The sequence below is a fragment of the Sorangium sp. So ce296 genome (genome assembly GCF_051529605.1).
Lineage (GTDB): Bacteria > Myxococcota_A > Polyangia > Polyangiales > Polyangiaceae > Sorangium > Sorangium cellulosum_D.
The window spans coordinates 10,426,029-10,656,714 of sequence record NZ_CP150325.1; the positions used below are offsets into that span (position 1 = coordinate 10,426,029).

A 230,686-nucleotide genomic window follows, 5' to 3' on the forward strand; every position below is an offset into this window, starting at 1 on the left:
ACCTGTGGATCTGGTCCACGCGGACGTGCCTCGGGATCTCGAGCGCGAGCGTCGCGAGGTCCTCCCACGTCCACGGCCGCTTCTCGACGAAGTAGTCGCCGATCGCGAGGTAATGGAGCCCGGTCGTCAAGAAGCTCGTCACCACGTCGTGCGCGGAGTCGACGATCGGCTCCACGTTGTTGTTGAACGAGGTGTTGAGCAGCACCGGCACGCCGGTCCGGTCCTTGAACGCCTTGAGGAGGCCGTAAAACCGCGGGTTCGACCGCTGCGACACCGTCTGGACGCGCGCCGTGCCGTCCACGTGCGTCGTCGCCCCGAGGACGCTCCGCTTGTCCTCCCGGACCTTGAGCACGAAGATCATGAAGGGGAACTCGCCCTCTCCGGCCGGGAGCTCGAAGAACTCGCGCGCGTCCTCCGCCAGCACGGCGGGCGCGAACGGGCGGTAGGCCTCGCGCTTCTTGACCATCGCGTTCACGAGGTCCTTGTTCGCGGCCGGCCGCGGGTCGGCCAGGATGCTGCGGTGTCCGAGCGCCCGGGGCCCGAACTCGGACCCGCCCTGCGCCCAGCCCACGGCGGCCCCGCCGGCGATGACGTCGGCGACGCGCCCCGGCAGATCCGCGGCGCGCTCGCTCCGGACGAAGCGGGACCAGCCGGCGAGCTCGCGGCCGATCTCCGCATCTTCGCCGACGTCGCTGCCCCAGAACACGTGCTCGAGCCGCCGCCGCGACGTGAGCGCCCCCGCGGCGAGGTTCGTGTGCAGCGCGGCCCCGAGCGCGCAGCCCGCGTCGTGCGCCGCCGGCTGCACGAAGACGCGCTCGAACAGGCCCGAATAGAGGATCTTCCCGTTCATCGTGCAGTTGTGCGCGACGCCGCCGGCCAGGCACAGCCGCGTCTTGCCCGTCGCCTCGCGCTGGTGGCGGAGCACGTGCAGCGCGATCGCCTCCAGCGCCTCCTGGAGCGACGCCGCGACGTCGCGGTGCTGCTGCGTGAACGGGCCGCCCTTCTGGCGCACCTCGATCACCTGCGCGAGCGCGCCCACGCGGTCGCGGTACACCTCGTAATCGCCGTCCGGCAAGAGCGCGTAGAGCGCGCTCATCTGCGCGCGGTACCGCGCGGGATCGCCGTACGGCGCGAGTCCCATCACCTTGTACTCGTCGAACACGCCGTAGCCGAGGAGGTTGATCACCGCGACGTAGAAGTTCCCGAGCGACTTCGACTCTGCCATCGTCGACAGGACGTCGATCCGGTCGCCCGAGCCCACGGCCACGAGCCCGGACAGGAAGTCTCCCGATCCGTCGATCGCCACGATCAGGCTGTCGTCGAAGCCCGACAGGAGATAGGTGCTCGCCGCGTGCGCCTGGTGGTGCGGGACGAAGACGATCTTGTCCCGGTCGATCGGGCGCCCGAAGCCCTGGCCGAGCTTCGCCGCGAGCAGCGTGCGCGCGTCGATGCGCGGCAGCGCGCCGCCGGTCAGGAGGCGCACCCGCGCGAGGAGCGCGTTGCAGTACTCCTCGCTCGCGTAGAACGCGATCCGGTCCACCCGGTCGATGTCGACGCCGCGCCGGGCGAGGCAGAAGCGGATCGCCTCCATCGGGAACTTGTTGGAGTGCTTGATGCGGTTGAGCCGCTCCTCCTCGATCCCCGCGACCACCTCTCCGCCCTCCACCAGCACGGCCGCGCCGTCGTGCGTGAAGCTCTGCGGGATGTCGTACATCTCCTCGTGGGCGAAGCTCAGCCCGCCTGAGAGCCCCAGCGTCAGCATGTCTCCTCCTTGCCGCTCGCGCTCATCGCGCCATCGAGCCACGGCGACGACGCCGCGCCGTCGAACTCGCCCTCTCCGAGCGCGCGCCGCCCGTGGGCGCGCTCGATGACGGCGTTCACCTCCGGTCCGAGCGGGCCGAAGACGACCTCCTTGCTCAGCCGCTCGAGGACGCTGTCCCCGGCGTACGCGCGCGCGCCGACGATGCCGCGCGCCGCCGCGACGATCTCCTCGGCGCACCTCGTCCCGCCGTACTTCGCCGCCCCGGCGAGCTCGTAGAGCCCCGGGAGCCGCTCGGCGCGGTCCCGCGCGCCGCGGATCGCGCCCATCGCCTCGCCCGCCTCGCGGACCGCCGCGCACGCGGCGCGGTAGCGGATCACGAGGCGCCCGACGTCGACGACCATGCCGTCCAGCTCGGCGAGCGGCGCGCCCTCCCGGGCGCGGACCGTCCGGAGGAACCGGCGCGACTCCTCGATCGCCCGGGCCGCGGCGCCGAGGTAGAGCGATGGAATCAGCGCCTGGTGCCAGACCATCTCGAACAGGAGGAGCTGAATCACCTCCGGCGCCTGGCCGCCGAGCAGGAAATCCTCCTCGGGCACGAAGAGGTCGTGAAAGACGATCCGGCGCGTGTCGGAGTCGATCATCGCGTCCGGGAACAGGTAAGGGCCGATCTCCACCGCCGCGTTGCCGCGCGGCCGTGTCATCAGGACCGCGGGGAAGCCCTCCTCGAGCGCGGTCGTGAAGATGAGGAGATCCCCCTCGGTCGCGAGCGACGTGTACGACGCGGCGCCGCTCACCACGTATCCGCCGTCGACCTTCCGGGCCCGCGTCCCCACCGCGCCCACGCGGTCTCCGTGCACCCGCGAGTTCGTGTTGGCGACGAGCCGGCGCTCCTCGACGATCTCGGCGAGCAGCGCGCGCCGCCGCGCGTCGAGCCGCTCGTCGTCGCCGATGGGGAAGGTGGCTATCGCGGAGCTCACGTAAAAGTGGTTCTCCACCGCGAGCGCGACCGCCGGGGAGACGCCCCCGAGCCGGTGCAGCACGTGCGCGCACGCGCGGAACAGGCCCGCCGCGTCCCCCTCGTAGACGAGCCCCAAAAACGGCAGATCCGTCGACCGGAACACCCGGTAGAAGGCCGGGAGATCCCTGTCGGCGAGCGCCTTCTTCAGCGCGTCCTCCGCGAGCTCCGTTTGCCGCGCGAGGTCGATCCGCGGGCGCGCCCGGCGCCCGGCGCCCATGATCATGTCATTCGAGCTCACCGCTCTTCTCCTTGCATCCGTGCTGTTTCAACCCCGCGATCCCGGTCCGGCCGGCGCGCGCCTCACGCGCGCGCCTCACGAGCGCCACGCGCGCCTCACCCGCGCTCGGCCGGCGCGAGCCGGATGAGCCGCTCCGTCCAGAGGGCCCAGAGCTCGCCCGCGACCTCGGCCCCCGCGCCGCCCGGCAGCGCCGCGACGGGCCGGGTCCCGTCGGCCTTCGCCAGCACGTCGTACGCGGATCGCGAGATCTTGCGGCGGAGCCCGCGGTCGTAGCTCGTCCGCAGCTCCCACGCGTCGCCCGGGCGCGCGCCGTCGTGCCACCCGCGCGTGCGGACCACCTGGGTCGAGCGCGGGAGCGACACGGCCATGCCGAGCCTGTCCTCGACCGACGCGCTCTTCTTGCGGACGAGCACGTCGTCCACGAAGGCGGCCTCGAGGCCGCTCGTGAGGAGCAGCGCGACGACGTCGTCGACGGTCTCGGCCGGCGGCTCCGCGCCGTCGTCGAGCGACGTCACGAGCAGCGCGCCGACCCCGGAGCGCTCCTTGAACGCGCCGAGCAGCGCGAACAACCGGGGATCCGCCGCCTCGAGGACCACCCGCGCGCGGACGGTGCCGCCTTCGTGCAGCGCCGCGGCGAGCGCCGCCTTGCGCTCGTGCCGGACGCGGAGGGCGAAGCTCTTCCAACAGAGCTGCTCCGCCGGGCACGGCAGCATCAGGCACTCGGCCGCGTCCTCGGCGAGCATCGCGACCGAAATCGGCCGGTGCGGCGCGCGCCGCTTCATCGCGTTCAGCGCCGCCCGCCGCCGCTCGTCCCGCGGATCCGCGACGATCACGCGGCGCCCGAGCGCCACGAGCCCCATCTCCGAGCGGCCGTTCGCCCACCCGACGGCCGCGCCGCCGTCGATGAGCGCGGCGGCCTCGCGGGCCGGCGCGGCGCTGCGCTCCGCCGTCACGAAGGCGCCCCAGCGGCGCAGCGCGGGGAGCAGCGCGTCGGCGGTGCCGAGGTCCGTCCCCCAGGCCACGTGATCGAGCGCGGCGCGGCGCGGCGGCGCGTCGGCCGCATAGAGCGCGGCCCCGAGGGCGCAGCCGGCGTCGTGCGCGGCGGGCTGGACGAACACCTCGTCGAACAGGCCGCTCGCGAGGACGCGGGAGTTGACGGCGCAGATCTGCGCGCCCCCTCCGGCCAGGCACAGCCGCCGGACGCCGCTCGCGGTCCGGTGGTGGCGCAGCACGTGGAGCACGATGTCGGAGAGCGCCTCTTCGAGCGCGGCGATCACGTCCTTGTGCGCCTGCTCGACCGGCTCGCCGCGCAGCCTGCCCGGCGCCTTCGAGACCACGGCGGCGAGGCGCTGGAACGCGAGGTCGTAATCGCCGTCCGGCAGGAGCGTGTACACGTCGCGCATCGCGGCGCGGTGCACGGCCGGGTCGCCGTGCGGGGCGAGCTCCATCGCCTCGGCCTCCTCGAAGGGGCTGTACCCGAGCGCTCGGATCGCGCGGTGGCACAGCTCGCCGAGCGACTTCTGCGGCGAGAAGGCCGCGAGCTCCGTGAGGCACGACCGGGCGCCGCGCGTCGATGTCCCGGTGAAGACCCCGCCCTCGTTGTCGATGACGTAGACGAGCGACCGCTCGAAGCCCGACATCGCCGCCGCGCTCACCGCGTGCGTCAGCCGGTGCGGCACGAAGACGATCTTCTCCGGATCGATCGCGCACTTCATCTCTCGCTGGATGGCCGCCTGGAGCAGGCCGCGCGCGTCGGGGACGCCGGCGAGCTCGGGGAACGCCGCGCGCAGGCGCCCGACGAGGAAATTGGCCGTCTCCTCGCTCGAGTAATACGCGATCCGGTCCACGTCCTTGAGGGCGACGCCCCGCTGCCGCAGGCAGGCCCGCAGCGCGTCGAACGGGAACTTGTTCGTCCGGCGGACGCGGTTCAGCCGCTCTTCCTCGATCGCGGCCACCACCTGCCCGTCCTCGACCAGCACGGCCGCCGCGTCGTACGTGAAGTATTGCGGCGCGTCGTAACGGCAGTCGTAGACGGGATCCAAGCCTCCGGCGAGGCCCAGAGTCAGCATGCGCTCCTCCATCCTTCGGTTGGGACGTTCGCCGTCCTGTTCGTCGTTTTCGTGTTGTTCGTCCCTACCGCAAACGCTGTACCAGCGCGCCGTGGGGACATTCCGGCGGATGGCATCGGGCGGGCGCGATCTTTTTGTTAGAACTCTTTAAGAAGCCGGAGAAACGTGGAGCGATAGGGGGCGAGCGAGGCGCGGATCTTCTCCGAGGTGCGCTCGAGGCTGTCGGCGCTCTGGAGGTCCTTCGGCTTGATGCCGAGCTTTGCCAGGCGGCTGTAAACGTACGGTAACGAGCGGTTCATCCTCCGCGACAGCTCGCGCGCGCTCCTCGTCTCCCTCGCGCACTTCAAGAACAGGAGATCGTCGAGCTTCTCGATCTCCTGCGGTTGAATCTGCGGGGCCGTAGCGGCGTCGTCCGCGAGCTCGCCCTGCTGGGCCAGGAGGTCGAGCGCGCACGCGGCCCGCCAGTTCTCCTCGACGGTCCGCTCCGGGTCTCGCACGAGGAAATACCGCTCGACGGCGTTGCGGAGCTCCCGGACATTGCCCCTGTAAACACCGCTGCTCGCGAGCTCGCCGAGGGCGCTCACCTCGCGCGCCGAGGCGGCCGCGCGGTAGCGCTCGCTCATCTCCACGGCGAGCACCCGCGTGAGGCCGCGCAGATCGTCCCTGCTCGGCGGCGGCACGACGATCGTGAACACGCTGAGCCGGAAGAACAGGTCGGACCGGAACGTCGTGTCGAGCCCGGCGGCGAGATCGCGGTTCGTGGCGGCGAGGATGCGGACGTCCACGCTCTTCTCCTCGCAGCCGCCCACCGGCCAGAACGAGCCGTCCGCGAGGAATCGGAGGAGCTTCGCCTGCGCCTCCGTCGGCAGCTCGCCGATCTCGTCGAGGAACAGGCTGCCCCCGGAGGCGAGCTCCACGACGCCGCGCTTCGAGGCCGTCGCCCCGGTGTAGGCGCCGCGCACGTGGCCGAACAGCTCGCTCTCGAAGAGCGTCTGCGTCAGCGCTGCGCAGTTGACCGTGATGAGCCGGTGCTTCGAGCGCCTGCTGTGCTGGTGGATGTCGCGCGCGAGGATGTCCTTCCCCGCTCCGGTCGGCCCGACGATGAGGACCGAGCAGTCTGCGGACGCGGCCTGCTTCGCGTACTGAAGGGCCCTGCGCCGCGCGTCTGAGTGCGCGACGAATCTCCAAGAGCTGGTCATCAATGCATCTCCTGATTCTGTAGGACGAACGCTGCTTGTCTGGCACCGCCCGCACGGGCGGGGCCATTGCAAACATATCGCAGCTCGCCTAGCGCCCTCGGCCTCCCACCGGGCGAGGGAGCGCGGCCGGGCACCGATACAGGAAACTTCTCGACATGGAAGTCGCGGGCGCCAGCGCCGGGGCGCCGAGCGGCGCGTCATCGCATCTGGGAGGAATTGGGGAGGAGGGGAGAGCGGAGGCGATGCCCCGCGCGCGGCGCCGCGAGGACCCGCCGCGGCGGCGGAGGGCTCAGGGCGCGGCGGCGGCCGTCAGGCGGTCGACCACGGCGCGGTTCGAGTCGTCCGTGTGCCGGCAGTTGTCGCAGCGGCCGCAGTCGGGCGCGCCCTCTCCGGCCGCGGCCTCGCCGGGCTCCTCGAAATAGGCCTTCAGGGCCGCCATCCGGCACGACGGGCTCTCGGCGTAGCGCATCACCGCCTCGAGCCGCTCGCGGTCGCCCGCGCGCCGCTCTTCATAGGCCTTGAGGAACGCGTCGAGCTCCGCCTCGTCGGCGAAGTCGCGCAGCCGGCGCACGCCGCGGCTCCGGTCGACGATGCCGGCGGCCTCGAGCAGCGCCACCACGACCTTCACCTTGCGCTCGGGCAGGTCCGCGACCTCCGCCAGCGCCTTCACCGGCACCCCCGCCCGCCGCTTGCCCTCGGCCCGCTGCGCCTCGAGGCGGCCCAGGGTCTCGTAGATTCGGTAGCTCTCGTCGGGGCGCGGGTACTTGCCCCCGAGGAAGAACGCCTGAATGCGCCGGTCCTCCACGCGGTACAGCAGGACGCCGCGGGCCGGGCGGCCGTCGCGCCCGGCGCGCCCGGCCTCCTGGTAATAGCTCTCCAGCGAGTCGGGGAAGTGGTAGTGGACGACGTAGCGGATATCGGGCTTGTCGATGCCGAGGCCGAACGCCTTCGTGGCGACGATGAGGCGGTACTCGTCGCCCATGAACCGCTGCTGGGCCTCCTCCCGCTCCCTCGGGCGCATCTGCCCGTGGTAGCGGCCCACCGAGATCCCTTGATCCGCGAGCCACCGGTGGAGATCGTTCGCGGTCCGGACCGTCGCCGTGTACGCGATCCCGACGCCGCGCTCCTCCTCGAGGACGCGCAGGAGCCGCTCGCGCTTCTTCTCCTCGTTCGGCGTGCGGATCACCTCGAGCGACAGCTGCGGGCGGTCGATGCCGGTGTTCACGACCGCCGCGGCCCGCATGCCGAGCTGCTCCACGATGTCGCTCGCCACCTCGGGCGTCGCCGTCGCCGTGAGGGCCAGCACCGGCGGCCGCCCGAGCGCGGCGATCGCGTCGCGGAGCCCGAGGTACGCAGGCCGGAAGTCGTGGCCCCACTGCGAGACGCAGTGCGCCTCGTCGACCACGAAGAGCGACACGCCCGAGCGCCGGAGCAGGTCGATGTACTCCGGGTTCTCGAGCCGCTCCGGCGTCACGTAGACGAGCGGGAGCTCGCCGCTCTGGATCCCCTGGGCCGCCTCCCGCTCCTCGGCCGTGGTCAGCGTGGAGTTGAGCTTTGCAGCAGGGATGTCCGCCTGCGCCAGCTTCTCCTGCTGATCCTGCATCAGCGAGATGAGCGGCGAGACGACCACGGCCGGGCGCGGCAGGAGGAGCGCTGGCAGCTGATAGCAGAGCGATTTGCCCGCCCCCGTCGGCAGGAGCCCCAGGGCGTCTCGCCCGGCGAGCACCGCCTCGATGAGCTCACGCTGGCCCGGCCGGAAGATCTTCACGCCGAACCGCTCGCGCGCCATGTGCCGGATCTCTTGCCAGCTCGGCGCGCCACGCCGTTGTTCCATTCGCGCGAGCATGGCGCGCTCGCCAAGGGCGCGCCATGCTCGCGCGCCTTCGATTGCCGCTCGACGCGGCGATGGCCAGTGAGGGCGGCCCTTGGGGCAAAACGTCACTGAGACGAAAAGCCACACATCGGCTGGAGCGCTCCGCGCCGGCACACCGGAATGAAGACCTGTCATGACGAAGAGGAGCGGACGCGAATCGAGCTCGAGGACGGCCGCGCCGCACGGGCGCCGCGACGGCGCGCCGGCGAGTGGCGCTTGGGCTCAGCGCAGGTCCGGGCGGCCACGGGCGTGCTCTGCTGCCATTCCCTAGTTGCCTCAGGTTATTCCTTCATCGGCGATCCGGAGCCGCGGGATCGCGCGGCGACCCTGACAGATCGCACCCTGCACGAAGCCTTGTTCGAAGTAGATTCTGCGCCGGAGGCACACGACGAATGACGGAAGCGTCGGACGATCAGAAGATGAGCAGCCAGGCAGACAGCGCGGCGCGCAAGGCGGCGCGGCTGGTCGAGGCGGCGTGCGACGGCGTGGCGCCGCGCCTGCCGCGCGCCACGTACCGCGTCCAGCTCAACAAGGACTTCACCTTCGAGCAGGCGCGGCGCGTGGTCGCCTACCTCGACGCGCTCGGCGTCAGCGATCTCTACTCGTCGCCCTTCTTCAAGGCGCGCCCGGAGAGCCTGCACGGCTACGACCTGGTCGATCATAACGCGCTGAACCCCGCGATCGGCGGCCGCGACGACCTCGACCGGCTCACGGGCGAGCTCGCGGCGCACGGCATGGGCCTCCTGCTCGACTTCGTGCCCAACCACATGGGCGTCGGCACCTCCGACAACGCCTGGTGGAACGACGTCCTCGAGAACGGCCCGAGCTCGCTCTACGCGCCGTTCTTCGACATCGACTGGGCGCCGCTCAAGACGGAGCTCAAGCACAAGGTGCTGCTCCCCGTGCTCGGCGACCACTACGGGCGCGTGCTCGAGCGCGGCGAGCTCAAGATCGAGTTCGAGAGCGGCGCGTTCGTCCTCCGGTACTTCGATCACGTCTTCCCGGTGAACCCGCGGACGTTCGGGATGGTCATCGGGCCGCTCGTGCCCGGCCTGACCGCCGCGCTCGGCGAGGAGCACGACGCGCTCCTCGAGCTCCAGAGCATCTTGACCGGGCTCCGCAACCTGCCGCCGCGGACGGAGACGCAGCGGGCCAAGGTGATCGAGCGGCGGCGCGAGAAGGTGGTCCTCAAGCGGCGGCTCGCGACGCTCGTCGCGGACTCGCCCGACGTCGCGGCGGCGGTGGCGGAGGGCGTCGAGCGCATCAACGGCAAGGCGGGCGATCCGCGGAGCTTCGACGCGCTCGAGGCGATGCTCGAGGAGCAGGCCTACCGGCTGAGCTTCTGGCGCACCGCCGCCGAGGAGATCAACTACCGCCGGTTCTTCGACATCAACGAGCTCGCGGCGATCAAGATGGAGCACCGGCCGGTCTTCACCGAGGCGCACCGGCTCGTCTTCGAGCTCTGCGAGCGCGGCCAGGTCACCGGCCTGCGCATCGATCACCCCGACGGCCTGTGGGACCCGATCGGCTACTTCGAGGACCTGCAGCGGGGCTACCTGGTCGAGCGCTGCCGCCGCCGCTTCCTCGCCGAGGCCGCGGGCGAGCCCGAGCCGCGGAGCCTCGACGACGCGCGCCGGAGGCCGCCCGCCGCCGCCCGCTTCGCCAGGCTGGAGCCGGCGATCCGCGCGGCCATCGAGGAGCGCGTGGGCGCCGGGGGGGCGCACGGCGCGCAAGGCTCGTCGATCGAGCGGCCGATGTACGTCGTCGTCGAGAAGATCCTCGCCCGCGGCGAGACGCTGCCCGAGGCGTGGCCCATCCACGGGACGAGCGGCTACGACTTCACCGCGGCGGTGGGCGAGCTCTTCGTCGACTCCTCGAGCGAGGCGTCGATGACCGCGATCTACGAGCGGTTCATCGGCGATCGGCTGGAGTTCGACACGCTCGTCTACGAGAAGAAGAAGGTGATCCTGCGGACGGCGCTGGCGAGCGAGCTCAACGTGCTCACGCACGCGCTGAACCGGCTCACCGAGCGCGACCGCCGCTTCCGCGACTTCACCCTGGGCTCGCTCAACGACGCCCTGCGCGAGGTGATCGCGTGCTTCCCGGTCTACCGCACGTACGTCAACGAGCGGACGCCGACGATCTCGGACCACGACCGGGTCGCGATCGGCCGCGCGATCGCCCTCGCGCGCCGGCGCAACCCGACGATGGAGGCCACGATCTTCACGTTCGTGCGCTCGGTCCTGATGCTCGATCCGGATCTCTTCCGCGAGGAGGACCGGCGCCACTTCTGCGAGTTCGTGATGAAGTTCCAGCAGCTCACCGGGCCGGTGATGGCCAAGGGGCTCGAGGACACGTCGTTCTACATCTACAACCGGCTCGTGTCGCTCAACGAGGTCGGCGGCGAGCCCGAGCGCTACGGCGCGAGCGTGCTCGCGTTCCACCGCGCCAACGTGCAGCGGCAGAAGACGTGGCCGTACTCGATGCTCGCGACGTCGACGCACGACACGAAGCGGAGCGAGGACGTCCGCGCGCGCATCAGCGCGCTCTCGGAGATCCCGTCCGCCTGGGAGGAGGCGCTCCAGCGCGCCGCCGCCGCGGCCGCGCCGCTCAAGGCCGAGATCGAGGGCCGCCTCGCGCCGGACAGCAACGAGGAGTACCTCTTCTACCAGACGCTCCTCGGGAGCCTGCCGATCGAGCCGCTCCTCGGCGCCTCCAGCGGCCCGCGGGCGCCCGAGGGCGACGCGCTCTCGGCCTACGCGGGTCGCCTCGTGGACTACATGCGCAAGGCCACGAAGGAGGCGAAGGTCAACACGTCCTGGATCGACGCGCAGCCCGAGTACGACGCCGCCGTCGAGGCGTTCGTGCGCAAGGCGATCGCGTCCGCGGATGTCCTGGGCGCGCTCCTGCCGCTCGCGCGCGTGGTCGCCTACCACGGCATGTGGGGCTCGCTCTCGCAGACGCTCCTGAAGCTCACGTCGCCGGGCGTGCCGGACATCTACCAGGGCAACGAGGTGTGGGACTTCAGCCTGGTCGACCCCGACAACCGGCGCGCGGTCGACTACGCGTCGCGCGAGGAGGCGCTCGCGGAGATCCGCGCGCGGTGGAACGGCGGCGACCTCGCGCTCGCGCGCGAGCTCTGCGCCGAGGCGCGCGACGGCCGCATCAAGCTCTTCGTCACGCACGTGGCGCTCGAGCTGCGCCGGCGGCACCCGGCGCTCTTCGGGGCCGACGGGGCCTACGCCCCGCGCGCCGTGATCGGCGAGCGCGAGACGCACGTCGTCGCCTTCGCGCGCCGCGACCCGAAGGACGGGCGCTCGGCCGTCGTGATCGCGCCCCGGTTCAGCGCGCGGCTGCTCGGCGGCGCCTGTGCCCCGCCGACGGGGAAGGTGTGGGCGGGGACCTTCGTCGACGTGGAGCCCGGCCTCTACACGGATCTCTTCACCGGCGCCGAGATCGAGGCGTCGCCTTCCGCTTCCTTGCCGCGCGATGCCGTCGCGACGTCCGAGCCAAAGGACGGCGCGGCGCTCCCGCTCGACCGCGTGCTCTCCGATTTTCCCGTCGCCCTGCTCGTGCGGGCGACCCAGCGAGGTCAGTGACATGAAGGCGATTCGCACGATGGGCGCATGGCTCGAGGGCGGCGCGGTCCGCTTCCGGGTCTGGGCGCCCGACCACGATCGGATCGAGATCGTCACCTACGGCAAGGACGGCGAGGAGATCACGGGCGCGCTGCCCGCGGCCCCCACCGGCGGCGGCTACTTCGAGGCGACGGCGCCGGGCCTCGGGGCGGGCGCGCTCTACAAGGTGCGCATCGACGGGGAGGGGCCGTTCCCGGACCCCTACTCCCGCGCGCAGCCGTTCGGCGTGCACGGCCCGTCGGCGGTCGACGACCCCTCGTTCGCGTGGACCGACGCGGGGTGGAAGGGCGTCGCGCTCGAGGATCTCGTCCTCTACGAGGTGCACGTCGGCACGGCGACGCCGGAGGGCACGTTCGACGCGCTCATCGGGCGGCTCGCCGACCTGCGGGCGCTCGGGATCACCGCCATCGAGCTCATGCCTGTCGCGAGCTTCCCGGGCGAGCGCGGGTGGGGGTACGACGGGGTCGATCTCTTCGCCCCGGCAGCGGCCTACGGCGGCCCGGAGGGCCTCCGCCGCCTCGTCGACGCGGCCCACGCCGCGGGGCTCGGGGTGGTCCTCGACTGCGTCTACAACCACTTCGGCCCCGACGGGAACTACCTCCGCGCCTACGCGAAGCGCTACTTCACCGATCGCCACAAGACGCCCTGGGGCGACGCGGTGAACTACGACGGCGAGGGCGCCGAGCAGGTGCGCGCGCTCGCCATCGCGAACGCCGAGATGTGGATCCGCGACTTCCACATCGACGGCCTCCGCCTCGACGCGACGCACGCGATCCTGGACGACACCGAGCCCCACATCCTCCGGGAGATCGCCGAGCGCGCGCGGGCGGCCGGCGCGGGGCGGCGCGTCGTCGTGATCGCCGAGGACAGCACCAACGACACGCGCCTCGTGACGCCCGTCGAGCAGGGCGGTTACGGCCTCGACGGCGTGTGGGCCGACGACTTCCACCACGAGCTCCGCGTGCTCTTCGCCGGCGATCGCGACGGCTACTTCGAGGATCACCGGGGCACGGCCGAGGACATCGCCGCGACGATCCGCAAGGGGTGGCTCTACGAGGGGCAGGTCTCGAAGCACTCGGGCAAGCCGCGCGGGACGCCCGCCGCGCCGGTGCCGCCGCCGCGGTTCGTGCACTGCATCCAGAACCACGATCAGATCGGCAACCGCGCGGTCGGCGACCGGCTCGGGGACAAGGTGAGCCCGGCGGCCTTCCGGACGATGTCGGCGCTGCTCCTGCTCACGCCGTACACGCCGCTCCTGTTCATGGGCCAGGAGTGGAACGCGCGGACGCCGTTCCAGTACTTCACCGATCACAACGCCGAGCTCGGCCGGCTCGTCACCGAGGGCCGCCGGCGCGAGTTCCAGTACTTCACGTCGTTCGGCGGCGCGGAGGTGCCGGATCCGCAGGATCCGCGCACGTTCCAGCGCTCGAAGCTCGACTGGAACGAGCGGCAGCGGCCGGAGCACGCCGGCGTGCTCGCCTGGTACCGCGAGCTCCTCGGCCTGCGCGCGTCGCACCCCGCGCTGCGGAGCCGCGCGCGCGACGCGTTCTCGGCCGAGGCGCTCTCCCCGGACGCGGTCCGGATCGAGCGCCGCGGCGGCGAGACCGCCGTGGTCGCGCTCGTCGCGCTCCGCGGCGCGCTCGCCGTGGACCTCGGCCGCCCGGAGGCGCGGGTGATCGCGTTCAGCGAGGAGCCGCGGTTCGGCGGCGCGGCGCCGCGGGCGCCGCTCGAGCGCGGCCGGGCGGCGTTCGAGGGCCCGGCGGTCCTGATCGTCGAGGTGTCGCTCCGGTGACGCCCGTCACGTTCACGCCCATCGGCGTGGTGCGCACCCCGTTCCCCGACCGCGTGAGCGCGCCGCGGCAGCCGCACGCCGCGGCCGGAGCGGAGGGCACGATCGAGCTCGTGCCCGGCCGCGGCCTGGAGCACGCGCTCTGCGACATCGAGGGGTGGGACTACCTCTGGGTGGTCTTCTGGTTCCACCTCAACGAGGGCTGGCGCCCGAAGGTCCTGCCGCCGCGGAGCGCCGGCAAGCGGCGCGGCGTGCTGTCGACGCGCTCGCCGCACCGCCCGAACCCGATCGGCCTCAGCGTGGTCAAGCTCCTCGGGGTGGACGGCCTCACCTTGCGCGTGAGCGGCGTGGACATGATCGACGGCACCCCGGTGCTCGATCTGAAGCCGTACGTGCCCTACGCCGACGCCTACCCGCACGCGCGCACCGGCTGGGTCGCGCCGCTCGCGCCGGGCGAGGCGCCGGCGGATCCGGAGCCGGGGTTCGAGGTGGTCTGGAGCGAGTGGGCGGCCGAGCAGGCCGCCTGGCTCGACGCGACGCACGGGGTCGCGCTGCGGGAGCGGGTGGACCGCGCGCTCGCGCTCGGCCCGCAGCCGCACCCTTACCGGAGGATCCGCGCCGACGGGGACGCGATGCGGCTCGCCGTGACCTCGTGGCGGGTGCGGTTCAGGGCCGAGGGGCGGCGGATCGAGGTGCTGTCCGTGGCGACCGGCTACCGCGAGAAGGAGCTCTGGAGCGGAGACGCGCCCGAGCTCGCCGCGCACCGGCAGTTCGTGGAGCGGTTCGGACGCGGCTAGCACCGCGGGCGCGGATCAGAAGTCCCGCCAGGGATCTGCCTCGCGAGCGAAGAGAGAGTTCAACGTAAAGGCGCAAAGACGCAATAACGCAAAAATACATCATATTTATTCTTTTTGCGCCTTTGCGCCTTTGCGTTGGGCTCTCTCCCGATCGCATGCCGGGAACTCCGCATCAGCGGTGCGTCTCCGGCCCTTGCGGAACGAGCTGAGCGCAGACAAAGCGTCCACGGCGTTTCGCCGGCAATGCCCGGTGGAATCGCGCGACGCGAATCGAATGAGTGTGATCTCCACGAAGCAGGGGCGCAGGGCTGAGCCGCGGAGGGCTGAGCCGCGGGGGGCCGAGCCGCGCGGGATGGATCTGCACTTCCGTCTGCTCGCCGAGAGCATCCCACAGCTGGTCTGGGTCGCGGGCAGCGACGGCTCGTGCGATTACGTCAACGGCCGCTTTCGCGAGTACACCGGCCCGGCCGCGGACCAGGTGACGCGCCTGGGCCTGGCCGCCGTCATCCATCCGGAGGATGCGGTGCGCTGCTCCGCGGCGTGGCGGGCGGCCGTCGAGCGGGGCGCGGCCCTCGAGCTGGAGTTCCGTGTGCGGCGGCATGACGGCGCCTACCGCTGGTTCCGCGGCCGAGCCGAGCCCGTCCTCGAGGATGCGGGCGGCCGGGCGGGCCGCTGGCTCGGCACGGCGGCCGACATCGACGAGCGGGCGCGAGGAGAGGGGGCGCCGCGCGGGCAGAGCGAGGCCGAGCTGCATCCCGGGTCGACCCTCCTGGACCAGGCCGGCGAGGAGCGCCTGCGCGAGAGCGAGGAGCGACTGCGGCTGGCCCTCGAGGGCGGCCATCTCGGCATCTGGGAGTGGGACGTGCCGAGCGGGCGCCTCTTCTGGTCGGAGGAGGCGCTCGAGTGCGCGGGCATCGACGCGGCAGAGTTCGGCGGCACCTTGGACGATTTCGCGCGGCGCCTGCACCCCGACGACCGGGACGCGGTCTGGGGACATGTCGAGAGCGCGTTTCGCGGCGAGGCGGACTTCTCCGCCGAGTTCCGCTTCCGCCGCGCCGACGGGCGCGTGCGCTGGATCCACAGCCGCGCGCTGGTGCAGCGGGATCACGGCGGTCGCCCGCTGCGCATGGTGGGCGTGGTCGGGGACGTCACTCCCCGGAAGCTCTCGGAGCTGGCCCTCCGGGAGAGCGAGGCGCGCTTCCGCAACATGGCCGATCAGTCGCCCGTGATGATCTGGATGACGGGCTCCGACGGCCGCGCCACGTACGGCAACCGGTGGTGGACCGAGTTCTCGGGCCAGGACGACGCGGCCTACCTCGGCTTCGGCTGGCTCGACGCGATCCACCCCGAGGATCGCCCGGCCACGTTCGAGATCTTCCGGCGGGCCGAGGCGCGGCGCGAGCCCTTCCGGGTGGATTACCGCCTGCTCCGGCGCGACGGCGAGTACCGCTGGTGCATCGCCTCGGGCTCGCCGCGGCTCGGCCCGGACGGCGAGTTCCTCGGCTACGTCGGCTCGGTCATCGACATCACCGAGCGCAAGCAGGCCGAGCTCCTGCTCCAGGAGAGCGAGGAGCGATTCCGTCGCGCCGTGATGGCGATCCCGTTCCCCATCATGATTCACGCCGACGACGGCCGGGTCGTCGGCGTCAACCCCGCGTGGACCGACATCACCGGCTACGCCAGCGAGGAGATCCCCACCATCGACGCGTGGCTCGACCGGGCGCACCCGGCCCAGAAGGACGTCGTCCGCGCCAGGATCAAGGCCCTGCACGCGCTGGACGGCGCCTCCACGGGCGAGCTCGAGGTCGCGGTCACCACGGCGCGCGGCGAGCAGCGCACGTGGCTCTTCCGCGGGGCGCCGCTGGGCAAGGACGCGGCGGGCAGGCGGCTCGTCATCAGCATCGCCCACGACATCACCGAGAGGAAGCAGGTCGACGACATGGTCCGGAAGAGCGAGGCGAAGTTCCGGACGCTCGCCGACGCCATGCCGCAGATCGCCTGGACGGCGCGCCCGGACGGCAGCGTCGATTACTACAACCGCAGGTGGTACGAGATCTGCGGCCTGAGCGAGGGCGAGGTGACCGGCGACAGCTGGGTCTCCTTCGTGCACCCGGACGATCGCCGGAGGTGCACGGACAGCTGGCGCCGCTCGGTCCTGTCCGGCGAGCCGTTCGACGTCGAATACCGCTTCTGGGTCCTCACTACCCGCGAGCACCGCTGGTACCTTGGCCGTGCGGTGCCGGTGCATGGGCCGTCGGGCGAGATCGTGAAGTGGTATGGCACCTGCACGGACATCCACGATCGGAAGTGCGCCGAGGCCACGCTGAGGGAAGCGGACCAGCGCAAGAACGAGTTCCTGGCGATGCTCGCCCACGAGCTGCGCAACCCGCTCGGGCCCCTGCGCAACGCCGCCGAGCTCCTGCGGCGGTCCGGGCCCCAGCAGCCATCGACGGCGTGGGCGTGCGGCGTGCTCGAGCGGCAGGTCTCGCACATGGCCCGGCTGGTGGACGATCTCCTCGACGTCTCGCGCGTGGCCCGCGGCCGGATCGAGCTGCGCAAGCAGCGCTGCGACCTCGCGCAGCTGCTCCGGCAGACCGCCGAGGACTACCGCAGCACGCTGGAGGCGAGCGGCCTCGCGCTCGCGCTGGAGATCCCGGCCGAGCCGCTGTGGGTCCACGGCGACCGGACCCGCCTGTCGCAGGCCATCGGCAACGTGCTGCACAACGCGAGCAAGTTCACCCCGGCCGGCGGACGGGTGACGGTCGCCCTGTCGGCGGCGCCGGAGAGCTCGGCCGCGATCCGCGTCCGCGACACGGGCATCGGCATGGAGGCGGCGATGCTGGCGCGCGCGTTCGAGCCGTTCAGCCAGGCCGACTGCAGCCTGGACCGCAGCCGGGGCGGGCTCGGCCTGGGCCTCGCGCTGGTCAAGGGGCTCGTCGAGCTGCACGGCGGCGCGGTCTCGGCCGAGAGCGCGGGCATCGGCCGCGGGACGGAGGTGGTCCTCCGCCTGCCGCTCTCGCGCGAGGTCGCGCCGTCGGCCGAGAGCGCCGCGCCGGGCTCGGACCTCGCGGCGCGATCGCTGCGCATCCTGATCATCGAGGACAACGCCGACGCCGCGGAGACCCTGCAAGCGCTGCTCGCCATGGAGGGCCACCGGGTCGAGGTGGCCCTGTCCGGGCCCGCGGGCGTCGACGCGGCCCGCGCGTTCCTGCCGGAGGTCGTCCTGTGCGACATCGGCCTCCCCGGCGGGATGGATGGGTACGGCGTGGCGCGCGCCCTGAAGGGGAGCCCGGGCACCTCCCCCTCGCTCATGATCGCGCTGACCGGCTACGGCCGTGAGGAAGATCGGCGCCGGGCCCAGGAGGCCGGCTTCGCGATGCACCTCGTCAAGCCGATCGAGCCGAGCGCGCTGCAGACCGTCCTCGCCTCGATCGCGGCGCGGGGTTGAGCGGAGGCGGGCGCGGGCCGCCTCGACGATCGATCACCAGGCGGTCCAGCCGCCGTCCACGGCCATCGCGTGCCCGTTGATGTACGTCGCGCGGTCGGAGAGGAGGAACGCGGCCGCCTCGGCCACCTCGTCGGGCGATCCCAGGCGATCCATCGGCTCCAGGGCGAGCAGGGCCTTCTCGTCGACCAGGTTGTTCTTGATCGCGCTGTCGTACATGGGTGTCCGGATGGGCCCCGGGCACACCGAGTTCACGCGGATGCCGCGCTTCGCGTACTCGAGCGCGGTGGTCTTGGTCAGCCCCACCAGGCCGTGCTTCGAGGCCACGTAGGCCGGGAGCGACCCGACGCCGGCCAGGCCCGCGACCGACGCGTTGTTCACGATGGCGCCGCCTCCCTGCTTCAGCATCTGGGCGAGCTCGTATTTCATGCAGAGGAACGGGCCCTTGAGGTTCACGGCGAGGGTGCGGTCCCAGTTCTCCTCGGTGCAGTCGGCCGTGGCCGCGATCGCCCCGTCGATGCCCGCGTTGTTGAAGGCCCCGTCGAGGCGGCCGTGGCGCTCGACCGCGCGCGCCACGATCGCCTCGGCGTCGCTCGCCCGCGTCACGTCGGCCCGGACGAAGACGGCGTCGCCGCCGCGCTCCTGGATCCTCCGCGCCGTCGCCTCGCCGTGATCCTCGTCGATGTCGGCGAGGACGAGCCGCGCTCCGTGACCCGCGAACACGAACGCGGACGCCTGTCCGATCCCCGAGCTCGCGCCCGTGATGGCGATGATCTTGTCCTCAAGCAAGCGTGCAGTCATGGGGCCCTCCTTAGTTCGCACGCTAACCTCGCGCCCTGACCGCAACAAGCCGACCACCTCGGCGGCGCCTCGCCCGGCTCCGCGCCGTGCTCGGGTGCGCGCCGGCGCGGCTCGAGCGCGGGATCGCGCCGCGCGCGGGGGAGGCCGGCGCGCCCCGCACGCGAGCCGCGCGCCGCCGCGCCGGCCCGGCCGAGCGATGTGGCCCGCCCGCACACCGGCGCTGGCTCGACCTTTGAAGAGGCCCAGAGCCCAGCGCGGAGGATCATGGGGCGTTCGGGGACGGGCTGGATCGGTCTCGCCGGCGCGGGGAGGAGCCGCGGCGGCGGCAGCGCGCGGCGGCTCCGCCGCTCGCCTGGGCGCGATCTGCACGGGCGCGCCGGGATCGCGCGGCTGCGCGCGGAGGTGGCCGGCCTGTTCGGCGACGGTGCGCGCGCCGCGCGCATCGAGCGCGACCTCGCCGCGGTCCCCGGCGTCGCGTCCGCGCGGGCGAGCGCGAGGACCGGGCGGGTGCTCGTGCGCGTGCGGGAGGACGCGGCCCACCTGGCCGCCGTCGTGCTCGCCGCCCACGCCGTCCCCGGCGCCCCGCCGCCGCCGTCCGCGCGGCGCGCCGCGCTGGCCCTGGCCGAGGGCGTGGGCGCGCTCGTCCGCGGCGCGCGCCGCCGCCTGCGCCGCGAGGGCGCGGCCGAGCGCGAGCGCGGCGTCGGGGCGGCGTGGGCCGCGCGGGGCGAGCGCGCGCCGGCCGCGCGGGGCGAGGGCGCCGCCGCCGTCGACCGGGCCCACGCGGAGGACGCGCGCGAGGTCGCCCGCGCGCTCGGCGTCGACCCGGCCGTGGGGCTCGGCGCCGCCGAGGCGCTGCGCCGCCTCCGCGAGGTCGGCCCCAACGAGCTCGCGGGCGTCGCGACCCGCTCGTCGCTCGAGATCCTCGCCGAGCAGCTCTTCACCGTGCCCACCGCGCTGCTCCTCGGCGCGGCGGGCCTGTCGCTCGCGCTCGGCGATACGGTCGACGCGGGCGCCGTCCTCCTCGTCGTCGGCGCGAACGCGGCGATCGGCACGTACACCGAGTCGCGCGCCGAGGAGCTCCTGCACGCCTGGGGCGCTCTCCGGGTCGGGTGGGCGCGCGCCGTGCGCGACGGGCGCGAGCAGCGGCTCGCCGCGTCGGAGATCGTGCCGGGCGACGTGCTCGCGCTCCGCGCGGGCGAGCCGGTCGTCGCGGACGCGCGCGTCGTCGCGGCGCGCGACCTCGCCGTCGACGAGAGCACGCTGACCGGCGAGAGCGAGCCCGTCGAGAAGGGCGCCGCGAAGGTCGACGCCGGCGCGCCGCTCGCCGAGCGCCGCGGCATGGTGTACGCGGGCACCACGGTCGCCTCGGGCGAGGGCGCGGCGGTGGTCGTCGCGACGGGCGGCCGGACCGCGCTCGGGGACATCCAGCGCGCGCTCTCCCGCGAGGGCGAGCGCACCCCGCCGATCGAGCGGGAGCTCGCCTGGATCGGCCGGCGCCTCGCGGCCTTCGCGCTCGCGAGCTCGTCGGCGGTGGTGACCGTCGGCCTCGCGCGGCGGCGGCCGCTCCGCGAGCTCGCGCGGAGCGCCGTCGCCCTCGGCGTCGCCGCCATCCCCGAGGGGTTCCCCGCCGTGGGCACCACCGCGCTCGCGCTGGCGAGCCGCCGCCTGCGCGGCCGCGGCATCGTCATCCGGCGCCTCGCCGCGGCCGAGACGCTCGGCGCGGTGAGCGTCGTCTGCGCCGACAAGACCGGCACGCTCACCGAGAACCGCATGCGGGTCGCGGAGATCTTCCTCCCCGGCGAGGGCGTCCTGCGGGTCGCCCGCGCCGCGTGCGGCGAGCGCGGCGGCGATCGCGACGGCGCCGGGCCGCCGCGCGAGATCGCGCTCGTCGGCGAGGACGGGCGCGAGGTCGCCGTGAGCGCCCCGCGCGTGCACGCGCTCGCGCGCATCGCCGCGCTCAACGCCGACGTCGAGCTGAGCGACGTCGGCAAGGTCGTCCAGGGCAGCGGCACGGAGCGCGCGCTCGTCGAGTTCGCGCTCGCGGCCGGCTACCCCGTGTCGGCGCGGCGCCTCGCGGCGCGGCGCGTGAGCGAGGAGCGCCGCTCGGCCGAGCGCTCGTTCATGGTGACGGTCCACGATCACCCGGAGCTCGGGCACATCGAGCTCGTGAAGGGCGCGCCCGAGCAGGTGGTCGCGCGCTGCGACGCCCCGCGCGGCGCGGGCCGCGACGAGGTGCTCCGGCAGAACGACGCGATGGCCTCGCGCGGCCTGCGCGTGCTCGCCCTCGCGTGGCGGCGGGACGGCCGGCCGGACGACGACGCCCCGCTCGAGCTCGCCGGCCTCGTCGGGCTCCGCGATCCGGCGCGCGAGGGCGCGCGGGAGGCGCTCGCGACCCTCTCCGGCGCGGGCATCCGCACCCTGATGCTCACGGGCGATCAGGAGCGGACCGCGCGCGCGATCGGCGCCGAGCTCGGCATCCCCGCCGACGCCGTGCACAGCCGGGTCACGCCCGAGGCCAAGCTCGACATCGTGCGGGCGCTCCAGCAGCGCGGCGCGATCGTCGCCATGACGGGCGACGGCGTGAACGACGGCCCCGCGCTCAAGGCCGCGGACGTCGGCGTGGCCATGGGCAAGCGCGGCACGGACATCGCGCGGGCGGTGGCCGACGTGGTCCTCGCCGAGGACGACCTGCCGAGCCTCGCCGAGGCGGTCCGCGAGGGCCGCCGGCTGCATGACAACGTCCGCCGCGCGATCGCGTACTTCGTCGCCACGAACGCGAGCGAGGTGCTCGCGATGCTGGCCGGCGCCCTGGTCGGCGCCTCGCCGCTCACGCCGCTTCAGCTCCTCTGGATCAACCTGCTCACCGACATCGCGCCCGCGCTCGCGCTCGCGCTGGAGCCGGCCGAGCCCGGCGTCATGCGGCGCCCCCCGCGCGATCCGGCCGCGCCGCTGCTCGGCGGCCGCGACCTCCGCGCGCTGGGGCTCGACGCGGCCACGATGTCCGGGGCCTCGCTCGCGGCGTACGCGATCGGCGGCCGCGCGACCGCGGGGTCGAGGGCGTTCACCGCGCTCGTGACCGCGCAGCTGCTCCACATCCTCGCCTGCCGCGCCGGCGCCCCGGAGGGCGCTCCGGGCCCGCTCGCGCGCCGGGACAACCCGCACGTCGCGCGCGCGCTCGCCGCGACCTCCGCGCTCCAGGCGCTCGCGCTCGGCTCGCGCTCTCTCGGCCGCCTGCTCGGGGCGCCGCGCCTCGCCGCCGGCGAGCTCGCGCTCGCGCTGATCGCGGGCGCGCTGCCCTCGCTGGTCCGCGGGTCTCCGGCGCGCGCCGCGGGCGCCGGCCGCGAGATCTCGATCGTCCGCCCGGTCGACTCCGTCGACCTCCTCGACGTCGAGCGCATCGACGACGGCGCGCGCGGCGCGCGCGCCGCCGGTTCGCGAAAGGGGGATACGGCATCATGAGGTTTCATCCACCGTCGTTCGCCCTCGGGGTCGGCAGCGCCGTCCTCCTGATGGGCAAGAAGCAGCACCTCCGGCCGGTGGTCGTCGAGATCGCGGCGCTCGGGCTCCACCTGGGCCGGCTGGGCCTCGCCCTAGTCGAGCGCCAGCGGGAGCACGTCGAGGATCTCTGGGCCGAGATCGCGGAGCGCGCGCGGCGCACGGCCGGGGGCGCGGAGCGGGGCGCGCGCGCGGCGCGCCGGAGCAACGGCGCCTCCGAGCTCCACGGGGAGCCGTCGTCATGAGGCTGCCGCCGGTGCTCGTCGCCCACGTGCTGGAGCGGCGCGTCCGCCTGCGCGCCCCGGCGCTGACCGGCCATCGTCGCGCGTGCGAGCGGGTCGCGGAGCAGCTCGCGGCCGATCCAGGCTGCGAGGTCGTGACGGTCCGACCGGTCACGGGCTCGGTGATCGTCGAGCGCCTCGAGGGCGGCCTCGACGCGGAGCGGCTGCGCGCCCGGCTCGCCGAGCTGGTCGGCGAGGCGCGCGACGACGACGGCCGCCTGATCGCCGCCCCGCGGCCCGAGGGCCACCCTGGCCCGACGCGCGTCGCGCGCGCCGTCGCGCACGCCGTCGCCGGGATCAACGCGGACGTGCGCGAGGCGATGGATTACCGCGCGGATCTCGGCACGCTCTTGCCGGTCTTCTTCGCGGCGGCCGGGATCGCCGAGGTCGGCGTGACGCGCCGGTTGCCTGTGCCGGCCTGGTTCAACCTGCTCTGGTGGTCGCTCCGCTGGTTCGTGACGTTCAACCCCGCGGCGGTCGCGGAGGAGCTGCGCGCCGCCGCCGGCGGGGCGCCGTCGCCGCCGGCCGACGCGGCCGACGGGAACGGCGGCGCGGGCCCGCCCGGTCGCGCGCTGTAGGGCGGGGGATCGCCGCGTGGCGCGGGCCATCGCGCGGCCGTGCGGCTCGCGCCGAGCAGGTGGATGCCGTCCATGACAATGCGCAGGGCGACGGCGAGCCGTCGAGTCCAGCGCGGGTCGATGCGCGCGTTCATCGCCTCGGCGAGCGCGACGGCGATCGGCGTGCTCAGCAACAGGGCGGCGGACGCGCCGATGAACACCGATAGGCGGCTCTGGCGCTCATGGCTGGACCGGCTCCACGCCGCGCGCAGGAGCAAGCGCAGAGAGAGGCAGCGAGAGCATTCCACCGGAGAGCGGATGTTTCTCGTAACGCACCTGCGCGGACACCTTTTTGCGGCGTGAGCGTGCCGGCGCGCTGTCGTGCTCGGTGCTTCCCGTCGACCGCGACATAAAGCGGCGACGCTTCACAACGGTTCGGGATTCGATTGAACCTTGGTAGCGGCGCGCGTACCCTATTGTCCCAGATCGTAAGCCCCAGAAGCAGAGGGGAACACGTTGATGGCGCGACCGCGATTTTCTACCTGGCTTGGCCTGTTTGTTGCATCACTTGCCGTGTTTCCTGGCTGCAGCTGCGGCAGTGAAGAGCTGACGGTGACCGGGCCTGGGTCGGGCGGCGGTGGGGCCGGGGGTGCTGGCGGCGCGGGGGCTGGCCCTTCGGTGGCGTCGAATGGCGGGGGCGGTGAGGGGGGCAAGGCTGAGGTTGCGGACCGGGGCGTCGCTGCGAGCGATGTGGTCAGCGCGGGCGAGGTCGTGAGCAGCCCGAGCTACCGCATGGTCTTCACGCTCGGTCAGCCGACGCAGAATCAGGGAAAGACGACCTCGCCGAGCTACCGCATGCAGGGCGGGCTCGTCGGGGCGAATGGGAGCTTGCCATGAACGGGATGGGACGGCGTGTCCTCGCGATTTGTGTCCTCCTCGCCGCCTCGGTCGGCCTCGTGCGCGGCGCGTCTGCCGCTGTGCCGACGCAGATCACCCACCAAGGTCGGCTCTTCACGGCCAACGGAGAGCCGGTCAACGACGCGCTCCAGGTGACGTTCGCGGTGTACGTCGCCGAGGCGCCCGAGGAGGGCGAGGCGCCGCTCTGGAGCGAGACGATCTCGATCTCGTTCGACGACGGATACTTCTCCACGGCGCTCGACTTCACGGAGGAGCAGGCCGCGAAGGTCTTCAACGGCTCGGTCCGTTACCTTGGAATCACGGTCGCGAACGATCCGGAGATGGAGCCTCGCGCGGCGATCGGGAGCGTTCCGTATGCGATGGTCGCGAACAACGCAGTTGGTGAGATCACGCCGAAGCTGGTGAAGATCGGCGACAAGGTCGTCATCGACGAGAACGGCAACTGGGTCGGTAACCCGACCGGGGTCGCGGGGCCGCAGGGTCCTCCTGGGCCCGAGGGGCCTCAGGGGTTGCCTGGCGAGGTGGGTCCTGAGGGCCCTCCGGGTGCTCCTGGGCCCGAGGGGCCTCAGGGGCCTCAGGGTCTGCCTGGCGAGAGGGGTCCTGAGGGGCCCCAGGGTCCTCCTGGGCCACCGGGGCCCGAGGGTCTCCAGGGGCCGGTCGGTCCGTCAGGGGTGCTCGCGACGATCGCGATTGCGGGCAACATTGCCCCCACGTTTCCTGGCTACAGCCCCGAATACGTCTTCGTCGGTCCTCCGGGGTCGGTGAGCATCACCGGGACAAAGCGCGTGACGGGATCGGCCTCTGCGGCCCTTGGTCTAGGCCCGTCCAGCGCTCCGCTCCTCGCCATGGTCGGCCTCTGTTACCAGCCGGTCGATGAGGCGGGCGTCGGGGGCGATCTCGTCAACTTCTTCGGAAACGCCTATGCGAGCCACTATTTCACGCCGACGCGCGCCACCTACGCTGTCTCTGGCACGACCTCGTTGACAGAGGGCAACTGGAATGTCGGCATGTGCCTCCGCAATGAGGGGGGCAGCGCGATCCTTGGAGCGAGCTCGACGACCGCCGGCAGCCTGGTGAACGGCTGGTTCATCGTCACGAACGACTGAGGGCGAGCGCCTCGCGCTCGCATCCGCACGAGCGATGAGCTCGCTCAACGCAGCTGGCTCGCGTAGCTCTGGAAGGAGCGATGGCTCGGGCGAGCTCGGCGGGGCGCCCGCGCGCCCCCCTTCGAGGGCGCGCGGGCTTGCACGTCAGCGCAGCGCCACCGGGCTCCGCGCGATGTACTCGTCGTAGGCGAGCGTCCGCAGGTCCTCGATCCGCTTCGCGCGCATCGCCTCGATGACCGCCCGCGCGAGCTGGAGATCGGTGATGAGCGGGATGTTCGCGTCGACCGCCCGCCGCCGGATCAGGTACCCGTCCGGACGCCCGAGCTGGTCGTACTCGCGGGGGATGTTGATCACGAGATCCACCTTCCCCTGCTCGATCGCGCTCATCGCCGTCTCTCCCTCGTCCGGCTGCTTCGCGAGGCTCGTGCACTCGAGCCCGAGCGCCCGGAGCGCCTCCGCCGTGCCCGGGGTCGCGTAGATGGGCAGCTTCAGGTGCTCGGCGATGATGCGCGCCTCGTCCGCGAACCAGTACTTGTCCTCGAGCGGCCCGAGCGACAGGAGGACGCCCTTCTTCGGGAACCGGAACCCGGTCGCGAGCAGCGCGTGCAGCAGCGCTTCATGCACGTCGTCCCCGAAGCAGCCGACCTCGCCGGTGCTCGCCATCTCCACGCCGAGCATCGGATCGGCCCCCACGAGGCGCGAGAACGAGAACATCGGCGCCTTCACGCCGACGTAATCGAGATCGAGCCCGCGGTTCTCGACCGGCTGCGACACGCCGAGCATCCGGCGCATCGCCTCCCGGACGAAGTTGTTCCCCGTCACCTTGGACACGAACGGGAAGCTCCGCGACGCGCGCAGGTTGCACTCGATGACCTTCACCGTGTTGTGCTTGGCCAGGAACTGCATGTTGAACGGCCCGGTGATCGAGAGCGACCGCGCCACCTGCTGGGCGATCTGCTTGATCCTGCGGATCGTCGCGATGTAGAGCGACTGCGGGGGCAAGACGAGCGTCGCGTCGCCGCTGTGGACGCCGGCGTTCTCGACGTGCTCGCTGATCGCCCAGAGGACGATCTCCCCCCGGTCGGCGACCGCGTCGATCTCCACCTCGCGGGCGTGGGTCTCGAACTTCGAGACGACCACGGGGTAGGCCGGGGACACCGCCTTGGCCCGGGCGAGGATGCGATCGAGCTCGTTGGGCTCGTGCGCCACGCTCATGGCCGCGCCGCTCAGCACGTAGCTCGGGCGCACGAGGACCGGGAAGCCGCCGAGCTTGTTCACGATCTCGCCCGCCTGGGCCGCGTCGACGACGTGCGCCCAGCGCGGCTGATCGATCTCCAGCCGGTCGAGCAGATCGCTGAACTTCTTCCGGTCCTCGGCCGTGTCGATGCTCCCCGGGCTCGTGCCGAGGATGCGCGCCCCGGCCTGGTGCAGCCGGAGCGCCAGGTTGTTCGGGACCTGCCCGCCCATGCTGACGACGATGCCGTACGGCTGCTCCCGCTCGTAGATGTCGAGCACCGTCTCGAGGCTGATCTCGTCGAAGACCAGCTTGTCGCACGTGTCGTAGTCGGTGCTGACCGTCTCCGGGTTGTAGTTCAGCATCATGGTCTCGTAGCCGAGCTCCGAGGCCGCGCGGATCGCGTTGACGCAGCACCAGTCGAACTCGACGCTCGATCCGATGCGGTAGGCGCCGGACCCGAGCACCATGATCTTCTTCCGCCAGGACGGCGCGACGTCCGTGGCCGACGCGTGGTAGCTCGAATAGAGGTAGTTCGTCTCGGCGGGGAACTCGGCCGCGAGCGTATCGATCTGCGCGAGGTGCGGCACGATCCCGTGCCGCTTCCTGAGCTCCCGGAGCGAGCCCCGCGGCGCGCCCGTCAGCGTGCCGATCATCCGGTCGCTGAAGCCGAGCTGCTTGGCCTCCCGGAGCGTCGCCTCGTCGAGCGCGGGCTCCTGCGCCGCCGCGGGCTTGTCGGCCTGCGCCGGGACGGGCACCCGGAGCGTCTTGAGGTCCCGGTGCATCCGCACGATCGGCTCGATCTGGTGCAGGAACCACCGGTCGATCTTGGTGAGATCGTGGATCGCGTCGACCGACATCCCCTCCTGCAGCGCGCGGGCGACGGCGAAGATCCGGAGCGGCGTCGCGTTCTTCAGCGCGTCGGGCAGGTCCTGGAAGGTGAACGCGTCGGGGTCGAGCCCCTTCACCCCGATGTCGAGCATCCGGAGCGCCTTCTGGATGACCTCGGGGAACGTCCTGCCGATGGCCATGACCTCGCCGACGCTCTTCATCTCGCTGCCGATCCGCATCGAGGCGCCGCGGAACTTGCCGAGGTCCCAGCGCGGGACCTTGCAGACGAGGTAGTCGAGCGCCGGCTCGAAGAACGCGGTCGTCCTGCGGGTGATCGCGTTGGCGATCTCGGGCATCGTGTAGCCGACGGCGATCTTCGCCGCGACGTACGCGAGCGGGTAGCCCGTCGCCTTGCTGGCGAGCGCGCTCGACCGGGAGAGGCGCGCGTTCACCTCGATGACCCGGTAATCGACCTTGTTCGGGTCGAGCGCGTACTGGATGTTGCACTCGCCCACGATGCCGAGGTGGCGGATCGTCTTCAGCGCGACCGAGCGGAGGAGCTGGTACTCCTCGTCGTTCAGCGTCTGCGACGGGGCGACGACGATCGACTCCCCGGTATGGATCCCCATCGGATCGAGGTTCTCCATGTTGCAGACGGTGATGCAGTTGTCGCGGCCGTCGCGGACGACCTCGTACTCGATCTCCTTCCAGCCGCGGAGGCACTCCTCGACGAGCACCTGGGGCACGCCGCCGGCGAAGCCGCGCCGCACGGCGTCGTCGAGGTCGCGCTCGCTCTCGACGATGCCGCTGCCCTTGCCGCCGAGCGCGTAGCCGCCGCGGAGCATCACGGGGAACCCGATCTCGCGCGCCGCGGCCATGGCCTCGGCCGCCGTGCGGCAGGCGCGGCTCCGGGCCGTCTTCACGCCGATCTCGTCGAGGCGGTCGATGAAGAGCCGCCGATCCTCGGTGTCACGGATGGCCTTGATCGGCGTGCCGAGCACCCGCACGCCGTACTTGTCGAGGATCCCGGCGTCGTGGAGCTCGAGCCCACAGTTGAGCGCGGTCTGCCCGCCGAAGGAGAGGGCGATCGCGTCGACCTCCTCCTTGACGATGATCCGCTCGACGAACTCCGGGGTGACCGCGCAGAGGTGGATGCGGTCGGCGAGCCCCTCGCTCGTCTGGATGGTGGCGATGTTGGGGTTCACGAGGACGGTGGCGATCCCCTCTTCCTTGAGGGCCTTGATCGCCTGCGACCCCGAGTAGTCGAACTCGCCGGCCTGACCGATCTGGAGCGCGCCGGAGCCGAGCACGAGCACGCGCCGGGGTTTCTTGGGGAGATAGGCGCCGTACATGGCTCAGCTCCTTCCTGCGGTGGAGGTGGGGCGGGGATCCGCGCCAGCGGTCCCTGCGGATTTGAGTCGCGAATCGGCGGACCCCTTCATCGCGCCGCAGAGGCGCAGGAAGTCGTCGAAGAGATAGCCGGCGTCCTCGGGCCCGGGCGTCGCCTCGGGGTGGAACTGGACGCTGAAGAACGGGCGCAGCCGCGAGCGGATGCCCTCGTTCGTGCCGTCGTTGATGTTGACGAACCAGGGCTCCCACTCGGCGGGGAGCGACTCGTGCTTCACCGCGTAGCCGTGGTTCTGGCTCGTGACGTAGCAGCGGCGGCTCAGGAGGTCCTGCACCGGCTGGTTCACGCCGCGGTGGCCGTACGGCAGCTTGTAGGTGTCGCCGCCGGCGGCGAGCGCGAGGATCTGGTTGCCGAGACAGATGCCGAAGATCGGCTTCGTGTACGTCCCGAGCAGGCCGCGCACCGCGGCGACCAGCTGGCCGAGGTCCTTCGGGTCGCCGGGGCCGTTGCCGATGAGGACGCCGTCGGCGGCCTCGGCGAGCTCGGCGATGGGCGCGTGGAAGGGCGCGCGGACGACGGTGACCCCGCGCCGGAGGAGCGAGCGGACGATGTTGTCCTTCGCGCCCGCGTCGATGAGGAGCACCTTCAGGGGGCCGCCCTCGTACGTGATCGGCTCGCGGGGCGACACGAGGCGGAACACTTCCTCGCGCATGTCCACGGCCTCGGCCGAGCGCTTCACCCGATCCAGGTCCATCTCGGCCGGGAACAGCCAGCCCTTCATGGTGCCGACCTCCCGGAGCCGCCGCGTCAGCGTGCGCGTGTCGATCCCGGTGATCGCCGGGATGCCCTCGCTCGCGAGCCAGGCGCCGAGCGAGCGGACCGCGGCGTGGTGGCTGTAGCGCTCGATGTAGTTCTGGACGACGAGCCCCTGCACCTGGATGCGGTCGGCCTCGTAGGGCCCGTCGACGCTGCCTGCCTGCCGCGGCGCGGGCACGCCGTAGCTGCCCACGAGCGGGTACGTGATCGTCAGGATCTGCCCTTTGTACGAGGGATCCGTGAGCGTCTCGACGTACCCCGTCATGCCGGTGTTGAAGACGACCTCGCCGCTCACCGCGCGCGGGGCGCCGAAGCACCGGCCCGTCATGGTCGTGCCGTCTTCGAGTACGAGCTTCATCCGATTCGCATCCATCCTCTTTGACCGCCTGGGCCGCCGCGGCGCGGACCCTTACGCAGGAGGGGCCGCGAGCGCGTGCTGCGCCGTAGGCCCGTGGGGTACCCGGTCCGCGCGCGCGTTGCGCGGCGGGCCGGCATCATGATCGAGGCTGGGCTTCCAAGCACCTCCGGTCGCTGGAGCCGCCTGCTCCGGCATTCCGTCGAGGTGGGCATCGCGCCCGCCGTCCCGTTCTTCCACATGCCGGGGACGCCCATTTGCCGTCCCCTCGCTCCACGTCAACCAGGAACTTTCGCCTGAGATTTCCCGGCCGCTTCCCGCGTGCTTTTGACGGGCCGCCGGGCTGTGCAGCTCCGGCTAGGGGGTCTGCGCGCGCTCGACGTAGGCCTGCTCGAGGACGAGCGCGTCCATCTTCGTCCGGAGGAAGCAGTCGAGCGCCTCCTTGGGGGTGCAAACGATCGGCTCGCTCGCGTTGAACGAGGTGTTCAGGAGGACCGGGGTGCCGGTCAGCCGGCCGAACTCGAGGAGGAGCGCGTGGTAGCGCGGGTTGTCCTTGGCGGTGACCGTCTGGGGGCGGCCCGTGCCGTCGACGTGGGTCACGGCGGGGATCTCGTCGCGGCGCTCCGGCTTGACCTTGTAGACCATGACCATGAACGGGTCCGGCGAGGTCTGCTCGAAGTAGTCGCCGACGCGCTCGAGCGGGAGCGCCGGCGCGAACGGGCGGAACATCTCGCGGCGCTTGATCCGCTCGTTCATGAGGTCCTTCACGTCCGGCCGCCGCGGGTCGCAGAGGATGCTGCGGTTGCCGAGCGCGCGGGGGCCGTACTCCATCCGGCCCTGGAACCAGCCGACCACCTTGCCCTCGCTGATCGCCCTGGCGACGCGCGGGATCAGGTCCTCGTCGGGGAGCGTCTCGAACGCGACCTGCTCCTTCCGGAGCAGCTCGTCGATCGCCTCCTGCGAGAACGCGGGGCCGAAGTAGCTGTGGGTCTGGTGGAAGGCGCGCGGGTTGCCGAGCTTGTGGTGGTGGACGTAGAGCGCCGCCCCGAGCGCCGTGCCCGCGTCGCCGGCCGCGGGCTGGACGAAGACGTCCTCGAACAGCCCCTTCGGCCGGATCTTCCCTGCGGCCACGCTGTTGTACGCGCAGCCGCCCGCGAGGGCGAGGCGCGGCGAGCCGGTGAGGTGCTTCGCGGTCGCGAGCAGCTCGAAGTAGACCTCCTCGAACGCCGCCTGCGTCGAGGCGGCGACCGCCTTGAAGCGGTCCTCCATCCCGCTCTTCGGGCTGCGCGCGGGGCCGAGCAGCTCGACGAGGCGCTCGGCGTGGATGGTGCCGTAGCGGGGCTCGCCCTCCCACGTCATGGAGATGCCCTTCGTGTGGTGCTGGAAGTACTCGAGCCCGAGCTCGAACGCCCCGTCCTTGACGCGCACCACCTGGCGGAGCTTGTCGAGCAGCTCCGGCTGGCCGTAGGCCGACAGCCCCATGACCTTGTACTCGTCGCCGAACTTGGGGAAGCCGAGGTACTGCGTCATGGCCGAGTAGAACAGCCCGAGCGAGTGGGGGAACGCGACGCGCCGGAGGATCTCCAGCTTGTTGCCGCGGCCGCGCGCCCACATCGTGCTCACGAAGTCGCCGAAGCCGTCGATCGAGACGACCGCCGCCTCGTCGAAGCCCGAGGGGAAGAACGCGGAGGCGAGGTGCGCGCGGTGGTGCTCGACGTTGTGCGACTCGGCGCGGATGCGCTTCGGGTCGACGCCGAGCGCGGCGCCGAGGTGCACCTTCGGGGCGCTCGCGCCGAGCGCGCCCTTGAGGAGCCCCGCCGGCGAGCGCCGGGTCAGCGCGTAGAGGAGCTTGTCGCCGAGGTGCGCCCGCGTGTCGCGCCCGATCGCGATGTGATCGATGTCCTCGACGCGCGCGCCGGCGGCGCCGAGGCAGTACTCGACCGCCAGCCGCGGGAAGCCGGCGCAGTGCTTGATCCTGCTGAACCGCTCCTCCTCCGCCGCGGCGACGAGCTGTCCGTCGACGAGCAGCGCGGCCGACGCGTCGCCGTGATAGGCGTTGATCCCGAGGATGAGCATGTTTCGGCCATCTTCCGGCGCCCCCGCGCGAGGGTCAAGGCGCGCCCGGCGCGCGGGCGCGCTGGGGTCAAGGCGCGCCCGGCGCGCGGGCGCGCTGGGTTCAAGGCGCGCCCGGCGCGCGGGCGCGCTGGGTTCAAGGCGCGCCCGGCGCGCGGGCGCGCGGGGCAAAGACGGCCGCCGCGCGCCATGCGAAGGCGCGTTCGCAGGAGGGCGCGCGGTCAGATCTCGGCGAGGCGGATGGCCTCGAGGCGATCGCCCTCGTCGATGCGCTCCCGATCGGCCGCCACGAGGACGAGCGCCTCGGCCTCGGCGAAGCTCGTGACCGCGCCCGAGGCCTGGTTCGAGGCGATGCGCGCGACGAGCTCGCCGCTCGAGATCTCGAGGCGCGCGCGGAGGAACTCGGCGCGCCCGGTCTGGCGCCGCAGCGCGCCGGCCGCGCGGACGATCACGCGCGGCGGCAGCGGCGCGGCGTCTCCCTGGAGCGCGCGCAGGAGCGGCACGCCGAAGAGGACGAACGTGAGCGAGGCGGAGGCCGGGTTGCCCGGCAGCCCGATCACGTGCACGGCGCCGCCGCGCGAGAGCTCGGCGCGCCCCACGGCGAGCGGCTTGCCCGGCTTGATGGCGACGCGCCAGAAGTCGAGCGTCACGCCCGCGGCCTCGAGGGCGGGGCGGACCACGTCGTGGTCGCCGACGCTCACGCCCCCGACGGTCACCACGAGATCCGAGCCGCGCAGCGCCGTGGATACGGCCTCGGCGGCGCGGGCTGCGTCGTCGGGGACGAACGGCGCGATGCGGACCGCGGCGCCCGCGGCGCGCGCGGTCGCGGCGATGAAGTAGCTGTTCGACTCCGCGACGGTGCCGGCGGGGCCGGGCGAGCCGGGCCCGCGCAGCTCGTCGCCGGAGCACAGCACCGTGACCACGGGGCGGCGCGCGACGAGGACGCTCGGGCGATCGAGCGCCGCCGCGAGCGCCACCTTCCCCGGCGTGAGGCGCGCGCCCCTCCGCAGCGCGACGGCGCCCGCCGCGAGATCCGCGCCCCGGCGCCGCACCCAGGCGCCGGCGCGCGGCGCCTCTCGCAGGGTGATCTCGTCGCCGCTCCGCGCCGCGTCCTCCTGCGGCACGATCGCGTCGGAGCCGGGCGGCAGCCGCGCGCCGGTGAAGATCCGGCACGCGGTGCCCGGCGTGAGCGTCGGCAGCGGGCGGCCGGCCGCGCTCTCGCCGCGCACGGGGAGCGTCCAGGGCCCGCTGCCCGCGAGCTCGGCCGAGGCGACCGCGTAGCCGTCCATCGAGCTGTAATCGAAGGCGGGCATCGCGTCGGCCGCCGCGATGTCCTCGGAGAGCACGCGCCCGGCCGCGTCGTCGAGCGACACCCGCTCCGGGCCGACCGGGACCGCGGCCGAGAGCAGCCGCGCGAGCGCTTCTTCGAAGGGGATCATCCGCGCTGCTCCTCGTCGCGCGCGCCGTCCTTCGCCGGCTGCGCGTGCCGGTGGTGATGGCCGCCCTTGCCGGACGCGAGCGCGACCGCGTGCGCGAGCACGGGGCCGATGAGCCGCGTGACGGCGAGCTCCACCGCCTTCGGGCTGCCGGGCAGCGCGATCACCACGAGCCCGCGCACGACGCCCGCGGCGGCGCGCGAGAGGATCGCGTTCGGCCCGATGGCGTCCCAGCTCAGCCGCCGGAACGCCTCGCCGAAGCCGTCGAGCGTCTTCTCGAAGAGCGGCGCGAGCGCCTCGACGGTCCTGTCGCGCGGCGCGATCCCGGTCCCGCCCGTCGTGACGATCGCGTCGGCGGAGCCCGCGCCCGCGATCTGCTCGATCGCCGCGCGCAGGAGCTCGGGCTCCTCGCGCACGACGGCGTGTGACGTCACGGTGAAGCCGGCGTTCTTGAGGAGCTCGCCGAGGAGATGTCCGCCCTCGTCGTCCTCGAGGGTGCGGGTGTCACTGAGCGTCAGCGTGGCGACGCGCACGGGGGAGCGGCTCATGCGGCAGATCTACGCCTCTCGCCGGCGAATGGCGACCTCTTGGTGACGCCGGCGCGATCGTCGCGGGGCTCCCCGCGAACGCGGCGACCGCCCGGGCTCGGGCGGCGCTCGGGCCTCGTGTCCGCCCGCGCCGCGCCTCGTGTCCGCCCTCGTCGCGCCTCGTGTCCGCCCGCGTCCGGCGGAGGGCGCGCCGCCGGCCGCCGTCCCATCGGGCATCGGCCCTGAAGGCCGCGGCGCGCGCGACGTCGCCCGGCGCCATCGTGATGTCGTTGACGTTGGATGGCTTTCGCATCGCCGCTGCGCTAGGGGAGCGGCGTGTCCGGCCCTCTGATCCCTTACATCGAGCTCCCCGAGATCCCGCTCTCGTTCCTGGAGCACATCCCGCTCGTGGGCCAGCTGATCGATCCGGCGAAGCCGCCCTCGATCAAGCCCTTCGGCACGCTGGTGGCGCTCGGCGTCTACATCGGCGCCGTGGTCGCCACGCGGCACGCGCGCGAGCGGAAGCTGGACGAGAAGAAGATGAGCGAGTTCATCTTCTGGGTCGTGGCGGCCGGCTTCATCGGCGGGCACGTCTTCGACGCGATCTTCTACCACCCGCAGCGCGTCGCCCGTGACCCGCTCTACCTCTTCGCGCTCTGGGACGGCCTGTCGAGCTTCGGCGGCTTCACCGGCGCGCTGATCGGCGCCGCCTCGTGGCGCTTTTACCGCCGCGAGAGGATCCTGCCCTACTGCGAGGTGGTCAACAGCGCGTTTCCGCTCGCGTGGGTCTTCGGGCGCGCCGGCTGTGCGTCGGTCCACGATCATCCGGGCCGCCTCTCCGACGCGTGGTTCGCGGTCAAGTACCCGCTCGGGACCGGCGTCGTCGGCCGGTTCGATCTCGGCCTCTACGAGTGCGTGCTCGCGATCCCGCTCGCGATCGCGTTCGCGGTGCTCTGGCGCCGGAACCCTCATCGCCCGCTCGGGTTCTATACCGGGGTCATGTGCACCGCGTATGCGCCGGTGCGGTTCGGCCTCGACTTCCTGCGCGAGCGGGAGGGGACGCTCGTCGGCGGCGATCCGCGCTACGGCGGCCTCACCCCCGCGCAGTGGGCCTGCTTCGGTCTGCTCGCGCTGGGCCTTTATTTCCTGCGCATGGCGGCGCGCGGCGAGCCGTCGAACGCCGGGGTTGGCCCGCTCGACGGCGCCCCGCGCGTCGCGGACGACGACGCGTCCGACGACGAAGACGACGACGACGAGGGCGATGAAGCCGAGGAGCCCCGCCCCTCCCGCGCTCGGGCGGGCCGGTAATCCTCCGGGCGGGCCGGCGCGGCGCCCGCGTGGATCCCCGGGATTTCCGCGGGCTTGCGCACCGCCTTGGGGTCGTGTCGGACAGATCCGCGCCGCGCGACGCCCTCGCGATCCGGCCGGCGCCGGACTCGGCGGCTCCCGGGCGCTGCGCTTCCCTACGGCGGTCCGGCGCCGCCTGCCTGCGCCGGCGCCGCCTGCCTCGGACACAGCGCGGGCGGCGCCGCCTTCCAGGTCCGCCGGCGCTGCGCCTTTCGCGCCGGGGGGTCAGGACGGCTCCGTACGGGCTTCTTTTGGCTCGCTCGCCCGTGGCGGGTCCCTTGACGCGCCTGGGGCGCTAGATATCGTGGGGTGGAGTTTGCACCAGAGGGTCGGCCCGCCGACCTTCGCTCGATTGAGCTCGGTTGCCCCTTCCGCCGAAAGGGGGGGTCGATCGAGGCGCGCTCGCGAAAGGCTCCGCATCATCGACATCGATCACGGAGCGAGTGGACCAAAAAAGAGGGAACGCAGGGGCCAACCCCAGGTTTTTCTACAATGGCTGAAGATTCGCGTAAGTTGTTCGTGGCGGGCTTGCCCGACTCCATCACCGAAGACGTTTTGCGGCAGCTCTTCGAGGCCACCGGCGGCAACGTCGTCGAGGTCAGTCTTCCGAAAGATCGCGCGACAGGTCGTCCGCGCGGGTTCGGCTTCGTCACGCTCTCGACGACCGGCGAAGCCAACGCCGCGCGCGAGTCGCTCGACGGGTCCTTTCAGGGCGGCAAGTCCATCTCGGTCCGCCCCTTCCAGGCCGAGCCGCCGCGCCGCGAGGGGCGCCCGATGGGCGGCCCCGGCGGCGGTCCCGGTGGTGGCCCAGGCGGTGGTCCAGGCGGCATGGGCGGCGGCCCGGCCGCGGCGCCCGATCGGACCCTCTACGTCGGCAATCTCCCCTATGACGCGAGCGTCGAGGAGGTCGAGGGGCTGATCGGCTCGACGGGCGCGGGGCCGGTGGTGCGGGTCCACCTGCCCATGGATCCCGACGGTCGCAAGCGCGGGTTCGGCTTCGTGACGATGGCCAGCGCCGAGGCGGCGCGCGCTGCGATCGATGCGCTGCGCGGCGTGGACGTCCGCGGCCGGCGGCTCGTCGTCAACCTCGCTCACCCGAAGGGCGAGCGGCCCGCGCGCGAGGAGCGCCCCGGCGGCTTCGGCGGCGGCGGCGGCTTCGGCGGCGGCGGCGGCGGCTTCGGCGGCGGTGGCGGCTTCGCCGGCGGCGGCGGTGGCGGTGGCGGTGGCGGTGGCGGCTTTGGCGGCGGGCCTCCGCCGCCTGCGCGCAAGACGTTCGACGATCGCCGGCGGCGCGGCGGTCACGACGGCGACGGCCCTCCCGGCGGCGGTGGCGGTGGTGGTGGCGGCGGCGGCGGCCGTCGCGCCAACAACAAGAACTGGGATCGCGGCCGCGGTGGGGACGACTGGGACGACGAATGAGCTCTCCCGGTTGACAACTGCACCGTTTCCCGTAGGGTAGGCGCCCTCCAGACGGGCGGTCGGGTGTCGCTGACCCCGCTCACGCACCCCTGGTGCCCTGCTGGTTGCGGTGTCAGCGCTCCCGTGCTGCCCGTGCCTAGGTTCAACCAGGGCCGCCTGTGACACAGGTCGGCCCTGTCTTCGGAGACCTCCGATGCGCGACATCATCAAGCTGACGTGCGGCAACTGCGGCCGCGCGAACTACCACACGACGAAGAACAAGCGGACGATGACGGACAAGTTCGTCATCAAGAAGTTCTGCCCGACCGAGCGCAAGCACACCGAGCACAAAGAAGGCAAGATCTCGAAGGGCTAGGCCAGGCTGCACGCTGCGCAGCTGGCCGTTGCCGCCGGGGCCCGCGCACGCGGGCCTCGGGTCAGGCTCTGCGCCCTCGCGGTGCTCGGCTTAACCTTGTTCATTGTTAGAGCGAAGCGATGATCTTCGACTGGCTCTACGGCCTGTTCTCGAACGATCTCGCGATCGACCTCGGCACCGCCACCACCCTCATCTACGTGAAGGGCAAGGGGATCGTGTCCTGCGAGCCCTCGGTGGTCGCCGTCCAGCGCGATGCTCGCGGCGGCAAGAAGGTGCTCGCCGTCGGCCGCGAGGCGAAGGAGATGCTCGGGCGTACCCCCGGCAACATCCAGGCGGTGAGGCCGCTGCGCGACGGCGTCATCGCCGACTTCGAGATCACCGAGGCGATGCTCCGGTATTTCATCGCGCGCGCTCACAACCGCCGCACGCTGGTCAAGCCGCGCATCATCATCTGCGTCCCGTTCGGCATCACGGAGGTCGAGAAGCGCGCGGTGAAGGAGAGCGCCGAGGGCGCCGGCGCGCGCGAGGTCTTCCTGATCGAGGAGCCGATGGCGGCGGCGATCGGCGCCGGGCTTCCGATCACCGAGCCGAGCGGCAACATGGTCGTCGACATCGGCGGCGGCACGACCGAGGTCGCCGTCATCTCCCTCGCCGGCATCGTCTACTCGCAGAGCGTGCGCGTCGGCGGCGACAAGATGGACGAGTCGATCATGGCCTACATGAAGCGCAAGTACAACATGGCCATCGGCGAGCAGACCGCGGAGCGCATCAAGATCACGATCGGCAACGCGTACCCGCTCGAGCAGCAGCTGACGATGGAGGTCAAGGGGCGCGACATGGTCGCGGGCATCCCCAAGACGGTCGTCGTCAACTCCGACGAGATCCGCGACTCGCTGAGCGAGCCGACGAACGCCATCGTGGACGCCGTGCTCATCGCGCTGGAGCGCACGCCGCCGGAGCTCGCGGCCGACATCGTCGACAAGGGCATCGTGCTCACCGGCGGCGGCTCGCTCCTCAAGAACCTCGACGTGCTCCTCCGGGAGGAGACGGGGCTGCCCGTGATGGTGTGCGACGACCCGATCAGCGCCGTGGTGCTCGGCAGCGGCAAGGCGCTGGATCACCTCGAGCTCTTGAAAGAGGTCACGATCAGCTGAAGGTTGGTCTCACGCCCCGCCCGTGAGCTTGCCGGCGGGGCTCTCTTGCGGCGCGCGCCCCGAGGCGGCGCGCGCCGCGCGCGGCGACGACAGGGGTGGCCTCGCGGGGCGCCCCGTACTACCTGGGTCCGGGAGCCACGGTGAACCTGAAACGCTACCGCGACTTCGTGATCGTGCTGCTGGCGCTCGCGGTGCCGTTCTGGTTCCTGCGCGCCAGCATGCGCGACCCCAAGCAGAACACGGGGGCCGACCGGATCATCATCAGCATCGCGGCGCCGATCCAGTACGCGGCCGCGACCCTGGCGCGCGGCATCTCGAACCTCTGGGGCGACTACATCTACCTGGTCGACGTCAAGGAGGACAACGCCAGGCAGGCCTCGCAGATCGCCCGCCTCCGCGAGCGCGTGCGGAAGCTCGAGGCGCTCGAGGAGGAGAACCGGCGCCTGCGCCGGCTGCTCGATCTGCGCCAGAGCCTCCGCACCGACGTCGTGAGCGCCCAGGTCGTCGGCAAGAGCACCAACGATTTCTTCCGCGTGGTGCGGGTCACGCTCGATCGCGAGGCGCGGGACATCGGCTCGAACCTGCCGGTCCTCTCGGCGGACGGCGTGGTCGGCACGACGCTGAAGAGCGCCGGCGACACCGTCGACGTGCGGCTCGTCGTCGACGGCGGCAGCGGCGTCGACGTGGTCGTCGAGCGCACCGGCGCGCGCGGCTTCGTCCGCGGCACGGGCGACGAGAGCAAGTACTCCTGCAGCGTGGAGTACGTGCAGCGCACCGACGAGATCGAGGTCGGCGATCTCCTCGTGACGAGCGGCGTCGGCCGGCGCTTCCCGAAGGGGATCCCGGTCGGGACCGTCACGCAGGTGATCCGCCGCGATTTCGGCATCTACCAGCAGGTCTACGTCGCCCCGGCCGTCGATTTCTCCCGGCTGGAGGAGGTGCTCATCGTGACGACGACGCCTCCGGAGGAGGCGCCGCCGCAGGCGCAGCGGAGGTAACGCGATGAGAAACTCCGCGTTCCTGGCGATGGGGGCCGCCCTGCTGATCGTTCAGTCGAACCTCTTCCGGCTCATCGGCAAGCTGAACATCCCGGGCTCCACGCCGAGCCTGCTCCTGCCGCTCGTCGTGTTCATGGGGGTGCACGAGTACTCGATCGCGCGCGGCGCGGCGCTAGCGTTCCTGCTCGGCTACCTGCTCGATCTCTTCACCGGCGCGCCCGTCGGCCTGTTCACCTTCATCACCGTGGCGACCTTCGTCGTGTCGCGGGCGGCCGGCGTGCGGCTCGCCGCGCAGACGCTGCTCACGAAGATCGCGCTGGCCTTCGTCTTCGGGCTTGTCGAGGGGGTGCTCATCGTGATCCTCACCGCCATCTTCGGGGGCGACGCGGCGCGCCCCCGCGCGCTCGCCTTGCTCGTCGCGCCGCACGCGGTCTCGACCGCGCTCTTCGCGCCGTTCGTCTTCCGGCTGGCCGAGCGCGTGCACCAGGCGACGATCAACGTCCCGCGGCCGGGGGAGAGCCCGCGGTGAGCCTCCTCGTCCAGCGCTCCGACGTGAGCGAGTTCCGCCGGCGCTTCCGGTGGATCGCGCTCGGCATGGTCGTCGGCTTCATGGTGCTCGTCAGCCGCCTCTTCTACCTCCAGATCCTCGAGGCCGACGAGAACAAGGCGATCGCCCGCGAGAACATCGTGCGGCGGGTGACGCTCGCGACCACGCGCGGCATCATCCGCGACAAGAACGGCAAGGTGCTCGCGGCGAGCCGGCCCTCGTACAACGTGTACGTCGTCCCGCGGCGCCTCGACATGGAGACGACCTGGCCGAAGCTCGTCGAGTACCTCGGCGTCGGCATCGAGGAGCGGGCGCGGCTCGAGGCGCTCATCACCTCGATCCGCGCCGACGACGGCCCGCGCAAGAACCAGCAGATCCTGCTGAAGGAGGACATCTCGCGCGACGCCGTGGCGACGCTGGCCACGCACGACGCCGAGCTGCCAGGGGTCGACGTTGTGCCGGTCCCGGTGCGCTACTACCCCTACGAGGAGGTCGGCTCGCACGTGCTCGGCTACATGGCCGAGGTGGACGCCGAGCGGCTCGCGTCGCTCCGGAGCGTCGGCTACATCGAGGGCGACCGCATCGGCGTCACCGGGATCGAGCGCGCCTGGGAGAGCTACCTCCGCGGCACGCGCGGCTGGGAGAAGGTGCTCGTCGACGCGAAGGGGCGGCGCCGGACGGGCGGCGACGGGATCATCGAGGAGCCGCGGCGGGTCGACCCGATCCCCGGGCGCGACCTCCGGCTGACGCTCGACGCCGACATCCAGAAGGCGATCGACAAGGCGATGCGCGGGGAGCTCGCCGGCGGCGTCGCGGTCGTCGACGTGCGCACCGGGAGGATCCTCGGGCTCTACTCGAAGCCCGGCTACAACCCGAACGCGCTCTCGGGCGGCTCGGGCAAGCAGGTCATCCGCGACGCCTTCCGGCGGCTCTACTCGGATCCGCTGAAGCCCGCCCTCGACAAGACGCTCTCCGGCGCGTACCCGCCCGGCTCCACCTTCAAGCCGTTCACCGCGCTGGCGGCGCTCGAGAAGGGGCTCATCGATCCCCGGCAGTCCACGCGGTGCCGGGGCGCGCTGACGTTCGGCAAGCGCACCTTCCGGTGCACGCACGTGCACGGGCCCGTCGCGATGCAGAAGGCGATCGCCGAGTCGTGCAACGTCTACTTCTACAAGCTCGCGGCGGAGTACGGCGTCGGCATGGACGTCATCGCCGAGATGGGCCAACGCTACGGGCTCGGCGCGCGGACGGGGCTCGGCATCAACGCCGAGGCGGGCGGCAGGATGCCGACCCGGGCGTGGATGACGCTCCGGAACAAGGGCCAGTTCCGCCTCGGCTTCGGCCTGAACGCGGCGATCGGCCAGGGCGCGACGACGGTGACCGTGCTCCAGCTCGCGCTCGCGTACGCGGCGCTCGCGAACGGCGGCACGCTCTACCAGCCGCAGATCGTGCGGGCCGTCGAGACGAGCGCCGGCACGGTCGTGCAGGAGTTCACGCCGCGCGTGCGCCGCCAGATCGACATCCGGCCGGAGAACCTCACCCTCGTGCACCGGGCGATGGTCGCCGGCGTGAACGAGGAGGGCGGCACGGCCTTCAAGGCGCGCGTCGCCGGCGTCGAGATGGCGGGCAAGACCGGGACCGCGCAGGTCTCGCACCGGCTCACGCGCGGCGTCGAGGCCGAGCGGGTCTGGTATTTCAACCGCGAGCACGCCTGGTTCGCCGGCTACGCGCCGGCGCGCGCGCCCGAGGTGGCCGTGGTCGTGCTGGTCGAGCACGGCGGCACGGGCGGCAAGCACGCGGCGCCGGTCGCCTTCGAGGTCGTCCGCGCCTACCAGGAGCTCGCGAAGGAGCGGCGCGGCGGCCCGAACGAGGGGCCGCGCGCGGGCAAGAGCAGCGCGGGCCGCGCGCCCGCCGCGTCGGGGCGCACGCCATGATCCGGGGCGACTCTCTCTCCGCTCGCGATCGCGACCACTTCGACTGGCCGCTGTTCATCGCCGCGGTCTCCATCGCGGTGCTGGGCGTCGTCAACCTCTACAGCGCCACGAGCGTCTACTCCGGGGCGCGCGCGGAGCTCTACATCAGCCAGGTCTACTGGCTGTTCATGGGCGGCATCATCGGCGGCGTCCTGATCGCGATCGACTACCGGCACCTGGAGCGCCTCGGCTACGTGCTCTACACGTTCGGCGTCTTCTCGCTGGCGCTCGTCTTCGTGCTCGCGCGCGACGTGCGCGGCTCCGCGCGGTGGATCGAGTTCGGCGCGTTCCGCTTCCAGCCCAGCGAGTTCATGAAGGTGTTCCTGGTCATCGCGCTGGCGAAGTTCCTGCACGACGACCCGCGCAACGAGGGCCGCACCCTGCGCGATCTGGCGATCCCGGCGGCGCTGACCGCCGTCCCGGCGCTGCTCGTGCTGAAGCAGCCCGATCTCGGGACGGCGCTCATCCTCGTGTTCGTCTTCCTGACGATCGCGGCGGTCACGCGCGTGCGGTGGAGGAGCGCCGCGCTGTTCGTCGTGTCCATCCTCGTGGCGGTGCCGATCGTCTGGGAGTACGTGCTGCTCGACTACCAGCGCGCGCGCGTCCTCGTGTTCCTCCACCCCGAGGAGGACCTCCTGCACCGCGGCTGGCACGCCCACCACTCGCGGGTCGCGATCGGCAACGGCGGGCTGTTCGGCAACGGGTACCTCCGGGGCACCCAGAACCAGTTCCTCTTCCTGCCGGATCAGTTCACCGACTTCCCGTTCCCGGTCTTCGCCGAGGAGTGGGGGTTCGTCGGGTGCGTGGTGCTCGTGTGCCTCTACGCGTTCCTGGTCGTGTGGGGGATCCGCATCGCGTCGATGGCGAAGGATCGGTTCGGCGCGGTGCTCGGCGTCGGCTGCGCGGCGATCATCTTCTGGCACGCGGTGATCAACCTCGGCATGACGTCGGGCGTGCTGCCGGTCGTCGGCGTCACGCTGCCCCTGTTCTCGTACGGCGGCTCGAGCGTGACCACGGTGATGGTCGCGATCGCGCTGCTCATGAGCGTGTCGATGCGCCGCTACTCCGGCGTCGCCTCGCTCGATCGGCTGTGACGGCGGCGGGGCCGCCCGCGCGCCGCCGCCGCGTCAGATCGCGCTCTCCGCGAGCCGCGCCTCGATCACGAACGCGAACGCCTTGAGCGCGTCGCGCTCGGTGACCTCGCCGCCGGTCTGCGCCCTCCGCAGCGCGGCGCGGAAGCCGAGGTAGCGGCGCCCGTCGAGGCCGAGCAGCGCCGGCACCGCCGCCGGGTCGCGCGGCGCGTCGGTCGCGCCCGCGAGCTCCGCCGCCTTGGCGAGGATCCCCGCGACGAGCGCGCCGCAGCGCTCGAGCGCCACGGCGTACCGCTCGGCGGCGATCGCCGCCTCGACCTCCGCGACCGCCTCGCGCTCGGCGGTCGGCCACAGCGCGACGAACGAGAGGCCCGGCTGGGCGAGGTGCCTCGTCGCCGCGGACGGCCCGTCCGCGCGGGCCGTCGCCGGGGCCTCCGCCGACGCGGCGAGCCTCCGGGCGGCGAGCCGCAGCGACGACGGGATCCCGCGGCTCACCGGATCCCTGACGCCGGCGCTGCGCGGCGCGGCGCCGGCGCTCGGCGGGGCGGCCGCGCCGGGGGCGGCCTCGCCCTCGCTCAGGTCGCCGATCGTCGAGTTCGGGGGCATCGTCGACCACGGCCTGCTGGGCGGAGCGAGCCGCGAGATCACCGCGTCGAGCGGCGCCGACGGCGGCGGCGACGCGTCGCGCAGGGCGGTGACGAGCCCGCCCTCGATCGCGTCGAACCCGCCGAGCCCGCTCCCCATCGCGTCGGGCAGGCGGCTCTCGAAGGCGCGCAGCACCGTGGCGCTGATCTCCTCGAGCCCCTCGTAGAGCCCGAGCCCCGTCTTCGCCGAGGTGGCCAGCGAGGCGGCGCGGAACGGGTTCAACATCGCGTCGAGCTCCTCCAGGGGGAGGAGGTCCGGCAGATCGCGCTTGTTGTGCTGGAAGACGAGCGGGACATGCTGCAGCTCCCGCCCCTGCTCGGCCAGGTTCTCGCGCAGGTTCTCGAGGCTCTCCACGTTCGCGTCGGCGCGGACGGCCTGCGAGTCGCTGACGAACACGATGCCGTCGGCGCCCGTGAGCACCAGCTTCCGGGTCGCGTTGAAGTAGACCTGCCCGGGCACCGTGAAGAGCTGGAGCCGCACGTTCATCCCGCGCAGCTGCGGGAGCCGGACCGGCAGGAAGTCGAAGTAGAGCGTCCGGTCGACCGGCGTCGCGAGCGAGACGAGCTTGCCGCGGTACTCGGGCTTCGCCGTGGCGTGCAGGTACTCCAGGGTGGTCGTCTTGCCGCCCAGGCCGGGCCCGTAATAGACGATCTTGAAGACCAGCTCGCGCGACAGTGGGTTCACCGACGCCATGGGCGGCGGCGACGATACACGAAAAGGGGATCGGGGGCGCCGGGGCGTGCGCGGGCGCGCGTCAGGGCGGCCCTGGCCGGGCCCCGGCTGGCCGGCCGGCGCGGCCCCGCGTCATCGGACCCCGACGAGCGGCTCGAGCTTGTCCTTCTGGCCGATCTGCAGCATGAGCGCGACCTGGCCCCGCTGCGCCTGGAAGTAGTCGAGCCGCAGCCGGTGCGTCCCCTCGGTGAGCCGCGCCTCGCCGTCCGCGGTCTTCGCGCTGTGGACGCCGTCGTTGGCGAGCGCGCGCTTGTCGTCGATGTAGAGGATGGCGCCGTCGTCCGAGGTGAGCCGGAGCTGGTACAGGCCCTCCTCGGGCACCTTGAACTCGCCCTCGAAGCGGATCGCGAACCACTCGTTCTGCGCGAGCGCGCCCGGGAAGCCGCCGGAGAAGTCCTGCGACTTCACCTCGAACTTGTCGGTGTACAGGACCGCGAACGGCACGAGCCCGTCGAAGCTCGGCAGCTTCTGGCTCTTCTCGGGGATCACGTACGCGAGCCCCCGGAAGGCGCCGCCCTCGCCGTTGCCGAACGCGATCGGGGCGGTGATGCGCGGGGCGCCCTGCGTGGGCAGGCGCCACTTCGCGGTCTTGCGGCGCGCCGGCTCCGGATCGGGCTTGGCCGGCTTGCGCGACCGGGAGGCCGTCTTGGCGGGGGGAGGGGGGGGTGGCGGCGACGTCTCTGCCGGCTTGCTGCCGCTCTGGATGGTGACATGGCAGCCGCAGAGGAGGGACGCGGCGAGCACGCACGAGGCGATGCGCGATGAGGTTCGGACCATGACGTCTCCTGAGAGGGAGCGGACGGTCGCGCCCGCCCCCACGTGAATGCGACGATGGCGCTTAGACGTTCGGGCAGGGCGCGGCAATCAGCGTCACGCGTCGTCAGGGGCGCCCGGCGCGGGCGACCCCGCGGGCTGCGGCCGCGGGGCCCGGAGCGCTCCCCGCGGCGGCCCCCCGGGCGCGTCGCGCTCGTCGCGCCCTGGCGCCTCGAGCCGCGAGAGCCCGTCGATCGGCGCCGCGGCACGCCAGAGCGGCGAGCGCTGGGCGAGCCCGAGCGCGGCGAGGCAGGCGAGCACGCCGGCGAGCGCGCCGGCGTTCATCACGCCCTCGAGCCTCCGCCGCGCCGGGCCCGCGTAGCTCAGCCCGAGCAGCGCGCCGCTGACCAGGCCCCCGATGTGCGCCGCGTTGTTGATGCGGATGCCCGTGTTCGACGCGTTCACGACGAAGCCGAAGAGGACGATGTAGAACACGGCCTGGAGCGCGAGGTCCTTCCAGCGCGGGTCGCGGCGGCGGAGCAGCCAGCCGAGCAGGAGCCCCATCACGCCGAACACCGCGCCGCTCGCGCCCGCCGTGCACACGACCTCGGGCTGCACGAAGACGTTCCAGGCTGCGCTCGCGGCGAAGCCGACCAGGCCCGTGAGCACGTAGGCGATCGCGAACCGCGCCGAGCCGACGGCGGGCTCCGCGGCGCGGGCGAGCATGACGAGCGTCATCATGTTCATGCCGAAGTGGAGGACGCCCATGTGGACGAACACCGCGGAGAGCAGGCGGAACGGCTCGAACGGGGCGCCGGGCTCGATGAGGAGCGCGCCGAAGCGGAGGTAGTTCGACCTGTCCCACGCCGAGAGCAGGCCGAGATCCCGGGAATGCGCGGCGACGAGCTGCCCGACGAACACGAAGGACGTGAGCGCGCCGAGGATCTTGGTCGCCAGCAGGCCCCGCCCGTCGAGGAGCCCCCGCGCCGGCGGGGCGTGGACGGCGGGCGCGAGCAGCGGCGCGCCGCAGCGGATGCAGCGGCTGAAGTCGCTCCCGTTGAGGGCGCCGCAGCGCGCGCAGTGGAGCGAGCGCCGCCGCTCGCCGGACGGCCCCGCCGTCACAGGCCGGTCCCGACCCGCCGCCCGACCCGGAGGCGTGCGCGAGACCTGAACGTTGTATCGAGGGTCACGAGGGCTCCTTTCACGGCGGACGCTCCGCGCCGAGGCCGGCACGGTCGGGCGCGCCGCGCCGAGGCCGGCACAATGTGGAGTCTTCGGGCCGTAAGGTCCACGCCTTTGGGCCGTTGTCGAGGTGTGAATGCGGCACCCCTCCCGCGCTCGGCCCCCGCCGCCGCGTGGCGCCCGCGCAGCGGCGCGGGGCGCCGGCCCGGCGGCGCGCCCGCGCTCCTCCTCGGGCGGGGGGCGCTCCGTCCCGCCGCGGGCGCAAGGTGGACACCGGTGCGGACCGCTCCACGTCCGGGTATCGTCGCCGTCGTGACCGCGGCGGCAGCAGCGAGGCCCGATCTCGAGGCGGAGCGCCTGCAGTGCGAGCGCGCGGCGCAGGGCGATCGCGCCGCGCTCGGCCAGCTGCTCCGCAAGTACGGCCCCTCGCTCTACCGCGCGGTGCTGCTGCCCCGCCTCGGCTCCGACGCGGCCGCGCAGGACGCTCTGGCCGAGACGTACGCGCGCGTGGTCGAGCGGTTCTCCCAGTTCCAGTGGCAGAGCTGCGGCATCTACCCGTGGCTCCGCGTGATCGCGCTGCGCATCGCGCTCGACATGCTCCGCGCGCGCCGCCGCGAGGCGCTCTTCGAGCCGGAGGATCTGCAGCGCGAGATCGACGCCGCCGAGACGGATCTCACCGCCCGCGGCGAGGTCGAGCTCTGCGAGAAGCGCGACCTCGCCGACGCGCGGGCGCGGGTCGAGGACGCGCTCGGGCGCCTCAACCCGCGCTACGCCGAGGCGATCCGGCTCCGGGTGCTCGAGGAGCGGCCCCGCGACGAGGTGGCCCTCGCGCTCGGCGTCAGCGTGGCGACGTTCGACGTCGTCCTGCACCGCGCCATGACCGCGCTGAAGAAGGCGCTCGCCGCGGGGGTTGCCGCGCCGCGCGCGGAGCTTAAGGAAGGGGCGCGATGAAGCCGCGGCTGCCCTCGGATCCGCGCCCCCCGCCGAGCGGAGACGGGCCCGCCGAGCGCCGCGGCGGTCCGGATCGCGGCCGTCGGCTCGCGCTCGTCGCGCCCGAGGCGGCGCCGCGCGCGCCCGAGGCGGAGCCGCTCGCGCCCGCGTCCGAGGACGAGCTGCGCGCCGCGCGCGATCTCGCGGAGGCGCTCGATCGCGGCGAGGTCCCGCTCGCGGCGGCCCTCCGGGCCGCGGCCCGGCCCGTCGGGCTCGACCGGGCGGACCACGAGGCGCTGCTCGCGCGCGCGCTCGGCGACGAGGGCGCGCCGCCGACCAAGGCCGAGCTGCGCGCCGCGGAGCGCTTGCGCGAGGCGCTCGATCCAGGCGCCGCCGGCGGCGCCGGCATCGAGCGGGGCGGCAGCTCCCGCGAGCTCGCCTCGCCCGGCGAGCAAGACGAGCTCGCGCAGCTCGCCGTCGCGCTCCGGGCCGCGTGGCGCCCGGCGCCCCTCGCGGAGCTCCGGAACCGCGCGCTCGTCGAGGCGGCCCTCCGCGCCGCGCCCGCGCCTCGCGCACGGCGCATCGCGCCGGTCACGATGGCGGCGCTCTCGACCCTCGCCGCGGCGGCTGCCGCCGCGGCGCTGATCTTCGGCCAGCTCCGGGAAGAGCGCGCCTCGGTGGCGCGCGCGCCCGGGGCGGCGGCCGCGCCGGTCGGGGCGGCCGCGCCTCGGCTCCCGCTCATCGAGGCGCGATCGACCGCTGCGCTCTTCGATCCGGCCGCGCCGTTCCCGAGGGAGGGCGGCCAGACCGAGCGGATCGATCGCATCGCCGCCGCGCGCGCGTCGGATCTGCGCCAGAACCGCTATGCGGCGTGGGGGGTGCGCTGATGCGGAGCGCGCGCCTCGCCGCCGCCTGCCTGGGGCTCCTCACGGCGGCGCACCTCGGGTGCGCCCGAGACGACGACCCGGCGCGCGCCGGCGCGGCCCCGGGCGATCCGGCGTGCGCGTGCGCCCCGGCGCAGATCGTCGATCCCACGCTCCTCGCCTTCCTCTCCAGGGCGCGCGCGGCGCATCACGCCGCCGACGTGTCGCTCGGCGCGGGCGATCGCGCCGCCGCGATCCGCGCCCTCGAGGGGATCATCGCCGCGCCGCGGCCGCCCGGCGCGCCGCCGGAGGTCGCCGAGGTGACCGCGGACACCTACGCCCGGCTGGCGGAGCTCCGGAGCGAGGCCGGCGACTTCGACGCCGCGGCGCGCGACGTCGACGCGGGCCTCAAGCTGGCGCCGGCGCCCTCTCACTACGAGGGCCACCTCTACGAGGTCGCGGGCGTGGTCGAGGAGCGCCGCGCGAAGGCGCTCGACGAGAAGGGGGAGCGCGAGGCGGCGGCGCAGGCCCGCGCGCGGGCGGTCGGCCTGCTGGAGCGGGCGATCTCGATCCAGGATCACGTTATCACCGAGGCCCTGAAGGGCGCCCAGGAAAACCCGCGCTGAAGCGCGCGACCGCCGTGGTCTCCAATTGCGACGGGCGAGCGTTCCTCGTTAGACTCGACCGGAGGGGGCCGCTGCCCGACGCGATGACGCTCCGTGTGCCAAGGCCGAAACCCGGGTACGATGTCAAATCGCTCCCGCTGAAACCCGCGGACGCGTTCCTCCTGTCGCGGATCGACGGCGTCCTGACCGATCGGGATCTGTCCCTGATCACGGGCATGTCGCACGGCGACACCGTCGATGCGTTGCGCCGCCTGCGCGATTTCGGCGCGATCCTCCTGGACGGCGAGTCGGGCCCGCCTCCGCAGCGGGGCGCGGCCGACGGTGCGCGGCGCGGGGTGGACACGGAGCGGCCGATGGCGTCCGGCGGCGAGCCGTTCCCGCTCGGCCGCGACGCGCTCCAGCAGGCGGACTCCCCGCCGCTCTACGATCCTGCCGAGCTCGACGAGCCGGTCGAGCTCGCCCCGGAGCGGAAGCGGCGGATCCTCGACCTCTACTATCGGCTCGAGGATCTCAGCCATTACGCGCTGCTCGGCGTCGCGGATCAGGCGGACAAGAAGCAGATCAAGAGCGCCTATTACCAGCTCGCGCCGGAGTTCCATCCGGACACCTACTTCCGCAAGCAGCTCGGCTCGTACAAGCAGAAGATCGAGGCCATCTTCACGCGCATCACGCTGGCGCACGATACGCTGACGTCGAAGCAGCGGCGCGCCGAGTACGACGCGTACCTCGAGCAGACCCACAAGAACCGGGCGATGGCGGCGCTGATCGAGCAGACGCCCCGCGACATCGTCACGATCACCACCGCCGTCGACGCCTCGGTGCGCGCCGCGTTCGCCGAACCGCGCGACCTGGTCGGATCGCCCGGGCGTTACTCCTCCGAGCGCACCCCCACGGAGCAGGCCCCCGCCGCGGCGTTCGCCCGGGCAGCGGCGCCGGCGCAGCCGTCCCCCGAGGCGATCGCGCCGGACCGCGCGGGCGCGCCGGCGCGGAGCGCAGCGGCGATCGCGCCGGACCCCGGGGGCGCGCCGGCGCGGAGCGCGGCGGCGACCACGCCCGTCGCGCCCGCGCCCAGCGCGAAGGATCGGCGCGAGATGTTCGCGCGCAAGCTCACCGGGGGCCTGCGGCGCGGTCCGACGGGCGCGCCCGCCGCGGCGCCTGCGGCGGCGGCCACGGCGCCCGCCGCGGCGGTGGCCATGGCGCCTGCCGCGGGGGCGGTGTCGAGGCCCCCGGGCGGCGTCCGCTCGCCCGAGTCGATGCGGGCCGTCGATGCGCTCAAGGCGCGCTACGATTCCGCCCGGAACGAGGCCGTCCGCAACCAGATCGCGCGGTACTCCGAGGCGGCCCGGGCCGCGCTCGAGCGGAACGACTACGCGAGCGCGGCCAACGCGTACCGGATCGCCGCGTCGCTCGCGCCAGAGGACGCCGCGCTCCAGAAGGCGTCCGCCGACGTCCAGCGCCTCGCGGCGGTGACGCTGGCGGACGGTTACCTCAAGCAGGCCCAGTACGAGGCACAGAACGGGCGCTGGGTCGAGGCGGCGCTGAGCTATGCGAAGGTGTGCAACGGTCGCCCCGACGACGCCAGCGCGCACGAGCGGGTCGCCTATGCGACGCTCCAGGCCGGGGAGAACACGCGGCGGGCGGTGGAGTTCGCGCGGCGGGCCGTGGAGCTCGTGCCCTCGTCGGTGGAATACCGGCTGACGCTCGCGCTCTCGTACGCGGCCGCGGGGCTCGCGAAGAGCGCGAACGGCGAGTTCGACCGGGCTGCCGAGCTCGCGGGGAACGACGCCAGGCTGCGGGGCCTCATCGCCCAGACGCGCGACCAGGCCAAGAGGTACGGGAAGCAAGTCTAGCGCCGCCGGGCGCCGCCGGGCTGGGTCGGGCCGGCGGCGGCGCCTTTCCGAAGCGGGCCGCGCACGATTGGCCCGCTCGGCTCCGCGAAACGGTCTAGCATCGTGACCTCGGCGGCCGTTCGGGCCGAAGATCACAAGCCGAAGATCACAAGAGGAGCAGCGGCATCGATGGAGCGTGTCATCGGCATTGACCTTGGCACCACGAACTCGTGCGTTGCCATCGTCGAGGAGGGCGTCCCGACCGTCATCCCGAATCGCGGTGGGTACAAGACGACGCCGTCCATGGTCGCGATCACCGAGGCCGGCAAGCGGCTCTGCGGGCACATCGCGAAGCGGCAGGCGATCACCAACGCCGAGAACACGGTCTACGCCGCGAAGCGGCTGATCGGCCGGAAGTGGTCGTCCCCGCAGGTGAAGAACGCGATCCTGACAGCCTCGTACAAGATCGTCGAGGGCCCGCACGGCGACGTCCGCATCCAGCTGCGCGACAAGACGTACTCGGTCCCCGAGATCAGCGCGATGGTCCTCCAGGAGATGAAGCTGTTCGCCGAGGACTACCTCAACGAGCCGGTCTCGAAGGCGGTGATCACCGTCCCCGCCTACTTCAACGACAACCAGCGGCAGGCGACGAAGGACGCGGGTCAGATCGCGGGGCTCGACGTCATCCGCATCGTCAACGAGCCGACGGCGGCGGCGCTCGCGTACGGGTTCGGCAAGAACGTCGAGAAGACGATCGCCGTCTTCGACCTCGGCGGCGGCACGTTCGACATCTCCGTGCTCGAGATCGGCGCGGGCGGGGTCTTCAAGGTCATCGCCACCGCGGGCGACACGTTCCTCGGCGGCGAGGATTTCGACGCGCGGGTCATCGACTGGCTGGTGCAGGGCTTCAAGGAGCAGCACGACGTCGACCTGCGGCAGGACAGGATGGCGCTCCAGCGGCTCAAGGACGCGGCCGAGAAGGCGAAGTGCGAGCTGTCCAGCGTGCTCGAGACCGAGATCAACCTGCCGTTCATCATCTCGAGCGCGCGGAACGAGGCGCTCCACCTCCAGCGCACGCTCTCGCGGGCCACGCTCCAGGACCTGTGCGAGGACCTCGTCGAGCGGTGCATCGAGATCTGCAGCCAGACGCTCGAGGACGCGCGGCTCGATCGCGACGAGATCGAGGACGTCGTGCTCGTCGGCGGCATGACGCGCATGCCGCGGGTGCAGGAGGCGGTGCGCGACTTCTTCGAGCGCGAGCCGTGCAAGGGGGTGCACCCCGACGAGGTGGTCGCGCTCGGCGCGGCGGTGCAGGGCGCCGCCCTCGTGGACGAGACGAAGCAGATGATCCTGCTCGACGTCACGCCGCACGCGCTCGGCATCATGACCTTCGGGTCGAACTTCGAGGAGCTCATCCCGCAGAACACGACCGTCCCCACGAGCCGGTCGAAGATCTTCACGACGAGCCGCGACAACCAGACCGCGGTGAAGATCCTGGTCATGCAGGGCGAGCACCAGAAGGCGACGGACAACGAGCTGCTCGGCGAGTTCATCCTCACGGGCCTGCGCCGCGCCCCGAAGGGCCAGGTCGAGATCGAGGTGACGTTCGAGATCAACAGCGACGGCATCGTCTCCGTGAGCGCGAAGGATCTCGAGACCGGCCAGCAGCAGTCGATCCAGGTCACCGCGTCGAGCGGCCTCACGAAGGAGGAGGTCGGCGAGATGATGGAGGCCGCGAAGGAGTACCTCGTCGATCGCCGCGCGAGCGACCAGTTCGAGGGCGTCCGGCAGGAAGCCGAGAAGCTCATCGCCGAGATCGAGCGGATGTTCCCGCAGGTCGAGCAGATCGTGGCGTCCAGCGACTTCGGCCGCGACGCCATCGGCAAGGCGCGCGGGATCGTCGAGCGCTCGCGCCAGGCCATCGGCCGGCGCGACGCGGCCGCGGTCAAGGAGCAGATGGAGGCGCTCTCGCGCACCCACCGGATGTTCAAGGGTGTCGTAGCCAGGCCACAGGGGTGAACGGTGGCCGCGATGAGGGATGACGATGCGGTCGGTGCCGCCTGACTCCAAGACCCTGGACTCCTCCTGGGGGCACGATGAGGTGGACGAGCTCGAGGACACCCAGCCGGTCGCCTCGGAGGAGATCCTCGCGCTCACCGCGCTCGCGCGCGGGGAGCCGGGCTCGTCCCGCCTGGGGGCGACCCCGCCCTCCGGCTCGCCCCTTCCGCCGGACTCCGAGGGCAAGATCACCCTTCCGCCGCCGATCCCCGTCAGCGAGTACGTGGCAAAGATGATGACCCGCCGCTCTCATTCGAGCTCCGAGATCACCGCCCAGCGGCCGCGCCCGCCCGAGCCCCCTCCGGAGGAGTACCCGCCGGTGCCGCCGCGCAGGACGATCCCCTGGGAGCCGCCGCCCGGCAGCAGCTTCTCGGGCAGGCACGGCCCGCCCAGCCTCGAGGCCGGGCGGCTCGGGCTGGAGTGCGACGAGCCCGGGGTCCCGTCGCGGCCCGGCGGCCGGATGGGCTTCGGGTCGCTCGAGGGCGACCGCGAGCTCGGGCCGGACCTCGACGACGACCTCCTGCGCGAGCCGAGCCAGCCGTACCCGCACAGCTTCGGCGAGATCGACGTCTTCGGCGGCCCTCCGGTCGACGCGCGCGACATCCACCTCCCGCCGAGCGCGCGGGGCCGCGGGTACGGCGCCGACGAGGGCGGTCCGCTGGGCATCGATTTCCGGCTCGATCTCGGCTTCGAGGAGCCGATCCCCGCCGCGGACGAGCAGCCGGTCACGCCGCCGCCCGGCACGCTCCGCTACGGCCTGATCGTGGAGGACGACGAGCCCGCCTTCCGCGGCGGGACGGGCGCGCTCGCCGGCTCCACCTCGTACCGGGTCTCCGGCGACGCGCAGGGCGGGGCGCGCTCGCCGCGCCGGACCGAGACGGATCGCGCGCCGGCGGTGATCGCGCGGATGGACAAGGGGGTTCATTCCCGGGCGACCGAGCCCCAGATGAGCGCCCCCGGGCCGCGGGAGCAGATGCAGCACCGCTTCGATCAGGGCGACTTCGGCGGCGCGCTCGTCCTCGCGGAGGGGCTGCTCGAGGAAAACCCGAAGGACTGGATGGCGCGGCAGTACGCCGACAGCTGCGTCGAGATGCTGCGCCAGATGTATCAGTCGCGCCTGGGCGACGGCTCGCGCGTGCTCCGCCTCGCGGTGCCGCCGGACCAGCTCCGCTCGCTGAACCTCGATCACCGCGCGGGCTTCTTGCTGTCGTGCATCGACGGGTACAGCTCGATCGACGAGATCCTCGACGTGTCGGGCATGCAGACGCTCGAGGCCTTGCGGCTCCTGTACGAGCTCGTGCAGGAGGGGATCGTCTGCGGCGTGTAGGCGCCGGCGTCGCCTGAGGTCCCCGCCCCGCCTCGCCTCGAACCGCGCCGCGCCGGCCGCCGCGCCTTTCCGCGATGACGCTGGCTCGCTACGGTGCACCGGTGCGTACGGCTCTCCAGGCCGCCGTCGGTCTCCTCCTCGCGCTGCTCGCCGGCCACACGGGCGCGTCCCTGCTCGCGGCGGTCGCGCTCGGCGCTCCGGCGCGGCCGCCGACCGCTGCCGCAGGCGCCGCGGATGTCCACGCGGGCGCCGCGGATGCCGACCGCGCGACGCCGACGCCGGCGCCTCCTGCCGACGCCGAGCTCGCGCCGCGCGCCGATCCGATCGCGAGCTACACGCTGCGCGCGACCCTCGATCCGGCGCAGCACACGATGCGCGGCGAGGGCACGCTGGTCTGGCGGAACGCATCGCGCGAGCCGCAGCGCGAGCTGTTCGTCCACCTCTACCTGAACGGCTTCAAGAACCAGCGCACCGTGTTCCTGAGGTCGGCCATCGGGGGCTTTCGAGGCAACGAAATCCTTAGCGATTACGGGCATATCCAGGTGACGCGGTTCGCGGTCCGCGAGATGGACGGCGCGGACGTCTGGCCCCAGGGGAACCCCACGACGCCCGGCGATCCCGACGACGAGACCGATATCCGCGTGGCGCTGCCGCGGCCCGTCGCTCCGGGCGATGCGATCACGATCGATCTCGCCTGGGACGCGCGCCTGCCCGCGCTCGCGCTCAGGACGGGCCACTACGGGAGCTTTCACATGGTGGGGCAGTGGTTCCCGAAGATCGCGCGCCTCGAGCCCGACGGGACCTGGGCGCACTTCGCCTTCCACCGGCTCTCGGAGTTCTACGCCGATTTCGGGGCCTACGACGTGACCGTCGACGTCCCGGAGGGGTTCGCGGTCGGCGCCACCGGCCGGCTCGTCGAGGAGCAGCGGCGGGACGGCCGCGCGATCCGGAGGTTCGTGCAGGAGGACGTGCACGACTTCGCGTTCGCCGCGTGGGACCGCTTCCGCGAGGTGCGCGCGACGACCGACGAGGGCGTCGCCATCCGGTGCCTCTTCCCCGAGGGGAGCGAGCGCGAGGCGGCGCTCGAGATCGACCTGGCCCGGTTCGGCCTCGCGCACCTCGGCGCGGCGTTCGGCCGCTACCCGTACGGCACGCTCACGATCGTGCACCCGCCGGAGGGCGCCGAGGAGGCCGGCGGGATGGAGTACCCGACGCTGATCACGACCGGCGGCAGCTGGCTCTGGCCCGCGGCGGGCGTGCGCTTCGTCGAGGCGGTCACGATCCACGAGCTCGCGCACCAGTGGTTCTACGGCCTCGTCGCCACGAACGAGCACCGCTACCCGTTCCTCGACGAGGGCCTCACCACCTACGCCGAGGTCGACGCGCTCCGCGCGCGCTACGGCGACAGCTCGGCGGCGCGGCTGCCGGGGCTCGAGATCGACCTCCGGACGCAGTACCGCGCCGACGCGCTCGCGTCGGGCCAGAGCGGCGCCGTCGCGCAGCCGGCGACGAGCTTCGTCGACGGGGCGGACTACGCCGGGCTCGTGTACGGGCGGCCCGCGATCCTCCTCGCGACCCTCGCCGGCGTCTACGGCGAGGACCTCGTCCGACGGGCGGTGGGCCGCTACGCGCGCGAGAACCGGTTCCGTCACCCCGGCCCCGAGGCGCTGCTCGACGCCGTGCGGCGGGAGGTGGGCGACCCGGCGGCCGACGCGCTCCGCGCCGGGCTCTTCGACCGCGCGTGGGTCGACTACGCGGTCGCGACGTTCCACTCGTGGCCCGCCGACGCCGCGGAGCCCGCCCCGGGCGAGGGCGGCCACGAGGGTGCGGCCTACCGCGGCCACGCCGTGGTGCGGCGCCGCGGCCCGCTCGCGCTACCCGTCGACGTCGCCCTGCACGGCGCGGACGGCGTCGTGCAGCGGGTCCTCTGGCAGGCGCACGAGAGCACCGCCAGGATCCCCTACGCCGGCGCCTCGCCGCTCGTCGCCGTGGTGATCGACCCCGATCGCCGGGTGCTGCTCGACGAGGACCTCGCGAACAACGCGCTCCGGGTGGACCCGGACCTCCTCGCGCCCAGCGTGCTCGCGCGCGCGAGCTTCGCCGTGGGGCTCGCGCTCACGCTCCTCGGGCCATGAGCGAGCCGGCGGAGGAGGGCGCGACGGTTCCGGGCGGGGCGGCGGCCGCAGGCGCCGATCCGCCGCTCGCCCGGCCCGCCGCGCGGCGCCCCGCCGCGCACGAGCGGCTCGGCGCGGTCGGGTTCTACTTCGGCTACCGGGCGCTCGCCTCGCTGGTCGTCGCCGCGCCGCTGTCGGTCTTCGCGGCCCAGCTGGTCGGCGACCACCCGCGCGGCGACGCGATCCTGTTCGATCCCGGAGGGCTCATGCTCAGCGAGCTCGTGCGCCTCGGGGCGCCCGCCGCCGGGGCCCTCGCCGCGCAGCTCGGCGCGGGCGCCCTGCTCGCGGCCGCGTTCGGGCTGGTCCCGCTCGCGGTGCTCCTGGTCGCGCTGAGCCAGGCGGGGCCGCTCTCCGCGCAGGCCGTGGGCGGCCGCGCCGCGCGCGCCCTCGGGCCGCTCGCGCTGCTCTGGGGCGTCGCGCTCGCGGCGCAGGTCACGGCCGCCGCGCTCGTCCTGCTCCCCGGGACGAAGCTCTGCGCCGCGCTCTTCTCCGTGCCGCGCAGCCGCGACCTCGCGGCGGCGGCCGTCGCCGCGGTCGCGCTGGCGCACGTCGCGGCGATCGGCCTGCTCCACGACCTCGCGCGGGCCGCCCTCGTCGCCGAGCAGCGGGGGTTCTACACCGCCGTCGCCCGGGGCCTCGACGCGCTGCGCGCCGCGCCGCTCGCGGCCGCCTGGGCCTGCGCTTCCCGGGGCGCGCTCGCCGCCGCGGCGCTGGCCGGCGGGGCGTGGGGCGTGCACCTCGCCGGCGCGGGCACCGGCCCGCGCGTCGCCGCCGCGTTCGCCGCGCAGCTCGCGGCGCTCGCGGCCGCCGCGTACCTGCGCGCCTCCTGGCTCGCGGCCGCCCTCCGGCTGGTCGATCGCTCCGCGCCCGCGCAGGAGCCCGCGCCGCGCTCGGCGGCGGAAGACGCCGAGGGGTGAGCGCGCCGGCTGCTAGCAGATGCCAGCTGCCAGCGCGCTCCGTCGGCCTCCGACGATCCGCGCGCAGGAAGGGCCCCCAACAGGAAGGGCCCAAAGAATTCCTTGACATACGCCCACATCCGCGTAACGTAGCCCGCCCGTGACCGACGCCTCGGCGTAAGCGCGGGGCCCGCAGCAAGCCCAGGTAGCTCAGTTGGTAGAGCAGAGGATTGAAAATCCTCGTGTGGGCGGTTCGATTCCGTCCCTGGGCACTACCCCTTCTTTCTTGTTTCGGCGAGCGAGGCGCTCGCTGCTCTGTCCTCGCGCCCCCCCCCGCGTGTGCCTCCGCGCCGCCCGGCGTCGATGTCGTCGTGGACACCTGAGCGACTCGGCCTTTCGTTCAGAGAGCCAGGCGGTCTCAACGGCTGACGCGTCGCGCACACGCCGGCGCACGCAACGCGACGCGCGGCGGACGGTTCAGGAGTGCTTTCGCGGGTTTGGCCACATCAGGTGACAGTGGAACTTGGTTCCTGTGCGGTAGCGATCCTGGTAAGGTGACGGGGGGACCACTCGTTGCAACCTGAACACTCCGGAGGCGCCCTAGGGAACGGCGCCTCCTCATGGAGGCTCCCTCATGGCCGATCGTCGTGTCGACTCCTCGCGAAAGAGCTCTCCGGAAACGGCCTCCGCTTCCGACTCGGCGCCGCGGAGCCGGCCGTCCGCGCCAAGTAGCGAACCCAGCGCGACCGCTCGGAAGAAGAAGATCCTCGTCGTCGACGACTCGCTGACTTCGCTGCTGTCACAGCAGCTGACGCTCGGTGAGGACGACTACGACATCGTCATCGCGCGCAACGGCAAGGAGGCCATCGCGAAGGCCGTGGCGGAGCGCCCCGACCTCATCCTGATGGACGTCGTGATGCCCGCGATGGACGGCTTCCAGGCCTGCAGGTGGCTTCGCGCGTTCGACGCGACGAAGACCGTGCCGATCATCATGATGACGACGAGGAGCGATCAGACGAGCATCAAGATCGGCTTCGCCAACGGATGCACCGACTACCTCATCAAGCCTTTTGACAGCGATACGCTGCTCCTGAAGGTCCGCACCCACCTCGGCGAATAGCCCCTCTCGTGTCCCCGGCGCGCCGCCCCGGCGCTCCGGCGAGCCTCTCTCTCCGAGAGGACCTCCACAGCAGACCTCTCGCCCGCGGGGGCTCTACAGACAGCACCGCAGTCGTCGCGAGGGCGCATCGACGGTTGCCGAGCGACGCGCAGGGCGCGTCCGGCAGGGGGGCGCGCCCGGCAGGACGGTCCACCTCCGGCGAGGGGGCCGTGTCGTGGCGGGCTCAAATGGCTACACGGGCGGCCATGCGCGCCGCGTACGGCGCGCGCGGCGCCCGCGCTCGATCACTCGAACTGGGCGTAAACCGCGAGGGATACGAGCGGCCCGGCGCACGCACCGAGGTTCTCCAGCGGCCTGGCGCATCCGGAGATATCGACGTCACGTCCGTCGCACACGAACTCGTCGTCGATGCAGGAGATCGCCTCGTCGAACTGGTCCTCGCAGCCTTCGTACTCGGAAGTCCGCTCGGCGTCCTCGAGGGCATCGATACACTCCACCTCGTCTCTCTCGCTGCACGAGCCGGTGCAATCGCACTTGTCTTCGCACAGACCTGAGGGAGAGGCCCCACAGCCCGCGAGCATGGCGAGCGCGAGGGCGACCGTGAACGAGAGGGCGAGCTTCAAGGGCGGTTTCCTCCAACCTGGCCGCGCGGCGCGCGAGCTACGATGACGCCGCCCCTCTTATCGCGTCCGCGGAGGAGGTACAAGCCGGACGTGGTCGCGCGCGGGCGCGCCAGGGAGCGGGCGAGCCCGCAGGAGCATGTCAGTTCCGCCGGGCGCCTTCGGCCTGCGCCGGCCAGAGACGGCGGAAACCGACGCCGACGATGATCCCGTCGTCGCGCTGCACCAGCCCGCCGAAGCGGCATTTCTCGACCAGCATGCCTTCGGCCAGATCGCCCCCGTCCTGAAACCGGATGCGCTGACCCTCGCTCAGGGCGGCAAAGACGCGCGCGTCCGCTGCGACGGCGACGAGCGACTCCGGGGAAGGGGCGCGCAACGGCGCGAGGTCCGATGGACGGGCCCGGCGAACCAGCCCCCGGTGGGCCGCGGAACGCCCAGGAAGGGCGCCGTTGATTGTGTCCCGAGCGGAACCGGTTGCTTCGGGAGCGTCGATCCACACGTCGACTAAGGCGCCGCGCCGGAAGAGGACCACCCCTGGCAGCGCCTTGCCGGCGGCAGTGGTCAGCAGGACCAGCTCACCCACGCCCGGCTCGCTCGACGCGCGCCCGCCGAGGCGCTCGCGCACCGCGTCGACCGTGGGCTTCGCGGCGGCGGACGCGGCGCGCTCGGGGCGGCCCAGAGAAATCAGCGGGAGCGACAGCTTGCGCGTCATCGGACCCGGCCATTCTACGCGAACCGACGCGCGCTCGCCCGGCCGCGGGGCCGGAATCCGCGCCCGACGACGCCGCCCGCACGGGGGAGCGCCCGCGCCGCGCCGCTAAAGGCCGATGGCACCGCGGTACATCCAGCCCGTCTTGCCCCGGTGCTCGACCTTGTACCAGTCGTTCTGCCGGCCAATGAGCTTGACCCGCGTCCCGCGCACGAGGCGCATGACCACATCGCCCTCCTTGGGCGCCCCGCGGACGAGCGCGGTATCCCAGCTCACCGTGGCAAGGCCGCTCACGGCGGTCTCGCTCGTGGTCGTGCCGGCGGCTTGCTCCTGCTCCTCGCCGCCGGCCTCCGCCTTCGCCGCCTCCGCGCCGGGCGGGTGGAACGTGGCGGTGTACACGAGGGAGTAGCGGCGGTACTTGTGCGGGACCTCCTCGAGCGAGACGTTCGAGAACTCGCGCGCGGCGCACTGGAGAATGCCGCTGACCGTCGAGGCGGGCAGGCTCGTCTTCTTCCCCTTGACGACCTGGACCTCCTTCTTCTCGAAGTTCAGCTCGAAGCCGATCGGGAGCTTGCCGTCGGCGCCGAGCGCCGCCGGACACTGGGCGAGCTCCTTCAGCCGGGGCAGCGCGATCGGGTCGAACTGGAGCTCTCCGCAGTCCTCGACCTTCTTGTTCTTCTTGTCGGAGCAGCGCGTGATCCGGCCGGGGCCGACCACGACCTGCTGCTGGTTCTTCGCGGGCTCCGGCGGCTTGGCCTCGGCCTCCGCGGTCCCAGGCGGCGCCGCCGCGGGAGGGGGCGCCGCCGACGCGGCCGCGGTCTCGGCCGTCGGCTTGAGGTCGCCGGGGACGCTCGGGCCGATGCGGACCCCGGCGAGCCTGGGCCAGGCGACGCCCACGACGAACCCCACGAGCGCGATCACCCCGACCCGCGACCAGACGGGCTGCTCGTCGCCGGGACGGGGGATGTCGACCGTCAGCGGGCGCTGCCGCTTCGCCATGTCCGCCTTCGCCATGTCCACCACGTCGCCTAGCACAGCTGGGTCGCCAGAACGAAATAGTACGAAACGGTCCGCTCCGCCGCGCAGGGCCGCTCAGTCGGCGCCCGCGACGCCCGCCGCCTCGAGCAGCGGCCTCACCCGGGACTGCGCGATGGCGTAGACCGCGCTCACGCCGTCGCGGCGGGCATAGAAGACGTTCGTGCCACGGAAAGCGTCGCCAGCGCCGATCGCGATCGTGAACGACCCCTCGGACGAGCGCGACGCGCCTGCGCCCGCCGGCGCGGGCTGCGGCCGGGTCAGCTCGATGGCGACCCGGAGCCGCGGCGGGCTCAGGCCGTGGTGCCGCTCCGGCGAGCCCAGGGCCACCGCGCCCTCGGCGCGCAGATCGGCGAGCGCGTCCCGGACGCGCGCGGCGGTCGCGGCGGCGCTCGCCGGATCGGCCGCCCCCGCGACGGTGAAGCCGTGCGGAGAGCCCTCGATCACGACCGGCTTGCCGTCCCGTGGGCTCAGCGTCACCCGCGCGACGTCCTCGGGCGCGACGAGGAAGACGTCGCGGCGGAGCAGCAGGCGCCCGGCCGCGGCCTCGAGCGACGGCGGCGCGACGAACACGGCGGCGCCGCCGTCGGCGCGCGCGAACGAGCCCGCCCCGGCGTGCGCGCCGAGCTCCACCCGCGCCGCGCGCGACGCCGCGCCGGACGCGCCCCCGCCCTCCGCGGCGGTGAGCTCGGCCTCGACGACGAGCCGGGGCGCGGCGAGCCCGTAGCCCTGGGCGGCGTCCACGGCGACCCAGCGCTCGGCCTTGAGGCCGGCGAGCTGCGCGGCGAGCTCGTCCGCGAGCCCGCCGTCGGCCGAAAGGCCCGCGCCGGTCGGCTCGACGAGCTGCCACGCGCCCTCGCCCGTCCGGCGGAGCCGCTGGACCAGGCCAGGGCGCTCGATCCGCAGCGCGCTGACCTGATCCGGCGCGAAATCGAACACCTCCATCGAGCGCAGCGACACCTCGGACGGGAGGAGCGCGCCGGCGGCCGCGGCCGGGAGCTCGGCGATCGCACCGTCCTCGAGCCGCCGGACGCGCACCACGCCGGCCTGCTCGGCGCCGATCTCGAGCGTCTCGATCCGCTCCAGCGGCTCGCCCTCGCCGGCCGCCGCGGGCGTCGATACGACGCGGAGGGTGGCCCGCGGCGGATCCAGGCCGAGCGCCTTCGGGTCGCTCGCCGCGGGGAGGAGGCGCGCCGCGCGCACGTCGAGGATCGCCTGCACGAGGGCGCGGCCGGTCTCGGTCGGGACGGGGCGGTCCTCCGGGGCGCGCAGGTGCCACTCGCTGCCGGCGCGCGCGAGCTCCAGCGAGCGCGCGCCGGGCTCGCCGGCCGACAGCTTCACCTCGGCGACCTCGTCGAGCGGCGCGGCGACGAGGGCGAGGTCGACGAAGCGCGACGCCTCCTCGGTGAGCGGCTCGAGCACGCTCGCGGGCACGCAGGCGGCCGCGCGCGTGGGCTCGCGCCGCACCGCGACGACGTGGTCCGGCCTGTCGGGGCAGGCGCCGCCGACGTCGATCACGCCGGGCTTCGCCGAGGGATCGCTCGGCAGGAGCGTCAGCGTGACCCGGGGGCCGCCGGAGGCCGCGGCCTGCTCGGCCTCCTCGTCGGAGAGGAACGCCTCGGCCTGCATGCGGCCGAGCGCCGAGAGCACGAGGTCGAGCGCCGGCGCGCTGACCCGGACGCCGCTGCCCTCGGGCGAGCCCTCGGCGAAATGGAAGCCGGCGCCGCGGCCGCCGCCCCACGGGGCCCGCGAGAACCGCCGCGCGCCGCCCGCGCCCTCGAGCGTGAGCCCCGAGAGCTCCGACGGGAGGTAGGGGACGAAGCTCCGGGTACGGAAGCGATCCGGCGGCACGTCGAGGGCGGCGGCGAGCTGCTTCGTGATGACGAAGACGCCGCGGCCGGCGACCTCGGCGTAGACCGCGCCGGGCGGCGTCGGGGCGCCGCCGCCGAGCAGCAGGCGCTCGCGGCGCGGGCCCATCGCGAGCGCGATCGTGAGCCGGGGCGCGGTGAGGCCGAGGGCGGCGCGATCGCTCGCCTCCGCGGAGACGCGGCGCTCCGCCGTCGCGAACTCGAGCGTGCCGAGGAGCTGATCGACCGTGGGCTCGTCGGCGGGGTAGCGCTGGCCGTCGATCTCGACGCTCCAGGGGCGCTGGCCGGCGTCGTCGACGTCGCCGCGGGTGAGCCGCGCGGTCTGCTGCGCGGCGGGCGGCGCGCCGGGCGGCGCCACCGTCACGGTGAGCTCGGTGATCTCGTCGGGGCGCCACGCCTCGAACAGGTGCTTCTTGCGGCGCGCGGCCTCGTCGGTGGACACCGCGCCCCGGTCGAGCACGAAGAGCGCGACGGCCGCCGCGGCGGCGAGCGCGACGAGGATCAGCGTCGTCGCGTGCCGGCGGAGGCGCCGCATCACGGCGCCCCTTCGCGCTCGGCCCCGCCCGGCGCGCCGCGCCCGGCCGGGGACCCGGGGCCGCGCCTGTCGTCGGGGCTGCTGGGGCGGCGCTCGGAGCCGCGCCGCGAGAGGTGCACGGCGAGGCCCAGGAGGGCCGCGGCGAGCGGCATGTAGACGATGACGTAGCGGAAGACGCCGGCGAGCGCGTCCTCGCTGAGCCGGAGGCCCGCGGTGACCGCGGGCTTGTCGGGGATGTCGAGCATGGGCGGGCTCGCGGCGAGCCAGGAGAGCGCGCTCTCGACGAACACGGCCGTCCCGCGGAGCTCGGGGCTCTGCCAGTTCGCGGCGTAGAGCGCGCTGGGCGAGCTGATCACCACGACGCGCGGCCCGTGCGCGGCGCTGGAGCCCGCGGACTTCGGCAGCTCCGCGGCGTAGGCGACCGTGAGCGGCCCGGGGTGATCGCCGTCGCGCGGCTTCGGCTCGGACGGGTCCCGGGCCCAGCCGAAGAAGTCGACCATGCCGAAGGCCTTGTCGCTCGTGACGAGCAGCGGCGCCGGGGCCACGGGCCCGGTCGTCGCGGGCGCGAGCGAGCTGGCCACCGTGAGCACCGGGCCGAGCCCCTGGTCGGCCGCCTTGACGAGCCCCTCGGTGATCGGGTGCGGCCTCACGACGGGCGAGAAGGTCTCGCCGAAGCCCTGCGTCGAGCGGAGCTTCGGATCGAGCTCGAACACGAAGTCGGACCTGAGCTCGACGCCCGCCACGGCGAGCAGGCCCGCGAGCCCGAGGTCGACGTACCGCTGATCGCTCTCGTCCGGCACCGGGCCGATCGCGAGCAGCGCGCTGCCGCCCTTCTCGATGAACGCGCGGTAGCGGGCCACGTCGCCGGGGGGCACCGGCTGGCTCGGCTCGGCGAGGACGAGCACGCGGCAGCGGCCGAGATCGGCCTCGGGCGCCGGCGCCTCCGGCGCGGCGCCGGGCTCCTCGTCGTCGCCGTGGTCGTGGCCGCCGCGGCGGCCGCCGAGCTCCACGACCTCGTAGTTGTTCTTGTTGAGCCGGTCCTTGAGCGCCGCGAGCCCGCCGGCGCCGCCGACCTCGATCGACTTCTCGCCGTGGCCGCTCGCGAAGCAGACCCTCGGCTGTTCGCTGCGGAGGACGCTCCGGATCGCGCCGGTCAGCGCCTGCTCGAGCCGCGGGCGGGCCCGCAGGTCGCCCTCGTCCTCGACCTCGACGAGGTCGCTTGCGGTGAGGAAATGGGGCCGGTCCCCGCGCGCGACGATGATCGCCGCGTCGGTGACGATCCGCCCGTCCTCGGTCTTGCCCGCGACGACCCCGTAGCGCTGCTGCACGGCGAGGAACTCCGCCGGGCGCCGGTCGGGGTCGGTCACCGCGACCTCGAGCCGCGTCGTCTCGGCCCGGTACGCGTCGAGCAGGTGCCGCACCGAGAGCGTCAGCGGGTCGGCCTCGGAGAGCAGGACGTAGACGCGGATCGGCTCCTCGAGCGCGCGCAGCGTCGAGACGGTCGCGTCGCTCAGCGTGTACAGGCCGCCCTGCGTCCAGTCCCAGCGCTTGTAGTGGCGGGCGACGAGCAGGTTGACCAGCACCGCGAGCACCATCGCCGCGATGATCCCGACGCTCGTCGAGAGCTTCTCGCCGAGCGAAGTACCCGGAGGGACCCGGGAAGGCGGGCTCTCCTCGTGCGCCGACGGAGGATCGGGCCGCTCGTCGCCCATCAGCCCCACCTCCACGCGTCCACCGCGCGCACGGTCACGAACAGCGGCAGCGCGACCACCGTCGCGTCGAACACGAGCCGGCGCAGGTCGACGATCCCGCGAGAAAAATCGTTCATCTGCGTCCAGACCGAGACGTAGGAGCAGAGGTCGTGCGCCGGGCCGTCCGGGAAGATGAACTCCCCGATGCCGAGGATGAACAGGCCCATCACCGCCATCGTGCTGAGCACCGCGGCCATGAGCTGGCTCTTCGTGAGCGCGCTCGTCATCGTCCCGATCGCGAGGTAGCCGGCGCCGACCGCCACGACGGCGAGGTAGCTCGACCCCACGACCCGCCAGTCGAGCTCGCCCGTCCTGGCGATGAGCACCACGTAGAGCAGCGTCGGCGCCCACATCGCGACGTACGTCACGAGCGCCGCTGCGTACTTCGACAGCACGACGCCCGCGGAGCCCACCGGCGCCGTGAGGAGCGCCTCGATCGTGCCGCTCCGGCGCTCCTCCGCGAAGAGGCGCATCGTGAGCAGCGGGCACACGAAGAGCAGCGGCAGGTAGATCAGGATCGTCTGGCCGAAGAAGACCTGCACGGGCCCCGTGTCGGCGGAGAGCTCCGCCTCGCCCGCGAACTGGGTCGCGATCAGGAAGAAGTGCACGCCCTGCACGAGCAGGAACGTGGTGATCAGCACCCACGCGAGCGGCGTCACGAAGAGCGAGAAGAGCTCCCGCTTGAAGATCGGCCAGAAGCCCCTCACCGCCGCTCCTTCACCGCGCCGCGCCGCGCCGCGCTCGCCTTTTTCCGGGCCGCTCGTCCGGCGGGCGCGCCGGCGTCGCCCGCCGCGGCCGCGCCCGGCTCGCCGGCGCCGCCCTGCGCATCATCGGCGGCGGTCAGCTCGGAGAAGACCTGCTCCAGGGACGGAGCGTGGGGCACGAGCTCGCGCACGCCGAGGCCCGCGCCGACGAGCGCACTCACGAGGCGCTCGGTCGCCTCGCCTGGGTCGGCGCCGGCGTCGAACTCGACCGTGAGCCGCACCGCGTCGCCGGCCTCCTCCGCCTCGGCCGAGCGCACCCCCGCCGCGCCGCGCGCCGCCGCGAGCGCCGCGTCCGCCGCGCCGCGCACCGCGACGCGCACGCCGGACGCGCGGCGCATCGCGCGGATCTCCTCGATCGAGCCCTCCGCGACCAGCCTGCCGCGGGCGATCACGATCGCGCGCGTGCACGTCGCCTCGACCTCGGAGAGGATGTGCGTCGAGAGGAGCACCGTGCGGTCGCGGCCGAGCCTCCGGACGAGCGCGCGCACCTCGCGGATCTGGTTCGGATCGAGGCCCGCCGTCGGCTCGTCCAGGATGAGCAGCGGCGGATCGCTGACGAGCGCGTCCGCGAGGCCGACGCGCTGGCGGTAGCCCTTCGAGAGGTGGCCGATCATGACGCTCGCGACGTCCTCGACGCGCGCGTCGCGCAGGGCGCGCGCGACCGCCTCGCGGCGCGCGCGCCGCGGCACGAGCTTCAGCTCGGCGCGGAACGCGAGGTACTCCGAGACGCGCATCTCCGGGTAGAGCGGCGACGTCTCGGGCATGTACCCGAGCGACGCGCGCGCGCGCATCGGCTCCTCGGCGAGGTCGTGGCCGGCGACCCGCACCCGGCCGGAGGTCGCGCCGAGGAACCCCGCGAGGATGCGCAGGGTCGTGCTCTTGCCCGCCCCGTTCGGCCCGAGGAACCCGACGATCTCGCCCTGGCTCACCCGGAAAGAGAGGTCGCTCACCGCCAGGTGGGCGCCGTAGGACTTGGAGAGGTGCTCGACCTCGATCATCGGGACATCGGGGCGCAGGGGGTCAGGGCGGCCGGCGCGGCGCGCGCGGGCGGGCCGGGCGATCGCGCGGAACGCTTAGCGCACCGGGCGGGGCAGGGGAAGCGCGCGCCGGCTCCCGCGCGCCGCCGGCGGCGCGGGACGCCGGCGAGTAGCCAGAGCCGCGCGTCTCTGGTAACCCTCCGCCGTCGCGCCCGGCGGCCCGGGCGCTCACGCCACGGGCCCCTCTGCAAGGCGACGCACCCGGTGCGCCGAGCGCCGCGGCCCCCTCACACCCACCGCTTCACGATGGATCAGACGCTCCTCCGGTCGTACTTCTCGACCATCTATGAGTTCCCCACGGCGGCGGGGACGCTGCGCGTCTCGCTCGACGGCGAGATCGTCCAGGATCAGGCCGGGCTCCCCGAGCTCCTGACCCGCAAGTTCGCCGTGCTCACCGCCTACAACCCGCGCTCGATGCTCATCCCCCGCCGGGTCAACGATCAGCGCCACCACGTCCTCCGCGATCTCTTGATCCTCGGGTGCTACCGGGTCGAGCCATGCGTCGGATCCGAGGCGGAGCCGGAGGGCATCTGGCGCGAGCCGGCCTGGCTCGTCCACGGCATGGACCGCGACGAGGCGATCGCCTTCGGCCGCGTCTTCCGGCAGAACACGATCGTGTTCGCGCAAGGCGGCCGGCCGGAGCTCATCATCACGGATCCCACAGCCGACGACATCGGCCGAACTTTCCAGGGCAACTGGCGGGTTCGAGCGTGACCCGGGCGGCGCCCGCGGACGCGGTACGCCGATTCCATGTTGAAACATACCCGCAAAATGTGGGTTCATGCCGTGGCGTTTAGGGATGGGCGGACCGGCCTCGCTCACCACATGAGGAGACACAGCAGAATGCGCACCCAGGTCACCCTCGCAGCGCTCGTCGCCGCGCTCGGGCTCGTCGCCGGCGCTGGCGGCTGCGGCCAGAACAAGGTCTCGGAGTGCAACGCGCTCATCGAGGTCATCAACAAGGGCGTCCAGAGCATCGAGAAGGGCACCAAGACCGGCGCCGATCAGGGCGGGTCGAGCGAGCTGAAGGCGATGGCCGATGCGATGGACAAGGTGGCGGCCGACGCGGCGCAGGTGAAGCTGACCACCCCGGAGCTGCAGAAGTTCTCGGGCGAGTACCAGGCCATGGCGAAGGACGTCGCCAAGGCGGCGCGCGATCTCGCGACCGCGGCGGACGCGAACGACGCCGAGAAGAGCAACACCGCCCAGGCCGCGATCGAGAAGGCGATCAAGCAGGAAGACCCGCTGGTCGACAACATCAACAAGTTCTGTCAGGCGCCCTGACGGGCCCTCTGCCCGGAAGGGCGCTCGCGCCGACGAGGGGGCGCGCGCGGCGACGAGGGCGCGCGCCCTCGTCGGCGCGACGCGGCCGGCGAGGCCTGCGATCAGGGGACGAAGCGGTAGCCGACGCCGCGCACGGTCAGGATGTGGCGCGGCGCGGTCGCGTTGTCCTCCAGCTTGTTGCGGAGCTGGAGGATGAAGTTGTCGATGGTGCGCGGGGTGCCGTGGTGCGTCGGGCCCCACACTTTGGCCTGGATCTGCTCCCTGGACAGCACGCGGCCGCCGGCCTCGGCGAGGCAGAGCAGGACGTCGAACTCGGTCGCCGTGAGCTCGATCAGCGCCTCGCCGCGGCGGACCTCGCGCGTCGCCGCGTTGATCACGATGTCGCCGGCGCGCAGCTGCGCCCCGTCCGCGCGCGCGATCGCGTCGCGCCGGAGCACCGCCTTCACGCGGGCGAGCAGCTCGGCCAGGCTGAACGGCTTCGTGATGTAGTCCTCGGCGCCGAGCTCGAGGCCCATCACCTTGTCCATCTCGGCGCCGCGCGCGGACAGCATGATCACGGGCAGGGTACGCCGCTCGTTCCGGAGGATGCGCAGGAGCTCGAAGCCGTTCAGCCGCGGGAGCATCACGTCGATGATGATGAGGTCGATCCCGCCGGCGCGGGCGAGCGCGAGCCCGCGCTCGCCGTCCTCGGCCACCTCGACGCGGTAGCCCTCGGCGGTGAGGTTCATCTCGAGACCCATAGCGATGCTGGGATCGTCCTCGACGAGCAGGACGGTCCGGGCCGGTGCCTGAGGGTTCCGGGTCATGCTGAGCACGTCCTCTAGCATGTTCATGTCCGGACCGGAGGCGGCCGCGTCTACGGCGACGCGTCCGCCCTGACGCCGCGATCCGCCGCCTCGGGGGGCGCCTTGGCGCCCGCCGGACGCAGCGCCGCGGCGGTCGCCCTGGGCGAGCCCCGGAGCGGGAGCACGAGCGTGAAGGTGCTGCCCCTCCCGGGCTCGCTGTCGACGAGGATCCGGCCCCCGTGCGCCCGGATGACGTGCTTGACGATCGACAGCCCGAGCCCGGAGCCTTCCTGCTGCCGGGCCAGGAGGTCGTCGACCCGGTAGAACTTCTCGAAGATCCGCTTGTGCTCCGTGCGGGCGATGCCCTTGCCGTTGTCGCGGACGGTGATCAGCGCCGACCGGTTGCTGACATCGGCGGAGACGCTGATCTTCCTCGGCTGACCGCCGTACTTGTAGGCGTTCGAGAGCAGGTTCACGATCGCGTCGACGAGCGCGCTGCGATCGCAGAGCACGGGCGGGAGGCTCGCGTCGACGGAGACGTCGAGCTCGACGCTGCGCTTCTCGCGGGTCGGCTCGAAGGCGTGGATCGCCTCGTGGATGACCACCCCGAGGTCCTGCTCCGAGAGCTCGTAGACGCGCCGGCCGCTCTCCATCCGCCCCCAGTCGAGCAGCCGGTCGATGAGCTGCTGGAGCCGGGCGCTCTCCTTGGTGAGGGCGTCGATGCAGCGATCCTCGCTGTGCGTGTCGCCGCGCCGGAGCTTGAGCGTCTCGGTGAACATCCGGATCGACGTGAGCGGCGTGCGCAGCTCGTGCGAGACCTTGGACACGAAATCCGCCTGGAGCTCGGACAGGTTGCGCTCGCGCCGGAGGAAGACCCAGACGAGGATGACCCCGGTCGCGAGCGTCCCGCAGAACGTGAGGACCAGGATCCCCATGATGAGGTTGTACTGGGCCTCGCCGAGCACGAGGAGGAGGAAGCCGACGCCCGACAGGAGCACGCCGGGGACGATGACCAGGTAGACGAGGAGCTGGATGATCCGCCGGTAGCCGAGCGTGGTGAGGTCGCGCCGCGGGGTCCGCATGCCGGGAGCTTAGTGGGGCGGCGCGGCGGCCGCGAGCGGCCTACGCTTCGATGCGCTCGAGCACGAGCGCGGGCGCCTCGGCGGGCGCCGGGCCGAGCTGGAAGGCGGCGCGGACGCGAGCGGCCGCGGCGCGGGCGTCGTCGGCCCGGCGGGCGTGGATGCGGGCGAGGGGGGCCCCGCGGTCCACGCGATCGCCGCGCGCGGCGGCGAGCTCGATGCCCACGGCGGGGTCCACGCGCTGGTCGGCGCGCGTCCGCCCGGCGCCGAGCGCGACCGCGGAGAGCCCGATCTCCAGCGGATCGACGGCGACGACGTACCCCTCGCCCTCGGCCGCGACGTCGACGACGACCGGGGCGCCGGGCAGCCGGCCGGGGTCGTTCACCACGGCCGGATCGCCCTTCTGCGCCGCGATCATCCGCGCGAGGACCTCGGCCGCGGCGCCGCTCGAGATGGCGGCCTCGAGCTTCGGCCGCGCCTCGGCCGCGCTCGCCGCGGCGCCGCCGGCGATCAGCATCTCCTCCCCGAGGGCGAGCGTGCACGCGACGAGGTCGCCCGGCCCGCGGCCGTGCAGCACCTCGATCGCCTCGCGGGTCTCGATGGCGTTGCCGACGGCGCGCCCGAGCGGGGCGCTCATGTCGGTGAGCAGCGCGGAGACGCGCTTTCCGGCCGCGGTCCCGACGCGCACGAGCGCGGTCCCGAGCGCGCGGGCGTCGTCCAGGGTCTTCATGAACGCGCCCCGCCCGACCTTGACGTCGAGCACGAGCGCGTCGATGCCCTCGGCGAGCTTCTTCGAGAGGATGCTCGCGACGATGAGCGGGATCGACTCGACCGTGGCCGTCACGTCGCGCAGCGCGTAGATGCGCTTGTCCGCCGGCGCGATCCGCGCGGTCTGCCCGATCATGCACGTCCCGACCTCGCGGACGACGCGCGCGAACGTCGCGGCGTCGAGCGCCACGTCGAACCCCGGGATGGCCTCGAGCTTGTCGAGCGTGCCGCCCGTGTGGCCGAGGCCGCGGCCGGACACCATCGGCACGGGGACGCCGCACGCGGCGACGAGGGGGGCGAGGCAGATCGAGACCTTGTCGCCGACGCCGCCGGTGGAGTGCTTGTCGACCTTCCGTCCGGGCACGTCGGACAGGTCGAGGACGTCGCCCGAGTGGAGCATCGCGCGGGTGAGCGCGACCGTCTCCGCGTCGTCCATGCCGCGGAAGAAGACGGCCATGAGCAGCGCGCTCATCTGGTAGTCGGCGAGCTCGCCGTCGCCGTGGGCGCGGACGAGCCGCGCGATCTCGTCCTCGGACAGCCGCCCGCCGTCGCGCTTCCTCGCGACGAGCTCGACAAGGGTCTGCATCGCCCTGGAGCTTAGCCGCGTTCGACCCTATTTGTCCCCGGCGCGCGCATCCCTATGGTCGCCGGGAGCGCGCGGGCCGCCGCCGCGGGAGAGCGGACGCGGCGCCGGTCGCGGTCGCACCGGAGAAGGGAGCCGTACGGGGCCTCATGGACAGCCTCCTCTACGCACGGGCCCAGATGGGCCTTTCGCTGGCATTTCACATGATCTTCGCGGCCGCCGGGGTGGCGCTGCCGCTGATCATGGTCATCGCGGACGCGCTCTGGCACCGGACGGGCGATCCGGACTACCTCGAGTTCTCGAAGCGCATGGCGAAGGGGACGGCGATCCTGTTCGCGGTGGGCGCGGTCTCGGGAACGGTGCTCTCGTTCGAGCTCGGGCTCCTGTGGCCGAGCTTCATGGGGACGTTCGGCGAGGTGATCGGGCTCCCGTTCTCGCTCGAAGGGTTCGCGTTCTTCACGGAGGCGATCTTCCTCGGCATCTACCTCTACGGCCGGGGCAAGCTCCCGCCGAAGCTGCACCTGCTCTCGGGCGCGCTGGTGGCGCTTAGCGGCGCGCTCTCGGCGTTCTTCGTGATCCTGGTGAACGCGTGCATGAACGACCCCGCCGGGTTCACGATGGTGGGGGGCCGCCCGGCCGACATCGACCCGGTGGCGGCGATGTTCAGCCCGCCGTGGAAGCACGAGACGCTGCACGGCATCCTCGCGTGCTATCAGGCGACGGCGTTCGTGATGACGGGGATCCACGCGCTCGTGCTCCTGCGGCACCCGAAGAGCCCGCTGTTCCGCAAGGCGTTCGCGGTGACGCTCGCGATCGCCGGGGTGACGGCGCTGGCGCAGCCGTTCGTCGGCCATTTCGCGGCGGTCGAGGTCGGCGAGGGCCAGCCCGCCAAGCTCGCGGCGATGGAGGCGCACTTCGAGACCTCGGCCCGCGCGCCGCTGCTCGTCGGCGGCTTGCCCGACGTGGAGCGGGGCGAGGTCGACTACGCGCTCGAGATCCCGGGGGGCCTGTCGATGCTCCTGCACGCCGATCCCGACGCGGTGGTGCCGGGGCTCGACGCGGTCCCGCGCGACGAGTGGCCGCCGGTGACGGCGACGCACCTCTCGTTCCAGGTGATGGTGGGCGCGGGCTCCGCGATGGCGCTGCTCGCGCTGGTCGCGGCGGCGCTCGCGTGGCGCCGCCGGGGGATCCCGGATCAGCGCCCGTTCCTCTGGGCGGTGGTCCTCGCGAGCCCGCTCGGCATCGTGGCGATGGAGGCCGGCTGGCTGGTGACGGAGTTCGGCCGCCAGCCGTGGATCGTGCGGGGCGCGATGCGCACGCGCGACGCGGTGACCCCGTTCCCGCACCTCGAGGCGCCCTTCTGGACCTTCACGGCGCTCTACGTCTTCCTCGGCGTCGTGGTGACCTACCTGCTCGTCCGCCAGCTCCGCGCGGCGCCGCTGGCGGTGACGGGAGACGTCGCGCCGCCGGGGGGCGGGGCGGCGGGCGGCGGTGGGCCGTACGAGGGCGGGGCGGCGGGCGGCGGCGAGCCGCGCGCGCTCGGGGCGGCGGGCGGCGGCGGGATGCGCGCGCTCGGGGGAGGCGCGGCCGATGGTCGTTGAGTGGCTCCTCGGCGGGGTGATGGTGGCGGCGCTCGTGCTGTACGCGCTGCTCGGCGGGGCGGATTTCGGCGGCGGCGTCTGGGATCTGCTCGCCTCCGGCCCGCGCAAGCAGGAGCAGCGCGCGCTCATCGAGCGGGTCATGGGCCCGATCTGGGAGGCCAACCACGTGTGGCTCATCCTTGTCGTGGTGCTGCTCTTCACCGCGTTTCCTCCGGCGTTCGCGGCCATCTCGGTCGCGCTGCACGTCCCCCTCACGCTGTTCCTCGTCGGCGTCGTGTTCCGCGGCTCGGCGTTCAGCTTCCGCAGCTACGACTCGCGGCGCGATGAGCGGCAGAAGCGCTGGGGGCTGCTCTTCTCGCTGGCGAGCGTGATCGCGCCGGTGCTGCTCGGCATGATCGTCGGCGCGGTGGCGTCGGGGCGGATCCGGGTGGCGTCCGGGGTGGTGACGAGCGGCTTCTTCGCGCCGTGGCTCTCGCTGTTTCCGTTCATGGTCGGGCTGTTCGCGCTCTCGCTCTTCGGGTTCCTCGCGGCGGTCTACCTGACCAACGAGGCGACGGAGCCCGCGCTCGTCGACGATTTCCGTCTGCGCGCGCTCGTCTCGGGTTGCGTGGTCGCGGCGCTCGCGCTCGCGTCCTTCGGGGCCTCGTTCGAGGGCGCCCCGCTCATCCGAGAGGGGCTGACGGATCATCCGATCACGTGGCCGCTCCACGTCACGACGGGCATTGCGGCCACGGCGGCGTTCTTCGGGCTGTGGACGCGCCGCTTCCGTCTGGCGCGCTTCGCGGCGGCGGCGCAGGTCACGCTGATCCTGCTGGGCTGGGCTGCCTCGCAGTACCCGTACCTGGTGGTGCCGGACGTGACGCTCGCGGGGGCGGCGGCGAACCCGAGGACGTTACGATTGCTTGTCTGGGTCCTCGGCGTCGGATTCGTGCTGCTGTTCCCCTCGCTGTACGTGCTCTTCCGCGTCTTCGGCAGCGGCCGGGCGGGGGCCGCGTCGGACAGCGATGACGCTCATTGAGCGGGAGTAGCAGCGAGGTACGCGGAAGTCGCGGGAGTCGAATTGGCCGGACCACCTCGTCCTACCCATGGAGAGGCGAGAGGTGGGAGGACGGTGAGCGGAACAGGGCCTCTCTGTCCGTCCTGGCGCCAGAGGGCGGTGGTGCGAGGTCAGGCGCGCATTGCATTCCTGAAAGCCAGAGCCCTCTCTCATGAGGCCGCTGAAAAATCGCCTGCGCTTTCGCGGGCCTCCCCAGGGCGGGCGAACCGTGTTAGGCTCGCAGTCGCGAAGTTTTTCAGGATGCTTGTGGGGGAAGGAGCCCTGTGGAGATGGCGAACATAGCTAGATACCGTCGACACGCGATTGTGGGTTTTTTTGCAGCGACAGCCGGTGTGACGGGCTCGTTCGCCGGGTGCTCTGACTCGTACCGTGGAGAGCTCACCGGCAGCGGCTCGGGGCCCGGCGGGGCGGGCACCGGCGGCCAGGGCGGCCAGGGCGGCGAGGGGGGGAGCACGGGGACCTTCGGTCAGGGGGGGCAGTGCGAGTACACGTGTTCCAATGATCTGAAGAAGGTCATCAGCTGCAACGGCGTGACGATCGAGGAGTGCGGGCCCGAGTTCGGGTGCGTCAACGCGAAGTGCGAGCCGAACCCGTGCGAGGCGGCGGAGAAGTCGAAGAGCTCGTACGGGTGCGACTACTGGGCGCTGAAGACGGCGCTCCGGCCGACGACGCAGGGCGCGTGTTTTGCTGCGATCGTTGCGAATACGTGGGAGCTGCCGGTTCGTATCAATGTCGAACGCGGGGGACAGCCGCTTCCGGTAGAGAAGTTCGCCTATATTCCGGTCGGGCAGGGATCCATTCAGGATATTCAGTATAATCCCTACAACCCGGAGACTGGGCTTGGTGTCGGTGAGGTCGCAGTCCTCTTCCTTTCGCGACGGTCTCCCGGTTCGAGCGTTGTGGATTGCCCCAAGACCGGCGCGCTGGATCTGGAAACTGGCGTAGCGGGAACCGGCCGCGGGACGGCATTCCATATTACGACGGACTATCCGGTCGTAGCTTACCAGATGCTCCCCTACGGCGGGGGGCAGGCCGCCATGACCTCCGCGACGTTGCTCCTGCCCACGAGCGCCTGGCATACCAACTACGTTGCCATCAACGGCTACTCGTCATCGGAGTCCCCCGATTTTCCTGGAGCCAATCCCTCGCTGGCCATCGTCGCCCATCAGGATGAAACCGACGTGACCATCCTGCCGAAGGTGGACATCGAAGCAGGCACCAACGTCGAGCCAGCGACCAGCAACGAGGCGAAGACTTACACGCTGAACGCTGGTGAATTCCTGCAGATTACCCAGTCTGAGGAGTTGACCGGGAGCCCCATCCAGTCGACCAAGCCCATTGGCGTGTTTGGAGCTCATGCTTGTATGGTCGTCCCGAGTAACGGTGGCGACTGTGACTCAGGGCAACAGCAAATCGCCCCTGTCAGGGCTACTGGTAGCGAGTACGTGGCGGTTCGCTACAAAAATCGCGTCACAGAGCTCGAAGAGTCGCCGCCTTGGCGCATCGTCGGGATGGTCGACAATACGGAGCTCATCTGGGAGCCATCCAAACCGAACGGCGCGCCGGATACCATCAACCTCGGCGAAGTGGTTGAGTTTGATACGGGCGAGCCCTTTGTCGTCAGGAGCCAGGGGGTGAATAACCCTTTCTATGTTGGTCAGTACATGACCAGCGGGGACCCGTACATGTTCATCGGAGATCCCGATTGGGTGAATGTGGTTCCGCCGTCTCAGTTTCTGGATTACTATGTGTTCTTTACGGACCCGACCTATCCTGAGACGAGCCTCGTCGTCGTTCGCACCCGCTCGAAGTTGAATGGTGAGTTCGCTGACGTGGAGCTGGACTGCGCCGGCAAGCTCAGCGGGTGGGAGCCGATTGGCGATTACGAGTACACCATCGTCGATCTCACGACGGGGCGCTTCGAATCGGTGGGCGATTGCGCCAACGGCCGACACGAGATGCGGAGCGACCTTCCGTTCGGCGTCACGGTCTGGGGATGGGGCGCGATCCAGCAGAATTATCGCGTCTCCTACGCTTATCCTGCCGGTGCGGGGTTCCTGCCCATCAATGAGGTCGAGATACCCCCCACGGCCAATTAGGGTTGTTCGACGAGTGAACCAGCACGAATGAGCCTCCTCGGGGCCGGCGATCGACCACCGACCTCGGGGGCAGCTCATGCGATCCGTTTCATGGAGCAGCATCGGCTGGGAAATCTCTCGCGCAGCGTGCGCCGACGAAGCCGTTCCTGTTGCGCGGATTTTCCGCTGATTGAGCGTCGGTAGCAACGTAGAGCCCACTGGTCCACGCCGTACCCCCGCGGACCACACGGTTCGCCGTGTTGCCTTCCAGTTGAGCACAATCGTTGCACGGATTCGGAAGCCCTAGCTGGCTAACGTCCAATACCAGCTCTCCTGCGTTGCCCGACATGTCAGCCATGCCCCACTTGGCATCGCCATCCGGAGATTTTGACCCTACGGGCAGGAAGTCCTGTATGCTGCATTCCGCTGCATGGTCCCCGTCTCCGAGGCAGTTGTAAGCTGCCTTAGACGCATCGATTGACTCTCCCCAGGGGTACAACCTCTGCTCTGCGCCCCCTGCGGCCGCATAGTTCCATTCCGCCTCGGTGGGTAGCCGCCCGCCATCCCATATGCAGAAGGCGAACGCTTCAAACCATGTCATGCATGTCATGGGATGGCGCTCGTTCTGCTCCGGAAAGTCCGTCCAGTGCGAGTATTCGCATCTGAGCGCCACTTTCAAAGCTGATTCGTCTGCGGCTAGTTCGCTGTTCCAGTTTGGGCGCCAACCACTTTCTCGAATTTGGGGATGCGCGCCTGCGCCGGAGACCGGTGGATCTGCTCGAGTGCCTTTCCCTGCCTCCACGAATGCGCGGAAACGTCCAACGGTGATCTCGTAGATGTCTAGCTGGAACCCGCTGACGGTTGCCGGGTACATGGGAGCATTGAGACGATCGAAGGTCCCTCCGGGAATGCTCGCGGTGCCGCAGCAGTCGACGCCTGGGCTGCGTCCGCAGTCGGTTCCCGCACCTGGCCCCGACCCTTGGCAGCTGGGCGCGACACAGGCGCCGAGCCGACATCCAGGGAACGGCGCTGCGCACGGCGTCTCGTCTCTCCAGGACGCCTCGACGCACTGGCGCGGCGTGCGACCGCTGCAGCCGCGCTCTCCTTCGCGACACTCCACGCAGTGACCTCGTGAACACACCGGCTGCTCTCCGCTGCACGGCCGTTGAACGACCCACTCTTGCGAGGCGCACTGTCGCGGCACGTCACCCACGCAGTCTCGCTCGCCATCACTGCATGGAGCTTCTCCGGCTGCGGAGCTCGCGCTGCTGCCGCCGATGCCGGCGCCGGGAGCGTCCTCGAACTCATCAAGCCCGAGGACTAGCCCACATCCAGCGGTAGCCAGGCCTGACGCAAGAGAAATCAGCAATGGTCGCGTCGTTGCTAGACGCGCCTTGGCCTTCGATCGCGCTTGTGTGAACATCGGCTTTGGTGAAGTTGGCGCGGTATGTTTCGCGTTGAGGTTGAGAGCTTGCTCTCGGTGGCCGAAGCTGCCGCGCAGGCGCTGCGTAGCCTCGGTCGGGTGTCCCACCTCAACCAATAGCATCGGTCGGCTCAGACATGGGAGTGTGCGTCCCTGTGGACCATCACTCGCGCCGCCGTCTCCGCCGCGACCGCCCGTCTGAAGTACATCGCCTCCCTTCGTCAAGTCGAAGCAGCAGCAGCGACGCTGCCCCGGCGGTGTCGCGATCAGCAGCGCTCTGCGTGGCTGTGCATCGTCCTTTCACCCTCGCGACCGGCGCCGCGCTCCGCGTGCCGCGACCCGCCAGGAGGCCCCGCCCGCCCCCGCGCGCCCCGGACACAGCCGCCCCGGCCCCCCGGGGGGCTCCTCGCACCTCCTGGTTCGACCCAGGAGACATCCTCCCCCGGGCCGAGTAATCTCCCGCCCGGACGCCGGCCCGCATGCGGCGGAACGCCCGCGTCAACCTCGTTTTTCGAGCGTTGCTTGGAGGACAGCTCACCGTGATGGATCGAAGAAACCTGCCGGGCGGTAAGCCGCGACGCCCGTCGCGCCTTCGCTGCGCGCTGACCGCAGCCGCCCTGGCCGCACCGGCCCTCGTCGCGCTTGCGCCCTCCACCGCGCGCGCGCAGGACCGGACCTTCTACCTCGATCGCCTCAGGATGGCCGGCGCCCCCGACGACGGGATCGGGGTCTGGCGCCCCCACATGGGTGAAAAGACGCGCCTCTTCGGGCAGCTCGGGCTCGGCGCCTCGGTCCACCCGCTCCGCAACGACAACTACGTTGACGACCTCGCCGTCGAGGAGCAGCTCGAAGGCGAGGGGCCCGTCACCTCGCAGCTCATCACCTACCTGAGCGCCGGCGTCGAGATCCTCGGCCGCGGCGCCCTCCAGGCCTCGTTCCCGATCGTCGTGTTCCAGGACGGCAACCAGACCTGCCACCCCGACCGGACCCTCGGCCTGGACCAGTGCGTCAACCTGAAGACCGCCACCCCGATGGACCTCCGGCTCGACGCACGCCTCGTCGCGCTCGAGCTCGACGAGCGGCGCTTCCGTCTGGGACTCACGGCCGCGGTCTTCGTGCCCGTCGGCAACGTCTACTCCTTTGGCGGCGACCGGACCGTGAGCAGCGCGTTCGGCCTCGGCGCCGAATACGACTTCAAGGACTTCTTCGTCACCCTCAACACCGGCGTCGCGATCCGGCCGCCCGTGCGGCTCCACGAGCTCCGCGTCGGCACCGAGCTCACCTACGGCGTCGGCGGCTACGTCCCGCTGGTCGACGACACGATTCGCGTCGGGGCCGAGATCTTCGGCTCGTTCGGCCTCCGCGAGGAGACGCTCGGCGAGCTCGACGCTTCCCCCATCGAGTGGCAGCTGAACGGCCGGATGGCCCTCACCAAGGACAAGGCGCTCTACGCGGGCGCCGGCGTGGGCACCCGGATGAGCGGCGGCTACGCCCCGGATTTCCGGGGGGTCGCCGTCGTCGGCTACTCGTTCAGCATCGCCGACTCGGGCACCCGGTCGCCCGGCTTCAACTACGTCATCGAGCAGGAGAAGGACACCGACGGCGACGGCTACCCCGACGTCATCGACCTCTGCCCGGAGGACCCCGAGGACGGCAAGCAGCCGAAGCCGGCCGACGGCTGCCCGGACATGCCCGATCGCGACGGCGACGGCATCCCCGACGTTGTCGACAGGTGCCCCGACGATCCCGAGGACAAGGACGGCATCGACGACCGCGACGGCTGCCCCGAGGAGGACGCGGACCAGGACGGCATCCCCGACGCCGAGGACAAGTGCCCGAAGGAGCCGGGGCAGGTCGTCGTCGACGAGCCCGAGAAGAACGGCTGCCCGTACTACATCCGCAGGATCACCGGCTCCGCCGAGATCGAGATCATGAAGCAGGTCGAGTTCGAGTTCGACAGCTCCAGGATCCTCCCGCAGAGCTATCCGATCCTCGACGAGGTCGTGCGGCTGCTGAAGGCGAACCCGGAGATCAAGCTGCTCAGCATCGAAGGGCACACCGACAACCAGGGCACGATCGACTACAACGACCGGCTCGCGCACAACCGGGCCATCGCGGTCAGGGTCTACCTGATCAACAAGGGCATCCAGGCGGAGCGGCTCACCTCCGTGGGCTACGGCTCCCGCCGGCCGCTCGTGGCCAACGACACGCCGGAAGGCCGGCAGCGCAACCGGCGCGTCGAGTTCCACATCAAGTCACAGTCGATCGAGGGCCGGTAGGCTCCCGCCTGGAGCGGCGGGTCGGATCGACGCCGGGATCCGCCGCCGCCGGCGCGCGCGTGCATCGCCACGTGCGCGCCGGCGCCCTCTCCGCGATCCGAAGGGCCTCGCCGGCCGCGCGTTCGCGCGTCGGGCGCTGCGCTCGCGAGACGGCCGCGCTCGCGGGATGGCCGTACTCGCGGGCCGGCCACGCTCGCGGGCCGGCTGCGCTCGCGCGCGGTGAGCGCAGCCCGCCGCGGCGCTCAGTCGTCGTGATGCCCGAGCGCCGGGCGGCGATGGTCGCACTTGCCGGGGATCGGGAAGCCGCAGACCTGCTCTTCGAGCAGGCAATCCTGCGCCGTCGGGCACTGCTCCGGATCGAGGACCGCCGGATCGCACGGGCGAGAGCAGAAGTCGGGCCTCGGCAGCGGAGCGTCGTAGCGACCGTTGCCGTCGACATCGATGTAGATCGGGTTGGTCACCGCATAAGGCGGGACCGGCGACCAGTCGGGCACCGTCGGCGTGGGCGCGAACAGGGCGCTGATCGCGGGGATCCTCCCGAACCCGTCGCTCGCCAGCCGCGAGAGCTGGATCTCCCCGAACGGGACGTCGAGGGAGACAGGGCTCATGAGGTTCCTGTCCTCGAGGCCCATGGCGATGATCACCACCCAGGAGTCGCGCTCCGGCACCGTGAAGGTGACCTTGCCGCGCACGTCCACGAGCGCGCTCGGCGGCATCTCCGGCTCCAGCAGGCGGATCATCCTGCCGTTCAGGTAGATCTCCACCCGATCGACGCCGAACCAGCTCGCCGTCTGGACATCGAAGAGGAGCTCGAGCGGCTTGCCGGCGCTCGCCCCCGCCACCTCGCCGTAGGTCTTGCCGCCGATCGTCGCCCGGATGAAGGGGCCGTACGTCGCGAAGGCGTGCGCGCCCCGCAGGCTCTCGACCGCGGCCGGCGTCTCGAGCGCCGCCGGGGAGTCGGTCGCGCTGCGGAAATAGGTCCGCGGGAAGCCCGGCTCCTTCGAGGCGTCGTGGCCGTCGCTGCTGGCGATCTGCGCCGGCAAGAACCCCCGCTCGAGGTAACGGAAGTAGTCGTCCACCTGGCCCGCCCGGAACGTGCAGGGCTCGTCGCGCGCCTCCGCGGCGACGGGCGCGTCGCCGAGCGCGGCGGGCCCGCAGAGCTCCTGGCTGTCGGGGCTCGTGCCGGGGAAGCCCCAGTTCTTCTCCTGCTCGTCGGGCGTTCGCGCGAGGATTCGCTTCGTGAGCGCCCACGCGAGCTCGGTGCGCGCGCGGCGCTTGCAGTCGGCGATGGCCAGCGCGACCGCGGCGCCCGAGGGCGAGCCGGAGGCGCCGCCCGCCGCCGGTGCCGACCCGCCGGGGGCCGCGCAAGGCGCGCGCAGCCAGCCCGCCACCTCGGGGCACGCCGCCTCGATCTCGCCTTCGCCCTGGGCGGCGTTCAGCCGCGCGAGGCAGCGATTCCAGTCGACGACCTCGGCCACGCTCGGCGTGCGCACCAGATCGAACCGCTTGCCGTTGATGACCTCCATCGCGTCGAACGCGCAGCTCGCCGTCCGGAACACCGGGTTGTTCTCCTCGAGGAACGTCGGCGTCCGGTCCATCGTGTAGGTGTCGACGCCGAGCTGCTCGATGTAGCCAAAGAAGCCGTCGCGCGGGTGGGCGACGATCGTCAGCGGCTCCACGGTGCCGTCGCCCGAGGCGCGGATGGCGTCGAGGATCGTCCCGCCGGGCTCGCACGTCCAGTCGTGCGCACCGTGGGTCGGGACGTCGAGCTCGTCGTACTTGAGCGGGAAGCCGATGAAATGCCCCTGCTCCAGCGTCGTGATCTCCGCCCCGATCGCGGTGGCGAGGTGGGGCGCGAGCCCGAGCGCGCGCGCGGTCGGCTGGTAGTCCGTCTCGACGTCGTGGTCGGTCGACACCGCGAGCTCCACGCCCTCGGCCGCCACCATGGCGACCCGCCGCGGCACGGGCATGCCGCTGTCGAAGCTCGGCCTGGAGTGGAGGTGCATGTCGGCCGACATCCACCCGCTCGTGTCGACCTCGCGCACGAGCGTGGCGTCGAGCTGGAGCGCGCGCCCCGGCGCGAGCGTCACGTCGCGCTCCACGTAGATCCCGTACTCGATGCCTCGCGACACCGTGATCTGGTATCGCCCCGGCTCGATCTCGACCTCTCCTTCGCCCGTGGCCGTGACCTCGATGGCGCGGTTGCCGTTCCCGAGCCGGCCGTCGCCGAGGTAGACCCTGCGCCGGCCGTCGCCCGGGAGCCGCCGCCCCGCGTCGTCGAGCGAGATGAAGGCGAGCTTGGCCGGTATCCGCTGGCCGGCCTCGTCCGCGACGCGGTAGCGCACCGTCGCCGGCGTGGGCAGGCGCGGCGATACCGCGACCTGCTCTCCGGCCCCGAGGCGCACCCGGACCGGCGCCGACGTCGCCGTCCCCGCGGCGTTCCGCGCGACGAGCACGTAGCTGCCGGGCGGCAAGGCGCCGCGGAAATCGCCGTCCTCGGACGGATCGAGGCCGACATCCGCGTCGATCTCGTTGATGAGGCCCACGTCGCCGCGCGCCTCCCGGTTGGCCGCCACGAGCTCGTCGAGCGAGCCGAAGGGCCGCGACGGATCCGGGTCGGAGAAGACGAACACCCGCGCGTTCGGCGCGGCCTCCAGCGTGCTCTCCCACAGCACGTGGCCGTGGACCGTGCCCGTCTCGGTCCCGCGGAGCCGGTGCATCACGTCGGTCACGCTCGCGATGTCGCCGTCGCCCACGGCGAGGTAGCGCTCGTAGCTGAACGCGCGGTGCGCGTCGCACGCCGCGTCGTCCCCCTCGCTGAACAGGCACGATCGGCTGGCGGACACGAACGCCGTCGCCGCGCTCGCGAAGAGGGGCACGTTGACCACGGACGGCGCCGCGCCCTCCTGCGCCCTGGTGAAGTAGCCGTAGCTGACGTCCCCGCCCGCCGCGGCCACGAAATCGAACGTGAGCGGCTCCGAGAACGAGTTCCGCCCGGCGTTCCAGGCGTCCTGGACCGCCGTGTCCTCGTCGAAGCCGGCGCCGGGCGCGAAGACGTCGTTCTGGTTGCCGAAGAACACGAAGTCTCCGGCGACGATGCCGGCGCGGCGCGCCGCCTCCTCCTGCGCCTGGTCCGCGGGATCCCCGAGGACGCCGCCGAGCACCGAGACGGGGGCCGTGGCGTTGTCGAGCGGCAGGACGTCGCTGCACGCGCAGGTCAGGCAGCCGCCCGGGTCCTGCTGGTACCCGTCCGGGCACGGCTCGCAGCTCCTCGGGGCCTCGCAGCCGGGCGGCGGCTTGTCGTCGAGCAGGAGCACCGTGCGCACCGTCACGAACCGATCGCCCGGGTGAAGGAGGTAGTCTGTCCGGAAGCGGATCCTCGAGCGGACGTTGGGGAAGAAGAGGCCGAGCAGGTCCTCCTGCGCCCGGAGCAGGCCTATCGCCTCGAACAGGAACTCCCCGTCTCCCTCGACGCGGATCCCGGCCTCGGCGCCGTCCGAGCCGTCGGCGAGCACCGAGACGTCGGTCGCCGTCGGGTCGGGCACGATCAGGTTGGCGAGCGAGAACATCTCCGCGAACCGGTCGCGCCCCTGTCCGCCCTCCTCGCCGATCCGGCCGCGGCGCCGATCGACGTCGACGATGGCGCCGCCGAAGATCCCCGGCCCGGGCGAGTCCCGCCCGCCCAGGATGGCCACGCGGATCTGGTCGTTCTCGAGCAGGAAGTCGCCGACGTCCGCCATCGCCACCGGGCCGCCGACGAGCTCGGCCCGGTGCTCGATCCGCTTGGCGCGGAGCAGCCGGTCGCCCCCGCAGCTCGGCAGCGCGGGGGCCGCGAGCGCGGCGGCGGCGAGCGGGAGGAGCGCGACCCTCGTGAACCAGCGGTGTGTTCGCCGCACAGCGATCTCTCCTACAGCGAGAGCTGGAGTTGCAGGATGACGGCGTCGTTCGCCAGCGAGAGCCCGCCGAGCTCTTCACGATGCGTGTAATCGAGCTGCGCTTTCAGCAGATCGTCGTACGCGTGGTAGCTCACGCCGCCCGTGAGCGCGAGGTTGTCCCCCTCGTCGTCGACATCGATGTTGGGGTCGATCCACTCGACCCGGCCCGAGACGCCGAGCTTCCGGGCGACGATCATGTAGCCTGCCTCGAAGACGAGCGCGAGCGACGACACCGACGTGACCTGCGAGATCGGCTGGGTGGGCACCGATTTGGGGCTCGCCCCGGTCCAGAGCACCTCGCCGAGCGCGTGCAGCCCCGCGGCGTGCAGCAGGACGTCGGCGCTCGCGCCGTAGAGCGTGCGCGCGCCGCCGTTGCTGAAGAAGCCGTCGGCGCCGACCCCGAATCGCAAGGGCGAGTGGGCGACGTCCTGGAGGGTGCGGCCGAGCGGGCCTCGCGGCTCGGTGGCGAGCCTGCCGGCGAAGGCGATCCCCTCGAAGCGGTTGCCGAGGGGGGCGAGGCTCTCGGAGTGGCCTGCGTAGAACTGATCGGCGCGCTGGAAGGCGTTGTAGACGCCCGCGTGGTAGCTGAAGGCGCGGTCCTGGAAGTGCCCCTCGGCCTGGATCCCGACCTGCGTGAACGGCGCCATCGCGCGGACGGCGAGCGGCCGTTCGGTGAGCGCCCCGTCGCCGGCGCCGAGCATCGCCGAGCGCGAGAAGGGCACGGTCCGCGCGCCCGCGTAGACCTCGAGCGCGCGCTCCGCCGTGACGCCGGCCCACGCCTCGTGGATGCGCGCCGTCCCCTCGTCGCCCCCGGCGAGCTCCGTCGAGACGGCGAACCGGACGAGCCCCGCGACGTCGCCGCGCAGCCCGACGCGGGCGCGGCGCAGCCGGAAGCCGGGCTGCTCGGCGCTGTCCCCGGCCTGGTTCAGCGCGTCGTCGCCCACGTAGGGTGCGGCCTGCAGCGCGAGCAGCGCGATCGGCGCGACCTCCAGCGGTCCGAGCGCGACGCGCATCCGCTCCCGGAAGCCCGGCGAGAGGAGGTCGCCGCGCGCGGGCGCCTGCGAGCCTTGCGCCGGCGCCTCCCGCCGCGGCGGCTGGCCCACCGGCGCGCTCGGGCGGGCGGCGGGCGGCGCGGCGCGCTCCGGCTCACCGGCCGGCTCTCCGCTCGGCGCCTGCGCCTCGGCGGGCGCCGGGGCGGCGGGCGCCTCGGCCGCGGGCGCCTCGGCCGCGGGCGCCTCGGCCGCGGGCGCCTCGGCCGCGGGCTCCTGCGCGCGCGGCGAGGAGAGGGCGAGCAGGACGGCGGCGCCGCCTGCGACGCAAGCAAGGTGCCTCATGGCTTCAGGTCTCCTGGAGGGCTGCGTGGAGCGCCCCGTGCCGCTCCGGATGGCCGGTGGGTGTCATCGCGTGCCGTGTCTGCCTGCGAGGTGGCCGGGAAACTAGAGGAAGACACGCGGCGCTGCAATCGGCGCCGCCTCCTGTGCTAAGGCTCGCAGCCCCTCGCGGGCCTTTCCGCACCTCGCGCCGCGCGCGCAGGGAAGGGGAGGGCCACCGTTCTCATGGAAATGCCCGGTTCGAGCCCGCCCGACAGCGCCCTCACGCCCGCCGCGGCGCCGCCCCGGCGCGACGTCGCGGCCGAGCCCCCCGCGTCGCGGCGATGGCCTGGCTGGGCGAGCGATCGCGGCTTCGTCGCGACCTTCGCGCTCCTCGCCGTCGCGGCCATCGTGCCGATATGGCGCGTGCGGTTCCTGCCGCTGCTCGATCTGCCGAACCACCTCGCGGCCGTTCATATCTGGCACCACTTCGACGAGCCGTGGACTCGCTACCGGGACTTCTACGAGCTCAGCCTTCGTCCGGCCCCGTACGGCGCCTATCACATCCTGACGCACCTCCTCGCCTACGCCGTCGACCTCGAGGACGCGAACCGGATCGTCCTCTCCGCGTACGTGCTCGGGATCCCCGCGGCGGCGCTCGGCTGGGCGCACCGGACGCGGCGCAGCCCCTGGCTCTCGCTGCTCACCTTCCCGCTGGCGTTCAGCCTCTCGTGGGCGTGCGGCTTCCTGCCGTTCCTCGTCGGCATCGCGCTGCTGCTCGCCGGCGTCGTCGCGCTCGACGCCCATCTCGAGCGGCCGAGCCCCGGGCGCGCCGCCGCCGTCGCGCTGCTCAGCGTCGGTTGCGGCCTCAGCCATCCGCTCATCCTCTTTGGCTATTACGTCTGCGTCGCCGCGCTGATGCTCTGCTATCTGCCCCGGTGGTCGCGCATCGCCCGCGCGCTGCCGCTCTTCGCGCCCGCCGCCGCGCTCCTCGCCTGGCAGCTCGTCGCCTTCGAGAGCCCCATGGTCGACCTGCGGAGCGGCCCGCGGTTCCAGGGCGCCTGGGTGCCCTGGCACGAGATGCTCCGCTCGTTCCCCGAGTACACGCTCAACTCGGTGTCGGGCGAGCTCGACACCCGGCTCTTCTGGGTGCTGCTCGCGGTGGCGTCGCTGCTCTCGCTCTGGAGCTTGGCCCGGCGCTTCGGCCTGCTCCTCCCCGCGCAAGACGCGGCCCCGCCCGCCAGCTCGCCGCTCGGCCGGTTGCACCACCACCGCTCCCTCGTCCTCTGCGCCGCGATGGTGGCCTGTTATTTCCTCGTGCCGCTGCACCTCGCTCGCCCGTTCGACTGGTGGTTCGTGAGCGGGCGCTTCTCGCCGCTCATCTGCTTCTTCGGATTCCTGGCCATCCCGGCGCCGCTCCGGGGCCGCTCTCGCCTGCTGATGACCCCCGCCGCGGCGGTCGCGCTCGTGCTGCCGCTCCACCTCTCGGAGAAATACGCGAGCTTCGACGCGCGGCTCGAGCCGTTTGCCCGCATCGTGGCGCGCATCCCGCCGGGCGCCGAGGTCCTCTTCGTGTCGCTGCCCCCGCGGACCGACGAGGCCTTGATCATCGAGGGCACGAACCACTTCTCCTCGTGGGTGCAGGTCATGCGCGGGGGCTTCAGCGCGGATGGCTGGCACAACGTGGGTTTCCCCTTCAAGCTGAAGCGCCGGCTCCCCGCGCCGCCGTCGAACCGCGGTGAGTGGTTCAAGCCGGATGTCCACGGCGTCGCGTACGACTACGTGATCCTCCGCAACGAGCGGCCGGAGAGGCCGGTATTCACCGCGGCGCACACCTCGTTTCGCCGGATCGAGCGCGAGGGCGCCTTCACGCTGTACGAGCGCACGCGCTGATCGCCGTCTCGGTCGCACCTCCGGCGAGCTCGGCCGATCGCGCCGCGCGCGTCATCGCCCGTCGAGGGGCGCAGCCGATCTCCGCGGATCCGCCGTCGTCCGCGGCGCCGGCGGGGTATCCTACGATCCTTGCGGTCGGGCGCCGCTCGGGTGCGCCGCCTCCGCGGAGGGGAGCAGCTCGCCGATGTCGACCAGAACCCGCGCTGTCCGTCGCCGCCCGCTGGCCTGGACCGGAGGGCTCGTCGCCGTGGCGGGGCTCGCGCTCGCGTCCGCGGCGGCGCCGTCCTGCGCCGCCGGCGCCGGATCTCCCGGCGTTCCCCTGGGCGGCGGAGGGGAGGGCGAGGGCGATTGCCCGACCGACTGCTCCGCGGATCCGGGCGCTCCGCTCTGCGACCGGGCGACGGGCAGCTGCGTCGCGTGCCTCCCCGGCCCGGACGCGTGTCCGGCCGGCCAGGTGTGCGATCCCGAGGCGAAGCGCTGCGTGGCCGGATGTGAATCCGAGTCCGACTGCCCTGCTCCGCTCCACTGCGATCCCGCCGAGCACACCTGTGTTGCCTGTGTCGCGGACGGCGACTGCCCTCCTGGCACGCTGTGCACCGGAGAGGGCGAGTGCGCTCAGGGCTGCTCGCCGACGCGCCCGTGCGACGGCGGCGCCTCGTGCTGCGACGGGCTCTGCCGGGATCTCCAGACCGACGCGCTGAGCTGCGGCCTGTGCGGTCGGGCGTGTCCGGATCTGGCGCACGGCGAGAGCGCCTGCGTCGCGGGCGGCTGCGTGCTCAGCGCCTGCGACGGCGGCTTCCTCGACTGCAACGAGGACCCGGCGGACGGGTGCGAGCACGACGAGGGGGCGCGCGGGCCCTGCTCGTGCACGCCGGGCGAGGCGAGGGCGTGTTACCAGGGGGCGCCTGGCACCGAGGGCGCCGGTCCCTGCGCCCCCGGGGTCTCCACGTGCAGGCCGAGCGGCCTCGGCTGGGGGCCGTGCCTCGGCCAGGTGCTGCCGGAGCTCGACGCGTGCGCCGACGGCATCGACAACGACTGCGACGGCACGGTCGACAACCCGCCCGATGAGGACGGCGACGGGTGGACGATCTGCGAGGGCGATTGCTGCGACTCCTCGCTGGACGCGTGCGGCCCCGCGTCCCTCATGAACCCTGGCGCCTTCGAGGTGGCGGACAACGGGATCGACGACGACTGCGACGGCGCGGTCGACAACGCCTCGCCTTGCGACGAGGGGCTCGCGAGCGACTCGGCGACCGCGCTCGACTACGCGAAGGCGATGGATCTCTGCGCCACCACGACGACGTCGCGGCGCACGTGGGGCGTCATCTCGGCGAGCTTCCGCCTCGCCGACGGCGCCGGCACGCCCGTGGCGGCCCAGCGGTCGATCCGCCGGGGCTTCGGCTCCGGCATCCTGCCGCTCCGGGGCGCGCGGCTCGCGGTGCTCTCGACGGGCGTGGCCGCGGCCCAGGCGTCGCCGAACAACACGCGGCCGAGCTTCGCCCCGTTCCAGGGTGGCCAGAACATGGGGACGTCGAGCGGCATGCCCGCGGACTGGCTCGAGGCGAACGGCGAGCGCCTCCCGAACACGCCCGGCTGTCCGGAGCCGCTGGGCGGCACGACGGCCCACGATCCCGTGATGTTGCGGCTGCGCGTGCGCGTGCCGACGAACGCGAGCTCGTTCAGCGTCTCGACGTTCTTCCTCTCGTCCGAATACCCGGAGTGGGTGTGCAGCCGGTTCAACGACTTCTTCCTCGCGCTCCTCGACTCCACGTTCGAGCCCTTCCCCGGCGAGGCGGCGAACCCCGACGACAAGAACCTCGCGTTCTACGATCCCCCGCCCGCCGGCGGCTCGGTCTACCCGCTGGGCGTGAACCTCGCATTCGGCGATACCGGGCTCTTCACCCAGTGCGTCAACGGGCCGACCGGGTGCGGCGGCGGCGCCAAGGCCGGCTCGACGACCACCTGCACGGGCGTCGGCCAGCTCCTCGGGACGGGGTTCGACATCACGAGGCCGCCCGCGCAGATCGAGGGCGAACCTGGCTGGTGCGGCACGAGCGAGCGCGCCGGCGGCGGGACCGGCTGGCTGGTCATGAATGGCAACGTCGTCCCGGGAGAGATCATGGAGCTGAGATTTGTGATCTGGGACACCAACGATCCCTGGAACGACTCCGTCGCCCTCCTCGACAACTTCCGGTGGTCGGCGTTCGCCGCGACGCCGGGGACGCGCGATTGACGGGGGCGAGCGCGCTCTGACCGGCGGAGAGGTCCATGTCGTCGGATGTCGCCTCTGGAGGCGGCACCTCGCGTCGGGCCCTCGGGTGGCGGCGTCCAGGGGGCGCGCGAACGCAGCGGACGGACGGCGACCCGTTTACACTGCGCGTCGAGCCGGGGACCGCGGCACGCATCCCTCGGTCGCGCTCGAAGGAGCGCTTCTGTTCATCACCAAGGAGACTGCATGAGGAGAACGATCACCCCGCTCGCGCTGTTGCTCGCGAGCCTGTCCTTCGCCACGCTCGGCTGCGACAGCAAGGGGAACGACGCGACGACCCCGGGGGCGGTGGCCGAGGGCAAGCCGACCGAGAGCGCGGCCCCGGCGGCGACGACGGCCGCGCCGGCGGCGACGCCGGCCGCGGCCACGGCCGAGCCTTCGGCGGCCGCGCCGGCGGAGACGGCTGCGGCGGCGGCCGCGCCGGCGGAGACGGCCGCGGCGGACGCGAAGGCGGAGACGGCCGCGGCCGCCGCGAAGGCGACCGCGGCGGCGTCGGCCGTTGCGGCCGCAGCGCCGGCGGCGACCGGCGCTGCCCAGGCGGGCGAGAAGAAGTTCGAGTGCGGATCGAAGGGCCAGAAGCTCTGTCCGATGCAGGCCTGGATGAAGAGCACGATGGCGTCGGCGACCTCGAGCGGCGACGGCGAGAAGATCGCGGCGGCGCTCCAGTACGTGGCCGGCAAGCCGCCGCCGGGCATGGGCAGCTGGGGGGCGATCTCCAAGGCCGGCGCCGCCAAGGCGAAGGCCGGCGACATCGACGGCGCGAAGGCGAGCTGCAAGCAGTGCCACGACCTCTACAAGGAGCAGTACAAGAAGACGATGCGCGATCGTCCCTGGTGAGCCGCCCGCGGCGCCTGGCGGGGGCGCCCCCGTGCGCCGGCGCCGCTGCGTCTCTGCGGCTCACGTGTCGATAAGTTAGGTTAACTAACGGATTTGCTGGCGCGCTGCGCCCGCGCGCCCCCCATGCCGTGGCCGGAGCCCGGCGAGCGGCATGCGGCGAGCGGCATGCGGCGTGCGGGTCCTCGTGTGCCCGCGCCGCCCGCAGCCAGAGCGCAGCCGCAGCCCGAGCCCGACGTGCGGCGCGCGTGTCCTCGTGCGCCCGCGCCGCGATCGCCGTCCGGCCGGAGGAGCGCGGGACAAACATCTTGGATGGGAAGGGGTGATGCGATAGAGCGCTGAGCTGATGGCGCGCGCTGCTCGCACAGGCCCTGGGGGCGCCCCCGCGCCGGCCACCTCGCCCGGTCGCGCGCGGGGGGCCGCCGGCTCGAGCGGGGCCGGGGGCGCGCCCCGCGGGCGCGTCGGCCAGGCCGCCGACCCGTTCTCCAGCAGCGCGCTGCCGCCCTCGAAGCCGCGCGCCGGCGCGACGCCGCGGCTCACGGGGGACGCGGCGCCCGACGTCAGGCCGAGCACGGCGGCCCCGCCTCCGCCGAGCGTGCGCCCTCCGCCGAGCGTGCGCCCTCCGCCGAGCGTGCGCCCTCCAGCGGCCCCGGCGCGGACGGACGCGCCCCCTTCGGCGGCCGCCTCGAGGAGGCCTCCTGCGCCGGAGGACGACGAGGACGAGGACGACGAGGACGACGCCAAGGGCGGCCCGCGGCGCGGCCGGCCGCGTGGCCCGTTCACGCAGCACCGGCGGCTCGACTCGCTGCGCAGCCTGCTGCAGAAGCACCCTGCCGGCCTGACGATCTACGACCTCGCGCGCGAGCTCAACGTCACGCCGCGCTCGCTCCGGCGCTACCTCGTCGAGGTCAAGCGCGAGCTCGATCTCGTGTCGGTCGCCACCCGCCCCGGCGGCCCTCGCCTCTGGCGCCTCTCGCCGAGCGAGGCGCCCCGGCGCGTCGAGGTGCGGCGGACGCAGGCATACGCCCTGCTCGCCGCCCGCCGTCTCTTCGAGCCGATGCGCGGCTCGACGCTCTTCGAGGAGATCGACCTCGCCGCGCAGCGGCTGCTCGGCGTCGCGCGCAGGCCAGGGCGCGGCCCGAACGCTGGCGTCGCCGACGCGCGGCTGGAGGAGCGCTTCCTCTACCTCCCGTTCGCCCCGAAGGACTACGCCGCGCGGACCGAGGAGCTCGACGACCTGTTCCAGTCCGTCGCCGATCTGCGCCCGCTCCGGTGTCGTTACCGCCGCTCGCGGGACGGGCGCGAGGAGCGGGTGCTCATCCATCCGTACGCGCTCGTCCTCTACAAGGACGCGATCTACTGCGTGGGCCTCCACGTGAGCCGCGGCGAGGTGCGCACGTTCCTGCTCGATCGCATGCGCGACACGGAGTGCGCGGTCACCGAGCGCTTCGAGCTGCCCCCTGATTTCTCCATCGACGACTACTTCCAGGGCCAGTTCGGCATCTGGCGCGGCGGTGAGCCCCGGCGCGTCGTGATCGACTTCGACGAGCGCGTGACCGAGTTCGTGCGGACGCGCAAGGTGCACCCCTCCCAGGAGATCACGCAGCTGCCCGGCGGCGGCGTGCGGCTCACGATGCACATCGGCGACATGACCGAGCTCGCGACGTGGGTGCTCGGCTTCGGCGAGACCGCCCGCGTGGTCGAGCCGCCCGACCTCGTGGACCGCGTGAAGCGCGAGCTCGCCGGCGCGCTCGCCCGCTACGCGGAGCCGCCGCCGGCCGAGGGCTCGGGGCAGGCCGAGGGCCAGTAGGGCCTCGCGGGCGCGCCTGCCGCCGCGAGCTCACGCGCGGGCGCTCGCCCGCCGCCGCGAGCGGCCCCTCGACCGCCCGCGCGCGCGGCCCCTCGACCGCTCGCCGAGCGCGGCCCCTCGACCACCCGCGCGCGGGCCGCCTCAGCGCGACGCGCGGAGCGCCTCGTCGATCATCTTCTGGTGCTCCGCCGGGTCCGCCCAGCGGGCGCGCCCCTCGGCCGGGAGCTGATCGATCGGATCGAAGTACGTGTACCGCTGCCCCGGCTTGACGCTCGGCGCCTCGAACACCGAGATCCCGGTGGTGCGGTCGTAGTGCTCGAACGAGTGCGCGTCGCGCTTGCCGCCGCCGCCGGGCGCGTCGACGACGAACGTCGGCGTGTTGAACCCGGCGGTCGAGCCGCGCACGTGCTTCTCGATCATGAGCCCGGTCGCGAGCGTGGTCCGGAGGTCCTCCACGCCGCGGACGAGATCGTGGATGTAGACGTAGTAGGGGTGCACGTGCAGGTGCCCCAGGCGCTTCACGAGCAGCTTCATCGTCTCGGGCGTGTCGTTCACCCCGCGCTGCAGCACCGACTGGTTCCTCACCGTGATCCCGCGCTCGAACAGCTTGTTCATCGCGTCGCGGGTGATGCCGGTGATCTCGTTCGGGTGGTTGAAGTGCGTGTGGATCACGACCTCCTTGTGCAGCTTCCGCCCAAGCTCCACCGTGCGCGTCACCGCGTCGATCCACTCGTCGTCGGTGAGGATCTTCTGCGGCATCACGGCCGGGCCCTTCGTGGCGAGGCGGATGCGCTGGATGTTCGGCATCCTGAGGAGCGTCTCGCCGATCGCGCTGATCTGCTCCGGCCGCAGGTTGTACGCGTCGCCGCCGGAGACGACGATGTCCTCCAGCTCCGGGCGCGACGCGATGTACGCGTACGCGCGCTTCCACCGCTCCTCGTCGACCTTGAAGTGGGTCTTCTCGACCTCCTCCGTGTCGATGCCCACCGCGTAGCTGCGCGTGCAGAAGCGGCAGTACACGGGGCAGGTGTCGAGCGGGAGGAACAGCGCCTTGTCGGCGTACCGGTGCGTCAGCCCGGGGACCGGCGCGTCGGCGCGCTCGTGCAGCGAGTCGAGCCCGAGCTTCGGGTGATCCGGCAGGAAGCGCGAGGCCAGCGGGATGAACTGCGTCCGGAGCGGATCGCCGTACGGATCGTTCCAGTCGATCAGCGAGAGCATGTACGGCGAGACGCGGACGCTCATGGGCGCGTGCGCGAAGCCCTCGGTCGCGTCGCGGATGAAGTCGTCCGACACGATCCCGCGCAGCGTGTCGAGCAGCTTGTCCGGGCGGGTGATCGACTTCTTCGCCTGCCATCGGTGATCCATGAACTGCTCGTCGGTCACCTCGGCGTAGGCCGGGATCCTCCGGAAGTCGGGCACCTCGGGCAGCTTCGTGTGCTGGAGCGACGCCGGGTCCACCGGCGGCTTGAGGGGCGCGATGTCGGGGCTTCGCTTGGTGAGTTCGATGAGGCTCGAGGTGGTCGTCATGTCGTGGACCCTTGCCCGCGCGGAGCAAAGAGAGCGTGATGGATGGCCGCCTGCCCGCACCTGCGCTTCCCGGGGCCTGCCCGGGGGCGGCTGCGGCAGCCGTTCCTGGGATCGTAGCATCGCGGTACCCCCGTCGGGGGCGGTGTGCGCTACGCCGTGTGGTCGAGCGCGCCTCCGGCTGGCGAGCGGAGGGGCGGCGCGGCGGGCGAGCCGATCAGGGCTCGATGGAGGCCACCGTGGTATCCCGGGTGGTGCGGTAGCGCGCGTAGTAGGTCCGCACGCGCGTCACGTAAGCCTGGGTCTCCTCGTAGGGCGGGATGCCGCCGTACCGCATCACCGCCCCTTCGCCGGCGTTGTACCCGGCGATGGTGAGATCGAGATCTCCGTTGAAGAGGTTGGCCAGGATGCGCAGGTACCGCGTTCCTCCGAAGATGTTCTCCCGCGCGTCGAACGGGTCGCGCACCTGCATGCGGAGGGCGGTCTCGGGCATCAGCTGCATCAGCCCCTGGGCGCCGACCGGCGAGACCGCGCGCGGATCGTAGTCGCTCTCGCACTTGATGACCGCGCGGACGAGCTCCTCGGGGATCTGGTAGAGCGTCGCGGCCTGACGGATCCACGTGTCGTAGCGGCTGAAGCGCTCGAGGGATTTGTCGCTCGGGGCGACCGGGGCCACGCCGGGGCGGGCCCCGGGGCGGCGCCCGTCGCCCTTGATGTACACCTTGAACCGCGCGTCGCCGGCGGCGCGGTTCGAGAAGTGCACCGTTCCATCCGCGTCGGTGTACGTGAAGATATCAGCGCGCGCGCTGCCCGGGTGCAGCGCGAGGGCGGCCAGCCCGAGCGCGGCGACGAGGGCCCGCAGGGGCATGCGAACGGAGGAGCCGGAGGTCGACGGGACGGGCATTTCTCGGCTCAGCATAGGTTGGGATCGCCTGCTCGCGCAAACCGCACCGTGGCGGCGGAAAGGAACGTCGTGGAAAGGACGTCGCGGAAAGGAACGTCGTGGAACGCCACGACGAACGCCGCGGCGGGCGGCGCCATTCCGAGGACGGCCGCGCGAGGCCGTCCACCGCGGGGGCGTCCGCGCGGAAGCTCGCTCTGGTGAGCACGTCCCGGGCGCTGTACTAAGGCGGGCGCCATGGAGATCGGCTGGCGACACGTGCTCGCGGGGGTTGCGGCCCTCTTCATCCTGTTCCTCGTCATCAAGATGCGCCCTGCCCGGCGGCGCCGGGACGCGCTGAGCGCCGAGGTCCAGGCCGCGCGGGAGCGCGCGCGGCGCGCCGCGACCCCGCGCGAGCGGGCCGAGGCGCTGTGCGACGCGGGCGTGCAGGCGATGCGCGGCGGCCGCCGCGTCACGGCCGCCGTGGGCTTCTTCGTGCGCGCGATGCGGGCCGACCCCGCCTCCGCCCGGGTCATCGAGCTCGCGAGCGGCGCGCTGGCCAGGCGCAGGCCCCGGCTCCTGGAGAAGATCCTCTGGCGGCGGCTCGCGGTGCTCCCCTGGGAAGGCGAGCACCGCGACGCGGCGCGCGCGGCCGCCGTCGGGCTGGAGGCGCTGTACCGGCGCGAGATCCGGGACCGGAGCCGCGCCGAGATCATGCGCAAGCTGACCCGGACGCTCGGCTGAGCCGCCGCGCGAGGGCCGGCGGCGCCGGCCTCGCCGGCGTCACGTCCCCCAGAACGATCGCGGCAGAGCGCCGCGGTTCGACAGCGCGACGAGGTCCATGAGCAGCGCGATCGTGACGTGGACCAGGAAGCCCGAGTAGATGCTCTTCGTGCGCATCGCCAGCGAGCCGAGCGCGATCCCGGCGACCACGGCGCCGGCCGCCTCCAGGTACGGCTTGCCGAAATGGATCATGCAGTAGGGGACGACCATCGCGAAGATCGCGCCGGAGCCCAGGGTGTGGCGCAGGCCGGCGAGCCAGAAGCCGCGGAAGAAGATCTCCAGCGCGAAGAACTGGGCGAAGTACATCGCCTCCCAGGCGATGAGGTCGAACCAGGAGCGGGAGGACTGCTTGTAGAAGGGGTAGTAGCTCCCGAAGTCGGGCGCGCTCGCGACGATGAACACCGCCGGGACCACGACGGCGAGGCAGAGCAGGTAAATCCACGCGTGCTGCGCGAGCCCCCGGACGCGCAGCCCCATGTCGAGCAAGCTGTCCCTGGGGAAGCAGAGCTTCCACCCGACCATGGGGATGGCGACGTAGCCGAAGACGCGGGTGAACGACCACCACACGTAGCTGTAGAGCTCGTCGTAGCGGCGGAGCGAGATCGGCACGATCACCCCGGCCGGCGAGAGCGTCTGAGCGAGCTCGAGCTCGCGCAGCCACGGCCGGATGTGCTCGTCGTAGACCGCCCGGCCGCCGTAGTACTGCTGCAGCATGAGCACGACCGCGGTGATCGTGAACAGGACCGCGGGCCGGCGGTCGTAGCCCCCGGCGGCGAGGGTGCGCCGCTGGTGCTCGTGGGCCTCGACGTCGAGCTCCCGCCAGGTGCGCCGGAAGAAGAGCCAGAGGAGGGGCGCGAGCGCGATGAACGCGGCGACCGGGAACAGCGCCTTCAGCAGGGTGCTCGCCAGCGCCGACGACGGCTCGGCGAGGCGGGCGCTCGCGTCCGAGGGTGGCCGGAGCGGCCTGAGCCGGTCGATGTGCGCCACGAGCCAGCTCCCCAGGTTGAGCATCGGCGCGCCCTGTACCATGATCCGCGGCCCAGCACAGCGCCGACGCGCGGGCTCCGCCGCGTTCGCGCCTTCCGCCGCCGGCGCGGTCCCTCCGCCGCCGGCGCGGTCCTCCGCGGCGCGCCCTTGCGGTGACCCCGGCCGCTCTGCTAGATCGCGCTCCCTCTTCAATGCCGCGCGAGTCATCTCGCGCATTTCCGGCGCAGGCCCCGCCTGCCCGTGGGAGTCTCAGAATGGCCAGCAAAAATCCGCTTGCGATCGTGAAGGAGCGCTTCGGCGACAAGGCGAAGCTCGTCGAGGCCCTGAAAGGGCTCGCGAACGAGGACCTCTGGCTCGGGCGCGTCAGCACGGATCGGGGCGGTTCCAAGGGCCTGGAGCACGTGTCGAACGCCAAGCTCCTCCGCCTGCACGCGACGTTCAGCATGGTGAAGGAGAAGTTCGGGACGCGCGCGAAGCTCATCGACGAGACGCTGGCGGTCCTGAACCGGTCGAAGGACCAGGGCTACAGGAAGCGCCTCGAGGCGTACCCGGTGCCGCGCCTCTACGACCTCTACCAGTCGGCCTCGAAGCGGGCGAAGGCCGCCTCGGCCACCCCCAAGGCTCAGGCCTGAGCCGCCCGCTCGTCGAGCGCGCCGTCCATGCCGGACCGGACCGGGCTGCCCGCCCTTGAAGGTCCGGCGTTCCTATCGTAATTGAGCCGCGTCGCCAGCGCGCGGCGTCCAGCCGTCCAGCGTCGGACCGACGATCTGACGTCCCCTGATGAGCCTGAAGCCCCCCGTGGGCCCTCCCAGAAAGGTGGGTGTCGCCCGCCGCGAGCCCCGCCAAGGAGAACGACTGTGAGCAGCGCGCACGAGACCGAGACCGGCGTCTGGACGACGGAAGACGCCAAGTCGCTCTACATGATCGACCGCTGGGGTCGCGGCTATTTCGACGTGAGCCCGGACGGCAACCTCACCGTCGCCCCGCTCCAGGAGCGCGGCAGCAAGATCGCGATCCGCGACGTCGTGGACGCGGCGCTCGAGCAGGGGCTCCGCACGCCGCTCCTGATCCGCTTTCAGGACCTGCTCCACCACCGGGTGCGGTCGCTCAACGAGGCGTTCAACAAGGCGATCGCCGAGAGCAAGTTCCGCGGGACGTACCGCGGCGTGTTCCCGATCAAGGTGAACCAGCTCCGGGAGGTCGTGGAGGAGATCCTCGACGCGGGCAAGACCTACCACTACGGCGTCGAGGTCGGCTCCAAGCCCGAGGTCTTCGCGGGCCTGTCGGTCCACCACGACCCCGAGTCGCTGATCGTCTGCAACGGCTACAAGGACGAGAACTTCATCCGGACGGCGCTGATCGGGCGCAAGCTCGGCAAGAAGGTGATCCTCATCGCGGAGAAGCTCTCCGAGGTGCGGATGATCACCCGCGTCGCCAAGGACATGAACGTCGAGCCGATGATCGGCCTCCGGGTGCGGCTGCTCACCGAGGGCGCGGGCAAGTGGAAGACGTCCGGCGGCGAGAACGCGAAGTTCGGGCTCTCCACCGCCGAGATCCTCGCGGCGATCCGGATCATGGACGAGGCCGGGATGAGCTCCTCGTTCAAGCTCCTCCATTTCCACATCGGCTCGCAGGTGCCGGACATCCTGATCATCAAGCGCGCCGTGCGCGAGGCGACGCGCTACTACGCGAAGCTCCGCAAGATGGGGCAGCGCATCGAGTACATCGACGTCGGCGGCGGCCTCGCCATCGACTACGACGGCTCGCGCTCGACCTTCCACTCCTCGATGAACTACTCGGTCGAGGAGTACGCGCGCGACATCGTGCACAACATCGCGGACATCTGCGACGAGGAGCGGGTGCCTCACCCGAACATCGTCTCGGAGTCCGGCCGCGCGATCGTCGCGCACCACTCGGTGCTGGTCGTCCAGGCGTTCGGCTCGATCGAGAAGACGCCGATGTCGCCGATCGACATCCAGACCGAGGAGCACAAGCTCATCCAGAACCTCCTCTATATCAAGGACAACCTCTCCGGGCCGAACCTCGGCGAGTCGTGGCACGACCTGCTCCAGATCAAGGAGGAGGCGCAGAAGATGTTCGAGCTCGGCCTGCTCAACCTCGACGTGAAGGCCCGGGTCGAGATCCTCTTCTGGGAGATCGCCGAGGCGATGGAGAAGATCGCGTCGGAGCTCGACCCCGAGGAGGTGCCGGACGATCTCGGCGAGCTCCGCAAGCAGCTCGCCGACCAGTACATCTGCAACTTCTCGGTGTTCCAGTCGCTGCTCGATCACTGGGCGCTCGGCGCGCTCTTCCCGATCGTGCCGATCCACCGGCTGAACGAGCGCCCCGCGGCGGACAGCACGCTCGTCGACATCACCTGCGACTCCGACGGCAAGGTGAGCAAGTTCATCGATCTGAACGACGTGAAGGACACGCTCCCGCTGCATCCGATCGTGGGCGACCAGCCGTACTACGTCGGCATCTTCCTGACCGGCGCGTACCAGGACATCATGGGCGACATCCACAACCTCTTCGGCCGGGTCAACGAGGTGCACGTCTTCCTCGATGAGGACGAGGAGAGCGGGTACTACATCGAGGAGACGATCGCCGGGAACAAGATCCACGAGGTCCTGGCGCTGACCCAGTACGACAACCGCGATCTCGTCGGGAAGGTGAAGGCCCAGGTGGACGGCGCGATCAAGCAGGACCTCCTCAAGCCGACCGAGGGCATGCGGCTGCTCGCCGACTACGAGCGCGGGCTCAAGGATCAGACGTACCTGAGCCTCTGAGCGGCGCCGTGCTCTCCGAGACCACGGCGCCTGCGGGCCCGGCGTCCCTGTCGAGGCGCCGGCCCGGGTGGGTGCGCCAGGCGATGCTCGTCGCGCGGAAGGATCTCGCGATCGAGCTCGCCACCGGCGAGATCGTCACGACGAGCGGGTTCTTCGCGGTGCTCGTCGCCGTGATCGCGTCGCTCGCGTTCTACGCCGGGCAGGACGCGGCCGAGCGGGTCGCGCCCGGCGTGATCTGGGTGAGCGTGGCGTTCGCGTCGGTGCTCGCGCTGAGCCGCACGTGGCAGCGGGAGCGCGAGGACGGCGCGCTCTCGGGCCTGCTCGTCCTGCCGATCGCGAGGAGCGCCCTGTTCGCCGGCAAGGCGCTCGGGCTGTGCGTCTTCGTGATCGCGGTCGAGGCGATCATCATCCCGGCCGCGGCGCTCCTCTTCGCGGTGGATCTCGCGAAGACGGGCGCGGGGCTCGCGCTCTTCTGCCTCGCGGCGACGCCGGGCATCGCCGCGAGCGGCACCCTCTTCGGGGCCATGACCGTGCGCACGCGCGCCCGCGACCTCGTGCTCGCGAGCGTCCTCTTCCCGTTGCTCGCGCCCACCCTGCTCGCCGCGGTCGCGGGGACGCGGGAGCTCTTCGGCGGCGCGACGCTCGGCGAGCTCACCGATTACGTGGCGCTCATGGGCGTGTTCGACGTCGTGTTCATCGCGGGCGGGATCGGCCTCTTCGATCTGATCATCGAGGGCTGACCCGCCGCGCAGCTGGGCCGCGGCGCGACGGCGATCGCAGGCTCACGCGGCCGCGCCGCGCGCCGCGACCACGTCGTCGGCGAGCAGCGCCGCCGCCCGCGCGACGCCGTCGAGATCGAGCGCGGCGCCGGTGCACTCGCCGATCGCCCACACGCCGTCGCCGGCCCGGCCGCGCGCGTCGACCCGCACGGCGTACCCCGCGCGCGGGTCGACCTCGACGCGCGCGCCCGCCTGCGCGGCGACCTCGAACGACGGCGCGGCCGGCGCCTCGACGGCGAGCGCCACCACCTTGAGATCGCGCGTCGGGCTGCCTTGGGCGGAGGGCGCGCCGCGCACGGTCACGCTCTTCACCTGCGAGATCCCGTTCACCGCGGCGAGCGCGGCGAGCGGGATCCGCGCCGCGATCCGGTCGCCGAGGGCGCTCGCGAGCTCGTCGGCCCAGAAGCCCTCGCCCGCGATCGCGACGGGGCCGGTCGGCTCGACGCCGCAGGCGAGCAGCCGGCAGAGCGCGCGCGCCGAGAAGACCCCGGGCAGATCGTTGTTCGGGAACGCCGCGACGCCGTCGTGCGCCCCGGTGGCGAAGACCAGCGCGGGCGCCTCGATCACGGTCGCGCCCGCGTCGCCGGCGACCAGGAGCTCGCCGAGGTAGACGCCGGCGGCCACGTGCTCGCAGAGCACGCGCACCCCGTCGAGCGGGTGCCGCGCGAGGAGCTCCGCCGCCCGGCGCGGCGCCCCGGCGAGCGACCCGGCGGGGGCGAGGCCGTCGTCGATCAGCGCGACGCGCAGGCCGCGCGCCGCGAGCGCCGAGGCCGCCGAGACGCCGGCGGGCCCGGCGCCGATCACCGCCGCGTCCAGCTCGAGCCGCGCGGCGGGCTCCGGCGGGAGCGGCGCGCTCGGCAGCCGGCCGAGCCCCGCCAGCTTGCGCGCGATCGACTGCATGACCCCGGACAGCCCGGGGACGCCGGCCATCAGGTGGTGGTGGTCGATCCCCTGCGGGAAGAACCAGTCGGTCACCCGGAGCAGATCCGCCTCCCGCGAGCCGACCACGTTCTGCACCTCGATGCGCTCGCCGCCGGCGGCGGGCCGCAGGCAGGTCATCACGTTCGGCACCCCGTCGACCCGCGCCAGGCAGCCGTCGCAGCCGCCGCGCAGGCAGGTCGGCGCGCGCGGGCGGTGCAGCTTCGGGCTCCGCGCGAGCGTCACGCGCCCGGAGGCGAGCAGCGCCACGGCCAGGGGCTCTCCCCGCTCCGCCGGGACGTCCGCTCCGTCGAGGGTGATGGTGACCGGATCCCGGAGCGCGCGACCTCGCCGAAACATGGGCGGACGCTAGCAGACGCGCGCCGGGCGCGCGCGCCGCGGGCCAGGGAAAACGCGGGAACGAAGCGGCAAGCGAGCGGCAGGGAAGCGGCAAGCAGACGGTAAGCAACGGCAGGGAAGCGGCACGGAAGCGGCACGGAAAGCGCGCGGCGTCGCCGGCGCGAGCGCGCGGCGCGGAGAAGGTGCCCCCCGCTTCGCGCGCTGATCTATGCTGTGGCCGATGCGCCTCGGCGTCCTCGGCCCTGCACAGGGTGATCTGCCCGCGCTCGCTCGCGGCGCGCAGCACCTGCTCGACGAAGGCCACGCCGAGCGGGTCATCTACGTCGCCGAGGACGACGCGCTCGACCGGGTCGTCGAGGGCTGGGCGCAGAGCCTGGTCGGCGTGAACCCGACCGAGGGCGCCCTCTTCGATCGGGCCGCGCGCTGCGCCGCCGCGACGCCGGAGCAGATCGACGCGTTCGTGGCGTCCGAGCGGGCGCGGCTGCGCCTCAAGGTGCTGATGAGCCTCCCGCCGGGCCAGCGCACGATCGAGATCCTCGACGGGCGCGTCGCGCTGTTCGTGTTCGACAAGGCGGCGCTCGACGAGGAGGACATCGTCGCGGCGTCGCTCCTCGTCTTCGGCAAGAGCTCCGAGCCGCTCATCAAGAGGGTCGGCCCGCGGACGTTCTTCTCTCCCGGGCCGATCGGCTCCGAGGGCGGCCGGGCGCTCCTCGACGACGGGCAGGGCGGGGTGCGGATCGAGGTGATCAACGCGAGCGGCGCCGTGACCGCGCGCGAGATCGTCGGCCCGCCCGCGGCCGGGCCCAAGCTGAGGGTTCAAGGTGGCTCGCACGGCTGAGGGCGCAGCGGGCGCGACGGGCGGGCGCGCACGCGGGTCAGCGTCAGAAGCGCGCCGCGTCGCGATCTTCGGCGGCAGCTTCAACCCGCCCCACGTGGCGCACGTGCTCGCGGCGACCTACGCGATCTCCGTCGCGCCGATCGACGAGGTGCTCGTCGTCCCCGTCTACCGCCACCCCTTCTCCAAGGAGCTCGCGCCGTTCGAGCATCGCCTGGCCATGTGCCAGCTCGCGCTCGGCTGGCTCCCGCGCGTGTCGGTCTCGGCGGTCGAGCGCGATCTCGGCGGCGAGAGCCTCACGCTGCGCACGCTCGAGCACCTCGCCGCGGCGCACCCCGGCTGGGCGATGCGCCTGCTCGTCGGCGCCGACGTGCTCCCGGATCTCCCGCGCTGGCACCGCTTCGATCGCATCGAGCAGCTCGCCCCGCCGATCGTCCTCGGCCGCTCCGGCTTCGCCGCGACCGCCGCGGAGCGCCTCGACGCGGCGGCGGACCCGCGCCCGCTCCTGCGCCCCGCGGACGTGCTCCTCCCGCAGATCTCGAGCAGCGAGATCCGCCGGGCGTTCGCCGCGGGCGATCTGGAGGCCGTCCGCCAGCGCGTGCCGCGCGCCGTGCTCGACTACGCGCTCGCGCACGGCCTATACGGGAGCGGCGCATGAACGAGATGGACAGCACACGCCCGTCGCCGATGCACCGGGACGACAGCGCCCTCCCGGAGGTGTTCATCTACGGCGCCGGCAAGGTGGGCCGCGGGCTCGCGCGCGCGAGCCGCGACGCGGGGCTGTCGGTCACGCTGCGGCCCGCGCGGGACGGGCTTCCGATGGAGCGCATCGAGGCGGACCTCGTGATCCTCGCCGTGCGCGATGGGGCCATCGCGCCCGCGGCCGAGGCGATGCGCGACCTGCGGCTCGTCGGCCACCGGGACGTCGCGGTGGTGCACTGCGCCGGCGCGCTCGGCCCGGAGGCGCTCGCCGCGGTGCGGGGCCGCCGCGTCTCGGTCGCGCAGATGCACCCGATGATCTCGTTCGCCTCGCCCGCGTTCGTGCCCTTCCTCGAGCGCGGCCACCTCCACATCGACGGCGATCCCGCCGCCGTGCGCGCCGCGCGCGCGCTCGGCGTGCGCCTCGGGATGACGCCGCGCACGTTCTCCGACCTCGACCGCGTCGCCTACCACGCCGCCGCGGGCCTCGTGGCCAACGGCGCCGCGGCGCTCGCCGCCGCCGGGGTCGACCTGCTCGAGCGCGCCGGCGTCGAGCGAAAGACCGCCGCCGAGATGCTCGGCCCGCTGCTCCGCACGGTCGCGGACAACGTCGAGGTGCTCGGCGTACCCGAGGCGCTCACGGGGCCGGTCCGGCGCGGCGACGCGCCCGGCGTCGCGCGGCACCTCGAGACGCTCCGCCGGCTCGCGCCGCACCTCGTCCCGTTCTACGTCGCCGCCGCGGCCACGCAGCTCCCGCTGGCCCGCGCCCTGGGCGAAGCGCCTCCGGACGCGTTCGACGCGATCCAGCAGGTCCTGGACGGAACCCGGTAGTCGCACTGAAATTTTCTATTGGTGCGGCAATTACTTATTGATGCTCGACGGCAGGATCCGTTGATGCGTGCTCCAGCCGAGAGGTACGCTTCCATTGCCTTGGGATCTGTCGCCGCAGCCTGCGTTCCTTCTGCCACCACGAGCGATGCCGGGGGTTTCCGGGCGCTCGATGAGCGCGTCCGTGAAGCCGCGTCGCGTGGGGTGCTCCACGTCCATGGACAGCGGCCGATCCTGGATGCGGTTTGCTCCCACCTCGCGCGTCGCGCGCGAGGCGTGGGGCGCTCGCTGATCTCGGCCGCGCACGCCGCGGGTCGGGATCCCTGGCGCGATCTCGCGCTGCGCTGCGGCGTCGCCTCCGCGGATCCGGTCGCGGTCGCGCAGGGCATCAGCGCCGCCGCGGAGGGCGCGATCCTCCTCGTCTCCGAGGGGGAGCCCACGAGCTGGGGGAGCCTCGTGCTGGAGGAGGTCTCCCGCCTCATCGCGGAAGGATCGAGCTCCGCGCTGGTCATCGTGTGCAGCGACGCGGCGAGGCGGCCGTGGACGAGCGCGATCGCGATCGACGGCGTCGCGTCGCCCGACGACCTGCACCGGTTCTGGGAGGCGTTCGCGGCGGAGGCGGAGCGCCGGGTCGTCGCGAAGCTCGACCGGCTGGACGCGCTCGAGGGCTGGTGCTCCGCGGTGCTGGCCGCGCCGGCCGAGCCGCGCCCCCTGCCGCAGCAGCCGAGCCTCGAGGCCAGGCGGCTGCTCGATTGGCTCGCGCTGAGCCAGCGGCCCTGGCCGTCCGCGCAGCTCGGCCGGCTCGCGCCCCGGCGCGCGGAGCGGGGGCCCGGAGCCGCCGCGTGCCCGCTCGCCGGCGACGAGCTCGCGGGCCTCGGGCTGATCGAGGCCGACGAGCGCGGGTGGGTGACGGCGCGGCGCGCGGCCGCCGATCCGGCCGGCGCCGATCCCGAGGACGTGCTCGCGGTCGCGGAGGCGCTCGAGGAGCAGCCGTCCGACCCGTGGAGCCTCTCGCGCGCGAGCGAGCTCTTCGCCTCGCTGGGCCGGGCCGACCGCGCCGAGGCCGCGGCGACGCTCGCCATCTCCTCGGTCGGCGAGCCGTCGGCGCGCGCCGATTTCTGGCAGCGCTGGGCGCGATCGATGCGCGCGCTCTCCGGCTCGCCGCCCGGCGAGCGGCTGCTCCGGGCCGCGGAGCTCGCGCTCCGGCTCGGCGACGTCGAGTTCGCGCTCGACTTCTCCTCGGCGGCCCTGGGAGAGGGGGAGTCGTTCGCCGCGCTGCTCGTGCACGGCCGCGCGACGAGCGCGCGCGGCGACCTGACGACCGCCGCGATGGTGCTCTCGCGCGCGGCGGCCGCCGCGGCCACGCCCGCGGAGCGGGCGCGCGGCGCCGTGGAGGTGGCGGAGCTCTGCTGCAAGACGGGCGACCTCGCGGCGGCCAAGGCGCACGCGGAGGAGGGGCTCGCCGGCGCGGGCGAGATCGCGACGCGCCTCCAGGCGCGCAACATCCTCGGCAAGCTGCTCCTCACGCAGCAGGCCTGGTCCGAGGCGGAGCGGCACTTCGCGGCCGACGCGTGGGAGGCGGCGCGCGCCGGCGAGCACGTGAGCGAGCTGCGCGCCCGGCTGAACCGCGCCATCGCGCAGCTCTCCAGCGGCCGGCTCGACGAGGCGCGCGCGATGCTCTCGGCGGTGCTCGACGACGGCGAGCGGCGCGGCGAGCGCGCGGCGACCGGCTACGCGCTCACGAACCTCGCGGTCATCGCCCACCTGAAGCACGAGTACCCGGAGGCCTTGCGCCTCTTCGAGCGCGCGATCGGCATCTTCCGCAAGATCGGCGACAAGGTCGCGCTCGTGAACCTCATCGCGAACCTCGCGGAGCTCCGGCTCCAGCTCGGGCTCCTCGAGGAGGCCGAGCAGGCGCTCGCGTTCGCGCGCAAGGTCTCCGGCCCGGGCATCCCCGGCGTGTGGATCACGCACGTGGCCTACGTCGCGGCGCAGATCCACCTGGAGCGCGGCCGCACCCAGGAGGCCGGGGACGAGCTCCGCGCCGCCTTCACGTACGGCGCCGGCCCGAAGCTCGGCGAGTGCTACGCCGTGGCCGCGCGCATCGCGCTCGACGACGGCGACCTCCTGCTCGCCGCGCAGATGATCAAGGCGGCGCGCGCCGAGGCGAGGTCCGATCGGCACCTCGCCGAGGTCGCGCTCCTCGAGGCGCTCCGCGCGCGCGCCGCCGGCGAGCCGTTCGGGCAGCTCGCCGCCGAGGCGCTCGCGCTCTCGCGGAAGGACCACGGCCGCGAGCGCGCCCTGGAGGCGCACGTGCTGCTCCACCACGCCTCGGCGTCCGGGGATCGGCCGCCGCGCGCGCCCGACGACGACGCCGCGGCCACGCGGTCGCACCTCGAGGCGGCGATCCACCTCCGCGATCGCATCACCGCGTCGCTGCCGCCCGACATCGCGCGCAGGTTCCTCGCGCGCCGGCTCTTCGCGGCGCTCGGCCGGCTCGAGGCGTCGGCGCGCGTCGCCGCCGAGGCGGAGCCGAGGGGCTGCGAGCTGTGCGGATCGAGCGCGTGCGCCGGGTGCGCCCGGATCGCGGCGCGCGCGCACCGGCCGTCCACCGTGGTGCCCGCGATCAAGCGGCTGGTGGGGACGGCGCCGGCGCTGCTCAGCCTCCTCCACCAGGTCGAGAAGGTCGGCGCGAGCGACGCGACCGTGCTGATCCACGGCGAGAGCGGCACGGGGAAGGAGCTCGTCGCCGAGGCGATCCACGAGGCGAGCGGGCGGGGCGGGCCGCTGATCAAGGTGAACTGCGCCGCCCTGGTCGAGACGCTGCTGCTCTCGGAGCTGTTCGGGCACGAGAAGGGGGCGTTCACCGGGGCGGCGGCGCGCCGTCGCGGGCGGTTCGAGCTCGCCGAGGGGGGGACGCTCTTCCTCGACGAGATCGGCGACATCTCGCCGCGCACGCAGGTCGCGCTGCTCCGCGTCCTCCAGGACAGGACCTTCGAGCGGGTCGGGGGTGTCACCCCGCTGCGCGCCAACGTCCGGATCCTCTGCGCCACCCACCGCGATCTGCGCGTGATGGTCGCGCGCGGCGAGTTCCGGGAAGATCTCTACTATCGCCTCCGGCAGGTCGTCCTGGAGGTCCCGGCGCTCCGCCAGCGGCCGCGCGACGTGCCGGCGATCGCCGCCGCGATCCTGGAGAGGATCGCCGCCGAGCGCGGCACGGCGCCGAAGCGCCTCTCCGGCAGGGCCATCTCGGCCCTCTCGCGGCACGCCTGGCCGGGCAACGTGCGCGAGCTCGAGAACGCCTTACGCGCCGCGGCGATCTTCGCGGACGGCGAGGTGATCGAGCTCGAGGACTTCACGGCGAACGTCGAGGGGCTGCGGGACCTCGAGGCCCTGGAACCGGCGAGCGCTCCGATGACACCGAGGGCTGGCATGCTGCCTGCTATCCCTGCCGTCGAGCCGTCGAGCGGCCCTCGCTCTTCCGCGCCCGAGCGGGCGGAGCCTGAGTCTCACCCCCCGTCGGCGCCCGTGGCCCCGTCGGCGCCCGTCGACCGCACGCCGCTGGAGCTCGCGTACGCGCATGTCCGAGGAGGGGTCAGCCTGAGCGACATGAAGCGCGAGATCGAGCGCGAGTGCATCGCCCGGGCGCTCGACGAAAGTCGCGGGAATATCACGCGCGCCGCGGTGCTCTTGGGTATGAAGAGACCACGTCTTTCGCAGCTTGTGAAACAGTATGGCTTTGGCGGGACGTCGGAGGATTGAAGTGATGCGACCTTGCAGGAGGGGTTGGCTGTCCGGGGGCCTCGCGCTTGCGCTGTCGGTCCCTGCGCTGCTCACGGGGTGCGCGTTCGCGCCCGGGGAGCGCGACGAGCAGGCAGACGACGCGTGGAGCGAGCTCGAGCCGACGAGCTCCGACGAGGCGCTCGTCTCGGATACACGCGGCGAGGACGTCGAGCGCGACGTCGCCGCCCCCGCCGCCGACCGCGCGGAGCTGTCGCGGCTCCGGCTGCGCGAGGCCTCGCCTCCGGCCGCCGGCGACGAGGGATCGAGGACGCGGACGTACGTGCGATCGCGGGACACGCAGATGCCGGAGCCGCTCCCGTGGCACCCGAAGGGCAGCAGCGACGGCGACGGGACGCGCTGAGCTGCAGGCCACCGCCGGCCCTGTGCGGCCGCGCCCGGCGCCCTGGCGCGCTCGTCCACGAGCGCCCCGGCTCGTTTTGAGGTTGCCGCGCGGCTCGCTGCGGTAGCCTTCGCGCGTGGCGCCGCTCGGGATCGATCTCCGCACACGGACGACCCTGGTCTGCGGGGCCCTGGCCCTCGCCATCGCGGCCTCGACGCTGCTGCGGGGGCGCGTCCGGCGCGTGCACCTCTTCTTCGCCGCCTTCGCCGCCGACGTCGGGCTCTGGTACCTCTCCCAGTCGCTCTTCGGCTTCTTCCAGGCCTCCATCTGGGAGCGCTTCACGGCCATCCTCGCCGTGCTGCTCCCGCAGTTCGCGCTGCACCTCTTCGAGGCGATGATCCCCCACGACGGGGATCGCCGCTCGCGCCTGCTCCGGTTCGCGGGGGTGCTCGCCATCCCGCTGTTCGTCCTCGTGCTGGTGAGCCGGGAGCCGGGCTCGTGGCTCGACTGGCTCACGCGCGGCTGCATCTTCCTCTACGTCTTCGCGCTGCTCACCGCGGGGCTGTTCACGCTCGGCCAGCGCGGCAAGCAGAGCTCCTCGCGCGCGACGCAGCGGCGCGTGCGGTTCCTCGTGGTGATCGGCGCGCTCGCCGCGCTCGCCAGCGTCGCCGACTTCGCCTGGTTCCTCGGCGCGGAGCCGCCGCCCGTCGGCGCGGCGCTCTCGATCGTGTTCCTGTTCGTGCTCGCCCAGGCGCTGCGGCACGAGCGCCTCCTCGACGCCTACGAGATGCTCGCGCGCCTGCTCGTCGCCACGGCGGTCGCGTTCCTCATCGCGCTGATCTTCTATCTCCTGCTCACGTTCATCGGCGGCTTCAACACGATGTACCTGAACGCCGTGCTCGCCGCGATCGTCATCCTGGTGCTCTTCGATCCGCTGCGGGAGCGTGTCGAGGAGCAGCTCCAGCGCCTCTTCTTGCGGGAGCGGTTCGATCTCGATCGCTCGCTCGCGGACGCCCGGCGGCGCCTCGTGCACACGCTCGAGGTGGAGGAGATGGGCTCGATCGTGATGAGCGCGCTCGAGCAGTCGCGCCGGGTCACCGCGGCGGCGCTGTACCTGCGCGATCAGGACGGGACCGGCTTCGATCGGCTCGCGTCGCTCGGGCCGCGCGTCCCCGAGCGGATCGAGGTGGCGACGGCGCGGGCGCTGCTCGATCGCCTCGATCGCGGGCCGCTCGCGATGGAGGAGCTCGAGCGCGAGGCGCGCGAGCGGCGGGCGCGCCGGAGCCGCAGCGACGCGGACGACGACGGCAACTTCGCGCGGCGGACGGAGGTGCGGCCGCAGGTCCCCGAGGACGCGGTGCTCGCGGCGGCCGAGGTGCTCGGCAGCCTCTGCTCGGGCGTGGTGCTGTGCGCGCGGGACGAGCAAGGCGAGCCGATCGGGCTGCTCGTCGTGGCGGACACGCGCGTGCGCGACGCGTTCTCGCCCGAGGAGCTCACCCTGCTCGAGACGCTCGCCGCGCAGATCGGCGTCGTCCTGGAGAACTCGCGCCTCTACGCGCAGATGAAGGAGCGTGACCGGCTCGCGCTCCTCGGCCAGATGGCGGCCGGCCTCGCGCACGAGATCCGGAACCCGCTCGGGGCGATCAAGGGGGCGGCGCAGCTGCTCGCCGATCCCGTGCCGGAGGCGCAGATCGATCCGGCGTCGCGCGAGTTCATCGGGATCATCCTCGAGGAGGTCGATCGGCTCGACCGCGTCGTGGGCTCGGTGCTCGATCTCGCGCGGCCGGCGCAGGGCTCGGTCGTCCCGACCGACGTGAACGCGATCGTGCGCCGCACGCTGCAGGTGCTCTCGATCGAGCGCAGGAACGACCAGCTCGAGGTCGAGGTCACGCTCGACCCCGATCTCCCCCGGGTCGCCATCGATCCCGAGCAGCTGCGGCAGGTGCTGATGAACCTGTTCCGCAACGCGGTCCAGGCCATGAAAGGCCGGGGCAAGGTGGTGATCTCCACGCGCGTCCGCTTCGGCCGAGGCACGCGGCCGGGCTCCGGCTCGGACGAGCCGTTCGTCGAGCTCAACGTCACCGACAACGGCCCGGGGATCTCGCAGAAGGTGCTCGCGAACATCTTCCTGCCGTTCTTCACCACGAAGGACAAGGGGACGGGGCTCGGGCTGTCAATCAGCCAGCGCATCGCGCAGAGCGCCGGCGGCCGCATCGAGGTCCGCTCGTACGAAGGGAAGGGGAGCACCTTCGCCGTGATCCTCCCGGCCGCCGTCGACAAGCTGGGCGCGGCGCCGTCCGCGCCGTCGCCGGCGGCGCTCCCGGCGGCCGAGCCGGCGCCTCAGGATCGGCCGGGCTGAAGCCTCCGCGACTGCCGGCGGCGCAGCGGCGCTCCCGACGAGCGCCGCTGCGGCGCGCGCTCGCCGCGCCGCGCCGCGCGATCAGCCGTAGCGCGACGCCATGAGCGCCGCGAGCGCGGGGCGCTCGCGCACGAGCGCGAGCGTGTGGTCGGCGTGGCCGTGCGCGTAGCCGTTGCCGATGTAGAGGTCCACGTCCTTGCCGATCCCCTCGGCCCCGAGGGCGGCGGCGGTGAAGCTCGTGCTCATCGCGAAGAAGTACGCCTTGCCGCGGTCGCGCGTGGCGACGATCGCGCTGAGCTCCACCCCGGGGACGTTCACGCACGAGAGCGTGAGGTCGGCGCCCGCGCCGCCCGTGAGCGGGAGCACGGCGTCGCGCACCGCGATGGGATCGCGCGCGTCGGCGACCGCGACGTGGTCGCAGAGCCCGAGCGCGCGCAGGTCGGCGGCGAACTCGGCCGATGCCTCGATCCCGATCACGCGCCCGCCGGGGCCGACGCGCCGCCGCGCCTCGGCCGCGCAGAGGAGGCCCGACTTCCCGCCCGCGCCGAGCACCGCCACGGTGTCGCCCGGGCCGGCGAGGCGCGCCACCTGGGGCGCCGCGCCCGCGACGTCGAGCAGCGCGAGGGCGAGCCGCTCGGGCATGTCGGTCGGCATCCGCGCGAGCGGCGCCGACGCGAAGACGATCGCGGTGCCCTCGACGTCGAGCTGCGCGGACGCGGGGCGCACGGCGACGATCCGGCGGAGCGAGAGCGGCGTCAGCGACAGCGAGGCGAGCGTCGCGACGCGATCGCCGACGGCGACGCCGCGGTGCTCCGCCAGCGAGCCGACCCGGCGCACGACGCCGAGCAGCATGCCGCCCGAGCCGGTGACCGGGTTGTGCTGCTTGCCCCGGCGCGCGACGGTCTCGAGGACGAGCCGCGCCACGCCGTCCGGGCTGCCGAAGGAGGCCTCCTCCATCTGGCGGAAGCTCGCGGCGTCGATGTTCAGCGTCTGCACCTCGACGACGATCTCGGTCTCGAAGCTGCGCGAGGCGTCAGCGTCCAGCCGCGCTGCGGGCTGCGGCAGGGCCCCCGGTGGATCGAGCACGCGGTGCGTGCCCAGCGGATCGCCTGCGGCGAGGGTGCGTTGCGTCGCTTCGGAGCTCACGCCGAGGCCGTTGAACATGCCGCGCCCGAAAGCAAGGGCAATGCGCCGAGCGGCGGCGGTCTGCATCGCTGAGGCGGCCCGGCGCGCCGCCCGGAGGGGCCCGGAGCCGGCCGCCCGGCCGGCGCCGATCGGCGTTTTCCCCGCGGATTGGACGCACTTGCGCCGCCCGGAGGGCGGCGTCAGGGAAGGGCTAGAGGAAGGGGGTCGGGGACGGGAACGAGGGGCGAGGGCGGGGCGCGGCGCGCTGCGTTAGGACGAACGAGCCAACTCATTTGAAAGAACCGCCCGGATCTCTTGACCAGCTTTGCTCGGTGAAACTAGACTTTGCCCCCTGCTGGCGCTCGCGTAGCGCTCGAAGGTTTTTACTCCCTGCGATGGATAACCACGCTCCCAAGGTGTCGGCAACGCGGCAACTGGCGTTGCGCTTCATCTCCGGGAAGTACCAAGGCGGCGAATTCCCCCTCGGGGAGCAGCAGGAGATCGTCGTGGGTCGCTCCAGCGACCTCGACATGGTCCTCGTCGAGGACATGGTCTCCCGGCGCCACGCCCGGATTGCCTGTACCGAACAGCAGATCGTGATCGAGGATCTCGGCTCGACGAACGGCACGTTCGTCAACGGCGAGAAGATCAAGAAGACGACCCTGAAGGAGGGTGACCGGGTGCTCATCGGCACCAGCATCCTCAAGGTCGTCTCCACCGATCCGAGCGCGCCCCCGGCGCGCCGCCGGATGGACGAGCCCTCGCTCAGGAGCGGTCAGACCCGGTCGATGTCCGGGTCGATCGACGAGATCCCGCTCCCCGATCTGCTTCAGCTCTTCGGCACATCGAAGAAGAGCGGAGTCCTCGTCGTCCGTTCCGACGACGACGTCGGCAAGATCTACCTGCGCAAGGGCATCGTGACCTTTGCGACGATCAACGATCTGACCGACGTCCCGCCGCTCAAGAGCGTCTACCGGATCCTCACGTGGGCCGGCGGGACGTTCGACCTGGAGCCGGCGGAGGAGCGGGTCATGACCGGCGAGATCAGCGCGACGGTGCAGGAGCTCCTCATGGAGGGGCTCCGGCAGATCGACGAGCTGAACAACATCCGCCACCAGCTCCCGGACCTGTCGGCGCGCCTGGTCATCCCCCAGCCGCTCAAGCCGTCGCTCCGCGATCTCTCGCCCGTCGATCTGGACGTCCTCCAGGTCGTCTACAACCACGGGCACCTCGCGATGGTCCTCAACAAGAGCCCCGCGACGGATCTGGAGACCGCGCAGTCCGTGCTGAAGATGATCAACGCGGGCTACCTCCGCGTCGAGTGAGCCAGGCCCACGCGCGAGGCGCCGCGAGGCCGCGTGATGCGGCTCGATCGCTCGGCGTCCGCGCGCCCTACCCGGGCTGACGGCGGGCGAGCGCGCTCAACCCGCTGCCACGGGAGACGGGCGCGCGGACAGGCGCTGGCCGGGGCGCGCTCGATGCGCGCCGCGCCCCCGAGGGCGCGGCGCGCGGGCGGCGGAGCGGGGCGTCAGGACTGCGATGCGCCGCGCTTCGCTGCCGGATCGGTCGCTGAGCTCGAGAGGCGGAGCGACACGGCGCGGGCGTGCGCCTGCAGGCCCTCCGCCAGCGCCAGCTTCTCGATGATCGGGCCCTGCGCCCGCAGCGCCGCGCCGGAGTACCGGATGAGGCTCGCGCGCGTCACGAAGTCGTAGACGCCGAGCGGCGCACCGAAGCGGGCCGAGCCCCCGGTCGGGAGCACGTGCGACGGCCCCGCGAGGTAGTCGCCCGCGGCCACCGGGGTGAGGCTGCCGAGGAGCGCGGCGCCGAGCGTGCCGATCTCCGAGAACAGCCCCTCGGCGTCGGCGACGTGGAACGCGACGTGCTCGACCGCGAGCTGATCGGCGACCTCGGCGAGGCGAGCGCGCGAGCCGACGACGAGCGCGGCGGCGTGCGTCGAGAGCGACGCCTGCACGATGGCGCGCCGCGTGAGCTCGGGGAGCGCGGCGTCGAGCTCGCGCGCGACCGCCTCCGCCAGCTTGGCCGAGGTCGTCGCGAGGAGCGCGTAGGACGCCTCGTCGTGCTCGGCCTGCGAGAGCAGATCGGCCGCGACGAGCCGCGGATCCGCGGCGTCGTCGGCGAGCACCAGGATCTCGCTCGGCCCGGTGATGCCGTCGATCGACACGTCGCCGAAGACGAGCTTCTTCGCGCAGGCGACGTAGGCGTTGCCGGGCCCCACGATCTTGTCGACCGGCGCGAGCTCGGGGAGCCCGTAGGCCATGGCCGCGATCGCCTGCGCTCCACCCGAGTCGAGCAGGGTCGTCACGCCCGAGAGGTGCGCCGCGGCGAGCGTGACGTCGTCGGCCGACGGGCTCGCGAGGACGATGTCGCGCACGCCGGCGACGCGGGCGGGGATGGCGGACATCAGCACGCTCGACGGGTAGCGGGCCTTGCCGCCCGGCGCGTAGACGCCGACCCGGCGCAGGGGGCGCACGCGCATGCCGAGGAGGACGCCCTCGTCCTCGTAGCTGAAGCCGGCCTGCAGCGGGGGCCCGCTCGCCGCCGCCTCGGCGGGCCCGAGGTCGCCCGCGTCGCGCTGCCGCTCGTGGTAGCGCGCGATCCTCGCGGCCGCGGTCTCGAGCGAGGCGCGGACCTCCTGCGGGAGCCGCGCGAGCGCCTCGGCCCCGCCGAAGCCGCCCTCCGCCTCGGGGCCCGCGTGGCGGACGAGCGCCTTCGACGTCCTCCGCTCGAACTTCTCGATGTAGCCGAGGACGGCGGACGTACCCCCGCGGCGCACGTTGTCGATGATCTCGGTCACCGCCGGCGTGACGTTCGCGAGATCGCCCGTGCCGCGGGTGCGCAGGGCAGACAGGGTGGACTCGAACTCAGGCGAACCTTCGATGTAGATGGGCAGCATGGCTTGATGGTGGACCGCCGCGGCGGGATCTCCGCGCGGACGGCGACACCCCGTACCACACCACCCCGGCCGCCGGTACGTCGGCCGCGCACGGCGGGCCGTGCCTGCGCGGCCGCGCGCCGCGTCCGCGGCGCGGCGCGGCGCGGCGCGGACGCAGCGCGCGCGTCGCTCCGCGAGTTTGCCGGCCCGAGCGGATCGAGTAGGGTCGCCCCATGCGGTCCGGCTCGTTCGGCCTCGCCCCCGCCGCGCTCTCGATCGCGACGCTCGCGCTCGCGCCTCTGGTCCTCGTCGGGTGCCCGGAGAACTCCTGCTTCCTCAAGATCTGCCAGGGCAGCAGCTGCCGCTGCTCGATCTCGTCGTGCAGCGACGGGGCCGGCTTCGACACCAAGCAGAACCGCTGCCGCTGCCTCAAGGGCTACCTCTCGATCGCGGGCCAGTGCCTCACGCCGCAAGCGGCGAACGCCTTCTGCGGCGTGGGGCGCCACTACGAGGCCGGCGGGTGCGCCCCCGACCGCTGCCGGCCGGGCGACGAGATCGACCAGAGCACGGGCCTCTGCGTGTCGCGCGAGCAGGTGGCGACCAACGCCGGGGTCGCCATCGGCGCCGGGCAGAAGCTCGGATGCCCGCCCGGCCAGCAGCTCATCGTCGACGGCCCGACCGCCGCGTGCGTCCCGCTCTCGCAGACCTGCGCGCGCGACGAGGTCTGGACCGGCCAGGCCTGCGCCAAGGTGGGGCAGTGCCCGACGGGCGCGATCTGGGACCCCGCGCTCGCCCAGTGCGTCCAGTACGCGCAGGGCTCGGGCGACAGCGGGCTCACGGTCAACGTGGGGCAGTGGGCGTCGGCGAACTACGGCCCGAACGGCGGCATGGGCACGAGCGGCTTCTGCGGATCGTTCGCGAAGAAGCCGCACAGCTTCGGGATCGTCGAGGGGGCGTCGGCCTACGTCCGCATCACGGTGATGATGTCCTTCCCGGACAGCGAGATCGCCCGCGGCGTCGTGCAGGCCGTGACGGTGTTCGACGCGAGCGGGAACCCGGTTCCGCCGCGCGGCGCCGCGGAGGTCGACGCGGCGGCGCGCAACGTCTTCAACACGCTCGTCCTCGGGGGCGGGCGGTCGAGCGCGCCGACGTCGTCGACCACCGTCCGGTGCGCGGTCATCCACGCCGGAAAGCCGCAACCGGTGCCCGCCGTCGGCGGCCTCTGAGCGGGGCTCACATCCTCGACAGCGTGCTCACGACGAGCGTGGCGGGGAGGGCGCTGAGGCCGCGGCAGCTCACGACCTTGTTGCGCTCGATCACGAAGTTGCTCGTGGTCGGCTCGATCTTCGCGAACTCGACGCTCAGGCGCGCGCCGTCGAAGCTCGCGCGCAAGGGGCGGCCCTCCACGTCGCTGCGGACGTCCTGGCAGGTGCCGCGCGAGCGGGCCGGGTCGAACTGGCGCGACTCGGGCGCGATGAAGCGGAGCCGGTCCTCCACGGCGAACACGCCGCTCTCGCCGGGGATCTCGCGCAGCGAGAAGCGGGCCTCGCCCTCCTCGTAGTCCTGCGGGGCGAACTGCTCCGGGCGGCGGACCCGGAACTCGAGCGCCTCGCCGGCCAGCACGGCCTCGAGCTCGCGCCCGTTGCCGACCCACAGGCCCGTCAGGCCGGCGAGCGGCGACGTGTGCGTCGGCTCCACGCTCGCGTCCGGGGCTGCGGCGCTGCTCGCGCTGGCCGCCGGGCGCGACTGCGCCGCGGCGCCCCTCCGGCGGACGTCGCGCGGCCTGTCGAGCACGCCCAGCGCGAGCAGCGCCGCAGCCCCGCCGAACATCACGAGCGCCCCCGCGCCGATCGCGAGCCACGAGCCGCGCGCGCTCGCCGGACGGCGCGGCGCCGGCCGGCTCGCCAGCGCCGCGCCGCCCGGCGAGCGCGCCGCGTCGCGGACCTCATCGACCGTCGTGGCGGCGGGCGGCGGCGGGCGGCTCGACGCGCCGAGCGGCGCCGAGGTCGCGGGCGCCGGAGGGCGGGCGATCGCGTCGAGCGCCGCGAGCATCTCCTCGCAGCTGGCGAAGCGATCCGCCCTGTCCTTCGCGCACGCCTTCTGGAGGAACGCGTCGAGCTCCGGAGGGACGTCGTGGCGCGCGGCGCTGACCCTGGGGAGCGGCGCCTCCGCGTGCTGCCGCATGATCTCGATGTCGCTCTCGGCGTCGAACGGCACCCGCCCGACCAGCATCTCGTAGAGCACGACGCCGAGCGCGTAGATGTCCACACGCTTGTCGAGATCGCGGCGCCCGAGGACCTGCTCCGGCGACATGTAATAGAGCGAGCCGATGATCCCCTTGGTCATCCCGCGCCCCGCGAGCGCGTCCGCCTCGGCCTTCGCGATGCCGAAGTCGGTGACCTTCGCGACGCCGTCCTTGCCCCGGAGGAGCACGTTGGCCGGCTTGAGATCGCGGTGGATCACGCCCTCGCGGTGCGCGGCGGCGATGCCGGAGGCGATCTGCCGGAAGATCGAGAGCGCCTCGGGCAGTGGCATCGGCCGGCGCTCGTCGGCGTACCTGGCGAGCGCCTGCTCGAGGCTCTCGCCGTCGATGTACTGCATGACGAGCCAGAGATCGTCCCGCTCCGCGACCACCGCCTTCAGGTGGACGACGTTCGGATGATCGATCTGCGCGAGCGCGCGGCCCTCGGCGAGCGTCCGCGCGCGCACGTCGGGCCGATGCCCGAGCTCCTGCCGCACCGCCTTCAGGACGACGTGCAGGCCGGTGTGGACGTCCCGGGCGAGGTAGACGACCCCCATGCCGCCCTCGCCGAGCACCCGCTCGAGCACGTACTTCTGATCGACGAGCGTCCCCGCCGGCAGGTGACCCCCCGGCGAGCGCCGCGGGAGAGAGCCCGCCAGCGGCGCCGGGACGACGTGCGGCGCCGCCGCGGGCCCGTTCGCGCCGCCGGCCCCGAAGGCCGGCGCGCTGACCCGGCGCGACGGATCCTCGGGCAGCAGCGCCTCGAGCAGCGGCTTCCCGGGGACGGTCGCCCGCGGGCCGGGCGGAGGCGCCGAGGGGGCGGCGACGGCGTCCTTCGCGGCGATCGGCGCGCCGCACGCCACACAGAACCGCGCAGAGCCCGGGGCCTCTGCGTTGCAAACCGGGCACCTGGCCATGGCACGGTCAGCTCGACCCACGGCGGCCGCGCGCGGCGCGCCGCGGGCGCTGCGTCACGTCCAGTGACCCGCGCGGAGGGCCGCGGAGTCGATCGTCTTGATCTTCGGCGCCAGCGCCTCGCGGAAGATGGCCTCGTCGTCGTCGTCGAGGCCGCTCTCGCCGAAGCCGGACGCGACCTCCATCGAGGTCGCGAGAATGCGAAGGAACTGCTGGAAGCTCGACGCGCAGAGCTCCGGCTTGAGCGAGTCGGTCCCCGTCATGCAGGTGAACACGGGACAGTCGCCCTCGGCGTCGAGCTTCGAGATGTCGAGGAAGTAAGGGTCTCCCAGGAGGGCGCTGCGCGCGATGAGGATCCAGCTCTTGCGCCAGCCTGGGAGGGAGCTGTCGCCGCCGTTCGCCTGCTGCTCGGCCGCGAGCTTCTCGGAGGGGATGAGGCGCACGCGCTCGACCGGCGTCACCGTCTCGACGTCGAGCGGGTCGGCCTCCTGCAGGAAAGCGCGGTACCTGGCGGGCACCCGCAGCGTCCTGCGCAGCTCTTCCACCACCGCTGGAGCCGCCTTTCCGAACCTCGCGGGGATGCCTCTTCGGGCAAAGGCATCCTTGAGCGCCGTAACCGACTCGGCAAGGTCGCTATCCACCGAACATCCCTTCCTTTGCAAGTCCACGGGACAGCCCGCTGGGCGGGCGCCCTCATCGCTTCGAAACCGCTTCGCTCCCGGGGAGAGCACCGGCGCGCACCCGGAGGAATACCCCGCGCCGGGCCAGGTAGTGTAACAGAAAAACGATGGTCGACGTTGCGTACGCTGAGAGCCGATTCCGGCCCCCCGAAATTGCGCACCGATACGGTCCGGGCGTGCACCTCCTCGACGATCCGCTCGCGTGGACTCTGCTGGCCCGCGCCTGCTCCCCGGAGACCGGCCAGCCCGACGTGGGGCGCCTCGTCGGCTTCCTCTACCAGACCCTGGCGCGCGCCGTGCTCGCCGCCGAGCTGGAGCGCACCCGCGTCGACGTCCCGACCCGGATGATCTCGTCCCACCCGGAGGCCGTGTATCGCGGCACCGCGCTGTCCCGCGCCACGAAGGTCGTCACCGTGGGCATCGCCCGCGCCGGGACGATGCCCTCCCAGGTCGTCTACGAGCTCATGAACGAGGTCCTCGACCCGGCGCTGGTGCGGCAGGATCACCTGTTCATGAGCCGGCAGACGAACGAGCACGGCGAGGTGGTCGGCGCCACCTGGCACGACGCCAAGATCGGGCGCGACGTCGGGGGGCGCCACGTGCTCTTCCCCGATCCGATGGGCGCCACCGGCTCGTCGATGGTCAGCGCCATGACGTACTACAAGACCGCGCTCGAGGGGCGGCCGGCCAAGTGCATCGCCATGCACCTCATCGTGACCCCCGAGTACATCCGCCGCGTCACCGAGGCCCACCCGGACGCGATCATCTACGCGCTCCGGCTCGATCGCGGCCTCTCGCCGGCGCGCGTCCTCAAGACCGAGCCGGGCACGCACTGGGACGAGGAGCGCGGCCTGAACGCGATCCAGTACATCGTCCCGGGCGCCGGCGGCGTCGGTGAGATCCTCAACAACGCCTGGGTGTGAGCGAGCGGTCAGCGGCCGCGCTTCGAGCGGCGGTTGTGGCCGGCGGCGAGCGCGCGGTAGTCGATCGCCGCGTGCGGCCGGCTCACGGCGGGGCGCAGGTCGCTGCAGAGCCGCGTGAGCTCCGCGATCATCGCGCCGAGGTCGCTCGCGCCCGCGGCCCTGCGCTGCGCGAGCTCGCCGTAGGCGGCCTCGAGGGACGCGATGCCCTTGCCCGAGACGTGCCCGCGGCGGGACAGGTCGACGTAGCTCCGCGCGAGCGCGACGCTGTCGAAGTTGTGCGCGACGACCAGGTCCTGCGCGACGCGGAGCACGGCGTGCGCGGCGATCCGGCCGTCCTCGTGGAGCACGAAGGCCGCCTGCAGGTAGTTGTAGAAGGGGACGACCCGGTCGCCGAAGATCCGGAAATCCGAGGGAGATGACTGCCGATCGAGGTGGATCAGGATGCGCTCGACGACGGGGCCCTTCTCGACGTAGCTCGCGAACCGGAGCGCGTCGAGGATGGTGTCGTCGTAGGCGTGGCCGAGCCGCATCACCTCGCCGAGCTCCAGCGGGGTGACCCGCCCCTCGCAGACGTCGGCGTACAGCGAGTAGACGAACGCGTCGGCCTCGGCGTCGTCGCCGAGGAGCACCTCGCGGATCAGCGCGCCGCTCGCGTCGCGCTGGCTCGGGAGCTCGCAGCGCCGCTGGAGCAGCGCGGGCAGCTTGTAGCCGAGCTGGCCGCGCAGCGCGCGGAAGCGCAGCCGGAGGATGTTCTGCAGGTTGGGCTTCAGCGTGAGCGACGCCCACCGCGCGCCGTCGAGCCGCAGCTTCTGCTCGATGCGGGAGCGGAGCTGCTCCGGGCTGCCCGAGAGGATGTGCGTCTCGACGCCCGCGCGGCCGAGCTCGCGCAGGAGCGACCCGGCGCCCGGCACGGTGCGCTTCTGGTCGGGCCGCTCGATCGCGGTCCGCACGAGATCGCGCAGCGTGTCGAAGTCCGTCCTGAGGTAGGTCTTGTCGAGGTCCCACCGCGCGATGAACGGCGCGCGCAGCGCAGGCGCCGCTGCGTTCGCCGGAGTTCGGGGCCCTTGCGCTCGCTCCTCGCCGCTCACCATCTCTCGCTCAGCGCGCCATCCACTCGCGCCGCATCTTGTCGAGCGACTGCACCACGTCGCTGTCGGCGCTCTGCCGGGCGAGGTCCATCGCCTCGCGGAGGTACATCGACGCCTCGCTGGTGCGCTCGCGCTGGTGCGCCACGTGCGCGAGCGCGCCCAGGACGAGCGCGCGGTCGGGGCCGCCGGGGCCGGCGAGGTCGAGCGCCTCGCGCAGCACGCCGTCGGCGTCGGTGAGATCGCCGGCGCGCGCGAGCGCCTCGCCGAGCTTGCGGCTGAAGATGAGGACGGCGCGCACCGGATCGTCGAGCTCGCCGCGGAAGATCTCGCGCCGCGCCAGGTCGAGGCCGCGGCGCAGCGCGAGCACGCTGCCGGCCGTGTCCCCGCGCGCGGCCGACCGATCCGCCGCCTGCTCGAGCAGCATCAGCGCGACGAACGCGTTCTGCGCGTGGTAGGCGTGGATCGCCTGCACCTCGAGCGGCAGCGCGAGCGGATCGCCCGCGCTGTCGAACGTCGCCTTGGCGTGCAGGTCGCGCCGGACGCCGGCCGGGATCGTCGCGAGCGTCACGTCGCGGAGCAGCGGGTGCGCGGTGCGGATGCCGCTCGAGTGCTCCTCGATCATGCCCGCCGCCGCGAGCTTGTTGAGCAGCTCGTCGAAGGCGCGGATGTCCGGCAAGAGGCGCTGCAGCGTGGCCCGGTCCGCCGCGTCTCCGATGACCGCGAGCGCCTGCAGCGTGCGGCGCGCGTCCTGCGGCAGCCGCTCGATGCGCGCGGCGACCAGGTCGGCCATGCGCGCGGGCGGATCGCTGCCGCCCTCGAGGGTGTAGCGGACCAGCTGGTCGATGTAGAGCGGCGGCACCGTCGCGGCGTCGCCGCCGAGGCCGGCCGGGGTCGCCGCGCTCGGCGGCAGGCCCAGCGCGACGTGGTCGGCGGTGGCGCCGTCCGAGGGATCGCGCCGCGGCGACGGCCGCGCCCCGCCCGTGCTCTGCGGCGTCTTGCGGGCGGCGCGGTGATCGAGGCTCACGCTGCTCCGGAGGAGCGAGAGCGCGATGTCCTTCGGCAGGCCGCCGAGCGCGCGCACGGCCCCGCCCCATCCCGGCTCGAAGCCGGGGGTGTGGCTCGCGACGATGAGCAGCGCCGCGAGCGGCGGCTCCGCGATCACGTCGGCGAACGCGTTCCGGCTCGCGCCGTCGACGGCGTGCAGGTCGTCGATCGCGAGCAGGACCCGGTGCGGGAAGGCGGACTGCTGCGCGCGCGAGAGCGCCCAGCGCAGCGCCTCCGCGGCGATGAAGCGCCGATCGTCGGGCGACAGGCCGCCCGCGGCCGGCTTGTTCCAGGCGTGCCTGCGCACGTCGGCCGCGCGGTCGCCCTTGCCGAAGATCTCGAGCAGCCCGCGCCGCGCCTCCGGCGTCGCGCCGTTCCAGTTCGACGCGTTGCCGCCGTCGTGCGGGAGCTCGGCGAGCCCGGCGATCGCCCAGCGGAGCGCGTAGTAGCCGACCTCGGCGCCCCACGGGTCCGGGCCGGTCTGGATCACGATGTCGCCCCGGCTCGCGGCGACGTCGAGGAACTCGCGGAGGAGCCGGGTCTTGCCGACGCCGTGTTCGCCGACGATGCGCGCGGCGACGACCGAGCCCTCGACCTCGGCGAGGCAGGCGTCGAGCCACGCGAGGTCCTCCTCGCGCGCCGCGAACGGCAGCGGGAGCGGGGGGGCCGACGTCGCGCGATCGCGCCGCGCGGCCTGGGCCGGCGCGGCGCGCGGCGCCGGAGCGGGCGCGTGGGCCTGCGCGATCCTGGCGCCGCACTCGCCGCAGAACTTCTGGCCGCGCGGCACGATGGCGCGGCACGAGGCGCAGATGACGGTCGCCTCGGCGAACGAGAAGCGGCCGGAGGGCGTGTCGAACGTCCCGACCGCCGCGCGCAGCGCGGCCGAGAACTCGTCGGCGGTCTGGTAGCGCCGCGCCGCGTCCTTCTCGAGCGCCCGCAGCGTGACCTCGACGAGCGGCTCGGGGATCTCGCGCTCCGGCGCGACCAGGGCCGGGTCGGGCGGCGGCAAGGAGAGGTGCATCAGCACGACCTGCGTCGGCGACTCGGCCTCGAAGGGGAGCCGGCCGGTGAGCAGCTGGAACAGGATGACGCCGCACGCGTAGAGGTCGCTCCGCGCGTCGATCGGATCGCCGCGGCCCTGCTCGGGGGCCATGTAGTCCGGGGTCCCGCAGACGATGCCGGGGCTCGTGATGTTCGTCGTCGCGACCTCCGCCTTCATCTTCGCGAGGCCGAAGTCGACGACCTTCACGAAGTCGCCGCCCGAGCGCATCGGCTCGAGCACGATGTTCTCGGGCTTGAGATCGCGGTGGATGATGCCGAGGTGGTGCGCCTCGGCGAGCGCCGCGAGCACCTGGCAGAGGATGTCGACGATGCGGCGGAAGGGGAGCGGGCCGTCCTCGTAGACGACGCGGGCGAGGTCGCGCCCGCGCAGGAACTCCATGACGAGGTAGAGCTGCCCGCCGTTCTTGCCGAAGTCGATGACCCCGACGGAGTTCGGGTGGTTCAGGCGGCTCGCGGCGCGCGCCTCGGTGATGAACCGGACCGACGCGCTCTCGTCCCCGAGCAGGTGGGGGTGGATGATCTTGACGGCCACGGTGCGCCCCAGGGCCTTCTGCTCGGCCCTGTACACGCGGCCCATGCCGCCCACGCCGACGAGCTCCAGGATCACGTAGTTGCCCGGGAGCGTCGTCCCGATCAGCGGGTCGTCGGAGGTCCGGTTGAACTCCGAGATGGGGAAACCGCACACCGGGCAGAATTTGTGCGCCTGCTCGCACGGATTCGCGCATTGCGGGCAGACCACTGTGGACACGCGCGGGACCTTACCACGTTCGGGATAGCGATTGGAGTCGAGCTCTCCCTGGGCCCCCGGGGCCTCGGCCGGAGGGGGGCAGGGGGGCTCGTCCTGCCGTCTGTTAGGTCCTGGATCCCACTTGGGGTAACCTCGGGCGCGATGGTTACGCCTCGCCTACGTCTCGGTCAGCTCCTGGTCGACGCGCGGATGATCACCCAGGACGCCCTCGAGAGGACCCTGGAGCTGCAGCGCACGGACGGCCGGCGGTTGGGGACGCTCCTCGTCGAGCAAGGTCTCATCAACGAAACCCAGCTGACGCAGATCCTATCGCACCAGCTCGCTGTTCCCTGGGTGTCGCTGCTGCACATCGAGTTCTCGCGGCAGCTGCTCAACCTCGTCCCGCACGACGTGGCCGAGCGTTACTGCCTCGTGCCGATCTACGTCCGCCACGTCCGCAACCAGGGCGAGACGCTCTACGTCGCGATGGACGATCCGACGAACGAGGACGGCATGAAGGAGTGCATGGCGTTCTCGGGCTTGCCGGTGCGCGCGATGATCGCGCCGCCGAGCGACATCCGGAACGCGATCCGGGTCTATTACGGGGCGCGCGCTCGCTCCGCGCCGCCGCCGGCGCCCGCGCAGCGGGCCCAGGCGACCGAGCCGCAGTCGCGGGCGCGCCCGGTCGATCCGCCGCCGTCCTCCGAGCTCGGCGCGCCGGAGACCGCCAGGCACTCGGAGGAGGTCTCGTCGACGCCGGAGCCCTTGCTGCTGACGAGGCCCGCGCTCCGCTCCGGCGCCCGGCTGGTCGACGACGCGGTGCCGGCGATCGAGACCTCCGAGGTCGACGCCAGCGACATGGGCGTCATCGACGACGAGCTCGCCTGGGAGGCGCCGCGCCCCGCGGCGCGGCCGGCGGAGCGGGAGGCCCGCGGGCGGCCGGAGGAGCGGCAGATCCGCGGGCGTCCTGACGAGCAGCGCTCGCGTCCGACGCTGAAGGTCGCGCCGTCGCCCGAGCTGCTCGCGGCGGCGCAGGCCGCGCAATCCGCGCAATCCGCGCAGCCGGCGCAGCCGGCGCAGGCCGCGCCGTCGGAGCGCCGGAAGACGCTGCGCCCGAGCTCGGCGCCGGGGCCGCTGACGCCGCCCGCCAGCGAGGCCGCGCCGAGCACGGAGGCGCCGCCCACGTCGAGCACGCCGGCCGCCGCGCTCCTCGGCGCCGTGCTCGGGCGCGCCAGCGCCGCGCGCGCCGCCGCGGAGACCGCCGCGCGCAGCGCTCCAGAGAGCGCCGCGCGCACCGCCGCGGAGAGCGCCCCGGACTACGGCGACGAGCCCCCGAGCGAGCGCGAGGTGCGCAACATCCCCGCGCCGCAAGGCCGCGGTCGCCGCCGGATGGTGTCGCTCACGCTCCTCGACGGGACGACGATCACGCTCCCCGCGCGCGGCACCAAGTCCCAGCAGCAGCAGCGGCAGCAGCCGGCCCCGGCGCGGGCGGCGGCCCAGTCCGAGCCGCCGCCGGCGCCCGCCGCGGACGATCCGGGCCTCACCGCGCGCGATCTCGTCTCCGCGCTCCGCGCCGTCTCGCACGGCGCCGACGCGAGCGAGATCCTCGGCAACAACGTGCGCTGGGAGGCGATGTTCGCCGCGCTCCTGTCGCTGCTGCTGAAGAAGCACCTCATCGCCGACTGGGAGTTCGTGGACGAGCTGAAGAAGATCTGACGTCAGCCCGCCTCGCGCGCCGCGCCGGCGCGGACCAGCGCGTCGATCTCCCCGTCCGAGAAGCCCGCGTCGCGCAGCACGGCGCGCGTGTGCTCCCCGGCGCGAGGCGCCGGCGCGAACGCGGCGCCCGCCGGCGTGACGGGCGTCCTGAGCTGCGGGACAGGGCCGCGCGGCGAGGCGATCTCGAACAGGAGATCGCGCGACGCGAGGTGGGGATCGGACGGGGCGCTCCGCGGATCGAGCACCGGCTCGAGGCAGCAGTCGCGCTCGGCGGCGAGCGCCTCCCACTCCGCGCGCGTCCTCTGCCGGAAGACCGCGGCGAGCTCGCGCTTGAGCCCGGCCTGGTGCGGTCCGGGGACGAGCGCGCTCGGATCGGGCTCGATCCCGGCGCCCTCGCAGAACGCGCGCCAGAACTTCGGCTCCAGCGCGGCGAGCGCCATCGCGTGGCCGTCCTTCGAGAGGTAGGTGTTGTACGGCGCGAGCCCCCCGGTCAGCGGCGCGTCGCCCGCCGCGCGCGCGCCCTCGGCGGCGTCATCCCCGCGGAGCGCCGGGTCGCCGCCCGCGAGCGCCGCGGCGAGCGTGGGGAGGGCGAAGCCGAGCACGCCGTCGGTCATGGCGATGTCCAGCACCGCGCCCCGCCCGGTCCGGTCCCGCTCGCGCAGCGCCGCGAGGATGGCGATCGCGCACCACATCCCGCCGCTCACGTCGGCGACCTGGGAGCCCGGCACCTGCGGCGGGCCCTCGGCAGGCCCCTGGGCGCCGAGGACGCCCGCGCGCGCGACGTAGTTAAGATCGTGCCCCGCGCGCGCGGACAGGCTGCCCGTCTGGCCGTAGCCGGTCAGCGCGCAGACGATGAGCCGCGGGTTGTCCGCGCGGAGCGCCGCGTGGCCGAGCCCGAGCCGCTCGAGCACGCCCGGGCGGAACTGATCGAAGAGCACGTCGTACGTCGCGGCGAGCCGGCGGAAGGCGTCGCGCCCTTCGGGCTTCTTCAGATCGAGCAGGGCGCTGCGCTTGCCGCGGTTCAAGAGCTGGAACGCCGCGGATTCACCGGCGATCTGCGGGGGGAGCCCGCGCAGGAGGTCGCCGCCGGTGACGTCCTCGATCTTGTCCACCGTCGCTCCGAGATCCGCCAGGACCAGGGTCGCGAAGGGGCCCGGCAGGAGCCTCGAGAGATCGAGGATGCGCGTATCGGTGAGCGGGCGCATGGAGGCCTCCCTGTCGTGGCGCGAGGCGGGTCGACGATCGAGGGGGAAGAGAAGGGACGCCGGTCGCGTGCGCGCGCGGCGTGAAGCGGGCTCCGAAAGATCAGAGAGGTGATCGCAGGGCTGCGATCCGAGAGAGGCTCGTCGGCGGCGCCGGGGAGTCGGGGCGCCTCCGGCGCCGGGATCAGCCGGTGCTGAGCTGGAACAGCTTCGGGAGCTTCATCGCGAGCATCTGGTTGCCCGCGACCTTCAGCTTGCCCGCGAAGTAGAGCTGCATCGAGTTGGCCTGCGGGTTCTCGTACAGCTTCTGGAAGTCCTCGCTGGTGAGCGAGATCGTGACGTCCGCGCCGCCCGGGTTGCCCGAAGCGAGCTTCGGCCCGGTGTCGGACAGGTCGATCAGCCACTCGCCGCCGCCCTCGCCGGTCACGTTGATCTGGTACTTCCCGCCGATCTGCTTGGCCGCGTCGGAATGCTTCGCCAGGGCAGCAGGGAGCTCTTCGTTGAACAGTCTCTGGATATCGACGGCCATGGATCGCCTCCGGATCTCGTAGGGGACGTGGTGACGTGAACGTCTAGGTACCGTGCGCGGTTTACCCGTGCCCGCACGCGCGCGTCAAGCGAAGGCCGACGCTCTGGCGCGCTCGCATCGGGACGTTGGGACACGGCACGCACGCCGTGTCCATCGCGCCGTACGCGCCGTCAGGGCGCGCCTGGCGCCGCTCTCATGCGCGCGCGCGGTGCGTCTGCGCGGCGGGCCGGGGCGCTTTGTCCAGCGCGGAGCGGATCGGGACCATCAGCAGGCGATCGATGGCGACGCGCTGCTCGGCGGGCGGCGGGCTCTCCGGGGCGCCCTGCATGAGCCGGAGATCGCGGAGCGCGCCGCGATCGAGCGGGCCGGGCAACGCGCCCAGCCCGTCGAGCGACGGCGTCATGGCAGGGAGCAAGCAGACGAGGAAGATCTCGCTCGTGCCCTGGCGCACCCACGTTCCCTGGTACACCGCGACCGCTTGGCCGAGCGCCTCCTGGAAGACGAACGCGCGCCACTCGAGCGGCGCGGTCAGATCGAAGACGCGGCCGCCGGCGCGGAGCTCCCGGCTGTCGAGGCTGAGCGCCGCGCCGCGCGCGTCGGTCAGGAGGAAGCGATCGAGGCACCCGGGCGAGCGCTCCGTGAGCTCCTCGAGGAGCGCGGCGAGCACCGCGGGGCCGAGCGAGATCGGCTCGCCGTCCGGGCCGATCGCCTCGAGCCCGACCTCGTCGGAGCCCACGACGGACGCGCGGTCGAGCAGTGCGGCGAAGGCGCGCCGCGCGGGGCCGTCGAAGCTGGCCCCGACGGAGGACATCCCGGCGCTGGAGGTGAGCAGGGCGACGATGCGATCGCGGCGCGGCGTCGCGAGGAGCGTCACGCCGAACCGCTCGCGGGTCGTGAGCAGCACGTGCTCCCCGGCGCCGCCCTTGCCGCGCAGGAGCAGCCGGTCGCCGTCGAGGCTCAGCCCGCGCCGGCTCGCCTGCGCCGCCGGCAGGAGGTGCCGTCGCCCCCGCGCGAGCAGCGCGCCGGCCGCCGCGACGAGCGCGACCGGCAAGAGCGCGCGGACCGTCACGCTGCGCGCGGTCGCGACCAGCACGAGCGCGGCCACGAGGAGCGGGATCGACCAGAGCCGTCGAGCGCCCGCGCCCCGCGCCGGCGAGAGCTCGGGAGCGGTGGCGTCGAACCACCGCGGCTCGGGGGGAGGCGTCACGGCCTCATCGCTTGCTGGCTGGCCCGCGAGCGGAGCGGACGGCCAGCCTGTGGCAGGCGGAGGCTCTTGCGCGCGGGCCTCGATCGGTGGGAGCGTGGCGACGGACCCAAGAGGGTCCTTCTGGCCCTTCGCCTCGCGTCCCATCGCACCTCCACCCCAGCCGAAAGTTCGGCGTAGAATAGCATCGAGCGGGGCCGGAGCGAGAGAGACTTTGGTGCGACGCGCCGCGTAGGCGGCGCCTCGACCGGAGGCACCGGCTCGGGGCGGCGCCGGGAAGGCGCCGCAGGCTGCGCTCCGGTCGCAGGGCCCCGGCGCCGCCTGACGGGCGGGAGGCATCGCAGGGCTCCCGCGCGGGCTTCGCCTGAACGTGATGGGCGACGGGCCGCGAGCGTCGCGGTGCAGCAGGCCGCGACGCTCGCGGCGAAGCAGATCGAGGGCCGCTGGGCGAGCAGGCGGGGGCTCGGCCTGCAGCCCCGACGGCGAGCGCGGCGACGAGCGAGGCCTCGTCGTCACGGTACGGCGGTGGTCGCCGCAGCGCTCCGCGGCGGTCGCCGCAGCGCTCCGCGGCGGTCGCCGCAGCGCTCCGCGGGGGCTCGTCGGCGGAGGCCGCGTCGCCGGCGAGCGGCCTGGAACTCAGGGCGCGAGAGGAGATCCCGTCAAAGGCGAGGCTCTTCCGGATGCCCGCGACGGCGTGCTCGGCAGCAGCCGGCCGTACGCGCGGGATGACGCCGCGCGATCCAGACGCCGGTCGTCCACTCGGCGGTGGGGTGCTCCACCTGGAGCCGCGCGTTCTTCGTCGCGGCCCGACGCGGGATCAGGCCCGCGAGAGTCTTTCCCCAGGCCGAGCAAAAGGGTAGGTCTGCCCTGTGCAGCGCCGCGATATCCCGCCCGAGCTCTCGTTTGCGGCCCCTCCCGCCGCCGAGCCTCGCGAGCTCACGAGCCCGCCGACCTCGCGCCGGCAGAGGGGCGCCGAGCCGGAGGTGGTCTCGGTCGCGGAGCTGGATCGCCGGCTGAAGCGGATCCTCGAGGGCTCGACGGCCGACGTGCGCGTCGAGGGCGAGATCTCGGGCCTGCGCGTCGTGGGCAGCGGCCACGCCTACTTCACGCTCAAGGACGAGAGCGAGGAGGCGGCGATCGACTGCGTGATGTACCGGACCGCCGCGCCGCGCGCGCGCAAGCTGCTCGCCGACGGCGCCCGCGTCGTGCTCACGGGCCGCGCCACGGTCTACGTGCCGCGCGGCCGGCTCCAGTTCTGCGCGGACGACGCGCGCCTCGCCGGCCGCGGCGCGCTCCTCGAGGCGCTCTTCCGCCTCAAGGAGAAGCTCGCCGCCGAGGGGCTCTTCGCGCCGGAGCGCAAGCGCAAGCTGCCGGTCGATCCGCAGATCATCGGCGTCGTCACGAGCGGCGACGGGGCGGCGATCCACGACATCGTGACCGTCGCGTTCCGCCGCGGCGCCGCCCGGCTGATCCTCGCGCGCACGCCGGTGCAGGGCGCCGGCGCGGGGCAGCGGATCGTCCGCGCGATCGCGCTGCTCGAGGAGTTCCCGGGCATCGAGGTGATCATCGTGGGGCGCGGGGGCGGCTCGGCCGACGACCTCAGCGCGTTCAACGAGGAGATCGTCGTCCGGAAGGTGGCGGCCGCGCGCGTACCGATCGTGAGCGCGGTCGGGCACGAGATCGACGTCGCGCTGACCGACCTCGCCGCCGACGCGCGCGCCGCCACCCCGTCGCAGGCGGCGGAGATGCTCGTCGCGGACGCGGCCGCGCGCCGCGCGGCGCTGGAGCACCTCGAGGCCCGCATGCGCCGCGCGATCGCCCACCGGCTCAGGGCAGCGCGGGCCGACGTCGACCGGCAGCGCGCCCGCCTCGGCTCGCCCGCGCAGATCCTGGCCGAGCCGCAGCAGCGGATCGACGACGCCGTCGCGCGGCTCCGGCGCCGGATGGAGCGGATCCTCGTGGAGGACCGCGCCGGGCTCCAGCGCCTCGAGCGCAGGCTCGCCGCGCGCCACCCGCGCGCGGTGCTCGCCGGCGCGCGCGGCGCGCTCAGGCCGCTGTCGGTGCGCCTGTCCGCCGCCGCGCGCCGCCACGTCGCCCTGCTCCGGGAGGGCTTCGCGAGCGACGTCGCCCGGCTCGAGGCGATGTCGCCGCTCCGCGTGCTCGCGCGCGGCTACGCCATCGCGACCGACCCGTCGGGCCGCGCGGTCCGCGATCACCGCGAGGTCGCGCCGGGCGATCCCATCACGGTGCGCGTGCACCACGGCGCGCTGCTCGCGCGGGTCGTGGCCACCGCGGGGCCGGACGAGCCGCTCGTCGAGCGCGGCGCGCCCCCGGCGCCGGCGGCGCCCGCGCCGGCCGAGGCGGCGACGCCCGCCCCGCCCGCGCGCCAGAGCGGCGGGCCGCGCGCCCCGGCGGCCGGCCGCGCGCCGAGGCGCAGGGCGCAGCCCGGCGCGCCCGCGTGCGAGCAGCTCGGGCTCGGCTTCGCGGCCGACGAGCGCGCCCCGGCCTTCGGTCGCGCGGGCGCCTCGGGCCAGGTCTCGGCGGGGCAGGGCGGAGCGGAGGCCGGCCCGGAGGAGAGGCGTCATGTCGAACCCTGAGCGGCGAATGTTCGGTCTGGTCGGGCACCCGGTGGGCCACTCGGTCTCGCCGGCCATGCACTCGGCCGCGTTTCGGGCCCACCAGCTGCCCCACATCTACAGCGCGTTCGACGTGCCCACCGGCGCGGAGCTCGCGCGCTTCGTCAGCGACATCCGGAGCGGCCTCATCGCGGGCGCGAACGTCACCATCCCACACAAGCGCGCGATCATGTCGATGGTCGACGACGTGGACTCGAGCGCGGCCGACGTCGGCGTCGCGAACGTCCTCTGCGCAGCCGAGCCGCGGCGCGTGACCGCGCACAACACCGACGTGATCGCGCTCCGCGACGAGCTCGACCTGCTCCTGCGATCCGCCCCGCCCCAGGGCGACGATCCGGCGGGGCGAGGCGGCGCGCCCTCGAGCCCGCGCCAGCGCGCGCTGATCATCGGGGCGGGCGGCGCGGCGTTCGCGGCGATCGCCGCCTGCAAGATGCTCGGCTACCACCTCATCAGCGTGACCACCCGGTCGTGGACGAGCACCGAGGAGATGCTGGAGTCGCCCGCGGGGCAGCGCGCGTCCGAGCTCGGCGCGCTCACGGCGCCCTGGCCGATCCCGACCGAGCGGTCGATCAGCAGCAAGTCCTCGGTGGCGCTGCGGCTCAACTGGAGCGAGTTCGCCGTCGCCGCCGACCTGATCATCCAGGCCACGAGCGCCGGCATGCTCGGGGGGCCGCCGGGCGACGAGGTCACCCGCATCATCCCGTGGGACTCGCTCTCGCCGAGCGCCTGCCTCTACGACGTCGTCTACAACCCGCCGGTGACGCCGTTCCTCCGCATGGCGCGCGAGCGAGGGCTCCGCGCGTCCGACGGGCTCGGCATGCTGGTCGGCCAGGCGGCGCAGTCCTTCACGCTCTGGACCGGCCTCCCGGCGCCGGTCGAGGTGATGCGCGCCGCCGCCGAGGACTCGCTCAGGAAGGCCACCGGCGGTCGATGAGCTCTGACGGATCCCGGAGGTACGCTCCGCCTCACGAAGCCTTCTCGTCCGCGCCCGCGGCCTCGCGCGCCCACGGCGCCGCGCTGGAGCACGCGTCGCCCTGGCCCCACGTCGAGGTGCGCGGCCAGCTCTCGATCGCGCGCAAGGAGTGGCTGCACACGAACGGGGCGGGCGCCTACGCGAGCTCGACGATCGCCGGCATGCACACGCGCCGCTACCACGGGCTGCTCGTCGCGGCGCTCGACCCGCCGCGGCGCCGGCACGTGATGCTCTCGCACGTCGACGCCAGCGTCCGCCCGATCCGGCAGCAGGGCGCCCCGACCGAGCGCCGGGCGGCGTGGCCGCGTTGGGACCTCGCCAAGCACCAGTTCCCGGGCATCGACCCGGAGAACGGCTCGTTCTACCTCGAGCGCTTCGATCAGGATCCGCTCCCGCGCTGGGCGTACGCCCTCCCGGGCGGCGAGCTCGAGGTGACGCTCGGCCTCGTGCGCGGCGAGAACGCCGCCGTCCTGCGCTACGCCTGGAGCGGGGCGGATCCGGTGATGCTGACGCTGCGCCCGCTCCTCGCCGCGCGCCACATGCACCAGCTGCTCCGCGAGAACGGCGGCATCTCCCAGAAGGTCGAGCTGCGCGCCGGCGCCGCGCGCGGCGAAGCCGGCGCGGGGCGACACAGCCCCTCGATCGGCGAGGTCCGGGTGCAGCCGAACCGCGCGCTGCCGCGGATCTGCTTCCGCTACCAGGGCACGTTCGTCGGCTCGCAGGACTGGTGGCGGCGCTTCGAGTACCTCGGCGAGCAGGATCGCGGCCTCGATTTCCTCGAGGACCTCTGGACGCCGGGCCACTTCGAGACGGTGATCGGCCCCGAGCCCGTGCACCTGCTCGTGGCGGTGGGCGCGCTGCCCGAGGACGAGCCGGAGAACCTGCTCGCCGCGGCGAGCGCGGCGATCCGCGCCGAGGACCCGGGGCCCCGGCGGCCGCTCCTGGAGCGGCGGCTCTGCATCGCCGCCGAGGCGTTCCGCGCCGACGCGGCCGCGCGGCCCGGCGTCATCGCGGGCTACCCGTGGTTCGAGGTGTGGGGCCGCGACGCGCTCATCTCCCTGCCCGGCCTCTACCTCGTGCCGCGCAAGACCGAGGGGGCGATCCGCGTCCTCCGCGCCATCATCGACTCCATGCAGGACGGCCTCGTGCCGAACCGGCTCCCCGACGCGGGCGAGCCCCCGGATTTCCACGCGGCGGACGCCACCCTCTGGCTGTTCGAGGCGGCCCGCCTGCTCGCCGACGCGATCGGCGACGCGCACCCGTTCGTCACGGGCGAGCTGCTCGCCGCGCTCCGCGACGCCTTCGAGGCCGCCCTGCGCGGGACCCGCAACGGCATCCACGTCACGGCCGACGGCCTCTTCGCCGCGGGCCGCCGCGGCGAGGGCGCGATCGACGGGCTCACGTGGATGGACGCGCGCGTCGCGGGCCGCGCGGTCACCCCGCGCGCGGGCTGCCCGGTCGAGCTCACGGCGCTGTGGGCGAAGGGCTCGGAGACGCTCGCGCGCCTCGCGCGGGCCGCCGGCGACGATCGCCTCGCGGAGCGCGCGGAGGCGGCCGCGAGCGCGGCGCGCCGGGGCTTCGCCGCCCGCTTCTGGTGCGAGGAGACCAGCTACCCGTACGACGTCATCTCGGAGGACGCGGAGGGGGAGGGCGCGTTCCGCGACGCGTCGATCCGCCCCAACGCGGTGATCGCCGTGGCCGTCGATCCCGCCTGCTTCACGCCGGAGCAGGCCTCGGCGCTGCTCGAGCGGGCCCGCCTGGAGCTCGTGACCCCCGCCGGCGTGCGGACGCTCTCGCCCGCCGATCCGGCCTACGCGCCCCGGTACCAGGGGGGCCCCGAGGCGCGGGACGCCGCCTATCACCAGGGCACGGTCTGGCCGTTTCTGCTCGGGTTCTACGCGCGCGCCGCCCGGCACTTCTCCACGCTCGGGGAGCACGTCCTCCCGCTGCTCCACAGGCTGGTGACGTCGGCGGCCGCGAACGAGATCGCGCTCGGCCAGGTGCCCGAGGTCGCGTCCGGGGAGGCGCCGCACCACCCCGGCGGCAGCTTCGCTCAAGCGTTCAGCGTGGCGGAGCTCCTGCGCGTGATCGCCTGGGACCTGCCCACTCAGGACGGGGGCGCGCCGCGCTGAGCGCCCGGCGCCTCCGCCGCCCTCAGCTCCCTCGCTCGAGCGCCGCCTCCTCGCGGATCGCCTTGCCGCCCTGCGCGGTGAAGCGCAGCAGCTTGCCCGGATCCTCGGCCTCCATCGCGAAGGCCTCGATCTCCTCGAACAGCGCCTCGAGCTTGCGCGGACCGCACGTGGGCAAGAAGCCGCGGAGCACGCGCGGGTCGTAGAACCGGAAGTACTGCTGCTTGCCCGTGCCGCTCTCGACCAGGAGGAAGCGGCGGAGGTGCTTCCGCACGTCGCCGAACGGGCGGTTGCTCGTCAGGAAGACGCCCCAGCTGTCGCCCCAGCCGCAGTCGACGAGCGCGTCGAGCAGGGTCGACCCCGGCGGGAGGTGCACGAGCGTGGGGCCGACGTCCGCGAGGATCTCGCCCTGGAAGCCGGTGTAGAGCGAGGCGGTCTGCTCGCCCGCCTCGCCGAGGAGCAGCCGGATGCGCGGATCGCGGGCGGCGTCGACCACCGCGAAGAGCGGCGAGCGCTCCTCCCGCAGCCGCGCCCGCGCCGACGCGGTGAACGGCGAGCCGGTCGTGGGGATCCCGGTCCTCCGCGCCCGCCGCGAGGACGGGACCGGCTCGGTCCGCGCCCGCCGCGAGGGCGGGGCCGGCTCGGTCGGCGCATAGCGGCGGCTCGGCACGTGGCGAACCACCGCGAACAGGGTCGCCCCCGCGCGGATCTCGTCGCCGTCCCGGAGCGACACCTCGCGCGCGCGCTCGCGGTTGACCTGCGTGCCGTTGCGGCTCCCCAGGTCGCGGAGCAGGTAGCTGCCGTCGATCTGCTCCACCGAGAAATGCAGGGCAGAGAGCTCGCCGTCGCTCGAGATGGAGAGATCCGATTCGGGCGCGCGGCCGACGAGCAGCGGACGGTCGCCAGGGATGTGCGCGGTCTGTCCGGCCAGGGGGCCCGAGATGACCCGGAGGACGAATCCGGCTTCCTGGTCTTCGCTCATGGTCGTCTCCATCGCACAAGGCGCCGATGAGGCCGGCGAGTAAGCCTAGAACACCGATCGACGGGAAATCCACACGAAGCCGGGAGCCACGAGAGGGGCCATCGGACGACTGCCAGCCTTTCCAGGCTGCCCACATATCCTGGCAGCCTGCGCCGATTCCACATCCGGATCCGCTGTTTGCCGCCCGAGACAGCGAACGTGGGGAACCGTGGTTCGAGCGGCCAGGTCGATCGCCCGAGCCGCGTCGTCGAGGCCTGCAGCGGTGGTCGTCGCGCGCGCGCCGAGCGCCTCGAGGGGATGTGGCAGAGGCTGGTTGCGGCGGCGCCGGTCATGTTCGCCATGTTCGCCCTGCGGGAAGCATCGTGGATGGATGGTGGCGGCGGTCGCCGACCTCAAGCCCGCCGCGCGGGGAGGGCGCCGAGCCCGCGGGCGCGTCAGCCATGGCGGCTGCGCAGCGGCTCGAGGCGGAGCCAGCGCGCGACGAACGCGCGGTCCTCGGGGGCGAGCACGCCGGTGACCCACGCGGCCACGAGGTAGAGCCCCGCGTAGAGGGGGGCGCCGAGCGCGAGGCAGAGCGCGGGGCGCTCGTCGACCGCGCCCGTGACGAGGAACGCGGTGAGCGGCGCCGCGGCGACGAGCGCGGTGGCCGCGACGCGCCCGTAGTGGCGCCACGGGAAGACGCCGCGCAGGCCGACCCCGGAGAGGCGCGCGATGGTCGCGACCATGACGACGATCCCGAGCGCCTGGGTCAGGACGGCCGAGAGCGGCGCGCCGACCATGCCGAGCGTCGGGAGGAGGACCAGGTTCGCCGCGGTGTTGAACACCATGGACAGCACCTGGATCCGCAGGATCATCGACGTCTTCCCGAACGCCATCAGCACGATGGCGTACGCCGTCACGCGCAGCGGCAGGAGCGCGGAGTAGATGCGGAACGGGACCGCGGCGCCGGCGTACGCGTCGCCGTAGACGGTGCGCATGAGCGGCTCGGCGAACAGGAGGAGGAACGCCGCCACCGGGAGCATGATCAGCGTCGTCTTGCGGATCCCCGAGTGCCACAGCGCGATCGCGGCCCGCGCGCCCTGCGCGGGCGTCGCCCCGCCCTCGAAGCGGGCGACGAGGTCCGGGAGCATCGTGGAGGCGACGGAGTAGGCGAGGACGCCGACGAGCGGGAGCTCCTGCGAGCCGACGGCGAACTCGGCGTAGAGCCCCGCGCTGAAGAAGAGGCCGATGACGAACTTGTCGAGCTTCTGGTTGAAGAGGCCGGCGAAGCGGGTCACCGAGAGCGGGAGCGCGTACGCGAGCTGGGCCCGGACGCCGCCGGGGAAAGGCGCCGCCGCGACGTCCCCGAACAGCCGCGCGTACAGCCGGTACGAGAGCCCGAGCCGGAGCGCCTGCGCCGCGCACTGGGCGGCCAGGATCCACGCCACCGAGCAGCCGAGCGCGGCGGGGACGATCGCGCCCGCCGCGGTCGAGAGCGTGACGACCAGCGCGACGCCCGCCGACTTACGGTGGTTGTTCGTGGCGATGAAGAGCGGGCCGAAGACGCTCGCGGGGTAGGCGATCACGCTCATCAGGCCGATGAGCAGGAGGAGCGGCGTCGCGCCCTCGCGGACGTCGAGGAAGACGCCGGGGACGAGGGCGAAGCCCGCGAAGGCGAGCGCCGAGAAGGCCCCGAGGCCGAGCAGGAGCAGCAGGCTCTGCCGCACCAGCCCCTTGAGCTCGGGGCGGGTCACCTTGGGCGCGAAATAGAGGAACGACTCCGGCAGGTAGAGCTGCGCGAGATCGCGCCCCGTCATGAACAGCATCGTCGCGAAGGCGAGCGCGCCGTACTCGGACTTGCCGAGCAGCCGCACCACGACGACGCCCTGCACGAGGACGATGAGCGTGTTCACGAACTGCCCGCCGACGATCATCCCGATCCGGTCGGCGAGCGACGCGCCCTGCGCCTCGGCGGGGGGCGGCGCGCCGTCGGCCACCCGCGCGGCCCCCGCGGCCTCGGGCGCACGCGGGGGCGCGCTCGGCTCGACCGGGGTGGGCTGCTCGTCCCGCATGGCGGCTCGGTAGCACATGCGCGGGCGGAGCGGCCTCCCGCGGCGGGCGCGCGGGGCCCCGCTCGGCCGTGATATAGGCGCGGCGATGAGGCGCGCGCTCCTCGTGAGCTACTACTTTCCCCCGCGGTTCAGCGTCGGCGGTAAGCGCGCGTACCGCTTCGCGAAATTTCTGCCGGAGCACGGTTGGGCGGCGACGGTGCTCACGGCGAGGCCGCCTCCCGGCGAGCGGCTGGATCCGTCGTTCGCGGAGGCCGACCTGCCGGCGTGCGACGTGCGCCGCGACTACCTCACGGACGCCGAGCTCGCGCGCATGCCGCGCCGCGCGCTCGGCTCCGACGGCACCCTGGAGGCGCCGACCGAGGCGCCGCTGCCGGTCGCGCGCCGGAGGGGGCTCGCGCGCGTCGCCGCAGAGCTCCGCTACGTCCGGGTGATCGGCCCGGACGCGGGCCGCATCCCGGCCCTCGCGGCCCGCATCGCGCGCCTCGCCCGCGAGGCCTCCGCCGAGGTGATCTTCGCGAGCGGGGCGCCGTGGGAGACGGTGCTCGCGGGGCTGCTCGCCGGCAGGGCCGTCGGCCGGCCGGTCGTCGTCGACTTCCGCGATCCGTGGTCGTTCGGTCCGGTGATGGCGACGCGGCCCGCGTGGGTCCGCGCCGCGGTGGCGCTCGTCGAGCGGGCCGCGGTGGGCGCGGCCGCGGCGCTCACGGTGACGTCCGAGATGACCCGCGACGCGTACGTCGCGCGGGGCATCGCGCGCCGCGTCGCGTCGATCCGGACCGGCTTCGACCCGGACGCGGCGGTCGCGCCGCGGCGCGACGGGGCGGTGACGCTCGTGCACTTCGGCAACTGCTACAGCGAGCGCACGCTCGCGCCGTTCGTCCGCGCGCTCGCGGCCGTCGCGCGCCGGCGGTCGCTCGGCCCGGGCGCGATCCGGCTGCTCAACCTGGGGCGCGTCGCGGGGAGCGATCTCCGCCTCGCCGAGGAGCTCGGCGTGTCGCGGCTCTTCGAGCACCGCGCGGTCCTGCCGTACGCCGAGGGGCTCGGCCTCGTCGCGGGCGCCGACCTCGCGCTGCTCACCGGCTTCGGCGACGAGCCGTACCTCCTGCCCGGCAAGCTCTACGATTACCTCCTCGCGCGCGCGCCGGTGCTCGCGGTCTCGCCGTCCCCCGAGGTCGCGCGCATCCTCGAGGAGACGCGCCTCGGCTGGACGCACGCGGCCGGCGACGCCGCGGCGATCGAGCGCCGCATCGAGGATGCCGTCGACGCGCGCGCGGCCGGGCAGCCGCTCGTCGAGCCCGACGGCGCGGCGCTCGCCGGGCTGAGCGCGCGCGCAGCGGCGGGCGCGCTCGCGCGCCTCTTCGAGGAGGTCGCGGCGCGCGGCGCGGGTTGACGCCGTGCGCGGCGCGGGCGCGGCGCCGTCCGTCCTCGCGTCGCCGCCGCGCGCGGCGTCGACCCGCACCGGCCTTTCTCGCGCGGCGCCCGCTCGACGTCCTTGCCTGCGCGGCGGCCGCCGTGGCATGCGAGCCGCGATGCCTGACCATCTTCCCAAGGATCGAGCGGGGCTCCCCGAGGGCGAGCGCGCCCTCCAGGAGGCGTGGCGCGCGAAGTACGCGCCCGAGGTGAAGGAGCTCATCGTGCGGCGCGAGGTCCCGTCGCCGAAGCTCACGCTGATCATCATCTCGTACAAGGCGAAGGACTACCTCATCGAGTGCCTCCAGCACGCGCGCGGCCAGACCGCGGCGCTCGACGTGCCGTACGAGATCCTGCTCGCCGACAGCGGCGGCATCGAGCACCTCAGGCCGCGCTCCGCGCCGCTCGTCGACGTCGAGCTCCGCCTGACCGACGGCATCCCGCTGAACGCCGCGCGCAACGCGGCCATCGCCTGGGCGCGGGGCGAGCACGTCGCCTTCATCGACGACGACGGCCTGATCGCGCCGACGTTCGTCGAGGTCGTCCGCCGCGTCTTCGAGGACGCGCGCATCGCCGCGATGCGCGGCCGGATCATCCCCAAGGAGCACCCCTACTTCTGCACGCTCGCGGGGCACTACGACCGCGGCGACGACATGATCGACGACGTCCTCGCGACCGAGGGGCACATGGCGATCCGGCGCGGCGTCTACCTCGAGACCGGGGGCTTTCCGGATCAGTTCTACGGCGCCGAGGGGGTCTACCTGGTCTACCGCATCGCCAGGGCGTTCCCCGACATGCGGGTCGTCTACGTGCCGGATCTCCTGATGCGGCACGACTACTTCGACAGCTGGGAGAACTTCATCTGGAAGACGCGCAAGTACCGGCGCATCCGGCGCGAGGTCGGCGGCATGGAGCCGGATCCCGAGTTCCTGCGCTACCTCGACGACTACCTCGCGCGGCGGAAGCCGCAGCGCCCGCTCACGGTGGAGCAGACGGTGGCGCTCGGGCTGCTCAAGGCGGTGCGCTGGGGGGTCCTGCGCCTGCCGGGGTGGGCGGTGGGGCAGCCATGACGGCGCAGGCCGGCGCCGCGCGGGCGGGAGAGGGAGGCGGGCCGATGGGCGACGACGGCGGTTTCGAGCGGGATCTCGAGGCGATCAGCAGGCACTACACCGAGCGCTTCCTGCCCGCGAACCCGTGGGCGAGCCTGCTCAACGCCCACCCGTACCTCGTCGCGCGGCAGCGGCAGCGCCGCGTGCGCGAGGCGCTTGTCGAGTGCGGCGTGCGCACGCCCGAGGCCCTGCGCGGGATGTCGGTGCTCGACGTGGGCTGCGGGTCGGGCTCCAACCTGGCGTGGCTGGTCGAGCTCGGCGCGGATCCGTCGCGCCTCACCGGCATCGACCTCGTCGCGCAGCGGACCGAGCTCGCGCGCTCGCGCTTCGCCGGCATCCGCTTCGTCGCGGGCGACTTCCTGCAGGCCGACGTCGGCGGCCCGTTCGACATGGTGATGATGTTCGCCGTCCTGTCGTCGGTCACGAACGCGGAGCTCAAGCGCGGGCTCATGGACAAGGCGCTCCGCCTGCTCCGGCCGGGCGGCATCTTCTTCTTTTACGACGTCGTCTCGCGGCGCCCCATCCCCGGCACCGCCGCGTACCAGCGCCTGACGTTCGCGGAGCTGGAGGGGTACTTCGCCCCGCGCCCGCTGCGCGTCTTCCGCAGGGACATCCTCCGCCGCGAGGTCGCCGACCGGCTCGTCCAGCGCTTCGGGGTGACCGTGGCCGAGCTCGTCCAGGCCACGGGGCTGCTCAACATCGACGGGACCTTCGCCTACGCGCGCGGCTAGCCCCGGGAACAAAGCGCTTCGACCCGGAGCGGACGCGGGAAAACGCGGGTTCCGGTGCGAGGCAAAATTCCCCACCGGGGAGAAAAGGTCCTGCTCGACGCCCGGTTGAAGCTGGCCGGGATGCTGAACAGCCCGGCGCGGCGCTGGCATGGGACGTGCCGACAACGCCGCAATCACGTGCGAACCACGTGACATGAGGCTGCCATAGCCGGTGAGCGCAGCGCGCACAGCGCGGCTGCACACCGCAGGAGATGACTCCATGTCCCAACGCGTCCTCCCCCCATCGGCCGCGATCGCCTGGCACAACCTGTCTGCCGGCGATGCGCTCTCCAAGATCGAGAGCGCCGAGGCGGGCCTCGCAGACGACGAGGCCGCGCGGCGGCTCGAGGAGGTCGGGCCCAACGTGATCCAGCGCGCCAAGGGCGACAGCGCGCTCAAGCTGCTCTTCCGTCAGGTCAACGACCCGCTCATCTACGTGCTGCTCGCGTCGGCAGCCCTCGCGATGGCGATGGGCGAGGCGATCGACGGCGCGGTCGTGCTGGCCGTCGTGGTGCTCAACACGGCCATCGGCTTCGTGCAGGAGCTCCGCGCGGGCAAGGCGATCGAGGCGCTCGTCGACATGGTGCCGCAGACGGCCACGGTCGTGCGCGGCGGCCAGCGGAGCGTGATCCCCGCGGCGAACGTGGTCCCCGGGGACGTGGTGGTGCTCGAGGCCGGCGACAAGGTCCCCGCCGACGCGCGGCTGCTCTCGGTGAAGAACCTCCACGTGGACGAGTCGGCGCTCACCGGCGAGTCGGTCCCCTCCGACAAGCACGTCGCGGTCGTCCCCGAGGACGCCGGCGTCGGCGACCGCAAGAACCTCGCCTTCGGCGGGACGCTCGTGACGAGCGGCACGGGCACCGCCGTCGTCATCTCCACCGGCGCCGCGACCGAGCTCGGGCGCATCTCGTCGATGCTCCACGAGGCGACCGAGATCGAGACGCCGCTCACGCGCTCGATGGCCAAGGTGGGCCGCGTGCTGACGATCGCGATCGTGGCGGTCGCGCTGCTCATCGTCGGGGTCGCGCTGCTCCGGGGCTACCCGCCGGTCGACGCGATGCTCGCCGGCATCTCGCTGGCGGTCGCCGCGATCCCGGAGGGGCTGCCCGCGATCATCACCATCTCGCTCGCCATCGGCGTGCAGCGGATGGCGCGGCGCCGGGCGGTGATCCGGAAGCTGCCCGCGGTCGAGACGCTGGGCAGCACGGGCGTCATCTGCTCCGACAAGACCGGGACGCTGACCCGCAACGAGATGACGGTCCGCGCCCTGTGGACGCCGTCCGCCGGAGCGCCCGGCGAGGGCGCCGACGAGGCGCTCGAGGTGACCGGCGTCGGCTACGCCCCGGCCGGCGAGCTCCGCCGCGGCGGCGCGTCGGCCGGCGAGGCGCCCGAGGCGGCGCGCGCGCTGCTCCGCGCGGGGCTGCTCTGCAACGACGCGCGCATGACGCGCGACGGCGAGGCGTGCGGCATCGAGGGCGATCCGACCGAGGGCGCGCTCGTCGTCGCGGCGCAGAAGCTCGGCGTGGACGTCGACGGGACGCGGCGGGAATACCCCCGCATCGACGCCGTGCCCTTCTCGTCCGAGCGGCAGCTCATGGCGACGCTCCACGAGGCGCCCGGCGGAGAGCGGGTGATCTTCATGAAGGGGGCGCCCGAGGCGGTGCTCGGCTGCGCCGCGATCGGCGAGGCGGAGCGGGCCCATGCGATGGCGCAGGTCGAGCGGATGGCGGCGCAGGGCATGCGGGTGCTCGCGGTCGCGTCGCGGCCCGCGGAGCGCGGCGCGGCGTCGCTCGACGAGGCGCACCTCGCGGAGGGGTTCGCGCTCCTCGGCCTCGAGGGGATGATCGACCCGCCGCGCCCGGAGGCGATCGACGCGATCAAGGCGTGCCATGAGGCCGGGATCACGGTGAAGATGATCACGGGCGATCACCTGGCGACCGCGCGGGCGATCGGCCAGCAGCTCGGGCTCGTGAACGAGGGCGGGCGGGCGATGAACGGCACGGAGCTCGCGCGGCTGTCGGACGACGAGCTGCGCGCGGCGGCGGCGTCGACGAACGTGTTCGCGCGCGTGGCGCCCGAGCACAAGCTCCGCCTGGTGAGGGCGCTGCAGGCGCAGGGGAAGGTCGTCGCCATGACGGGCGACGGCGTGAACGACGCGCCGGCGCTGAAGCAGGCGAACATCGGCGTGGCGATGGGGATCACGGGGACGGCGGTGTCGAAGGAGTCCGCCGACGTCGTGCTGACGGACGACAACTTCGCGAGCATCCGGGCGGCGGTCGAGGAGGGGCGCCGCGTCTACGACAACCTGGTCAAGGCGCTCGCGTTCGTGCTGCCGACGAACCTGGGCGAGGCGCTGATCCTGCTCGTGGCGGTGATGACGTTCCCGATCCTCGGGGGCGCGCCGCTCATGCCGATCACGGCCGTCCAGATCCTCTGGGTCAACCTGGTGGCCACGGTGGCGCTGTCCCTGCCGCTCGCGTTCGAGGCGATGGAGAAGGACGTCATGGGCCGCCCGCCCCGCGATCCGAGCGAGCCGATCCTGAGCCGGTTCGTCCTCGTGCGCACGGCGATCGTCGCGGTGCTCATGACGGCGGGCGCGATCGGGCTGTTCTTCTACGAGTACTCCACCGAGGTGCGCGGCGGGGTCGTCTCGGACGTCGCCTACCGCGAGGCGCAGACCGCGGCGGTCACGACGGTGGTGCTGTTCCAGATCTTCTACGTGCTCAACTGCCGAACGCTGCGCGACTCGATGCTGAAGATCGGGCTCTTCACGAACCCCTGGGTCTATGTGGGCATCGGCGCGCTCCTCGCGCTGCAGCTCTGCTTCGTCTACGCGCCGTTCATGCACACGCTGTTCGGCTCGGCGCCGCTCTCGCTCGACGCGTGGGTCAAGTCGACGCTGGTGGCGATGTCGATCCTGCCCGTGATGACCGCGGAGCGGTGGTGGCGCACCCGAAGGGCGCGGCTGTCGGCGGCGGAGCGCGAGCGCAAGACGCCCGCGTCCGAGGTCGGCGGCGTGGCGAGCGCGGTGGCGAACCACGGCGCCGTGGCGAACCACGGCGCCGTGGCGAACCGCGGCGCCTAGCGACGGATCTCGGCGCGCGCAGCCTCCCTCCCGGCGCCCTCAAAACGCTGGTGCCGCGCCGCATACCGCGGCATGCTCCTCGGTCGACATGATCTACCTCGTCGCCGCGACGCGCCCGAACTTCATGAAGCTCGCCCCCATCTGCCGCGCCCTCAAGGCGCGCGGCCTCCCGATGCGGCTGCTCCACACAGGCCAGCACTTCGACACGACGATGAGCGACGTGTTCTTCCGCGACCTCGGCCTGCCGACGCCGGATCACACGCTCAAGGCGGGCGGCGGCTCGCACGCCCAGCAGACGGCCGCGGTCCTCGTCGGCACCGAGGCCGACCTGATCGAGCACCGGCCCAAGGTGGTTGTCGTGGTCGGCGACGTCACGAGCACCCTGGCCGCCGCGCTCGCGGCGTCGAAGCTCGGCATCCCGGTCGTCCACGTGGAGTCCGGCCTCCGCTCGCGCGACTGGACCATGCCCGAGGAGATCAACCGGGTCCTCACCGATCAGCTCTCCGATCTCCTGCTCACGCCCTCTCACGACGCCCACCCCAACCTGCTCGCCGAGGGCATCGCCCCGGAGCGGATCCGGTTCGTCGGCAACGTGATGATCGACTCGGTCCACTACGCGCTGAAGCGGCAGACCGACGCTCTCTCTCGCTTCGGCCTCCAGCCGAAGAAGTACGCCATCGCGACGCTCCACCGCCCCGCCAACGTCGACAGCGCCGAGCGGCTCGCCGAGACGCTCGACGCGCTCACCGCGATCGCCGAGCGCTTGCCCACCGTGTTCCCCGTCCACCCGCGCACGGTCGCGCGCGCCGAGTCGTTCGGGCTGTCGTCGCGCCTCCGGGAGACGAAGGGGCTCCGGATCATGGAGCCGCTCGGGTACGACGATTTCGTGACCGTGATGGGCAATGCGCTGCTCGTCGCCACCGACTCCGGCGGCATCCAGGAGGAGACGACCGCGCTCGGGATCCCCTGCCTCACGATGCGCCAGGGCACCGAGCGGCCGATCACCGTGACGCAGGGCACCAACACGGTCGTCGCGCTCGACGCCGCGCTCATCGCGCGCGAGGTCGACGCCATCCTCGACGGCCGCGGCAAGCGAGGCACGGTGCCCGAGGGGTGGGACGGCAAGACGGGCGAGCGCATCGCCGACGCGCTCGAGGCCTTCCTCGCAGGCGACCCGCCGCCGAAGACCGCCGGCCCGCGCGCCTGAGCCGACGTCCCGTCCGCAGCGCTCGCGGCCGTTCCGAGCGGCTCGCCGCGCCCCGCCGCAGCGCGCCGCGCGCCCCCCGGCTGCGCCTCTCCACACCACACACAGGCTCCCTGGGAGCGCGCCGCTTGAACTGCCGCGCTCGCTACGGCACGCGACCCAACGTCGTTCGCTGTGGCTGACGTGGGAGACGCGCCGCCTCAACGGCCGCGCTCCCCACAACACCCGACCAAACGGCGTTTGCTGTGGCCCATCCCCCAGGGATCTGCCTGTTCAGCGAGCGAGGCTCCGGTTATAGGTGTATCGTGGTAAGGAATTTCCGAGCTGGGGTCGATAAGGCATCTCGGGGGCGGGGACGACGGGGTTTCACCCTCGTCGAAGTGATGCTCGCGGGCGGGCTCGTGGCGCTCCTGGCCGCGCTCGCCACCCAGGGGGTGTCGAAATACCTGGTGTTCGCCACGTCGGCCGAGGCCAAGCAGACGATCGGCGGCATCGCCAGGGCGGTTGTCGCGTCGGCCGACCGCCTTCAGGCGAGGTCGGACGGCGCCGCGTCCGAGCCGCTGTGCAGCGATGCGGTCACGGTGCCCAACGCGTTTTATCGCGTGCAGGGCGTCAAATACCGGCCCGACCCCCGCCCGGGCGTGGACTACAACACCGGGAGCCCGACGGCGGGCTGGCTGTGCCTAGGATTCGAGGTCAGCCACCCTCAGTCGTACCAGTATCGATATCGGCTCGGCGGCTCTCCCATGCCCGTGTCGGTCAATCACTTTCCGGAGGACGTGCCGCTGAACAGGCGGTGGGCCGCTTACGCGCGAGGCGATCTCGACGCGGACGGCACGCACGCGTGGTTCGCGCTGGACGGCTACATGAAGGACGGGCAGGTGGTGTTCGCGAGCGCGGTCGGCTCCATCGACCCGGACGAGTAGGCGGCGCGCCCGTGGATACCTCAGCGTTGCACAGGCTGTTCGGCGCCCTCTCGGCGCGCCGCGGCGGTGAGGGCGCCGCGATCGAGCTCCCCGGCGCGGATCTCGCGGCCGCGCACCTGCCGAGCGCCGATCTCCAGGGTGCGAACCTCGCCGGCTCGCGCCTCGACGGGGCCAAGCTCCCCGGCGCGAACCTCGCGGGGGCGCGGCTCGACACGGCGTCGCTCGTGAACGCCGACCTCACCGGCGCCGACCTGCGCTGGGCCGATCTCTCGGGGGCGCTGCTCGGCGGTGCGCTGCTCACGGCCGCGGATCTGCGCGGGGCCAAGCTCCCGCGCTCGTTCTCGTCGGCGAGCTCGCTCGCGGGCGCGCGCGTCGATTCGGCGGCGTGCGCGCGCTCCGGCCTCGACGAGGAGGCCATCCTGGCGCTCGCGAGCGCGGGCGCGGCGTTCGACGACGTCGCCTCGTTCGCGTCGCCGCTGCGCGAGGCGCTCGTGAGCGCGGACGCGGCCCCGGCGAGCGCCGAGCGGAGCCGCCGCACCGCGCCGCCGGACTCGCGGCGGCTGGGGGCGGCGCCGGACTCGCAGCGGCTGGGGGCGGCGCCGGACTCGCAGCGGCTGGGGGCGGCGCCGGACTCGCAGCGGCTGTCCGCGGCACCGTCCTCCCAACGGATGTCGGCGCCTCCCGAATCACAGCGGTTGGGGACGGCGCCGGACTCGCAGCGGCTGTCCGCGGCACCGTCCTCCCAACGGATGTCGGCGCCGCCCGAATCGCAGCGGCTGACCGGTTCGCCTGACGCGCGCCGGCCCGGCGCGGTCGCCGGGGCGTCGCGCCGGGCCGGCGAGCCGGCCGAGCCGCTGCCGGCCCGGCGCGCCGCCGTGGCCGCCGGTTCACGCCCGGCGCCGGATGGGCCCCTGCTCGCGCGGTCGCTCGAGGTCCGCCTCGCGCTCGCCGGCGGCGCGCTGCTCCTCGCCCTGGCGGCCGCGGTCGCGCTGGCGAAGGTCCCGCCGCCCGGGCTCCTGTGGGCGGCGCACGCCGGCGGCGCGCTGGGCGCGGCGCTGTTGACCTTCGCGCTGCCGCCCTTCGGCGCCGAGCGCGGCGCCGCGCGCGCCCTCGGCGCCCGCCTCGTGCTGGCCGCGCTCGCCGCGACGCTCGTCCACGGCCTGGACCCGTCGCGCCTCGCCGTCTTCCGGCTGCGCGCCACGCTCTCCTCGGGCGACGCCGCGCATCGGGCCGCGGCCGTGCGCCTGCTCGCGCGGAGCGGCCACCGCAGCTTCGACGGGCTGGATCTGTCAGGGCTCGACCTCTCGCGCGCCGATCTCACGCAGGCGAGCTTCCGGAATGCGCGCCTCGTGGGGGCGGACCTCTCGGGCGCCGCCCTGATCGAGTCGACCTTCGAGGGCGCCGATCTGAGCGCCGCGAACCTCCGGGGCGCCGACCTCTCCGGGACGGACGCCGAGCAGGCGCGCGGCTGGGAGCTCGCCGAGTGCGATCCGGGGACGGAGCTGCCCGGCGAGGGCACGTGCCTGCTCGGCCACCCCGTCCGCGGTCCGCAGCCGGCGGAGGACGCCACCGCGCGCTCCGCGCACGAGGACGCGCCGCCGGCAGGGGCGCTGTAGAGCGGTTATGGGCTGGGACTGACACATCGTCCATCTCTCGTCTTCCGTCTTCCGTCTTCCGTCTTCCGTCTTCCGTCTTCCGTCTTCCGTCTTCGCTCTTCCGTGCGCGTGCGCGTGCGCGCTGATTCCGGGGAGTCGCGCACGCGCACGCGCACGAAGGACGCGTACGAAGACGGGAGACGGGAGACGGGAGACGGAGACGAGAGACGAGAGACGGATGACAGTGTCTCAATCCCAGCCGAGACCCGCTCTAGAGATATCATCTCACCGCTGTCCCCTTGCGTCCTGGCGGTCTCTCCTCTTGCTGCATGCCGTGCTCTTCCAGGTTGCTCTCGGCGGAACCGGCGAGGGTTGTAAGCTGTTGAATTCCTCCGCGCCGCCGGGCCGTCAGCCCGGACGCCGCGCCGCCGCGCGGGCGGCGCGGGCCGCCGCCGCGTCGTCGACCGCGAGCGCCTCCTCGGCCACGGCGGCGAGCTCCGCGAACGAGGCCCCGGCGAGCGCGTCCTCCACCGCGTCGAAGGCGGAGGCGCACATGCTGAGCCGCGTGATGCCGAGGCCGACCAGGAGCGGCGCGACGCCGGGATCGCCGGCGGCCTCGCCGCACACCGAGACGGGCCGCCCCACGGCGTGCCCCGCCTCCACCACCGCGCGCACGAGCCGCAGCACCGCCGGGTGCGCCGGATCCGAGAGCGCGTGCAGCCGCGGGTGACCGCGCTCGGCCGCCAGCGTGTGCTGCGTCAGATCGTTGGTGCCGATGCTGAAGAAATCGGCCTGCCGCGCGAGGCGCTCGGCCATCAGCGCCGCCGACGGCACCTCGACCATGATCCCCGTGGCCACCGGCCAGAGGTGCGGCAGGCCCGCGGCCGCGAGCGCCTCGTGCGCGCGCTCGAGCGCGGCGCGCACCGCGACCACCTCCGCGGCGGTCGAGACCATCGGGATCAGCACGCGGACGTCGTGGCCGCGCCCGGCGACGAGGATCGCGCGGAGCTGCGCCTCGAGCATCGCCGGCCGCGCCAGCGAGAGGCGGACCCCGCGGACGCCCAGGCTGGGGTTCGTCTCGGCGTCGAGCTCGAGGTAGGGCAGCGCCTTGTCGCCGCCCGCGTCGAGCGTGCGGACCACGATCGGCGCGCCCGCGAACGCCGCGAAGATCTCCGCGAGCAGCCCCGCCTGCTCGGTCTCGCCCGGCTCGTCCACGCGGCCCAGGAACAGCATCTCGGTGCGCAGCAGCCCGACGCCGAGGGCGCCGGCCTCGCGCGCGGCCCGCGCGTCCGCGGGCCCGGCCACGTTCGCCCACAGCTCGACCTCGCGCCCGCACGCGAGGCGCAGGCGCCCGTCGCGGGCGCTCGGCGGGCGCCGCGACGCGCGAAGGGCCGTCCGCCGCCGCTCGATCTCGGCCGCGGTCTCGGGATCGGGGTCGAGCCACACCTCGCCGGTCGCGCCGTCCAGGCCGGCGCGCGCGCCGCCGTCGTCGGGCACAAGCGCCGCGGCCCCCGCCACCGCGGGGATGCCGGCGGCGCGCAGCAGGATGGCGGCGTGCGACGTCGGGCCGCCGCGCCGGTCGATGACCCCGAGCACGCGCGCCGCGTCGAGCCGCGCGGCCTCCGACGGCGTGAGATCGTCGACCACGACGACGGCCGGCGGCCCTTCGGGCAGCGTGGCCGCGGCGCCGCCGAGCAGGGCGCGCACCACCGCGTCGCCCACGTCGTGGACGTCCGCCTCGCGCGCCCGCAGGTACGGGTCGTCGAGCTGCCGGTAGATCGCGGCCGCGGCCTCGATGGCCAGGCGGAAGGCCCAGGCGGCGTTGCAGCGCTCCCGATCGATGCGCGACAGGGCCTCGTCGACGAGGGCCGGGTCGCAGAGCAGCGCCTGGTGCGCCTCGAGGATGTCGCTGCCGCGGAGCGCGTTCCCGAGGTCCTGCGCCGCGATCTCGAGCGCCCGCCGCAGCCGCACGGCCTCGGACGCGGGGTCGTCGACCGTGGTCTCGGGGATGTCCGGGAGCACGCGTACGAGCCGCACGAGCGGCCCGAGCGCGACGCCCGGCGCGACCGGGGTGGCGAGGCCCGACGTGGCGGGCGCCGCCGCCGCGCTCGCCGGCGCCTCGCGCTGCACGAGCGCGGCGAGCGCCGCGACCGCCTCGGCCGCCTGCCGGCCGGTCGCGCGCAGGCGCAGCACGTCGCCGCGGCGCGCCCCGAGCGAGGCGAGCGCGATCAGGCTCGACGTCGCCACCGGCCCGCGGCCGGCGGTCACGTTCTCCAGGGTGATCGCCGCGTCGAACGCCGCCGCGCGCGCGATGAGCTGCGCGGCCGGGCGCGCGTGCAGGCCGCTCGGATCGGCGATCGCGACGTCGACCGCCACGGCCGGCGCGCCCGCGTCCGCCGCGTCCGCCGCGGCCCCGGCGGGGCGCTCGCCGTCGCCGAGCTGCGCGGCCTTCGGCTCGAGCGCCCGCCGCGCCTCCGCGGCCACCTGCTCGAGCGTGCCGCCCGCCGCCGCGCGCACGGCGGCGGCGACCGCGCCTTCCACGATCGGCCCGCCCGTGAGGCGCGTGCGCGCGCCGAGCTCCGGATCCACGAGCTCGAGCGCCGTCTCGGCGCTCAGGATCGCGCTGCCGAGGTCCATCAGCACGACGGCGCCGGCCGGCCCGCAGACGCGCTCGATCGCCGCGGCGATGGCGGTCGCGTCGGTGCCGAGCTCGGCGCCGCCGTCGCCCGCGCCCGCCGCGCACGCGATGGCGACCGACTCGCCGGTCATCTGGCGGGCCAGCGCCTCGGTGGCCTCGGCGAGCGCGCGGCTGTGCGAGACCAGGACGAGCCCGACGCGGCCCGCCGCCCCGCTCATGCGCCTGCCGTCGCGGCCAGGCTCCGCAGCAAGAGCCAGCACGACGTGGCGCCGGGGTCCTGGTGCCCAGCGCTGCGCTCTCCGAGGTAGCTCGCACGGCCCTTGCGGGCGATGAGCGGCACGGTCGCCTCCACCCCGGCCCGCGCCGCGTCGGCGGCGCGGCCGAGCGCGTCCCGGAGCGCGGCGCCGTCCGCGGCCCCGGGCGCGCTCAGCGCCGCCTTGAGCGCGTCGACGGCAGGGACGAGCGCGTCGACCATCGTCTTGTCGCCGGGCGACGCCTTGCCCCGGCGCCTCACGCCCTCGAGGCCCGCCTCGAGGCAGCCCGCCAGGGCCGCCAGGTCGAGCGCCGCGGCGCCTGCCACGCGGTGGCCCGCGTCGCGGAAGAGCGTGCCGTACAGCGGCCCGCTCGCCCCGCCGACGGTCGACAGCAGCGTCATCCCCACCTCCCTGAGGAGCGCGCCGATGTCCCCGCGATCGAGGCGGCCGAGCCGGTCGCGCACCGCCGCGAAGCCGCGCGCCATGTTGACCCCGTGATCGCTGTCGCCGATCGCCGCGTCGAGCTCGGTCAAGAACGCCTTCTCGCGCTCCAGGACCTCGGCCGCGCGCTCGAGCCACGCCGCGATGTGCTCGCCGCTCAGGGTCTGCATCGCTCAGGCCCCCCAGCGGAGCGCCGGCGTGTGCACCGGGGCGTCCCAGAAGCGGATCATCTCGTCGTCGAGCCGGAGGACGGTCGCCGACACGCCGGCCATCTCGAGCGACGTGATGTACGACCCGACGAGGCTGCGCGCGACCTTGAGGCCGCGCTCGCGCGCGATCGCGTGGGCCTTGCGGTAGACGACGTAGAGCTCGATGAGCGGCGTCCCGCCCATGCCGTTGACGAACAGGAGCACGTCGTCGCCCGGCTTGAACGGCAGGTCGTCGAGGATCGGCTGCATCAGGAGCTCGGCCACGCCATCCGCCGGCTCCAGCTGGGCTCGACGCCGGCCGGGCTCGCCGTGGATGCCGATGCCGACCTCCATCTCGCCCGGGCCGAGCTCGAACGACGGCTTGCCGGCGTGCGGCACGGTGCAGGCGGAGAGCGCGATCCCCATGCTGCGGCCGTGCGCGTTGACCCGCCTGCACAGCGCCGCGACCTCGTCGAGCGGCAGGCCGGCCTCGGCGGCGCCGCCGCAGATCTTCTCCGCGAGGACGGTCGTCCCGACGCCGCGCCGCCCCGCCGTGTAGAGGCTGTCCTCGACCGCCACGTCGTCGTTCACGATCACGCCCTCGACCGCGATCCCCGCCTCGCCGGCGAGCTCGGCGGCCATCTCGAAGTTCATGACGTCGCCGGTGTAGTTCTTGATGATGTGGAGCACGCCGGCCCCGCCGTCGACGGCCCGCGTCGCCTCGAAGATCTGGTCGGGCGTCGGGCTCGTGAACACGGGGCCGGGGCAGGCGGCGTCGAGCATGCCGCGCCCGACGAACCCCGCGTGCAGCGGCTCGTGCCCGCTGCCGCCGCCGGAGAGGAGGGCGACCTTGCCCCTGGCCTTCGCCTCCGCCCGCGTGACGAAGAGCGGCGCGGCGTTCACCCGGAGGAGCTCGCCGTGGGCCAGCGCCATGCCCTCGAGCGCCTCGCCGACCAGATCGTCCGGCGCATTGATGAGCTTCTTCATCCTGCCTCCGCTCCGTCGTCGTCCGCGTATCGTGCGTTGACGTCCGTTGACGCCCGCTTACGTCCGCTCTCCGCGCGCAGGATATCCCCATGGCGTCGCCCGCCGCGAGAGGAGATCTTTCCGCCGCGCTGCCCTACGCTCCGGGCGCCATGGACCGACTCGCCCCCACGCTCCGCCCGCCGGGCCGCCCGGCGGGCTTCCAGCGCTGGAGAGAGCTGCTCTTCCTCCACTGGGAGACGCCGGCCTCTGCGCTCCGCGCCGTCGTGCCGCCGGCGCTCGAGCTCGACACGTTCGAGGGCAGGGCCTACGTCGGCGTCGTCGCCTTCACCATGCGCGACGTCACGCCGTGGTGGTCGCCGAGCGTCCCGGGGATCTCGCACTTCCACGAGCTCAACGTCCGCACCTACGTGCACCGGGCGGGGCGCGATCCGGGCGTGTGGTTCTTCAGCCTGGACGCGGCCAAGGCGCTCGCGGTCCTCGTGGCCCGCGTCGGCTGGCACCTGCCGTATCACTACGCCTCGATGGCGCTCGAGCCGCGGGGCGGCGAGGTCCACTACCGCAGCGAGCGGCGCTGGCCCGGCCCCGTGCCCGCGCGCTTCGAGGCGCGCTACCGCGTCGGCGCGCCGATCGACGGGGGCGTCGCGGCGCCGGGGACGTTCGAGCACTTCCTGGCCGAGCGGTACCTGCTGTTCGCGTCGCGCCGGGGCGCGCTCGAGGTCGGGCAGGTGCACCACGCGCCCTATCCGCTCCACCGCGCCGAGGTGAGCCACGTCGAGGAGAGCGTCGTGGCCGCGGCCGGCTTGCCCGCCCCCCACGGGGCCCCGCACGTGCTCTTCAGCCCGGGCGTGGACGTCGACGTCTACGCGCTGAGGCCCGCCGCGCCGCGGGCGTGAAGCGGTCGCGCGCGGCGGCGCGGCCTCCGGCGCGCGCGCCGGCGCGTCAGCGCCCCCGCAGCCAGTGGATGACCTCGGATTCGAGGCCCGGCGCGCCCCCGAACCCGAGGCTCAGCGTCTGCGGGAAGCCGACGTGCCCGCCGAACCGGAGCCACTGGACGTCGAGCAGCGGCGAGCGCGGGTAGGCCGCGAGCGCCGGCCGCACCGTGTCGAGCGGCACCATGGGGTCGGCCTCCGTCGCGACGATCAGCGACGGAACGGCGAGGTCGCGGAGGCGCGGGGCGGCGCTCTCGCTCGAGTAATACGCCTCCGGGCTCGGATAACCGAACCGCGGCGTCATGATGCGCCGGTCCCACTCGCGGATCGTGCGGATCGCGAGCGCCTCCCGGACGGGCAGGGGCATGGCGCGGCGGGACGCCACGGCGCTGTACATCTCCTTCAGCGCCGACAGCACGTGCCAGCGGTACACCCAGCGCTCCGGCTGATCGATCGCCGCGACGGACTGCTCGAGATCGAGCGGCGGGCAGATCGCGGCCACGGCGCGGACCCGCGGGTCGAGCGCGCCGGACGCGGCATAGCGGAGCGCGATGTGCCCCCCGAGCGAGTAGCCGACGACGAGCACGCGCTCGTACCGGTCGAGCTCGGGGGAGGCGATGGCGGCGTGCAGATCGGAGAACAGGCCAGCGTGGTAGAGATCGGCGCCGTCGCCCCCGGCGCCGCGCAGGTTGACGCGCAGGCACGAGAGCCCGGCGCGCTCGGCCTGCGCGGCGGCCTCGACCACGTAGTGGCTCTCCAGCGTGCCGCCGAGGCCGTGGACCGCGACGAGGATCGACGTCGCGCCTTCGCGGTGGCGGACCCGGCCGAGCAGCCGGACGGGCCCGGCCGGCGACTCGTCGACGTTCACCGAGAACGGGGAAGAAGGGGGGAGCGGCGGCGCGCGGAGCTGATGCTTGAGCCAGGGAGCGATCGTCCAGAAGTGGCCGTGGAGGAGGATGCGCCGCATCGACGCGCTCCTACCACGGCCACCGCGCTCGTTCTATTTGGCGCCGCGGCTCACCGGCACGCGACCGGGGAGGCGCCGCTGCAGGAGTCCGCGCACTCGTCGCAGTAGGCGCACTGGATGGCCGCGTTGTAGAGCGCGGCGCTCTCCGGATCGCGGGCGACGCAGGCTTCCTTGCAGTCGGTGTCCGGTCCGCACGTGACGTAGCAGTCGATGAAGTTGACGCACGCATCGCGCTCGCTGCAGGCCGCGAGCTCGTCGCTGCAGTTGCCGTCGAACGCGCACCGGACGCACCCCGAGCTGCCGTCCCCGCACACGCCCGCGTCGTCGCAGACCGGCGGCGGGACGGCGTGCCGGACGGTGAGCCTGAACGCGCCGTCGCTCGCGTCGCGGGACCCGTCCACCACGACCACGACCGTCTGGCCCGCGGCGAGCGTCACGGTGACCTCCGACTGCTCGACCCGCGTGTCGTCGTTGCACGCGAGCTGCGTCCCCCGGCACGTGGCGTCGTGCACGTGGACCACCGTGTCGAACGCGGACCCGTACGTATCGAAGACGTAGTCGCCGGCGACCTGCGCCGTGAACGAGTACCCCGCGTCGGGGGCGTTGGCGGCGCTGGGGCAGGCCTCCGTCGCGGTGGGCCGCACGCTGCTGGGCCGGCCGACCGTGCTGCCGGTGATCGTCTGCGGCACGAAGCCGGTGAACGCGCCCGCCGGGCAGCTCGGCTCGCTCGCCCGCGAGATCGCCAGCTCGAACGTGCCCGCCTCGCCGTCCGCGCCGTCGACCACGATGTAGACGGTCTGGCCCGTGGCCAGATCCGCCGTGAGGGGCGCGCTCGAGTCGGCGGCGCAGCCGATCTCGGCGCAGCCCGTGGCGTCGAGCAGGGCGAGGACGACGTTGTACCCGGATCTGCTGGCGTCGAACGAGTAGACGCCCGCGGTCGCCGCGGTGAACGCGTAGATGTGCTCGCTCGAGCTCGCGGACACGCACGTGGGGGCGTAGGCGTTCGGCAGGCCGACCGTCGTGCCGCTCGCGGTCTGCGGCACGGCGTCGCCGAGGTCCTGGTTCGGGCCCACCGTGCACGCGCACATGCCGGCCTGGCAGACCTGCGCGTCGTTGCACTCGGTCCCGCAGCCGCCGCAGTTCGCGGCGTCGGTCTGGACGTCGACGCAGGCCTCGCCGCACGCCGTGAGCCCGGAGCCGCAGCCGTCCCTGCACTCGCCCGCCACGCACGTCTGCCCGTCGGTGCACTCGGTCCCGCAGCTGCCGCAGTGCGACTCGTTGTTGGCGAGGTTGACGCAGGCGCCGCCGCAGTCGGCGAGCCCGCTCGAGCACCCTTCCTCCTGGCAGGCGCCGCCCTCGCAGACCTGCCCCTCCTCGCACGCGGCGCCGCAGTCGCCGCAGTTCGCCGGGTCGGACGCGGTGTCGACGCACGCGCCGTCGCACTCGGTGCGCCCCCCGGCGCAGTCGCCCTGACAGTCGCCGCCCTGGCAGGTCTGCCCCTCCTCGCAGGCGTGGTTACAGCTGCCGCAGTGCGCCTCGTCGGTGTCGACGTCGACGCAGCGGTCGCCGCACAGCGTCTGCCCGGACTCGCACACGGCCACGCAAGCGCCCGCGCTGCAGACCTGCCCGCTCGAGCACGTCGCGCCGCACGCGCCGCAGTGGCTGGAGTTCGAGCTCGTGTCGACGCAGACGCCGTCGCATTGCGTCTCGGGAGCGATGCACTCGTTCGTGGTAGGACCGCCATCCGAGCACGACGCCACGGAGGCGAGCACCGCCGCGGCGAGCCAGAGCAGGGTGTACGTCGGCGCAAGCCTGAAGCGCGATTTGACCTTTTCCATGAGCCTTCCCTCGGCAGAGATGCCGGCGACGGGGGTCGTAACGAAGAGCTACCGGGGAGGATACGCTGATGGCCTTCCGGGCTGTCAATGCTTGCAGCCCGATCCTGCGCGTAGATCGTGCCGGCGCGCGCCGCGTCGGCGCCGCTGCGGCCTGGGGGCCTGCGTCACGGCGTCAGGTCGTCAGGGCGTCAGGTCCATTGCGTGCGCGGCGCCGCCGGCGACGGGGCGCCGCCGAACCGCGAGGCCGGCAGGAACTGCAGGAGCGCGAGCGCCTCGGCGATGTCGTCTTGGCTGATGAGGCCCAGGTACCTTTCACCGTCGTACACCGCGGCCACAGGGGCGCTCTTCTCGGACATGAGCCGCATCACGTCGTCGAGCGAGCGGTCGGCGTCCACGCGGGGGACGTCGCGCCGCATGATCCCGGCGACGTACGCGCCGCCCGCGCCCTCGGCGAGCGCGCGGACCACGTCGCCCCGCGTCAAGGCGCCGATCGGCTGCCCGTCGAGCAGGACCGCGAAGTCGGTCTGGTAGGTCGTGAGGATGTGCTCGGCGGCGTCGCTCACCCGATCGCAGGGCGACAGCGCGATGGCGCGCCGGTTGTAGGCGCGCCCGACGGGGACGACGCCGAGGATCGACCGCGCGCGCTCCGTGGTCCGCTCCTGCGTCGCGCCGAGGAACACGAGCACCGAGATGAAGGCGAGCACGAGGTGGCCCGAGAGCACGGCGAGGGCGAACAGGGCCACCGCGATGACCTGCCCGATCGCGGCCGCCGCGGAGGTCGCGCGCGCGGGGCCGATCGCCATCGAGAGGCCGGCCCGGAGCACGCGCCCGCCGTCGAGGGGCAGCGCCGGGATCATGTTGAAGACGGCGAGCGCCACGTTGGCGCCGAGGAGCCAGAGCAGCGCCGTGGGCAGCGATGGGCTCGCCCCCGTCCCGAGCGAGGGGAGCTCCGAGAGCAAGCCGAGCGCGCCGGTCACGACCAGGAGGACGGCGGCGAGGACCACGTTCACGGCGGGGCCGGCGAGCGCGATGAGCAGCTCGTGGAGCGGCTTCTGCGGGCGGCCCGCGAACATCGCGACGCCGCCGATGGGCAGGAGCAGGATCTCGCGCACGGTGAGCCCGAAGCGCCTGGCCACCAGGCTGTGACCGAGCTCATGCAGGGCCACGCAGGCGAAGAGCGCCAGCATCAGCGCGGCGCCGAACAGCGCCCCCCGGGCGCCGTGGTGGCCGCTCCACTGGAGCGCTCCGAGGGCGACGATGAGCCCGAAGGTCGCGTGCACGTTGACGTCGATACCGGCGATCCTGGCGACCCTGAATGACCATTTCATGGTGTCTGGCTCCTGCTGGATGCGCGCGAGCGGCGCGTCACGGCGCGGGAGAAGCCGACGACCGCGCGCGCCCGGCGGTGCGGCCGGGTGGCCTGGTCATGAGATCTCTCGATGCCTGCTCGACGATCCTCGGGGTTGTAAAGCAATGCGCGTACCGGATTTCACGGCGGCGGCGGGCCGGGCGGGCGGCGCGCTCCCGCGGCGCCTCGCCGCAGCGGGGCATTTCGCACCGGGCATTCGAGGCGGAGTGTTTGCGCGGGAACAGGGGGCAGAGCGCGCCCGGCCGAGGCGGGTGAGGGGCGGCGGCGCGGGCGGCGGGCGCCGCGGCGCGCGGAGCGGGGAGGAGGGGAGGCGAGGGCGACGCGCGGATTGCCCGGGCGCGGGAGGCGGTCTAGGACGGCGCAGGCGCGCGCGAGGGCCCTGCCATGACGCAAACCGCTTCGAGCACCGACCGATTTCCCCCGCAGATCAAATACATCATCGGAAACGAGGGGTGCGAGCGCTTCAGCTTCTACGGCATGAAGAACATCCTGACGTTCTTCCTCATCAACTACATGCTGATCCACGAGCACGTGGCCAAGGCCAACTACCACCTGTTCGTGAGCGCCTGCTATTTCTTCCCGCTCCTCGGCGGCTTCCTGTCCGATCGCTTCTTCGGGAAGTACCGGACGATCCTCTGGCTCTCGCTCATCTACTGCGCGGGGCACGCCTGCCTCGCCATCTTCGAGAGCAGCCCGAGCGGCTTCTACGCCGGGCTCGCGCTCATCGCCCTCGGCTCGGGCGGGATCAAGCCGTGTGTTTCGGCGCACGTCGGCGACCAGTTCTCCGAGGAGAACAAGCACCTCGTCAAGCACGTGTTCGCGCTCTTCTACTGGATCGTCAACTTCGGATCCTTCTTCGCATCGGCCCTGATCCCGAAGACGCTCGAGTGGTTCGGGCCGAGGGTGGCGTTCGGGATCCCCGGCGCGCTCATGCTGATCGCGACGGTCGTGTTCTGGATGGGGCGCGACAAGTACGTGCACGTGCCGCCGACCGGCAAGAACCCGCACTCCTTCCTTCGCGTCCTCTGGGATGCCGTCCGGGGCGGGCGCGGCGCGCGCGGCGCCACCGAGGGCGGGCACTTCCTCGACGCGGCGCGCGGGAGGCACCCGGAGTGCGCGGTCGAGGGCGCCAAGGCCGTCTTGCGGGTGATGACGATCTTCGCCCCGATCCCGGTGTTCTGGGCGCTGTTCGACCAGAAGGGGTCGACCTGGATCGTCCAGGCGACCCGCATGGATCTCGAGGTGCTCGGCCACAAGCTCGCCCCATCGCAGCTCATGGCGCTGAACCCGCTCATGGTGATGCTGATCATCCCCTTCAACACGATGATCCTCTATCCCGCCCTCGAGCGGCGCGGGGTCCGCCTGACGGCGCTCGGCCGCATGACGGCGGGCATGGCGATCGCCGGGCTCTCGTTCGTCGCGGTCGCCGCCATCGAGCTCGCGATGGGCTCCGGCGGCAGCCTCAGCGTGCTCTGGCAGGCCGGGCCCTACCTGCTCATCACGCTCGGCGAGGTGCTGGTGTCCACCACCGGCCTCGAGTTCGCCTATTCCCAGGCGCCGCGCGAGATGAAGAGCACCATCATGAGCTTCTGGAACCTCACGGTGACGGTCGGCAACCTGATCACCGCCGGCGTCGCGGCGCTCAACGTGTTCTCGGGCGCGATGCAGTACCTCTTCTTCGCGGCGCTCATCCTGCTCGCCGCGCTCGTCTTCGGCCTCCTCGCGCGGCGGTACGTGGTGGTCGACCACTTCCAGCCGAGGCCCGCCGGCGCGCCGCCCGTCCCGGCGGCGTGACGCGCTCGGCCCCCGCCGCGCGCGCGCGGCCCCGCCGCGCGCGCTCGCCCCGCGCCGCGCGCGCTCAGCCCGCGTCGCGCTGCTCCTCGTCCTCGCGCTCGGCCGGCTCCAGCGGGACGCGCACCCGCACGGTGCGGATCTGCCGGGGGCTCGCGTCGACGATGTGGAGCTCCGCCCCGGCCGGGGTCCTGAGGACGTCGCCGGGCGCGGGGATGCGCCGGGCGAGCCCCATGCACAGGCCCGCGACCGTGGACCAGCGCGCGTCGTCCGGCAGCTCGATCTCGAGCTGCCGGCTGAGCTCGTGGACCGGCATGTCGCCGGGCACGAGCGCCGACCCGTCCGGCTCGCGGCGGATCCCCTCGGTGGGGAGCGCGTGCGCCTCGTTCTCGCCGAAGATCTCGCCGACGAGCTCCTCGACGAGGTCCTCCATCGTGACGATGCCGATCATGCCGCCCTGCTCGTCCACGACGATGGCGAGCTGGAGCCGCCGCCGCTTCATCTCGGCGAGGAGGTCGACGGCCGGCATCGACGCGACCACGAAGTAGGCCGGGCGCAGGACGCTCTCCAGCGAGAACGGCCCGTCGCCCCAGAGGAGCGCGAGCACCTCCGGCGTCGTGACGTAGCCGATCACGTTGTCGTTCGACCCCTCGTAGACCGGCATCCGCGTGTGGCCGTGCTCCAGCACCGCGCGCTGGACCTCCGCGGCGGTCGCCTCGCGCGGGACCGCCACGACGCGGACGCGCGGGAGCATCACCTGGAGCGCGGTGAGCCCGGCGAAATCCAGGGCGCGGGAGGCGATCTCGCCGGCGCGCCGGTCGACCGAGCCCGCCTCGGCGGCGTCGTCGACGATCTGCTGGATCTCCTCGGGCGAGATGCGCGCCTCGACGAAGTTCGTGCGGTCGCCGAAGAGCCTCAGCACCAGGTTCGAGGTCGCCGTGAGCAGCCAGACGAGCGGGCGGGCGAGCGAGGCCAGGCCGCGGAGCGGCGGGCCGACGAGCAACGCGTACCGCTCGGAGGAGCGGAGCGCGAGCGACTTCGGGACGAGCTCGCCGAGGACGAGCGAGAGGAACGAGACGAGCGCGACCACCGCGGCGAGCGCGAGCTCGTCCGCGGCGTCCCCGATCCACGGCACGGCGCGGAGCAAGGGCGCGAGGTCCTGCGCCAGGGTCGACCCGCCGAAGGCGCTCGCGGTGGCGCCGACGATGGTGATGCCGATCTGCACGGTGGCGAGGAAGCGCTCCGGGTTGCCCCGCAGGCGCTTCACCGCGCGCGCCCGGCGGCTCCCCGACTGAATGAGCTGGTCGAGCCGCGTCTTGCGGACCGTGACGACCGCGATCTCGGCGCCCGCGAAGATGCCGTTCACGAGCACGAGCGCCAGGATGATGAGAATCTCCGATAAAATGATGGTCTCCTCCGAGGCGCTCCGGGGACATAGCGCGTCGCCCCTGGCGCGGCAGCGACGCGGAGCATGCACGGACAAGGCCGGCGAGCGATCGTCGCCGCCCGCGCTGCGATCCGTGGTTGCGCCTGTGATGGAATTTTCTGAAAGGGCTGGCGCGCCGGGGTGGCGGGCTGGGCGGCGGGGTCACACCGCGCCGGGCGGCGGGGTCAGGCCGCCTTGCTGGCCCGCCGGTCGCGCACCGCCTGGGCGAGCAGCTCGAGGACCGGCACCGTCTCGTTCCAGCCGAGGCAGGCGTCGGTGATGCTCTGGCCGTAGATGGGGAGCTTGCCCGGCGTGAGGTCCTGCCGGCCGCCCACGAGGTGGCTCTCGATCATGACGCCGAGGATGTCGCGCGAGCCGGAGCGCAGCTGGTCGGCGAGGCTCTCGGCCACGATCCGCTGGCGCGCCGGGTCCTTCTGGCTGTTGCCGTGGCTGCAGTCGACCATCAGGCGGCGCGGCAGGCCCGCCTTGGTCAGGCGGTCGGCCGCCTCGCGGACGTGCTCGGGCGCGTAGTTGGGCCCGCGCTGCGAGCCGCGCAGGATCACGTGGCAGGCCGAGTTGCCGCGCGTCGCCACGATCGCCGAGATGCCCTGCTTGGTGACGGACAGGAAATGATGCGCTTCGCGGGCGGCCCGCACGGCGTCGACCGCGATCTGCACGTCGCCCTCGGTGCTGTTCTTGAAGCCGACGGGACAGGAGAGCCCCGAGGCGAGCTCGCGGTGGATCTGGCTCTCGGTCGTGCGCGCGCCGATCGCGCCCCAGGAAATGAAATCTGCGATGAACTGCGGCGAGATCGTGTCCAGAAACTCGGTCGCGCTCGCGAGGCCGAGCTCGGCGATGTCGCGGAGCAGCCCGCGGGCGACGCGGAGCCCCTTGTTGATCGAGAAGCTCCCGTCGAGGTCGGGGTCATTGATCAGCCCCTTCCAGCCGACCGTGGTGCGCGGCTTCTCGAAGTACACGCGCATGATCACGAGCAGGTCGTCGCTCAGCCGGTCGCGCGCCTCCCGGAGCCGCGCCGCGTACTCCAGCGCGGCCTTGGGGTCGTGGATGGAGCAGGGGCCCACGACCACGATGATCCGGTCGTCGTCGCCCGAGACCACGCGCTCGGCGGCCCGGCGCGTGAACGCCACCGTCTCCGAGGCGGCGGAGCTGACGGGGATCTCTTCGATAAGGATCGCGGGGGGGATCAAGGGCCTGAGCCCTGCAATGCGAAGGTCGTCGGTCGAGTAGTACATCGTGAGGATGCCAGCATAGCGCGTCGCAGCGCGCTGCGATATGCCCCGACTGCCCGCGCGTGAAACGAAGGCATTTTTTCTTCCGGATCGCCTTCCGGTCCGTTCCGATCGGTCCGGGGCGGCGCCGGCCAGGGCTAGCCAGGTTTGGCCAGGTTTGAACAATTCCGGTCGGCCTGAAGATTTGCCTCGCTGGTGTTCGCGCGTCGTCGAGGCGCAGGCGTCCGGAACGCCCGGTCGCGGACGGCGCGGGGGGCTCGCGCGGGCGCGCCTCTGGTCGCGCCGGCCGCCTCGGGGCGCGCCGGCGGTCTCCGCGGCTCACGCGCCCGCGGGCGCGTGAGCCTGCTCGGCGCCGGATCTGCGGGCGAGCGGGGCGCTGCTCGGGGGCGTGCGGCAGGGCGCCGCCGGCCGCTTCGCGCTCGCGCGGGCGGAAGCCGCGGGCGGCGCCCGTCGCGCGGCCTTCGCGGGCCGCCGCTCGCCCGCGGCTTCCGCCGGCCGCGGCGCGGGCTGCCGTTCGCCCGCGGCCTTCGCGGGCCGCGGCGCGGGCTGGCCGGCGTGGGCCCCCGCGGTTCGCGGTGGCCGCGTTCGCTTGCGCTCGGCGCAGGGCTCCTCGATCAGCGCGCGCAGCGAGGCGATCGCGCGGGTGCGCCACTTGTACGCGGTCGACAGCGGGATCCCGTGCTGCTCGGCGATCGTCGTCATCGGCAGGCCCTCGATGTCGTGCTCGATGAGGATCCGCTGCTCCTCGGTCACCAGCGACCCGAGCCGCGACAGGATGAGCGAGCGCGTCTGCTCCGCGTCGATCTGCTCCTCGGCGTTCGGGCGCTCGTCGGCGACGCGCCGCGGGGCCTGCCAAGACGAGAGCTCCTCGCGCCGGTGGTGCGCCCGATCGCGGTAGTGCGCGGCCACGTGGACCGTGATCCGGTTGAGCCACCGCTCGGGCCGCGCGCGGAGCGGATCGTAGGTGGGGAAGCTCTGGTATCCGGCGAGGAAGACATCCTGAAGGATGTCGCTCCGGTCGCGGCGTGGGACCCCGAGCCGCTTCAGCCAGTTCCACACGGAGTCGTAGGTCTTCCCCCGAAAGAGCCGGACAAAGGCGCGCTGTCTATCCAGCGGCATCGACGGAGCGAGCGTGCGGTGCGGTTGTCCCATGCTCCCTTAGTTAGGAGGACCCGATCCCCCATCTCACAAAAAAGCCATGGCCCCTCAAAAATGATCTTCTGTGCGCGCGCGATCCCCCAACGACCCACCCCAAAGCGCCACGGACGGGAGCGGTGCTCTCCCGCTTCGGAGACGGGCCCACCTCGGCGTTTTCGGTGCTCGGCGTGCTGGAGCACGCCTGTGCGCCGAAAACGCCGATCTAGGCCCGTCTCCTGTGCGGGAGAGCACCGCTCGGCGGCGCGGGTCGAGAGGGAGAGAGGGGGCGGCGTGATGCGGTGGAGGGGAATCGCCGAGGGGACGGGGGGATTCAGAGATTTCCCTCGCGGGCGTCCTTGGTGGCTTGGCGGGTCAATTCATGCTCGCCTGACCAACGTCGTGGAGCGCAGAGGGGAGGGGAGCGGCTGTCGCGCGGGCGCGGAGCGCGCGGAGCGCCGCGTTCCTCTCGGCGGTGAGGCGGCCCGCCGGGAAACGCCGCCGGTGCTCGGCGAGGCGGCTGTTCGCCTCCGCGTAGCGGCCCTTCGAGAGCGCCGTGATCGCGCCGTCGATGAGGGCGCGCTCGGCGGCGATCTCCTCGTCGTTCGACGCGGCGGCACGCCGGCCGGCGGGCGCGGCTGCGGCGGCGGCGGCGGCCGGACGGAGCGCGGCCTTCCGGCCGGGGAGCGCCGCGCCGCCCGCTGGCGAGATCCCGGCGGCCGCGCCCGGGGCGACCGCGCTTCCGCGATCCCGCGAAGCGTCCGCCGCGGCAGCTGCGTGCGGCGGCGGCGCGGCGCCCGCGGACGGCGGCGGCGCGGCGCCGGCGGGCGGCAGCGGCGCGGCGCCGGCGGGCGGCAGCGGCGCGGCGCCCGCGGGTGACGGCGGCGCGGCAGCCTGCGTCTGCGGCGCCGCGACGGCGGCCAGGGCCGGCGACGCAGCATGGGCCTGCGGCGTGGGGGCCTGCGCCTCTGGCGCGGCGACGGCAGCCACGGCCGGCGCGGTCGAGGCGCGCGCATCGGCGGCGACCAGCGACGCGTCCGCGCGCAGCGCGCCGATCGCGATCGCGACCGCCGCGGCGGCGGCCAGCGGGGCCGCGGCGGTCGCGACGGCGTGGAGCGCGGCGGAGCGCGAGGCCGAGGCGGCGGCGAGCCGCCGCGGCGAGAGCGCGCGGCCGACCCGCGCGAGCAGCGAGCGCCCGATCTCGCGATCGGCGCGCGCCTCCTGGACAAGCGCGCCGGCGCTGACGGGGATGAACGCGAGCGCGCGGCCGCGCTGCCGCGCCTGCCAGCGGCGCATCGCCGCCTCGATGTCGACCCACGCGAGCCGGTGCCGGCTCCACGCGGTGCTCAGGGGGATCGAGAGCTGCTGGGCGATCTCGGCCATGTCGATCTCCTCGATCTCGTGGGCGACGAACACGCAGCGGCGCTCCATCGGCAGCTCCGCGAGCAGCTGGTCGAGCACGCCGCGCCGGTCCCGCGCGATGACGCGCTGCTCGGAGTCGGGCGTGGCGTCGGGCAGCTCCGCGAGATCGTCGAGCGACCGGAGCCGCTCGCGACGGCGGTGGGCCCGCCGGAAATGGTTCGACGCCTGGTGGGTCGCGATCCCCATGAGCCACGACCGCACGCTGCCCCGGCTCGCATCGAACCGCGGCAGCGCGCGGTAGGCGCCGGCGAGCACCTCCTGGGCGACGTCCTCGATGTCCTGCGCGCGCACCCCGAGGCGGGCGAGGTAGCGGGCGATGAACGAGAAGTGCTCGCCGGCGATGGCCGCCATGAAGGCGTGGGAAGGCTCCACGGACGTGCTCTTGCGTGACGGTGACCCCATGTCTTTCCCCCCTGGAGCGCGGCGACGTCGCCGCCGCGAAGCTGGTCAATGCGGCGCCCACGCCCCCCGAGCCACGGGAGCGCGCCGCGCGGGCGCCTCGCGCCGCGGATGCAGGTGGAAATCCACCCGGAAACCGACGAGCCCGCCGGACGCGGGCGGGGCCCAGAGGACACCCGACGGCCCCTCGATGCGGAACTCCGTGAGACGGAGCACGAGATCGCCATAGAGCTGCACGCTGATCCGATCCGAGAACGGCATCTCGACGCCGGCGCGCGGCCCCGTGGCGAGCCAGAGCGACGGCGTATCGACGAGCTCGATGTTGGAGCCGGATGTCTCGACGACCCCGATCGACACGAAGGCACAGGCGAAGAGGCGACGGATCTGGGAGCACGGGATCGCGCTCGCCGCCGCCAGCCAGGTCGTGACGAGGCCGCTCTTGTCGATCTGGACCGCGGCCGGCCATTGCACGTGGCCTTCCAGGCCGAGCGAGAAGGACGGATAACGGAGCGCGACGTGGAGCGCCGTCCCGGCGGTCGTGTCCGGCAGTATCCCGAACACCGCGGCGCCGGCGAGGCCGACGCTGATCCCGGGCCCCGAGGGGCGCGCCGGCGCTCCGGACGCGGCCTCGACCGGGGGCGCGGGCGCGGGGAGCGGGGCGGCCGCGGGCTGCACGTGGAGGCTCGGATCGAGCGCCACGCGGAGCGAGAGCGCCATGTTCATGATGAGCTCCCGGCAGTCGTCGTTGTAGGCGACCAGGTGCCGCGACCACGTGATGGAGCCCTCGGCGTCGTGGAGCTCCATCGCGGCGTGCACCTCCCGGCCCGGCCCACGGAACACGAGCGCTGTGGCCTGCAAAGCCGCCTCGGGCGCCACCGGGTCGTAGCCGAGCTGCCTGGCCAGCTCCTCGCGCAAGAGCCCCTCGTCCGGACAGCGCTCGGTCCCCGGCGCGCGCCGGTACTCGAGCTGCACCGCGGCGCGAGGCGGCGCGGCGGCGGCGCGCCAGGGCGTGAGCAGGGCCGCGGCCGCCGCGGCGAGCCACGCCGGCGTCCGGCGCCACGGTCGCCCTGGGGTCGCCGCGCCGGCTCCGGTGTTTCTTGCTGAAGGTGCTGACATGGTGCTCATCGCGGCGTGGTGACCGCTCGTTCAGGCCAGGGTTCGACGACGAGTGCGCTCCGTCGAGGAGCGGCCAAGGGGATCCGCTAGAAGGCGTCCACCGGGAGCGCGAGCCCCAGGCCGACCACCCCGGAGAGCGGCGGAACCCGCCATACCTCTTTGCCGTTCACCCAGAGCGATGGGCGGCTGTGGTTCGTGTGCAGCTCGACGAACCCGCGCAACGACAGATGCTCGGAGAACCGCCAGTCGCCGGCCGCCCGCAGGCCGATCGAGCTGATCCAGGCCTTGCGCGCCTGGATGGCGACGCCGGGATCGCTCGTGATCTGCAGCTCGCCGGCGTCGAAGACGGCGCACACCGACAGGACCCCGCGATGGCCGCAGATGTCGAGCGTCGGCATCGCCAGGCTCGCGTGGACCAGGACGCCGTCCTCGAAGGTGTCCGCCAGCGAGGTGAGCATGCGCGCCTCGACGGCGATCGACAGGGCAGGCCAGCGGAACGTCGTGGCGAACGAGGCCCCCCCGGCGAGCGCGGGCAGGAGGCCCGTCGCGAGCAGCGGCGACGCGGACAGCTCGCCGCGCAACATGTCGTCTCCTTCCTGCATGTCCCGTCGCGGCTCATCCGTCTCCCGTCGCGATTCAGACCGAGGCGTATCCGCGTGCACCGGGGCCGTTGCCGTGACGACAGCGACCATGACGGCGCAACCGGCGCGTGACATCGGCGTCCCGGCTAGGGTGGGATCTGTGCCGCGCCGCGCGGAGGGAACACCCCGACCCGAAGCCCCCCGCTGCCTCTCATCCGGCCACTACACCTCGACATTTGCCCCCTCCTCAAACGTCTCCGGCGCCCGTGGGACAGTGCACCTCTGCCGCGTGGCGGAGGCGGGCTCGACGTCACCGCTCCCACGTCGTGATCCTGTAGATACCGACTTTGGAGCGCACGTAAAGGCTTTTGTGCGCGCACCCGATCGCCTGCAACGCATTGTGTTTTCGTTTTTAAATTTCTCCCTATCGAGAGATTTTTGTCGGACCGATCGAACCCTGCACTGAGGATCTTCATCTCCGCGACATCGGGTCTGGTTGCGCCCGACCCTGGTTCAGGGAGAGCCCGCGTCGCGCCCCGGGCGGTGCCGGCGCCGCCGCTTCGGCGGGGGCGCGCCGCCGTCACTCGTTCTCGCCCGGACGCTTGTCCGGGCGCGTCTGGCAGCAAAACGTGGTCGCACCGGTGAGGGTGATCCCGCCTCGCAGCTCTCCGCCGCTCGGCTCGCAGTGGCCGGGCTCGTTGACGTGCAAGACCGCCTTCATGCTCTTGGGCTTCATCCCGGGCACCGGCGCGAGGCATGCCGGGTCCACGCCCGACGTCGTGTCGGTGGCGAGCAGCGCGCTGCACGCCTCGTCCTGGAAGGAGAGGAGCGTCAAAGAGCACTCACCGCCCGTGGGGGGGCCGCACTCGCAAGGCGAGCAGTGGCGATCGTCCACCATGCCGTCGTAGAGGACGACGTCCTCCGGGTAGTCCGGCGGGCACGTCGCCTCGCCCGCCCCGAGGTGCATGATGCACTGCGAGAACGCGTGATCCAGCGGCCGATCATCGACCGGAACGCACCTCTTCGGAGCCATGCAGGTATCTTCCGGGAGGATGCCAGAGCAGGCTTTCCCGGAGCGATACCACCGCGAGACGATGCGCGGCACCGGGGGGGGCTCGACGCTGGGCTCGCACGGCGTCATCTCGGGCGCGCCGAGCAGGAGCGCCTTGCGATCGCTCGCCAGCGCCTCGCTGGGCACCACGCAGGTGCCGCCCTGGATGTTCCGGGCGTCGTGCCGCGAGAGCTCGATGCCATCGCACCTCAGCGAGGCCGCCGTCCTGAGGCCGTCGGGCAGGGCGCACGTTGGCTCGCTGCACCGGCACGGGTCGCACACGAACGGGAAGTCAGGGGTCTCGTAGCCCACATACACCGTGCTCGGGGCGCTGTTGGGGCACTGCGGCTCATCCGTCGTCCTGCCCACCCAGAGCAACGCAGGGCCGTCGAAGCCCTCTGGAACCGGGTTGACACACTGGCCTGCGCACGTGCCGCATTCCTCGATGCACGCGTCGGGGTCGAGCTCCGTTTTGCAGTGTTCCGCGCACGTATGATACGTCCCGCCGCCGAGCATCTCGCAGCCTCCGAGGCACGCGGCGAACAGCAGCGCAAGCGCGAGATCGGTCCTCTTCATGAGACCTCCTTTCGGGTAGAGCTCGCAGCCCCCGGCTTACTACAAATCCGGAGGACGCCGTCGAAAACGAGCCGCGCAGCGCGAGGAATGGCACCGCTGGACCCATTGCGGATCGAGTGAGTGAATTCTAACCGTTTGTGAAGATAGGCAGTTTTTTGTTCGCGTGCGGGATGGACCGGCACCTGCGCCGGCGCAGCGACGCACTTTGTGAAATGAAGACTCCCTACCTCCCGTAAGCTCTCCGCGGCGGCGCGCAACCTCGCACAACCGCGCGCATCCACGCGCAACCACGTCGTTCGCCGTCGGCGCGCGGGCCGCCTCACCTTCCGGTTGCCAGGCGGAGAGCCGCGCACCCTCTGGTCGTCTTGCGCCCGAGCGCGGCCGCCGAAAGCCCTCGCGGAGCGCGCGCTTGCTGCGTTAGGCTCTGCGTCCTGATGAGTGGGGATCCACCCGATACCGAGCCTGCGCTGCATCCGACGGCGACCCATCCTCAGGAAGACATCGGCGGCCGGGGGGCGCCGTGCGGCGCGCCGGTCCCGTCCGCGACCGTCGAGCTCTCGTCCGGGCGACGTTACGAGATGGAGGCGGCCGCGGCGGGCGATCGGCTGATCGTCCGCGGGAAGGACGGCGAGATCGTCCTGCAGATGGAGGTCACCGACGCCGGTCCGGTGCTGTCGTTCGCGGCGCCCGACGGCGAGCGCCCCGGCGCGCGGCGGGGCCCCCGGAGGGGAGAGTCGTCCGTGCCCCCGCGGCGCGCGGCCTCGCCGCCGCTGTCCGCGATCGTCCCCCTGTCGAGCGGGAAGGGCCAACCCGGGGAGGGCGAGGCCGAGGAGCCCGTCGCGGTGCCGCGAGCCATGCCGCTGCCCTCGATCAAGCCCCCGCCCGAGACCGAGCTGATGGAGCTCGACGGCGGCAACGCGCGATCGGGGGTGACCCTCCGGCGCCCGCCCGGCGAGGCCGGCGCGGGCAGCGCCCCGCCGGCGGGCGCCGCGGCCCCCGACCCGGTCGCGGCGCAGGACCCTCCCGGCAAGCGAGGCGCGCTGCCCTCGCTCAGCCTGCAGCAGTACGCGGCCCTCTGCGCCGAGTCGTCGGTCGGGGTGGCCTCGTCGTTCGATCGGGCGCTCCTGCGCCACGGCATCACGGACCGGGACCTGTGGAAGGCGATCGATCGCAGCTGGCAGGACCGGCTCGAGCGCGAGCCGATCCTCACGCTGCGCTGGATGGAGCTCACGACGCGCTACCGCGAGCACCTGACGCGCCGGTAGAGCTCGCCGGGTCAAGCCGCGCGCGACGCGAATTCCTGCTACAGGAGCGCCCCGCGCTCGCCGGGCAAGCTCCTGGAACCTGGAAGACGGGGTGGCGGAAAAAGGCGCCTGAGCCTCTTCCCGTCCTCTCCGTCTTCCTGTGAACATTCTCAAGAAGTGGCGCCGGTCCCCGGAGAGCGCGCGAGCGCGCGCCTCGTCAGGGCAGGTGGTCGGCGCCTGGAGTCGCTGTGCAGGGTCTTCTCGAAGCCATCCGAAAAGCCTGTCTTCCGGGCCTCTGGTCCCAGGGCGTGAAGCTCGCCCGCGAGGGCGCCGCCTTCGGCCGGGAGGACCGCGGCGATGCCGTCGTGGTCCGCGTCAAGGCCGCCGGCCAGCCGGTCGCGCCCACCGTCACCCTCTACCCCGCGGACGCCGAGTGGACGTGCGACTGCGGCGGCAAAGTCGACCCCTGCGCCCACGCCGTGGCGGCGGCGATCGCGCTCTCGCAACCGGCGGCGCAGGGGCAGCCGGCCGCGCAGGGCCAGCCGGCCGCGCAGGGGCAGCCGGCCGCGCAGGGCCAGCCGGCCGCGCGGGGCGGCGCCGCCGCCGTGGCGACCCCGGCGGCGCGGCTGCGCTACCGGCTCCGGCGCAAGGGCCTCGTGCTCGCGCTCGAGCGGATGGTCGTCCACGCGAGCGGCGCCGAGGAGCCGCTCCGGATCTCGCTCGCCAGCCTCGCCGGGCGCGGCGTCAGGGCCCCGGCGGGGGCCGAGCGGCCCGGACCGAGGCTGCCCGAGCTCTACCCGACGCACGAGGACCTCGCGATCGATCGGCTCGTGGGCACCAAGCAGCACGGCTACTTCCCGTCGGATCGCCAGCCCGAGCTCTTCGCCGCGCTGGCCGGCGTCGCCGACGTGGAGCTCGACGGCGCGCCCATCCGCGTCTCCAGCGAGGCGATCGGCCCCCGCGCGGCGGTGCGCGATCAGGACGACGGCGTCGCGCTCGTCGTGGAGCGCGACCCGCGCGTCGACGAGGTGATCGCGTCGGGCGTCGTCCGGTGCGGCGGCACGCTGCACCTGCTCCGGGAGACGGACCTCACGGGCCCGAAGCTCGAGCGGCTGCCGCTCCGGCGGATCTTCTCGCGGGGCGACCTCGGCAAGCTGGTGACCCAGGTCCTGCCCGAGCTGACCAAGCGCGTCCCGGTCACCGTCCAGAGCCAGCGCCTGCCCCGCGCGGGCGGCGTGTCCAAGCCGCGGATCCTCCTCGAGCTCAGCCAGAAGGATCACACGCTCTCGGTCGTGCCCAGCCTCGTGTACGGCGACCCGCCCGAGGCGCGCATCGAGGGCGGCCGGCTCGTGCACCTGTCGGGCCCCGTGCCCGTCCGCGACGAGGCCGCGGAGCGCGAGCTGCTCATCCGGCTGCGCGACGAGCTGCACCTCATCCCGGGCCGCCGGGTCGACTTCGACGGCGCCGAGGCGATCCGCTTCGCCTCGCGCCTCGAGGCGTGGGACGCGCGCGCCTTCGCCGACGCGCGCGGGGAGCTCTTCGGCAAGGCCGAGCTCGTGCCGCGCTTCGTCATCGACGACCGCGCCTTCGACGTCGAGTTCGAGCTCTCGAGCGACCGCGAGGACGGGGCGGGCGAGGGCGCCGGCGCGCCGCCGAAGCGCGCGGACGCCGCGGCCGTGATCCGGGCGTGGCAGGACGGCCTGCCGCTCGTGCCGCTCCTCGGCGGCGGGTGGGCGCCGCTGCCCGCGGCGTGGCTCGAGAGGTACGGCGCGCGCGTCGCCGACCTGCTCGCGGCGCGGCGCGACGACAAGGAGGTGCCGCCCGCGGCGCTCCCGGCGCTGGCCGCCCTGTGCGACGAGATCGAGTACCCGCGCCCGTCCGGCTTCGACAAGCTCATGCCGCTGCTCGACGGCTTCGCGTCGCTCCCGGAGGCGCCGCTGCCGGCCGACCTGACGGCGACGCTGCGCCCGTACCAGCGCCGCGGCGTCGACTGGCTGTCGTTCCTGCGCGACGCCGGGCTCGGGGCGGTGCTCGCCGACGACATGGGCCTCGGCAAGACGCTGCAGACGCTCTGCGCGGTGCGCGGCCGGACGCTCGTCGTGTGCCCGCGCAGCGTCGTCCACAACTGGGCCGACGAGATCCGGCGGTTCCGCCCCGGCCTCAGGTTCGCGGTCTACCACGGCGCCCGGCGCGCGCTCGATCCCGCGGCCGACGTCACGCTGACGACCTACGCCGTGCTCCGCAACGACGTCGAGCTGCTCGCGGCGCAGGCGTGGGACATCGTGGTGCTGGACGAGGCGCAGGCGATCAAGAACCCCGACAGCCAGGCGGCGCGCGCGGCGTTCGCGCTGCGCGCCGAGCTGCGCGTGGCGCTGAGCGGCACGCCGGTCGAGAACCGGCTCGACGAGCTCTGGAGCCTGCTCCACTTCACGAACCGCGGCCTGCTCGGCGGGCGCAGCGCCTTCCAGGAGCGCTACGGGCGGCCGATCGCCGAGGGCGCGGCCGGCGTGGCGGCGGAGCTGAGGCAGAAGATCCGCCCCTTCGTGCTGCGGCGGCTGAAGCGCGAGGTGGCGCCCGAGCTGCCGCCGCGCTCGGAGATGGTGCTCTACTGCGAGCTCGAGGAGGCCGAGCGCGAGCTCTACGAGGCGGTGCGCGCGACCACGCGCAAGGACGTCGTGGAGCGGCTCGCGCAGGGGGCGAGCGTCATGGCGGCGCTGGAGGCGCTGCTCCGCCTGCGCCAGGCGGCCTGCCACCCGGCGCTGATCCCGGGGTCGGGCGCCGGCCCCGCGGAGGCGGGCGCGGCGCCCGCGGCGCGGGCCGCGCCCTCGTCCAAGGTGATGCGGCTGCTCGCGGCGCTGGAGGAGTGCGTGGCGGACGGCCACAAGGCGCTCGTCTTCTCGCAGTGGACCTCGCTGCTCGACCTCGTCGAGCCGCACCTCACCGAGGCGGGGATCCCGTGGAGCCGCCTCGACGGGGCGACGCGCGACCGCGCCGGCGTGGTCAACGCGTTCCAGTCGCCGGGCGGCCCGCCGGTGATGCTCATCTCGCTCAAGGCGGGCGGCACCGGCCTGAACCTGACCGCGGCGGACCACGTCTTCCTGCTCGATCCCTGGTGGAACCCGGCGGTCGAGGATCAGGCGGCGGACCGGGCCCACCGCATCGGGCAGCACCGCCCGGTGCTGGTCCACCGGCTCGTCGCGAAGGACACGGTGGAGGAGGGGATCCTCGCGCTGCAGGAGCGGAAGCGCGCGATCGCCGGGGCCGCGCTGGGCGAGGCGGACCGGGCGGTCGCGCTGACCCGGGAGGACCTGCTCGCGCTGCTGGGGTAGCGCGAGGCGAGATCGGGATCTGGGCGGCGCGCCGGGCGCGTCGGGATCTGAGCGGCACGCTGGGCGCGTCGGGATCTGAGCGGCGCGCTGGGCGCGTCGGGATCTGAGCGGCGCGCTGGGCGCGTCGGGATCTGAGCGGCGCGCTGGGCGCGCCCAGGCAGCGCCGCGCCGGCTTGCGGGGGTTGGGCCGTCATGGGATGAGCGGGCATGCCGCGAAGAGCCATCCTCCCCCTCGCCGCGCTGCTCACGTCGCTCGCTGCGTGCACCGTCAGCAGCCCGCGAGAGCCGGCGCCCGAGCCGCCGTCGCCGGCCTCGTCGCCCGCGGAGCGGCCGACGACGGCGGCTCCGACCCCGCCCGCGCCGGCGACGCAGGAGCCGACCGCGCAGGCGCCGACGACCGCGGCGCCGACCGCGCAGGAGCCCACGGCGCAGGCGCAGCCCACGACGGCGCCGACCGCGGGCCCTGGACCCGGGGACGACGCGCTGCTCGGCACGTGGAGGTCCGCGGCGTGCGGCTCCCGCAAATACGAGCGCGTGCTCTCCTTCGCGAAGGGCGGCAGCTTCACCGCGGAGGATCGCGTCTCGCCCTGTCCGCCGAAGGCGGCGTGCATCTGGTCGGGCATCATCCAGCGCCAGGGGGCGTTCAAGCGCTCGGGCGACAGCCTCTCCCTCTCGGTCGCCGAGGCCTCGAAGGGGCCGGGCGGCCAGCCGTTCCCGACCACGTTCGCCGTCGACGCCGCGACCGGCGCTCCCGTCGAGACCGGCGACGGCGGCAAGCCCTGCCCGTACAAGCGCTGATCCGCCGCGCGCGGCGTCGACGCCGCGATCCGCCGCGATCCGCCGCGACCGCTCGGCCGCCGCCGGTTCGCGCCTGCGCGCCTGCGTGCTATGCACCGCCGCTTCGATGAGCTCCGAGAGCGACGCCGCCGGCGCAGGCCGCCCGTTCACCGCCGCCGATCTCGACGCCTGCCTGCGGGTGCTCGAGTCCCTGGTCGACGACCGCGCGCAGCTCGCCTCGATCGGCGTCGAGGATCGCCGCCGGCTCCTCCTCGCCGCCGGCCGCGTCTCGCGCCCCGAGCGCGCCGAGCAGCGAGAGCTCGCCAGGGCGTTCCGCAAGGGCGATCGGCGCGCTCGGAGGTCCGCCGACACCGCGCTCCTCGACGCGGTCGGCATCCGCGCCGCCCGCCGCGAGCCCGTGTTCCGCACGCCGGACGCCCCCGCGCTGGCCGCGCCCGCCGCCTCCGCCGCGCCAGCCGTCCCCGCCCTGGCGTCCCCGCTCGCGCCGGCGCCGCCCCCCGCGGAGGAGCCCGCGCCGCCCCCCGTCGAGGAGGCCGCGCCGCCGGGCGAGCGCGGCGGGCCGGAGCTCGCGAAGCCGCGCAAGTGCTACGTCTGCAAGGCCGAGTTCCGCAAGGTGCACTTCTTCTACGATTCGATGTGCGGCCCCTGCGGCGACTTCAACTACCGCAAGCGCAGCCAGACCGCGCCGCTCGACGGCCGCGTCGCGCTGGTCACCGGCGCCCGCGTCAAGATCGGCTATCAGGCGGCGATCATGCTGCTGCGCGCCGGCGCGCGGGTGATCGTCACGACCCGCTTCCCGCACGACGCCGCCCGCCGCTACTCGTCCGAGGGCGACTTCGACGTCTGGGGCTCTCGGCTCGAGATCTACGGCCTCGACCTCCGCCACACGCCGAGCGTCGAGCGCTTCACGCGGCACCTCCTCCACACGCACGACCGGCTGGATTTCATCATCAACAACGCCTGTCAGACCGTGCGGCGCCCGCCGGGCTTCTACGCGCACCTCATCGAGGGCGAGACCGCGCCGGTCCACGCCCTGCCGGAGGTCGCGCGGCCGCTGCTCCAAGCGTACGACGGCCTCCGCGCGCGCGGCGAGCTCCCCCTCGTCGCCGGCGGCGACCCCGCCGCCGGCCTCCGCGCGCCGGCGCTGCTCTCTCAGATCCCCGCCCCGGGCGACGCGCCCCTCGACGACGTGCTCTTCCCCAGAGGGCGTTACGACGCGGACCTCCAGCAGGTCGACCTCCGGACGATGAACAGCTGGCGGCTGACCCTCGCCGAGGTCCCGACCGTCGAGCTGCTCGAGGTCCAGCTCGTGAACGCGGTCGCCCCGTTCGTGCTGAACTCCCGGCTGAAGCCGCTCATGCTGCGACAGCCGACGTTCGACAGGCACATCGTCAACGTCTCGGCGATGGAGGGGCAGTTCTACCGCCGCTACAAGACGGACAGGCACCCTCACACCAACATGGCCAAGGCCGCGCTCAACATGATGACGCGCACCTCCGCGCCCGACTACGCGAAGGACGGCATCTTCATGAACAGCGTCGACACCGGGTGGGTGACGGACGAGGACCCCGCGGCCCTCGCCGCCCGCAAGCTGGAGGAGCACGGCTTCCACCCGCCGCTCGACATCGTCGACGGCGCCGCCCGCATCTGCGACCCCATCTTCTCCGGGCTCCTCAGCGGCCAGCACGTCTACGGCCAGTTCCTCAAAGACTACATGCCGACCGACTGGTAGGCGCCGCCGCGCGCGGACGCCCCCGAAGGCGAGCAAACTCAGCAGCAGCTGCCGACGGGACGGAGCTTTCCCCGCGCGACGGACAGTCCCGCGCGCTCACGGGGTACGCACCTCCACCGACCGCACCGCCGCCGGTGCGTCAGAGCGAACTCTGCTTTGACGCCCTGCATCGTTGTCATTGACAGCCGAGGCGGCCCGCTGATAAGCGATCACTTAACACTTACCAGGAGGGAGCGCTCCCATGGAGATCCTGATCCACAACCCGCTGAGCCGCTTCCTCATCCAGGCGTTCTTGATCATCGCCTGCGCGCGGCTCGTGGGCATGGTCGCCCGCAGGCTGGAGCAGCCGATGGTCATCGCCGAGGTCACGGCGGGCATCCTGCTCGGCCCGTCGCTGTTCGGCTGGCTCTTTCCCGACGCGTCGGCGGTGCTGTTCGCCCAGGAGTCGCTGCCGCTCCTGAAGCTGGTGAGCGAGGTCGGCCTCATCGTCTTCATGTTCCTCATCGGGCTGGAGCTCGATCCGAAGCTCCTGCGCGGGCGCGGCCACGCCTCGGTCATCATCAGCCACACCAGCATCGTCGTGCCGTTCGCGCTGGGCGGCCTCCTCGCGCTGTACCTGTACCCCCGGCTCTCCCAGAGCTCCGTGCCGTTCATGTCGTTCACGCTGTTCATGGGCGTGGCCATGAGCATCACGGCCTTCCCGGTGCTCGCGCGCATCCTCACCGAGCGGCGCCTGCTGGGCACGAAGGTCGGCGCCCTCACGATCACGTGCGCCGCCGTCGACGACGTCACCGCCTGGTGCATCCTCGCGTTCGTCGTCTCGATCGCGCGCGCCACCGGGCTCGTGGGCGCCGTCTGGACCACCGTCCTCGCCGTCGCCTACATCGCCGGCATGATGTTCGTGGTCCGCCCCTTCCTGGCCCGGCTCGGCGAGCGCGGCTCCAGCAAGGAAGGGCTCTCGCAGGACCTCGTCGCCGTCACGCTCCTCCTGCTCATCGTCTCGAGCTGGACGACCGAGATGATCGGCATCCACCCGCTGTTCGGGGCCTTCATGCTCGGCGCGATCATGCCGAAGGGCACCGGCTTCGCGCACAGCCTGGCCGAGAAGCTCGAGGACTTCGCCGTCGTCTTCCTGCTCCCGCTCTTCTTCGCCTACAGCGGCCTGCGCACGCAGATCGGCCTGCTCAACTCGGCCGACGGCTGGATCATGTGCGGCCTCATCATCGTGGTCGCCTGCGCCGGCAAATTCGGCGGCAGCGCCGTGGCCGCCCGCCTCACCGGCCAGCGCTGGCGGGAGGCCAGCGCGCTCGGCATCCTCATGAACACCCGCGGCCTGATGGAGCTCATCGTCCTGAACCTCGGGCTCGATCTCGGCATCATCTCGCCCACGCTGTTCACGATGATGGTGCTCATGGCGCTGGTCACCACCTTCATGACCACGCCGCTCCTGCGCTGGATCTACCCGCCGGAGGAGCTCGCGAAGGAGCTCGCCGACGTCCCGGAGCGCACGCCCCTGCCCGTCGCGGCGGACGTGTTCACCGTGCTCATGTGCGTCTCCTACGAGCGCTCCGGCCCCGGCATGGTGACGCTCGCGAGCGCGCTCGCCGGCCACGGCCCCGAGGCGAGGCGCCTCTACGCCCTGCGCCTCATCCCGCCGACCGACCGCGGCTCGTTCTACCTCGACCAGGCGCCCGAGCGGCAGGGCGCGGCCGCGCTCGCGCCGCTGCTCTCGCGGGCCAAGGAGCTCGGCGCCGAGGTCCGGCCGCTCTCCTTCGTGTCGCCCAAGCCGAGCCACGACATCTGCAACGTCGCCGACGTGAAGCAGGCCGACCTCGTGCTGGTCGGCTGGCACAAGCCGCTGCTCAGCCAGACCGTGCTCGGCGGCACCGTCTACGAGGTCATGCGCGGCGCCCGCACCGACGTCGGCGTGCTCATCGATCGCGGGCTCACCGCGGTCCGCAAGCTGCTCGTGCCGTTCCACGGCACGGCGCACGACAAGGCGGCGCTCGCGCTCGCCCGCAGGCTCGCCCAGCAGGTCGGCGCCGACGTCACCATCCTCCACGTGGTCAAGCCGAAGCGCGCGTCCAGCGACGCGCTCGGCGCGCAGGACGCGGTCGACGAGGTGTTCGAGGGCGAGGAGGGCGGCTCGCTGCGCAAGGCCAAGGTGGTGCTCAAGGTGGTCGAGCACGACTCCCCCGCGGACGCGGCCCTCGAGGAGTCGAAGCGCGGCTACGATCTCGTCCTCGTCGGCGTCGGGGCCGAGTGGGGCCTCGCGCAGCGCCGCTTCGGCATCCGCGCCGAGGACGTCATCCAGGGGTGCCCGACCTCGCTGCTCGTCGTGCGCAGCTACGAGCCCGCCGCCGCCCGCGCCCCGGCCCCGGCGCCCTCCGCGCCGATCCTCTCGGCCGCCCTCGCGGGCGAGCCCGATCGCTCCTGAGCCCCATGCCGGCCGTCTCCGACGCCGAGAGCGCCTCGAGGGCGCGGGCGCTCGCCGAGTTCGGGGCCGCGCTGCGGCTCCTCCGCGTCGAGGCGGGCCTCAGCCTGCGCGCCCTCGCGCACCGCATCGGCGTCTCCAGCGCCTACCTGAGCCGCGTCGAGCACGGGCACGACGCCATCCCCACGCCCGACCGGCTCACCGCGATCGCGAGCGCGCTCGAGCTGCCGCCGGCGGTGCTCCTCGAGCTCGGCCGCCAGGTCGAGCCGCTCGTCTCGCGCTACCTCGAGCGCGTCCCCGCGGCGAACGCGCTCTTCCTCGAGCTCGCGCGCCGCAACCTCAGCGGCCCGCAGCTCGCGCGGATCAAGGCGTTCGTCGACGCCGAGTTCCCGGTGAGCGCGCCGTTCGGCGTCTCGCCCGCGCGGCGGCTCAGCGGGCTGCTCACGCCCGAGCGCATCGTGCTGCACCTCTCGTGCGCGCACATCGAGGACGTCATCGACGTCGCGGCGTCCCGGCTCGCGCCCCCCGGCGGCGCGCTGGCCGCGAGCGCGCTCGCCCAGGAGATCCTGCGGCGCGAGCGCGAGTCGCCCACCGTGCTCGGCAACGGGGTCGCGGTCCCGCACGCGATCGTCGCCGGCGCCTGCCCCGCGGCCGTGATCGCGACGCTGGCCGAGCCGCTCGCGGTGCCGACGCCGGGCGGCGCCCCGCTCCGGCTGCTCGTCGTCCTCGTCTGCGGCGAGGGCGGCCGCGCGCACCTCGAGCTGCTCGCCCAGGTCGCCCGGCTCGCCAGCCACAACGCCGCCGACGCGCTGTGCGCCGCGCGCGGCCCCGAGCAGCTCATCGAGCAGCTCTCGCAGATCGAGGCCGGCTGCGGGTGACGCCGCTGGCCCCGCGGCGTCACGCGTCGTCACGCCGTGAGGCCCGCCGTCACTTCACGCGCACGAGGCGCTGCACGACCGACGAGCCGCCGCGCGCGTCGCGGAGGACCGCGGTGATCGTGGCGATGCCCGGCTCGGACGGCGGGATCCACGTCACGGCGTGGTCGCCGAGGTACCCCTTGGCCGCGTCGCTCACGAGCTTGATGCCCCCGTCGAGGTCGCCCATGTCGGCGAAGTAGTTGACCCAGACGATCTCCTTCAGCGCCTTCTGCTTCGCGTCGGGGTCGTCCTCCGCCACCTTGGGCGGGATGATCGCGTCGATCGCGTGGGTGGTGCAGGCGGTGAACGGATCCTCCGCGCTGCACCCCGTGTCGCGCCGCTCATCGCGGTCGATGGGGCAGCGCTCCACCGTCGGGATCGCGGCGAAGTCCTCCGACATCTCGTCGCCGTCGAAGGTGAGCCCCTGCATCTCCGGGTTCTTGTTCGCGCGGCTGTCCTCGAAGACGTAGACCTGCGTGTAGCCGGGCACGAAGCTGTCCGGGCCGAGCCTCCGCCCGTCGGCGTCGAAGCAGGCCACGGGGAAGGTCCCGGCGCGCCCGGTGCCCTGGTCCTCCACCGCGCCGAGCTGCCCGGTGCAGGCGACGAAGAAGACGTAGGCGCTCCCGAATCGCGGGCCCCCCGTGGCGGGCGCCTCGCGCCCCTCGAGGATCTTGTCGCTGATGGTGATCGTGTACGTGTCGCTGAAGATGCCGATGGGCACGCCGTTGAGCTCGGGCAGCGGGGCGTTCGGGTTGGTCTCGAGCTGTTCTGCCCATGCAGCGATCTTCGGGGCGAGCTCCGCGAGCTGCGGGTAGCAGCCGTAGTAGTCGTCGCCGACCGGGTTCTCGCACCCGCCGAACCAGTAGACCGAGACCGGCCGCGACCCCTCCTCGGGGCCGCCGAGGCCGTCCTGGTAGTGGATCTTGAAGGTGACCTGAGCGCCGGGGTAGGCGTACGAAGAGCTCGCGTCCGGGTGCGCTTCGGTCGGGGCGACGTCGGCGACCACGGCGAAGACGCGGAGGCCGTTCACGAGGCTCGGCGGGTCGAAGCCCGCGACGCACCCGGAGGAGATCGCCGGCGCGGCGAGCGCGCTCAGCGCGAGCGTCCCGAGCACCGCGCGCCGCCACCTGCGCCCTCGGCCCGCGCCGGCGTTTTTTGACGTGCCGCACGTGCCGCCCGCGCCGCCCGCGCCGCTCATCGCCCGCGTCGATCGCATCTCAGAACTCTCCTCGCAGCCCGAAGCTCGGCAGGATGGGCAACCCCGTGACGTACTGGCGGGCGGTGTAGTTGTAGTTGTACTGAATCGCCTCGCTGTTCCCGTTGTTGTAGACGTTCTGCACGTCGAGGTAGGCCGAGAGCTGCCAGCGCTTGAACTTCCACGACTTGTCGAGGCGCAGGTCCAGCTGGTGGAACGGCGGGAGCCGCTCGCTGCTCGGGCCGGAGAACGGGATCGGCGTATAGGTCCCGGTGGGCGCGTAGAAGAGCGCGTTGGTGCGGTACGCGTCGCAGCTCAGCTCGTTGACGTTGCACACGTTGGGCGTGACCAGGTTGCCGGACACCAGGCGGAACCGCGCGCCGAACTCCCAGCCGTCGCCGAGGCGGTAGCTGCCCAGCACCGTCAGGATGTGCGTCTGATCGAACGAGACGAGCCGCTCCGGCTCGCCGAGCCCGGGCACCCGCGTGCTGCGCGACAGCGTGTACGCGGCCCAGCCGAAGAAGCGATCGTCGGGCTTGTACTTGAGCAGGAACTCGCCCCCGATCACCCTGCCGGACCCGGCGTTCTGGTAGTCGAGCTGGATCGAGCCGGGGCGGTTCACGCCGACGACGAGCGCGTCGAGCTGCTTGTAGAACCCCTCGGCCGACGCCTCGATGTGCCGGGTGATCTCCTGCTCGACGCCGGCCGCGTAGTGCAGCGCCCGGGTCGACTTCAGGCCCGGGTTGCCGAGCGGCGGGATCACCTCCTGGAACTGCGGCGGCTGGTGGAACACGCCGACGCCGCCCTTCACCGTCGTCCGCGGGAACCCCTGGACCACGTCGACGCGCCCGTTCACGCGCGGGCTCACGGTGAGCTGCTCGTTGAGGTCCTGGTAGTCGAGGCGCACGCCCGGGACGATCTTCGCCTGGGGGCTCGGGGCGAACTCGAGCTCGACGTAGCCCGCGGGGTAGAAGAAGCTGCCGTCGCGCGAGACCTCCTGGAGGGAGCGCGTCGAGAACGGCTGGTTCGGCGGCTCGCCGGGGCGGTTCGGCGCGGGGGCGCGGAGGTTCACCGCGTAGAGGCCGGCGAAGACGTCGACCCCCGCGTTGAGGACCGCGCCCTTGGACAGCCGCCGCGCGTACTCGAGGCGGCCGGAGAGCGTCTTGAGATCGAGCTGGAAGTAGATCGGCCCGACCCCGAAATCGGCGTCGTCGCGCGCGATCGCGAGCACGGCGTCGAGCCGATCGCGATCGGTGAGCTCGTGATCGTAGCGGAGCTGCAGGCGCTGAAACGCGGTGTGCAGCCCGACGTTGCCCGAGAGGGCCGGCTCGTTGGGCGCCGGGTCGCTGAGGAGCAGCTCGAGGGCGTCGTCCGAGCCGAAGAAGGTGAGGCGGAGGCGCGACGAGGGCGTCGGCTCGGTCTCGAGGAGGGCCTGGTAGTCGTAGTAGACGGGCGCCTGCGTCACCCCCGCGCCCGCGGCCTCGAGCACCGGGCCGAACGACTCGCCGATGTAGCTCCGCCGGCCCGCCACCATGAAGCGCGTGTTCTTGAGGAACGGCACGGGCCCCTCGAGCAGGACGCGCGCGTCGATGAGGTCCATCTGCGCGAGGCCGTGGAGCTCGCCGTCCTCCTTCGGCGAGCGCAGGGCGACGTCGACGATGCCGCCCTGCACGCGGCCGTACTTCGCGCTGAAGTTGCCGGGGTAGAAGTCGATCTTCTCCAGCATCTCGGTCGGCACGACCGAGGAGAGGCCGCCGAAGTGGTAGATGAGCGGCACCTGCGTGCCGTCGACGAAGGTCTGCGTGTCCTGCGGGCCCGAGCCGCGCACGATCAGCAGGCCGGCGAGGGTGGGCGGGCGCGCCACGCCCGGCAGGTTCTGGAGCGAGCGCAGCGCGTCGCCGTTCGTGCCGGGGATGCGGTTGATCTCGCGCTGCTCCAGCGTGCGCTTCGTGACCTCGCGCGGCGGCCTGTCGCCGCGGACGGTGACCTCGAGGCCCTCGCCGCGGGGCAGGAGGCGGTACTTCACCTCGAGCTGCTCGCCCGCGGCGATCTCCTCCTCGACCGAGAGCGGCTCGAAGCCGGGCGCGGCGACGGTGACCTGGTAGCGCCCGGGCGGCAGATCGACGAAGACGAAGCCGCCGCCCTCGTCGGTCGTGCGCTCCGGCGGCGCGGCGCCCGCGCCGGCGACGCGCGCGACCGACACGGTGGCGCCGGCGAGCGGGACGTCGCCGCCGCTGGCGAGCACGGTGCCGCGGAGGTTCTCGGCGGGCCTCTCCTGCTCGCCGGCGGCCGGCGGCGGCGCGGCCGTCTTCAGGGTGAACGAGTAGCGGTACAGGATGCGGGCCGCGGCGGGCGTGCCGTCGGCGCGGCGGGCGGGCTCGAACTCGAGCTTCTGGGCCGCGGCGACCGCCGCCTCGTCGAACCCGTGCCCCGCGCTCTCGACGACGACCGCCTGCTTCACGCGCCCGTTGCGATCGATGTCGAGCTGCAGGGTCACCGACCCTTCGAGCCCCTGCTTCTCGGCCTCGGGCGGGTACGCCGGGGGCGTGTAGTTGAGCGCCCGCGGCGGCGTCGCCCGCCCCGCCGGCGCGGCCGTGGGGGCGGCCGGCGTGACGATCGCGCCGCCTTCGCCGCGGGGCACGCTCGTCGGGCCCTCGGGCGCCTGCGGCTCGCCTTGGCCCTGCTGGCCTTGCTGCTGCTCCTGCTGCTGCGCGCGCGCCGCGGCCGGCGAGAGCGCGGCGAGCGCGAGCGAGAGCAGCGCCGCGGCGCGCGGCCCTCGCGGGCGCGCGCCCGGGAGCGGGCCATCGACATCGGTGCGGGCGGGGGCCGGCTCCTGCTTCGTCACGAGATCACACCGGGTCGCGCCGCTTGAGCACCGCGCAGAGCGTGACGAGGATGATGACGGTCATCCCGGCGAGGACCGCGAAGGGGATCCAGGTCTGATCGTACGTGGTGAAGCCCCACGCGCCCGCGTAGTTGTCGGCGGCCATCTGCGCGATGGAGCACTTGAACTTGCCGCCCTCGATGAAGTCCGCGGGGCTCGAGTCCGTGCGGTGCAGATCGATGACCCAGGCCGGGTCCTCCGCGACGGCGAGCCGCTCCGGCGCGATCGCGCCCTCGAAGCCCCAGCGCGCCGGGATGATGTACATGAGCGGCCGGAGGTGCGGCACGGTCGTCATCGGGACCATGAGCCCGCCGAGGACGACCTGCGGGATGAGCGCGATCGGCGTGAGCGCCATGGCCGCCTCGGACGAGGCGACCACCGTCGAGAGGAGGAGCCCCAGCGCGACGGCGCTGAGCGAGGTGGCGGTCAGCGCGGCGAGCTGCATGGCGAACGCCTGCGCGCCGCCGTGGAAGCCGAGGGCGAAGAACACGATCGCGAGCAGGATCGTGCACTGGACGAGGCAGAACCCGGCGAGCAGCAGGTACTTGGAGAGCACGTAGTTGACGAGCCCCAGGTTGACCATGCGCTCGCGGAGGTAGATGGCCCGCTCGCTGACGATCTCGCGCGCCGCGTTCGAGGTCCCGAACCAGACCGCGGCGACGACGAGGAAGAAGATCGCCGCGGTGTGATCGGTGGTGACCTCCATCCCCTTGAGGATGTCGGTGCTCTGATCCGCGCCGCCGGCGCGTCGGCCGAGCTCCTGGAGGGCGCCGAGGCACCACGCCGGGATCGCCTTCTCCTGCCCGCCGAACACGATCGCGAGCAGGATGCCGATGATCGGGGCCTGGAGGAGCATGATCAGGGTGCCGCCGATGTCGCGCTTCTTCACCTTGAAGTAGCGCGACAGGAGCAGGCCGAGCTGCCCCTTGGTCGTGGCGCGGCCGGCCGGGATGCCGCGCTGCCCCTGCCCGGTGCCGATCTCCCGCCGGCCGGAGTACATCCGCCGGTACGTCGGGTTCCCGTCGCTGAAGAACTCCTTGCGCCACTCGAGGGCCGCGAGCCGCCTCGCCTCGCCGCGCGACGCGTTCGGGTCCCGCGCGCGGAGCTGATCGAAGATGGGGCGCTCGCGGAGGGCGAGCATCTCGAACATGTCGCGCGGGTTGTCGACGTCGTTGGGCTGGCCGTGCCGCTCCTTCCAGCTGCCGAAGAAGCGGTACGCGTCGGGCCGGGTCGGCCCGAAGAACATCGGGATGCCGCCGTAGCCGAGGATGAGCGCGTGGCTGAACTTCTCGAACTCGTCCTTCGCCGGCTGGTGGATCGTCATGATGATCGTCTTGCCGGTGGCCTTGGTGAGGTCGTGCAGCAGGCTGATCAGCGCGGTCGTGTCGTCGGCGGCGAGGCCCGAGGTCGGCTCGTCGAGGAAGAGGATGACGGGGTCGGTGACGAGCTCGAGCGCGATGTTGACGCGCTTGCGCTGCCCGCCCGAGAGGATCTTGTTCTCGGGCTTGCCGATCTGGAGGTTCTTGACGCCCTCCAGGCCGAGGTCCTTGATGGTCTGCTCGACGCGCGCGTCGATCTCGGCCTCGGTGTAGTCGGGCGGGAGTCGGAACTTCGCGCTGTAGCGGACGGCCTCGAAGACGGTGAGCTCCGGGTGGACGAGGTCGTCCTGCGGCACGTAGCCGATGGAGCCGCGGAGCGTGTCGTAGATGTTGTAGAGGTCCTCGCCGTTGATGCGGACGACGCCGCTCGTCGGCGGCAGGTAGCCGTTCAGGGTGAGCAGGAGCGTCGTCTTGCCGGCGCCCGACGGCCCCATGAGCGCGATCATGTCGCCCGGCAACGCCTTGAACGACACGTTGTCGAGGAGCGTCTTCTGCTCCTGGGGGTTGTCCCGGTCGGGGACCTGGAGGACGAGGCTCCACGCCTCGATCTCGTAGAGCGGGCGCCCTGCCCACCGGTCGGCGGCGTACTCTTCCTGGACGACCTCGACCGCGCCCGCGCCCCCCATCTCGATCTGGAGGGGCATCGGCCCGATGTAGATCTTCTCGCCGCTCTGGACGGCGATCTTCTGGCCGGGCGCGATGCGGTTGCCGCGGACGTAGGTGCCGTTGGCGCTGCCGCGATCCTCGACGTAGAGCTGCCCGTTGATCGAGTGGAGGAGGGCGTGGTGGCTCGACACCTGGGGGTGGGCGAGCACGATGTCGTTGTCGGGGGTGCGGCCGATCTTCTTGACGTTCGGCCCGCCGCCGGAGAAGTCGAGCTGGCCGAGGACCGTCTTGTTCTTCCTGCCGGGCGCGCCCGCGGCGGGCCCGGACGACGCCGCGTGCGCGGGCGGCGGCGCGTAGCCGGAGGCGGCGGGCTGCGGCGGCGGCGCGTAGCCGGCCTGCGGCGGCGTGTAGCTGACGGCGGCGGGCTGCGGCGGCAGGGCGCTCGCGCCGGGCGCGGCGGGCAGCGACGACTGCCGGGCCGCCTGGGCGAGCTGCACGAGCAGGCTGACCTGGACCGGGACGGGCCCGAAGGCGACGGCGCCCTGCGGATCGATGGGCGTCGGCGCGCCGGGGGCGATGCGCTGCGCGCCCACGTAGGTGCCGCTCGTCGAGTTGTGGTCGATGACCATCATGCGATCGAGCGTGACGGTGGCGTGCTGGCTCGAGACGCTCGGGTGCTGGAGCACCAGGGAGGCGCGCGTGGGGTCTCGCCCGATCACGACCTGGCCGGGCGCGGGCGCGAGCTGGCCGGGCGACGCCATCATCAGCGTGATCGCCGGGTGATTGAGCGGGACCGGCGCCTGCGCGACGACGAACTGGGTGCGGAAGTCGAACGGGACCTGCTCGCCGGGCGCGAGGGGCCGCCCGTTGGCCGACGCGGGCCCTTGGCCGCAGAGGAAGAGCAGTTTGCCGCCGCCCTGGTGGACGATGCGCGCGTGCTCGGGCAGGACGCCGGGAGCGACGAGCACCACATCGCAGGTGGGGGCGCTGCCGATCGTGATGCTTTGTTTACCTAGCCCCGGGATCATGCGGGCCGCGTTTCACCACAGGCGGTTGGGGAGAGCAAGGAAAGAGGCGCGTGCTGCGGCCGTCGCTCGCCGCGACGCTGCTCGCGGCCGGGTGCGTGAGTGGGGAGCGCGTGGCTTTCGTCGCGCGGTGTGGGGCGTGTGGAGCGGCGGGAGGTCTTCGTCGCTGGACGAACAGGGCTTCAGCGCGGCGCGTGGCGGCGGCCGGGAGCCGTGCGGCTCAGCGCATCAGAGGTCGAGGAGCATGAAGCCGGCGCGGGCTTCCTCGAGGGAGAGCGTACGGGGCGACGGGGGCTCGTCTTCCAGGTCCGCGGGTGCGCCCTCCATGTCGTGTCCGACCTCGAGCTCTTGATCTCCAGGCATGGAGGAACCTCCGGAGAGCTAGGCTAATCCGGAATCCTGTCCTTCTTCAATTGCATTCCGCGGCCCCATCGCGCCGCAGCGTTCGTCCGCGCGTCCGTTCACGCCGCGGCGGTTGCGTCGGTCGCGTGGTTGCGTCGGGGCGCGGTGGCGTCGTCGCGCCGCTCGGCTCAATCCGCGGCGAGCTTCCAGAGCAGGAGGGCGATCAGCGCGACGACCACGACCGAGATCGACGCGATGGCGGCGATGTAGACGCCGCGCGAGACGCGCACGGTGCTCGGGATACCCGAGGCCGTGGACGAGGACACGGGCCCGGAGAAGCTCGGCGCTGGCACGGCGCGCGGCGCGGTCGCGGCGTAGCCAGGCGCGTGCGGCGAACCGGGGGCGAGGTGCGGCGCGGCGGCGGCAGGGGGACCTCCCGGCGCCGCGCCATGGTGCCCAGCGAAGGCCACCGAAGGAGGAGGAGCGTCCGGGTCGATCGGATGAGGCTGCGGGCCGAAGGCGGCGCCCGGGTGGGGCGGGGCGCCGAAGGAACCCGGGTGCGGCGGCTGGCCGAAGGCGGCGCCCGGGTGGGGCGGGGCGCCCGGGTGAGGCGAGGCGCCTGGGTGAGGCTGCGGGCCGAAGGCGGCGCCCGGGTGGGGCGGGGCGCCGAAGGAACCCGGGTGCGGCGGCGGGCCGTGGGCGCCAGGCGGGCCGAAGGCGGCGCCGGGGTGAGGTGAAGCGCCCAAGGAACCCGGGTGCGGCGGCGGGCCGTGGGCGGCGCCAGGCGGGCCGAAGGCGGCGCCCGGGTGAGGCGGGGCGCCGAAGGAACCCGGGTGAGGCGGCGGGCCGAAGGCGGCACCGGGGTGAGGTGAAGCGCCGAAGGAACCCGGGTGAGGTGGCGCGCCATGGGCCATCGGGGGCGGAGCGGCCGCCGCGGGAGCGCTCAGGGGGAGGGGAGACAGCACGGCGGGCGCGTCCGGCGCGATCGCGTGAGGCACGGGCGCAGGGCTCCCTGGCACCGTCGCAGGCCGCGCCAGGCCGGCGTCCATCGCCGTCGGGCTCACCGTCGGCGTGCTGTCGATGGTCGGGCGCAGCGCCTGCGCGCTGCTCGCGGCTGCTGGCGCCACGGCGGGGACGTTGTCCGTGGCGGTCGGGCTCACCGCCGGAGCGCCGGTGGTGAGCGTTTGCGCCACGGCGGGGACGTTGTCGGCGGCCGTCTGCCGCACCGCCGGGGCCCCGGTGGTGAGCGTCGGCGCCACGGCGGGCGCGCTGCTCGCGGCTGCTGGCGCCGCGGCAGCGGCGTTGTCGGTCACCGTCGAGACCAGGGCAGGGACGTTGTCGGTCGCCGTCGGGACCAGCGCGTGCACGTTGTCGGTCGCCGTCGGGACCAGGGCAGGAGCGACGTTGTCGGTGGCCGTGGGGGCCAAGGCGGGCCCGTCGCCGGTGGTCCTCGGCGCCAAGGCGGGCCCGTCGCCGGTGGTCCTCGGCGCCGTGGCGGGCGCACCGGTGTTGCCCGTCGGGACCACGGTCGTCGCGTCGCTGGGCGACACGGCGCCTCCAGCCGACGCGCGCGTCAGATCGACGCCGTCGCCGCCGCCGTCTGCCCCCGGCGGCCCGTGCGCGATCGTCAGCGAGCGGCTGCCCGTCTCGAGCACCCGGACCATCTGGACGGTGATGTTGTCGTGACCGCCGCGATGGTTCGCGAGCTGCACGAGCATCTTGCAGGCGTGATCGACCGAGCCCGACGCGAGCGCCTGCCGCGTGCACCCGAGGATGTCCGCGCCGAGCACGAGATCGGTGAGGCCGTCGCTCGCCTGGATCAGCACGTCGCCCGGATACAGCTCCATCGGCTCGGGTCGAACCTCGACCTCCACCTCCGGCTTCATCCCGAGGGCGCGCGTGATCTTGTTCGCGTCGGGGTGGCCGATCGCCTGGGCCTCCGTGATCATGCCCGCGTCGATCATCCCCTGCACCATCGAGTGGTCGCGCGTGAGGGGGTAGATCTGGTGGCTCCGGATCACGTACGCGCGGCTGTCGCCGACGTGCGCGATGTCGACGCCGCTGTCGTGGAGGACCATCGCGACGACGGTCGAGCCCGGGCGGACGCGGTTCTCCGCCGGCCCGCCCAGCTGATAGACGCGGCGCCCCGCCTCCTCGATCGCGGCCTTGAGCGCCGCCCTCGGATCCACCGCGGCCGGCGTCTGCTCGATCACCTCGAAGATGGTCTTGATGGCGGTGCGGCTCGCCTCGCTGCCCCCGTAGTGCCCGCCCATGCCGTCGCACAGGACGCAGAGGTAACCGAACTTGGTCTCGGCGTAGCCGCACGCGTCCTCGTTGACCTGCTTGTTCGGATCCCGGCCCGCATCGCTGGCCTGGGCGAACTCGATCTTGAGGTGCGGGGAGGACTCGGTCGGGGGCATCATGAGGGGGCGTCGCTTGGGGCGTGAGGCCGGGCCCCGGACACGCTACTCCAAACGGACGCTGAACTCGACCGGGCCGAACCGCAACGACGCGCCGGGGGGCACGGGCGTCCACACGCCCGCGGCGACGCGCTGGCCGTTCACGTACGTCCCGTTGTTGGAGCCCTCGTCCCGCACGAACAGCTGACCGGCCTCGAGCTTCACGCTCGCGTGGGTGCCGGACACGCGCGGCTCCGAGAGCGCGATCATGCACGAGGCGCCGTCGCGCCCCGCGCGCACCTCGACGCCGGGGTGCACGGTGAAGATGCCCGCCGGCCCCGAGAGCGTCGCGCGGCTGGCGCCGCCCGGCGGAGGCGCCATCATCGGCCCGCCGCCGTAGCCGAAGTCGCCCGGCGGAGGCGGCGCGGGCGCGTACGGCGGAGGCGACCCGCCGCCCGCGACGATGGGCCTCGGGGGCGCCGCGGCCGCCGTCCCGCCGCGCCGGCGGCCGCCGCCGCCGCGGAAGATCGAGACGAGCAGCAGCACGATGACGACGCCGCCGAAGGTCACGCCCGCGATCAAGAGGTACGGCAGCGGCGCCTCCTTCGCCTTCAGCGTGAGGATCTTGTCGGCCGTGACCGCGCTCGTCCGCCGCGCGTGGTTGTCGTAGACGATGAGGCGCGCCGTCATCTGGTCGCCCTTGCCGACGAGGAACTTGTCCGTGTCCGGCAGCTCGAACTCGACGACGCTGTCGCCGGCCGAGATCGCCTTGCCGCGCATCCCGCCGTCGATCAGCGTCCGCTGGGCCTTCCTCGCGTCCTCGATGCTCCCGCCCTGCAGCGACTGCGGCGCGGCCTGGTTCTTCGGGATCATGTAGATCTCGGCCCGCTGCGCGTTGCCGCCCCAGCAGAAGTTGCCGAAGATCTTGATCGTGCCGCCGGGGTAGAGCGGCGTCTTCTTCGCGGCGCGATCGGTCGCGTCGCGGTCGATGTCGAGCGGCCACGCGGTGGGATCGATGCCGACGGGGACGTTCTGGAACGTGGCGTCGCCCGCGATCGGCGGATCGGTGTTGACGAAGGCGAGCTTGAACGTCTGCGTGATGCTCGGCGCGACGCACGAGACCCGCCACTTCACGATGTGCATCTTGTTGAAGCGGGTGCGGATCGCGTTGACGAGGTTGGCCGCGCGCCGCTGCTGGCCGTCGCGCACCACGCTGAAGAAGCCGCCGATCTCGGTGTTCGCCATCCCCTCCATGAACTCGCGGGCGTTCGCCGTGAACTCCTCGACGAGCCGGCTCGGGAACCAGATCGAGATGACGGGCACCGGCGTCTTCGGCAGGACGTCGTTGTTCTCGGGGAACCGCCCCTTCGTGAGGTAGTCCCGGAGCAGGTTCGACGCCGCCGCGGTCGAGCTCGGGTCGGCGCCAGCCGAGCCGTTCGAGAGGACGACCATCGCCTGGTGCATCGGCACCGAGACACCCTGGCCGGCGTTGCCGAGCTCTTTGAACGCGTCGGTCGCGGCGTTCTTGATGATCGTGAAGAGCGGGCGCGTGCGGCCCTGCGTCGGGTAGGTGCGCGTCACGCCGGCGATGGCCTGCGCCGCCGCCTGCTTGTTGCCTACCCACTTCGAGTCCTCGACGACGCCGCGATCGTTGAAGAAGATCACGTCGACGATGTCGTTCGGCTGCATCGCGTTGACGAACGCGCTCGCGACCGCCTTCGCCTCGTCGAAGCGGGTGCCCATGCTCGACGCGGCGTCGATCAGGATGAGCCACGCCGTCCCGACGCCCGGCTGCCCGGCGCTGTCTCCCCACCGCGCCTTCGACTCGAACTTCGCCGGCAGGTCCGTGCCGTCGACCGTGACGGAGAAGATCGCGTTCTTCTCCGGGAAGTCGAACGACGAGTAGAGCGCCGACGGCTGCTCGATCGCGTCGGCGACGCAGTCGAGGTTCGCGTCGCCCGTGAGCGCGGCGCAGTTGCGGGTGATGTCGCTGAGGCGCTTGTTCTGCACGACCTCGAGCACGGTGGTGAGCACGGGCGAGCCGTCCACGGTGCTCGCGCGCGGGTCGATGCGGAGCAGGTGCGCCTCGGGCGCGGCCTCGGCGCGGGGCTGTCCGCCGAGGAGCGCGAGGACGGCTGCGGCGAGGGCGAGCAGCGGAGCGCAGCGGCGGGCCTTGCCCCGGCGCCGTTCGCGGCGGGCGGAGGCGCTCATGGAGTGGATCGGGCGAGTCGCGTCATGAGAGGGAGTCATGCGTGGGGATCTCCAGCGAGCGCGAGGGAGCTGAGGAGCGCTCCCCGCGCGAGCGGGGCGGCCGCCGCGCGCTGGCGGCGGCTATCCGGTTGGTTTTCACGCAGCCTGGCCGGGGCGCCAGGTGCCGGTCGAACGTCGCGGGGGAAGGGGGCCAGGCTCGGCAACGCCTCTCCTCGTGCGATGGGCCGGTCAGGCCCGCGCGGCCACGCTGAACACGATGACGCTGAACCCGCCGAAGCGGATCTTGTCGCCATCGCGCAGCTCGCGTCGGCCCTGGAAGCCGATCGCCTCCTCGTTGTGGAACGTCCCGTTGGTGGAGCCGAGGTCGGCGAGGACGATCCGGCCGCCGTCGACCTCGATCGTCGCGTGGTGGGTCGAGGTCGTCCCGTGGGCGATCTCGATGTCGACCCTCTGCCCGGTCTCGGCGCGGCCGACCGAGTTCTTGCCTTGCCAGAGCGGCCAGAACCTGCCGAGCGGGTCGTCCTGGAAGCTCACGAGGAAGCCCGCGAGGGTGCGCCGCTCCTGGCCCCGCGGCGGTGCCGGCGTCGGCGGGCGCACGGCCGGCGGGGAGGACATGTACGGAGGCGGCGGCGCGGGCAGCGGCATGTTCTGCTGGGCCGGCGGAGGCTCGCCGTAACCGCCGATGCCGCCCCCCTGCTGCATGGGCGGCGGCGCGGACGGCCCCGGCTGGTTGGGCGCGTACGCCGTCTGGTTGAAGGCGTCGCCGCTCATCTGGATCCCGTCGAGGGCGATCGGGTGACCGCCCTCCATGCAGAACGAGCCGCCTGCCGGGATCGCGTGCCCCTGCACGCAGCGCGCGCCCTGCGGCTGCGGCGGAGGACCGAAGCCGGGCCGCGGGACCGGCGGGACGGGATAGCCGCCCTGCGGCTGCTCCGGGAAGCTCGGGGCCGGGCCGAAGCCGCCGCTGCCGCCCGGGGCGCCGAAGATCGGCGGCTCCGGCGGGAACGGCGGCGGCTTCAGCGGCAGCGGAGGAGGCGGCTGGGGAGCGCCGTAGCCGCCGGGCGGCGACCCGAAGGGCGGCGGGGGACCGAAGCCCGACGCGCTCTCGGGCAGCGGCGGGAAGCCGGGCGGCGAGCCCGGCGGTGCTCCGAAGGGCGCCGGCGGCGGTGGACCAAAGCCGCCGCTCGGCGAGCCGAAGTTGGGAGGGGGCTCGGGGGGCGAGCCGAAGCCAGGGGCAGGAAACGGCGGAGGAGGAGGCGGCGGCGGCGGAGGCGGCGCCCCGAACGCTCCGGGCCCGGACGGGGCGAGCGGCGAGGCGCACACGGCGCAGAATTTATCGGCGGGGGTCGCGGGCGCACCGCAACGCGGACAGAGCATGGTGATCCTTCTCGGGTTTCGCGGCGCCGCGGCGCCGCGGCGCGAGCATACCGTGGGCGCTCGGCCGAGGATCAAGAAGAAGTATGCGGGAATCCTTGCCTGAGACCGGCAATGCGGCTCGCGCGCGCCTGCTCGCATCGCCGTTCGGCGCGCGCCGTCTGCGGCGCTGCGCCATGAACGCCAGCGCGCCTCAAGCCAGGGGGCGGACTGCTCCCCTGGCCTCCTGCTCTGCGGGAACGTGCGCTGTGCGGCCGGGACGCCGGCCGGCGCGGATCAATCCTTCGCGTCGCGGACGCGGGCGGCCTTGCCGGCGAGGTTGCGCAGGTAGAAGAGCCGCGAGCGGCGGACCACGCCGCGCGAGACGATCTCGACCTTGTCGATGCGGGGGCTGTGGAGGAGGAAGATGCGCTCGACACCGACCGTGAAGCTCACCTTGCGGACGGTGAAGGTGCTCCGGACCCCGGCGCGGTGGCGCTTCAGCACCACGCCCTGGAACACCTGGATGCGCTCCTTCTCGCCCTCGACGATCCGGTAGTGGACGCGCACCGTATCGCCGACGCGGAAATCCGGGATCCCCTCGCGGAACAGGGGCGCTTCGATCTTCGCGAGGATGTTCGAGGTCTGCATGGTCGGTCAATCCTTCAAGGGGTCGGGGATCCGTCTTCGCGGTCCCGTGCTCAAGGGGGCAGGGCCGCCGCAGTTCGTGGACTGTGTCCGGCGGAGCGGGGGCCGCGCGCGGCCCGGTGCATCACGCCATGACACAGATGCTTGCCCGGTTGCGGTTCCGGGAGCATGGGGCGCGAGCGTGGCCCGCGCGCCTCCCCGGGGGGTACCGGAGAGGTGCGGCATTATGCATGCGGGCGATCCTGTGTCAACGCCGGTCGCGGAGCACGTGCGCGCTCTCGCGAGCGCTCGGTCTCCGTGTGGCTCATCGGCCGCTCAACGGCGGACGGGGATGATCTGGACGCGGCGGGCTTCTCCCTCGCCGTCGCTCTTCGTGACGACGCCGGGGAACTTCGCCAGGGCCAGGTGGACGACGCGGCGGTCCTGCGGGTTCATCGGCTCGAAGGTGATGATCTTGCCCTCCTCGACCGCCTGCTTGCCCAGCCGGCGGGCCATGGAGGAGAGCGTGTCCTCGCGGCGCTGCCGGTAGCCCTCGGCGTCGATGATCACGTGGCGCCGCTTCTTGCCCGGCCGGTTGATCACGCGGTTGGCGAGGAACTGCAGCGCCGCGAGCGTCTGCCCCTTCTTGCCGATCACGCGACCTGCGTCCTTCCCCTCGATCTCGAGGCGGATCTCCTCGGGCGGATCCTCCTCCTCGTTCTCGAGGAGGTCGACGGTGCAGTCCATGCCCATCGCCGCGAGCACATCGATGACGAAGTCGAGCGCGATGTCGGCGCGACCGTCCTCCTCGAACTCGGCCGCGTCTCCAGCGCCCTGCGCCTCTGCGTCGACATCGACGTCCGCCGCGTCGATTCCCCTTTCGGCAGCTTCACTATCCACGGACACGTGCTTTTCCCTTTCCGAGAGCAGGCGCCGACTTGTCGTCGCCCTGAGTCTTCTTCATCGCGGATTGGGGCTCCGCGCTCGCGATCTCTCGCACCTCGATGCCGCCGGCCCGATCGTTCTTCGCCTTCAGGTACCGCTCGACGAGCACCTGCTGGCCGATGCCGAGCCAAGTGTTGGTCAACATGTAAACGCCGAGGCCGGCCGGGAGGAAGAGCATCATCGCGGTGAAGATGCCGGGCATGAGGTACATCATCATCTTCTGCTGCGCAGGGTCGCCCTGCGGGGGCATGAGCTTCTGCTGGATGAAGCTCGAGGCGCCCAGGACGATCGGGATGATGAAGTACTTCCCCGGGGCCGACAGGTCCGGGATCACGGGGCCGAACGGCGTGTGGTAGAGCTCCACCGCCGTCTGGAGCGCGGTGTAGAGGGCGAACCACACCGGCATCTGGAGCAGCATCGGGAAGCAGCCGATGACGGGGTTGGCGACCTTGTTCTTGCGCCAGAGCTCCTGCATCGCGAGGCCGCGCTGGGTGGCGTCGTCCTTGTACCTCGCGTTGAGCTCATCCATCTCCGGCTTGAGCTTGCGCATCGCCGCGGCGCTCTTGATCTGCTGGATGCTCAGCGGGAAGAGCAGGAGCCGGACGGTGATGGTGAGCAGGACGATCGCCCAGCCCCAGCTGCCCACGGCGCGGTAGAGGACGTAGAGGTACGAGACGAGGAGCTTCGCGATCGGCGAGAACCAGCCGAGGTTGATGACCTCGCTGGTCCCGTGGCCCACGGCGCCGAGCAGGTCGCGCTCCTTCGGGCCGGTGAAGGAGAGGGCCTTGTAGGTGACCGCGCCGCCGGGCGCGAGCTCGTGCTCGGGGAAGGCGAGCCGCGCGCGGTAGACGTGCCCGTGGCTCGGGTCCTTGGCCTTCTGCTGGAACTTCGACGTGTCCCAGATCTCTTCGATCTGGGTCTCGGCCACCGGCTTCCCGGGCCCCTCGAGCGGGATCGCGATCTTGCTGAAGTAGCTGCTCGAGACCGCGACGAAGCGCGCGTTGCCCGGCGTGCGGCGCCAGCGCTCGGCCGTGAACTCCTTGTCCTTGAAGTCGCCGGGCTCGAAGGCGTCGGGGTGCTGGCGCTCGGTCGTCTGGTCGGTCGCGGCGACCGTCTCGGTGATCCACTCGGAGATCAGGCCGAGGTGGCCCTCGGTCTCCTTCTGGGTTCGCCAGGCGGTCTGCTCGACGGCGAACCGGTGCTTGCGCGGCTCCTGGGCGAGGTTCTCGACCGTCACCTGCAGCGACAGCTCGTACGGGCGCCCGGTGGCGGCGACGACCTTGGTGAGCCTCGTCGCGTCGTCGCTGTAGGTGAACGTGCAGCTCTTGCCGTCCTGCGCCGCGAGCTTCCAGTCGAGGTCGTCGAACGGCACCTGCTGCGCGTTGCCGCCCGGCAGGCGCAGATCCGTCCGGAGGGGCATCCGCGACTCGAGCGAGGTCGTGACCAGGTCCATCGGCCTGCGCTCGCCGTTGCCCGTCGTGTACTTCGGGTCGGTCATCCAGATGTGCCGGACCGACCCGCCCCGCGTGGAGAGCTCGGCCTTGAACCGATCTCCGTCGATGACGCACGCCTCCGCGGGGGCGCGCTCCGCGGGGGCCGTGCTGTCGTTGACGTCGAGCGGCTGGAGCTGTTCCGCGCTCTCACCGAAGAGGAGCGGCTTGCCGAACTGGATGAACAGGATGATGGCGAGGCCGAGGAACAGCCATTTGGCGATATTGCTGCGTTCCATGAAGTCCTTCGTCGATCCCAGGATCTCGAGCCCGCGCCCTTCGCTGCTGGCGTCTCGTGACACCTCACGAGGCTGCCCAGGGTCGCTCCGGACGGGCTTCGCCCCGCGGGGTGTCGGGCGCCGTGCCGCCGGGGCCGTGTCGATGGTCGAGCGGGATTAGTCCATGAGAGTGACCCGGCCGCTGGAGCCCGCTCGCCGGGGGGGCGAGGCGACCGAGGCGAGCTCCGTGCCAGTAGACGAACAGCGTGCCGTATCCCGCGGGTCAGCGTCCCGTGGCGTTGGCGCCCGAGCCGCCGCGCCACGGCGAAGACGAGGTGGTGGCGGAGGGTCGAACCCGCCCGGATGAAACGGGTGACACCTACACAGTCGCTTGAGCGAAAGCAAGCTCCCCCGAAGCGCTCCGTGACCCACGATGCAGGCGGCGGCGTAGCGCGAGCACGAGGGCTCGAACCGGCAGACCGGGCCCACCAACGCCACGATGACCTTGGAGAGCGTCATCTGGTAGGCGCGGATCAGCGCGAGGAGGAGCTTCGCCAGCATGCGGTGACCCGTGGATGAGCGGGGAGCTTGGGGCCCGGCGCACCACGGCGCAAGGTGAGCTACGTCATCGGCCTGTCGGATCCTCTGCGCCGCGCTCGTCCGTGGCCGGGGCCGCGCCGCGCGCAGCGGCGGGGGGCGCGCCGCGCGCAGTGGTGGGGGGCGCGGGAGGCCCGCCGGCGAGCGCGTCCCGTGCCTTGCGCCGGAGCACCGGGACCACGCTACGCAGCTCCGCGAGCACGTCGTCGAGGCCGAGCGCACCGGCGCCGGTGCGCAGGATCATCACGATGTCGACGCGCTCCGGGAAGAGCTCCGGGAATCTCCGGAACGCCTCCCTGAGCAGGCGCTTCGCTCGGTTGCGGGCCACGGCGCCGCCGACCTTGCGCGAGGCGACGAGGCCCAGCCGAGGCGCCCCCGGTACGGGCTCGGGGGCGAGCGGCGCGCGGCGGGATCCCGCGCCGCGCGCCGCCGCGTCGTTCGGGGCCGCGACGAGGATCAGCAGGTGTCGGGTGGTGACGCGCTGACCGCCGTTCTGGATGCGGACGAAATCGGCCCGCTTGCGGATGCGGCGCCCGCGCGGGAACGACGAGGAGGAGGACGCCGACGAGCGCGGATGCGCTGTCGCCATCACGCTTGCGTTACTTCTTGTAGATGGTAGGCGCGAGCCGGGCGCGGCCCTTGCGGCGGCGGTTGTTGATGACCTTGCGACCGCCGGCGGTCGCCATACGCGCACGGAAGCCGTGGGTCCGGGCGCGGCGAGTATTGTGGGGCTGGTAAGTGCGCTTCATGGCTGGTCGTCCCTTGGCGTTCTGGACCGCGAACGGCGGCGACCTGGCCGCACGTCAAGCGGGCGCGCAAGAAAGCACGACGTTCGGCCCAGGTCAACACCAGACGACGCGGCGTTGCCTCGGTTCGCCGTTCTCTCTCACCTTTCTAGGTACCTGGGTTAGCGTGTAGCCTCCGATCGACCGCGACGGCCGTTCTCAAGGGGTCACAGGAGGGAATTTGACGCGCACCGGTGGACATGTGGGGGAGAAGCAGCACGTGACTGCGCGGGGCGTCGGGCGACGCGCGCTGGGCGCTGCTGCGGCGGGAGCCCTGTTCCTGAGCGCGCTCCCTGCGAGCGCGCAGACCAGGACGTTCTACCTGGACCGGCTCTACATGGCCGGCGCTCCCGAGGATTCGATCGCGCTCTGGCGGCCGCAGGTGGCGCCGGACACGCGCTTCTTCGGTCAGTTCGGGCTCGGCTTCGGCCTCAATCCCTTCCGGGTCGAGAACATGCTGGACGACGAGCACGCCGCGGAGCGGTTCAGCCGGGACTACGGCGCGCCGGTGTCCTCGCAGCTCATCGGGTACCTCAACGGGGGCGTCGAGTTCCTCGATCGCTTCAGCGTCCAGGTGGGGCTGCCGTTCATCGCCTTCCAGACGAGCAACCAGACGAACGACTCGACCATCGCCGGCGCGCAGGACGCGGCGAGCCCGTCGGCCGCCGCGATCATGGACCTGCGGCTCGACGCGCGGGCGATCCTGTACCGGTCCGACGATCGCTTCTTCAAGCTCGGCGTCAACGCGGCGGCGTGGGTGCCGACGGGCCACAGGTTCTCGTTCGCCGGCGACAAGAGCACGAGCGCGCTGATCGGGCTCTCGGGCGAGATCGACCTCAAGAGCATGTTCTTCGTGCTGAACACCGGGGTGCACTTCCGGCCGTACGCCTCGGTCAACGACTTCGACGTGTCGCACGAGTGGCGGTGGGGCATCGGCGGCTTCGTCCCGCTGCGGAACGGGACCCTGCGGCTCGGCGCGCAGCTCTTCGGATCGACCGGGCTCGGTCGGGGCACGACGTTCGACGGGGACAACACCCCGCTCGAGTGGATGGCCGAGGGGCGGCTCGCCCTCGATCAGCGGAAGAAGGCGTGGCTCGGGGTCGGCGGCGGAACGCGGCTCACCGGCGGCTACGCGCCGGATTTCCGGGTGACCGGGGTCATCGGCTACGCGTTCGGCATCTCGGACGTCGAGCCCATGTCGCCCGGCAGGCGCTTCCAGGCGCCCCCGCCGCGCGCCGCGGACACGGACAAGGACGGCTACCCGGACGACATCGACCTCTGCCCGACCGATCCCGAGGACAACAAGCCGCCGAACCCCAGCGACGGCTGCCCGGCGCTGCCCGATCGCGACGGCGACGGCATCCCCGACGTCAGCGACAAGTGCCCGGACGAGCCCGAGGATTTCGACAAGATCAACGACGCCGACGGCTGCCCGGAGGACGACGCCGACGAGGACAAGATCCCGGACGCGAAGGACGCCTGCCCCAAGGAGCCGGGCGAGCCGAGCCCGGAGCCGGCGAAGAACGGCTGCCCGCAGTTCATCCGCCGCATCACGGGCTCGAGCGAGATCCAGATCCTGAAGCAGGTGCAGTTCGCGACCGGCAGCGCGCGGATCCTGCCGAACAGCTACGGCATCCTCGACGAGGTCGTCCGGCTGCTCAAGGTGAACCCCGAGATCACGCTCGTCGCGATCGAGGGCCACACGGACAACCGCGGGTCTGATCAGCTCAACGAGCGGCTCTCGAACGACCGCGCGCACTCGGTGAGGACGTACCTCATCGAGCGCGGCGGCATCGACCCGGCGCGGCTCACGGCGGCGGGCTTCGGGCCGCGGCGGCCGATCGAGACCAACGACACCGAGGCCGGGCGCCAGAAGAACCGGCGCGTCGAGTTCCACATCCGGGAGAGCAACACCGGCGGCAACAAGGCTTCCGGCGGCGGCAACAGTGGCGGCACGGTCACGCCCTAGGTCCGAGATCCGGGCGGCGCGCGCGGGCGTTCTGCTGTGTGCAGTCCTCGCGTCCGCGTGCGGCCCGGAGCAGGGCACGCCCTATCGCTGCAGCTGCACCTTCGTCACCGACTTCGACGCCGACGCGAAGCTCGACGTGGAGGTCTGCTCGAAGGCCGAGGCCCGCGCCGAGGGCGTCGGGCGCGGCTGCGCGCAGACCCACGCGCCAGGCCCGGTGTCCGGATGCTCCTGCTCGAGCGTCCCGGCGCGCGGGCCGTGCGAGCTCAGCGCGTGTCGCGTCACCCCAGCAGCGCCTTGAGCTCGGCCGGCGTCGTCACCGGCGCCGAGCACGTCCGCCCGCGGCAGACGTAGGCGACGGCCGCGCCCGGGCGCGCCGGCTTGCCCTCGGCGACGACCTGCGCCGCTGCTGCGGTCTCCGGGCGCGCCGGATCCACGAGCACGACCGCCCGGTTCGGCAGGTAAGCCTTGAACGCCTCGCGCGCGAGCTCGCCCGCCGCGGCCGAGCCCGCCTCGCCGACCACGACGACCGTCACGCTGCCGCGCGCGAGGCGATCGAGCGCGCACACGGTCTGGCTGAGCCCGAAGGGGTTCTCGATGGCGGCCGGGGCGAGGGCCTCGAGCTGCCGCTCTGCCGGCGGGAGGTAGCGCTCGTCGGCGATCTCGGCGAGGCGCAGGCAGAGCAGCGCCGCCATCGAGGTGGCCGACGGCGCGGCCTGGTCGTAGATGTCCTGCGTGCGCGCGATGAGCGCGTCGCCGTCGTCCGGCGTGAAGAAGAACCCGCGCGCGGCGTCGTCCCAGTGGTGCGCGACCATCGCGTCGGCGATCGCGCGCGCGACGCCGACGTAGCGCGGGTCGGAGGTGGTCTCGTAGAGATCGAGGGCCGCGTTCCCGAGGTACGCCTGGTCGTCCAGGAAGCCCGGCCGTACGTCGGCCGCGCCGTCGCCGCCCGCTGCCTTCGCGCCCGCGGGCGCGCCGTCCTTGAGGTAGCGGCCGACGCGGCCGCCGCGCACGAGCTTCTGCTCGAGCGCCGCGAAGGCGCGCGCGGCGGCCTCGACCCAGGCGGGCTCATCCAGGGCGCGGCCCGCGTCGGCGAGCGCCCCGATGAGCAGCCCGTTCCAGCTCGCGAGCACCTTGTCGTCGCGCGCCGGCCGGGGCCTCGCCTCGCGCGCGGCGAGCATCTTGGCCCTGGCGCGCGCGAGCGCCTCGCGGCACCGATCGAGGTGCGCCGCGGAGCCCCCGCCGGCGCCCGCGTCGAGGATCGCCGCGGCCTGCTCCAGCGTGCGGTGCTGCGAGAGCACCGTCGCGCCGGTGTCTTCGAAGTTGCCCTCCTCGGTGACGCCGAAGACCAAGCGGGCCACGTCGTACGCGAGCGGATCGTCGCCGACGGCCGCGCGCAGCTGGTCGAGCGTCCACACGAAGAACTTGCCCTCGCTCCCCTCGGAGTCGGCGTCCTGCGACGCGTAGAACCCGCCCTCCGGGTCGCGCATCTCGGCGAACAGGTAGCCCACGATCTCGCGCGCCGTCTCCGCGTAGATCGGCTTCTTGAACGCGCGGAAGCCGTCGGCGTACAGGCGCAGGAGGAGCGCGTTGTCGTAGAGCATCTTCTCGAAGTGGGGCACGAGCCAGCGCTCGTCCGTCGAGTAGCGGTGGAAGCCGCCGCGCAGGTGGTCCCAGATGCCGCCGTCGCGCATCCGGTCCAGCGCGAGCTCGACGCTCTCCGCCGCGACGCGATCGCCCTCCAGCACGCCGCGGCGGAGCAGCACGTCGAGCGACATCGTGTTCGGGAACTTCGGCCGTGTGCCGATGCCGCCGTGGCGGTTGTCGAACCGCGCGAGCAGCTGCCGCGACGCGCGCCGGAGCAGGTCGGACGAGGCGAGATCGACGGCGCTCGCCGCCTCCGCGGCGCTCGCGGCCGCTGCGGCGCTCGCCGGCGCTCGCTGCACGCGCTCGATCGCCTCGGTGATCTCCATTGCCTGGAGCTCGACGTCGCCGCGCCGGTTCCTGTAGGCGTCGGCGACGGCGTCGAGGACCTTCGGGAAGCCGGGCATGCCGCGCTTGTCCCTCGGCGGGAAGTACGTGCCCGCGAAGAAGGGCCGCTGGTCGGGGGTGAGGAACACGGTCAGCGGCCAGCCGCCGCTCCGGCCCATGAGCTGCACGACGAGCTGGTAGATGTGATCGAGGTCGGGCCGCTCTTCCCGGTCGACCTTGATGTTCACGAAGAGCTCGTTCATGCGCCGGGCGATCGCCTCGTCCTCGAACGACTCGCGCTCCATCACGTGGCACCAGTGACAGGCGGCGTAGCCGATGGACAGCAGGATCGGCTTGTCCTCGCGCCGCGCGAGCTCGAGCGCCTCGGCGCCCCACGGGTACCACGCGACCGGGTTGTGCGCGTGCTGCAGGAGGTACGGCGAGGGCTCGCTCGCGAGCCGGTTCGTGGGGGATGCCATGAGGCCCACCTAGCGCCGGGCGAAGGGGACCGCCAGCCGGGCGGCGGGCGGCGGCGGGCGAGGCCGCGTCGGGCTACGCGCGCTCCAGCACGAGCGCGCAGTTGTGCCCGCCGAAGCCCGCCGAGCACTTCACCGCGTGACGCAGGTCGACCGAGCGGCGCTCGCGCACGATGTCGAGGGAGCACCCCGGATCGAGCTCATCCACGTTGATCGACGGGTGCAGCAGCTGATCGCGCAGCGAGCACACGACCGCGATCGTCTCCACGGCGCCGGCGCCGCCGAGCAGGTGCCCGATCATCGACTTTGTCGCCGAGATCGGGATGCGCGGGAGGCGCTCGCCGAAGACGCGCCGCAGGGCGAGCACCTCGGCGGCGTCGCCTTGCGGCGTCGAGGTCGCGTGCGGGTTGATGTACCCGATCGCCTGCGGCGCGACGCCCGCCCTGGCGAGGGCGCGCTCCAGCGAGAGCGCGAGCCCGAGCCCCTCCGAGTGCGGCCGCGTGAGGTGCTCGGCGTCCGTGGTCATCCCGAAGCCGGCCACGACGGCGAGCGGCCTCGCGCCGCGCGCCCGCGCGTGCTGCTCCTCCTCGAGCACGAGCGCCCCAGCGCCCTCGCCCATCACGAAGCCCTGGCGCCGCCGGTCGAACGGGCGGCTCGCGCGCGCCGGGTCGCCGTCGACCGCCTTGGCGAGCGCCTTCGCGTTGCCGAACCCCGCGACGGTGTTGAGCCGCGTCGCGGCCTCGGCGCCCCCCGCGACCATCACGTCGGCCTCCCCCGCCTCGATCAGCAGGGCCGAGGTCGCGATCGAGTGCGTGCCCGTCGCGCACGCGCTCGCGAGGTTGTACGACGGCCCCATGAGCCCGTAGCGCATGGCGATGAGCGCCGCCGCGCCGTTCGGCATGACGCCCGGGATGAAGTAAGGCGACACGGCCCTCGGGCCGCGCGCCGCGCTCCTCGCGATCTGCTCCTCGAAGATCTCGACGGAGCCCATCCCGGTCGACATCAGGCACCCGACGCGGGTCCTGTCGAGGCCGCCGTCGCCCGGCGCCGCGGAGCCCGTCGGCGCCGCGCCCGCCGCGCGCGGCGCCGCGCCCTCCGCCGCCTCGTCGTCCGCCGCGGGGGCGCGCTGGAGCGGCGCGATGCCCGCCTCGCGCAGCGCCTCCACCGCGGCCGCGAGGCTCAGGTGGGTCACCCGGCCGTAGATGTCCGCCTCCTTGGGCGACAGGTACTTCCCGACGTCGAACCCCTTCACGCTGGCGGCGATGTCGCTGCGGAGCTTGTCGACGGGGAAATCGCGGATGTAGTCGACGCCGGATCGGCCGGCGAGGAGGTTCTGCCAGGTGGTCGCGACGTCGTTGCCCAGCGGGCAGACGGCGCCGATCCCGGTCACGACGACGCGCCTTCGCATGGGACTGCTCGTGCTCGTTGCAGGGAAGGGGGAAGGGGTTCAGCGAGGGGCGGACGCGCTCAGGCGGACAGCGCCTGCGGGGCGGCGTCGTTCAGGTTGGGGGCGATCGCGAGGGCCTCGATCGACGTGTCGCGGCGGCGCTCTCCGCCGCGGCGCAGATCGAGCGCGGCGCGCTGGGCCGCGAGCATCTCGTGCCGGCCCACCCCGAGGTACTTGAGGATCGGCATGTAGACCTTCTGGATGAACACGTTCCGATCGACGCCCGCCTCGCGCATCTTCAGGATGCGCGAGTCGTAGTCGGGGACGATCCCGACGCCCGGCATCTCGAAGTTCGCGAACACGTGCGCCATGTCGGCGAGCGTGCCCTGCCGGTCCTCCTCGAGCAGCACCTTGATGACGCTCTGGTAGAAGCGGCAGTGGGCGATCTCGTCGCGGGCGATGTAGTCGTAGATCGCCCGCAGGCACTCGTCGCCCTCCGCCGCCGCCCGCTCCCGGTGCTTCACGTAGATGACGAACGTCGCCATCTCCTGCACGCAGCCGTAGAACGTCATCTGCCGCGGCGTGTGGAACGGGAGGTCCCACTTCTTCGCGAAGATCTGGTGCTGCAGATCGGTGAGCTGCTCCTCGGTGCGCTTGCCGGACCTGAGGAGGTACTGCATCAGCGTGAGCGAGTGCTTCGACTCCTCGTAGGCCCAGTTCGCCTGGAACCACGCCTGGCCGAAGTAGCTGCGCACGAGGTTGATCCCGTTCGACACGTAGTCGGGCAGGTACATCTCGACCGAGCAGAACGTCTCCGCGCAGAGCGCGAGCTCCTCGCTCGCCTCCTTGTTCACGCGGTCCCAGGGGATGTCCTCGAAGATGTTCCAGCGGCGCTCGCGCTCCGCCTTCTCGAAGAACGTCATGTACTCCCGGAAGATCTTCTCCTCGAGCCGGCTCATGCGCCCGCCTCCAGCCGCTCCCCGACCTTCTTGCAGAGGTCGCCCACGGTGATGAGCTCGACCAGATCCTCGTCCGGAATCATGATCCCGAGCTCGGTCTCCATCTCTCCGACGATCTGCATCATCGAGAGCGAGTCGATGCCGAGCTCCGTGATCACCGACGCCGCGGTGACGTTGGGGAACTCGCGCTTGTCCACGCGGGCGGCAACCGTCTTGAACATCTCGAGCAGATTGGTCTTGTCCGTCATGGTTCAGTCGATCCTGCGAAGCTCGTATTGAGCGAGGGAGCTGTAGTGCTTGTCGAACGCGTTCACGCACGTCGACAGGTAACGATCGTAGTCGTCGAAGACCTTGTCCCCCCACGTCGACCGGATGGTCTTCTCGTTCAGCCTGAGCCGGCGGAGCCACTCCGCGGTGGTGCGCTGGTAGTGCTCGCGCCGCGTGTTCACCTGCATCACCTCCCAGTAGGGGTTCGCCGCCTGGATGATGTCCTCGAGCCGCGGGTTCAAGCCCCCGGGGAAGATCTCCTTGGTGACGAAGTAGATGTCCTCCAGCTCCTGCCTCGTGCCGGCCGGGAGCCCGCCCCAGGGCGTCATCCGCGGCGTCCGGTTGCGGAGGATCGTCTGGAGGCCGAACCAGGCGCCCTTGTTCGTGAGCTCCCAGGCCTTCTTGAAGTACGCCCGGTAGATGTCGATCGCCTTGCCCTGGCGCGCCTCCTCCGGCGAGCACAGGTGGTCGATCATGCAGATCGAGATCAGGCTGTCGAACCGCTCGGGCGTCGCGAAGGTCCGGAAATCGCCGCCGATCACCTCGACGCCGGGGATCTTGCGGGCGTTCACCTCCGCGGCCTGCGCGGTGGACAGGGTGACGCCGACCGCGCGCTTCACGCCGCGCGTCGAGGCCACGTACTCGAGGGCCGCGCCCCACCCGCAGCCGATGTCGAGGACCTTCTTCTCGGGCCCCACCTTGGCGAAGTCCGACAGGATCCGGAGCTTGTTCAGCTGCGCGGCCTCGAGCGACTGCTCGGGGGACTCGTAGACGGCGCAGGTGTAGTTCATGCGCTCGTCGAGCCACAGCCTGAAGAACTCGTTCGAGACGTCGTAGCTGACCTCGACCTCGGCCTTACTGGATCCCATCGATGACTCCTTCGACACGTGCCGGGGCGCCGCCCGCGCGGCCCCCTTCGGTTCGCGCCGTCGCTCCGCTCGCGCGGACCGCGTCGGCTTGGGGGGAGGGCGTGACGCCCTCGTCAACGTCCGAGGCGACCTCGAGCTCGCCGGCCTCGAAGCGCCGCTTCATCTCGCGGCGCCGCACCTTGCCGCTCGACGTCTTGGCCAGCGTCCCCCGCTTGATGAGCGCGACCTCGGACAGCTGGACGCCGAGCTGAGCGCGTACCGCCTGGAGGATCGCCTGCGCCACGCCGGCCACGCCGCGCTTGACCTCGGCGACGACGACGGCCCGCTCGGCCCCCGACGCCGTGAGGCACGAGAACGCGACGCAGTGGCCCTCGCGCACCCCCTCCACGGAGGAGGCGACGCGCTCGATGTCCTGGGGGAAATAGTTCTTGCCGCCGAGGATGATGAGATCCTTCGAGCGGCCGCAGAGGTACACCTCGCCGGCGACGGTATAGCCGAGATCGCCTGTCCGCAGCCAGCCCCCTCCGAACGCGGCCTTGGTCGCCTCCGGCTCGTTGAAGTACCCGGCGGCGACGCTCGGGCCGCGCACCCAGATCTCGCCCACCTCGCGCTCGCCGAGCGGCGCGCCGTCGGGCCCCGCGATGATGAGCTCGTGGCAGGGGAGGGGGCGGCCGCAGGAGACGAGCTCCAGCGACGCGCCGCCGTTCGCGGGCCGCGCCTTGCCGGACTGCATCGCCTTCGCGTCCACCCGGTCGGTGGTGAGCCGGGCCGCGAGGTCGCTGAAGGTGATCGCCAGCGTGGCCTCGGCCATGCCGTACGACGGCAGGATGCTCTCCGGGCGGAGCCCCTGCTTGCCGAAGCGATCGAGGAACGCGCGGAGCACGTCGGCCTGGATCGGCTCGGCCCCGCACCCGAGCGCGCGCAGGCAGGAGAGATCCCACTGGCCCGCCTGCGCCTCGGTGACGGCGCGCGTCGCCAGGGCGAAGGCGAAGTTCGGGGCGAACGTGATCGTGCCGCGGAACCTGTGGATCGCGTCGAGCCAGAGGGAGGGGCGGCGGATGAACGCCGTCGTCGGCAGGAACAGCACCGGCACGAGCGCGTAGAGCGGCGCGATGACGAAGCCGATGAGCCCCATGTCGTGGTAGAGCGGCAGCCAGCTGACCCCGCGATCTTCCGGGGTGGAGCGCAGCCCGTCGAACATGATCGCGTGGCTGTTCACCGTCAGGTTGCGGTGGGTCACCATCACGCCCTTGGGCCGCGAGGTGCTCCCCGACGTGAACTGCAGGAACGCGAGGTCGTCGAGGGACACCCGCCACGGCTCCGCCGCGTCCGACGCGTCGAACCCCTCGGGCTCGCGCAGCTCGCGCTCCAGGACGACGCGCAGGGCCGCCGGGCCGTCGCCGCTCGCGGCGAGGTGGGCGTCGATCATCTCCTTGAGCGGCTCGTTCGTGACGAGCACGCGCGCGCCGGAGGCGGCGAGGATGTGCTGCACCGTCTCGCTGTACGCCTCGAGCTTCGCCAGCGACTGCGGCGGATACATCGGGACCGCGACGATGCCGGCCGTGAGCGCGCCCACGAAGGTCAGGACGAACTCATCGGCCTCGGCCAGGATCAGGGCGACGCGGTCGCCCTTCTTGAGCCCGAGCTTGCGCAGCGCGTGGGCCCTGCGCCGCGCCTCGAGCCAGAGCTCGGCGTAGCTGACCGACCGCTCCTCTCCCGAGCTGCGCATGAACGTGATCGCTCGGTCGGCGTGCACCGAATTTTGCTGGAGAACTTCGACGAACGTTCGCATGGCTCTCTGCTGACTCAGACCGGTCGGACGTAGGTGTCCGTCCGACAAGGACACCCGGGGCTTGAGTGAGCGCAGCCATAAGCGAAATCCGGGCCAGGGCAAACAGAAAACAATGGAATCCTGGTTTGGGCCTGATTCCGCGATGCGAGCTCATGAATCCGTCTGATCGTGGCGTCCCGGGTGACGAAAATCCGTGCGCAGAGTGCGTCGAATATTCGTCACATCGGCCCCGGTGTGCGAACCGGGTTTCGCGCGGCGCGGGCGGCCGCCCGCCTCGGCGCACAAAAAACGAAGAGGCGCCGGTCGCCCGGCGCCTCCCGATCTCCCGCGCGATGTCGCCGGCTACTCGCCGTCGTCCATGCCCGGCATGCCCGGCATGCCCATGTGGCCCGCGGCCTCGTCTTCATGGGGGTTCGCGGGCTTCTCGTCCTTCTTCTCGCTCTTCTCGAACCGCTTCTGGTCCGCGAGGGCCCAGTCGGCCGACCACGACGACAGCACGTAGATCGTGCCGTCGCCGCCTTCCTTGACGGCGTAGCGGCTCTGGCCCTTCGCGGTCTTGCCCACCTTGATCGTGTGGTCGCCCGCGTTGTCCTTGAGCTTGATCGTGACGATGCCGCCGTTCGTGGTCGCCGCGTCGAGCCCGGTGTCGGCGTCCGACTTGCCGTCGCCGAAGTCCTCCGCGCCGAGGCCCTTGAAGGCCCGGAGCAGGTCCTTCACCTTCGCCTCGTCGAACTTCTCCCACTTCGCGGAGGCCGCGCCGATCTTGCCGCCCTTGTCGCGGGGCGCGAACGTGCCGGCCCACTTGTCGCCGTTCTTCGAGAAGCTGAACAGGCCGTTCTTGTTCTCGACCGAGACCTGGACCACGTTCTCGTCCTCGAACTTGAGGATCGAGTTCTCGCGCCAGTTCTTCGGCTCCCGCGTGTAGAGGTAGCTCGAGTAGCCGCCCGCGATGTAGACGCCGTCCTTGCCTTCGACGCGCGACATCTGCCCGCGCGACCCGCTCTTGCCGAAGTACATGTCGAGCGCCTTCTCGTCGCCCTTGTACGCGACCACGTGGACGGCCTTGTCGTCGGTGAGCTCGTACTGGCCGTAGGTGCCGCTCGTCCTGTCGATCACCTCCTTCAGCTTGAGCTCCTTCAGGTTGTCGAGCAGGCTCCGCACGTTCGCCGTGTTCGCCTTGGCGTTCACGGGCTTCGTGACCTCCCACGTGTCGCCCTTCTTCTCGAGCGTCACGTCGGACTTGTCGGCGTTCTTGATCGAGATCTTCGTGATCTTCTCGACGTCGTCCTTCGAGACCCCGACGCTCGGCAGGTCCGCCGTCGCGGCGGTCGCCGAGTGGGCGGCCAGCTGGTCCTTCTGCCGCTTCTGCATGAGGAACACGCCGACGCCGAGGAGCGCGAGGAGGACGAGGGCGACGTAGATTTTATGCTCGGTCTTCATGGCTCTTTCACCCACCATGGCTCTGCCTCAGTCGAGCGTGATGTTCTCGCGGGCGCTCTCGCGCCGCCGCCACCGGACGATGCCGAACGCCGCGAAGAGGACCGCCGGCAGGAGCGTGAGCGTCCACTGCACGCGCTGCTGCACGGTCTTGCGCTCCGCCCGGTACTCCTCGGCCTTCTTGGCCAGCGCGGCCTCGTCGTCCGTGGCCTCCTGCTTCGGCTTCTCGATGTCCGCGTAGGTCAGGTTGGTCTCGCCGAACATCTTCGCGGTCGCCGCGAGCAGCGTGCTGTCGCCCGCCATCCAGTCGAGGGTGTTCTTGAACGCCAGGATGGTGGCGGTCAGGTACTTCTGCGCGTAGGGCTGCGAGAGCATCAGGAGGTCCTCGTCGCCGCCCATCCCGCCCATCATCGCCATCTGCGGCGGCATGGGGGGCGGGTTGCCCGCGCGGGCGAACGGGTTCGCGAGGAACTGCGACGCCGAGAGCACGAGGATCCGGCTCGGGGCCGCGCTCTCCGCGGGCGCGGTGATCCCGAGCCCCTCCTGGCCGCCGAAGGCGCTCTTGAGCTTGCCCTCGACCGTCACGCCGATCGCGCGCTGCGCGTACTCGCCCTTCGGCTTCCAGTCGGCCGAGAACTTCATGTCGATGGTCTCGGACGTGTCGGCCGTGGTCTTCGGGGTGGAGCGCGCGACGACCTTCATCGTCGCCTCGGGCTGCTTCTCCGGGTGCGGCACGAGGGTCGACGGGAAGGGGAAGGCGAGCTCGGGGAGGCGGAAGAAGCCGGGGAACGACGAGTCGAGGATCTGCTCGTTCTCGTCGAAGCGGCTGTCCTCCTGGAGCTGGAGGATGCCCGGCGCGCGGAACCACATGAGCTGGCCCGACTGCGACTGGACCGGGATGGCCATCGAGCGGCTCCAGTCGAGGATCGCCTCCTTCTTCATCTCGACGCCGTAGCCGTCGAGCAGCTTCTCGAGGCCCCAGGTGTTGAGCGTCGCCTTCATCGACGGGTCGGACGCCTTGAGGTTCACCGCGCCGGCGAACACGGCGAGCGACTTGTCGCCGAGCATCAGGAACTGGTCGATGCGGCGCAGCTCCTTCTCGGTGAACTCCTTGCCCGGCTGCGTGATGACGAGGCCGGAGAGCTCCTTGTTGATCTCGGCGTCGCCGCCCTTCAGGTCGACGTCCTCGAACTTGTAGAACGGGAAGTGGTGCTCGAGCAGCGCCCGCATCGACGGGCCGCCCCGGCCGCCCTGCGAGGCGACGAGGTTCGGGTCGGTGAGCTTGATCTCGTCCTTGCCGGTCACGACGCCGATCTTCGTGTCGATGCCGTCCGCCTTGTCGCGGATCTCCCGGATGGTGTTCGTGATCCAGAACTCGAGGCCCTGCCCCTGATCGGGCGAGAGCATCGGGATCGCCTCCTTCTCGCTGCCGTACTTGAAGGCGATGCCCATGAACCCGCGGGTGATCGTCGCCTGGTCCTGGCCGGTCTCGCTGCCCTCGCCGAACGCGGCCTCCTGCAGGCCCGCCTCCTTGGCGGCGGCGCGCTGCTCGTCCGTCTTCGGCTCGATGATCGCGTAGTGGAGCTTGCCGTTCGAGGCCTGCTCGTACTCGTTCATCAGGTCGGTGAGGTCCTGGATGAACGCCTCGTGCTTCGGGAGCCCCCGGGTGACGTAGACGTCGATCTGGAGATCCTGCTTGAGCCCCTCGCGGACGAGGTGGGCCGAGCCCTTCGAGAGGGTGAACCTCTCGGTCTTCGTCATGTCGAAGCGCTTGTAAACGCCGTGCGAGATGACGTTGGCCACCACGAGGATGGCGGCCACGATGGCCAGATAGACGCCTGTTTGCGTCGCGGCTTTGGCTTTGCGTTCCATGGTAATCCTTACGCCCACTTCCTGCGCTCAAGCGCCCTGAACGCGGCCATGAGGCAGCCCGCGGTGACGGAGAGGAAGAAGACGATGTCTCGGGTGGACACCATGCCGCGCGCGAACGGCGTGAGGCGGGTGTCGAAGCTGATGAAGGAGAGGACGTCGCGGATGGCCGACGGGGCGTAGTCGGCGAGGTTGTCCACGCCGTGCAGGAACCCGAGCAGCAGGAAGGTGATGAAGAAGGCGATCACCTGGCTCTCGGTCAGCGACGAGATGAGGAGGCCGATCGAGACCGCCGCCGCGCTGTACAGCACGAGCCCGATGTAGCCCGCGACCACCGGCCCGGTGTCGAGCGCGCCGAGGTGCCAGGGCCACGTGAACATCAGGATCGGGTAGAGGATGGTCGAGAAGACCAGCACGAGGACGAGCCCCCACGCCCCGAGGAACTTGCCGAGGACGACCTCGTGGTCCTGCACGGGCAGGGTGATCAGCATCTCGAGCGTGCCGCTCCGCTTCTCCTCGGCGAGGAGCCGCATCGTAATGACGGGGATGATGAGGAAGGAGAGCCCGATCGGCGCCCACGAGAACAGCTGCACGAGCGAGGCGCGGTCCGCCTGCCAGAAGCCGCCGTTCATGAAGAAGAAGGTGACGCCGAGCGCGATCAGCCCGAAGCAGATCACGACATAGGCCAGGGGGGAATCGAAGTTGGAGCGGAACTCCCGCTTCGCGATGGTCAGGGTGGTGCTCATACCGTTCAGCCCTTTTTCTTCGCCGGCGCTTCGTCGTCCGCGCCTTCGTCCTCGTCGCCGGCGCTCTTCGCCTCGTCGCCGGCGCTCTCCTCGTCTTCGTCCTCGTCGTCCTCGTCCTCGTCGTCCGCGGCGCTCGCCTCGTCCTCGTCGTCGAGGTCGTCGGTGATCAGGCGGCGGCCGCGGTCCTTGCGCTCGTCGCCGCGCGTGAGCGCCTTGAACACGTCCTCGAGGCTCTGCGAGTCGCGGCGCATCTCGAGCAGGAGCCAGCCCTTCTGCACGATGAGCTGGAAGAGCTCGGGCCGGATGTCGCCGCCGAGCGCGCCGAGGAGCTGGAAGCTGTGGGCGCTGTCGTCGGTCGGCAGCTCGGTCACGCTGGTGACGCCGGGCAGCCCGGCGAGCGCCTCCTGGACCTCCTGCGCGGTCGGGGGCTTGCGCGCGCCCGACCGGTAGCCGTCGCCGCCCTCGAAGACCTTCTTTTCGTGGACGGTCACGACGTAGCGGACCTTGCCGCTCTTCGCGCGGATGTCGTCGAGGGGGCCGTCGGCGACGACGCGCCCCTTGGAGACGATGATGGCGCGGGCACAGGCGGCCTCGACCTCGGAGAGGTTGTGGGTGGACAGGAGGATCGTCCGCTCTTTGCCGATCTCCTTGATGTAACGGATGACCTCCGCCTTCTCGTTCGGGTCGAGGTCGCTCGTCGGCTCGTCGAGGATGAGGATCGGCGGGTCGTGGACGAGCGCCTGGCCGAGGCCGACGCGCTGGCGATAGCCGTGGGAGAGGGTGCCGATGTCCTTGCCGAGCACCTGGGCGAGGCCGCACACCTCGACGATCCCCTTCATCCGCTTCTTGAAGACCGACTGGTCGAGCCCGCGCATGTCCGCGACGAACGACAGGTACTCCCAGACGTTCATCTCGCCGTAGAGCGGGGCGCGCTGGGGCAGGTACCCGAGCTTGCGCCGGACATCGAGCGGCTCGTCGAAGACGTCGTATCCGTGCACCCGCGCCGTCCCGGCCGACGCCGAGATGAAGCAGGTGAGGATGCGCATCGTCGTCGACTTGCCGGCCCCGTTTGGTCCGAGGAAGCCGACGACCTCGCCGCGATGGACCTCGAAGCTCACCTTGTCGAGCGCGCGCAGCGACCCATAGCGCTTGGTCAGCGAGCTCGCCTCGATCATCACATCGCTAGCCAAAATGACCTCCTTACGATGGTTCCTTGAGAAGCGGAGCGCCTTGCTCCGCGGTTCGCCTCTGGCGATCCCCCGCCCCTCACCGGCGACCTCGCCGTCGGGGCCCCCTGGATCGCCCATTACCCAGGCGAAGGGGGCGCCATCGTAGCGACGGGGGGATCTGTGTCAACAGCGCCGACCCGAAGCGGCTGAGCCGGGGGTTTATTCCCGTCGGCCGGGCCCGCGCCGGGCGTGGTTGTCCGGGGTATCCACGTTGGCGTGGGTGGGCGGGACGGCGGCGCTCCTTCGGCATGTCCGGGTCGTGCCGTGTTCGGTTGCTTCACGGCTTTGCTTCACGGCCGTGTCAAATTTCCTCTTGACCCGGGCGTCCATGTTGGACTAGTTGGCCACACCTCGCGTGAGCCTCATCGTCCAGAAGTTCGGCGGCACGTCCGTCGGGTCCATCGAGCGCATCCAGCGGGCGGCCGCCCGGGCGCTCGCCACACAGCAGGCCGGCCATGACGTCGTGGTCATCGTGAGCGCGATGGCCGGCGAGACGAACCGGCTGCTCAAGCTGGCGTCGGACATCGCGCCGGTCCCCGACGCGCGGGAGATGGACGCGCTCGCGGCGACCGGCGAGCAGGTCTCTGCGGCGCTGATGGCGATCGCCATCCAGGCGCAGGGCGGCAAGGCGCGGAGCTTCCTCGGCCACCAGCTGAAGATCCTGACGGACAGCGCGTACACGAAGGCGCGGATCAAGGCGATCGACGCCCAGCGGCTGCACGAGGCGCTGGCGGGGGGGAAGATCGCGGTGGTCGCCGGCTTCCAGGGCGTGGACGACGCGGGCAACATCACGACGCTCGGGCGCGGCGGCAGCGACACGAGCGCGGTGGCGATCGCGGCGGCGGTGGGCGCCGAGTGCGAGATCTACACGGACGTCGACGGCGTTTACACGACGGACCCGAACATCTGCAAGACGGCGCGGAAGATCGAGCGGATCAGCTACGAAGAGATGCTGGAGCTCGCCTCGCTGGGCGCGAAGGTCCTTCAGATACGGAGCGTGGAGGTTGCGATGAAGTATGGTGTCCCGGTGCACGTGCGGTCGTCGTTCTCGGACGTGCCGGGCACGTGGGTCGTCGGCGAGGAGCAGTCGCTCGAGAGCGTGACGGTGACGGGCGTGGCCCTCGACCGCAACGAGGCGCGGGTGATGCTGGTCGGCGTCGACGACAAGCCGGGCGTCGTGGCGCAGATCTTCGGCGCGCTGGCCGAGGAGAACATCAGCGTCGACATGATCATCCAGAACGCGCCGAGCTACGGGCTGGAGGCGCGCGGCGCGGCCGGCGAGGTGAAGGCCGACGTGACCTTCACCGTCGGCAAGGCCGATCTTCCGCGGGCCAAGCAGGTGATGGAGAAGATCGCCGGCGGCGTGGGCGCGGTGGGCATCCGCTACGAGGAGGACATCGTGAAGGTGTCGATCGTCGGCCTCGGGATGCGCACGCACGCCGGCGTGGCGGCGCGGATGTTCCAGCTGCTCGCGGCCGAGGGGATCAACATCCAGGCGATCTCCACGAGCGAGATCAAGATCTCGTGCCTGGTCTCGACGAAGTACGCTGAGCTCGCCGTCCGCGCGCTGCACGACGGCTTCGGGCTCGGCAACAAAGCGTAACGAAACCTGTGCTACGGTCGTAATGCGCTCGCTGTGAGCGGCTCACCGACATGGTCGGTGCGGCTGCTCGCGGCGCGTTGCGTTATGGCGTCGCGACCGCTCCGCGGGGGGCGCACGGCGTTGCTTTTGTCGTCGTGGAGGTTCGCATGCGTAGCAGGGATGTTGGGCTGCTTGTGCGGCTAGGTGCGCTCGGCGCCGTGGCGCTGCTCGGGGGCGCCGGCGGGTGTCAGCCCGAGGGGAACAGCGTCGGTGCGCCGGCGGGGCCAGGGGGGCCCGGAGGGACGACCGGCACCGGCGGCAGCGGGGCAGGGACGAGCGCGGGAGAGGGCGGCAGCGGGGGCGAGGCGGGGGCGGCCACGACGGGGAGTGCCGGTGGGGGCGGGGGAGGGACGGAGGATCCCCCGCCGGCTCAGGTGGTGACGATCCAGGACGTCACCATGGGCACGGTCGCGTCGGGGATCGTGGAGCTGCGGGGCGTCGTGGCGATGAGCCCGAAGTTCCTCGTGTCCCAGAGCAGTGCGGGCCGCTGTACCTACGGCGTCTATCTCTCCGCGCCGGGGCTGACCGAGACCGCGCCCTACTCCGGAATCCTCGCGGTGGATCGGGGGAACGATGCCACGACGGGGTCCGGCGGGAAGCTGTATTGCGCCAAGCTCGGCGAGGAGCCTGCCGGGGGGGAGATCCCCGACGACGTCATGCCGGGAGACGTCCTGAACGTGGTCGGAGAGACGTCCTATTTCCTGCTGGACTTCTGCGGCGCGGACACGTGCGGCGATCTCCAGTGCGATGAACAGGAGCGCGCGTGTCACGACGACGAGGCGGCGTGCGAGGCCGACGAGCACCAGTGCTGGGAGGACTGCAGCGCTGATCCCCTGCCGTACGTCGAGAGCAAGACCCGGCAGCGCCAGCTCGCCTATCTCACCAAGATGGAGAAGGTCGGGGACGAGCGGGCGCCCTTGCCCGAGCCGCACGCGCTGACCGCGGAGGAGATCGCGTCGCTGAGCTCGGCCGCGGACGCGAGCTTTCACGACCGGTGGGGTGGGGTGAAGGTCCGGCTCCGCGATGTGGCGGCGGTGCCCTGGTCGCAGGGGACCGTGGTGAATTACGGCAACATGGTCGCGGACACCGATCCTGGGGAGGGCGTCGCGAAGCTCCAGATCGGCAACGACATCTACTACCGCGGGTACGCGCCCCTGGACGACGCGTGCCACAAGGGGCCGGTGTTCGCGGACGCGGCGACGACCTGGCAGCAGATCGATGGATTCAGCTCGCTGGACGGGTGTCTCTGGACCTTGCAGGTCGTCGACCCGTGCGCCGATTTCCTCCCGGCCAGCGGCATGTGCGGCGCGAGGACGAGCTGCTCCTCGGAGCCGCAGCCGGGCTCGGAGTGACGGCATGACGGCGCTGCCCCCGCGCATCGCCGCGGCGACGCCTCGTCCGGCGCGCGCCGCTACGCCTGCGCCATCGCGGCGGCGAAGCGCAGGAGCCCCTCGCCCCAGCCGCCGAGGATGTACGTGCGATCGTAGAACTCGGGCACCAGGGTGTCCTGGTAGCCGGCGACCTGCACCAGGAACACGCGCACGTCGCGGTGCACGGCCGCTCGGTACGCAGCGACGAGCTTGGCCACGTCGATGTAGTGCCCGTTCCAGGCGAAGTCCGCGTAGTCCTTCGGGCGCGACCCGTAGAGGCCGCCGTGGCCGGCCTGCATGTCGCTCAGCACGAACACCGCGTCCCAGCGCTGCCGCTCGCGGATCGCGCGATCCCAGAACAGCCACACGCCGTTCTCGGTCGCCATGCCGATCGTGCGGGCGATCTGCTCCGCGCGGTCGAGCTGCGAGAACACGCTCTCCTGCTTGCGCACCGCGAAGCTCTCGAGCCGGTCGCCGAACACGCCGAGGTGCCCGTCGTCGGCGCGCATCCCGGCCACGACCCCCGTGAGGTTCGCGATCGTGGAGACGCGCATGGTCCCGAGGCTGCTCGTGGTCGTGCCCTGCGCGGAGCCGCTGTTGTCGCAGAGCACCATCACCCGGCCGGGGAAGCGCGGCACCTCGCCGAGCGCGCGGTGCAGGCACTGCTCCACGGCGTCGAGCACGGCGCCCGGCGCGCAGCCCTTCACCGCCTGGTAGGCGCTGTAGTACCGGAAGGGCAGCTGCTTGCCCTCCGCGGCCGTCGCCACGAGCTTCGGCAGGAACGCCTCGGCCGGCACGCCCGCCTCGATCAGGTTGCGCAGGTTGCGCAAGAGGGCCATGTGGCCCATGGCCGGCAGCGCCTTGCGCCACGCGCACCGGTTCGAGCCGCGGGCCGAGACGATCGCCTCCCAGGTGCGGCCGGTCGCGCGGAGCGCGCCCTTCGCGAGGCGGTCGACGCTCGGGCTCTTCGGGTGCACGAGGTTCACGACGTCCACGGTCTTGCTCCCCTTGCCCTCGAGCCGGTACTTCGCGAGGGCGTGATCGTCGAAGCGCTGGAGGGCGTCGCGCAGCGCGCGCTTCAGCGCGTTCGGCACCGGCTTGCCGAAGCGGTAGAGCTGGTACGCGAGGGCGACCGCCGGCTCGTCCGCGCGCTTCAGGATGCGCGGCGCGAAGCGGCGCACGAGGCCCGTTCCGCGCACCGCGGCGGCGTTCGCCGCCCGCACCAGGATGACCTGCGGCGTCGTGCGGAGGTGCTCCTCCTCGCGCAGCCGCGCCGCCTCGGCGAGCGTCGCCTCCGGATCGGCCGCGAGCGCCTCGTCGATGGCCTTCTCGATCAGCGCCGCCGGCGAGAGCGCGCGCCACTCGGCCGGATCCACGGCGCCGAGCGTCTCGCGCAGGCGCTTCACGTCCGCGTCGGAGAGGCGCGCGCGGTCGGCGGCCCTCTTCTTGGTCTTCGCCGGGCGCGGGTCCACCGGATCGCGGTGGTAGTACATGGGCTCGCCGAAGAAGCACGAGGAGGCCGCGAGGCGGAGGCGCTTCAGCGGATCGGCGATGTCGTAGGAGCGCCCGCCCATCCAGTTCAGGTGCGAGGCGACGTCGTGCTTGGCCTTACGCTTGAGATGCTGAAAGAACGCCATGATGACACCTCCTCCCTCGGCGCACGCGCGACGAGGGGCCGAGAGAGCGGGCGCAGCGCGGAGGACGGTGGTCACGGGGTTTGTCGTGTGGAAACGAAGGAGCCGTGACGCTCACTGCCGCGCTGCGCCCTTGTGCCAGAGGCGGGATTCGAACCCGCGACCTCGTCCTTAGGAGGGAAGTAACCCCGGATCTCACTGCCGGCGCTCATCGCGCCGGAGAACACCGTCCGGAGTTGTTTTCGCGCTCTACCGCTGAGCTACTCTGGCGTGGACGCTGAGGGGTTATTGCAGGGAGGATGCCAGGCGGCCTCTGGCGGGGTTTTCCGGGGGGAGCCGCGGGGAGCGAGCGCGGGGCTCGGGGGCGGCCTATCCTGGAGGATAAAACCGTAGACCTTGGGATAGATGGGGGAGCGCCGCGGCGGGACGCGGGGGCGCGCCGGGACCGGCGGAGCTCCCGCCGCCCGGCCGGCGGTGAGCGATGGGGGCTGTGGGCGGGCGCGCCGGGGCGCACGGCCGGGGACGGGGCCGGCGCGGCACCGGCCGGATGGCCGGAAGGGGTCCGGGGGGTGGCGACCGTGGCGGGCGCTCGTGACGAGCGCGCGCGGAGGTCGCGACCAATCGCTCCGCATGATTTCGACGGAACGGATAGGTCGCGACCTATCGCTCAGCGTAATTTTGAAGGAACGGACAGGTCGCGACCTATCGCGCGGCATGATTTCAACGGAACGGACAGGTCGCGATGTGGGCGGGGCCTACGAAACGAGGGGGCGGATTGGTTGCGGCCTCCGCAGGGGCTCCGAGACGAGGGGGTGAGGTCGGGGTCGTCGTGGTCGAGCCTGCCGGGGGCGCCGCCGAGCCGCGTCGCCAGGTCGGCCGGCGCCGGCGGGGCGCGGGGCGGCTCGGCGGCGCTCGGCGCTGCGCGCAGGAAGCTGGGCACCGCCGGCGCGCGGCGCGGGGCAGGGTCGCCGGTCGGTCTGGGCGCGGGGGGCTCGCTCGGCCCGGCCGGCGGAGACGTCTCCGGGCGAGCCGCGCCGGCTCCCTCCACGCGTGCGCCCGCCGCCTCCGGGGGCAGCGCGAGAGAGCGGGGGCGAGGCGCGTTGGGCGATGGGATCATCAGCAGGCGCTTGAGTTGTTTCGTGATCATCGCTGTCCCGCCGCTCCGATGCGCTCCAGGCCGGCTCGCCGTCGTGGATGTCCACGACAGGTACCACGGTGCCGGCGTCGTCGCGGACCACGAAATCCCCTCCCGCCGCTCGCGCGGCTCATGTAGAGAGCTCTGGCTGGGCCCGCCCGTTGCGCCGTGGAGCTGCCCCCCATGTCCGATTCCTACATCTACCAGCGCGATATCGAGGCATACGGCCGCTTCACCGCGTCGCAGATCCGGAAGCTCGTCGTGCCGGTCGATGCGGGCTTCCTGCAGGCGCTGCGCGCCGTCGCGGCGCGGCTCGACGCCGCGACCGAGGCTTCGCGCAAGGCGATGCTGGAGGCGACCGCGGCCGCGGCGGCGGCTCCGGCGTCCAGCGCCGCGAGGAGACGCGAGGCCGCCGCGGTCGCGAGGGGGCGCGACCTGCTGCGCCGCATCGTCGAGCGCGCCGCGTCTCGGCCAGGCGGGGTCGCGCTCGCCCGCGACCTCCTCCAGGGCCAGAGCCTCGCCACGGCGCTCCGCGCCCGCCCCGCGAAGCTCGCCGAGGCGCTGGCGCACGCGGCGGAGGTGATCGAGCAGCGCAAGCGTCCGCTGCCCGAGCGCGAGGCGTGGGTGGCCGAGCTGGAGCGCGCCCGGGAGGCCCTCGATCCGTTCCTCCGGAGCGTGCGCAAGGCCCGGCTCGCCCGCCGCACGATGACCCCCGAGGCGAAGGCCGCGCGCGCCGAGTGGCTCACCGTCTACGGTGCGGCGAAGCTCCTCGTGAAGTGCGTGCTCCGGCTCCACGGCAAGGTGTCCCTGATGCCGCAGGTCTTCGACGATCTCGCCGGCGCAGGCCGCGCCCCCGGCGAGCCGGTGAGCCCGGCGCAGCGTCCGGCCACCCGCACCGCGTGAAGCCTCCTGTCCTCTCCAGGGTCTGACCGCATCCGACCCGCAGGCCCCGGCGCGGTGGGGCCGAGGCGAGCGCGCTCGCCGCGCGGCGCGGGGAGCGCCGGTGTCGAGCCGCCAGGAATACGGGCCTACCGCGCCCCGAGGTGCGTCCGGAAGAACCGCACCAGGTGCCCGTACTGGAGCACCTGGTTGTCCCGCTTCTGCACGCCGTGCCCCTCGTCGGCGAACAGGATGAGCTCCGACGGGATCTTCTTCGCCTCCAGCGCCTGCTGGATCTGCACCGACTCGCCCGCAGGCACGCGCGGATCGGTCACCCCCTGCATGATCAGCAGAGGCGCCTTCACCCGATCGAGGTGCGTGATCGGCGACAGCTTGAGGAGCGCCTCCCGGTCCTTCTCGGGATCTCCGTACTCGGAGATCCGGAGGATGCGCCGGTAAGGCGCGGTGTTCTGGAGGAACGTCACCAGGTTGCTCATGCCGACGACGGCCGCGCCCGCGTCGTAAGCGCCGGCGAACATCGTCATTCCGATCAGCGCGGCATAGCCGCCGTAGCTGCCGCCGAAGACGCCGACCCTCGGCGGCCGGCCCTCGTGACCGAAGCTCGCCCTGACGAACTTCGCGGCGTCCTCGATGTCCGCGATCACGTCGAGCCGCTTCGCGCCGTCGTCCGCGTGCAGCCAGGTCTTGCCGTAACCGTCGCTCCCCCGGACGTTCGGCTCCACGAACACGAACCCCGCGTCCACGAAGATCTGCGCCCGCGCGTTGAACCCCGCCCTGGTCTGGCTCTCCGGGCCGCCATGGAAATGGACGATGACCGGACACGGCCGCTCGCACTGGGCAGGGCGCCGTACGAACATCGGGATCTGCGCCCCGTCGCGCGCCGGATAGGACTCCAGCGTGACCGCCGCGAACGCGTCCGGCGGCATCTCCGGCATGCTCGGGGTGTGCCACTGCGTCAGCTTGCCGGTCGTCCAGTCGAGGACGTAGCTCGCCGCCGGCGCCCTCGAGGTCTCCAGGAGGAGCGTCGTGAACCGGCCGTCCGGCGTCGTCGCGACCGGCACCACGTGATCCGCCGCCGGCAGCGCGGGCAGCTTGACCTCGCGGTACGACCTCGCGTCGAGCGCGCGGAGCCGCGTGTAGCCCCGCTCGTTCACCGTGTAGAGCACCCGCTTCCGCGCCCGATCGATGGAGAAGGCGCTGACGTCGAACGGGATCTCCGGCGTGATCGGCGTGAGCTTCCCCGCCTTCCAGCTGTAGAGCCGGCGGTGCTCCCCGAGGCGCGGCGTGAGGACGAGGACCTCGCCGAGCGCCGCGCCGTACATGGCCCTGTAGTCCTCGCGCTCGCCCTGCCCGAAGAGGGGAGTCAGCGTCCCGGCCGCCGGATCGGCCTTTGCGGCGCCCGGCGCCCACTCGTAGAGCTCGCTCATGTTGGAGCCGACGTCCTTGGCGAGCAGCAGGCGGCCCCCCGCCGCGGCGTCCACGGCGCGCCAGATGCCCTCGCCATCGAACACGAGCTCGCGCCGCTTCGACGCGATGTCATACCGGTAGATGGCATACGCGTCCTTCTTGATGTCGTTGGCCCGGTGATAGACGGTTCGGCCGTCGTCGGAGACGAGCTGCAGCTGCGTCTGCACGCCGGGCTTGTGCTGGATGGCGAGGAGCGGCCCGCCCTTCGCGTCCTGGAGATAGAGCCCGGGGTTCTCCTCGCCCTTGCGATCGCGCGAGAGGACGAGGTGCGCGCCGTCCGGCGTGACGTCCACCACCACCGTCGGATCCTCGCCGCCCGTCAGCTGCAGCGGGAAGCGCTGCGGCCCATCGAGCCGGAAGACCTGCCTCGTCCCCGTGATCGCCCAGGTGAAGTAGAGCGCCTTGCCGTCCGGCCCGAGGACGCCGCCCCCGGGCGCGCGCACGTCGAGCAGCGCCTGGATCCGGCGCGACACGTCGTCCGGGAGCGGAGGCGGGGCGTAACGCGCCAGGAACTCAGGAGAGACGCTCGCCGCGCCGTGGCCCTCGTACCCCGGCCGCTCGGGCGCAGGCCGCGGCGCCTCGGCGGGGGCCGACGGCGAAGGCGGCGCGGGCGCGGCCGGCCGGGGCGCGGCCGGCGCAGGCGCCGTCGGGGCGGGCGCGCACGCCGCGGAGAGGGCCAACAGGCCGACCAAGGAGCGCAGCGCGCCGTCGTGGCGCGGGCGCCGCGTCGAGCGGGACGACATGCCGCGCATTTCGCCGGAGCGGCCGCGCCCCGGCAAGGTCAAAGGCCGCGGCGCGACCGGCCCGGATCGCCGGAGCGGCGGCGCCCCGGCGACGCCCGACGCCGCGGCGGCGACCGGGGCAGCTCAGTCGGGCTCGCCCGGGAGCCTCAGGCGGCCGAGGGCCGCTTCCGCCGCCGCGAGCTCCGCCGCGAGCTTCCGCAGCAGCTCGGCTTCCTCCCCCTGGAGCGAGATGTTCGGGACGAGCGCGTTCAAGGCCCGGCGGTTGTACGCGAGCCCGAGCGGCGAGCCCTTCTCGAGGTTCATCGCCATGGACTCGGCCAGGAGCGAGAGCGCCTCCCGGTGCAGCCCCTTCGCCGAGAGCACCTCCGCGAGCGCGGCCGTCGAGCGGGCCAGGCCGATGAGATCGCCGAGCGCCTCCTCGGCCTCGATCGCCGCGGTCAGGCGCTGCGTCGCGCGATCGAGGCGGCCCTTGCGGAGCTCCAGCCGGCCGATCGTCTCCCACACCCGGGCGATCTCCCGGGTGTCCCCGAGCTGCTTGTAGGTGCGCTCGGCGGCGAGCGCGTGATCGATCCCCATCGACAGGGCGTCGGACTCGCGCCCGGGCCGGGCGGGGACGTGGAGCGGGATCCGCGCGAAGAGGTGATCCGTCTCGGCCAGCTCGACGCGCGCCACCGGATCGACGCGGGCCCGCTCCTCGAAGACCCGGCGCGACTCGGTGAGGAGGTGCGTCGCCCGGACGGGATCGCCCATGCGCACGTAGACCGCCGCCTGGTCGTTGAGCAGCCGGGCCGAGCCGAGCGCGTCCCCGGCGTCGAGCAGCAGGCGGCTCGCCGTCGTGAGCTCCTCGAGCGCGCGCTCCAGCGAGCGCATGTCGCCGAGGTCGTAGCAGACGCTCGCGATGAGCGCGGCGACCTCGGCGTGCAGCTCCGGCGGGTCGCCCTGCGTGAGGAGCGCCCGCGCGGCGTCGAGCACCTCGAGCGCGCCCGCGAGCGTGAACGCCGGATCCGGGCCGGCCGCCTGCCATTGCACCCGGGCGATGCCCGCGAGCGCGCCGATCCGGAGCCGCCGGCGCGCGGGGGTGGCCGGCAGGCCGTCGAGCAGCGCGAGCGCCTTCTGCCCGTAGCTCAGCGCCTGGGGATACGCGCCCATGGCGGCCGCCTCCGCCGCGGCCGCGCGGTAACGCCGCGCCGCCTCCTCGAGCTCGCCGGCCTCGGTCAGGTGGGCTGCCGCGCGCGCGTCGTGGGGCCGGCGTCCGGCGCTGGCCGCGGGGGCGCTCGGCGCCTCGGCGGGGTCGGGCTCCGGCGGGGCCGGGTGCACGGACACGCCGAGCGGCGCCGCGCCGCGCAGGGATTCGGCCGCCGCGCGCGCCGGGTCGACGCGCGCTCCGCCGGCGGCGTCGGCCGCCGGAGGCCGGAAGGACGGGCGGGAGCCGCCGGGAGACGACCGCTCGGACAGCGCGGCGGGGACGCGCAGCGCGGCCCCGCGGAGCGAGCGGCTCGGCTCGTCCGCCGGGGCGCCGGCGTCGCCGGGGGCGAGATCGCGGGGGACCCGCACCGGCCCCGGGATGGGCGCGTCCAGCGAGTCGGGCGGGGCGTCGAACCGGACGGACTCGGGCGGCTCGGAGAGGCGGCGGCTCTCCGGGTTGCGGTGGAACAGCTCGGCGTAAGGCCACGGCGGGTTGCCCGGCCCGGCGGGCGCGATCGGCGTGGACCTGTCCTGGCCGACGCGCGGCGGCGCGCGCCGCGCGCTGCTCATGGACGGGCCGCCGACATAGGCCGCGACCGGCGGCGGCCGCAGCGTGTCCGCCGCGCGAGGTACCCCGCCGCGTGCCGCCGGGAACGCGGCGTCGGCGCCCTTGTCCCGCTCGTCGGCGGCCGCCGCGCCGCTGGCGTCGGGGCCCTGCGACGCCGCGGCGGCGGGCGCGCCCGGCGATGCGGCGGTCGGCGGGGACATCGCCGCGCTCGTGCGCGGCGTCGCGACGGCTGGGATCGACGTGGACGACGGGGTGGTCGCGATCGGCGCCGCCGCGCCGGGCCTCGCCAGCCCGGCGGCCCGCGCGGCCACGTCGTCGCCGCGCGGCGCGGCGGTGGGAGCGGGCGGCGCGGGAGGCGCCGCGGCGACGCCCGGCGCGGGATCGGGCGTGGCGGCGCGCGGCTCGTGCGCGGCGGGAGCGTCCGGCGCGACCGGCTCCTCGCTGAGGAGCGTCGCGAGCCGCCGGTGCCACAGCCGCGCCAGCGACGGGAGGATCGACCCGCGGAGCGCCTCGACGGTCGCGGGCGGGAGATGGAACCGCCCCTCGCCGCGGTCCTCGACCGGAACGCCGGCGTCGGCGGCGCGCTGCAGCGCCTCGAGCACGTCGACCGCGTCCACGCGGAGGAGCGCGGCGACGAGCTCGCTCTCGAAGCCCGAGCCGACGATCGCGCCGGCCCGGAGCACCCGGAGCACCTCGCCGGGCAGCTCGCGCAGCGCGAGCTGCGCCGGCGGCGGGGGCGCGCTCACGCTCGTCAGCGTGGTCGTCGCCTCCGGCGGCCGGAGGATCGCGTCGGGGCCGAGGGCGGCGCGCACCGCGTTGAGCAGCTCGCCGGCCGGGCCGGCGGGCGCGTGCAGGCGGAAGGACAGGACGAGCGCGACCCGGAGCGCCTCGGGGCGGGACATCACCCGCCGCAGCACGTCGAGCGAGGCGTGATCGGCGAGCTCCACCGCGTCGAAGACGATGGCCCACCTGCGATCGGTCTGCTGCGCGAGCCGGTTCGCGGTCTCGATGAACTCGACGTCGACCATCCGCTCGTGCACGTCGCCGAGGAGCCGGCGCCGGAGCCCCGAGACGACGCGGCTCCGCGCCTGATCGAGCAGCGGGGGCGCGCCGCCGACGAGCCGCTCGACCTTGGTCCGCACCTCGTGCAGCGGCCCCAGCGTCACCTCCGGCACGTCGCAGCGCACGCGCAGGATGCGCAGCCCGAGGTGGGACGGAGGCTCGCCGGGGACGATGTCGAGCAAGGCCGTGTGCCTGCCCTCAGAGACGCGCTGCCAAAGCTGTTCCACGGTCCGCTCCTTCCGTATGGCTCGCTCGGGGGCCTCGCACGACTGCGCCCGCTCTTTGTAGACGTTTCCCGTACCGCACGTCATGGGAATGGCAGCGTTTTCGCCGGGACCTCGCGGCGAGCGCGCCCGGTCGCGTCGTCGCGTCGTCGCGCGCGAGGGCGGGACGACGCGCGCGCCCGGGTCACGGCCGCCGGACGAACCTGTAGATCTCGCCGTCCTGCGAGAGCACGTAGAGCTCGCCGCGCGCGTCCTCCCCGAACGACGTCACGCGCGAGAGGGCGCCGTCGGGATCGAGGATCGGCTTCCAGTCGGTCGGCTCCGTCGCGCGCCCGTCCTTCCAGCGGAAGCTGCGGAGGATCGCGGTGCAGTAGTCCGCGTAGAAATAGAGCCCGTCGAGCTCCGGCAGCTCCGCGCCGCGGTAGACGAAGCCGCCCGTGATCGAGCAGCCGTCGTTGTGGGGGTACTCCAGCACCGGCGGCGTCAGCCCTTCGCGGCTGCAGGCGAGGTCGTGGAGGCAGTGCCCGTCCCCCTCGACCACGTTCCACCCGAAATTGTGGCCCGCGAGCCGGTCGACAGGCGCGACGTGGACCTCCTCGTAGCGGTCCTGGCCGACGTCGGCGATGTACAGGTCGCCGGTCTTGCGGTCGAAGCTGTAGCGCCACGGGTTCCTGAGCCCGATCTGCACGATCTCCGGCGCGGGCCGCTCCTGCCCGTGGCCGTTCACGTCGAGCGCCAGCATCTTGCCGAGCAGCGAGCGCCGGTTCTGCCCGTGGCCGTGGGGATCGTCGCGCTTGCCGCCGTCGCCGGTGCCGACATAGAGCCTGCCGTCCGGCCCGAAGGCGAGGTGGCCGCCGTTGTGGTTCGAGTACGGCTGCGCGACGTGGAGCAGCTCGCGCGCCGTCGCCGGATCCGCGCGCTCGGGGTCGCCCTGCGCCGCGCGGTACTCGACGACGCGGGTGTCGCCGCGCCGATCGGTGTAGTTGATGAAGAAGCGCCCGTTCTCGGCGTAGCGCGGGTGGAACGCGAGCCCGAGGAGGCCTTGCTCTTCCCCGGTCGAGACGAGCGCGGAGACGTCGAGGAACGGCGCGCCCTGGGCCCGGCCGCCCGCAAGGACGCGGATCCGCCCGGGTTTCTCGACGACGAAGAGGCGCTCGCGCGCGTCGCCCGGCGCGAAGGTGAGCGCGACGGGCTGGTCGAGCCCGCGCGCGAACACGGAGAGCGTCACCGCGCGGGCGGCGCCCGCGGCCGGCGGCGGCGGCGGCGCGGGCGAGCCGCACGTGCAGCCGGGAGCGAGCGCCGCCGCGACGGCGGCGGCCGCGATGGGGCCGCGACCTAGTAGCCCCAGAGGAACTCCGCGCGGGCGAACGCCGTGAAGTAGCTCCCCGGACCGTCGCCCGCGCCGGGGAGGAGCAGCGTGTACTTGCCGGCGAAGCCCGCGGCGAACTGGCGGTTGAAGGCGTAGTCGATGCCGAACGGGACCGAGACCCCGAACTGCCCTCGGTGGCAGCTCGGCTGACCATACGAGCCGCACGGCGCGAGGCGCACGCTGTCGTAGGCGCCGGTCATGACGCCGATGTACGGCACCCACTGCAGGATATCGATGACGTAGGTGGCGCCGGCCGACGCGCCGAGGAACATGAGATCGCCCCCCGGGTGCGACGCGGTGTCGAGCTCGACGATCGCGTTGAAGGCGTCCGTGAGCCCGTAGGCGACGTGCAGGCCGCCGCCGAGCCCCGGGTACGTCCCGCCGTCCGCGAGGAGCGCGTACCCGATGCTGGCGCCGGCGTGCCATTGCCGTTCGAAGGCGTCGGCCCGCGAGGGGGCGAGGAGCGCGGCGAGCGCGAGCGCGGCGGCGGCGGTCAGCAGGGGGGCAGGGGAGCGTCTCATGGTCGGTGGCGGCGAGCAGCCCAGGGCGCCTCCGCGCCGAACCAGGGAGCGAGGGCGACGGCGGCGCGCGCCGGGCGCTCGAGGGGCGCGCGCGGCGCGAGGCTAGCACGCGCGCCGCGGGACATGCTCAGCGGAGCTGCTCGCGGCGGGGGGAGGCGCGGGACGTGCCCGCGTCCTCCTCCTCGAACTCCTCGGCGTAGACCCGCGCCGCGGGGTCGGCCGCGCCGTGGCCCGGATCGATGCGGAGCGAGGGCTGGGGGAAGCGGAAGCCGGCCGCCCCCGAGACCCCGGGGAAGGTGTAGAGGATCTCGCCGCGATCGCCGATCTCGACGCCCACCTCGTCGGGGCGCTCCTTGGCGAGCTCGGTGAGCAGGGCGTCGGCCTCCGGGGCCGGCAGGTCGAGCGCGACGCCGACCTCCTGCGCGGTGAGCGGGCGGCGGCGGTGCGACGCGAGGGAGAAGATCGCCTGGGCCTGCGCGTCGCGGGAGGCCTTCACCCCGGACCGGGAGAGCTTCCGCCCGCTGACGAGGAGGAGCAGGCCGAGCGTCAGCGCGATGAACCCGATCGGCAAGCCGATCGCGAGCCCGGCGATCGAGCCCGGGAACAGCGCGGCCGCGCCCAGCCCGAGGAGCAGCGCCAGCGCGGTGCCCCCGATGAGGACCAGCCAGCCGAGCACGCCCGCGACGGCCCCCCCGACCGTGGACGGCTTCCCCGCCAGGCTGACCGACTTGCCCGCGAAGGGCAGGCGCTCCCGGCCGCACGCGGTGCAGTACGCCGCGAGCCCGCGGTGGATGACCGGCGCGTTCTTTCCGCAATGAGGACACATGACGACTCTCTCCGCGAGGAGCTCTTCGCGAGCCAGGCTGTAGCGTAGGAACCGAGCTCCCCCACCGCCAGATGTACGATGATGTGCTCTCCAGGTTTTTCGGGGGCATGCCGCGGAACGCCGGCGCGGTGGGGGTCCGTCCCGGCGCGATGTGCCTGGCGCGCGGGCGCGCGGGCGTCAGAGGCCGAGGTAGCGCGCGATCTCGGCGCGGGCCGGGTCGGAGGCCACGGCGCGCAGGGCCTCGTACCGGCGTTGCCACGCGGCCGCGCTGCCGTCGTCTCCGCGCCACCGCGCCGCTTCGGCCCGGGCGAAGGCGACGTGGCGGAGCGAGAAGCGGGGGGCGTCGAGCGCGAGGAAAGCGTCGAGCCACACCTCGGCGTCCCCTTCGCCCTCGCCGAGCAGCTGCGCCGCGAGCGCGGCGTACGGGACGAGCGCGGGCGGCGCGTCGCCCCGGCGGCGGAGGGCGGCGTAGCGGAGCGCGCGGCGCGTGGCCGGCGGCGCGTCGCGCGCGGCGCTCCAGGCGGCGAGCGCGCGCGCGAACGCCGGCTGGTCGCCGCGCGCCCAGGGCGCGTCGAGGCGCGCGAAGCCGACCCAGGGCCACGCGGCCGAAAGGTCCGCCGGCAGCAGCGCGGGCGGGACGCCCTGCCGGAGCGGCGAGCCGCCCTCGGAGGGGGCTAGGGCGAGCCGGGTCCACCGGGCGCGCGCCTCGAGCAGCGCGAGCCCGGCGAGCCCCGGCGGCGCGTCTACGGCGCCCGCCGCGCGCGCGGCCGCGGCCTCCTCGTCGGCGAGCACCGCCGCGCGCGCGGCGTCGAGCCGGCGCCCCAGCGAGGCGAGGAGCTCGGCGCGCTGCAGGTGCACGGCCGCGCGGAGGGCCGGCGGCGCCGCGGCGAGATCGACGCGCTCGATGAGGTCGAGCGCGCGCGGGCGATCGCCGGCGAGGGTCCACGCGCTGGATCGCGCGAGCGCGCGGGCCGCCTCCGGCGCGAGCTCCGGGGCGAGCGCGCCGAGGCGATCCAGGGCGTCGATCGCGCCGGGCGCGTCGCCCTCCAGGGCGAGCTCGCGCGCGGCCTTCAGCGCGAGGGATCCCGCGGCGGCGCGCAGGGCGTCGCCGTCGGACGGCGAGAGCTCGGGGGCGGCGGCCAGCTCGGCGGCGCGCGCCGCGGCGCGCGCGCGCAGCGAGCCGGCGACCACGGGCCTCGCGAGCCCGCGCTCCGGCAGCCAGTCGAGCGCGCGCAGCGAGCCCGCGCTCCGCGAGAGCGCCGCGCCGGCCGCCGCGCGCGCCGGGGCAGCGCCAGCTCCGGCGCCTCCGACCACGACGGCGTCCGCGCCGGCCGTCTCGGTCACGTCGCCCTCCGGCCGCGCGAGCGCGGCGGCCTCGATGGCGTCGAGCGCGCCGTCCTCCGCCAGCGCCACGGCGAGCAGATCGCCGCGGGCGTCCGGATCGAGCGCGTCGGCCGAGACGAGCAGGTCCCGGATCTCGCGCCCGGCGCGCCCCTTCGCGTCGGCGGCGTCGTCGCGGGCGGCGGCGAGGCGGGCGCGCTGCGCGAGCCGCGCCTCCACGGCGTCGGCCACGCCGGCCTCGGGGGCCTCCGGCATCGGCGGGGGCTCCACGCCGGCCCGGGCAGCGCAGGCGACGAGGACGGCGCGGACCTCCCCCCAGTTGCGCGCCATGCCCGCGTGGCGCTTCGAGGCCCGGTCGTCCTGGGTCAGCGTCAGGAGCTCGGCGCCGCGCTTCGCGTCCGCGCTCGTGCCGAGGCAGAGGATCGCGGCGACCGTCGTGCGCAGATCCTCGTCGCGGGGGTCCATCCCCGCGTAGCCGTTCGCGATCGCGAGCGCGCGCGGCAGGTCGCCCTCGGCGAGCGCCGCGCGGAGGGTCTGCACGCGCACGTGCCAGTCGGGCCAGCGATCCGGCTGCCCGAGGAGCGCGCGGCGGTCGCCGAGCCGCGCCGCCTCGCGCGCGAGGCTCGGCGCGCCGCGCGAGGGCCCCAGCTCGTCGAACGTGATGCGCGTGGAGCCGGCGGCGACCGTGGCCTCGGCCGTCGCCACCGCCTCGGTCGCCCTGGCGAGCGCCGCGCCGTCCGGCCGGCCGACGGCGGCGTCGACGTACTCGGCGACCGCGGCGCGCACGCCGAGCTCCTCGGCCAGCGCGCTCGCCGCGCCGTAGGTCCACGGCAGCCGCGACGGCAGCGCGAACCAGCGGATCTCGGGCCGGCAGTCGGGGAGCGCGGGGCCGCGCGGCGCCTCGATCGACGCGAGGCACGCCGCGGCGCTGCGCCTGCCGGCGAAGACCACCGCGACGGGCGCGAGGAGCACGAACACGAAGAGCGCCACGGCCGCCGTGGCGAGCACCAGGACGAGGGTGCGCTGCCAGCGCGGCCTCGGGGCCGCGGCGCCGCGGTGCAGGAGGGAGCCGTCGCCTTCACGGGGCCGTGTCGTGGGCTGCGCGCGCACGGGACCGCTATTAGCCCACGGCACGGCCGAGCGACACTGCCTCGGCGGCGCGGCTCGCCGCGTCGGCCGCGTCGCCCGCCGCGTCGCGCCGCCACGCGGCGCTACGGAGCGCTGTGGCTCTCGCCGGCCGCGGCGTCCGGGGCGAGCAGCGCCCCGGCGAGATCGGCGACCGCCGACAGATCCTCGACGCGGTCGACCTCGAGCTCGAGCCCGCGGGCGAGCTGCGGCGCGCTGGCGAGGGCGACCTCGGCGACGGTGAGCGTCCTCCCGGTGAGCTGCCCGGTGAGCTGGTGGAGCGACGTCACGCCGTGCTCGCGGATGCCGCAGGGCACGATCAGCTCGAACGCCCTGAGGTCCACCGCGATGTTGAACGCGAAGCCGTGCATGGTGAGCCAGCGCGAGAGGCGCACGCCGATCGCGCCGAGCTTGGCGAGCTCGCCCGCCCACGCGGAGCCGCCCCACTGCTCCGGGGCCGCGCGATCGACCCAGACGCCGATCATCCCGTCGACCACGCCGGCCTCGACGTAGTGCTCGCGCGCGAGCAGGATCATCACCTCCGCGAGCGACCGCACGTACCTGCGCACGTCGCACCGGTCCGGCCGGAGATCGAGCAGCGGGTAGCACACGAGCTGGCCGGGGCCGTGGTAGGTGACGTCGCCCCCGCGGCCCGTCGCGACGAGGTCGATGTCGCGCTCGTTCAGCGCGCCGGAGTCGAGCAGCACGTTCTCCGGGTTCGCCCGCGGGCCGAGCGTGATGACGGGGTCGTGCTCCAGGAGCAGGATCGTGTCGCCGATGCGCCCCTCGGCGCGCGCCTCGACGAGCTGCTTCTGCAGATCGTGGATCGGGGCGTAGCGGCGCCGGCCGATCCACACGGCGCGCGCGCGCCGCGGCTTCGGCGGCCCGAGCTCGGTGCCCTGGTCTCGCGGGGGCGCTAGGAGATCGCGGAGCGAGGTGGTCGGCATGGTCTACTCCGGGACCCTCTCGCCGTGCGCGCGCCGCTCGTCGCGGTAGGCCTCGATGTGCGTCGTGAAGCTCGCCGCGACCTCGGGGTCGAACTGCGAGCCCGAGCACCGCTCGATCTCGGCCACCGCGACCTCGTGCGGGAGCGCCCGGCGGTACGAGCGGTCGCTCGTCATCGCGTCGTACGTGTCGGCCACCGAGATGATGCGCGCGATGATCGGGATCTCGTTGCCCCGCATCCGGAGCGGGTAGCCGCGCCCGTCCCAGCGCTCGTGGTGCAGGTGCACGCCGGGGATGAGCGGGTGCAGGAACTTGATCGGATCGAGGATGTCGCGCCCGTAGACGGGGTGCCGCTTGAACACCTCGTACTCGTCGTTCGTGAGCTTGCCCGGCTTGTTCAGGTTGAGCACGCACCCGATCTTGCCGATGTCGTGCATGAGCGCGCTCTGCCGGACGATCTCGATCTCGTGCGGGCCGAGGCCGAGCCGCTGCGCGAGCATCACCGCGTAGACGGCGACCCGATCCGAGTGGCCCGCGGTGTAGCGGTCCATCTTGTCGATGGCCTTGGCGAGCCCCTCGATCGTCTGCTGGAACGTCGCCTGGAGGTCCTGGTAGAGGCGCGCGTTCTCGATCGCCGCCGCGGCGCGCGAGCCGATGATGCTGAGGAGCTTGCGCTGCCCCTCGTCGAAGCGCTTCGTCCGCGTGAACGACGCGACGGCGACGAAGCCCATGAGCCGCTTCTGGATGCGGAGCGGCACCGCGACCAGCGACTGGAGCGGCAGCGACGGCTCCGCCGCGAAGAACCTGAGCCCCTTCATGCCCTGCTCGAGGAGCAGCGCCTCGGGGCGGAAATGATCGAGCACGAGCGCCGGATCGAGCCTCCCGAGATCGGCCTCCGGCGGGAGCGACGGGCTGCGGAGGTGCTGCCGCTCGAAGAAGCTCCCCTCGCCGTCGTCGAGCCAGGTCGAGATGAGATCGCCGCGCACCTCGTGCAGGCAGCTGTCCGCGACGGTCTCGAGCACCTGATCGAGCGAGAGGCTCGCCGCGATCGCCTCGCTCACCTTGTAGAGCGACACCGCCTCGCGCAGCCGGATGTTCTCGGCGGCCATCCGCTGCTTCTCGATGCCGCGCTGGACCACGTGCACCACCTCGTCCAGCTTGAACGGCTTGAGCACGTAGTCGTAGGCGCCGCGCTTCATGGCGTCGATCGCGGTCTCGACGGTGCCGAAGCCCGTCATGATGACCGTGAGCGCGTTCGGCGCGGTCTTGCCGATCTCGTCCAGCAGCGCGATGCCGCCCATCCGCGGCATCTTGAGGTCGCTGATCACGAGGTCGTAATGGCCCTTCGTGAGCTCGCTCAGCGCGCTGGTGCCGTCCTCCGCAGTGCGGACGTAGTAGCCCTCCATGCCGAGGAAGTCGGCCAGCATGTCGCGGATCACCTTCTCGTCGTCCACGACGAGGATGCGAGGGCGGTCTTCTGGAAACGTGGACATGCGGCCGGCAAGCCTACCAGATCCGCTCGCAGCCCATCGGTCCAAGGTGGGCGGGTCGGGCACACGGACGGACCCGCGCCCCGCGAAGACCGATCTACCTGAGGCGCTCAGGTAAGGCGGACGGCGCCTCGGGTAAGGGAGCGACCGCCGCGAGCGCGGTGATCGCGACGGGAGCGCCGCGGCCGCCGACCGCGGCGGCCGGCCGGCCGCGCGCGGGAGCGGCGCGGGCCGCTCAGTCCTCGTCGCCGGTCGAGATGATGGGGTGCCGGATGGTCCGGGGCGACTCGTCCAGATCTGGGACGCGGATCGAGATGGGCCCGGGGCTGCGGATGGAGGGGGGCGGCGCGGACTCGGCGTCCTCGGTGCGCAGCGGGATCATCCTGCTGCTCGGAGCGGGCTCGTCCGTGGCCGTCGTCAGCACCGCGACGGCCCGCTGCTCGCCGAGGGCGTGCTTCTGCTCGAGGAAGCGCAGGACCGACGGGCCGGTCGAGCGCTCGAGCGCCGAGCGCAGGTCGCCGGGCAGCGTCGACTCGATGATCATCTTCACGCCCGTGCGGGGGTGCTCGATCTCGATGCGCACGAGGTGCACGAACGAGCGGTCGAGCCCGTGCTTCTCCTCGAAGTAGCGGTTCGTGGGCACGTGCCCGTAGCGCTCGTCGCCGAGGATCGGGTGGCCGATCGCGGCGAGGTGCCGCCGGATCTGGTGCGTGCGCCCGCCGTCCGGGATGACGCGGAGGATCGAGTGGCCCGAGGCGACGGCGAGGCGGCGGTACCGCGTGCGCGCGGTGTACGTGCGCGTCCCCTCGCGGAGATCGCGGGTGATCGCGCCCTTGCCCGGGGTCACGCCCTTGGCCGCGGCGAGGTAGATGAGGCGCCCCGTCTTCGTGAGCGCCTCACCCCAGCGCGCCGCTGCCTCCTCGTTTCGCGCGAGCATGACCAGGCCGCTCGTGCCCGGATCGAGCGCGTGCACGACCACGGGCGTCGTGGTGTTGCCCGGGATGCGGGCGCATCGGGCGAGCAGCGAGCCGAGGTACTCGGGCTGCGGGGCCACCGGCTCGTGCGGGCCCTTCTCGACGACCAGCACGCCGTCGTCGTCGTAGATGACCTTCGGCGCCGGCGGGGGCGTCCTCCGGAGGGCGGCGATCGTCTCGATCTCCTCCGTGAGCGGGATCATGTCGAGCGGCGTGAGCTCCGTCGACGAGTACCCGAGGCGGCAGAAGTGATCGAGGTCGCGCGCGAGCGTGTCGGGATCGCACGAGACGTAGACGAGCAGCGGCGCGCCGAGGCGCGCGATCGCCTCGCGCGCGGTCGGGGAGACGCCGCGGCGCGGCGGGTTCACCACGATGCCGTCGAACTTCTCCGAGCCGTTGACGAGCGAGCTCACGATCTCCGCGACGTCGCCGGTGCGCACCTCCACGCGCTGGCTCAGCCCCTGGGCCTCGGCCGCCGCACGGGCGTTCGCCGCCGCGGGCGCGAAGGACTCGACCATCAGGACGCGGTTGCCGCCCTGCGCCAGGGCGAGCGAGATCGCGCCCGAGCCGCCGTACAGATCGAGGATGCGCGGCGGCTCCTTGCGCCGGGAGGCCGGGCCCATCGGGGCCTCGCCTTCGATCACGGGCCCGTCGTTCTCGAGCGACGCGATCTCGCGGAGCAGGAGGGCGTGCACGCGCGCGGCCTGCGAGCGGTGCGCCTGCACGAACGAGCCGAACGCGGCGACGTGGTACGTCTGCCCGATCCGGTCCTCCGCGTGCGAGACGCCGTCGAGCACGATCGTCTCGGGGCCGAGGATCTGCGGCGCCTCCGCGTCGTGGAAGTTCGCCGCGACGCCGATGACGCGGGGGAGCATCTGGCGGATGGCGCGGCCTGCCTCGCGCAGCTCGTCGCGCGTGCACGCGCGCTCGCGCTGGAGGACGAACGTGATCAGCACGAACGCCGGGTTGTCCTCGGTCGCGCCCATCTCCGCGTAGAGCGGCGTGCCGGGCGCGAGGTGGACCTCGCGCAGGTCGAGGGCGCGGAGCACGCCGCCGCGCGCCGGATCGTACGGCAAGAGCAGCGGCCGGACCTCCGGCGGCGGGGACGCGATCAGCTCGCGGAGCCGCGAGGTCACCGCCGCGAGGGCCGGGGCGAGGACCCGGCAGCCCGGGATGTCGACGACCTCGTGATGCCCTGTGCGGCCGTACAGCCCGATCGCGCCGGAGGGGGCGACGATGAGCTTCGCTCGGCCGCGATAGCCGGTGATCGGATCAGCCGGGATGACCGGGCTCGTCTGGAGCAGCTCGAGCGACGGG

161 protein-coding genes, 2 tRNA genes and 1 pseudogene (2 of these 164 only partly in view) are annotated in these 230,686 nt (G+C 73.1%); 74 read left to right on the forward strand and 90 right to left on the reverse strand.

The window, feature by feature from the left end:
- From WME98_RS38755 to WME98_RS38775, 5 genes are all read right to left on the reverse strand, one after another.
- Positions 1-1,762 carry the 5' portion of a carbamoyltransferase family protein gene (locus tag WME98_RS38755; protein WP_437946757.1) on the reverse strand. Its footprint begins 242 nt before the window's first position, so 1,762 of the gene's 2,004 nt are visible here — the first part of the coding sequence; it begins with the start codon at positions 1,760-1,762; the stop codon falls past the left edge of the window.
- Positions 1,756-3,018, reverse strand: coding sequence for an acyl-CoA dehydrogenase family protein (locus WME98_RS38760; protein ID WP_437337603.1), 1,263 nt, complete (start codon positions 3,016-3,018; stop codon positions 1,756-1,758). Before WME98_RS38760 ends, WME98_RS38755 begins: the two co-directional genes overlap by 7 nt.
- A gap of 95 nt (positions 3,019-3,113) precedes the next feature.
- The gene (locus WME98_RS38765; protein ID WP_437946758.1) at positions 3,114-5,087 is read right to left on the reverse strand and encodes a carbamoyltransferase N-terminal domain-containing protein; all 1,974 of its coding nucleotides are present in this window, start codon (positions 5,085-5,087) and stop codon (positions 3,114-3,116) included.
- Between the two features lie 137 nt (positions 5,088-5,224).
- A complete protein-coding gene (locus tag WME98_RS38770; RefSeq protein WP_437946759.1) occupies positions 5,225-6,286 on the reverse strand; it encodes a sigma 54-interacting transcriptional regulator in 1,062 nt (353 codons plus the stop codon).
- A 289-nt stretch (positions 6,287-6,575) separates the two neighbouring features.
- Complete coding sequence (locus WME98_RS38775; RefSeq protein ID WP_437946760.1) at positions 6,576-8,120, reverse strand: RecQ family ATP-dependent DNA helicase; 1,545 nt, start codon at positions 8,118-8,120, stop codon at positions 6,576-6,578.
- A gap of 431 nt (positions 8,121-8,551) precedes the next feature.
- Here WME98_RS38775 and treY point away from each other — a divergent pair, with 431 nt between their 5' ends.
- The 4 genes from treY (at position 8,552) to WME98_RS38795 (ending at position 17,831) form a co-directional block, all read left to right on the forward strand.
- Positions 8,552-11,758: a malto-oligosyltrehalose synthase gene (gene treY, locus WME98_RS38780; RefSeq protein ID WP_437946761.1), complete on the forward strand. Its 3,207-nt coding sequence runs from the start codon at positions 8,552-8,554 to the stop codon at positions 11,756-11,758.
- A 1-nt stretch (position 11,759) separates the two neighbouring features.
- Positions 11,760-13,589 carry a malto-oligosyltrehalose trehalohydrolase gene (gene treZ, locus WME98_RS38785; protein WP_437946762.1) on the forward strand — a complete coding sequence of 610 codons (1,830 nt, stop codon included), beginning with the start codon at positions 11,760-11,762 and terminating at the stop codon, positions 13,587-13,589.
- The gene (gene tsaA / locus WME98_RS38790; RefSeq protein ID WP_437946763.1) at positions 13,586-14,383 is read left to right on the forward strand and encodes a tRNA (N6-threonylcarbamoyladenosine(37)-N6)-methyltransferase TrmO; all 798 of its coding nucleotides are present in this window, start codon (positions 13,586-13,588) and stop codon (positions 14,381-14,383) included. The genes treZ and tsaA overlap by 4 nt, the downstream gene beginning before the upstream one ends.
- A 352-nt stretch (positions 14,384-14,735) precedes the next feature.
- Positions 14,736-17,831 (forward strand): hybrid sensor histidine kinase/response regulator, encoded by a 3,096-nt coding sequence (locus WME98_RS38795; protein ID WP_437946764.1) that lies wholly within the window; start codon positions 14,736-14,738, stop codon positions 17,829-17,831.
- Positions 17,832-17,864: 33 nt separating this feature from the next.
- Here WME98_RS38795 and WME98_RS38800 read toward each other — a convergent pair whose 3' ends face one another.
- Positions 17,865-18,629, reverse strand: coding sequence for a glucose 1-dehydrogenase (locus WME98_RS38800; protein WP_437946765.1), 765 nt, complete (start codon positions 18,627-18,629; stop codon positions 17,865-17,867).
- 264 nt (positions 18,630-18,893) lie between these two features.
- Here WME98_RS38800 and WME98_RS38805 point away from each other — a divergent pair, with 264 nt between their 5' ends.
- The 5 genes from WME98_RS38805 to WME98_RS38825 all read left to right on the forward strand — a co-directional run bounded on the left by WME98_RS38805 (position 18,894) and on the right by WME98_RS38825 (position 24,986).
- Positions 18,894-22,088: a cation-translocating P-type ATPase gene (locus WME98_RS38805; RefSeq protein WP_437946766.1), complete on the forward strand. Its 3,195-nt coding sequence runs from the start codon at positions 18,894-18,896 to the stop codon at positions 22,086-22,088.
- Positions 22,085-22,369, forward strand: a complete 285-nt coding sequence (locus WME98_RS38810; protein ID WP_061624846.1) for a hypothetical protein — start codon at positions 22,085-22,087, stop codon at positions 22,367-22,369. The genes WME98_RS38805 and WME98_RS38810 overlap by 4 nt, the downstream gene beginning before the upstream one ends.
- The gene (locus tag WME98_RS38815; protein WP_437946767.1) at positions 22,366-22,983 is read left to right on the forward strand and encodes an HMA2 domain-containing protein; all 618 of its coding nucleotides are present in this window, start codon (positions 22,366-22,368) and stop codon (positions 22,981-22,983) included. The genes WME98_RS38810 and WME98_RS38815 overlap by 4 nt, the downstream gene beginning before the upstream one ends.
- A 591-nt stretch (positions 22,984-23,574) precedes the next feature.
- Positions 23,575-23,859, forward strand: a complete 285-nt coding sequence (locus WME98_RS38820) for a hypothetical protein (protein WP_437946768.1) — start codon at positions 23,575-23,577, stop codon at positions 23,857-23,859.
- The gene (locus WME98_RS38825) at positions 23,856-24,986 is read left to right on the forward strand and encodes a collagen-like protein (RefSeq protein WP_437946769.1); all 1,131 of its coding nucleotides are present in this window, start codon (positions 23,856-23,858) and stop codon (positions 24,984-24,986) included. The genes WME98_RS38820 and WME98_RS38825 overlap by 4 nt, the downstream gene beginning before the upstream one ends.
- 144 nt (positions 24,987-25,130) lie before the next feature.
- On the opposite strand, the gene carB is transcribed toward WME98_RS38825, so the two are convergent.
- From carB to WME98_RS38850, 5 genes are all read right to left on the reverse strand, one after another.
- Positions 25,131-28,403 carry a carbamoyl-phosphate synthase (glutamine-hydrolyzing) large subunit gene (carB, locus tag WME98_RS38830; protein WP_437946770.1) on the reverse strand — a complete coding sequence of 1,091 codons (3,273 nt, stop codon included), beginning with the start codon at positions 28,401-28,403 and terminating at the stop codon, positions 25,131-25,133.
- Positions 28,404-28,406: 3 nt separating this feature from the next.
- Positions 28,407-29,573, reverse strand: a complete 1,167-nt coding sequence (carA, locus tag WME98_RS38835; RefSeq protein WP_437946771.1) for a glutamine-hydrolyzing carbamoyl-phosphate synthase small subunit — start codon at positions 29,571-29,573, stop codon at positions 28,407-28,409.
- Positions 29,574-29,927: 354 nt separating this feature from the next.
- Positions 29,928-31,646, reverse strand: a complete 1,719-nt coding sequence (locus WME98_RS38840; protein ID WP_437946772.1) for a carbamoyltransferase family protein — start codon at positions 31,644-31,646, stop codon at positions 29,928-29,930.
- A 218-nt stretch (positions 31,647-31,864) separates the two neighbouring features.
- On the reverse strand, positions 31,865-33,082 hold the full coding sequence (locus tag WME98_RS38845; protein ID WP_437946773.1) for a molybdopterin molybdotransferase MoeA: 1,218 nt from the start codon (positions 33,080-33,082) through the stop codon (positions 31,865-31,867).
- Positions 33,079-33,627, reverse strand: a complete 549-nt coding sequence (locus WME98_RS38850) for a MogA/MoaB family molybdenum cofactor biosynthesis protein (protein WP_437337618.1) — start codon at positions 33,625-33,627, stop codon at positions 33,079-33,081. Before WME98_RS38850 ends, WME98_RS38845 begins: the two co-directional genes overlap by 4 nt.
- Before the next feature lie 315 nt (positions 33,628-33,942).
- On the opposite strand from WME98_RS38850, the gene WME98_RS38855 reads away from it, so the two are divergent.
- The 8 genes from WME98_RS38855 to rodA all read left to right on the forward strand — a co-directional run bounded on the left by WME98_RS38855 (position 33,943) and on the right by rodA (position 42,493).
- On the forward strand, positions 33,943-34,914 hold the full coding sequence (locus tag WME98_RS38855) for a prolipoprotein diacylglyceryl transferase (RefSeq protein ID WP_437946774.1): 972 nt from the start codon (positions 33,943-33,945) through the stop codon (positions 34,912-34,914).
- A 531-nt stretch (positions 34,915-35,445) separates the two neighbouring features.
- A complete protein-coding gene (locus WME98_RS38860; RefSeq protein ID WP_437946775.1) occupies positions 35,446-36,372 on the forward strand; it encodes an RNA recognition motif domain-containing protein in 927 nt (308 codons plus the stop codon).
- Between the two features lie 193 nt (positions 36,373-36,565).
- Positions 36,566-36,727: a 50S ribosomal protein L33 gene (gene rpmG / locus WME98_RS38865; RefSeq protein WP_012235039.1), complete on the forward strand. Its 162-nt coding sequence runs from the start codon at positions 36,566-36,568 to the stop codon at positions 36,725-36,727.
- A 119-nt stretch (positions 36,728-36,846) separates the two neighbouring features.
- Positions 36,847-37,881, forward strand: a complete 1,035-nt coding sequence (locus tag WME98_RS38870; RefSeq protein ID WP_020734872.1) for a rod shape-determining protein — start codon at positions 36,847-36,849, stop codon at positions 37,879-37,881.
- A 140-nt stretch (positions 37,882-38,021) separates the two neighbouring features.
- On the forward strand, positions 38,022-38,879 hold the full coding sequence (mreC, locus tag WME98_RS38875) for a rod shape-determining protein MreC (protein WP_148313566.1): 858 nt from the start codon (positions 38,022-38,024) through the stop codon (positions 38,877-38,879).
- Positions 38,880-38,883: 4 nt separating this feature from the next.
- A complete protein-coding gene (locus tag WME98_RS38880; protein WP_020734874.1) occupies positions 38,884-39,408 on the forward strand; it encodes a hypothetical protein in 525 nt (174 codons plus the stop codon).
- A complete protein-coding gene (mrdA, locus tag WME98_RS38885) occupies positions 39,405-41,360 on the forward strand; it encodes a penicillin-binding protein 2 (RefSeq protein WP_437337621.1) in 1,956 nt (651 codons plus the stop codon). The genes WME98_RS38880 and mrdA overlap by 4 nt, the downstream gene beginning before the upstream one ends.
- On the forward strand, positions 41,357-42,493 hold the full coding sequence (rodA, locus tag WME98_RS38890; protein WP_437337622.1) for a rod shape-determining protein RodA: 1,137 nt from the start codon (positions 41,357-41,359) through the stop codon (positions 42,491-42,493). The genes mrdA and rodA overlap by 4 nt, the downstream gene beginning before the upstream one ends.
- Before the next feature lie 33 nt (positions 42,494-42,526).
- Here rodA and WME98_RS38895 read toward each other — a convergent pair whose 3' ends face one another.
- The 3 genes from WME98_RS38895 to WME98_RS38905 all read right to left on the reverse strand — a co-directional run bounded on the left by WME98_RS38895 (position 42,527) and on the right by WME98_RS38905 (position 45,742).
- The gene (locus WME98_RS38895) at positions 42,527-43,828 is read right to left on the reverse strand and encodes a GTP-binding protein (RefSeq protein WP_437946776.1); all 1,302 of its coding nucleotides are present in this window, start codon (positions 43,826-43,828) and stop codon (positions 42,527-42,529) included.
- A gap of 111 nt (positions 43,829-43,939) precedes the next feature.
- The gene (locus WME98_RS38900; protein ID WP_437946777.1) at positions 43,940-44,644 is read right to left on the reverse strand and encodes a PA14 domain-containing protein; all 705 of its coding nucleotides are present in this window, start codon (positions 44,642-44,644) and stop codon (positions 43,940-43,942) included.
- Between the two features lie 93 nt (positions 44,645-44,737).
- Positions 44,738-45,742 (reverse strand): rhomboid family intramembrane serine protease, encoded by a 1,005-nt coding sequence (locus WME98_RS38905; RefSeq protein ID WP_437946778.1) that lies wholly within the window; start codon positions 45,740-45,742, stop codon positions 44,738-44,740.
- A gap of 336 nt (positions 45,743-46,078) precedes the next feature.
- Between WME98_RS38905 and WME98_RS38910 the strand changes: the two genes are divergently transcribed.
- From WME98_RS38910 to WME98_RS38955, 10 genes are all read left to right on the forward strand, one after another.
- Positions 46,079-46,753, forward strand: coding sequence for an RNA polymerase sigma factor (locus WME98_RS38910; protein ID WP_437946779.1), 675 nt, complete (start codon positions 46,079-46,081; stop codon positions 46,751-46,753).
- Positions 46,750-47,619 carry a hypothetical protein gene (locus tag WME98_RS38915; protein ID WP_437946780.1) on the forward strand — a complete coding sequence of 290 codons (870 nt, stop codon included), beginning with the start codon at positions 46,750-46,752 and terminating at the stop codon, positions 47,617-47,619. The genes WME98_RS38910 and WME98_RS38915 overlap by 4 nt, the downstream gene beginning before the upstream one ends.
- The gene (locus tag WME98_RS38920) at positions 47,619-48,221 is read left to right on the forward strand and encodes a hypothetical protein (protein WP_061621331.1); all 603 of its coding nucleotides are present in this window, start codon (positions 47,619-47,621) and stop codon (positions 48,219-48,221) included. Before WME98_RS38915 ends, WME98_RS38920 begins: the two co-directional genes overlap by 1 nt.
- 95 nt (positions 48,222-48,316) lie before the next feature.
- Entirely contained in the window at positions 48,317-50,071 is a 1,755-nt protein-coding gene (locus tag WME98_RS38925; RefSeq protein WP_437946781.1) for a J domain-containing protein, read from the forward strand.
- A gap of 168 nt (positions 50,072-50,239) precedes the next feature.
- Positions 50,240-52,069: a molecular chaperone DnaK gene (dnaK, locus tag WME98_RS38930; protein ID WP_437319873.1), complete on the forward strand. Its 1,830-nt coding sequence runs from the start codon at positions 50,240-50,242 to the stop codon at positions 52,067-52,069.
- Positions 52,070-52,103: 34 nt separating this feature from the next.
- Complete coding sequence (locus WME98_RS38935) at positions 52,104-53,435, forward strand: hypothetical protein (RefSeq protein WP_437946782.1); 1,332 nt, start codon at positions 52,104-52,106, stop codon at positions 53,433-53,435.
- 101 nt (positions 53,436-53,536) lie between these two features.
- Positions 53,537-55,570 carry a M1 family metallopeptidase gene (locus WME98_RS38940; protein WP_437946783.1) on the forward strand — a complete coding sequence of 678 codons (2,034 nt, stop codon included), beginning with the start codon at positions 53,537-53,539 and terminating at the stop codon, positions 55,568-55,570.
- A complete protein-coding gene (locus WME98_RS38945; protein WP_437946784.1) occupies positions 55,567-56,526 on the forward strand; it encodes a hypothetical protein in 960 nt (319 codons plus the stop codon). Before WME98_RS38940 ends, WME98_RS38945 begins: the two co-directional genes overlap by 4 nt.
- A 178-nt stretch (positions 56,527-56,704) precedes the next feature.
- Positions 56,705-56,777 (forward strand) — tRNA-Phe (locus WME98_RS38950).
- A gap of 362 nt (positions 56,778-57,139) precedes the next feature.
- Complete coding sequence (locus WME98_RS38955; protein WP_061621767.1) at positions 57,140-57,625, forward strand: response regulator; 486 nt, start codon at positions 57,140-57,142, stop codon at positions 57,623-57,625.
- Between the two features lie 284 nt (positions 57,626-57,909).
- Here WME98_RS38955 and WME98_RS38960 read toward each other — a convergent pair whose 3' ends face one another.
- The 7 genes from WME98_RS38960 to WME98_RS38990 all read right to left on the reverse strand — a co-directional run bounded on the left by WME98_RS38960 (position 57,910) and on the right by WME98_RS38990 (position 65,905).
- A complete protein-coding gene (locus tag WME98_RS38960) occupies positions 57,910-58,248 on the reverse strand; it encodes a hypothetical protein (protein ID WP_061621768.1) in 339 nt (112 codons plus the stop codon).
- A 139-nt stretch (positions 58,249-58,387) separates the two neighbouring features.
- Entirely contained in the window at positions 58,388-58,957 is a 570-nt protein-coding gene (locus tag WME98_RS38965; RefSeq protein ID WP_437946785.1) for a hypothetical protein, read from the reverse strand.
- A 105-nt stretch (positions 58,958-59,062) separates the two neighbouring features.
- Positions 59,063-59,968 carry an SH3 domain-containing protein gene (locus tag WME98_RS38970; RefSeq protein ID WP_437946786.1) on the reverse strand — a complete coding sequence of 302 codons (906 nt, stop codon included), beginning with the start codon at positions 59,966-59,968 and terminating at the stop codon, positions 59,063-59,065.
- Between the two features lie 78 nt (positions 59,969-60,046).
- Complete coding sequence (locus WME98_RS38975) at positions 60,047-62,392, reverse strand: DUF4340 domain-containing protein (protein ID WP_437946787.1); 2,346 nt, start codon at positions 62,390-62,392, stop codon at positions 60,047-60,049.
- Positions 62,392-64,104, reverse strand: a complete 1,713-nt coding sequence (locus WME98_RS38980; RefSeq protein WP_437946788.1) for a GldG family protein — start codon at positions 64,102-64,104, stop codon at positions 62,392-62,394. The genes WME98_RS38975 and WME98_RS38980 overlap by 1 nt, the downstream gene beginning before the upstream one ends.
- A complete protein-coding gene (locus tag WME98_RS38985; protein WP_437946789.1) occupies positions 64,104-64,850 on the reverse strand; it encodes an ABC transporter permease in 747 nt (248 codons plus the stop codon). The genes WME98_RS38980 and WME98_RS38985 overlap by 1 nt, the downstream gene beginning before the upstream one ends.
- Entirely contained in the window at positions 64,847-65,905 is a 1,059-nt protein-coding gene (locus tag WME98_RS38990) for an ABC transporter ATP-binding protein (RefSeq protein ID WP_437946790.1), read from the reverse strand. The genes WME98_RS38985 and WME98_RS38990 overlap by 4 nt, the downstream gene beginning before the upstream one ends.
- 285 nt (positions 65,906-66,190) lie before the next feature.
- Here WME98_RS38990 and WME98_RS38995 point away from each other — a divergent pair, with 285 nt between their 5' ends.
- Positions 66,191-66,658, forward strand: a complete 468-nt coding sequence (locus WME98_RS38995; protein ID WP_020734896.1) for a DUF3293 domain-containing protein — start codon at positions 66,191-66,193, stop codon at positions 66,656-66,658.
- Between the two features lie 129 nt (positions 66,659-66,787).
- Positions 66,788-67,228 carry a hypothetical protein gene (locus WME98_RS39000; RefSeq protein ID WP_020734897.1) on the forward strand — a complete coding sequence of 147 codons (441 nt, stop codon included), beginning with the start codon at positions 66,788-66,790 and terminating at the stop codon, positions 67,226-67,228.
- Positions 67,229-67,329: 101 nt separating this feature from the next.
- Here the strand turns inward: WME98_RS39000 and WME98_RS39005 are convergent, their stop codons facing one another.
- From WME98_RS39005 to WME98_RS39015, 3 genes are read right to left on the reverse strand one after another with little or no spacing between them, the layout of a single operon-like run.
- Positions 67,330-68,034, reverse strand: a complete 705-nt coding sequence (locus WME98_RS39005; RefSeq protein ID WP_044988231.1) for a response regulator transcription factor — start codon at positions 68,032-68,034, stop codon at positions 67,330-67,332.
- A 50-nt stretch (positions 68,035-68,084) separates the two neighbouring features.
- Positions 68,085-69,095: a sensor histidine kinase gene (locus tag WME98_RS39010; protein ID WP_437946791.1), complete on the reverse strand. Its 1,011-nt coding sequence runs from the start codon at positions 69,093-69,095 to the stop codon at positions 68,085-68,087.
- A gap of 40 nt (positions 69,096-69,135) precedes the next feature.
- Positions 69,136-70,446: a thymidine phosphorylase gene (locus WME98_RS39015; protein ID WP_437946792.1), complete on the reverse strand. Its 1,311-nt coding sequence runs from the start codon at positions 70,444-70,446 to the stop codon at positions 69,136-69,138.
- A gap of 146 nt (positions 70,447-70,592) precedes the next feature.
- Between WME98_RS39015 and WME98_RS39020 the strand changes: the two genes are divergently transcribed.
- The 3 genes from WME98_RS39020 to WME98_RS39030 all read left to right on the forward strand — a co-directional run bounded on the left by WME98_RS39020 (position 70,593) and on the right by WME98_RS39030 (position 75,200).
- Positions 70,593-72,044: a cytochrome ubiquinol oxidase subunit I gene (locus WME98_RS39020; RefSeq protein WP_437946793.1), complete on the forward strand. Its 1,452-nt coding sequence runs from the start codon at positions 70,593-70,595 to the stop codon at positions 72,042-72,044.
- A complete protein-coding gene (locus tag WME98_RS39025; protein ID WP_061623256.1) occupies positions 72,034-73,062 on the forward strand; it encodes a cytochrome d ubiquinol oxidase subunit II in 1,029 nt (342 codons plus the stop codon). Before WME98_RS39020 ends, WME98_RS39025 begins: the two co-directional genes overlap by 11 nt.
- Before the next feature lie 308 nt (positions 73,063-73,370).
- Positions 73,371-75,200: an IgGFc-binding protein gene (locus WME98_RS39030; RefSeq protein WP_437946794.1), complete on the forward strand. Its 1,830-nt coding sequence runs from the start codon at positions 73,371-73,373 to the stop codon at positions 75,198-75,200.
- An 88-nt stretch (positions 75,201-75,288) separates the two neighbouring features.
- Here the strand turns inward: WME98_RS39030 and WME98_RS39035 are convergent, their stop codons facing one another.
- Positions 75,289-76,725 (reverse strand): formylglycine-generating enzyme family protein, encoded by a 1,437-nt coding sequence (locus tag WME98_RS39035; protein WP_437946795.1) that lies wholly within the window; start codon positions 76,723-76,725, stop codon positions 75,289-75,291.
- 419 nt (positions 76,726-77,144) lie between these two features.
- On the opposite strand from WME98_RS39035, the gene WME98_RS39040 reads away from it, so the two are divergent.
- Entirely contained in the window at positions 77,145-78,881 is a 1,737-nt protein-coding gene (locus tag WME98_RS39040) for an OmpA family protein (protein ID WP_437954069.1), read from the forward strand.
- A gap of 242 nt (positions 78,882-79,123) precedes the next feature.
- Here the strand turns inward: WME98_RS39040 and WME98_RS39045 are convergent, their stop codons facing one another.
- Positions 79,124-82,777 carry a PHP domain-containing protein gene (locus WME98_RS39045; RefSeq protein ID WP_437946796.1) on the reverse strand — a complete coding sequence of 1,218 codons (3,654 nt, stop codon included), beginning with the start codon at positions 82,775-82,777 and terminating at the stop codon, positions 79,124-79,126.
- A gap of 11 nt (positions 82,778-82,788) precedes the next feature.
- Positions 82,789-84,150 carry a porin gene (locus WME98_RS39050; RefSeq protein ID WP_437946797.1) on the reverse strand — a complete coding sequence of 454 codons (1,362 nt, stop codon included), beginning with the start codon at positions 84,148-84,150 and terminating at the stop codon, positions 82,789-82,791.
- Between the two features lie 222 nt (positions 84,151-84,372).
- Here WME98_RS39050 and WME98_RS39055 point away from each other — a divergent pair, with 222 nt between their 5' ends.
- The 4 genes from WME98_RS39055 to WME98_RS39070 all read left to right on the forward strand — a co-directional run bounded on the left by WME98_RS39055 (position 84,373) and on the right by WME98_RS39070 (position 90,932).
- Positions 84,373-86,019 (forward strand): hypothetical protein, encoded by a 1,647-nt coding sequence (locus WME98_RS39055; RefSeq protein ID WP_437946798.1) that lies wholly within the window; start codon positions 84,373-84,375, stop codon positions 86,017-86,019.
- A 184-nt stretch (positions 86,020-86,203) separates the two neighbouring features.
- The gene (locus WME98_RS39060; RefSeq protein WP_437946799.1) at positions 86,204-88,252 is read left to right on the forward strand and encodes a MopE-related protein; all 2,049 of its coding nucleotides are present in this window, start codon (positions 86,204-86,206) and stop codon (positions 88,250-88,252) included.
- A 222-nt stretch (positions 88,253-88,474) separates the two neighbouring features.
- Positions 88,475-89,125: a hypothetical protein gene (locus tag WME98_RS39065; RefSeq protein WP_437946800.1), complete on the forward strand. Its 651-nt coding sequence runs from the start codon at positions 88,475-88,477 to the stop codon at positions 89,123-89,125.
- A gap of 343 nt (positions 89,126-89,468) precedes the next feature.
- The gene (locus WME98_RS39070) at positions 89,469-90,932 is read left to right on the forward strand and encodes a helix-turn-helix transcriptional regulator (protein ID WP_437946801.1); all 1,464 of its coding nucleotides are present in this window, start codon (positions 89,469-89,471) and stop codon (positions 90,930-90,932) included.
- 141 nt (positions 90,933-91,073) lie between these two features.
- Here the strand turns inward: WME98_RS39070 and WME98_RS39075 are convergent, their stop codons facing one another.
- Together WME98_RS39075 and WME98_RS39080 are read right to left on the reverse strand one after the other, a co-directional pair.
- Positions 91,074-92,459: a KamA family radical SAM protein gene (locus tag WME98_RS39075; RefSeq protein WP_437337651.1), complete on the reverse strand. Its 1,386-nt coding sequence runs from the start codon at positions 92,457-92,459 to the stop codon at positions 91,074-91,076.
- Positions 92,460-92,673: 214 nt separating this feature from the next.
- Positions 92,674-93,375, reverse strand: coding sequence for a lytic transglycosylase domain-containing protein (locus tag WME98_RS39080; RefSeq protein ID WP_437946802.1), 702 nt, complete (start codon positions 93,373-93,375; stop codon positions 92,674-92,676).
- 219 nt (positions 93,376-93,594) lie between these two features.
- Here WME98_RS39080 and WME98_RS39085 point away from each other — a divergent pair, with 219 nt between their 5' ends.
- Positions 93,595-94,080 (forward strand): hypothetical protein, encoded by a 486-nt coding sequence (locus WME98_RS39085; RefSeq protein ID WP_437319901.1) that lies wholly within the window; start codon positions 93,595-93,597, stop codon positions 94,078-94,080.
- Positions 94,081-94,119: 39 nt separating this feature from the next.
- Here WME98_RS39085 and WME98_RS39090 read toward each other — a convergent pair whose 3' ends face one another.
- Complete coding sequence (locus WME98_RS39090; RefSeq protein WP_437946803.1) at positions 94,120-95,148, reverse strand: CPBP family glutamic-type intramembrane protease; 1,029 nt, start codon at positions 95,146-95,148, stop codon at positions 94,120-94,122.
- 212 nt (positions 95,149-95,360) lie between these two features.
- On the opposite strand from WME98_RS39090, the gene WME98_RS39095 reads away from it, so the two are divergent.
- The 3 genes from WME98_RS39095 to WME98_RS39105 all read left to right on the forward strand — a co-directional run bounded on the left by WME98_RS39095 (position 95,361) and on the right by WME98_RS39105 (position 98,635).
- Positions 95,361-95,738, forward strand: coding sequence for a hypothetical protein (locus tag WME98_RS39095; RefSeq protein ID WP_437946804.1), 378 nt, complete (start codon positions 95,361-95,363; stop codon positions 95,736-95,738).
- A 225-nt stretch (positions 95,739-95,963) separates the two neighbouring features.
- Positions 95,964-97,895 carry a biosynthetic arginine decarboxylase gene (speA, locus tag WME98_RS39100; RefSeq protein WP_437946805.1) on the forward strand — a complete coding sequence of 644 codons (1,932 nt, stop codon included), beginning with the start codon at positions 95,964-95,966 and terminating at the stop codon, positions 97,893-97,895.
- A gap of 8 nt (positions 97,896-97,903) precedes the next feature.
- Positions 97,904-98,635, forward strand: a complete 732-nt coding sequence (locus WME98_RS39105; RefSeq protein ID WP_437614013.1) for a heme exporter protein CcmB — start codon at positions 97,904-97,906, stop codon at positions 98,633-98,635.
- A 42-nt stretch (positions 98,636-98,677) separates the two neighbouring features.
- On the opposite strand, the gene WME98_RS39110 is transcribed toward WME98_RS39105, so the two are convergent.
- The gene (locus WME98_RS39110) at positions 98,678-99,952 is read right to left on the reverse strand and encodes a 2Fe-2S iron-sulfur cluster-binding protein (protein ID WP_437946806.1); all 1,275 of its coding nucleotides are present in this window, start codon (positions 99,950-99,952) and stop codon (positions 98,678-98,680) included.
- 220 nt (positions 99,953-100,172) lie between these two features.
- Here WME98_RS39110 and WME98_RS39115 point away from each other — a divergent pair, with 220 nt between their 5' ends.
- The 6 genes from WME98_RS39115 to WME98_RS39140 all read left to right on the forward strand — a co-directional run bounded on the left by WME98_RS39115 (position 100,173) and on the right by WME98_RS39140 (position 108,796).
- Complete coding sequence (locus WME98_RS39115; protein WP_437337658.1) at positions 100,173-100,790, forward strand: hypothetical protein; 618 nt, start codon at positions 100,173-100,175, stop codon at positions 100,788-100,790.
- Positions 100,774-101,445: a nicotinate (nicotinamide) nucleotide adenylyltransferase gene (nadD, locus tag WME98_RS39120; protein ID WP_061621673.1), complete on the forward strand. Its 672-nt coding sequence runs from the start codon at positions 100,774-100,776 to the stop codon at positions 101,443-101,445. Before WME98_RS39115 ends, nadD begins: the two co-directional genes overlap by 17 nt.
- Positions 101,442-102,317 (forward strand): DUF2520 domain-containing protein, encoded by an 876-nt coding sequence (locus tag WME98_RS39125; RefSeq protein WP_437337660.1) that lies wholly within the window; start codon positions 101,442-101,444, stop codon positions 102,315-102,317. Before nadD ends, WME98_RS39125 begins: the two co-directional genes overlap by 4 nt.
- Positions 102,318-102,590: 273 nt before the next feature.
- Positions 102,591-106,076: a sigma 54-interacting transcriptional regulator gene (locus tag WME98_RS39130; protein WP_437946807.1), complete on the forward strand. Its 3,486-nt coding sequence runs from the start codon at positions 102,591-102,593 to the stop codon at positions 106,074-106,076.
- A gap of 4 nt (positions 106,077-106,080) precedes the next feature.
- The gene (locus tag WME98_RS39135) at positions 106,081-106,458 is read left to right on the forward strand and encodes a hypothetical protein (RefSeq protein WP_437946808.1); all 378 of its coding nucleotides are present in this window, start codon (positions 106,081-106,083) and stop codon (positions 106,456-106,458) included.
- A gap of 115 nt (positions 106,459-106,573) precedes the next feature.
- Positions 106,574-108,796 carry an ATP-binding protein gene (locus tag WME98_RS39140; protein ID WP_437946809.1) on the forward strand — a complete coding sequence of 741 codons (2,223 nt, stop codon included), beginning with the start codon at positions 106,574-106,576 and terminating at the stop codon, positions 108,794-108,796.
- 81 nt (positions 108,797-108,877) lie between these two features.
- Here the strand turns inward: WME98_RS39140 and WME98_RS39145 are convergent, their stop codons facing one another.
- A complete protein-coding gene (locus WME98_RS39145) occupies positions 108,878-109,960 on the reverse strand; it encodes an L-erythro-3,5-diaminohexanoate dehydrogenase (protein ID WP_437946810.1) in 1,083 nt (360 codons plus the stop codon).
- A gap of 293 nt (positions 109,961-110,253) precedes the next feature.
- On the opposite strand from WME98_RS39145, the gene WME98_RS39150 reads away from it, so the two are divergent.
- On the forward strand, positions 110,254-111,246 hold the full coding sequence (locus tag WME98_RS39150) for a DUF4388 domain-containing protein (protein WP_020734926.1): 993 nt from the start codon (positions 110,254-110,256) through the stop codon (positions 111,244-111,246).
- Between the two features lie 203 nt (positions 111,247-111,449).
- Here the strand turns inward: WME98_RS39150 and hisD are convergent, their stop codons facing one another.
- Positions 111,450-112,835 (reverse strand): histidinol dehydrogenase, encoded by a 1,386-nt coding sequence (gene hisD, locus WME98_RS39155; protein WP_437946811.1) that lies wholly within the window; start codon positions 112,833-112,835, stop codon positions 111,450-111,452.
- A gap of 212 nt (positions 112,836-113,047) precedes the next feature.
- Between hisD and WME98_RS39160 the strand changes: the two genes are divergently transcribed.
- Positions 113,048-114,040, forward strand: a complete 993-nt coding sequence (locus WME98_RS39160) for a hypothetical protein (protein ID WP_437946812.1) — start codon at positions 113,048-113,050, stop codon at positions 114,038-114,040.
- A 7-nt stretch (positions 114,041-114,047) separates the two neighbouring features.
- On the opposite strand, the gene WME98_RS39165 is transcribed toward WME98_RS39160, so the two are convergent.
- On the reverse strand, positions 114,048-115,973 hold the full coding sequence (locus WME98_RS39165; RefSeq protein WP_437946813.1) for a protein kinase domain-containing protein: 1,926 nt from the start codon (positions 115,971-115,973) through the stop codon (positions 114,048-114,050).
- Between the two features lie 54 nt (positions 115,974-116,027).
- Positions 116,028-116,519: an SMI1/KNR4 family protein gene (locus WME98_RS39170; RefSeq protein ID WP_020734930.1), complete on the reverse strand. Its 492-nt coding sequence runs from the start codon at positions 116,517-116,519 to the stop codon at positions 116,028-116,030.
- Positions 116,520-116,758: 239 nt separating this feature from the next.
- On the opposite strand from WME98_RS39170, the gene WME98_RS39175 reads away from it, so the two are divergent.
- Positions 116,759-117,574, forward strand: coding sequence for a uracil phosphoribosyltransferase (locus WME98_RS39175; protein WP_061629544.1), 816 nt, complete (start codon positions 116,759-116,761; stop codon positions 117,572-117,574).
- 8 nt (positions 117,575-117,582) lie between these two features.
- Here WME98_RS39175 and WME98_RS39180 read toward each other — a convergent pair whose 3' ends face one another.
- Positions 117,583-118,665 (reverse strand): hypothetical protein, encoded by a 1,083-nt coding sequence (locus WME98_RS39180; RefSeq protein ID WP_437946814.1) that lies wholly within the window; start codon positions 118,663-118,665, stop codon positions 117,583-117,585.
- Between the two features lie 7 nt (positions 118,666-118,672).
- Positions 118,673-121,516, reverse strand: coding sequence for a protein kinase domain-containing protein (locus WME98_RS39185; protein ID WP_437946815.1), 2,844 nt, complete (start codon positions 121,514-121,516; stop codon positions 118,673-118,675).
- Positions 121,517-121,657: 141 nt separating this feature from the next.
- Here WME98_RS39185 and WME98_RS39190 point away from each other — a divergent pair, with 141 nt between their 5' ends.
- The gene (locus WME98_RS39190; protein ID WP_437946816.1) at positions 121,658-123,211 is read left to right on the forward strand and encodes a hypothetical protein; all 1,554 of its coding nucleotides are present in this window, start codon (positions 121,658-121,660) and stop codon (positions 123,209-123,211) included.
- 2 nt (positions 123,212-123,213) lie between these two features.
- Here the strand turns inward: WME98_RS39190 and WME98_RS39195 are convergent, their stop codons facing one another.
- The 3 genes from WME98_RS39195 to WME98_RS39205 all read right to left on the reverse strand — a co-directional run bounded on the left by WME98_RS39195 (position 123,214) and on the right by WME98_RS39205 (position 126,149).
- The gene (locus WME98_RS39195) at positions 123,214-124,416 is read right to left on the reverse strand and encodes a CaiB/BaiF CoA transferase family protein (RefSeq protein ID WP_437946817.1); all 1,203 of its coding nucleotides are present in this window, start codon (positions 124,414-124,416) and stop codon (positions 123,214-123,216) included.
- A gap of 181 nt (positions 124,417-124,597) precedes the next feature.
- Positions 124,598-124,942 carry an SCP2 sterol-binding domain-containing protein gene (locus tag WME98_RS39200; RefSeq protein ID WP_437946818.1) on the reverse strand — a complete coding sequence of 115 codons (345 nt, stop codon included), beginning with the start codon at positions 124,940-124,942 and terminating at the stop codon, positions 124,598-124,600.
- 193 nt (positions 124,943-125,135) lie between these two features.
- Entirely contained in the window at positions 125,136-126,149 is a 1,014-nt protein-coding gene (locus tag WME98_RS39205; RefSeq protein WP_437946819.1) for an IMP dehydrogenase, read from the reverse strand.
- Between the two features lie 866 nt (positions 126,150-127,015).
- On the opposite strand from WME98_RS39205, the gene xseA reads away from it, so the two are divergent.
- The 3 genes from xseA to WME98_RS39220 are packed head-to-tail and all read left to right on the forward strand — an operon-like array spanning position 127,016 to position 131,887.
- Positions 127,016-128,743, forward strand: coding sequence for an exodeoxyribonuclease VII large subunit (gene xseA / locus WME98_RS39210; protein ID WP_437946820.1), 1,728 nt, complete (start codon positions 127,016-127,018; stop codon positions 128,741-128,743).
- Positions 128,730-129,716, forward strand: coding sequence for a shikimate dehydrogenase family protein (locus WME98_RS39215; protein ID WP_061623954.1), 987 nt, complete (start codon positions 128,730-128,732; stop codon positions 129,714-129,716). Before xseA ends, WME98_RS39215 begins: the two co-directional genes overlap by 14 nt.
- Positions 129,713-131,887: an amylo-alpha-1,6-glucosidase gene (locus WME98_RS39220; RefSeq protein ID WP_437946821.1), complete on the forward strand. Its 2,175-nt coding sequence runs from the start codon at positions 129,713-129,715 to the stop codon at positions 131,885-131,887. The genes WME98_RS39215 and WME98_RS39220 overlap by 4 nt, the downstream gene beginning before the upstream one ends.
- 22 nt (positions 131,888-131,909) lie before the next feature.
- On the opposite strand, the gene WME98_RS39225 is transcribed toward WME98_RS39220, so the two are convergent.
- Both WME98_RS39225 and WME98_RS39230 read right to left on the reverse strand, forming a co-directional pair.
- Positions 131,910-132,866: a DUF4123 domain-containing protein gene (locus WME98_RS39225; protein WP_437946822.1), complete on the reverse strand. Its 957-nt coding sequence runs from the start codon at positions 132,864-132,866 to the stop codon at positions 131,910-131,912.
- 434 nt (positions 132,867-133,300) lie between these two features.
- The gene (locus tag WME98_RS39230) at positions 133,301-134,917 is read right to left on the reverse strand and encodes an oligosaccharide flippase family protein (RefSeq protein WP_437946823.1); all 1,617 of its coding nucleotides are present in this window, start codon (positions 134,915-134,917) and stop codon (positions 133,301-133,303) included.
- Between the two features lie 85 nt (positions 134,918-135,002).
- Between WME98_RS39230 and WME98_RS39235 the strand changes: the two genes are divergently transcribed.
- The 8 genes and pseudogenes from WME98_RS39235 to WME98_RS39270 form a co-directional block, all read left to right on the forward strand.
- Entirely contained in the window at positions 135,003-136,304 is a 1,302-nt protein-coding gene (locus WME98_RS39235; protein WP_437946824.1) for a glycosyltransferase, read from the forward strand.
- A gap of 139 nt (positions 136,305-136,443) precedes the next feature.
- On the forward strand, positions 136,444-137,394 hold the full coding sequence (locus WME98_RS39240; RefSeq protein WP_437946825.1) for a glycosyltransferase family 2 protein: 951 nt from the start codon (positions 136,444-136,446) through the stop codon (positions 137,392-137,394).
- Positions 137,391-138,164 (forward strand): class I SAM-dependent methyltransferase, encoded by a 774-nt coding sequence (locus WME98_RS39245; protein ID WP_437946826.1) that lies wholly within the window; start codon positions 137,391-137,393, stop codon positions 138,162-138,164. The genes WME98_RS39240 and WME98_RS39245 overlap by 4 nt, the downstream gene beginning before the upstream one ends.
- A gap of 259 nt (positions 138,165-138,423) precedes the next feature.
- Positions 138,424-141,288 (forward strand): cation-translocating P-type ATPase, encoded by a 2,865-nt coding sequence (locus WME98_RS39250; RefSeq protein WP_437946827.1) that lies wholly within the window; start codon positions 138,424-138,426, stop codon positions 141,286-141,288.
- 88 nt (positions 141,289-141,376) lie between these two features.
- Positions 141,377-142,495, forward strand: coding sequence for a non-hydrolyzing UDP-N-acetylglucosamine 2-epimerase (gene wecB / locus WME98_RS39255; protein WP_061625125.1), 1,119 nt, complete (start codon positions 141,377-141,379; stop codon positions 142,493-142,495).
- A gap of 380 nt (positions 142,496-142,875) precedes the next feature.
- Positions 142,876-143,418 carry a hypothetical protein gene (locus tag WME98_RS39260; protein WP_061625124.1) on the forward strand — a complete coding sequence of 181 codons (543 nt, stop codon included), beginning with the start codon at positions 142,876-142,878 and terminating at the stop codon, positions 143,416-143,418.
- Positions 143,419-143,429: 11 nt separating this feature from the next.
- The gene (locus tag WME98_RS39265) at positions 143,430-145,034 is read left to right on the forward strand and encodes a pentapeptide repeat-containing protein (RefSeq protein ID WP_437946828.1); all 1,605 of its coding nucleotides are present in this window, start codon (positions 143,430-143,432) and stop codon (positions 145,032-145,034) included.
- Positions 145,035-145,060: 26 nt separating this feature from the next.
- Positions 145,061-145,138 (forward strand): annotated as a pseudogene (locus tag WME98_RS39270) (hypothetical protein); the annotation flags it as partial.
- A gap of 283 nt (positions 145,139-145,421) precedes the next feature.
- On the opposite strand, the gene ptsP reads toward WME98_RS39270, so the two are convergent.
- Genes ptsP through dhaK form a run of 3 tightly spaced genes read right to left on the reverse strand, consistent with a single transcriptional unit; the run spans position 145,422 to position 149,521 of the window.
- On the reverse strand, positions 145,422-147,869 hold the full coding sequence (gene ptsP / locus WME98_RS39275) for a phosphoenolpyruvate--protein phosphotransferase (RefSeq protein WP_437946829.1): 2,448 nt from the start codon (positions 147,867-147,869) through the stop codon (positions 145,422-145,424).
- A complete protein-coding gene (gene dhaL / locus WME98_RS39280; protein ID WP_437946830.1) occupies positions 147,866-148,516 on the reverse strand; it encodes a dihydroxyacetone kinase subunit DhaL in 651 nt (216 codons plus the stop codon). Before dhaL ends, ptsP begins: the two co-directional genes overlap by 4 nt.
- 3 nt (positions 148,517-148,519) lie before the next feature.
- On the reverse strand, positions 148,520-149,521 hold the full coding sequence (gene dhaK / locus WME98_RS39285) for a dihydroxyacetone kinase subunit DhaK (protein ID WP_437946831.1): 1,002 nt from the start codon (positions 149,519-149,521) through the stop codon (positions 148,520-148,522).
- 149 nt (positions 149,522-149,670) lie between these two features.
- Between dhaK and WME98_RS39290 the strand changes: the two genes are divergently transcribed.
- Entirely contained in the window at positions 149,671-150,414 is a 744-nt protein-coding gene (locus tag WME98_RS39290; RefSeq protein WP_437946832.1) for a YqjF family protein, read from the forward strand.
- Positions 150,415-150,460: 46 nt separating this feature from the next.
- Here WME98_RS39290 and WME98_RS39295 read toward each other — a convergent pair whose 3' ends face one another.
- The 3 genes from WME98_RS39295 to WME98_RS39305 all read right to left on the reverse strand — a co-directional run bounded on the left by WME98_RS39295 (position 150,461) and on the right by WME98_RS39305 (position 154,583).
- The gene (locus WME98_RS39295) at positions 150,461-151,417 is read right to left on the reverse strand and encodes an alpha/beta fold hydrolase (protein WP_437946833.1); all 957 of its coding nucleotides are present in this window, start codon (positions 151,415-151,417) and stop codon (positions 150,461-150,463) included.
- A 50-nt stretch (positions 151,418-151,467) separates the two neighbouring features.
- Positions 151,468-153,255: an MXAN_6577-like cysteine-rich protein gene (locus WME98_RS39300; RefSeq protein ID WP_437946834.1), complete on the reverse strand. Its 1,788-nt coding sequence runs from the start codon at positions 153,253-153,255 to the stop codon at positions 151,468-151,470.
- Positions 153,256-153,443: 188 nt separating this feature from the next.
- The gene (locus WME98_RS39305; protein ID WP_437946835.1) at positions 153,444-154,583 is read right to left on the reverse strand and encodes a site-2 protease family protein; all 1,140 of its coding nucleotides are present in this window, start codon (positions 154,581-154,583) and stop codon (positions 153,444-153,446) included.
- A 425-nt stretch (positions 154,584-155,008) separates the two neighbouring features.
- Between WME98_RS39305 and WME98_RS39310 the strand changes: the two genes are divergently transcribed.
- Positions 155,009-156,418 (forward strand): POT family MFS transporter, encoded by a 1,410-nt coding sequence (locus WME98_RS39310; protein WP_437946836.1) that lies wholly within the window; start codon positions 155,009-155,011, stop codon positions 156,416-156,418.
- 64 nt (positions 156,419-156,482) lie between these two features.
- Here WME98_RS39310 and WME98_RS39315 read toward each other — a convergent pair whose 3' ends face one another.
- The 7 genes from WME98_RS39315 to WME98_RS39345 all read right to left on the reverse strand — a co-directional run bounded on the left by WME98_RS39315 (position 156,483) and on the right by WME98_RS39345 (position 165,370).
- Positions 156,483-157,892, reverse strand: coding sequence for a hemolysin family protein (locus WME98_RS39315; RefSeq protein WP_437954070.1), 1,410 nt, complete (start codon positions 157,890-157,892; stop codon positions 156,483-156,485).
- A 134-nt stretch (positions 157,893-158,026) separates the two neighbouring features.
- Positions 158,027-159,094, reverse strand: coding sequence for a 3-deoxy-7-phosphoheptulonate synthase (locus WME98_RS39320; RefSeq protein WP_061622412.1), 1,068 nt, complete (start codon positions 159,092-159,094; stop codon positions 158,027-158,029).
- Positions 159,095-159,409: 315 nt separating this feature from the next.
- A complete protein-coding gene (locus WME98_RS39325; protein WP_437946837.1) occupies positions 159,410-160,243 on the reverse strand; it encodes an RNA polymerase sigma factor in 834 nt (277 codons plus the stop codon).
- A gap of 357 nt (positions 160,244-160,600) precedes the next feature.
- On the reverse strand, positions 160,601-162,019 hold the full coding sequence (locus WME98_RS39330) for an RNA polymerase sigma factor (protein WP_437946838.1): 1,419 nt from the start codon (positions 162,017-162,019) through the stop codon (positions 160,601-160,603).
- 75 nt (positions 162,020-162,094) lie between these two features.
- On the reverse strand, positions 162,095-163,162 hold the full coding sequence (locus tag WME98_RS39335; protein ID WP_437946839.1) for a hypothetical protein: 1,068 nt from the start codon (positions 163,160-163,162) through the stop codon (positions 162,095-162,097).
- Between the two features lie 86 nt (positions 163,163-163,248).
- On the reverse strand, positions 163,249-163,764 hold the full coding sequence (locus tag WME98_RS39340; RefSeq protein ID WP_437946840.1) for a hypothetical protein: 516 nt from the start codon (positions 163,762-163,764) through the stop codon (positions 163,249-163,251).
- A gap of 559 nt (positions 163,765-164,323) precedes the next feature.
- A complete protein-coding gene (locus WME98_RS39345; RefSeq protein WP_437946841.1) occupies positions 164,324-165,370 on the reverse strand; it encodes a hypothetical protein in 1,047 nt (348 codons plus the stop codon).
- A 434-nt stretch (positions 165,371-165,804) separates the two neighbouring features.
- On the opposite strand from WME98_RS39345, the gene WME98_RS39350 reads away from it, so the two are divergent.
- From WME98_RS39350 to WME98_RS39375, 6 genes are all read left to right on the forward strand, one after another.
- Positions 165,805-166,635: a hypothetical protein gene (locus tag WME98_RS39350; protein ID WP_437946842.1), complete on the forward strand. Its 831-nt coding sequence runs from the start codon at positions 165,805-165,807 to the stop codon at positions 166,633-166,635.
- Between the two features lie 227 nt (positions 166,636-166,862).
- The gene (locus WME98_RS39355; protein WP_437946843.1) at positions 166,863-169,943 is read left to right on the forward strand and encodes a DEAD/DEAH box helicase; all 3,081 of its coding nucleotides are present in this window, start codon (positions 166,863-166,865) and stop codon (positions 169,941-169,943) included.
- A 207-nt stretch (positions 169,944-170,150) separates the two neighbouring features.
- Positions 170,151-170,741: a hypothetical protein gene (locus tag WME98_RS39360; protein ID WP_437946844.1), complete on the forward strand. Its 591-nt coding sequence runs from the start codon at positions 170,151-170,153 to the stop codon at positions 170,739-170,741.
- 106 nt (positions 170,742-170,847) lie between these two features.
- Positions 170,848-172,473 carry an SDR family NAD(P)-dependent oxidoreductase gene (locus WME98_RS39365; protein WP_437946845.1) on the forward strand — a complete coding sequence of 542 codons (1,626 nt, stop codon included), beginning with the start codon at positions 170,848-170,850 and terminating at the stop codon, positions 172,471-172,473.
- A gap of 241 nt (positions 172,474-172,714) precedes the next feature.
- The gene (locus WME98_RS39370; RefSeq protein ID WP_437946846.1) at positions 172,715-174,910 is read left to right on the forward strand and encodes a cation:proton antiporter domain-containing protein; all 2,196 of its coding nucleotides are present in this window, start codon (positions 172,715-172,717) and stop codon (positions 174,908-174,910) included.
- 5 nt (positions 174,911-174,915) lie between these two features.
- Complete coding sequence (locus WME98_RS39375) at positions 174,916-175,785, forward strand: PTS sugar transporter subunit IIA (RefSeq protein WP_437946847.1); 870 nt, start codon at positions 174,916-174,918, stop codon at positions 175,783-175,785.
- A 49-nt stretch (positions 175,786-175,834) separates the two neighbouring features.
- Here the strand turns inward: WME98_RS39375 and WME98_RS39380 are convergent, their stop codons facing one another.
- The 13 genes from WME98_RS39380 to rpmH all read right to left on the reverse strand — a co-directional run bounded on the left by WME98_RS39380 (position 175,835) and on the right by rpmH (position 193,844).
- On the reverse strand, positions 175,835-177,040 hold the full coding sequence (locus WME98_RS39380; RefSeq protein ID WP_437946848.1) for a hypothetical protein: 1,206 nt from the start codon (positions 177,038-177,040) through the stop codon (positions 175,835-175,837).
- A 1-nt stretch (position 177,041) separates the two neighbouring features.
- On the reverse strand, positions 177,042-179,864 hold the full coding sequence (locus WME98_RS39385; protein ID WP_437946849.1) for a TonB-dependent receptor domain-containing protein: 2,823 nt from the start codon (positions 179,862-179,864) through the stop codon (positions 177,042-177,044).
- 4 nt (positions 179,865-179,868) lie between these two features.
- Positions 179,869-182,916: an FHA domain-containing protein gene (locus WME98_RS39390; protein WP_437946850.1), complete on the reverse strand. Its 3,048-nt coding sequence runs from the start codon at positions 182,914-182,916 to the stop codon at positions 179,869-179,871.
- Between the two features lie 225 nt (positions 182,917-183,141).
- Entirely contained in the window at positions 183,142-183,276 is a 135-nt protein-coding gene (locus WME98_RS39395; RefSeq protein ID WP_437946851.1) for a hypothetical protein, read from the reverse strand.
- Between the two features lie 167 nt (positions 183,277-183,443).
- Positions 183,444-185,678 (reverse strand): protein phosphatase 2C domain-containing protein, encoded by a 2,235-nt coding sequence (locus WME98_RS39400; protein WP_437946852.1) that lies wholly within the window; start codon positions 185,676-185,678, stop codon positions 183,444-183,446.
- Positions 185,679-185,720: 42 nt separating this feature from the next.
- Positions 185,721-187,865, reverse strand: a complete 2,145-nt coding sequence (locus WME98_RS39405) for an FHA domain-containing protein (RefSeq protein ID WP_437946853.1) — start codon at positions 187,863-187,865, stop codon at positions 185,721-185,723.
- Positions 187,866-188,093: 228 nt separating this feature from the next.
- Entirely contained in the window at positions 188,094-189,242 is a 1,149-nt protein-coding gene (locus WME98_RS39410; protein WP_437946854.1) for an FHA domain-containing protein, read from the reverse strand.
- A gap of 273 nt (positions 189,243-189,515) precedes the next feature.
- Complete coding sequence (rplS, locus tag WME98_RS39415; protein WP_020734977.1) at positions 189,516-189,869, reverse strand: 50S ribosomal protein L19; 354 nt, start codon at positions 189,867-189,869, stop codon at positions 189,516-189,518.
- 312 nt (positions 189,870-190,181) lie between these two features.
- Positions 190,182-190,745 carry a protein jag gene (locus WME98_RS39420; protein WP_236644599.1) on the reverse strand — a complete coding sequence of 188 codons (564 nt, stop codon included), beginning with the start codon at positions 190,743-190,745 and terminating at the stop codon, positions 190,182-190,184.
- On the reverse strand, positions 190,738-192,519 hold the full coding sequence (gene yidC / locus WME98_RS39425; protein ID WP_437946855.1) for a membrane protein insertase YidC: 1,782 nt from the start codon (positions 192,517-192,519) through the stop codon (positions 190,738-190,740). Before yidC ends, WME98_RS39420 begins: the two co-directional genes overlap by 8 nt.
- Before the next feature lie 156 nt (positions 192,520-192,675).
- The gene (gene yidD / locus WME98_RS39430) at positions 192,676-193,059 is read right to left on the reverse strand and encodes a membrane protein insertion efficiency factor YidD (RefSeq protein WP_437946856.1); all 384 of its coding nucleotides are present in this window, start codon (positions 193,057-193,059) and stop codon (positions 192,676-192,678) included.
- A 64-nt stretch (positions 193,060-193,123) separates the two neighbouring features.
- Positions 193,124-193,684 carry a ribonuclease P protein component gene (rnpA, locus tag WME98_RS39435; protein ID WP_437946857.1) on the reverse strand — a complete coding sequence of 187 codons (561 nt, stop codon included), beginning with the start codon at positions 193,682-193,684 and terminating at the stop codon, positions 193,124-193,126.
- 10 nt (positions 193,685-193,694) lie between these two features.
- Positions 193,695-193,844, reverse strand: a complete 150-nt coding sequence (gene rpmH / locus WME98_RS39440) for a 50S ribosomal protein L34 (RefSeq protein WP_012235155.1) — start codon at positions 193,842-193,844, stop codon at positions 193,695-193,697.
- Between the two features lie 256 nt (positions 193,845-194,100).
- Between rpmH and WME98_RS39445 the strand changes: the two genes are divergently transcribed.
- Complete coding sequence (locus WME98_RS39445) at positions 194,101-195,849, forward strand: OmpA family protein (protein ID WP_437946858.1); 1,749 nt, start codon at positions 194,101-194,103, stop codon at positions 195,847-195,849.
- 81 nt (positions 195,850-195,930) lie between these two features.
- Here the strand turns inward: WME98_RS39445 and WME98_RS39450 are convergent, their stop codons facing one another.
- From WME98_RS39450 to WME98_RS39500, 11 genes are all read right to left on the reverse strand, one after another.
- A complete protein-coding gene (locus WME98_RS39450; protein ID WP_020734982.1) occupies positions 195,931-196,131 on the reverse strand; it encodes a hypothetical protein in 201 nt (66 codons plus the stop codon).
- Positions 196,128-198,296 (reverse strand): thioredoxin domain-containing protein, encoded by a 2,169-nt coding sequence (locus tag WME98_RS39455; protein WP_437946859.1) that lies wholly within the window; start codon positions 198,294-198,296, stop codon positions 196,128-196,130. Before WME98_RS39455 ends, WME98_RS39450 begins: the two co-directional genes overlap by 4 nt.
- A gap of 73 nt (positions 198,297-198,369) precedes the next feature.
- Positions 198,370-199,701, reverse strand: coding sequence for a beta-ketoacyl-[acyl-carrier-protein] synthase family protein (locus WME98_RS39460; RefSeq protein ID WP_437946860.1), 1,332 nt, complete (start codon positions 199,699-199,701; stop codon positions 198,370-198,372).
- A gap of 59 nt (positions 199,702-199,760) precedes the next feature.
- Positions 199,761-200,639 (reverse strand): acyl-ACP desaturase, encoded by an 879-nt coding sequence (locus WME98_RS39465; RefSeq protein ID WP_061625091.1) that lies wholly within the window; start codon positions 200,637-200,639, stop codon positions 199,761-199,763.
- The gene (locus WME98_RS39470; RefSeq protein ID WP_020734986.1) at positions 200,636-200,887 is read right to left on the reverse strand and encodes an acyl carrier protein; all 252 of its coding nucleotides are present in this window, start codon (positions 200,885-200,887) and stop codon (positions 200,636-200,638) included. The genes WME98_RS39465 and WME98_RS39470 overlap by 4 nt, the downstream gene beginning before the upstream one ends.
- A gap of 3 nt (positions 200,888-200,890) precedes the next feature.
- Entirely contained in the window at positions 200,891-201,775 is an 885-nt protein-coding gene (locus WME98_RS39475; RefSeq protein ID WP_061625092.1) for a class I SAM-dependent methyltransferase, read from the reverse strand.
- Entirely contained in the window at positions 201,762-203,567 is a 1,806-nt protein-coding gene (locus WME98_RS39480; protein ID WP_437946861.1) for a fatty acyl-AMP ligase, read from the reverse strand. The genes WME98_RS39475 and WME98_RS39480 overlap by 14 nt, the downstream gene beginning before the upstream one ends.
- Positions 203,568-203,909: 342 nt before the next feature.
- Positions 203,910-205,007, reverse strand: a complete 1,098-nt coding sequence (locus WME98_RS39485; protein ID WP_437946862.1) for a DUF4340 domain-containing protein — start codon at positions 205,005-205,007, stop codon at positions 203,910-203,912.
- 27 nt (positions 205,008-205,034) lie between these two features.
- Positions 205,035-206,876, reverse strand: a complete 1,842-nt coding sequence (locus tag WME98_RS39490) for a GldG family protein (RefSeq protein ID WP_061625095.1) — start codon at positions 206,874-206,876, stop codon at positions 205,035-205,037.
- Between the two features lie 8 nt (positions 206,877-206,884).
- Positions 206,885-207,619, reverse strand: a complete 735-nt coding sequence (locus WME98_RS39495; protein WP_437946863.1) for an ABC transporter permease — start codon at positions 207,617-207,619, stop codon at positions 206,885-206,887.
- A 5-nt stretch (positions 207,620-207,624) separates the two neighbouring features.
- Positions 207,625-208,809: an ATP-binding cassette domain-containing protein gene (locus WME98_RS39500; protein WP_437337723.1), complete on the reverse strand. Its 1,185-nt coding sequence runs from the start codon at positions 208,807-208,809 to the stop codon at positions 207,625-207,627.
- A gap of 394 nt (positions 208,810-209,203) precedes the next feature.
- Between WME98_RS39500 and WME98_RS39505 the strand changes: the two genes are divergently transcribed.
- Both WME98_RS39505 and WME98_RS39510 read left to right on the forward strand, forming a co-directional pair.
- Complete coding sequence (locus WME98_RS39505; protein WP_437561932.1) at positions 209,204-210,451, forward strand: aspartate kinase; 1,248 nt, start codon at positions 209,204-209,206, stop codon at positions 210,449-210,451.
- Positions 210,452-210,597: 146 nt separating this feature from the next.
- The gene (locus WME98_RS39510) at positions 210,598-211,842 is read left to right on the forward strand and encodes a hypothetical protein (protein ID WP_437946864.1); all 1,245 of its coding nucleotides are present in this window, start codon (positions 210,598-210,600) and stop codon (positions 211,840-211,842) included.
- A 59-nt stretch (positions 211,843-211,901) separates the two neighbouring features.
- On the opposite strand, the gene WME98_RS39515 is transcribed toward WME98_RS39510, so the two are convergent.
- Both WME98_RS39515 and WME98_RS39520 read right to left on the reverse strand, forming a co-directional pair.
- Complete coding sequence (locus WME98_RS39515; RefSeq protein WP_437946865.1) at positions 211,902-213,497, reverse strand: TROVE domain-containing protein; 1,596 nt, start codon at positions 213,495-213,497, stop codon at positions 211,902-211,904.
- Between the two features lie 133 nt (positions 213,498-213,630).
- A tRNA-Arg gene (locus tag WME98_RS39520) sits at positions 213,631-213,764 on the reverse strand.
- Positions 213,765-214,812: 1,048 nt separating this feature from the next.
- On the opposite strand from WME98_RS39520, the gene WME98_RS39525 reads away from it, so the two are divergent.
- Positions 214,813-215,532 carry a hypothetical protein gene (locus tag WME98_RS39525; RefSeq protein WP_437946866.1) on the forward strand — a complete coding sequence of 240 codons (720 nt, stop codon included), beginning with the start codon at positions 214,813-214,815 and terminating at the stop codon, positions 215,530-215,532.
- A 125-nt stretch (positions 215,533-215,657) separates the two neighbouring features.
- Here WME98_RS39525 and WME98_RS39530 read toward each other — a convergent pair whose 3' ends face one another.
- The 9 genes from WME98_RS39530 to WME98_RS39570 form a co-directional block, all read right to left on the reverse strand.
- Complete coding sequence (locus tag WME98_RS39530; RefSeq protein WP_437946867.1) at positions 215,658-217,739, reverse strand: S9 family peptidase; 2,082 nt, start codon at positions 217,737-217,739, stop codon at positions 215,658-215,660.
- Between the two features lie 123 nt (positions 217,740-217,862).
- Positions 217,863-220,781 (reverse strand): hypothetical protein, encoded by a 2,919-nt coding sequence (locus WME98_RS39535; protein WP_437946868.1) that lies wholly within the window; start codon positions 220,779-220,781, stop codon positions 217,863-217,865.
- A gap of 181 nt (positions 220,782-220,962) precedes the next feature.
- Positions 220,963-222,006 carry a PQQ-dependent sugar dehydrogenase gene (locus tag WME98_RS39540; protein WP_437946869.1) on the reverse strand — a complete coding sequence of 348 codons (1,044 nt, stop codon included), beginning with the start codon at positions 222,004-222,006 and terminating at the stop codon, positions 220,963-220,965.
- A gap of 107 nt (positions 222,007-222,113) precedes the next feature.
- Positions 222,114-222,668, reverse strand: a complete 555-nt coding sequence (locus WME98_RS39545; protein WP_061621744.1) for a hypothetical protein — start codon at positions 222,666-222,668, stop codon at positions 222,114-222,116.
- 127 nt (positions 222,669-222,795) lie between these two features.
- Entirely contained in the window at positions 222,796-223,494 is a 699-nt protein-coding gene (locus WME98_RS39550) for a hypothetical protein (protein WP_437946870.1), read from the reverse strand.
- A 177-nt stretch (positions 223,495-223,671) separates the two neighbouring features.
- Positions 223,672-225,945 (reverse strand): hypothetical protein, encoded by a 2,274-nt coding sequence (locus WME98_RS39555; RefSeq protein ID WP_437946871.1) that lies wholly within the window; start codon positions 225,943-225,945, stop codon positions 223,672-223,674.
- Between the two features lie 101 nt (positions 225,946-226,046).
- Positions 226,047-226,907 carry a lipoyl(octanoyl) transferase LipB gene (gene lipB, locus WME98_RS39560; RefSeq protein ID WP_437946872.1) on the reverse strand — a complete coding sequence of 287 codons (861 nt, stop codon included), beginning with the start codon at positions 226,905-226,907 and terminating at the stop codon, positions 226,047-226,049.
- Positions 226,908-226,910: 3 nt separating this feature from the next.
- Entirely contained in the window at positions 226,911-228,398 is a 1,488-nt protein-coding gene (locus WME98_RS39565; protein ID WP_437946873.1) for an HD domain-containing phosphohydrolase, read from the reverse strand.
- Positions 228,399-228,630: 232 nt separating this feature from the next.
- Positions 228,631-230,686 carry the 3' portion of a pseudouridine synthase gene (locus tag WME98_RS39570; RefSeq protein WP_437946874.1) on the reverse strand. The gene runs 152 nt beyond the window's last position, so 2,056 of the gene's 2,208 nt are visible here — the last part of the coding sequence; the start codon falls outside the window, past its right edge — the gene reads right to left on this strand; its stop codon occupies positions 228,631-228,633.

What these genes read in the sequence shown, in the direction of transcription:
- WME98_RS39190 (WP_437946816.1), top strand. Translation starts at nt 121,658, where the DNA reads ATGGTTACGCCTCGCCTACGTCTCGGTCAGCTCCTGGTCGACGCGCGG.
- WME98_RS38765 (WP_437946758.1), bottom strand. Translation starts at nt 5,087, where the DNA reads ATGCTGACTCTGGGCCTCGCCGGAGGCTTGGATCCCGTCTACGACTGC.
- WME98_RS39320 (WP_061622412.1), bottom strand. Translation starts at nt 159,094, where the DNA reads ATGTACTACTCGACCGACGACCTTCGCATTGCAGGGCTCAGGCCCTTG.
- hisD (WP_437946811.1), bottom strand. Translation starts at nt 112,835, where the DNA reads ATGCTGCCCATCTACATCGAAGGTTCGCCTGAGTTCGAGTCCACCCTG.
- WME98_RS38810 (WP_061624846.1), top strand. Translation starts at nt 22,085, where the DNA reads ATGAGGTTTCATCCACCGTCGTTCGCCCTCGGGGTCGGCAGCGCCGTC.
- WME98_RS39295 (WP_437946833.1), bottom strand. Translation starts at nt 151,417, where the DNA reads ATGCGGCGCATCCTCCTCCACGGCCACTTCTGGACGATCGCTCCCTGG.
- WME98_RS39055 (WP_437946798.1), top strand. Translation starts at nt 84,373, where the DNA reads ATGGAAATGCCCGGTTCGAGCCCGCCCGACAGCGCCCTCACGCCCGCC.
- wecB (WP_061625125.1), top strand. Translation starts at nt 141,377, where the DNA reads ATGATCTACCTCGTCGCCGCGACGCGCCCGAACTTCATGAAGCTCGCC.
- WME98_RS39160 (WP_437946812.1), top strand. Translation starts at nt 113,048, where the DNA reads ATGCGGTCCGGCTCGTTCGGCCTCGCCCCCGCCGCGCTCTCGATCGCG.
- WME98_RS39235 (WP_437946824.1), top strand. Translation starts at nt 135,003, where the DNA reads ATGAGGCGCGCGCTCCTCGTGAGCTACTACTTTCCCCCGCGGTTCAGC.
- WME98_RS39080 (WP_437946802.1), bottom strand. Translation starts at nt 93,375, where the DNA reads ATGCTGAGCCGAGAAATGCCCGTCCCGTCGACCTCCGGCTCCTCCGTT.
- WME98_RS38990 (WP_437946790.1), bottom strand. Translation starts at nt 65,905, where the DNA reads ATGATCGAGGTCGAGCACCTCTCCAAGTCCTACGGCGCCCACCTGGCG.
- WME98_RS39085 (WP_437319901.1), top strand. Translation starts at nt 93,595, where the DNA reads ATGGAGATCGGCTGGCGACACGTGCTCGCGGGGGTTGCGGCCCTCTTC.
- WME98_RS39465 (WP_061625091.1), bottom strand. Translation starts at nt 200,639, where the DNA reads ATGAGCCGGCTCGAGGAGAAGATCTTCCGGGAGTACATGACGTTCTTC.
- treZ (WP_437946762.1), top strand. Translation starts at nt 11,760, where the DNA reads ATGAAGGCGATTCGCACGATGGGCGCATGGCTCGAGGGCGGCGCGGTC.
- WME98_RS38920 (WP_061621331.1), top strand. Translation starts at nt 47,619, where the DNA reads ATGCGGAGCGCGCGCCTCGCCGCCGCCTGCCTGGGGCTCCTCACGGCG.
- WME98_RS39195 (WP_437946817.1), bottom strand. Translation starts at nt 124,416, where the DNA reads ATGCGCCCGCTCACCGATACGCGCATCCTCGATCTCTCGAGGCTCCTG.
- WME98_RS39010 (WP_437946791.1), bottom strand. Translation starts at nt 69,095, where the DNA reads ATGCGGACCCCGCGGCGCGACCTCACCACGCTCGGCTACCGGCGGATC.
- WME98_RS38845 (WP_437946773.1), bottom strand. Translation starts at nt 33,082, where the DNA reads ATGATCCCCTTCGAAGAAGCGCTCGCGCGGCTGCTCTCGGCCGCGGTC.
- WME98_RS39090 (WP_437946803.1), bottom strand. Translation starts at nt 95,148, where the DNA reads ATGGTACAGGGCGCGCCGATGCTCAACCTGGGGAGCTGGCTCGTGGCG.
- WME98_RS38915 (WP_437946780.1), top strand. Translation starts at nt 46,750, where the DNA reads ATGAAGCCGCGGCTGCCCTCGGATCCGCGCCCCCCGCCGAGCGGAGAC.
- WME98_RS39525 (WP_437946866.1), top strand. Translation starts at nt 214,813, where the DNA reads ATGTCCGATTCCTACATCTACCAGCGCGATATCGAGGCATACGGCCGC.
- WME98_RS39335 (WP_437946839.1), bottom strand. Translation starts at nt 163,162, where the DNA reads ATGTCAGCACCTTCAGCAAGAAACACCGGAGCCGGCGCGGCGACCCCA.
- WME98_RS39000 (WP_020734897.1), top strand. Translation starts at nt 66,788, where the DNA reads ATGCGCACCCAGGTCACCCTCGCAGCGCTCGTCGCCGCGCTCGGGCTC.
- WME98_RS39395 (WP_437946851.1), bottom strand. Translation starts at nt 183,276, where the DNA reads ATGCCTGGAGATCAAGAGCTCGAGGTCGGACACGACATGGAGGGCGCA.
- WME98_RS39460 (WP_437946860.1), bottom strand. Translation starts at nt 199,701, where the DNA reads ATGCGAAGGCGCGTCGTCGTGACCGGGATCGGCGCCGTCTGCCCGCTG.
- WME98_RS39225 (WP_437946822.1), bottom strand. Translation starts at nt 132,866, where the DNA reads ATGAGCGAAGACCAGGAAGCCGGATTCGTCCTCCGGGTCATCTCGGGC.
- WME98_RS38840 (WP_437946772.1), bottom strand. Translation starts at nt 31,646, where the DNA reads ATGCTCATCCTCGGGATCAACGCCTATCACGGCGACGCGTCGGCCGCG.
- WME98_RS39490 (WP_061625095.1), bottom strand. Translation starts at nt 206,876, where the DNA reads ATGGAACGCAAAGCCAAAGCCGCGACGCAAACAGGCGTCTATCTGGCC.
- WME98_RS39215 (WP_061623954.1), top strand. Translation starts at nt 128,730, where the DNA reads ATGTCGAACCCTGAGCGGCGAATGTTCGGTCTGGTCGGGCACCCGGTG.
- rpmH (WP_012235155.1), bottom strand. Translation starts at nt 193,844, where the DNA reads ATGAAGCGCACTTACCAGCCCCACAATACTCGCCGCGCCCGGACCCAC.
- rplS (WP_020734977.1), bottom strand. Translation starts at nt 189,869, where the DNA reads ATGCAGACCTCGAACATCCTCGCGAAGATCGAAGCGCCCCTGTTCCGC.
- WME98_RS39245 (WP_437946826.1), top strand. Translation starts at nt 137,391, where the DNA reads ATGACGGCGCAGGCCGGCGCCGCGCGGGCGGGAGAGGGAGGCGGGCCG.
- WME98_RS38995 (WP_020734896.1), top strand. Translation starts at nt 66,191, where the DNA reads ATGGATCAGACGCTCCTCCGGTCGTACTTCTCGACCATCTATGAGTTC.
- WME98_RS39310 (WP_437946836.1), top strand. Translation starts at nt 155,009, where the DNA reads ATGACGCAAACCGCTTCGAGCACCGACCGATTTCCCCCGCAGATCAAA.
- WME98_RS39060 (WP_437946799.1), top strand. Translation starts at nt 86,204, where the DNA reads ATGTCGACCAGAACCCGCGCTGTCCGTCGCCGCCCGCTGGCCTGGACC.
- WME98_RS39510 (WP_437946864.1), top strand. Translation starts at nt 210,598, where the DNA reads ATGCGTAGCAGGGATGTTGGGCTGCTTGTGCGGCTAGGTGCGCTCGGC.
- rpmG (WP_012235039.1), top strand. Translation starts at nt 36,566, where the DNA reads ATGCGCGACATCATCAAGCTGACGTGCGGCAACTGCGGCCGCGCGAAC.
- WME98_RS38815 (WP_437946767.1), top strand. Translation starts at nt 22,366, where the DNA reads ATGAGGCTGCCGCCGGTGCTCGTCGCCCACGTGCTGGAGCGGCGCGTC.
- lipB (WP_437946872.1), bottom strand. Translation starts at nt 226,907, where the DNA reads ATGCCGACCACCTCGCTCCGCGATCTCCTAGCGCCCCCGCGAGACCAG.
- WME98_RS38975 (WP_437946787.1), bottom strand. Translation starts at nt 62,392, where the DNA reads ATGCGGCGCCTCCGCCGGCACGCGACGACGCTGATCCTCGTCGCGCTC.
- WME98_RS39125 (WP_437337660.1), top strand. Translation starts at nt 101,442, where the DNA reads ATGAACGAGATGGACAGCACACGCCCGTCGCCGATGCACCGGGACGAC.
- WME98_RS39400 (WP_437946852.1), bottom strand. Translation starts at nt 185,678, where the DNA reads ATGATGCCCCCGACCGAGTCCTCCCCGCACCTCAAGATCGAGTTCGCC.
- WME98_RS39360 (WP_437946844.1), top strand. Translation starts at nt 170,151, where the DNA reads ATGCCGCGAAGAGCCATCCTCCCCCTCGCCGCGCTGCTCACGTCGCTC.
- WME98_RS39370 (WP_437946846.1), top strand. Translation starts at nt 172,715, where the DNA reads ATGGAGATCCTGATCCACAACCCGCTGAGCCGCTTCCTCATCCAGGCG.
- WME98_RS39530 (WP_437946867.1), bottom strand. Translation starts at nt 217,739, where the DNA reads ATGTCGTCCCGCTCGACGCGGCGCCCGCGCCACGACGGCGCGCTGCGC.
- WME98_RS39470 (WP_020734986.1), bottom strand. Translation starts at nt 200,887, where the DNA reads ATGACGGACAAGACCAATCTGCTCGAGATGTTCAAGACGGTTGCCGCC.
- WME98_RS39550 (WP_437946870.1), bottom strand. Translation starts at nt 223,494, where the DNA reads ATGTGTCCTCATTGCGGAAAGAACGCGCCGGTCATCCACCGCGGGCTC.
- WME98_RS39380 (WP_437946848.1), bottom strand. Translation starts at nt 177,040, where the DNA reads ATGCGATCGACGCGGGCGATGAGCGGCGCGGGCGGCGCGGGCGGCACG.
- WME98_RS39290 (WP_437946832.1), top strand. Translation starts at nt 149,671, where the DNA reads ATGGACCGACTCGCCCCCACGCTCCGCCCGCCGGGCCGCCCGGCGGGC.
- WME98_RS39030 (WP_437946794.1), top strand. Translation starts at nt 73,371, where the DNA reads ATGGCGAACATAGCTAGATACCGTCGACACGCGATTGTGGGTTTTTTT.
- WME98_RS39485 (WP_437946862.1), bottom strand. Translation starts at nt 205,007, where the DNA reads ATGAAGACCGAGCATAAAATCTACGTCGCCCTCGTCCTCCTCGCGCTC.
- WME98_RS39390 (WP_437946850.1), bottom strand. Translation starts at nt 182,916, where the DNA reads ATGATCCCGGGGCTAGGTAAACAAAGCATCACGATCGGCAGCGCCCCC.
- WME98_RS39115 (WP_437337658.1), top strand. Translation starts at nt 100,173, where the DNA reads ATGCGCCTCGGCGTCCTCGGCCCTGCACAGGGTGATCTGCCCGCGCTC.
- WME98_RS39300 (WP_437946834.1), bottom strand. Translation starts at nt 153,255, where the DNA reads ATGGAAAAGGTCAAATCGCGCTTCAGGCTTGCGCCGACGTACACCCTG.
- WME98_RS39545 (WP_061621744.1), bottom strand. Translation starts at nt 222,668, where the DNA reads ATGAGACGCTCCCCTGCCCCCCTGCTGACCGCCGCCGCCGCGCTCGCG.
- carB (WP_437946770.1), bottom strand. Translation starts at nt 28,403, where the DNA reads ATGTACGGCGCCTATCTCCCCAAGAAACCCCGGCGCGTGCTCGTGCTC.
- WME98_RS39455 (WP_437946859.1), bottom strand. Translation starts at nt 198,296, where the DNA reads ATGGCATCCCCCACGAACCGGCTCGCGAGCGAGCCCTCGCCGTACCTC.
- WME98_RS38895 (WP_437946776.1), bottom strand. Translation starts at nt 43,828, where the DNA reads ATGGCGTCGGTGAACCCACTGTCGCGCGAGCTGGTCTTCAAGATCGTC.
- WME98_RS39145 (WP_437946810.1), bottom strand. Translation starts at nt 109,960, where the DNA reads ATGTTCAACGGCCTCGGCGTGAGCTCCGAAGCGACGCAACGCACCCTC.
- WME98_RS39230 (WP_437946823.1), bottom strand. Translation starts at nt 134,917, where the DNA reads ATGCGGGACGAGCAGCCCACCCCGGTCGAGCCGAGCGCGCCCCCGCGT.
- WME98_RS39075 (WP_437337651.1), bottom strand. Translation starts at nt 92,459, where the DNA reads ATGACGACCACCTCGAGCCTCATCGAACTCACCAAGCGAAGCCCCGAC.
- WME98_RS39515 (WP_437946865.1), bottom strand. Translation starts at nt 213,497, where the DNA reads ATGGCGTTCTTTCAGCATCTCAAGCGTAAGGCCAAGCACGACGTCGCC.
- dhaK (WP_437946831.1), bottom strand. Translation starts at nt 149,521, where the DNA reads ATGAAGAAGCTCATCAATGCGCCGGACGATCTGGTCGGCGAGGCGCTC.
- WME98_RS39175 (WP_061629544.1), top strand. Translation starts at nt 116,759, where the DNA reads ATGGTCGACGTTGCGTACGCTGAGAGCCGATTCCGGCCCCCCGAAATT.
- WME98_RS38945 (WP_437946784.1), top strand. Translation starts at nt 55,567, where the DNA reads ATGAGCGAGCCGGCGGAGGAGGGCGCGACGGTTCCGGGCGGGGCGGCG.
- carA (WP_437946771.1), bottom strand. Translation starts at nt 29,573, where the DNA reads ATGAAGCTCGTACTCGAAGACGGCACGACCATGACGGGCCGGTGCTTC.
- WME98_RS39035 (WP_437946795.1), bottom strand. Translation starts at nt 76,725, where the DNA reads ATGCTATTGGTTGAGGTGGGACACCCGACCGAGGCTACGCAGCGCCTG.
- dhaL (WP_437946830.1), bottom strand. Translation starts at nt 148,516, where the DNA reads ATGCAGACCCTGAGCGGCGAGCACATCGCGGCGTGGCTCGAGCGCGCG.
- WME98_RS38880 (WP_020734874.1), top strand. Translation starts at nt 38,884, where the DNA reads ATGAGAAACTCCGCGTTCCTGGCGATGGGGGCCGCCCTGCTGATCGTT.
- WME98_RS39015 (WP_437946792.1), bottom strand. Translation starts at nt 70,446, where the DNA reads ATGCAGACCCTTGTCGAGCTCGTCGCGAGGAAGCGCGACGGCGGGCGG.
- WME98_RS38860 (WP_437946775.1), top strand. Translation starts at nt 35,446, where the DNA reads ATGGCTGAAGATTCGCGTAAGTTGTTCGTGGCGGGCTTGCCCGACTCC.
- WME98_RS39405 (WP_437946853.1), bottom strand. Translation starts at nt 187,865, where the DNA reads ATGAGCGCCTCCGCCCGCCGCGAACGGCGCCGGGGCAAGGCCCGCCGC.
- WME98_RS39260 (WP_061625124.1), top strand. Translation starts at nt 142,876, where the DNA reads ATGCTCGCGGGCGGGCTCGTGGCGCTCCTGGCCGCGCTCGCCACCCAG.
- WME98_RS39220 (WP_437946821.1), top strand. Translation starts at nt 129,713, where the DNA reads ATGAGCTCTGACGGATCCCGGAGGTACGCTCCGCCTCACGAAGCCTTC.
- WME98_RS39475 (WP_061625092.1), bottom strand. Translation starts at nt 201,775, where the DNA reads ATGGGATCCAGTAAGGCCGAGGTCGAGGTCAGCTACGACGTCTCGAAC.
- WME98_RS38955 (WP_061621767.1), top strand. Translation starts at nt 57,140, where the DNA reads ATGGCCGATCGTCGTGTCGACTCCTCGCGAAAGAGCTCTCCGGAAACG.
- WME98_RS39050 (WP_437946797.1), bottom strand. Translation starts at nt 84,150, where the DNA reads ATGAGGCACCTTGCTTGCGTCGCAGGCGGCGCCGCCGTCCTGCTCGCC.
- WME98_RS39375 (WP_437946847.1), top strand. Translation starts at nt 174,916, where the DNA reads ATGCCGGCCGTCTCCGACGCCGAGAGCGCCTCGAGGGCGCGGGCGCTC.
- WME98_RS38805 (WP_437946766.1), top strand. Translation starts at nt 18,894, where the DNA reads ATGGGGCGTTCGGGGACGGGCTGGATCGGTCTCGCCGGCGCGGGGAGG.
- rnpA (WP_437946857.1), bottom strand. Translation starts at nt 193,684, where the DNA reads ATGGCGACAGCGCATCCGCGCTCGTCGGCGTCCTCCTCCTCGTCGTTC.
- WME98_RS38980 (WP_437946788.1), bottom strand. Translation starts at nt 64,104, where the DNA reads ATGGGCGACGAGCGGCCCGATCCTCCGTCGGCGCACGAGGAGAGCCCG.
- treY (WP_437946761.1), top strand. Translation starts at nt 8,552, where the DNA reads ATGACGGAAGCGTCGGACGATCAGAAGATGAGCAGCCAGGCAGACAGC.
- rodA (WP_437337622.1), top strand. Translation starts at nt 41,357, where the DNA reads ATGATCCGGGGCGACTCTCTCTCCGCTCGCGATCGCGACCACTTCGAC.
- WME98_RS39095 (WP_437946804.1), top strand. Translation starts at nt 95,361, where the DNA reads ATGGCCAGCAAAAATCCGCTTGCGATCGTGAAGGAGCGCTTCGGCGAC.
- WME98_RS39340 (WP_437946840.1), bottom strand. Translation starts at nt 163,764, where the DNA reads ATGCAGGAAGGAGACGACATGTTGCGCGGCGAGCTGTCCGCGTCGCCG.
- WME98_RS39020 (WP_437946793.1), top strand. Translation starts at nt 70,593, where the DNA reads ATGGACAGCCTCCTCTACGCACGGGCCCAGATGGGCCTTTCGCTGGCA.
- WME98_RS39480 (WP_437946861.1), bottom strand. Translation starts at nt 203,567, where the DNA reads ATGCGAACGTTCGTCGAAGTTCTCCAGCAAAATTCGGTGCACGCCGAC.
- yidC (WP_437946855.1), bottom strand. Translation starts at nt 192,519, where the DNA reads ATGGAACGCAGCAATATCGCCAAATGGCTGTTCCTCGGCCTCGCCATC.
- WME98_RS38825 (WP_437946769.1), top strand. Translation starts at nt 23,856, where the DNA reads ATGAACGGGATGGGACGGCGTGTCCTCGCGATTTGTGTCCTCCTCGCC.
- WME98_RS38850 (WP_437337618.1), bottom strand. Translation starts at nt 33,627, where the DNA reads ATGAGCCGCTCCCCCGTGCGCGTCGCCACGCTGACGCTCAGTGACACC.
- WME98_RS38795 (WP_437946764.1), top strand. Translation starts at nt 14,736, where the DNA reads ATGGATCTGCACTTCCGTCTGCTCGCCGAGAGCATCCCACAGCTGGTC.
- dnaK (WP_437319873.1), top strand. Translation starts at nt 50,240, where the DNA reads ATGGAGCGTGTCATCGGCATTGACCTTGGCACCACGAACTCGTGCGTT.
- WME98_RS39110 (WP_437946806.1), bottom strand. Translation starts at nt 99,952, where the DNA reads ATGTTTCGGCGAGGTCGCGCGCTCCGGGATCCGGTCACCATCACCCTC.
- WME98_RS39200 (WP_437946818.1), bottom strand. Translation starts at nt 124,942, where the DNA reads ATGGCCGTCGATATCCAGAGACTGTTCAACGAAGAGCTCCCTGCTGCC.
- WME98_RS39135 (WP_437946808.1), top strand. Translation starts at nt 106,081, where the DNA reads ATGCGACCTTGCAGGAGGGGTTGGCTGTCCGGGGGCCTCGCGCTTGCG.
- WME98_RS39005 (WP_044988231.1), bottom strand. Translation starts at nt 68,034, where the DNA reads ATGACCCGGAACCCTCAGGCACCGGCCCGGACCGTCCTGCTCGTCGAG.
- WME98_RS39345 (WP_437946841.1), bottom strand. Translation starts at nt 165,370, where the DNA reads ATGAAGAGGACCGATCTCGCGCTTGCGCTGCTGTTCGCCGCGTGCCTC.
- WME98_RS39565 (WP_437946873.1), bottom strand. Translation starts at nt 228,398, where the DNA reads ATGTCCACGTTTCCAGAAGACCGCCCTCGCATCCTCGTCGTGGACGAC.
- WME98_RS39410 (WP_437946854.1), bottom strand. Translation starts at nt 189,242, where the DNA reads ATGCTCTGTCCGCGTTGCGGTGCGCCCGCGACCCCCGCCGATAAATTC.
- WME98_RS39365 (WP_437946845.1), top strand. Translation starts at nt 170,848, where the DNA reads ATGAGCTCCGAGAGCGACGCCGCCGGCGCAGGCCGCCCGTTCACCGCC.
- WME98_RS39070 (WP_437946801.1), top strand. Translation starts at nt 89,469, where the DNA reads ATGGCGCGCGCTGCTCGCACAGGCCCTGGGGGCGCCCCCGCGCCGGCC.
- WME98_RS38800 (WP_437946765.1), bottom strand. Translation starts at nt 18,629, where the DNA reads ATGACTGCACGCTTGCTTGAGGACAAGATCATCGCCATCACGGGCGCG.
- yidD (WP_437946856.1), bottom strand. Translation starts at nt 193,059, where the DNA reads ATGCTGGCGAAGCTCCTCCTCGCGCTGATCCGCGCCTACCAGATGACG.
- WME98_RS39325 (WP_437946837.1), bottom strand. Translation starts at nt 160,243, where the DNA reads ATGGGACAACCGCACCGCACGCTCGCTCCGTCGATGCCGCTGGATAGA.
- WME98_RS38900 (WP_437946777.1), bottom strand. Translation starts at nt 44,644, where the DNA reads ATGGTCCGAACCTCATCGCGCATCGCCTCGTGCGTGCTCGCCGCGTCC.
- WME98_RS39165 (WP_437946813.1), bottom strand. Translation starts at nt 115,973, where the DNA reads ATGGCCAGGTGCCCGGTTTGCAACGCAGAGGCCCCGGGCTCTGCGCGG.
- WME98_RS38870 (WP_020734872.1), top strand. Translation starts at nt 36,847, where the DNA reads ATGATCTTCGACTGGCTCTACGGCCTGTTCTCGAACGATCTCGCGATC.
- WME98_RS38770 (WP_437946759.1), bottom strand. Translation starts at nt 6,286, where the DNA reads ATGACCAGCTCTTGGAGATTCGTCGCGCACTCAGACGCGCGGCGCAGG.
- ptsP (WP_437946829.1), bottom strand. Translation starts at nt 147,869, where the DNA reads ATGAGCGGGGCGGCGGGCCGCGTCGGGCTCGTCCTGGTCTCGCACAGC.
- WME98_RS38965 (WP_437946785.1), bottom strand. Translation starts at nt 58,957, where the DNA reads ATGACGCGCAAGCTGTCGCTCCCGCTGATTTCTCTGGGCCGCCCCGAG.
- WME98_RS39240 (WP_437946825.1), top strand. Translation starts at nt 136,444, where the DNA reads ATGCCTGACCATCTTCCCAAGGATCGAGCGGGGCTCCCCGAGGGCGAG.
- WME98_RS39495 (WP_437946863.1), bottom strand. Translation starts at nt 207,619, where the DNA reads ATGAGCACCACCCTGACCATCGCGAAGCGGGAGTTCCGCTCCAACTTC.
- WME98_RS39180 (WP_437946814.1), bottom strand. Translation starts at nt 118,665, where the DNA reads ATGGTGAGCGGCGAGGAGCGAGCGCAAGGGCCCCGAACTCCGGCGAAC.
- WME98_RS39305 (WP_437946835.1), bottom strand. Translation starts at nt 154,583, where the DNA reads ATGAAATGGTCATTCAGGGTCGCCAGGATCGCCGGTATCGACGTCAAC.
- WME98_RS39350 (WP_437946842.1), top strand. Translation starts at nt 165,805, where the DNA reads ATGAGTGGGGATCCACCCGATACCGAGCCTGCGCTGCATCCGACGGCG.
- WME98_RS38970 (WP_437946786.1), bottom strand. Translation starts at nt 59,968, where the DNA reads ATGGCGAAGGCGGACATGGCGAAGCGGCAGCGCCCGCTGACGGTCGAC.
- WME98_RS39065 (WP_437946800.1), top strand. Translation starts at nt 88,475, where the DNA reads ATGAGGAGAACGATCACCCCGCTCGCGCTGTTGCTCGCGAGCCTGTCC.
- WME98_RS39025 (WP_061623256.1), top strand. Translation starts at nt 72,034, where the DNA reads ATGGTCGTTGAGTGGCTCCTCGGCGGGGTGATGGTGGCGGCGCTCGTG.
- WME98_RS39250 (WP_437946827.1), top strand. Translation starts at nt 138,424, where the DNA reads ATGTCCCAACGCGTCCTCCCCCCATCGGCCGCGATCGCCTGGCACAAC.
- WME98_RS39040 (WP_437954069.1), top strand. Translation starts at nt 77,145, where the DNA reads ATGGATCGAAGAAACCTGCCGGGCGGTAAGCCGCGACGCCCGTCGCGC.
- WME98_RS38775 (WP_437946760.1), bottom strand. Translation starts at nt 8,120, where the DNA reads ATGGAACAACGGCGTGGCGCGCCGAGCTGGCAAGAGATCCGGCACATG.